This window comes from Lysobacterales bacterium, from assembly GCA_016703225.1.
Taxonomy (GTDB): Bacteria; Pseudomonadota; Gammaproteobacteria; order Xanthomonadales; family Ahniellaceae; genus JADKHK01.
In genome coordinates this window covers 56,949-284,497 of record JADJCM010000002.1, presented here as the reverse complement: position 1 = coordinate 284,497, position 227,549 = coordinate 56,949, and the positions used below count along the sequence as shown (strand labels likewise).

Annotated in this window: 214 protein-coding genes, 1 tRNA gene, 2 pseudogenes and 2 riboswitches (1 of these 219 only partly in view); of the genes and pseudogenes, 95 read left to right on the top strand and 122 right to left on the bottom strand. The window is 65.9% G+C overall.

All coding sequences use genetic code 11. The features are described 5' to 3' along the window. Nucleotides 1-39: 39 nt before the first annotated feature. Nucleotides 40-2,091 (bottom strand): elongation factor G, encoded by a 2,052-nt coding sequence (locus IPG63_09830; protein MBK6727543.1) that lies wholly within the window; start codon nt 2,089-2,091, stop codon nt 40-42. 340 nt (nt 2,092-2,431) lie between these two features. Here IPG63_09830 and IPG63_09825 point away from each other — a divergent pair, with 340 nt between their 5' ends. Beyond that, on the top strand, nt 2,432-2,902 hold the full coding sequence (locus IPG63_09825) for a glycine zipper 2TM domain-containing protein (GenBank protein ID MBK6727542.1): 471 nt from the start codon (nt 2,432-2,434) through the stop codon (nt 2,900-2,902). 23 nt (nt 2,903-2,925) lie between these two features. On the opposite strand, the gene IPG63_09820 is transcribed toward IPG63_09825, so the two are convergent. The 3 genes from IPG63_09820 to IPG63_09810 all read right to left on the bottom strand — a co-directional run bounded on the left by IPG63_09820 (nt 2,926) and on the right by IPG63_09810 (nt 7,368). Beyond that, nucleotides 2,926-3,642, bottom strand: coding sequence for a sulfotransferase (locus IPG63_09820; protein ID MBK6727541.1), 717 nt, complete (start codon nt 3,640-3,642; stop codon nt 2,926-2,928). Next, nucleotides 3,566-4,252, bottom strand: coding sequence for a hypothetical protein (locus IPG63_09815; GenBank protein ID MBK6727540.1), 687 nt, complete (start codon nt 4,250-4,252; stop codon nt 3,566-3,568). Before IPG63_09815 ends, IPG63_09820 begins: the two co-directional genes overlap by 77 nt. 155 nt (nt 4,253-4,407) lie before the next feature. Beyond that, a complete protein-coding gene (locus tag IPG63_09810) occupies nt 4,408-7,368 on the bottom strand; it encodes a hypothetical protein (GenBank protein ID MBK6727539.1) in 2,961 nt (986 codons plus the stop codon). A gap of 245 nt (nt 7,369-7,613) precedes the next feature. Here IPG63_09810 and IPG63_09805 point away from each other — a divergent pair, with 245 nt between their 5' ends. The 3 genes from IPG63_09805 to IPG63_09795 are packed head-to-tail and all read left to right on the top strand — an operon-like array spanning nt 7,614 to nt 12,911. Beyond that, nucleotides 7,614-10,208 (top strand): bifunctional aspartate kinase/diaminopimelate decarboxylase, encoded by a 2,595-nt coding sequence (locus IPG63_09805; protein ID MBK6727538.1) that lies wholly within the window; start codon nt 7,614-7,616, stop codon nt 10,206-10,208. Then, nucleotides 10,205-11,554, top strand: coding sequence for an endonuclease domain-containing protein (locus IPG63_09800; protein MBK6727537.1), 1,350 nt, complete (start codon nt 10,205-10,207; stop codon nt 11,552-11,554). The genes IPG63_09805 and IPG63_09800 overlap by 4 nt, the downstream gene beginning before the upstream one ends. Next, nucleotides 11,541-12,911, top strand: coding sequence for a UDP-N-acetylmuramoyl-L-alanine--D-glutamate ligase (locus IPG63_09795; GenBank protein ID MBK6727536.1), 1,371 nt, complete (start codon nt 11,541-11,543; stop codon nt 12,909-12,911). The genes IPG63_09800 and IPG63_09795 overlap by 14 nt, the downstream gene beginning before the upstream one ends. Before the next feature lies 1 nt (nt 12,912). On the opposite strand, the gene IPG63_09790 is transcribed toward IPG63_09795, so the two are convergent. Continuing rightward, nucleotides 12,913-13,368 carry a cytochrome c gene (locus tag IPG63_09790; GenBank protein ID MBK6727535.1) on the bottom strand — a complete coding sequence of 152 codons (456 nt, stop codon included), beginning with the start codon at nt 13,366-13,368 and terminating at the stop codon, nt 12,913-12,915. A gap of 135 nt (nt 13,369-13,503) precedes the next feature. On the opposite strand from IPG63_09790, the gene IPG63_09785 reads away from it, so the two are divergent. From IPG63_09785 to IPG63_09770, 4 genes are all read left to right on the top strand, one after another. Beyond that, on the top strand, nt 13,504-14,289 hold the full coding sequence (locus tag IPG63_09785; GenBank protein MBK6727534.1) for a dienelactone hydrolase family protein: 786 nt from the start codon (nt 13,504-13,506) through the stop codon (nt 14,287-14,289). Nucleotides 14,290-14,523: 234 nt separating this feature from the next. Beyond that, nucleotides 14,524-16,794: a hypothetical protein gene (locus IPG63_09780; GenBank protein ID MBK6727533.1), complete on the top strand. Its 2,271-nt coding sequence runs from the start codon at nt 14,524-14,526 to the stop codon at nt 16,792-16,794. Between the two features lie 144 nt (nt 16,795-16,938). After that, the gene (locus tag IPG63_09775; GenBank protein ID MBK6727532.1) at nt 16,939-19,827 is read left to right on the top strand and encodes an EAL domain-containing protein; all 2,889 of its coding nucleotides are present in this window, start codon (nt 16,939-16,941) and stop codon (nt 19,825-19,827) included. A 132-nt stretch (nt 19,828-19,959) separates the two neighbouring features. Next, on the top strand, nt 19,960-20,433 hold the full coding sequence (locus IPG63_09770) for a response regulator (protein MBK6727531.1): 474 nt from the start codon (nt 19,960-19,962) through the stop codon (nt 20,431-20,433). Between the two features lie 39 nt (nt 20,434-20,472). On the opposite strand, the gene IPG63_09765 is transcribed toward IPG63_09770, so the two are convergent. From IPG63_09765 to IPG63_09750, 4 genes are all read right to left on the bottom strand, one after another. Next, entirely contained in the window at nt 20,473-21,036 is a 564-nt protein-coding gene (locus IPG63_09765; GenBank protein ID MBK6727530.1) for a response regulator, read from the bottom strand. A 58-nt stretch (nt 21,037-21,094) separates the two neighbouring features. Then, nucleotides 21,095-22,414, bottom strand: a complete 1,320-nt coding sequence (locus IPG63_09760) for a sensor histidine kinase (GenBank protein MBK6727529.1) — start codon at nt 22,412-22,414, stop codon at nt 21,095-21,097. Between the two features lie 152 nt (nt 22,415-22,566). Then, complete coding sequence (locus IPG63_09755) at nt 22,567-23,226, bottom strand: response regulator transcription factor (protein ID MBK6727528.1); 660 nt, start codon at nt 23,224-23,226, stop codon at nt 22,567-22,569. A gap of 55 nt (nt 23,227-23,281) precedes the next feature. Then, nucleotides 23,282-24,211, bottom strand: coding sequence for a polyprenyl synthetase family protein (locus IPG63_09750; protein ID MBK6727527.1), 930 nt, complete (start codon nt 24,209-24,211; stop codon nt 23,282-23,284). Between the two features lie 250 nt (nt 24,212-24,461). On the opposite strand from IPG63_09750, the gene ssb reads away from it, so the two are divergent. From ssb to IPG63_09705, 9 genes are all read left to right on the top strand, one after another. Then, nucleotides 24,462-24,980 carry a single-stranded DNA-binding protein gene (gene ssb, locus IPG63_09745; protein ID MBK6727526.1) on the top strand — a complete coding sequence of 173 codons (519 nt, stop codon included), beginning with the start codon at nt 24,462-24,464 and terminating at the stop codon, nt 24,978-24,980. A gap of 109 nt (nt 24,981-25,089) precedes the next feature. Continuing rightward, nucleotides 25,090-26,145, top strand: coding sequence for a dTDP-glucose 4,6-dehydratase (gene rfbB / locus IPG63_09740; GenBank protein ID MBK6727525.1), 1,056 nt, complete (start codon nt 25,090-25,092; stop codon nt 26,143-26,145). Nucleotides 26,146-26,172: 27 nt separating this feature from the next. Then, complete coding sequence (locus IPG63_09735; GenBank protein MBK6727524.1) at nt 26,173-26,409, top strand: DUF433 domain-containing protein; 237 nt, start codon at nt 26,173-26,175, stop codon at nt 26,407-26,409. A gap of 351 nt (nt 26,410-26,760) precedes the next feature. Continuing rightward, nucleotides 26,761-27,648, top strand: coding sequence for a glucose-1-phosphate thymidylyltransferase RfbA (rfbA, locus tag IPG63_09730; protein ID MBK6727523.1), 888 nt, complete (start codon nt 26,761-26,763; stop codon nt 27,646-27,648). Next, on the top strand, nt 27,645-28,202 hold the full coding sequence (gene rfbC, locus IPG63_09725) for a dTDP-4-dehydrorhamnose 3,5-epimerase (protein ID MBK6727522.1): 558 nt from the start codon (nt 27,645-27,647) through the stop codon (nt 28,200-28,202). The genes rfbA and rfbC overlap by 4 nt, the downstream gene beginning before the upstream one ends. Further along, nucleotides 28,199-29,113, top strand: a complete 915-nt coding sequence (gene rfbD / locus IPG63_09720) for a dTDP-4-dehydrorhamnose reductase (GenBank protein ID MBK6727521.1) — start codon at nt 28,199-28,201, stop codon at nt 29,111-29,113. The genes rfbC and rfbD overlap by 4 nt, the downstream gene beginning before the upstream one ends. Then, entirely contained in the window at nt 29,110-29,724 is a 615-nt protein-coding gene (locus tag IPG63_09715; protein MBK6727520.1) for an HAD-IB family phosphatase, read from the top strand. Before rfbD ends, IPG63_09715 begins: the two co-directional genes overlap by 4 nt. 47 nt (nt 29,725-29,771) lie before the next feature. Continuing rightward, nucleotides 29,772-30,815: an SPFH domain-containing protein gene (locus IPG63_09710; protein ID MBK6727519.1), complete on the top strand. Its 1,044-nt coding sequence runs from the start codon at nt 29,772-29,774 to the stop codon at nt 30,813-30,815. Continuing rightward, nucleotides 30,812-31,762 carry a hypothetical protein gene (locus IPG63_09705; protein ID MBK6727518.1) on the top strand — a complete coding sequence of 317 codons (951 nt, stop codon included), beginning with the start codon at nt 30,812-30,814 and terminating at the stop codon, nt 31,760-31,762. The genes IPG63_09710 and IPG63_09705 overlap by 4 nt, the downstream gene beginning before the upstream one ends. Here the strand turns inward: IPG63_09705 and IPG63_09700 are convergent. After that, nucleotides 31,733-32,368 carry a hypothetical protein gene (locus IPG63_09700; protein MBK6727517.1) on the bottom strand — a complete coding sequence of 212 codons (636 nt, stop codon included), beginning with the start codon at nt 32,366-32,368 and terminating at the stop codon, nt 31,733-31,735. The genes IPG63_09705 and IPG63_09700 overlap by 30 nt on opposite strands. A 171-nt stretch (nt 32,369-32,539) precedes the next feature. On the opposite strand from IPG63_09700, the gene IPG63_09695 reads away from it, so the two are divergent. The 5 genes and pseudogenes from IPG63_09695 to IPG63_09675 all read left to right on the top strand — a co-directional run bounded on the left by IPG63_09695 (nt 32,540) and on the right by IPG63_09675 (nt 39,850). Continuing rightward, nucleotides 32,540-33,961, top strand: coding sequence for a mannose-1-phosphate guanylyltransferase/mannose-6-phosphate isomerase (locus IPG63_09695; protein ID MBK6727516.1), 1,422 nt, complete (start codon nt 32,540-32,542; stop codon nt 33,959-33,961). Between the two features lie 93 nt (nt 33,962-34,054). After that, complete coding sequence (locus IPG63_09690) at nt 34,055-35,068, top strand: TIGR00266 family protein (GenBank protein ID MBK6727515.1); 1,014 nt, start codon at nt 34,055-34,057, stop codon at nt 35,066-35,068. A gap of 49 nt (nt 35,069-35,117) precedes the next feature. Continuing rightward, nucleotides 35,118-36,725, top strand: a complete 1,608-nt coding sequence (locus tag IPG63_09685) for an FAD-binding oxidoreductase (GenBank protein MBK6727514.1) — start codon at nt 35,118-35,120, stop codon at nt 36,723-36,725. Continuing rightward, a pseudogene (locus IPG63_09680) lies at nt 36,722-38,303 on the top strand (glycerol-3-phosphate dehydrogenase/oxidase). Before IPG63_09685 ends, IPG63_09680 begins: the two are co-directional and overlap by 4 nt. Then, nucleotides 38,300-39,850, top strand: a complete 1,551-nt coding sequence (locus IPG63_09675; protein MBK6727513.1) for an FGGY-family carbohydrate kinase — start codon at nt 38,300-38,302, stop codon at nt 39,848-39,850. The pseudogene IPG63_09680 and the gene IPG63_09675 overlap by 4 nt, the downstream one beginning before the upstream one ends. Before the next feature lie 73 nt (nt 39,851-39,923). Here the strand turns inward: IPG63_09675 and IPG63_09670 are convergent, their stop codons facing one another. The 12 genes from IPG63_09670 to IPG63_09615 all read right to left on the bottom strand — a co-directional run bounded on the left by IPG63_09670 (nt 39,924) and on the right by IPG63_09615 (nt 51,855). After that, nucleotides 39,924-40,298: a signal peptidase I gene (locus IPG63_09670; protein MBK6727512.1), complete on the bottom strand. Its 375-nt coding sequence runs from the start codon at nt 40,296-40,298 to the stop codon at nt 39,924-39,926. 206 nt (nt 40,299-40,504) lie between these two features. After that, the gene (locus tag IPG63_09665; GenBank protein ID MBK6727511.1) at nt 40,505-40,720 is read right to left on the bottom strand and encodes a type II toxin-antitoxin system HicB family antitoxin; all 216 of its coding nucleotides are present in this window, start codon (nt 40,718-40,720) and stop codon (nt 40,505-40,507) included. 5 nt (nt 40,721-40,725) lie between these two features. After that, nucleotides 40,726-40,914 carry a type II toxin-antitoxin system HicA family toxin gene (locus IPG63_09660; GenBank protein ID MBK6727510.1) on the bottom strand — a complete coding sequence of 63 codons (189 nt, stop codon included), beginning with the start codon at nt 40,912-40,914 and terminating at the stop codon, nt 40,726-40,728. Between the two features lie 90 nt (nt 40,915-41,004). After that, nucleotides 41,005-41,748: a hypothetical protein gene (locus IPG63_09655; GenBank protein MBK6727509.1), complete on the bottom strand. Its 744-nt coding sequence runs from the start codon at nt 41,746-41,748 to the stop codon at nt 41,005-41,007. A 1,335-nt stretch (nt 41,749-43,083) separates the two neighbouring features. Continuing rightward, entirely contained in the window at nt 43,084-43,611 is a 528-nt protein-coding gene (locus IPG63_09650) for an HNH endonuclease (GenBank protein MBK6727508.1), read from the bottom strand. A 137-nt stretch (nt 43,612-43,748) separates the two neighbouring features. Continuing rightward, complete coding sequence (locus IPG63_09645; GenBank protein MBK6727507.1) at nt 43,749-44,621, bottom strand: hypothetical protein; 873 nt, start codon at nt 44,619-44,621, stop codon at nt 43,749-43,751. 108 nt (nt 44,622-44,729) lie between these two features. Then, on the bottom strand, nt 44,730-45,500 hold the full coding sequence (locus tag IPG63_09640) for a hypothetical protein (GenBank protein MBK6727506.1): 771 nt from the start codon (nt 45,498-45,500) through the stop codon (nt 44,730-44,732). A 107-nt stretch (nt 45,501-45,607) separates the two neighbouring features. After that, nucleotides 45,608-47,137 (bottom strand): group II intron reverse transcriptase/maturase, encoded by a 1,530-nt coding sequence (gene ltrA, locus IPG63_09635; protein MBK6727505.1) that lies wholly within the window; start codon nt 47,135-47,137, stop codon nt 45,608-45,610. Nucleotides 47,138-47,781: 644 nt separating this feature from the next. Further along, complete coding sequence (locus tag IPG63_09630) at nt 47,782-49,284, bottom strand: PH domain-containing protein (GenBank protein MBK6727504.1); 1,503 nt, start codon at nt 49,282-49,284, stop codon at nt 47,782-47,784. After that, nucleotides 49,268-49,747, bottom strand: a complete 480-nt coding sequence (locus tag IPG63_09625) for a PH domain-containing protein (GenBank protein ID MBK6727503.1) — start codon at nt 49,745-49,747, stop codon at nt 49,268-49,270. The genes IPG63_09630 and IPG63_09625 overlap by 17 nt, the downstream gene beginning before the upstream one ends. A 64-nt stretch (nt 49,748-49,811) precedes the next feature. Beyond that, nucleotides 49,812-51,158 carry a HAMP domain-containing histidine kinase gene (locus IPG63_09620; GenBank protein MBK6727502.1) on the bottom strand — a complete coding sequence of 449 codons (1,347 nt, stop codon included), beginning with the start codon at nt 51,156-51,158 and terminating at the stop codon, nt 49,812-49,814. Beyond that, entirely contained in the window at nt 51,127-51,855 is a 729-nt protein-coding gene (locus IPG63_09615) for a response regulator transcription factor (GenBank protein ID MBK6727501.1), read from the bottom strand. Before IPG63_09615 ends, IPG63_09620 begins: the two co-directional genes overlap by 32 nt. 114 nt (nt 51,856-51,969) lie before the next feature. On the opposite strand from IPG63_09615, the gene IPG63_09610 reads away from it, so the two are divergent. Further along, a complete protein-coding gene (locus tag IPG63_09610) occupies nt 51,970-52,296 on the top strand; it encodes a PilZ domain-containing protein (protein ID MBK6727500.1) in 327 nt (108 codons plus the stop codon). An 11-nt stretch (nt 52,297-52,307) separates the two neighbouring features. Continuing rightward, on the top strand, nt 52,308-52,646 hold the full coding sequence (locus IPG63_09605; GenBank protein ID MBK6727499.1) for a DMT family protein: 339 nt from the start codon (nt 52,308-52,310) through the stop codon (nt 52,644-52,646). A 3-nt stretch (nt 52,647-52,649) separates the two neighbouring features. Here the strand turns inward: IPG63_09605 and IPG63_09600 are convergent, their stop codons facing one another. After that, complete coding sequence (locus tag IPG63_09600; protein ID MBK6727498.1) at nt 52,650-53,039, bottom strand: MAPEG family protein; 390 nt, start codon at nt 53,037-53,039, stop codon at nt 52,650-52,652. A gap of 173 nt (nt 53,040-53,212) precedes the next feature. Between IPG63_09600 and IPG63_09595 the strand changes: the two genes are divergently transcribed. Beyond that, nucleotides 53,213-53,614 (top strand): hypothetical protein, encoded by a 402-nt coding sequence (locus IPG63_09595; protein MBK6727497.1) that lies wholly within the window; start codon nt 53,213-53,215, stop codon nt 53,612-53,614. Between the two features lie 60 nt (nt 53,615-53,674). On the opposite strand, the gene IPG63_09590 is transcribed toward IPG63_09595, so the two are convergent. The 9 genes from IPG63_09590 to IPG63_09550 all read right to left on the bottom strand — a co-directional run bounded on the left by IPG63_09590 (nt 53,675) and on the right by IPG63_09550 (nt 63,862). Next, entirely contained in the window at nt 53,675-56,158 is a 2,484-nt protein-coding gene (locus IPG63_09590; protein MBK6727496.1) for an Ig-like domain repeat protein, read from the bottom strand. Nucleotides 56,159-56,442: 284 nt separating this feature from the next. Next, nucleotides 56,443-57,237, bottom strand: coding sequence for a nucleoside triphosphate pyrophosphohydrolase (gene mazG / locus IPG63_09585; protein MBK6727495.1), 795 nt, complete (start codon nt 57,235-57,237; stop codon nt 56,443-56,445). After that, a complete protein-coding gene (gene cysQ, locus IPG63_09580; GenBank protein MBK6727494.1) occupies nt 57,234-58,046 on the bottom strand; it encodes a 3'(2'),5'-bisphosphate nucleotidase CysQ in 813 nt (270 codons plus the stop codon). Before cysQ ends, mazG begins: the two co-directional genes overlap by 4 nt. Further along, on the bottom strand, nt 58,043-58,600 hold the full coding sequence (gene nudE, locus IPG63_09575; protein ID MBK6727493.1) for an ADP compounds hydrolase NudE: 558 nt from the start codon (nt 58,598-58,600) through the stop codon (nt 58,043-58,045). The genes cysQ and nudE overlap by 4 nt, the downstream gene beginning before the upstream one ends. Before the next feature lie 37 nt (nt 58,601-58,637). Next, on the bottom strand, nt 58,638-59,420 hold the full coding sequence (locus IPG63_09570) for an inositol-phosphate phosphatase (protein MBK6727492.1): 783 nt from the start codon (nt 59,418-59,420) through the stop codon (nt 58,638-58,640). Next, nucleotides 59,420-60,184 carry a type II secretion system protein N gene (locus IPG63_09565; protein ID MBK6727491.1) on the bottom strand — a complete coding sequence of 255 codons (765 nt, stop codon included), beginning with the start codon at nt 60,182-60,184 and terminating at the stop codon, nt 59,420-59,422. Before IPG63_09565 ends, IPG63_09570 begins: the two co-directional genes overlap by 1 nt. 178 nt (nt 60,185-60,362) lie before the next feature. After that, a complete protein-coding gene (locus IPG63_09560) occupies nt 60,363-62,168 on the bottom strand; it encodes an AAA family ATPase (protein MBK6727490.1) in 1,806 nt (601 codons plus the stop codon). Nucleotides 62,169-62,261: 93 nt separating this feature from the next. After that, nucleotides 62,262-62,753 (bottom strand): type II secretion system protein M, encoded by a 492-nt coding sequence (locus IPG63_09555; protein ID MBK6727489.1) that lies wholly within the window; start codon nt 62,751-62,753, stop codon nt 62,262-62,264. Continuing rightward, nucleotides 62,750-63,862: a hypothetical protein gene (locus IPG63_09550; protein ID MBK6727488.1), complete on the bottom strand. Its 1,113-nt coding sequence runs from the start codon at nt 63,860-63,862 to the stop codon at nt 62,750-62,752. The genes IPG63_09555 and IPG63_09550 overlap by 4 nt, the downstream gene beginning before the upstream one ends. Before the next feature lie 184 nt (nt 63,863-64,046). On the opposite strand from IPG63_09550, the gene IPG63_09545 reads away from it, so the two are divergent. Genes IPG63_09545 through IPG63_09530 form a run of 4 tightly spaced genes read left to right on the top strand, consistent with a single transcriptional unit; the run spans nt 64,047 to nt 67,193 of the window. After that, on the top strand, nt 64,047-64,475 hold the full coding sequence (locus IPG63_09545; GenBank protein ID MBK6727487.1) for a GntR family transcriptional regulator: 429 nt from the start codon (nt 64,047-64,049) through the stop codon (nt 64,473-64,475). Next, complete coding sequence (locus IPG63_09540; protein ID MBK6727486.1) at nt 64,472-65,356, top strand: ABC transporter ATP-binding protein; 885 nt, start codon at nt 64,472-64,474, stop codon at nt 65,354-65,356. The genes IPG63_09545 and IPG63_09540 overlap by 4 nt, the downstream gene beginning before the upstream one ends. Then, a complete protein-coding gene (locus IPG63_09535; protein MBK6727485.1) occupies nt 65,353-66,036 on the top strand; it encodes an ABC-2 transporter permease in 684 nt (227 codons plus the stop codon). The genes IPG63_09540 and IPG63_09535 overlap by 4 nt, the downstream gene beginning before the upstream one ends. 8 nt (nt 66,037-66,044) lie before the next feature. After that, on the top strand, nt 66,045-67,193 hold the full coding sequence (locus tag IPG63_09530) for an acyltransferase family protein (protein MBK6727484.1): 1,149 nt from the start codon (nt 66,045-66,047) through the stop codon (nt 67,191-67,193). A gap of 32 nt (nt 67,194-67,225) precedes the next feature. Here the strand turns inward: IPG63_09530 and gspK are convergent, their stop codons facing one another. Genes gspK through gspG form a run of 5 tightly spaced genes read right to left on the bottom strand, consistent with a single transcriptional unit; the run spans nt 67,226 to nt 70,122 of the window. Beyond that, nucleotides 67,226-68,152, bottom strand: coding sequence for a type II secretion system minor pseudopilin GspK (gene gspK / locus IPG63_09525; protein MBK6727483.1), 927 nt, complete (start codon nt 68,150-68,152; stop codon nt 67,226-67,228). After that, nucleotides 68,149-68,799, bottom strand: coding sequence for a type II secretion system minor pseudopilin GspJ (gene gspJ / locus IPG63_09520; protein ID MBK6727482.1), 651 nt, complete (start codon nt 68,797-68,799; stop codon nt 68,149-68,151). The genes gspK and gspJ overlap by 4 nt, the downstream gene beginning before the upstream one ends. After that, nucleotides 68,796-69,167, bottom strand: coding sequence for a type II secretion system minor pseudopilin GspI (gene gspI, locus IPG63_09515; protein ID MBK6727481.1), 372 nt, complete (start codon nt 69,165-69,167; stop codon nt 68,796-68,798). The genes gspJ and gspI overlap by 4 nt, the downstream gene beginning before the upstream one ends. Further along, the gene (gene gspH / locus IPG63_09510; protein ID MBK6727480.1) at nt 69,164-69,688 is read right to left on the bottom strand and encodes a type II secretion system minor pseudopilin GspH; all 525 of its coding nucleotides are present in this window, start codon (nt 69,686-69,688) and stop codon (nt 69,164-69,166) included. Before gspH ends, gspI begins: the two co-directional genes overlap by 4 nt. A 5-nt stretch (nt 69,689-69,693) precedes the next feature. Continuing rightward, a complete protein-coding gene (gene gspG / locus IPG63_09505; protein MBK6727479.1) occupies nt 69,694-70,122 on the bottom strand; it encodes a type II secretion system major pseudopilin GspG in 429 nt (142 codons plus the stop codon). Between the two features lie 72 nt (nt 70,123-70,194). Between gspG and bioA the strand changes: the two genes are divergently transcribed. The 9 genes from bioA to IPG63_09460 all read left to right on the top strand — a co-directional run bounded on the left by bioA (nt 70,195) and on the right by IPG63_09460 (nt 77,941). After that, a complete protein-coding gene (bioA, locus tag IPG63_09500) occupies nt 70,195-71,541 on the top strand; it encodes an adenosylmethionine--8-amino-7-oxononanoate transaminase (protein ID MBK6727478.1) in 1,347 nt (448 codons plus the stop codon). Nucleotides 71,542-71,548: 7 nt separating this feature from the next. Beyond that, complete coding sequence (locus IPG63_09495) at nt 71,549-72,280, top strand: 16S rRNA (uracil(1498)-N(3))-methyltransferase (GenBank protein MBK6727477.1); 732 nt, start codon at nt 71,549-71,551, stop codon at nt 72,278-72,280. Between the two features lie 159 nt (nt 72,281-72,439). Continuing rightward, nucleotides 72,440-72,952, top strand: a complete 513-nt coding sequence (locus tag IPG63_09490; protein MBK6727476.1) for a hypothetical protein — start codon at nt 72,440-72,442, stop codon at nt 72,950-72,952. Then, the gene (locus tag IPG63_09485) at nt 72,924-73,928 is read left to right on the top strand and encodes a hypothetical protein (protein ID MBK6727475.1); all 1,005 of its coding nucleotides are present in this window, start codon (nt 72,924-72,926) and stop codon (nt 73,926-73,928) included. The genes IPG63_09490 and IPG63_09485 overlap by 29 nt, the downstream gene beginning before the upstream one ends. 85 nt (nt 73,929-74,013) lie before the next feature. Next, nucleotides 74,014-74,280, top strand: coding sequence for an RNA methyltransferase (locus IPG63_09480; protein MBK6727474.1), 267 nt, complete (start codon nt 74,014-74,016; stop codon nt 74,278-74,280). Between the two features lie 164 nt (nt 74,281-74,444). Further along, nucleotides 74,445-74,957: a hypothetical protein gene (locus tag IPG63_09475; protein ID MBK6727473.1), complete on the top strand. Its 513-nt coding sequence runs from the start codon at nt 74,445-74,447 to the stop codon at nt 74,955-74,957. A gap of 795 nt (nt 74,958-75,752) precedes the next feature. Continuing rightward, nucleotides 75,753-76,196: an RsmE family RNA methyltransferase gene (locus tag IPG63_09470; GenBank protein MBK6727472.1), complete on the top strand. Its 444-nt coding sequence runs from the start codon at nt 75,753-75,755 to the stop codon at nt 76,194-76,196. Nucleotides 76,197-76,364: 168 nt separating this feature from the next. After that, nucleotides 76,365-77,279: a DUF808 domain-containing protein gene (locus tag IPG63_09465; protein MBK6727471.1), complete on the top strand. Its 915-nt coding sequence runs from the start codon at nt 76,365-76,367 to the stop codon at nt 77,277-77,279. Nucleotides 77,280-77,338: 59 nt separating this feature from the next. After that, nucleotides 77,339-77,941 carry a hypothetical protein gene (locus IPG63_09460; protein MBK6727470.1) on the top strand — a complete coding sequence of 201 codons (603 nt, stop codon included), beginning with the start codon at nt 77,339-77,341 and terminating at the stop codon, nt 77,939-77,941. Nucleotides 77,942-78,064: 123 nt separating this feature from the next. On the opposite strand, the gene IPG63_09455 is transcribed toward IPG63_09460, so the two are convergent. From IPG63_09455 to IPG63_09440, 4 genes are all read right to left on the bottom strand, one after another. Beyond that, complete coding sequence (locus IPG63_09455) at nt 78,065-79,432, bottom strand: phosphate ABC transporter substrate-binding/OmpA family protein (GenBank protein MBK6727469.1); 1,368 nt, start codon at nt 79,430-79,432, stop codon at nt 78,065-78,067. A gap of 98 nt (nt 79,433-79,530) precedes the next feature. Next, the gene (locus IPG63_09450; GenBank protein ID MBK6727468.1) at nt 79,531-80,385 is read right to left on the bottom strand and encodes a sulfurtransferase; all 855 of its coding nucleotides are present in this window, start codon (nt 80,383-80,385) and stop codon (nt 79,531-79,533) included. Beyond that, nucleotides 80,376-80,990, bottom strand: a complete 615-nt coding sequence (locus IPG63_09445) for a CoA pyrophosphatase (protein ID MBK6727467.1) — start codon at nt 80,988-80,990, stop codon at nt 80,376-80,378. The genes IPG63_09450 and IPG63_09445 overlap by 10 nt, the downstream gene beginning before the upstream one ends. A 134-nt stretch (nt 80,991-81,124) precedes the next feature. Continuing rightward, nucleotides 81,125-81,802 carry an FKBP-type peptidyl-prolyl cis-trans isomerase gene (locus IPG63_09440; protein ID MBK6727466.1) on the bottom strand — a complete coding sequence of 226 codons (678 nt, stop codon included), beginning with the start codon at nt 81,800-81,802 and terminating at the stop codon, nt 81,125-81,127. 179 nt (nt 81,803-81,981) lie between these two features. On the opposite strand from IPG63_09440, the gene IPG63_09435 reads away from it, so the two are divergent. After that, the gene (locus IPG63_09435; protein ID MBK6727465.1) at nt 81,982-82,764 is read left to right on the top strand and encodes an enoyl-CoA hydratase/isomerase family protein; all 783 of its coding nucleotides are present in this window, start codon (nt 81,982-81,984) and stop codon (nt 82,762-82,764) included. Nucleotides 82,765-82,963: 199 nt separating this feature from the next. Here the strand turns inward: IPG63_09435 and IPG63_09430 are convergent, their stop codons facing one another. The 4 genes from IPG63_09430 to IPG63_09415 form a co-directional block, all read right to left on the bottom strand. After that, complete coding sequence (locus IPG63_09430) at nt 82,964-85,570, bottom strand: S8 family serine peptidase (GenBank protein MBK6727464.1); 2,607 nt, start codon at nt 85,568-85,570, stop codon at nt 82,964-82,966. A gap of 83 nt (nt 85,571-85,653) precedes the next feature. After that, complete coding sequence (locus IPG63_09425) at nt 85,654-86,022, bottom strand: VOC family protein (protein ID MBK6727463.1); 369 nt, start codon at nt 86,020-86,022, stop codon at nt 85,654-85,656. 73 nt (nt 86,023-86,095) lie between these two features. After that, nucleotides 86,096-86,668 (bottom strand): hypothetical protein, encoded by a 573-nt coding sequence (locus tag IPG63_09420; protein MBK6727462.1) that lies wholly within the window; start codon nt 86,666-86,668, stop codon nt 86,096-86,098. 4 nt (nt 86,669-86,672) lie between these two features. Then, nucleotides 86,673-87,764, bottom strand: a complete 1,092-nt coding sequence (locus IPG63_09415) for a hypothetical protein (protein MBK6727461.1) — start codon at nt 87,762-87,764, stop codon at nt 86,673-86,675. Nucleotides 87,765-88,021: 257 nt separating this feature from the next. On the opposite strand from IPG63_09415, the gene IPG63_09410 reads away from it, so the two are divergent. From IPG63_09410 to IPG63_09400, 3 genes are all read left to right on the top strand, one after another. Next, nucleotides 88,022-89,995, top strand: coding sequence for a S9 family peptidase (locus tag IPG63_09410; GenBank protein ID MBK6727460.1), 1,974 nt, complete (start codon nt 88,022-88,024; stop codon nt 89,993-89,995). A 239-nt stretch (nt 89,996-90,234) separates the two neighbouring features. Beyond that, nucleotides 90,235-90,561 (top strand): type II toxin-antitoxin system RelE/ParE family toxin, encoded by a 327-nt coding sequence (locus tag IPG63_09405; protein ID MBK6727459.1) that lies wholly within the window; start codon nt 90,235-90,237, stop codon nt 90,559-90,561. Next, on the top strand, nt 90,558-90,863 hold the full coding sequence (locus tag IPG63_09400; GenBank protein ID MBK6727458.1) for an XRE family transcriptional regulator: 306 nt from the start codon (nt 90,558-90,560) through the stop codon (nt 90,861-90,863). The genes IPG63_09405 and IPG63_09400 overlap by 4 nt, the downstream gene beginning before the upstream one ends. Before the next feature lie 20 nt (nt 90,864-90,883). Here the strand turns inward: IPG63_09400 and IPG63_09395 are convergent, their stop codons facing one another. Further along, nucleotides 90,884-91,168: a hypothetical protein gene (locus IPG63_09395; GenBank protein MBK6727457.1), complete on the bottom strand. Its 285-nt coding sequence runs from the start codon at nt 91,166-91,168 to the stop codon at nt 90,884-90,886. 106 nt (nt 91,169-91,274) lie between these two features. Continuing rightward, complete coding sequence (hutU, locus tag IPG63_09390) at nt 91,275-92,945, bottom strand: urocanate hydratase (GenBank protein MBK6727456.1); 1,671 nt, start codon at nt 92,943-92,945, stop codon at nt 91,275-91,277. On the opposite strand from hutU, the gene IPG63_09385 reads away from it, so the two are divergent. From IPG63_09385 to IPG63_09375, 3 genes are all read left to right on the top strand, one after another. Continuing rightward, nucleotides 92,944-93,315, top strand: a complete 372-nt coding sequence (locus tag IPG63_09385) for a SemiSWEET transporter (GenBank protein ID MBK6727455.1) — start codon at nt 92,944-92,946, stop codon at nt 93,313-93,315. The genes hutU and IPG63_09385 overlap by 2 nt on opposite strands. An 82-nt stretch (nt 93,316-93,397) precedes the next feature. Beyond that, nucleotides 93,398-94,816, top strand: coding sequence for a DNA-3-methyladenine glycosylase 2 family protein (locus IPG63_09380; GenBank protein ID MBK6727454.1), 1,419 nt, complete (start codon nt 93,398-93,400; stop codon nt 94,814-94,816). Further along, nucleotides 94,813-95,322 (top strand): methylated-DNA--[protein]-cysteine S-methyltransferase, encoded by a 510-nt coding sequence (locus IPG63_09375; GenBank protein ID MBK6727453.1) that lies wholly within the window; start codon nt 94,813-94,815, stop codon nt 95,320-95,322. The genes IPG63_09380 and IPG63_09375 overlap by 4 nt, the downstream gene beginning before the upstream one ends. Here the strand turns inward: IPG63_09375 and IPG63_09370 are convergent. Then, nucleotides 95,301-96,530: a formimidoylglutamate deiminase gene (locus IPG63_09370; protein MBK6727452.1), complete on the bottom strand. Its 1,230-nt coding sequence runs from the start codon at nt 96,528-96,530 to the stop codon at nt 95,301-95,303. The genes IPG63_09375 and IPG63_09370 overlap by 22 nt on opposite strands. A gap of 72 nt (nt 96,531-96,602) precedes the next feature. Between IPG63_09370 and IPG63_09365 the strand changes: the two genes are divergently transcribed. Beyond that, nucleotides 96,603-97,838 (top strand): imidazolonepropionase, encoded by a 1,236-nt coding sequence (locus tag IPG63_09365; GenBank protein MBK6727451.1) that lies wholly within the window; start codon nt 96,603-96,605, stop codon nt 97,836-97,838. Between the two features lie 60 nt (nt 97,839-97,898). Here the strand turns inward: IPG63_09365 and IPG63_09360 are convergent, their stop codons facing one another. After that, the gene (locus IPG63_09360) at nt 97,899-98,093 is read right to left on the bottom strand and encodes a 30S ribosomal protein THX (protein MBK6727450.1); all 195 of its coding nucleotides are present in this window, start codon (nt 98,091-98,093) and stop codon (nt 97,899-97,901) included. Nucleotides 98,094-98,218: 125 nt separating this feature from the next. Between IPG63_09360 and IPG63_09355 the strand changes: the two genes are divergently transcribed. Then, complete coding sequence (locus tag IPG63_09355; protein MBK6727449.1) at nt 98,219-98,434, top strand: ribbon-helix-helix protein, CopG family; 216 nt, start codon at nt 98,219-98,221, stop codon at nt 98,432-98,434. Nucleotides 98,435-98,484: 50 nt separating this feature from the next. Here IPG63_09355 and IPG63_09350 read toward each other — a convergent pair whose 3' ends face one another. Beyond that, complete coding sequence (locus IPG63_09350; GenBank protein MBK6727448.1) at nt 98,485-98,763, bottom strand: hypothetical protein; 279 nt, start codon at nt 98,761-98,763, stop codon at nt 98,485-98,487. 235 nt (nt 98,764-98,998) lie between these two features. Between IPG63_09350 and IPG63_09345 the strand changes: the two genes are divergently transcribed. Then, entirely contained in the window at nt 98,999-100,438 is a 1,440-nt protein-coding gene (locus IPG63_09345) for an FG-GAP repeat protein (GenBank protein MBK6727447.1), read from the top strand. Nucleotides 100,439-100,440: 2 nt separating this feature from the next. Here IPG63_09345 and IPG63_09340 read toward each other — a convergent pair whose 3' ends face one another. From IPG63_09340 to IPG63_09315, 6 genes and pseudogenes are all read right to left on the bottom strand, one after another. Then, a complete protein-coding gene (locus IPG63_09340; GenBank protein MBK6727446.1) occupies nt 100,441-101,481 on the bottom strand; it encodes a TIGR03032 family protein in 1,041 nt (346 codons plus the stop codon). Between the two features lie 65 nt (nt 101,482-101,546). After that, nucleotides 101,547-102,002: a MerC domain-containing protein gene (locus IPG63_09335; GenBank protein MBK6727445.1), complete on the bottom strand. Its 456-nt coding sequence runs from the start codon at nt 102,000-102,002 to the stop codon at nt 101,547-101,549. A 237-nt stretch (nt 102,003-102,239) separates the two neighbouring features. Continuing rightward, a pseudogene (locus IPG63_09330) lies at nt 102,240-103,609 on the bottom strand (pyridoxal-phosphate dependent enzyme). Between the two features lie 183 nt (nt 103,610-103,792). Further along, on the bottom strand, nt 103,793-104,005 hold the full coding sequence (locus IPG63_09325; GenBank protein ID MBK6727444.1) for a YdcH family protein: 213 nt from the start codon (nt 104,003-104,005) through the stop codon (nt 103,793-103,795). A 317-nt stretch (nt 104,006-104,322) separates the two neighbouring features. Continuing rightward, nucleotides 104,323-105,303: an OmpA family protein gene (locus IPG63_09320; protein ID MBK6727443.1), complete on the bottom strand. Its 981-nt coding sequence runs from the start codon at nt 105,301-105,303 to the stop codon at nt 104,323-104,325. Continuing rightward, a complete protein-coding gene (locus IPG63_09315; protein ID MBK6727442.1) occupies nt 105,300-105,653 on the bottom strand; it encodes a DUF4398 domain-containing protein in 354 nt (117 codons plus the stop codon). Before IPG63_09315 ends, IPG63_09320 begins: the two co-directional genes overlap by 4 nt. Nucleotides 105,654-105,766: 113 nt before the next feature. Between IPG63_09315 and IPG63_09310 the strand changes: the two genes are divergently transcribed. Next, complete coding sequence (locus IPG63_09310) at nt 105,767-106,870, top strand: PilT/PilU family type 4a pilus ATPase (protein ID MBK6727441.1); 1,104 nt, start codon at nt 105,767-105,769, stop codon at nt 106,868-106,870. A 6-nt stretch (nt 106,871-106,876) separates the two neighbouring features. On the opposite strand, the gene maiA is transcribed toward IPG63_09310, so the two are convergent. From maiA to hppD, 6 genes are all read right to left on the bottom strand, one after another. Continuing rightward, on the bottom strand, nt 106,877-107,539 hold the full coding sequence (maiA, locus tag IPG63_09305; protein ID MBK6727440.1) for a maleylacetoacetate isomerase: 663 nt from the start codon (nt 107,537-107,539) through the stop codon (nt 106,877-106,879). Between the two features lie 70 nt (nt 107,540-107,609). Further along, nucleotides 107,610-108,596: a fumarylacetoacetate hydrolase family protein gene (locus tag IPG63_09300; GenBank protein ID MBK6727439.1), complete on the bottom strand. Its 987-nt coding sequence runs from the start codon at nt 108,594-108,596 to the stop codon at nt 107,610-107,612. Between the two features lie 14 nt (nt 108,597-108,610). Continuing rightward, complete coding sequence (locus IPG63_09295) at nt 108,611-109,012, bottom strand: PIN domain-containing protein (protein MBK6727438.1); 402 nt, start codon at nt 109,010-109,012, stop codon at nt 108,611-108,613. Beyond that, nucleotides 109,009-109,260 carry a hypothetical protein gene (locus IPG63_09290; protein MBK6727437.1) on the bottom strand — a complete coding sequence of 84 codons (252 nt, stop codon included), beginning with the start codon at nt 109,258-109,260 and terminating at the stop codon, nt 109,009-109,011. Before IPG63_09290 ends, IPG63_09295 begins: the two co-directional genes overlap by 4 nt. A 39-nt stretch (nt 109,261-109,299) precedes the next feature. Then, on the bottom strand, nt 109,300-110,598 hold the full coding sequence (locus IPG63_09285) for a homogentisate 1,2-dioxygenase (GenBank protein ID MBK6727436.1): 1,299 nt from the start codon (nt 110,596-110,598) through the stop codon (nt 109,300-109,302). A 123-nt stretch (nt 110,599-110,721) separates the two neighbouring features. Further along, nucleotides 110,722-111,819, bottom strand: a complete 1,098-nt coding sequence (gene hppD, locus IPG63_09280) for a 4-hydroxyphenylpyruvate dioxygenase (GenBank protein ID MBK6727435.1) — start codon at nt 111,817-111,819, stop codon at nt 110,722-110,724. A gap of 116 nt (nt 111,820-111,935) precedes the next feature. Between hppD and IPG63_09275 the strand changes: the two genes are divergently transcribed. Next, nucleotides 111,936-112,412 carry a winged helix-turn-helix transcriptional regulator gene (locus tag IPG63_09275; GenBank protein ID MBK6727434.1) on the top strand — a complete coding sequence of 159 codons (477 nt, stop codon included), beginning with the start codon at nt 111,936-111,938 and terminating at the stop codon, nt 112,410-112,412. A gap of 53 nt (nt 112,413-112,465) precedes the next feature. Here the strand turns inward: IPG63_09275 and IPG63_09270 are convergent, their stop codons facing one another. Together IPG63_09270 and IPG63_09265 are read right to left on the bottom strand one after the other, a co-directional pair. After that, a complete protein-coding gene (locus IPG63_09270; GenBank protein MBK6727433.1) occupies nt 112,466-114,004 on the bottom strand; it encodes an MFS transporter in 1,539 nt (512 codons plus the stop codon). A 161-nt stretch (nt 114,005-114,165) separates the two neighbouring features. After that, the gene (locus IPG63_09265) at nt 114,166-115,800 is read right to left on the bottom strand and encodes a site-2 protease family protein (protein ID MBK6727432.1); all 1,635 of its coding nucleotides are present in this window, start codon (nt 115,798-115,800) and stop codon (nt 114,166-114,168) included. A 121-nt stretch (nt 115,801-115,921) separates the two neighbouring features. Here IPG63_09265 and pdhA point away from each other — a divergent pair, with 121 nt between their 5' ends. From pdhA to IPG63_09245, 4 genes are all read left to right on the top strand, one after another. Further along, the gene (pdhA, locus tag IPG63_09260) at nt 115,922-117,001 is read left to right on the top strand and encodes a pyruvate dehydrogenase (acetyl-transferring) E1 component subunit alpha (GenBank protein MBK6727431.1); all 1,080 of its coding nucleotides are present in this window, start codon (nt 115,922-115,924) and stop codon (nt 116,999-117,001) included. Continuing rightward, nucleotides 116,994-117,974, top strand: a complete 981-nt coding sequence (locus IPG63_09255; GenBank protein ID MBK6727430.1) for an alpha-ketoacid dehydrogenase subunit beta — start codon at nt 116,994-116,996, stop codon at nt 117,972-117,974. Before pdhA ends, IPG63_09255 begins: the two co-directional genes overlap by 8 nt. Before the next feature lie 14 nt (nt 117,975-117,988). Continuing rightward, nucleotides 117,989-119,374 carry a 2-oxo acid dehydrogenase subunit E2 gene (locus tag IPG63_09250; protein ID MBK6727429.1) on the top strand — a complete coding sequence of 462 codons (1,386 nt, stop codon included), beginning with the start codon at nt 117,989-117,991 and terminating at the stop codon, nt 119,372-119,374. Nucleotides 119,375-119,480: 106 nt separating this feature from the next. After that, nucleotides 119,481-120,902, top strand: coding sequence for a diguanylate cyclase (locus IPG63_09245; protein MBK6727428.1), 1,422 nt, complete (start codon nt 119,481-119,483; stop codon nt 120,900-120,902). Between the two features lie 15 nt (nt 120,903-120,917). Here IPG63_09245 and IPG63_09240 read toward each other — a convergent pair whose 3' ends face one another. From IPG63_09240 to IPG63_09205, 8 genes are all read right to left on the bottom strand, one after another. Continuing rightward, nucleotides 120,918-121,739 (bottom strand): hypothetical protein, encoded by an 822-nt coding sequence (locus IPG63_09240; GenBank protein MBK6727427.1) that lies wholly within the window; start codon nt 121,737-121,739, stop codon nt 120,918-120,920. A 40-nt stretch (nt 121,740-121,779) separates the two neighbouring features. Further along, nucleotides 121,780-122,877: a hypothetical protein gene (locus IPG63_09235; protein ID MBK6727426.1), complete on the bottom strand. Its 1,098-nt coding sequence runs from the start codon at nt 122,875-122,877 to the stop codon at nt 121,780-121,782. A 69-nt stretch (nt 122,878-122,946) separates the two neighbouring features. Further along, nucleotides 122,947-125,610 (bottom strand): serine/threonine protein kinase, encoded by a 2,664-nt coding sequence (locus tag IPG63_09230; protein ID MBK6727425.1) that lies wholly within the window; start codon nt 125,608-125,610, stop codon nt 122,947-122,949. A 3-nt stretch (nt 125,611-125,613) separates the two neighbouring features. Continuing rightward, the gene (locus IPG63_09225; GenBank protein MBK6727424.1) at nt 125,614-126,186 is read right to left on the bottom strand and encodes an RNA polymerase subunit sigma; all 573 of its coding nucleotides are present in this window, start codon (nt 126,184-126,186) and stop codon (nt 125,614-125,616) included. Nucleotides 126,187-126,209: 23 nt separating this feature from the next. Continuing rightward, nucleotides 126,210-126,497: a hypothetical protein gene (locus tag IPG63_09220; protein ID MBK6727423.1), complete on the bottom strand. Its 288-nt coding sequence runs from the start codon at nt 126,495-126,497 to the stop codon at nt 126,210-126,212. Beyond that, nucleotides 126,494-127,846: a tryptophan--tRNA ligase gene (locus tag IPG63_09215; GenBank protein ID MBK6727422.1), complete on the bottom strand. Its 1,353-nt coding sequence runs from the start codon at nt 127,844-127,846 to the stop codon at nt 126,494-126,496. Before IPG63_09215 ends, IPG63_09220 begins: the two co-directional genes overlap by 4 nt. A 3-nt stretch (nt 127,847-127,849) precedes the next feature. Next, the gene (locus IPG63_09210; protein MBK6727421.1) at nt 127,850-128,173 is read right to left on the bottom strand and encodes a CcdB family protein; all 324 of its coding nucleotides are present in this window, start codon (nt 128,171-128,173) and stop codon (nt 127,850-127,852) included. After that, on the bottom strand, nt 128,167-128,397 hold the full coding sequence (locus tag IPG63_09205) for a type II toxin-antitoxin system CcdA family antitoxin (GenBank protein MBK6727420.1): 231 nt from the start codon (nt 128,395-128,397) through the stop codon (nt 128,167-128,169). Before IPG63_09205 ends, IPG63_09210 begins: the two co-directional genes overlap by 7 nt. 139 nt (nt 128,398-128,536) lie before the next feature. Here IPG63_09205 and IPG63_09200 point away from each other — a divergent pair, with 139 nt between their 5' ends. The 4 genes from IPG63_09200 to IPG63_09185 all read left to right on the top strand — a co-directional run bounded on the left by IPG63_09200 (nt 128,537) and on the right by IPG63_09185 (nt 133,107). Further along, entirely contained in the window at nt 128,537-130,270 is a 1,734-nt protein-coding gene (locus tag IPG63_09200) for a hypothetical protein (GenBank protein MBK6727419.1), read from the top strand. 62 nt (nt 130,271-130,332) lie between these two features. Next, nucleotides 130,333-131,172 carry a hypothetical protein gene (locus IPG63_09195; GenBank protein ID MBK6727418.1) on the top strand — a complete coding sequence of 280 codons (840 nt, stop codon included), beginning with the start codon at nt 130,333-130,335 and terminating at the stop codon, nt 131,170-131,172. 139 nt (nt 131,173-131,311) lie between these two features. After that, entirely contained in the window at nt 131,312-132,517 is a 1,206-nt protein-coding gene (locus IPG63_09190; protein MBK6727417.1) for an AAA family ATPase, read from the top strand. Next, the gene (locus IPG63_09185) at nt 132,514-133,107 is read left to right on the top strand and encodes a DUF4276 family protein (GenBank protein MBK6727416.1); all 594 of its coding nucleotides are present in this window, start codon (nt 132,514-132,516) and stop codon (nt 133,105-133,107) included. Before IPG63_09190 ends, IPG63_09185 begins: the two co-directional genes overlap by 4 nt. A gap of 3 nt (nt 133,108-133,110) precedes the next feature. On the opposite strand, the gene IPG63_09180 is transcribed toward IPG63_09185, so the two are convergent. Together IPG63_09180 and IPG63_09175 are read right to left on the bottom strand one after the other, a co-directional pair. Further along, the gene (locus tag IPG63_09180; GenBank protein MBK6727415.1) at nt 133,111-134,403 is read right to left on the bottom strand and encodes an ABC transporter permease; all 1,293 of its coding nucleotides are present in this window, start codon (nt 134,401-134,403) and stop codon (nt 133,111-133,113) included. Nucleotide 134,404: 1 nt separating this feature from the next. Next, nucleotides 134,405-135,247 carry an ABC transporter ATP-binding protein gene (locus IPG63_09175; protein MBK6727414.1) on the bottom strand — a complete coding sequence of 281 codons (843 nt, stop codon included), beginning with the start codon at nt 135,245-135,247 and terminating at the stop codon, nt 134,405-134,407. A gap of 452 nt (nt 135,248-135,699) precedes the next feature. Between IPG63_09175 and IPG63_09170 the strand changes: the two genes are divergently transcribed. Further along, nucleotides 135,700-137,430 carry a hypothetical protein gene (locus tag IPG63_09170; GenBank protein MBK6727413.1) on the top strand — a complete coding sequence of 577 codons (1,731 nt, stop codon included), beginning with the start codon at nt 135,700-135,702 and terminating at the stop codon, nt 137,428-137,430. Between the two features lie 18 nt (nt 137,431-137,448). Next, nucleotides 137,449-138,081, top strand: coding sequence for a hypothetical protein (locus IPG63_09165; GenBank protein ID MBK6727412.1), 633 nt, complete (start codon nt 137,449-137,451; stop codon nt 138,079-138,081). 187 nt (nt 138,082-138,268) lie between these two features. On the opposite strand, the gene rocF is transcribed toward IPG63_09165, so the two are convergent. From rocF to IPG63_09120, 9 genes are all read right to left on the bottom strand, one after another. Then, complete coding sequence (rocF, locus tag IPG63_09160) at nt 138,269-139,180, bottom strand: arginase (protein ID MBK6727411.1); 912 nt, start codon at nt 139,178-139,180, stop codon at nt 138,269-138,271. A 43-nt stretch (nt 139,181-139,223) separates the two neighbouring features. Further along, a complete protein-coding gene (locus tag IPG63_09155; GenBank protein ID MBK6727410.1) occupies nt 139,224-139,541 on the bottom strand; it encodes an Hpt domain-containing protein in 318 nt (105 codons plus the stop codon). A gap of 31 nt (nt 139,542-139,572) precedes the next feature. Then, a tRNA-Thr gene (locus IPG63_09150) sits at nt 139,573-139,645 on the bottom strand. A gap of 20 nt (nt 139,646-139,665) precedes the next feature. Beyond that, nucleotides 139,666-140,340 (bottom strand): SPOR domain-containing protein, encoded by a 675-nt coding sequence (locus IPG63_09145; protein MBK6727409.1) that lies wholly within the window; start codon nt 140,338-140,340, stop codon nt 139,666-139,668. Continuing rightward, the gene (locus IPG63_09140; GenBank protein ID MBK6727408.1) at nt 140,340-141,110 is read right to left on the bottom strand and encodes a type III pantothenate kinase; all 771 of its coding nucleotides are present in this window, start codon (nt 141,108-141,110) and stop codon (nt 140,340-140,342) included. Before IPG63_09140 ends, IPG63_09145 begins: the two co-directional genes overlap by 1 nt. Before the next feature lie 91 nt (nt 141,111-141,201). Then, nucleotides 141,202-141,501 (bottom strand): ribbon-helix-helix protein, CopG family, encoded by a 300-nt coding sequence (locus IPG63_09135; GenBank protein MBK6727407.1) that lies wholly within the window; start codon nt 141,499-141,501, stop codon nt 141,202-141,204. 82 nt (nt 141,502-141,583) lie between these two features. Continuing rightward, nucleotides 141,584-142,558, bottom strand: coding sequence for a biotin--[acetyl-CoA-carboxylase] ligase (locus IPG63_09130; protein MBK6727406.1), 975 nt, complete (start codon nt 142,556-142,558; stop codon nt 141,584-141,586). Beyond that, on the bottom strand, nt 142,555-143,190 hold the full coding sequence (plsY, locus tag IPG63_09125) for a glycerol-3-phosphate 1-O-acyltransferase PlsY (protein MBK6727405.1): 636 nt from the start codon (nt 143,188-143,190) through the stop codon (nt 142,555-142,557). The genes IPG63_09130 and plsY overlap by 4 nt, the downstream gene beginning before the upstream one ends. Further along, complete coding sequence (locus tag IPG63_09120) at nt 143,187-145,007, bottom strand: DegV family EDD domain-containing protein (protein ID MBK6727404.1); 1,821 nt, start codon at nt 145,005-145,007, stop codon at nt 143,187-143,189. Before IPG63_09120 ends, plsY begins: the two co-directional genes overlap by 4 nt. Nucleotides 145,008-145,201: 194 nt before the next feature. Between IPG63_09120 and IPG63_09115 the strand changes: the two genes are divergently transcribed. The 3 genes from IPG63_09115 to gcvP all read left to right on the top strand — a co-directional run bounded on the left by IPG63_09115 (nt 145,202) and on the right by gcvP (nt 149,437). Next, complete coding sequence (locus IPG63_09115; GenBank protein ID MBK6727403.1) at nt 145,202-145,471, top strand: hypothetical protein; 270 nt, start codon at nt 145,202-145,204, stop codon at nt 145,469-145,471. Nucleotides 145,472-145,474: 3 nt separating this feature from the next. Next, nucleotides 145,475-146,236: a zinc-dependent peptidase gene (locus tag IPG63_09110; protein MBK6727402.1), complete on the top strand. Its 762-nt coding sequence runs from the start codon at nt 145,475-145,477 to the stop codon at nt 146,234-146,236. 27 nt (nt 146,237-146,263) lie between these two features. Beyond that, a riboswitch (glycine riboswitch) is annotated at nt 146,264-146,364 on the top strand. A 193-nt stretch (nt 146,365-146,557) separates the two neighbouring features. Further along, nucleotides 146,558-149,437 (top strand): aminomethyl-transferring glycine dehydrogenase, encoded by a 2,880-nt coding sequence (gene gcvP / locus IPG63_09105; GenBank protein MBK6727401.1) that lies wholly within the window; start codon nt 146,558-146,560, stop codon nt 149,435-149,437. 68 nt (nt 149,438-149,505) lie between these two features. Here the strand turns inward: gcvP and tkt are convergent, their stop codons facing one another. From tkt to IPG63_09065, 8 genes are all read right to left on the bottom strand, one after another. Then, complete coding sequence (tkt, locus tag IPG63_09100) at nt 149,506-151,509, bottom strand: transketolase (protein MBK6727400.1); 2,004 nt, start codon at nt 151,507-151,509, stop codon at nt 149,506-149,508. A gap of 122 nt (nt 151,510-151,631) precedes the next feature. Then, entirely contained in the window at nt 151,632-152,822 is a 1,191-nt protein-coding gene (locus IPG63_09095) for an EAL domain-containing protein (protein MBK6727399.1), read from the bottom strand. A gap of 109 nt (nt 152,823-152,931) precedes the next feature. Then, nucleotides 152,932-155,826, bottom strand: coding sequence for a hypothetical protein (locus IPG63_09090; GenBank protein MBK6727398.1), 2,895 nt, complete (start codon nt 155,824-155,826; stop codon nt 152,932-152,934). A 48-nt stretch (nt 155,827-155,874) separates the two neighbouring features. Continuing rightward, nucleotides 155,875-158,118, bottom strand: a complete 2,244-nt coding sequence (locus IPG63_09085) for a type IV pilus secretin PilQ (protein MBK6727397.1) — start codon at nt 158,116-158,118, stop codon at nt 155,875-155,877. A 15-nt stretch (nt 158,119-158,133) separates the two neighbouring features. Beyond that, nucleotides 158,134-158,658, bottom strand: a complete 525-nt coding sequence (locus IPG63_09080; GenBank protein ID MBK6727396.1) for a pilus assembly protein PilP — start codon at nt 158,656-158,658, stop codon at nt 158,134-158,136. 25 nt (nt 158,659-158,683) lie between these two features. Further along, nucleotides 158,684-159,388: a type 4a pilus biogenesis protein PilO gene (gene pilO / locus IPG63_09075; GenBank protein ID MBK6727395.1), complete on the bottom strand. Its 705-nt coding sequence runs from the start codon at nt 159,386-159,388 to the stop codon at nt 158,684-158,686. Then, nucleotides 159,385-160,014: a PilN domain-containing protein gene (locus tag IPG63_09070; GenBank protein ID MBK6727394.1), complete on the bottom strand. Its 630-nt coding sequence runs from the start codon at nt 160,012-160,014 to the stop codon at nt 159,385-159,387. Before IPG63_09070 ends, pilO begins: the two co-directional genes overlap by 4 nt. Next, nucleotides 160,014-161,072, bottom strand: coding sequence for a pilus assembly protein PilM (locus IPG63_09065; GenBank protein ID MBK6727393.1), 1,059 nt, complete (start codon nt 161,070-161,072; stop codon nt 160,014-160,016). Before IPG63_09065 ends, IPG63_09070 begins: the two co-directional genes overlap by 1 nt. Nucleotides 161,073-161,265: 193 nt before the next feature. Between IPG63_09065 and IPG63_09060 the strand changes: the two genes are divergently transcribed. Together IPG63_09060 and IPG63_09055 are read left to right on the top strand one after the other, a co-directional pair. Further along, entirely contained in the window at nt 161,266-163,770 is a 2,505-nt protein-coding gene (locus IPG63_09060; protein MBK6727392.1) for a penicillin-binding protein 1A, read from the top strand. An 8-nt stretch (nt 163,771-163,778) separates the two neighbouring features. Beyond that, on the top strand, nt 163,779-164,387 hold the full coding sequence (locus IPG63_09055) for a hypothetical protein (GenBank protein ID MBK6727391.1): 609 nt from the start codon (nt 163,779-163,781) through the stop codon (nt 164,385-164,387). 30 nt (nt 164,388-164,417) lie between these two features. On the opposite strand, the gene IPG63_09050 is transcribed toward IPG63_09055, so the two are convergent. From IPG63_09050 to IPG63_09010, 9 genes are all read right to left on the bottom strand, one after another. Next, a complete protein-coding gene (locus tag IPG63_09050) occupies nt 164,418-165,710 on the bottom strand; it encodes a citrate synthase (protein ID MBK6727390.1) in 1,293 nt (430 codons plus the stop codon). A 162-nt stretch (nt 165,711-165,872) separates the two neighbouring features. Beyond that, nucleotides 165,873-166,118 (bottom strand): type B 50S ribosomal protein L31, encoded by a 246-nt coding sequence (locus tag IPG63_09045; GenBank protein MBK6727389.1) that lies wholly within the window; start codon nt 166,116-166,118, stop codon nt 165,873-165,875. A 105-nt stretch (nt 166,119-166,223) separates the two neighbouring features. Beyond that, nucleotides 166,224-167,156: a nucleoside hydrolase gene (locus IPG63_09040; GenBank protein ID MBK6727388.1), complete on the bottom strand. Its 933-nt coding sequence runs from the start codon at nt 167,154-167,156 to the stop codon at nt 166,224-166,226. Nucleotides 167,157-167,165: 9 nt separating this feature from the next. After that, the gene (recG, locus tag IPG63_09035; protein MBK6727387.1) at nt 167,166-169,238 is read right to left on the bottom strand and encodes an ATP-dependent DNA helicase RecG; all 2,073 of its coding nucleotides are present in this window, start codon (nt 169,236-169,238) and stop codon (nt 167,166-167,168) included. A 6-nt stretch (nt 169,239-169,244) separates the two neighbouring features. Further along, the gene (locus IPG63_09030) at nt 169,245-169,625 is read right to left on the bottom strand and encodes a RidA family protein (GenBank protein ID MBK6727386.1); all 381 of its coding nucleotides are present in this window, start codon (nt 169,623-169,625) and stop codon (nt 169,245-169,247) included. Nucleotides 169,626-169,663: 38 nt separating this feature from the next. Next, nucleotides 169,664-171,829 carry a bifunctional (p)ppGpp synthetase/guanosine-3',5'-bis(diphosphate) 3'-pyrophosphohydrolase gene (locus IPG63_09025; GenBank protein ID MBK6727385.1) on the bottom strand — a complete coding sequence of 722 codons (2,166 nt, stop codon included), beginning with the start codon at nt 171,827-171,829 and terminating at the stop codon, nt 169,664-169,666. Between the two features lie 64 nt (nt 171,830-171,893). Further along, nucleotides 171,894-172,193 carry a DNA-directed RNA polymerase subunit omega gene (gene rpoZ / locus IPG63_09020; GenBank protein MBK6727384.1) on the bottom strand — a complete coding sequence of 100 codons (300 nt, stop codon included), beginning with the start codon at nt 172,191-172,193 and terminating at the stop codon, nt 171,894-171,896. A 124-nt stretch (nt 172,194-172,317) separates the two neighbouring features. Further along, nucleotides 172,318-172,929 carry a guanylate kinase gene (gmk, locus tag IPG63_09015; protein ID MBK6727383.1) on the bottom strand — a complete coding sequence of 204 codons (612 nt, stop codon included), beginning with the start codon at nt 172,927-172,929 and terminating at the stop codon, nt 172,318-172,320. A 10-nt stretch (nt 172,930-172,939) separates the two neighbouring features. Beyond that, on the bottom strand, nt 172,940-173,803 hold the full coding sequence (locus IPG63_09010; GenBank protein MBK6727382.1) for a YicC family protein: 864 nt from the start codon (nt 173,801-173,803) through the stop codon (nt 172,940-172,942). 68 nt (nt 173,804-173,871) lie between these two features. Here IPG63_09010 and rph point away from each other — a divergent pair, with 68 nt between their 5' ends. Genes rph through hemW form a run of 3 tightly spaced genes read left to right on the top strand, consistent with a single transcriptional unit; the run spans nt 173,872 to nt 176,383 of the window. Next, entirely contained in the window at nt 173,872-174,600 is a 729-nt protein-coding gene (gene rph, locus IPG63_09005) for a ribonuclease PH (GenBank protein ID MBK6727381.1), read from the top strand. A 3-nt stretch (nt 174,601-174,603) separates the two neighbouring features. Then, complete coding sequence (gene rdgB / locus IPG63_09000; GenBank protein ID MBK6727380.1) at nt 174,604-175,194, top strand: RdgB/HAM1 family non-canonical purine NTP pyrophosphatase; 591 nt, start codon at nt 174,604-174,606, stop codon at nt 175,192-175,194. A 1-nt stretch (nt 175,195) separates the two neighbouring features. Beyond that, on the top strand, nt 175,196-176,383 hold the full coding sequence (hemW, locus tag IPG63_08995) for a radical SAM family heme chaperone HemW (GenBank protein MBK6727379.1): 1,188 nt from the start codon (nt 175,196-175,198) through the stop codon (nt 176,381-176,383). Here hemW and glnE read toward each other — a convergent pair. Next, nucleotides 176,369-179,152 (bottom strand): bifunctional [glutamate--ammonia ligase]-adenylyl-L-tyrosine phosphorylase/[glutamate--ammonia-ligase] adenylyltransferase, encoded by a 2,784-nt coding sequence (gene glnE, locus IPG63_08990; protein ID MBK6727378.1) that lies wholly within the window; start codon nt 179,150-179,152, stop codon nt 176,369-176,371. The genes hemW and glnE overlap by 15 nt on opposite strands. A 153-nt stretch (nt 179,153-179,305) precedes the next feature. Here glnE and IPG63_08985 point away from each other — a divergent pair, with 153 nt between their 5' ends. The 7 genes from IPG63_08985 (at nt 179,306) to IPG63_08955 (ending at nt 185,448) form a co-directional block, all read left to right on the top strand. Beyond that, nucleotides 179,306-180,949 carry a hypothetical protein gene (locus IPG63_08985; protein MBK6727377.1) on the top strand — a complete coding sequence of 548 codons (1,644 nt, stop codon included), beginning with the start codon at nt 179,306-179,308 and terminating at the stop codon, nt 180,947-180,949. A 17-nt stretch (nt 180,950-180,966) separates the two neighbouring features. Beyond that, nucleotides 180,967-181,842, top strand: a complete 876-nt coding sequence (locus IPG63_08980; protein ID MBK6727376.1) for a tyrosine recombinase XerC — start codon at nt 180,967-180,969, stop codon at nt 181,840-181,842. Then, the gene (locus IPG63_08975) at nt 181,839-182,582 is read left to right on the top strand and encodes a sulfite exporter TauE/SafE family protein (GenBank protein ID MBK6727375.1); all 744 of its coding nucleotides are present in this window, start codon (nt 181,839-181,841) and stop codon (nt 182,580-182,582) included. Before IPG63_08980 ends, IPG63_08975 begins: the two co-directional genes overlap by 4 nt. 194 nt (nt 182,583-182,776) lie before the next feature. Further along, nucleotides 182,777-183,319 carry an ATP-dependent protease subunit HslV gene (gene hslV / locus IPG63_08970; protein MBK6727374.1) on the top strand — a complete coding sequence of 181 codons (543 nt, stop codon included), beginning with the start codon at nt 182,777-182,779 and terminating at the stop codon, nt 183,317-183,319. A gap of 2 nt (nt 183,320-183,321) precedes the next feature. Then, a complete protein-coding gene (hslU, locus tag IPG63_08965) occupies nt 183,322-184,659 on the top strand; it encodes an ATP-dependent protease ATPase subunit HslU (GenBank protein MBK6727373.1) in 1,338 nt (445 codons plus the stop codon). Nucleotides 184,660-184,771: 112 nt separating this feature from the next. Then, nucleotides 184,772-185,026, top strand: coding sequence for a type II toxin-antitoxin system Phd/YefM family antitoxin (locus tag IPG63_08960; GenBank protein ID MBK6727372.1), 255 nt, complete (start codon nt 184,772-184,774; stop codon nt 185,024-185,026). After that, nucleotides 185,026-185,448, top strand: coding sequence for a type II toxin-antitoxin system VapC family toxin (locus IPG63_08955; protein MBK6727371.1), 423 nt, complete (start codon nt 185,026-185,028; stop codon nt 185,446-185,448). Before IPG63_08960 ends, IPG63_08955 begins: the two co-directional genes overlap by 1 nt. Before the next feature lie 16 nt (nt 185,449-185,464). On the opposite strand, the gene IPG63_08950 is transcribed toward IPG63_08955, so the two are convergent. The 3 genes from IPG63_08950 to IPG63_08940 all read right to left on the bottom strand — a co-directional run bounded on the left by IPG63_08950 (nt 185,465) and on the right by IPG63_08940 (nt 186,665). Further along, nucleotides 185,465-185,824, bottom strand: a complete 360-nt coding sequence (locus IPG63_08950) for a transcriptional regulator (GenBank protein MBK6727370.1) — start codon at nt 185,822-185,824, stop codon at nt 185,465-185,467. Between the two features lie 158 nt (nt 185,825-185,982). Next, nucleotides 185,983-186,300 (bottom strand): helix-turn-helix domain-containing protein, encoded by a 318-nt coding sequence (locus IPG63_08945; GenBank protein ID MBK6727369.1) that lies wholly within the window; start codon nt 186,298-186,300, stop codon nt 185,983-185,985. A gap of 2 nt (nt 186,301-186,302) precedes the next feature. Further along, on the bottom strand, nt 186,303-186,665 hold the full coding sequence (locus IPG63_08940; GenBank protein ID MBK6727368.1) for a type II toxin-antitoxin system RelE/ParE family toxin: 363 nt from the start codon (nt 186,663-186,665) through the stop codon (nt 186,303-186,305). 304 nt (nt 186,666-186,969) lie between these two features. Here IPG63_08940 and IPG63_08935 point away from each other — a divergent pair, with 304 nt between their 5' ends. The 6 genes from IPG63_08935 to IPG63_08910 all read left to right on the top strand — a co-directional run bounded on the left by IPG63_08935 (nt 186,970) and on the right by IPG63_08910 (nt 192,437). Then, nucleotides 186,970-188,178: an AAA family ATPase gene (locus IPG63_08935; protein MBK6727367.1), complete on the top strand. Its 1,209-nt coding sequence runs from the start codon at nt 186,970-186,972 to the stop codon at nt 188,176-188,178. After that, nucleotides 188,175-188,702 carry a hypothetical protein gene (locus IPG63_08930; GenBank protein MBK6727366.1) on the top strand — a complete coding sequence of 176 codons (528 nt, stop codon included), beginning with the start codon at nt 188,175-188,177 and terminating at the stop codon, nt 188,700-188,702. The genes IPG63_08935 and IPG63_08930 overlap by 4 nt, the downstream gene beginning before the upstream one ends. Before the next feature lie 301 nt (nt 188,703-189,003). Then, nucleotides 189,004-190,155, top strand: coding sequence for an SPFH domain-containing protein (locus IPG63_08925; GenBank protein ID MBK6727365.1), 1,152 nt, complete (start codon nt 189,004-189,006; stop codon nt 190,153-190,155). Nucleotides 190,156-190,176: 21 nt separating this feature from the next. Continuing rightward, nucleotides 190,177-191,487 (top strand): TFIIB-type zinc ribbon-containing protein, encoded by a 1,311-nt coding sequence (locus tag IPG63_08920; GenBank protein MBK6727364.1) that lies wholly within the window; start codon nt 190,177-190,179, stop codon nt 191,485-191,487. Between the two features lie 2 nt (nt 191,488-191,489). After that, nucleotides 191,490-191,747 carry a hypothetical protein gene (locus IPG63_08915; GenBank protein ID MBK6727363.1) on the top strand — a complete coding sequence of 86 codons (258 nt, stop codon included), beginning with the start codon at nt 191,490-191,492 and terminating at the stop codon, nt 191,745-191,747. Nucleotides 191,748-191,822: 75 nt separating this feature from the next. Continuing rightward, entirely contained in the window at nt 191,823-192,437 is a 615-nt protein-coding gene (locus tag IPG63_08910; protein MBK6727362.1) for a hypothetical protein, read from the top strand. Between the two features lie 52 nt (nt 192,438-192,489). Here IPG63_08910 and IPG63_08905 read toward each other — a convergent pair whose 3' ends face one another. The 3 genes from IPG63_08905 to IPG63_08895 all read right to left on the bottom strand — a co-directional run bounded on the left by IPG63_08905 (nt 192,490) and on the right by IPG63_08895 (nt 194,862). Then, complete coding sequence (locus IPG63_08905) at nt 192,490-193,176, bottom strand: YihA family ribosome biogenesis GTP-binding protein (GenBank protein MBK6727361.1); 687 nt, start codon at nt 193,174-193,176, stop codon at nt 192,490-192,492. 62 nt (nt 193,177-193,238) lie between these two features. Next, on the bottom strand, nt 193,239-194,087 hold the full coding sequence (locus IPG63_08900; protein MBK6727360.1) for an SGNH/GDSL hydrolase family protein: 849 nt from the start codon (nt 194,085-194,087) through the stop codon (nt 193,239-193,241). Nucleotides 194,088-194,193: 106 nt separating this feature from the next. Next, on the bottom strand, nt 194,194-194,862 hold the full coding sequence (locus IPG63_08895; GenBank protein ID MBK6727359.1) for a zf-TFIIB domain-containing protein: 669 nt from the start codon (nt 194,860-194,862) through the stop codon (nt 194,194-194,196). A 102-nt stretch (nt 194,863-194,964) separates the two neighbouring features. Further along, nucleotides 194,965-195,167, top strand: a riboswitch (cobalamin riboswitch). 109 nt (nt 195,168-195,276) lie between these two features. On the opposite strand from IPG63_08895, the gene IPG63_08890 reads away from it, so the two are divergent. The 5 genes from IPG63_08890 to IPG63_08870 all read left to right on the top strand — a co-directional run bounded on the left by IPG63_08890 (nt 195,277) and on the right by IPG63_08870 (nt 202,066). Continuing rightward, nucleotides 195,277-197,163: a TonB-dependent receptor gene (locus IPG63_08890; protein ID MBK6727358.1), complete on the top strand. Its 1,887-nt coding sequence runs from the start codon at nt 195,277-195,279 to the stop codon at nt 197,161-197,163. Nucleotides 197,164-197,277: 114 nt separating this feature from the next. Then, complete coding sequence (locus tag IPG63_08885; GenBank protein MBK6727357.1) at nt 197,278-199,899, top strand: DUF1631 domain-containing protein; 2,622 nt, start codon at nt 197,278-197,280, stop codon at nt 199,897-199,899. 1 nt (nt 199,900) lies between these two features. Continuing rightward, nucleotides 199,901-200,242 carry a PilZ domain-containing protein gene (locus IPG63_08880; GenBank protein MBK6727356.1) on the top strand — a complete coding sequence of 114 codons (342 nt, stop codon included), beginning with the start codon at nt 199,901-199,903 and terminating at the stop codon, nt 200,240-200,242. Between the two features lie 31 nt (nt 200,243-200,273). Continuing rightward, on the top strand, nt 200,274-201,620 hold the full coding sequence (gene pepQ / locus IPG63_08875; GenBank protein ID MBK6727355.1) for a Xaa-Pro dipeptidase: 1,347 nt from the start codon (nt 200,274-200,276) through the stop codon (nt 201,618-201,620). A 206-nt stretch (nt 201,621-201,826) separates the two neighbouring features. Next, nucleotides 201,827-202,066, top strand: coding sequence for an addiction module protein (locus IPG63_08870; protein MBK6727354.1), 240 nt, complete (start codon nt 201,827-201,829; stop codon nt 202,064-202,066). Nucleotides 202,067-202,681: 615 nt separating this feature from the next. Here IPG63_08870 and IPG63_08865 read toward each other — a convergent pair. From IPG63_08865 to IPG63_08855, 3 genes are all read right to left on the bottom strand, one after another. Beyond that, nucleotides 202,682-203,707 carry a hypothetical protein gene (locus tag IPG63_08865; protein MBK6727353.1) on the bottom strand — a complete coding sequence of 342 codons (1,026 nt, stop codon included), beginning with the start codon at nt 203,705-203,707 and terminating at the stop codon, nt 202,682-202,684. A gap of 371 nt (nt 203,708-204,078) precedes the next feature. Next, nucleotides 204,079-205,389: an aminopeptidase P N-terminal domain-containing protein gene (locus IPG63_08860; GenBank protein ID MBK6727352.1), complete on the bottom strand. Its 1,311-nt coding sequence runs from the start codon at nt 205,387-205,389 to the stop codon at nt 204,079-204,081. Between the two features lie 2 nt (nt 205,390-205,391). After that, entirely contained in the window at nt 205,392-205,937 is a 546-nt protein-coding gene (locus IPG63_08855; protein MBK6727351.1) for a UPF0149 family protein, read from the bottom strand. Nucleotides 205,938-206,003: 66 nt separating this feature from the next. On the opposite strand from IPG63_08855, the gene IPG63_08850 reads away from it, so the two are divergent. From IPG63_08850 to rpiA, 6 genes are all read left to right on the top strand, one after another. Next, nucleotides 206,004-210,611: an EAL domain-containing protein gene (locus IPG63_08850; GenBank protein MBK6727350.1), complete on the top strand. Its 4,608-nt coding sequence runs from the start codon at nt 206,004-206,006 to the stop codon at nt 210,609-210,611. A gap of 32 nt (nt 210,612-210,643) precedes the next feature. Then, nucleotides 210,644-210,865: a TIGR02449 family protein gene (locus tag IPG63_08845; protein MBK6727349.1), complete on the top strand. Its 222-nt coding sequence runs from the start codon at nt 210,644-210,646 to the stop codon at nt 210,863-210,865. Continuing rightward, the gene (locus tag IPG63_08840) at nt 210,862-211,173 is read left to right on the top strand and encodes a cell division protein ZapA (GenBank protein MBK6727348.1); all 312 of its coding nucleotides are present in this window, start codon (nt 210,862-210,864) and stop codon (nt 211,171-211,173) included. The genes IPG63_08845 and IPG63_08840 overlap by 4 nt, the downstream gene beginning before the upstream one ends. A gap of 206 nt (nt 211,174-211,379) precedes the next feature. Continuing rightward, the gene (locus IPG63_08835; protein ID MBK6727347.1) at nt 211,380-211,988 is read left to right on the top strand and encodes a 5-formyltetrahydrofolate cyclo-ligase; all 609 of its coding nucleotides are present in this window, start codon (nt 211,380-211,382) and stop codon (nt 211,986-211,988) included. After that, nucleotides 211,985-212,437 carry an EVE domain-containing protein gene (locus IPG63_08830; protein ID MBK6727346.1) on the top strand — a complete coding sequence of 151 codons (453 nt, stop codon included), beginning with the start codon at nt 211,985-211,987 and terminating at the stop codon, nt 212,435-212,437. The genes IPG63_08835 and IPG63_08830 overlap by 4 nt, the downstream gene beginning before the upstream one ends. Nucleotides 212,438-212,441: 4 nt before the next feature. Then, nucleotides 212,442-213,089, top strand: coding sequence for a ribose-5-phosphate isomerase RpiA (gene rpiA / locus IPG63_08825; GenBank protein ID MBK6727345.1), 648 nt, complete (start codon nt 212,442-212,444; stop codon nt 213,087-213,089). A 202-nt stretch (nt 213,090-213,291) separates the two neighbouring features. On the opposite strand, the gene IPG63_08820 is transcribed toward rpiA, so the two are convergent. Next, nucleotides 213,292-214,341 carry a cyclic nucleotide-binding domain-containing protein gene (locus IPG63_08820; protein ID MBK6727344.1) on the bottom strand — a complete coding sequence of 350 codons (1,050 nt, stop codon included), beginning with the start codon at nt 214,339-214,341 and terminating at the stop codon, nt 213,292-213,294. Nucleotides 214,342-214,554: 213 nt separating this feature from the next. Here IPG63_08820 and IPG63_08815 point away from each other — a divergent pair, with 213 nt between their 5' ends. Both IPG63_08815 and IPG63_08810 read left to right on the top strand, forming a co-directional pair. Next, nucleotides 214,555-214,785 carry an AbrB/MazE/SpoVT family DNA-binding domain-containing protein gene (locus tag IPG63_08815; GenBank protein ID MBK6727343.1) on the top strand — a complete coding sequence of 77 codons (231 nt, stop codon included), beginning with the start codon at nt 214,555-214,557 and terminating at the stop codon, nt 214,783-214,785. Next, nucleotides 214,782-215,183 (top strand): type II toxin-antitoxin system VapC family toxin, encoded by a 402-nt coding sequence (locus IPG63_08810; protein ID MBK6727342.1) that lies wholly within the window; start codon nt 214,782-214,784, stop codon nt 215,181-215,183. Before IPG63_08815 ends, IPG63_08810 begins: the two co-directional genes overlap by 4 nt. A gap of 39 nt (nt 215,184-215,222) precedes the next feature. Here the strand turns inward: IPG63_08810 and IPG63_08805 are convergent, their stop codons facing one another. The 8 genes from IPG63_08805 to IPG63_08770 all read right to left on the bottom strand — a co-directional run bounded on the left by IPG63_08805 (nt 215,223) and on the right by IPG63_08770 (nt 221,723). After that, the gene (locus tag IPG63_08805) at nt 215,223-215,765 is read right to left on the bottom strand and encodes a DUF924 domain-containing protein (protein MBK6727341.1); all 543 of its coding nucleotides are present in this window, start codon (nt 215,763-215,765) and stop codon (nt 215,223-215,225) included. A 4-nt stretch (nt 215,766-215,769) separates the two neighbouring features. After that, nucleotides 215,770-216,006 carry a hypothetical protein gene (locus IPG63_08800; GenBank protein ID MBK6727340.1) on the bottom strand — a complete coding sequence of 79 codons (237 nt, stop codon included), beginning with the start codon at nt 216,004-216,006 and terminating at the stop codon, nt 215,770-215,772. A 4-nt stretch (nt 216,007-216,010) separates the two neighbouring features. After that, the gene (locus IPG63_08795; GenBank protein ID MBK6727339.1) at nt 216,011-216,670 is read right to left on the bottom strand and encodes a hypothetical protein; all 660 of its coding nucleotides are present in this window, start codon (nt 216,668-216,670) and stop codon (nt 216,011-216,013) included. A 78-nt stretch (nt 216,671-216,748) separates the two neighbouring features. Beyond that, nucleotides 216,749-219,436, bottom strand: coding sequence for a pyruvate dehydrogenase (acetyl-transferring), homodimeric type (gene aceE / locus IPG63_08790; protein ID MBK6727338.1), 2,688 nt, complete (start codon nt 219,434-219,436; stop codon nt 216,749-216,751). 127 nt (nt 219,437-219,563) lie between these two features. Further along, the gene (locus tag IPG63_08785) at nt 219,564-220,298 is read right to left on the bottom strand and encodes a DUF4124 domain-containing protein (protein MBK6727337.1); all 735 of its coding nucleotides are present in this window, start codon (nt 220,296-220,298) and stop codon (nt 219,564-219,566) included. Between the two features lie 45 nt (nt 220,299-220,343). Next, a complete protein-coding gene (locus IPG63_08780) occupies nt 220,344-220,595 on the bottom strand; it encodes a YcgL domain-containing protein (protein ID MBK6727336.1) in 252 nt (83 codons plus the stop codon). A gap of 70 nt (nt 220,596-220,665) precedes the next feature. Then, nucleotides 220,666-221,214: an outer membrane beta-barrel protein gene (locus tag IPG63_08775; protein MBK6727335.1), complete on the bottom strand. Its 549-nt coding sequence runs from the start codon at nt 221,212-221,214 to the stop codon at nt 220,666-220,668. 119 nt (nt 221,215-221,333) lie between these two features. Beyond that, complete coding sequence (locus IPG63_08770) at nt 221,334-221,723, bottom strand: biopolymer transporter ExbD (GenBank protein ID MBK6727334.1); 390 nt, start codon at nt 221,721-221,723, stop codon at nt 221,334-221,336. 132 nt (nt 221,724-221,855) lie between these two features. Between IPG63_08770 and IPG63_08765 the strand changes: the two genes are divergently transcribed. Then, complete coding sequence (locus IPG63_08765) at nt 221,856-222,914, top strand: TraB/GumN family protein (GenBank protein MBK6727333.1); 1,059 nt, start codon at nt 221,856-221,858, stop codon at nt 222,912-222,914. 143 nt (nt 222,915-223,057) lie between these two features. On the opposite strand, the gene IPG63_08760 is transcribed toward IPG63_08765, so the two are convergent. The 3 genes from IPG63_08760 to bioD all read right to left on the bottom strand — a co-directional run. Beyond that, entirely contained in the window at nt 223,058-226,129 is a 3,072-nt protein-coding gene (locus tag IPG63_08760) for an efflux RND transporter permease subunit (protein ID MBK6727332.1), read from the bottom strand. 4 nt (nt 226,130-226,133) lie between these two features. Beyond that, entirely contained in the window at nt 226,134-227,189 is a 1,056-nt protein-coding gene (locus IPG63_08755) for an efflux RND transporter periplasmic adaptor subunit (protein ID MBK6727331.1), read from the bottom strand. Between the two features lie 69 nt (nt 227,190-227,258). Further along, nucleotides 227,259-227,549, bottom strand: partial view of a dethiobiotin synthase gene (gene bioD, locus IPG63_08750; protein MBK6727330.1) — the 3' portion only. The gene runs 411 nt beyond the window's last position; the window shows 291 of its 702 coding nt (coding positions 412-702); the start codon falls outside the window, past its right edge; it ends in the stop codon at nt 227,259-227,261.

Genomic DNA, 227,549 nt, shown 5'->3' with positions numbered 1-227,549 from the left:
TCCAGCAGCGGGGCGTTCTCCTCTGTCGGCGAGATCAAGTCAGTCTTCCTCGACGCGCGGCTTGTAAGCTTCCATCAGCTGCTTCTGGATGTTGCCCGGAACCGCTTCGTAGTGACTGAACTCGATCGCATAGCGGCCGCGACCGCCGCTGACCGCCTTCAGTTCGTTCGAGTACTCGGTGACCTCGGCCAGCGGCACCTGCGCCTTGATGATGATCTCGCCACCGCGACCGGCGTCGGTGCCGTTGATGCGCGCACGTTTGGTCGCGAGCCCGCCGGTGACGTCACCCATGCAATGGTCGGGCACTTCGACGTCGAGATTGACGATCGGCTCCAGCACCATCGGCCGCGCCTTGCTGATCGCATCCAGAAACGCCTTCTTGCCGGCCGACACGAACGCGACTTCCTTGGAATCGACCGGATGATGCTTGCCGTCGTAGACGATCACGCGCACGTCCTGCAGCAGGTAGCCGGCAACCGCGCCGTGTTCCAGCACCTGGCGCACGCCCTTCTCGATCGCCGGCAGGTACTGGCCGGGAATGGAGCCGCCGACGGTGTCGTCGACGAAATCGAAACCCTCGCCGCGCGACAGCGGCTCGATGCGCAGGAACACTTCGCCGAACTGCCCGGCGCCGCCGGTCTGCTTCTTGTGGCGATGATGGCCATCGGCCTTGGCGCTGATGGTCTCGCGATAGGCGATGCGCGGCGGGCGCGATTTCACCTCGACCTGATAGCGGTCCTTCATGCGCTCGAGCATCACCCGCAAGTGCAACTCGCCGAGGCCGCGGATCACCGTTTCGTTCAGTTCCTTGTTGTGCTCGATGCGGAAGCACGGGTCCTCCTCGGACAACTTGTGCAGCGCCGTCGCCAGCTTCTGCTCCTGGCCCTTGGTCGCAGGTTCGATCGCCAGCCCGAACATCGGCTGCGGGAAATCCAGCGGCTTCAGGTGGATCTGGTCTTCGTCGTGCGAATCGTGCAGCACCGCATCGAAGTGCATCTCGTCGACCTTGGCCACGGCGGCGATGTCGCCCGGAATGGCATCGTCGATCTCGACATGCTCCTTGCCGCGCAGCTTGAACAGGTGCCCGACCTTGAACGGCTTCTTGCCGTCGTCGACGAACAACTGGGTGTCGCGGCGCACCGTGCCCTGGTAGACGCGGAACACGCCGAGCTTGCCGACGAAGGGGTCGTTGACGATCTTGAAGACGTCGGCGATGACGTGTTTGCCGGCATCGGGCTCGGAGCGGAACGGTTCGGCATCGGCGCCGCTGCCGCGCACGAACAACGGCGGATTGGCCTCGCCCGGATGCGGCATCAGCTTCTCGAACAGGTCGAGCAATTCGCGTACGCCAGCGCCACTGCGTGCGGAAACAAAGCAGATCGGCACCAGATGCCCCTCGCGCAGGCACTGCTCGAAAGCATCGTGCAGTTCCTGACCGGACAATCCCGACTCGCCCTCCTCCAGGTAATGCCCCATCACCGTCTCGTTGATCTCGACGACCTGGTCGATGATGCGCTGGTGCGCGGCCGCAACCGAAGAGAAGTCGGATGCGCCATCGGGCTTGAAGAAGCAGTCGACCACTTCGGCACGACCCTTCGCGGGCAGGTTGATCGGCAGGCACTCGTTGCCAAAAGCTTCGCGCAACTGCTCAACCAGCAACTCCAGGTCGGCATCGGCATGGTCGATCTTGTTGATCACGATCAGCCGGCACAGGCGCCGCGCCTTGGCGTGCTCCATCATGCGCATGGTGCTGTACTCGATGCCGGCCACGGCATTGACGACCACGGCGCAGGTCTCGACCGCACCGAGCACTGCCAGCGTCTGGCCGCGGAAGTCCGGATAGCCTGGGGTATCGACGAGATTGACGTGGATGCCGCCGTGGTCGATCGAGGCCAGCGAGGTCTGGATCGAATGCTGGCGCTCGCGCTCCATCGGATCGTGGTCCGACACCGTGGTGCCGCGCTCGACCGAGCCTGCCGTCTGGATTGCGCCGCCGGCATGCAGCAGGGCTTCGAACAAGGTGGTTTTGCCGGCGTCGGAATGACCGACGAGTGCGATGTTGCGGATCTGTTCGCTGGTATAGCCAGGCATGGCGCAGTCCTCCCGGGGGTTGAGGTCCGGCAACCACGACAGCGCTGACTATCGGGGCCACCAGTCGGTGATCGAACGCAGGGTCAGGCTTGGATCGTCTTCCTCGGACTGCGGCCGGTCAAGCCCGGAATGCGAAGCTGAATGTCCGGCAGGCACCGTCGCCCCCAACCCGCGTGGATTCAGAGCGAATTCAGCCCGCCGACCACAGCATCCCGGCCACGCACGCTGTCACCCAAGGAGAACCCTCATGCGTATCTTCGCCCAGTCGCTCCCTATGCTCGCCGCAGTCCTGTGCTCGGGCGGCGCGTTCGCCTGGAATGACGACCTGCCGGAATACGAGATGGCCCGCGTCGTCGCGGTCGACGCGATCATCGACTACGTCGACGAACCGGTCTCGCGCGAAGTCTGCTGGAACGAACCGGTCGAACGCTACGAGCCGCGCTATCGCTACGAGTCGCGCCGCCACCGCGACCGCAGCGGCGCCACCTTGCTCGGCGCGCTGATCGGCGGCGCACTCGGAAACACCGTCGGCCATGGCGACGGCCGCCGCGCCGCGACCATCGCCGGTGCCGTCATCGGCGGAGCCATCGCCCACGACGAAGCGCACCGCCCGCGCTACCGCGACGTCGGCGGCCGCTACGTCCGCGATCAAGAGCAACGCTGCGAAACCCGCACCGAATACCAACGCCAGGAACGCGTGGTCGGATACGACGTACGCTACGACTACCGCGGCCGCATCTACCACACCCGCACCGACCATCACCCCGGCGACAGCATCCGCGTCGAGGTGCGGGTGGTGGCAGTGCCGTGAGCCACCTCGACCCCAAAAGGATCTCAGCGGAGCATGCCCAGCGCTCGCAAGCGCTGCGCCAGCGGCTGGATCTCGGCCTCGTAGGCCCGCCACTTGGCGATGCTGGGTCGACTGACCTGCTTCCGCACCTGGACCGCGCTGGCAGTCGCAACCGCCGACTGTCCTAAGGAACGGGGCATGCCCGCTTCGAATGCGATTCCCAAATAGGCCATTGCCTCGCGTAGGGTGCGCTCGGGATCTTGGGTCAGCTCCGCGTACGACACATCGTGGATGCGCCCGGGGTACCGTTGGCGCCAATGCACCATCAGGCGATGGTAGTCCGCATAGTAGTCAGCCAATTCGATCTGGTCATAGGAGTAGGCACAGGCATCTGAAAACAGTTCGCGCAGATTGGAGAAGCAGGTTTCCATGGGATCGCGCACCAGGTGCAAGATCTTTGCATCTGGCAAGGCCTGACAGATGAACCCAATGTGGAGGAAGTTTGAAGGCAACTTGTCCGTGAAATGGCGCGCCGCGCCTCTGCGCCATGCGCCGCTCTCCAGGTAACGCCGCCCCACGACGCCAAGGTCGATGGTCTGCGCACAATCGACGATGGTCTCGTCGACGACGCCCTGGCACCGATGATCCGCAGCGAAGCACAGTGCGTGACTGAAGTCGTAGAGTTCACCGAGCGCCTTGACCTGAGGATGTGCCGACAGCAGGGATTCGAGCAGGCTGGTCCCGGAACGATGCATGCCCACGATGAAGATCGGTACCGCCCCCGCGTGGACTTCTGACTACCTCCGCCGGACGTGAGCAGCTCTGGATGAGCCGGTTCACGAGCCGGCGACTCTGTTCAGCCACGTAGTTCAACGTGTTCCGTTTCGCAACGCATGCGCGCGCGAGGGCCTCCCACGAATCCCCGAATTGACCCAGGTGATCCAGCGCCAAGTGGAGGGCAAAGCCCAACATGGCCTGGTCCACCGGCCCATGGGAACGCGTTTGCAGCTGCCGCCGTACCCCGCGAACGACCTCTCCGGCGTCCGCTACCTGCAGGTTCTTCGATAGCAGCCACCAGCCCTGCCCGAGTTCCGGCGCCCGACGCATGCAAAGTCGGATCTCACGCGTGCACTCCTCGAACCGTCCCAGAAACATCAATACCTGCCCCCTCGACAGGAGCGTCGGCGGGAAGTCGGGGTCTGCCCGTTTCGCCTCGTCCAGATACTTCAGCGCACGTGCCTGATCTCCCAGTGCGCTGACGTTTCTCGCCGCGGTCAACAACACGGGAATGGGCAAGCGTTCGATCGGGCCCAGTCGATCGACGTAGGCGAACATCTGTTCGGCAAGATTGAACGCACGCAGACGGTTCATCACCGCCCGAGCCTCATCGACGCTCCGAGGGAGTGTCGCGGCCGCACGCAGGGCATCGGAATGGGCGTTTCGGTACGAGTCAATCACAGGGGACAGAAAAAAGGCGGCCCCACGAGTGGGGCCGCCAAGAGTACTGCATCAGGCAACAACGTCGATCAGTAGTCGAATTCGACCGTGAACCGCACGGAGCGCGCCGGAACCAGCGACAGCGGCCGGTAGCAACCCGGATCGGTGGCGCCGAACTCGAACTCGCACTGCTCATTCACCGCGGTCACTTCACGATCATTGGTGAGGTTGAACACGTCAGCCGACAGACGCAGGCCTTCCAGCCATTCTGGCTGATAAGTCACGTTCAGGCCGAAGTTGTGCTGCCACTGCAGACGACCAGCGGTACCGCGCGGAACGAGCTCACCGTTGCAGTACATCGCGTAGCCCGCATAGCCCTCTTCCAGCCAATGTCCGTCACCCCAGGTGCCATCCTCGTTTTGCGGAACCGCGCCGAGGCAGTTCAGCGGACGACCACTCTGGATCAAGACATTGGCGCCCAGGCGCCATTCGTCATTGACTTGGTATGAGCCAAATACCTTGACGGCGTGACGCCGATCATTAGGCAGATAACCCAAGCCGCCGTCGGCCAAAGACGGATAGTCGTACCCCGCGGAAATACCCGCATCATCCTGCCCGATATCGGACTTGACGTAGCCTTCGGTGTTACCCCAACTCTTCGACCAAGTGTAGGAGCCCTGAACGGTCCACTTGCCGTCGAACACGCGTTCGAAGAAGAATTCCGCGGCCTTGTAGGTACGCTTCGCCTTCGGAAGACCCAGTGCGTCGGCAGGGATAGTAACCAACGTGAGGTCGGCGCCCCCGAGGTCCACGTTGGCGTGCAGATCCTCGCCGACGTTCATCAGGAAGCAGTGGGTGACCGTGGTGCCGATGACATCGGCCTCTGCCTCGGAGTACCCATTTGCCAAGGCCCACTCGTATGGCTGCGAGTACGAGCAGTAGTCATCCATGACCGTGCTGAGATCGCGGTATACCGTACGAACGCCGCCCACCCAGTTGTCGCTGAGCTGCATCTGGAAGCCAAGGATGTATTCGTCCTGAAACATGGGCTTGATGTCTGGATCCACAACGGTGCGCGGATCCTTCGGCAGGCCATCCGAAGCCACAAAGGTGTTACCCAATTGCGCGCCCAGGCCCGGGTTCTCGTAGATGTCGTTGCTGAAGGTTCCATCGAATGCAAACCACTGAGTCACGTCGTACTCGGTGCCGGAAAGGCGCAGGTTGGTGTTGCCCATGACCGGAATGTAGTAGCGCCCTGCGTTACCGAAGAGTTTCAGCGACGCATCGCCACGCACGTCCCACGAGAAACCGAGCCGCGGCGCCCAAGTATTGTCGATCTTGATGAAATCCATTCCCTGATCGTTCTTGTTCGTGAACGACTCGTTGCGGATACCGCCGTAGGCCAGGAAGTTGTCCGTGATCTGCCAAGTGTCCTCGACATACCATGCTGAATTTTCCAGCGTAAACACGCCCCCGTTGCGGAACGTGCGAATCGAAACGTAGTCCAACGGAGCGCCGGTCGTATTGGTGTAACCAGAGTTGGCGATCGTGGCTCCAGGTGCCAGTCTGCGAATGAGACGTACGCCGCCGTCACCCGTGTAGCGCCTGCCACCCAGGAAGTCGTACTGTTCGTTGTCAAGACCAAAACGGAGAGTGTGGTCGCTCACCCGCCACTCACCGTCGATTCGGTATGCGTCACGCTCCTCGTTCGCATCCGGATTGTCGATGGCTGACGTCGTCCAGCAACCGTGCCGGACAGTGACCGCGGCGCGGCGATCCGACACGTAGTTGCAAGACGCCGAACCAACCTGCGACGTGTGGTCGTACTTGCCGATGCCATAGAGTGCGCTGAATGTGAGGTTGTCGCCGAAATAGCCCGTCCATTTGGCGATGTAGTTGTCACCGCCATACTGGTACGCATCCGGCAGCAGGGCACTTGCCCGTTCGCGGCCATAGGGAGTTACCGAATTCCACGTTCCCACCTCCTGTTCTTCGCGATCGCGGAAGGCCGTGACCTCCAGGATATGGTTGTCGGTGATGTACCAGTTCACGTTGCCGTAGAACATCGGCGCGTCGGAGGTCGTCTCCGACTGTGTCACGTTGCTGAACGACCTTTGGTTGGTATCTGTCGCTTGGCCCAACACATAGAAGAACAGCCTGTCGTCGACGATCGGGCCGCTCGCGTACGCGTTGTAGATCATCGAGTCGCTGTAGCTATCGGTATTGACGGCAGCCCACTGTCCGTCTGCTTCATCGGGATTCGCCGGAACGAAGCGGATGGAACTGCTGCGCATGCTGTCCGGCGAGTAGATCGCGTTTCCGCCAAAATGCCACTCGTTCGAACCACGCTTGCCGATGACGTTGACTACGCCACCCAGCGATCGGCCGAACTCCGCCCCGTAGCCACCGTTCTTGACCTGAGTCTCGGAGATGGCTTCGAACGGCAGTTCGCTGAACGCCACGCCATTGATCAAGTTGGTGACATTGAAACCGTTGATGTAGTAGACGTTCTCGGCGACCGACGATCCGCCGAAAGAAGCCAACTTGCCGTTCTGCTTCTGATCGTCGCCCAAGCGGCTGTCGCCCAGTGTAGTTCCTGGAGCCAGCAGTGCCATGGATGTCGTATCACGAGCGACAGGCAAGGTGTCGATCTGAGCTTCCGTCAACACGACCGTAGACTCGACCGACGAGATGTCGATCGGGTTGATGGCACCACCCGTCACTGTGACAGTTTCCAGCGAAGTCGCCTCGGAGAAGTCGATGTTCGTCGTGGTACCGACGCTGATCCGAATGTCCCGCGCTTCGCTGCCGTTGCGCGTGAGCTTGTAGCTGCCAGTCGGCAGCTGCGCCATGCGATAGACTCCATCACTGCCCACCGTAACTGTGCGCGTAAGGCCGGTTGTGGAACTCGTGACGGTGATGGTATCTCCGGCCTTGGCCTGGCCACTGACCGCACCAGCCGTGTTGGTCTGCGCCTGAATGGCGCCGGCCATCGTCAAACCGATCGCGAGCGCGAGCGCCGAACGCTTGAATTGATTGCGTTGAATCACTTGGAAACCTCCAGAAATAGGGTTAGCCCTTGGTGTCGAAAGCGGGCTGCGCTCACGCCACCACGCCGCTGCTGTTGCAACGTGGGCCGGACCGTACCATGGGCGTTAAAAATCTGTAAATATGACCGCGTCAACTGCTGCGCCGCAGCAAATTGCCCTTTCCGGTCAGGGATCTGGCCGCGATTGTGGTGCGGACGCCACTAGCATGTCGTGAAATTTCCACAGCTTCGGAGCCTGCCACATCCATGGATTTCGTCTCGCCTTCCAGCCCCTGCGCCCGCTGGGCAGTTCTCAAGTTCGGTGGTACCAGCGTCGCCACGGCGGCGCGCTGGCGCACGATTGCGGAACTGGCGGCGAAACGGGTGCGCGCGGGGCTGCGGCCGGTGATCGTGGTCTCGGCGGTTTCGGGGTTGACCAACCAACTGCAGGCACTCATCGACCGCGAGCTCGATGCCGAGGCGCTGGCTTCGGAAACGGCGGCGATCCGTGAGCGGCATCTGCAGTTGATCGAGGAACTCGGCATCGACGCGCCGGCGACGACGCTGCAGTGGCTCGATCGGCTGGCGACGCTCGCGCAACAGGCGCCCACTCGGCGCGGCGAGTTCCGCTGGCAAGCCGAACTGCTGTCGATGGGGGAGTTGATCTCGAGCTCGCTCGGCGCCGCGTTTCTCGCCTCGACCGGTCTGCGCTGCGGCTGGCTGGATTCACGACAGTGGCTAAAAGTCGAACCACGCCCGAACCAGAGCGAGTGGTCGCGCTGGCTGTCGGTGTCCTGCGCGACACGCAGCGAACCGGCTCGCGTCGCCGAACTGGCGCAGACGGCCGACTGTTTCGTCGCACCCGGCTTCATGGCCAGCGATGCCGAGGGTGCGACCTGCATCCTCGGTCGCGGCGGTTCGGATACGTCGGCGGCGTATCTGGGTGCCCTGCTCGGCGCCGAGCGCGTCGAGATCTGGACGGACGTGGCCGGCATGTTCTCAGCCGACCCGCGCCAGGTGCCGAATGCGCGCCTGCTCTCGCGGATCGACTACGCCGAGGCGCAGGAAATCGCGACCACCGGCGGCAAGGTGCTGCATCCACGCTGCATTGGCCCGGTGCGTGAGTCCTCGGTGCCGATGTGGATCAAGGACACGCAGCGGCCGGAGCTGGACGGCACCGTGATCAGCGACGACGTCGCCCGCGACGTACTCTCGGTGAAGGCGATCAGTTCACGTCGCGGCATCATGCTGGTATCGATGGAAACGGTCGGCATGTGGCAGCAGGTCGGCTTCCTCGCCGACGTGTTCGCGCAGTTCAAGCGGCACGGCCTGTCGGTCGACATGATCGGCTCGTCGGAAACCAACGTGACGATTTCGCTCGACCCGACCGAGAACCTGGTCAATTCGAACGTGCTCGAGGCCCTGTGCGCCGACCTCGCGGCGATCTGCCGCGTCAAGGTGATCGGACCGTGCACGGCGATCTCGCTGGTCGGGCGCGGCATCCGCTCCCTGCTCGGCAAACTGGGACCGGTGTGGAACGTGTTCGGCGCGATGCCGATCCACCTGATCTCGCAAAGTTCGAATGACCTCAATCTCACCTTCGTCGTCGACGAGGCACGTGCCGATGGCCTGGTGCCGCGCATCCACGAGGCGCTGGTCAAGGGTGGCGCGTTGCGGGCCGACGACAGCCGCGTGTTCGGACCGAGCTGGGCGTCGCTGTATCGCACTGCGGCCACGTCGCCCGCGGAATGGTGGCGCCGCGAGCGCGAAGCGCTGCTGCGCCTGGCCGCGGAACGCACGCCGCGTTACGTCTACCATCGCGACACCATCCGCGAGCGCGCCGCACAGTTGCGCGCGATCACCGCCGTCGACCGCTGGTTCTATGCGACCAAGGCGAATGCGCATCCGGCCGTGCTGCGCACGATCGCGGACGCCGGCTTTGACCTGGAATGTGTGTCGCCGGGCGAGATCGAGCATGCGCGCGCCACCTGTCCGGACGCGCGCCTGTTGTTCACACCGAACCTGGCGCGGCACGAGGACTATCGCCGCGTCGCCGCCACGCCGGCGCTGCTGACGATCGAACATCTCGGCAGCTTCGCCGAACTCGGCGACTTGCTGCGCGGTCGCGAAGTGTCGCTGCGCATCGATCTCGGCAGCGGCCACGGCCACCACGACAAGGTGCGCACCGGCGGCGCCAAGTCCAAGTTCGGCATCGGCGTCGACCAGCTCGGTGAAGCCGTGCGCCAGGCGCAGGAACATGGCCTGCGCATTGGCGTACTGCACGCCCATCTGGGCTCGGGCATTCTCGATGCGGCGCATTTCGGTCGTGTCTACCAGGACATGATCAGCCTCGCCGAGCAGGTGGCGAGCGTGCGTGCGCTGAACATCGGCGGCGGCTTCGGCATCGCTGCGCACCCCGATGACAGCGCGCTCGACCTGGCCCGCGTCGCCGAACTGCTGGTCACGATCAAGCACTCGCATCCGCAATACGAGTTATGGATGGAGCCTGGTCGCTACCTCGTTGCCGAAGCCGGCGTATTGCTGGCGCGCGTGAACGCGGTCAAGCAGAAATATGGACGCAACTTCGTCGGCCTGGATGCCGGCATGCACAACCTGCTGCGCCCGGCGCTGTACGACGCCCACCATCCGATCGTGAACCTGTCGCACCTCGATGCGCCGGACACACTGCGCGCCGACATCGTCGGTCCGATCTGCGAGAGCGGCGACGTGCTCGGCGGCGAACGCGCGCTGCCGGCCACCGCGGTCGACAATGTGTTCCTGATTGCCCAGGCCGGCGCCTATGGTGCGGTGATGGCCTCGAACTACAACCGTCGTGCCGCCGCCGACGAGGTGATGCTGTGAGTATTGAACACCCGCGTGATGCCCAGACCTTTCATTTCGTGCGCGCCGACTACGATGCGGCCAGCGCCTCCGCCGCGCTGGTGTACCGCTTCGACGACGGCCCCGAACTGACCGAGACCATCCGCTTCGCGGACGCTGCATTGGCCATTCCTGCCGGCCGCGAAGCGGCACTCGCAGCATCGTTGCGCCTGCTGCATCTGATCGCCGGCATCAGCTACTACAAGGCCGCGGTGCCGCCGCAGATCGCCGTCGATGGCGCGCCGCTCGACGCCGCACTTGCGGCCTTGCTCGACGAGATCTACCTGCACGGCCTCGGCGAATTCGCGCATCGCAACCGCCTCGACCTGCGCGGTCGCATCGATTTTCCGCACGACGCCCACGTCCCGGACGTTGCCGCGCGCGTCGGCCTGCCGCGGCGCACCCTGGTGCCGATCGGCGGCGGCAAGGATTCGCTGGTCACGGTCGAACTGCTGCGCGCCGCGCACGAGCCGATGACGGCGGCCTGGGTCGGCCGCTCGCCGCTGATCGCCGCCTGCGTCGAGCGCAGCGGCTTGCCGCGACTGAACATCGAGCGGCAGATTTCGCCGCTGCTGTTCGAGATGAATCGCAACGGCGCCTGGAACGGGCATATCCCGGTCACCGCGATCAACTCGGCGATCCTGGTCTGCGCCGCGATCCTGCATGGCTTCGACGCGATCGCGTTCTCGAACGAACGCTCGGCCTCGAGCGCGAACCTGGTCCACGACGGCTTTGCGGTGAACCACCAGTGGAGCAAGTCGATCGACTTCGAGCGCGCGTTCCGCAACTACGTGAGCACGCGCGTCGCTGCCGACCTCGACTACTTCTCGGTGCTGCGGCCTCTGTCCGAACTCGCGGTGACGCGCTTGTTCGCACCGCTGACCCAGTACCACGACGCGTTCTCGAGTTGTAACCGCAACTTCCGCATCCTCGGCGACAAGCCGGCCGAGCGCTGGTGCGGACAGTGCCCGAAATGCCATTTCGTGTTCCTGGCGTTGTCGCCGTTCCTGCCGAAAACACGATTGGTCGCGATCTTCGGGCGCAACCTGCTCGACGACGCCACGCTCGCCGCCGACTTCGACGCCCTGCTCGAAGTCGGTGCGCACAAGCCGTTCGAGTGTGTCGGGGAAGGGCGCGAGTCGCGCGCGGCGATGGCCGCACTCGGCGAACGCGCCGAGTGGCGCGAGGACGCGCTGGTCGCGCGCTTCCGTGCCGAGATCCTGCCGATGCTCGATCGCACGGCACTCGAGCTGGCGCCGCTGATGAATGCCGACGGCCCGCACCATCTGCCGGCGCGCCTCGCCCGCGTGTTCGATGCGCTGGGCTGAGCTTGCCGACCGTCGCGTGGCGGTGCTCGGCTTCGGTGCCGAGGGCCGCGCCGCGCGTCGCGCATTTCGTGCGCGCTTTCCGGAGCAGGCGCTGCATCTGTTCTGCAGCGCGGATGAAGCGGCCAGTGCGGCGAGCCTGGGCGATGCGCGCCTCACGATCGACAGCACGCCGGCGACCGTCGAGTCGCTGCGCGCATTCGAGATCGTGATCAAGTCGCCCGGTGTCTCGCCGTACCGGTCACCACTGCCGGAAGCGGCTGCGGCGGGGGTGCAGTTCACTTCCGGCAGCGCCATCTGGTTCGCCGAACATCCGCAGGCCAACACGATCGCGGTGACCGGCACCAAGGGCAAGAGCACGACCACGGCCCTGATCGCGCATCTGCTGCGCGCGGGCGGTCATCGCACCGCGCTCGCCGGCAATATCGGCCTGCCGCTGCTCGACCTGCCGGAGGACGAAACACTGACGGCACACGTCATCGAACTATCGAGCTTCCAGTGCCACGACTTCGCCGGCAGCGCGCGCGTCGCGCTGATCACCAACCTGATCGAGGAGCATCTGGACTGGCATGGCTCGGGCGAACGTTACGTCGCCGACAAGCTGCGCATTCTGGGCGATCGCAGCCGCACCATCGCGGTGCTGAATGCCGAAGACGCGACCCTGTCCGGCCGCGATGTCGCCGGCGACGTGCGCTGGTTCGGCGGTGCGTCCGGCTGGCATCTCGATGCGAGCCACGTGCTGCGCGACGAGCAACGCGTGGTCGCCATCGCCGAGCTGCCACTGCCAGGCCGGCACAACGCGCTGAACCTGTGCGGCGCTCTCGCCGCGATCGAGGCTGCGGGCTTCGATGCAGCGATGCTGGCGACCCACGCGCGCAGCTTCGTGCCGCTGCCGCACCGCCTGCAGACGCTCGGCGTGCGCGATCGCATCACCTTCATCAACGACAGCATCGCCACCACGCCGCAGGCGGCGCTGGCCGCGTTGTCGCACTTCGCCGGGCAGGACATCGCGCTGATTCTCGGCGGCCACGAGCGCGGTCTCGACTGGACTGCCTTTGCCCGCGCGGTCGCCGCCCGACCACCACGCGCCATCGTCGCCACTGGAGCGAGCGGAGCGCGCATCGCCACGACGCTGGCGGCACACGGTCTCTCAGCCGGGGTCCGATCAGAACCGGAGTTCGATGCCGCGTTCGCGCTTGCTCGTGGCGCCCTCGAAGGCTCGGGCGTCGTGCTGCTGTCGCCGGGTGCGCCGAGCTTCGGCCAGTTCCGCGACTACAGCGAACGCGGCCGCCGCTTTGCCGAACTGGCCGGATTCGATCCGACCTCGATCGCCACCATCGGCGGCCTCGGCATCGCCTGAATCAGTCGGCGCGGAAGCGCTCGTGACAGCCCTTGCAGGCCTTGCGCGTGCGCTCGAAGGCGGTGCGTATCGGCTCCTCGGCTGCGCCCGCGGACGCGATGCGCAACTGGTTCGACGCCGTCTGAAACTCGCGCAGCGCGTCTGCAAAGGCTTGCGGTTCGGTCCAAATCTCGGGCAGGGCGTCGGTCTTCTCGACCGCGTCGCTGCCCGGCGCAAAGGCCTCGTCGAGCTGCACCGCCGCGAAAGCGACGGCGATCGAGCGCCGCTTCAATTCGGCAGCGCTCCAGGCGCGCTCGCCCTTCAGCATCGCCGCGATCGGCCCGAAGTTCCAGCCGATGGTGGCGTACAGCGACTGACGGTAGCGGATCACCTCGTCGGCCTCGCGCACCGGCGCCTGCGCCTGCAACGGGGCGACGGTCATTGCGGCGAGCAGGGTCAGGGCGATGGCTGGACGCATGGTCAACTCCGGGTTCGGGACGGTGCAGGATAACGCCCAGTGTGGCGCACCCGCGCGCATGCGCGGCGTGATGACGCGCGCGCCATCGATCGCGGCTTCGCTGCTAGATTGCCGGCCAGATTCCGGAGGTCCGCCATGAAACTGCACGCATTCGTCCTGTCCGCGCTCGCCCTGCTGCCGATCGCCGCATCCGCGGAGATGCAGGTGCGCAAGCTTCGCTACAGCGTCGATGCCACGAGCGTCGAGAGCGTGCTGGTCTACGACGATGCCGGCGCCAAGCGCCCAGGTCTGGTGATGGTGCCGAACTGGATGGGCGTGAATGATGCCCAGATCGCCAAGGCCGAGGCCATTGCCGGCAGCGAGTACGTGGTGCTGGTCGCCGATGTCTACGGTGTCGATACGCGCCCGACGAATGCGGATGAAGCCGGCAAGGCCGCGAGCGCGATGTACGCCGATCGTGCCGCCCTGCGCGCGCGCGTGAATGCCGCGCTCGATCAACTCGCATCCGCCAGCGATGTTCCGCTCGATGCCGCGAAACTCGGCGCGATCGGCTTCTGCTTCGGCGGCGCGACCGCGCTCGAACTCGCGCGCAGCGGCGCCGACCTCGCCGGGGTGGTCAGCTTCCACGGCAATCTCGGTACCGACCTGCCGGCCCGCAGCGGCGAAGTGAAAGCGCGTGTGCTGGCGATCAACGGCGCCGATGACCGCTACGTCCCCGCGGAACAGATCAACGCATTCACCGCCGAAATGGCCGGCGCCGGAATCGACTGGCAATTCGTCAACCTCGGCGGCGCCGTGCACTGCTTCGCCGAAGCCGACGCCAACTCCCCCCCGGGCTGCATCTACAACGAACGCGCCGCCAAACGCGCCTTCGCCATGATGCGCGCGTTCTTCGCCGAGGCGTTTGCGGTGCACCCCTGAGGGCGCTTCCCGGGTAGCTAGGTAGTCCTACCTAGTCGCGCCGCCGCGACGTGCAAAGCCGCGTGCTGTCTGCGTCTCCGGCCTTCGTCCCGATGCACGCGAGGGATCATAGGTAGTCGCACGGATAGTGCCGCGAGGACGCAATTTCTAGTCTGGCCGCAAGCGTCAAGCAGCGGCCCGGCCAACACGACCAGACCACCGTGAGGACGCAACCCCGAATCAGGAGTGCGTGACATGCGTCTGGCAAACATCCTTACCCCACTGGCTCTGGCGAGCCTGCTGTCCTCCCCGACGCTGCTGCACGCGGCAACCTCCACGCCGATCGACCCGGACCTCGTCCATGCCGACCTGCCGGTTCCGGGCAAGGCCATCGACTGGCAGTCGGTGCGCCGCGAACAGGCCCAGTTCCGCGCCGCGCAGCGCTTGGCGACGATGGCCAAGGGCCCAGTGGCGGCCACGTCCGCCATCGCCGATATTGCGATCGCGCAGGACGGTTGGTATCGGATCAGCTTCGACGATCTGGTGGCCGCAGGCATCGGCATCGACGCCGTGGCGGCCGACCAGGTCGCCCTGACCCGAGCCGGCGTCAAGGTGCCGTTGTTCGTGACCGACCCGACGACGTTCGGCAAGGGTTCGAGCATCGAGTTCTACGGCGAAGCGGTGCGCAACAGCTTGTACACCGAGACCGCACACTACCGTCTACTGATCGACCGCCGCTCGGCACTGCGCTTCAAGGACGTCGGCTCCGATGCCACGACCACGCCGACGGAAAGCGTCTTGGTATCCACCGAGTTCGCGCCCGAGCGCGAGTACACCTTCTCCGCCCCGGGCAAGGACCCGTGGGCCGCCAAGCGCATCGTGCGTTCCGACTCGAACGGCGTCGCGGCGACCGAGTCCTTCGACCTCGCGCCGGCGTTCGGCAAGAGCGAATCGAACCTGGTGGTGTCGCTGTGGGGCGGGCTCGACTACGCCGCGCTGCCACCTGATCACAGCGTGCGCATCCTGCTGAACGGTTCGGAAGTGGCACGCGAACGCTTCGATGGCCTGTTCGCGCACGTGATCAATGTGTCGCTGCAAGACTCGCAGTTGCGAGCCGGCGGCAACGAGCTGAGCGTGGAAGTTCTGGCCGACACCGGCTACAGCACTGATGTCGTCTATCTCGACTCCTTCGCGATGCAGTACGAGCGCAGTCTGGATCTGTCCGCGGGCGCGTTCACGTTCGACGTCGCAACCACCGACAATCACGCCGCATTCCGTGTCGCCAATGCCGACGGCGATGTGTTGATCCTGCGCAACCGCGGCGGCGCGCTGGCGCGCGTCGGCGGCATCGGCGATGCCGACAACAGTTACCGTTTCGCATTCTCGGCGCGACGCGGCGACCGCGTCATCGTGCTGCGGCCAGGCCAGCCGCAGGCGGTGGTCGCGATCGCGCCGGCAGGCGCGGTGATCGACCCGACCCCGGGCGCCGCCGCACAATTGCTGGTGATCGCGCACCCGAGCTTCGTCGACGCGATCCAGCCGCTGGTGGAAGCGCGCCGCGCCGCCGGCATCAGCACCCGCGTGATCGACGTCGAAGCGCTGTATGCCTTCCACAGCAACGGCCAGCCCGACCCGGTGGCGATCCAGGCCAGCATCGAGTACGCCCACAACCGCCTCGGCACGCGCTACGTGCTGTTCGTCGGTGACGACAACTTCGACTACAAGGACCGCCTCGGTCTTGGCGCCGTCAGCTTCGTGCCGACCCAGTACGCACAGACCACGCCGATCGTGCGTTTCGCTCCGGTCGACAGCCTGTACGGTGACGTCGGACTCGACGGCGACCAGGACGTGGTGATCAGCCGCATGCCGGCGCGCACCGTGTCCGAACTGCAAGTGATGGTCGCCAAGGCGATCGACTACGCCACCCAGGCCAACCGCGGCCACGCCGTGTTCGCGACCGACCGCGCCCAGCCGGGCCTGTCGTTCCTGGCCGCCTCGCAGCAGATGCAGTCCGACCTCGGCGCCAGCTGGAGCGTGCAGCGCGTCGACCTCGATACCTACGCCACGACCATGGTCGCCAGCGCACGCAGCGACCTCGCCGCCGCACTCGCCTCCGGCCAGTCCCTGACCAGCTACTACGGCCACGGTTTCCCGGGCGCATGGGGCAGCGACCGCCTGCTCGCCGCGAGCGACATCAGCGCCATCGCCGACGTGCCGCCGACCGCACTGGTGCAGTTCGCCTGCTGGAGCACCTACTTCGTCGATCCGCGCAGCGAGTCGCTGGCGCATGCCCTGCTCGCGAACCCCGGTGGCGTCGCGGTCATGATCGGCCAGAGCGCGCTCGGCTACACCCAGAGCAACACCGAACTCGCCCGCACCCTGCTGCCGCGCCTGGCCACGCTGTCGATCGGCGAAGCCCTGCTCGCCGCCAAGGCCGAACTCGCGACCAGCGCGACCACGCTGCCGGACGTCACCGTCGGCGCGCTGATGCTCGGCGACCCCACCCTCCAGGTCCGCGCTCCGTAATCGGGACCGCGCACCGCAACGCACGATCGCGGGGCGCCAGGGAGGGCGCCCCGGGTCGACCACCCGACCACCCCGACCACGACGTGGCCACGGCTTCCGCACAGGATGTATCTTCCCCGCTGCGCACACCGAGTCGAGGACGCCATGAGCGACCCCCAGATCACAGTGAAGCTGCTGCTGATCGACGACGAGCCGGACGATGTGCTGCTGGTGCGCGAAATGCTGGCGCAGGCGGACCCGGGCACACGCTTCCAGATCGACGATGTCGCCACCAAGGCCGCCGCGCTGCCGCTGCTGGCGCGCCATGAACACGACATCGTGCTGCTCGACTACCAGCTCGGCGGCGCCAGCGGACTCGACCTGCTGCGCGAAAGCGCCGGCGACGCGCAACGCCCGCCCTGCATCGTGCTCACCGGACATGGCAGCGGCGTGGTCGACCAGCACTGCCTCGATGCCGGCGCCGTCGACTACCTGACCAAGAACGCGCTGACGCCGCAGTCGCTGGCGCGCAGCATCCGCTACGCGCTCGAGCGCCACCGCCTGTACCGGCTGGCCGCGCGCCGCGAGCAGGAATACCGGCTGCTGTTCGACCTGAGCCCGGTGCCGATGTGGGTGATCGAGCCGCAGAGCACGCGCGTGCTCGACGTCAACAGCGCCGCGCTGCGCCAGTACGGCTACAGCCGCGAGGAGTTCCTGGCGCTGTCGCTGCTCGACCTGCGCCCGCCCTCGGAACACGCGCGCTTCCTCGAACACTACGCCAAGCACGGCGCCAGTGCCGACCAGGTCAACGCCGGGGTGTGGACCCATCGCCGCAAGGACGGCAGCGAGCTCGACGCCGAAGTGATCCGCCGCGACCTGGTGATCGACGGCGAGGTGCGCCGCCTGGTGCTCGCCCTCGACATCAGCGAACGCCTGCGCAGCCAGAAGCAGATGATGCTCCTGCAGCGCGCGATCGAAGCCTCCACCGACGGCATCGTGCTGGTCGACGCGCTCGCCACCGAGCAGCCGCTGGTCTACGTCAACCCGGCATTCGAGCGCATCACTGGCTACGGCTCCGCGGAAGTGCTCGGTCGCAACTGCCGCTTCCTGCAGGGCACCGACCGTGAGCAGCCGCAGCTGCGCGAACTCGCCGCCGCGCTCGCCGCAGGGCAGCGCTGCGAGGTGGTGGTGCGCAACTACCGCCGCGACGGCTCGCCATTCCTGAACCGGCTCAACGTCGCGCCGGTGTTCGACGACCGGCAGCAGCTCAGCCACTTCGTCGGCGTGCTCTCGGACGTCACCGAACAGGTGCGGCTGCAGGAAGAGCGCAACCGCCTGCTGTCCAACGACGCCCTCACCGGCCTGCCGCACTACGCCGCGGCGATCGCGCGCCTGCAGCAACGGCTCGACGAAGCTTGCGTGCGCGGCGACCACTTCGCGATCCTGTTCGTCGATATCGACGCCTTCCACGCCATCAACGACTCGATCGACTTCGGTGCCGGCGACGCCGCGTTGTGCGCGGTCGCGCGGCGACTGCAGACGTCCACCGGCATGGACGCGCTGGTCACGCGCTATGCCGGCGACAAGTTCGTGATCGGGCTATCGCGCAGCGACGCCACCCATGACCTCGCCGGGCTGGCGCAGCACATCTGCGACCGCATGTGCGTACCGCTGCCGGTCACCGGGGTCGGCCTGCTGCACCTCACCGCATCGGTCGGCGCCGCCGAACACCGCGTTCCCGCCGACACCGTCCCCGAGCTCACCCGCCAGGCCGAGTTCGCGATGCACAACGCCAAGCAACGCGGGCGCAACACTGCGTCGGTGTTCGAGCAGTCGCTCAAGGCCATCCTCGACGACCGCATCCTGCTCGGACGCCGCATGCGCGCCGGCGTCGAGCGCGGCGAGTTCGTGCTGCACTACCAGCCGCAGGTGAATGCGCAGGACGGGCAGGTGGTCGCGGTCGAGGCGCTGGCGCGCTGGCAACACCCCGACCTCGGGCTGCTGCCGCCGCAACGCTTCATCCAGATCGCCGAAGCCAACGGCCTGATCCTGCCGCTCGGCCTGCACCTGTTGCGCGTCGCCTGCAGGCAACTGCGGCAGTGGAACCAGCAGGGATTCCCGCAGCTGACCATGAGCGTGAACATCTCGCCGGTGCAGCTGCTGCGCCCGGGATTCGTCGCCGAGGTGGCGCGCGTCGTGCGCGAGGAGGAGATCGATCCCGGCGCGCTGGAACTGGAGTTGACCGAATCGCTGCTGATGGCCGACATCGACCAGTCGCTGCCGGCACTGCACGCGCTGCGCAAGATCGGCGTGAAGCTGGCGCTGGACGACTTCGGCGTCGGCTACTCCAGCCTCAAGTACCTGCAGCGCATGCCGCTCGACCGGCTCAAGATCGACCAGGGCTTCATCGCGCGCATCGCCCGCGAAAGCACCGACTCGACGCTGGTGCGCGCGATGATCGCGATGGCCCACCACCTCGGCCTGCGCGTCACCGCCGAGGGCGTGGAGAGCGAGGCGCAGAGCAACTACCTCAAGCGCTGCCACTGCGACCAGTTGCAGGGGCACCTGTTCGCGCCGGCGCTGGAGCCGGCGGCGGTGGTGGCGCTGCTGCAGCGCTCGCACCTGGCCATCCCCGAACCCGAGGCGGCCGGCAGCGAACGCACGCTGCTGCTGCTCGACGACGAGGACAACATCCGCCGCGCCCTGGTGCGCCTGCTGCGCCGCGATGGCTACCGCATCCTGGAAGCGGCCCGCGCCGAGGACGCATTCGAGCTGCTTGCCAACCACGAGGTGCAGGTGGTCATTTCCGACCAGCGCATGCCGGCGATGAGCGGCACCGAGTTCCTGAGCCGCGTCAAGGCGATGTATCCGAAGACCGTGCGCATGGTGCTGAGCGGCTTCACCGACCTGTCTTCGGTCACCGCCGCGATCAACCGTGGCGAGGTGTACAAGTACCTGACCAAACCCTGGGAGGACGAGGACCTGCGCGCCAACGTGCTCGATGCCTTCCGCCGCGCCGAACAGCAGGAGGAACGTCATGGTGCCGGCGGGTGAGCGCGAGCGGGGCGCAACTCGAGGTTTCCCGACGCCGCGCCGGCGCTATCATGCGCGCACGGTTCGGCGCCGGGCCGGGGGGTCGTTGGGCGCCGACCGCATGCCCCCTGTCTGCCGGCGAAGATCCCCCCGATGAACACCCAATCCAAGCGCGAACTACCGGTCCTGGTCGCCGACGACGACGCCGATGACCGCATGCTGTTCGCCGAGGCCTTTTCCGAATCCGGGCTGCAAAACCCGGTGGCCTTCGTCGAGAACAGCGAAGAACTGCTGGATTACCTGCGCAACCAGCGCGAATACGCCGATGCGGATGCGTTCCCGACCCCTGGATTGATCCTGCTCGACCTCAACATGCCGCGCAAGAGCGGGCGCGAGGCGTTGCGCGAGATCCGCGCCGACGCGGCCCTGCGCCACTTGCCGATCGTCGTGGTCAGCACCTCGCGCTCCGAGGACGAAATCCGCCGCTGCTACGCCGAGGGCGCCAATGCCTTCGCCAGCAAGCCGGCCAGCCACGCCGGATTCATGCGCCTGGTGCGCAGCCTCGGCGAGCATTGGCTGTCGTTGGTCGAGCTGCCGAACCCGGAGCGCGCCGCGGCAGCGGAGTAGGCAATTCCCGACCCATGCGCTGCCCGCGCTGCGCGCGGCTCAGAGTTCGGATTCGTCGAGGTCGAGCCCCAAGTCGATCGAACCGTCGGGCGCACGCTTGATCTGGGTCAGTCCCGGATACATCGACTCCAGCCGGCGCAGTTCCATCTCGTGCCGCGACAGCTTGCCCTCCTGCACCCGCAGCTGGTCGGCCAGACGCTGGTTCTCCTGCAGCAGCCGGCGATGGTCGAGCGCCTGGGTGATCGCCGAGTTCAGCTCGAAGTCGTTCCACGGCTTGCTGACGAAACGGAAGATCTGCACCTTGTTGATCGCCGCGACCACCGCCTGCAGATCGGCGTAGCCGCTCAGGATGATGCGCGCGATGTCGGGCTGGATCTGCACCAGCTGCTCCAGGAAGCTGACGCCATCCATCTCCGGCATGCGGTAGTCGGAGATGACCAGGTCGAAGGCATGCTCGCGTGCTCGCGCCAGCGCTGCCGGCGGCGAGTTGAAGGTTTCGACCGCGACGCTGTCGCCGACCGCGCTCCAGGGCATGGCGTGGATGACCCGCCGCAGGCTGTTCAGGATGTTCGGCTCGTCGTCCACCAGCATGATCTTGGTCATCGCAAGACTCCTCGTGTTGGGAAAACCCGCGCCCTCCGCGGACGCGGTCCGTTGCCGTTCATGGCGCGCGCTTCACCGGCAGGAAGATCTGGAAGGTGGTGCCGACACCGACCGTGCTCTCGACGTTGATGCGACCCTGGTGCTTCTGGATGATGCCGTAGGAAAGCGACAGCCCGAGCCCGGTGCCGGTGCCGACCGGCTTGGTGGTGAAGAACGGATCGAAGATGCGCTTGAGGTTCTCCGGCGGGATGCCGTGGCCGTCGTCGCGGATCGCGATCTCCACCTCGTCGCCGAGCGCGCGCGTGCGGATGGTGATGTGGCCCTGGTCGGTGATCGAATGCCCGGCGTTGACCAGCAGGTTCATGAACACCTGGTTGAGCTGCGCCGGCATGCACTCGATCAGCGGCAGGTCGCCGAAGTCGCGGGTGAGTTCGACTTTGTACTTGAGGTCGTTCCAGACGATGTTGAGCGTGCTTTCGATGCCGCGATGCACGTCGGCCAGCACCCAGTCCTCGTTCTCGATCTGCCCGGCATGCGAGAAGTCGCGCAGGTCGCCGACGATCTTGCGCACGCGACCGATCCCCTCGCGGGTCTCCTCGACCAGCTGTGGCAGATCGGTGCGCAGGTAGTTGAAGTCGACCTTGCGGCGCAGCTCGGCGATGCGCTCGCCGAGCGCGTCGTTCGCGGTCGCGGCGCCGCCCTGTTCGTAGGCGTCGAGCAGCGTGAGCAGGCTCTCGACGTAGCCCTGCAGCGTGCCGAGATTGGAGTGGACGTAGCCGATCGGATTGTTGATCTCGTGCGCCACGCCGGCGGCGAGCTGGCCGATCGAAGCCATCTTCTCCGACTGCAGCAGCTGCATCTGCGCCTGTTTCAGCTGGGTGTAGGCGCTTTCCAGCTCGATGTGGCGATCATGCAGCACCTGTTCGCGCGACCATTCCCGGCTGGTGTCGCGCGCATGCACGGAAATGCCCAGGCGACGGCCGTCCGCCGCCTCCAGGATCTGCAGGCGCAGCTCGACCCGGTGCACGGCGGCGATCTCGACCGCGGCCTTGGACAACTCGAATTCGACGGAGTAGGTGCCCCACTCGTGCAGGCGCGCGAGCAAGGTCGCATCGAAGACCACCTCGCGCATCGCGCCCTCGCGTCCGTCACGCGACCACTGCCGCGTCTCCAGGTCCACGGCGACGTCATTGCGGTACACGACCGCACCCTCGCAATCGGTGATCCAGACGCCGTCCGGGAAGCACTGCAGCGCCGCGACCAGCAATTCTGGACTCGGCGCGCGCGCCGGGTCCGGGGCGGCGGCGAAGCTCTCCGCGCTGGCGCCGGTATCGCGCACGGCATCCGGTTCGGGGGTTCGTTCGTCGATCCGATGCATCAGCTGCATGTCGCTCTCCCGTCTGCCGCACCGCGGCGCCCGTCGTTGCGACCCGGGGCGCCGGCACAGCCACGCGCAAGCCCGCAACCACGGAGCCAGACTACATCCGCCCCGGCGGCCCTTCCATACGCGCGACTACCTAGCGCGCGGCCTCACTCCGGCACCGCGCAACGCAGGTGCATGCGCACCAGATCGGCGAGCGTGTGCAGGTCGAGCTTCTCCATGATGTGGGCGCGGTGGATCTCGATGGTGCGGTGGCTTGCGCCCAGCACGCGTGCGATCTGCTTGCTGGTCTGGCCGGTCACCACCTGGTCCAGCACCTGGCGTTCGCGCGGCGTCAGCGCGGCCAGGCGGCTCAGGAACGCCGCGCGCTGCTGGTCGTCGCCCGCTTGCGGTTGCGTCTGGCGCCGGGTGTGCTCGATCGCCGCATGCACGCGCGCCAGCAGGTGCTCGTTGTCGAATGGTTTCTCGATGAAGTCGAAGGCCCCGGCCTGCATCGCACGCACCGCGGTCGGCACGTCGGCGGCACCGGTCAGGAACAGCGTCGGCACGGTGCACTGTCGCGCCACCAGCTCGGCCTGCACGCGCAACCCGTCCATGCCCGGCATCTTCAGGTCGAGCACGATGCACGCGGCCGTGCCGAGCAGGTCGCTCGCCAGCAGCTCCGGGCCAGACGCGAATGCGCTCACTTTGCCGCCTGCGGCAACGAACAGGCGCGTCAGCGCCGAGCGCATGCCGGCGTCGTCGTCCACGACCAGGATGCTCGCCCCCGCGGTGGCCCGCGCTGCCTGTCCCGGATCCTGCTGCTGCATCGGCCCACCTCCCCGTCCGTAGCGACCCTTCGCGCGACCGACTGTCGCGCTCGCGTCAGTGGTTGCGATCCACCGAATAGCGCGCCAGCACCTGCAGCGCCGAGCGCGCCGGACCGCAAGCCAGCGCCTGCAGCGCCGCGTTCGCCTCGGTGGCATAGCGCACGGCCCGCGCCCGACTGTAGTCGATCGCGCCGCTGTCGCGGATCGCGGCGATCACGCCGTCCAGCGAATCCAGTCCGCCGTTCTCGATCACACGCCGGAGCGTGGCCACATCTGCGGGCGCGGCATGGTGCAGCGCGTGGATCAACGGCAGCGTCGGCTTGCCCTCGGCGAGGTCGTCGCCGACGTTCTTGCCGAGGGTGTCGGCATCGGAGACGTAGTCGAGCACGTCGTCGGCGATCTGGAACGCCATGCCGAGCGCCATGCCGTAGTTCGCGAGCGCGTCCTCGACCGCGCGCGGCGCATCCGCGAGCTGGGCGCCGACCCGGCACGCCGCCGCGAACAACACCGCGGTCTTGCGCTCGATCACGCGCAGGTACGCGGCCTCGTCGGTGTCCGGGTTGCCGATGTGCATCAGCTGCAGCACCTCGCCCTCGGCGATCTGGTTGGTGGTGTCGGCCATCACCCGCATGATCGGCATGCGTTCGAGCTCGACCATCAACTGGAATGCGCGCGAATACAGGTAGTCGCCGACCAGAACGCTGGCGGCATTACCGAACACCGCGTTGGCGGTGCGACGACCGCGGCGCAGACCGGACTCGTCGACAACGTCGTCGTGCAGCAGGGTCGCGGTGTGGATGAACTCGATCACCGCCGCGGCCTGGTGGTGCTGGCTGCCGCCATAGCCGGCGGCCTCGGCCGCGAGCAGCACCAGCATCGGGCGCAGGCGCTTGCCGCCCCCGGAAACGATGTGCTCGGCGACCTGGTTGACCAGCAGCACCTCGGAACCGAGCCGGCGCCGGATCAGGCGGTCGACCTCGTCCATCCCCTGCGCCACGTGCGCGCGCACATCCTCGAAGCAGGCAGGTGCGGCGTCGGGCACGAGGGGGGCGGTTGCGGACACGGAACGCTCGCAGGATCTGAGACCGGCGAATTATAGGGTGCGCCCGCGCATTTCCGACATTTCGCAGGTCAGTGCCGGCGATTTGCGCTTTCACCGGTCCCGCGCTTGCGCGAAGATGCCCGTCCCCGGAGGTCCCGCCAGCGCTTCCCAGCCCATCCCAACAGGAGTTTCCATGTCCCGCGGCGTCAACAAAGTCATCCTGGTCGGCAACCTCGGCGCCGACCCCGAAACCCGCTACACCCAGGGCGGCGGCGCGATCACCACGATCCGCATCGCCACCTCCGAGTCGTGGAAGGACAAGACCACCGGCGAAGCCCAGGAGCGTACCGAGTGGCACCGCATCAAGTTCTTCGGCCGTCTCGCCGAAATCGCTGGCGAATACCTGAAGAAGGGCCGCCAGGTCTACGTCGAGGGCTCGCTGCGTACCGACAAGTACACCGACAAGGATGGCGTCGAGCGCTACACCACCGACATCATCGCCAACGAAATGCAGATGCTCGGCGGCAACCCGGGCGCCGGCGAAGGCGGCGGCGCGCCGCGCGAACGCTCGGAACGCAGCAGCGCCCCGCGCGCCGGCGGCAACTACGGCGGCGGTGCGGACCGCGGCGGTGGCGAACGCGGCGGCGGCAATCGCGCCCCGGCTCCGCAGCCGGGCAACGCCCCGTTCGATGAGGACGAGATCCCGTTCTAGACGGAACCCGGGGCCGCGACCGCGGTCCATGGCGATCACGCGAGGGAGCCTGCGGGCTCCCTCGTCGTGTCCGCGGCTACAATTCCCGCCCTTTCGAGGAAGTCCCCAGATGCAAACCTGGCTTGTCACCGGCGGTGCCGGCTTCATCGGCGGCAATTTCGTGCTGGATCTGGCCGCTGGCGGTGGCCACCGCATCATCAATCTCGATGCGCTGACCTACGCCGGCAACCTCGACACGCTGGCGCCGCTCGCGCGCAGCCCGCACCACCAGTTCGTGCAGGGCGACATCGGCGACCGCGAACTGGTCGCGTCGCTGCTCAAGCAGTACCAGCCGAGCGCGGTGGTGAACTTCGCCGCCGAGAGCCATGTCGACCGCTCGATCGACGGGCCGGGCACCTTCATCCAGACCAATGTCGTAGGCACCATGAACCTGCTGCAGGCGACACTCGGCTACTGGCGCGGACTGCCCGCGGCGGAGCAAGCCGCCTTCCGCTTCCTGCATGTCTCGACCGACGAGGTCTACGGTTCGCTCGGCGACACCGGCGCCTTCCGCGAGGACACGCCGTATGCGCCGAACTCGCCGTATTCGGCGAGCAAGGCCGCGAGCGACCATCTGGTGCGCGCCTGGCACCACACCTATGGCCTGCCGACGCTGACTACGAACTGCTCGAACAACTATGGTCCGTACCAGTTCCCGGAAAAACTCATCCCGCTGATGATCCAGAAGGCGCTGACCGACCAGCCGCTGCCGGTGTACGGCGACGGCCGCAACGTGCGCGACTGGCTGTACGTGCTCGATCACTGCCGCGCCATCCGCGCCGTGCTCGAGCGCGGCCGCGTCGGCGAGGTCTACAACGTCGGCGGCAATGCCGAGCGCATGAACATCGATGTCGTGAACACGATCATCAAGCTGATCGACGAACGCCGCCCGCGCGCGAACGGCAGCGCGCGCAGCGACCTGATCACCTACGTGAAGGACCGCCCCGGCCACGACCGCCGCTACGCGATCGACGCCGGCAAGATCCGCAACGAACTCGGCTGGACCCCGACCGAGACCTTCGAGTCCGGCATCGCCCGCACCATCGACTGGTACCTCGCCAACCAGGCCTGGTGCGATCGCGTGCTGGATGGCAGCTACCGCGGCGAACGCCTCGGCGGCGCCTGACATAGAATTGTCGTCGAGGTGAATGCCATGTCCGAAGCAGTGATCGTTTGCGACCCGAAGATCCTCTCTGGAAAACCGACGATTCGTGGCACTCGGATTTCGGTGGAGCACATTCTCGAACGCCTTTCCTCGGGAGACTCCATCGAGGACCTGCTCGACGAGCACCCGAACATCACGCGCGATCAAGTTCGTGCTGCGATCGAATACGCGGTCAAGGCAGTTCGCCGTGAACGGGACTACCCCTACCCCCCCGTTGCTGCATGAACTTTCTGGTCGATGAGAATCTCGGGCGCAGCATCGTTCGCGTTCTGGAGCAACTCGGTCATGACGTGATCTGGGCAACGTCGGCAATGCAGGGCGCACCCGACGTGGACGTCATGGCTCGCGCACACCAGGAGCAACGCGTGATCGTTTCCGACGATACCGACTTCGGGACACTGGTTTTCCGCGATCAATTGACCACCGCAGGCGTCATCCTGCTGAGGATGCCTGGTCTGAGGAAGCACGAGGTTGCCGCGCGTCTCGCCGCCGCCGTGCAGGCACATGCACATGAGATATTGGGAAGTTTCATCGTCCTCAATCCGGACAACATCCGGATTCGGGCATTACCGGACCATCGACATCATGAAAGGCATCATCCTCGCCGGCGGTGCCGGCACGCGTCTGCATCCGCTGACGATTGCGGTCAGCAAGCAGCTGCTGCCGGTCTACGACAAGCCGATGATCTACTACCCGCTGAGCGTGCTGATGCTGGCCGGCATCCGCGACGTGCTGGTGATCAACACGCCGCACGAACAGGCCCTGTTCCAGCGTCTGCTCGGTGACGGTTCCGCGTGGGGCATGAACATCCAGTACGCGGTGCAGCCGAGTCCGGACGGACTGGCGCAGGCGTATCTGATCGGCCGCGAATTCGTCGGCGGCAAACCGTCGTGCCTGGTGCTCGGCGACAACATCTTCTACGGCCATGGCCTGACCGACGTCCTGCGCCGCGCCGCCGCACAAACCGAAGGTGCCACCGTGTTCGGCTACTACGTGCGCGACCCGGAGCGTTACGGCGTCGCCGAGTTCGATGACGCCGGTCGTGTCCTCAGTCTCGAAGAGAAGCCGATGGCGCCGAAGTCGCATTACGCGGTCACCGGCCTGTACTTCTACGACGGCCAGGCCAGCGACTACGCGGCAGCGCTGAAGCCGTCGCCACGCGGCGAACTCGAGATCACCGACCTCAACAAGGTCTACCTCGCCGAAGGCAAGCTGCGCTGCGAGAAACTCGGCCGCGGTTATGCCTGGCTCGACACCGGCACGCACGAATCGCTGATCGAGGCCGGCAACTTCATCGAGACCATCGTCTCGCGCCAGGGCCTGCGCGTCTGCTGCCCCGAAGAGATCGCGTTCCAGAACGGCTGGATCGACGCCGAGCAACTGCTGCGTATCGCCGCGCCGCTGGCGAAATCCGGTTACGGCGACTACCTCGCACGCATCGCCCGTGGCGAGGGCATGCGATGAGGGTGATCGACACCACCCTTTCCAGCGTCAAGCTGATCGAACCCGATGTGTTCGGCGATGCCCGTGGTTTCTTCTTCGAGGGCTGGAACCAGGCGCGTTATGCCGAACACGGCATCGACCTGCGCATCGTTCAGACCAACATGTCGCGCTCCGCCAATGGCGTGTTGCGCGGCCTGCACTACCAGTGGCCGAGTCCGCAGGGCAAGCTGGTGAGCGTGCTCGAGGGCGAGGTGTACGACGTCGCCGTCGACATCCGCCGCGGCTCGCCGAGCTTCGGCCAATGGACGGCGGCGGTGCTCTCGGCCGAGAACAAGCGCCAGCTGTGGGTGCCGGAAGGCTTCGCGCATGGCTTCGTCGTGACCAGCGAGAGCGCCCTGTTCCACTATCTCGTGACCGCCCCCTACGAGCGCGCGGCCGATGCGAACCTGCGCTGGAACGACGCTGCGCTGGCGATCGACTGGCCGATCGCGCAACCGTCGCTGTCGGACAAGGACGCAAGAGCGCCCTTCCTCGCCGACATCCCGATCGAGCGCCTGCCGGTCTACGTGTCGTGAGCATCCTGCTGCTCGGCGCCGATGGCCAGGTCGGTTTCGAACTGCACCGCACCTTGGCACCGCTGGCGCCGATCGTCGCGACCACGCGCAAGGGCGTGCTACCGGGTGTGGTCCACTGCACGCGTTGCGACCTCGACGACGATGACGCGCTGCGCGCGTTGATCGCGTCCACGCAGCCGCGCTGGATCGTCAATGCCGCGGCCTACACCGCGGTCGATCGCGCCGAAGACGAGTCCGCACTGGCGCAGCGCATCAACGGCAGCGCACTCGCCGTGATTGGCGCCGCGGCGACGCAGATCGATGCACGCGTCGTGCACTTCTCGACCGACTACGTGTTCAACGGCCAGTCGACGCGGCCGTGGCGCGAGGATGATGCGACCGCCCCGCTCGGCGCCTATGGGCGCAGCAAACTCGCCGGCGAGATCGCATTGCGCGAATCCGGCGCGGCGCACCTGATCTTGCGCACGGCCTGGGTCTACGGGGCGCGCGGCACGAATTTCCTGCGCACCATGCTGCGCCTGGCGCGCGAACGCGATCGTTTGACCATTGTCGCCGACCAGACCGGCACGCCAACCTCGGCGCGTCTGATCGCCGAGACCACGGCGCTGATCCTGCACACGCTGCGCGACGCAGCGGCAACCGATCCCCGCTTCGGCACCTACCACCTGACCGCCTCCGGCCACACCACCTGGCACGGCTTCGCCAGCCGCATCATCGACCACGCCCACACCGCCGGCCTGATCGAACGCAAACCAGATGTCGCCGCCATCACCACCGCCGAATTCCCGACCAAAGCCCAACGCCCCGCCTACTCAGTCCTCGACACCCACAAACTGCAATCCACCTTCGGCCTCACCCTGCCCGACTGGTCCGAAAGCCTGGCGCGGGTGATGGGCGAAGTCAGCGCATGAATGCCCCGGAGCGCAGACGAGTCCTCGCCCTGTTCGACTTCGACGGCACGATCACGACGCGGGAGATGTTGCCGGACTTTGTGCACTATGCGGTGCCGAGGTGGCGGTTGCGGATCGGCAAGGCGTTGTTGATGCCGATGGTGATTGCCTATCGCCTGGGATGGATCAGTGGCACCGCGATTCGTTCGGCGATCGCGTGGGTGGGATTCCGCGGCATGGCGGAAGCGACGTACGAGGCCAAGGCGATCGCGTTCGCCCGCGACGTGCTGCCAGGTGTGTTGCGACCGGAGATGATGCAGTGCATCGCCGAGCACAAGGCGCGCGGCGATACCGTCGTGGTCGTGTCCGGCGCCTATGACGTGTACCTGAAACACTGGTGCGCGACGCATGGCCTCGACTTGATCGCGTCGCCCCTGGAAGTCCGCGACGGCCGCCTGACCGGGCGTTATGCCGGCGCGCAGAACGTCAACGCCGAGAAAGCTCGCCGCGTGCGCGAACAGTATGAACTCGCCGCTTACGCCGAAGTCCACGCCCACGGCGACACCCGCGAAGACCAAGGCCTGCTCGCCCTCGCCCAGCGCCGCTTCTATCGCGGCCGGCAGGTCGCCTAGTTGCGACGGAGCGTCTAGTATCGGCGCCATTCCCCGGAGACGAGTGCATGGCCACGATCAGCAAGTACGGACCGCTGCGACACCTGCGCGCCGAACCCAACCAGTTCGTGCTGCACTTCAAGAATGGCCAGCTTGCGCGCTCCGGCGCGGGGCTGGCGTACTGGTTCCTGCCGCTGTCGGCCGCACTCGCCGAAGTGCCGGTCGAGGACTGTGCGACCACCTTCGTATTGAACGAGCGCTCGAGCGATTTCCAGGCGCTGAAGGTGCAATGCACCGTCGTCTATCGCGTCGCCAATCCCGCCGTCGCCGTGTCGCGCGTGAACTTCTCGATCGGTGCCGACACCGGCACCTGGGTGCAGCGCCCGCTGGATGCGATCGCGACCCTGTGGTCGCAGCGCGCACTGCCGCCGGCACGCAGTTATCTCGCCTCGGCGACGCTTGAGCAGGCCCTGAACCGCGGCTCGGATGCGATTCGCGAAGCCTTGATGAAGGCGTTCCGCGAAGACACCGAGATTGGCGCGATGGGCTTGGCCCTGGTGAACGTGGTGATCGACCAGCTCGCGCCGATGGCTGATGTCGAGAAGGCGCTGCAGACGCCGGCGCGCGAATCGATCCAGGCCAAGGCCGACGAGGCAATCTTTCAGCGTCGCGCCCAGGCGGTCGAGAAAGAACGCGCGATCAAGGAAAACGAACTCGCGACCGAGCTCGAACTCGAGCGCAAGCAGGAACTGTTGATCAAGCAGCGCGGCGACAATGCGCTGAACCAGGTGCGCCAGAGCGCCGCTGCCGACGCCGAGAAGACGCGCACCGAAATCGAGCGCCTGCAGGCGATCGCCGAAGCCGAGGCCAAGCGCCAGACCGTGGCCGCCGCGGCGGCCGCCGACGCGCAGCGTGTGCTCGCCGCAGCACGCCTCGACGAGACCGAAAAGCAGCACGAGATCTGGCGCAACACGCCGAGCCATGCCGCTTCCGGCATCGTGATGGCGCGTTTCGCCGAACACATCAAGTCGATCGGCCATCTGAACATCACGCCGGACCTGCTCGCTCAGCATTTCCGCGAGTGGCTCGGCAATCCGCCTGACGCGAAATGAGCGAGGTCGCACGCCGACTTGCGCGCGTCGTCGTCATCACCCGGCCGACGCCGCTCGAGCAACTGATCGCGCGCTATGGCACCTATGCCCAGGCCAAGTTCGTGCTCGCTTCGACCGGCGAACGCATCGACTGGTACGAGGCCACGCACGAGCGCCTCGAACATGGCCTCGGTCGCGCGCTGCAGGGCATCCCTCAGGACCGGCCGTATACCCGCATTGACCGCGCCGACCTCGACCGCTTCCTGTTCGCCCCCGACGACCTGGTCATGATCGTCGGCCAGGACGGCCTGGTCGCAAACGTCGCCAAGTACCTCGACGGTCAGCACACGATCGGCGTGAACCCCGATCCGGCGCGTTATGACGGCGTCTTGTGCCGACATGCGCCCGAAGACGTCGAAGACCTGACCACGGCGGCGATCGATGGCGATGCGCGCTGGCAGATCGAGGCACGCGTGCTCGCCGAAGCGGTCTGCGACGACGGCCAGCGCCTGCTCGCGTTGAACGAGATCTTCATCGGCCACATCAGCCATCAGTCGGCGCGATATCGGCTGCGTGCCGGCGAGATTGAGGAACGCCACTCCTCGTCCGGCGTGATCATCGCCACCGGCACCGGTGCCACCGGCTGGGCGCGCTCGATCGTCAAGCAGCGCGCGCTCGAACTGGCGATGCCCGCCGTCACCGAAGCCCGCCTCGCTTGGTTCGTGCGCGAGCCCTGGCCCTCGGTCGCCACCGCCGCCTCGCTCGATGTCGGCGTGGTCGATGCGAATACGCCCCTCAGCATCGCCTCGGAAATGAGCGAAGGCGGCGTGATCTTCGCCGACGGCATCGAGTCCGACCGCATCGACTTCGTCTCCGGCCGCCGCGTGCAACTGCGCATCGCCGAGCGGCGCTTGAACCTGGTGGTGCCGGCGGGAGGGTCAGTCGCCGGTCAGCCAAGTCCGGCGTGAACCCAGCGCCACGAACACCGCCAGCAACCACAAGGCGACGAAGGGACCCCAGTCGATGCTCTCCACCGACACCGGCGGCTCGGGGAAGAACCAGAGATTGAAGCCGAGCAGCAGCAGGCCCAGCGCCAGGCCTGTCAGCCCCATGACCCGACTCCAGCCGCCGCGCCGGCACATGGCCGCCGAGAACAGCGCCACCGCCGTGCTGATCAGCACATCCCAGGCCACATCGATGCCATGGTGAACGGCATGGCCGAGCGCTTCGACGCCCTGCATGCCCACCGCAGGCTCGGAGCCAGCGGAACCACGCAAATCGGCCAGCGTGACGAAGATCGCCTGCTGGACCGAGAGCATGATCAGCACCGTCGCTCCGCCCGCCACGGCGAAGCCGGCGGCGATCTGCGTCAGCGCGCTCCCGCGCCAGCGCGCAATGCCCCGATGCAGACCGACGGCGCCCACCGCGAGCAAGGGCCCGAATGCAAAGGCGGTCGTCAGCGTGAGTACGTCCGGCATCGGCACGAAGGCCGCCGCAAGGTAGCCGAGAATCGCAAGCGTGCCCGACGCCCCTCCGATCCTGGCCCAGGTGGTTTCATTCGTCATCGCACTCATCTCTGCCAATCTCCTCTGCATTCGCGGTTCTCGTTCCAGCATACGCAGCTTTCGCGGCAGACCGGACACGCCTGGCCGACGCCGACCAGGCTTGGGTGAACGCGGCACTGGCACTAAGATTCAGCGCACGCATCTCCCCGACTCGTTCGGAACCGATCCAAGCAGGACCTCATGCTGATTCCCGTGATTCTCTCCGGCGGTGCCGGTACGCGTTTGTGGCCGGTGTCGCGGCGCCTGTATCCGAAGCCGTTCATGACCCTGCCCGATGGCGACACCCTGATCGGCAAGACGCTGGCGCGGGCGCAGGCGGTGGCTTCGCCGGAGGCGCCGGTATACACGGTGACCGGGCGCGACTATGCCTTCATCACCCGCGATGCCTACGCCAAGCACCCGGAGTTCGACCCGGCGCGTGCGCGCTACCTGCTCGAACCGAGCGCGCGCAATACCGCACCGGCGGTGATCGCAGCGGCGCTGAAGATCCAGGCCCGGCATGGCGATGACGCCTTGATGCTGGTGCTCGCCTCGGATCATCTGATCCGCGATGTCGATGCCTTCAAGGAAGCCGTGGGTCGCGCTGCACACCTGGCCGCCGCCGGTCATCTCGCCACCTTCGGCATCGTGCCGACGCGCGCCGAGACCGGCTATGGCTACATCGAACGCGGCGCCGCGATCGGCAGCGATGGCTTCGAGGTCAAGCGCTTCGTCGAGAAGCCCGATCATGCAACAGCCACGCGTTATCTCGACTCCGGCGGCTTCTACTGGAACTCGGGCATGTTCTGCTTCCGCGTCGGCAGCCTGATCGAGACCGCCGCCAGCACCTGTCCGGACGTGCTCGCGGCCACCCGTGCCTGCATCGTTGCAAGTCAGGACGAGGACAGTCTGGTGTTCGATGCCGACGCCTTCGCGCGCATTCCGGAGATCTCGATCGACTACGCGGTGATGGAGCGCGCGAGCCAGCGCGCCGTGGTGCCGGCCAGCTTCGACTGGAGCGACATCGGCTCGTGGAATGCGCTGAGCGATCTGGTCGAATGCGACGAAGTCGGCAACCGTCGGCTCGGTGAAGCGGTGTTCGTCGGGGCCGCACGCAACTACGTGCAGGGCGGAAAGCGCATCATCGCCGCAGTCGGCGTGTCCGACCTGATGATCATCGACACCGAGGACGCGCTGCTGGTCGCGCATCGCGAGCAGTCGCAGTCGGTCAAGCACGTGGTCGACGTGCTCAAGCGCAGCCAGCACAGCACCACCGAACTGCACACCACAGTGCATCGCCCCTGGGGCAGCTACACCGTGCTCGAGGACGCCCCCGACTGCAAGGTCAAGCGCCTGACCGTGAAGCCGGGCCAGGTGCTGTCGCTGCAGAAGCATTACCGTCGCAGCGAGCACTGGACCGTGGTGCGCGGCACCGCCAAGGTGCGCGTCGGCGACGAGGAGAAGCTGCTGCACCGGAACGAGTCCGTGTACATCCCGATGGACACCCTGCACCGCCTCGAAAACCCGACCCCCGACGACATCCACTTGATCGAAGTGCAATGCGGTGATTACTTCGGCGAGGACGACATCGTGCGGCTGGAAGATCGGTACGGGCGGTGTTGATTTCGCGATTCCATCGGGCATCCCGCGTCACCGATCGCGCCGCACGCGGCGCTCCTACAGACAGATTGCAACCAAGCGCAGAGAGGCAAGCATATGCACCAATGGTTCCTGAGCTACAACGGACAACAGATGGGTCCGCTCGACCACGCCGCCGCGGTTGCGCAGGCGAGCACGAACCCGAACGGGCATTGCTGGCGCCAGGGTTTCGCCGAGTGGATGCCGATCGGCAAGTGCAACGAACTTGCGGCGTCCGCCTCGCATGCGATGGTCGCGCCGCCACCGCCAGCGACGAACCTGGGCACACGTGCGGACGAGATCGACTACAAAATCTTCGGCTCCGACATGCAGTTCGTCGAAGTCGAACTCGACCCCGGCGAGAGCGCGGTCGCCGAGGCCGGTTCGCTGATGTACAAGCAGCCAGTGGTGCGCATGGACACGGTGTTCGGTGACGGCTCGCAGCAGTCGGCCGCTGGCGGCTTCATGGACAAGCTGCTCGGCGCGGGCAAGCGCATCATCACCGGCGAGTCGCTGTTCACCACCGTGTTCACGCACAGCGGCAATTCCGGCAAAGCCAAGGTCGCGTTCGCGGCACCGTATCCGGGCACGATCATCCCGTTCACGCTGTCGAACTACGGCGGCAAGATCATTTGCCAGAAGGACTCGTTCCTGGCCGCGGCGCGCGGCGTGTCGATCGGCATCTTCTTCCAGAAGAAGGTGATGACCGCGCTGTTCGGCGGCGAGGGCTTCATCATGCAGAAACTCGAAGGCGATGGCCTGGTGTTCGTGCATGCCGGCGGCACCATCGTCGAACGCGAGCTCGCTGCCGGCGAACGCCTGGAGGTGGACACCGGCTGCGTGGTCGCGATGACCAGCAACGTGCAGTTCGACGTGATCCCGGTCGGCGGCGTGAAGTCGATGCTGTTCGGCGGCGAAGGCGTGTTCCTCGCGCAGATGACCGGCCCCGGCCACGTCTGGATGCAGTCACTGCCGTTCTCGCGCATGGCCGGCCGCATGTTCGCCGCCGCCTACCAGCGCGGCGGCTCGAAGGAGGAAGGCTCGGTCCTCGGCGGACTCGGTGGCATCCTCTCCGGTGATCGCGGGTTCTGACTTGGCGTGACGGTGCGGCGCCGTCTGCCGCACCAGCGGAGAAGCAACGATGCGGCGATGGAACGGATGGGGCGATGACAGCGTCGAACTGAGCCTGGTTACGCCGGTGCTGGAATTCCTGGCTGCGGCGATCGGGCCGGGGACGGCGCCGCGCGATGCGGGTCTCGATGCGGCTTGTGCGGCGGTGGCGGCGCAGGTATCGCGGCTGCCGGCGCATGATGCGATCGACACCGCGGCGGAGGCGCGCCTGCGCGCGAGTTTCGGGCAGAGTTGCGGAGACTGGCTGCGGCTGCGTTTCGGTGTCATCGGCACCGTGTGCGATGGCGTCGCCGAGCCGGATTCGGTCGCGGAGCTGCGCGCGCTGCTGGACTGGGCGAGCGCGCACCGCTTGCGGGTGATTCCGGTCGGCGGCGCGACCAGCGTCGTCGGCCATCTGACGCCACCCGCGGGCGAGCGCCCGGTGCTGGCGCTGTCGCTGCGGCGCCTGCGCCGCCTGCTGTGGATCGACGCCGATGCGCGCCTTGCGCGCTTCGAGGCCGGCGTGCTCGGCCCCGATCTGGAAGCGCAGTTGCGCGCGCAGGGCTGGATGCTTGGCCACTACCCGCAGAGTTTCGAGTTCGCGTCGCTCGGCGGCTGGGTGGTGACGCGCTCCTCGGGCCAGCAGTCATCGCGCTACGGCCGCATCGAGGCGCTGTTCGCCGGTGGCCGCCTGGACACGCCCAGTGCGACGCTGGAGCTGCCGACCTTTCCGGCCTCGGCCGCAGGCCCGGATCTGCGCGAGTGGGTGCTCGGCTCCGAAGGTCGCATCGGCGTGCTCAGCGAAGCCACGGTGCGCATCAGCCGCCTGCCCGAGTGCGAACGCTTCATCGCCGTGTTCCTGCCCGACTGGGACCGCGGTGCCGCCTGCGCGCGCGAACTGGCGCAGGCACGCCTCGGACTGTCGATGCTGCGCCTGGCCAACGCGCTGGAGACGCGCACCACGCTGACCCTGGCCGGACACGGTCGCCAGGTGGCGTGGCTGGAGCGCTACCTGCGTCTGCGCGGCGTCGCTGCGGGCAAGGTGCTGATGCTGGTTGGATGTACCGGCTCTGGCGCACAGGTGCGCGCGATGCAGCGCGAGGCGGCAGCGATCTGGCGCCGCCACGGCGGAGTCGCCACTGGCGGTGCGCTTGGCCGGCGCTGGGAGGCGAACCGCTTTCGCAGCGTCTACCTGCGCAACGCGCTGTGGCAGCACGGCTACGCGGTGGACACCATGGAAACCGCCTGCGACTGGCCCAAGGTGACGCCGATGCTGCACGCCATCGAACAGGCCGGGCGCGACGCGCTGGCGACGTTTGGCGAGCGCGCGCATGCCTACACCCACCTGTCGCACCTGTATGCGCAGGGCAGCAGCGTGTACAGCACCTTCGTGTTCCGCGTCGGGCCTGATTTCGATTCGAGTTGGCGCCGCTGGCAGGCGCTGAAACAAGCCGTGAGCATGGCGATCGTTGCGCACGGCGGCACCATCAGCCACCAGCACGGCGTCGGCAAGGACCATGCGCCCTATCTCGCCGCCGAGAAGGGTGAAGCCGGCATCGCCGCGCTGCGCGCAATGGTCGACCACTTCGATCCGCACGGCGTATTCGCCAGCGGCAACCTGCTCGAAGAACGCGCATGAAGCCGATGTCGCGCGCCGAGCGCATCGAGCGCCTGCGCAGCGGCGACGCGCTCGACGTGCTGGTGATCGGCGGCGGCATCGCCGGTGCCGGCATCGCGCTCGAAGCGGCGCACGCCGGTGCGCGCGTCGCACTGGTCGAGGCCAGCGATTTCGCCAGCGGCACTTCGTCGCGCTCGTCCAAGCTGGTGCACGGCGGCCTGCGCTATCTGAAGCAGGGCCGGCTCGGGCTGACGCGCGAGTCGGTGCGCGAACGCAATGCGTTGCTGCGCGCGGCGCCGGGACTGGTCGAGCCGCTGCCGTTCCTGTTGCCGTTCCATGTCGATACGCCGGGCAGCCGGCACGTGGTCGGCATCGGGTTGGCGATCTACGACGCCTTTGCCGGCCAGCGCACTCGCGCCTGGCTCGACGCCGCCGAGATGCTGCGTCACGCGCCCGTTCTCGCCAGTGCCGGGCTGCGCGGCGGTTGGCGTTACCTGGATGCGACCACCGACGACGCGCGCCTGACCCTGCGCGTGCTGCTCGAAGCCGAATGCGCCGGCGCGCTGTGTCTGAACTACGCCCGCGTCACCGCGCTGCTGCGCGACGGCGATACCCAACCGGTGCGCGGCGTGCGCGTCGAAGCCGAAGGCGAGGCTGCGTTCGAGGTGAGCGCGCGCTGCGTGATCAACGCCACCGGCTGCGGCGCCGATGCCTTGCGCGGTGGGCTCGGGTTGGCGCCGAGATTGCGGCCGTTGCGCGGCAGCCACCTGCTGTTCCCGGCCTGGCGCTTGCCGGTAGCGCAGGCGGTGGCGCTGTTTCATCCCGACGACGCGCGTCCGGTGTATGCGATGCCGTGGGAAGGCGCGACCCTGGTCGGCACCACCGACCTCGACCACCAGGTACCGCTGGAACGTGCGCCGTCGATCAGCCATGCCGAAGTCGCCTACCTGATGCGCGCCCTGCACCGCCAGTTCCCGTCGCTTGGGCTGCGCGCCGACGAGGCGCTGTGCAGCTGGTCCGGCGTGCGCCCGGTGGTGTCGTCGAATCGCGACCTGCCGCCGTCGCAGGAAAACCGCGAACACCTGATCGTCAGCGAACACGGGCTGACCACGGTCAGCGGCGGCAAGCTCACCACCTTCCGCTCCACCGCGCTGCAGGTGCTGGAACAACTGCGCGCGCAGCTGCCGATGCTGCGCCCGCGCGCGGGCGAATGCCGCCGTATTCGCCATGCCGACCGATGCGGCTGCAAACGCCGCGCTGCCCGACTGGCAACGTCGACGCTGGCGTGGCCGCTACGGCGATGGCGTGGTGGACCTGGCGCAGCAGGAACCCGTGGCGCGCGCGCGCCTTGGGAGCGGTCTCGTCTGTCTTGCCGAGCTGCGCCATGTGTGCCGCCACGAGCAGGTGCTGCATCTCGATGACCTGCTGCTGCGACGCACGCGCATCGGCCTGAACGAAGCCGGCGCCGGTGAGGCGCTGCTGCCGGAGCTGCGCGATCTGCTCTGCAGCGAACTTGGCTGGGACGCTTCGCGCTGGGACACCGAACACGCGCGCTATCGCGCCCTGTGGTCGGCGCAGCACGCACTACCGAGCGCATGAGCACGCCGCTGCTGCTCGCGCTCGACTGCGGCACGCAGAGCGTGCGCGCGATGCTGTTCGACGGTGCCGGCAACTTGGTGGCGAAGGCGCAGACCGCGCTCGATGGCTACCGCTCGCCGCAACCGGAATGGCACGAACACGACGGCGAAGCGCTGTGGCTTGCGACCGCGGCGACCTGCCGCAAGCTGTGGGATCTGCCTGCTACGGCGCGCGACCGCGTCGCCGGCGTCGCCGTCACCACCCAACGCGGCACGCTGATGCCGGTCGCTGCCGATGGTCGCGTGTTGTCTCCGGCGATCACCTGGCTGGATCGCCGCCGCGCCGCGCATCCGCCGCGCCCGGCGTGGCCGTGGCGCGCCGCGTTCGCGGCGCTCGGGCTCGGCGCCACGGTGCGCGACTTCGCCGCCCGCGCGCAGGTCAACTGGATCGCCGAGCAGCATCCGGAAGTGGCGCGTTCGACCGCGCACTGGCTGCTGGTCTCGGGGCTGCTGCACCTGCGCCTGTGCGGGCGCGTGGTCGACTCGGTGGCGAACCAGGTTGCCTACCTGCCGTTCGATTTCAAGCGCCAGCGCTGGGCCGGCGCACTCGACTGGAAGTGGGGCGCATTGCAGTGCGCGCGCGCGCAGCTGCCGCAGCTGTTCCCTGTCGGCGCGGAACTCGGCCAGATCACGCCCGAAGCATCGGCTTCGACCGGCATTCCCGCCGGGCTGCCGGTGTTCGCCGCAGCCGCCGACAAGGCCTGCGAGATCGTGGGCAGCGGCGCCGTCGCCCCGCACCAGGGCGCGCTGTCGTATGGCACCACCGCGACCTTCAGCATCACCACGCCACGCTACCTGGAGGCGACGCCGTTCGTGCCGCCCTACCCGGCGCTGCTGCCGGGCCAGTACAACTGCGAGGTGCAGATTTTCCGAGGCTATTGGCTGGTGCGCTGGTTCAAGGAACAGTTCGGACATCCGGAGCAGGTGCTCGCCGAAGGCCTGGGCGTCGCCACCGAGTCGCTGTTCGATGCGCTGATCGCGCAGGTGCCGCCGGGCTGCGACGGGCTGATGCTGCAACCGTACTGGTCGCCCGGCGTGCGCCATCCCGGGCCCGAGGCGCGCGGCGCGATCATCGGCTTCAGTGACGTGCACACGCGCGCGCACCTGTATCGCGCCATCCTCGAAGGCCTCGGCCACGCACTGCGCGACGGACGCGAACGCATCGAACAACGCGGCGGCTGCGCGGTGACCGAACTGCGCGTCTCCGGCGGCGGCGCGCAATCCGATGCCGCGATGCAACTCACCGCCGACCTGTTCGACCTGCCGGCGCAACGCGCGCACACGCACGAAACCTCGGGTCTGGGCGCCGCGATGGCGATCAGCGTCGGCCTCGGCCTGCACCGCGACTTCGCTGCCGCCGTCGCCGCCATGAGCCACTGCGGCCGCCGCTTCACCCCGAACCCGGAAAATGCCCGCGTCTACGCCGCCCTGCACCGCGACGTCTACCGCCGCATGTACGCGCAACTCGCGCCGCTCTATCGCCGGCTGGCGCGGATCGCGTCGCCCTGATCCATGGAGCGCATTGCACGCCCCAAGTGCAGCAAGACCCGGCCGAATGGTCCGGCCGGGCCTCTGGTTCTGATCAACTCGCGGTAGCAGCCGCAGGCCCCTGGTACTTGGCGTCACCGAAGCCCAGCATCGGATAGAAGATCGGACCCAGCAGCGCCAGCCCGACACCGAAGCCGGTGCCCTTGCCGAAGCTCTTGGCCATGTCGATTGACACGATGATCATGACCACGAGACTGACGATCGGGATGAGCAGCAGCACCAGCCACCAGATCGGACGTCCGACGATCTGCAGCATGACCACGATGTTGTAGATCGGAACCAGGCAAGCCCATCCAGGTTGCCCCGCCTTCACGAACACCTTCCAGAAGCCCGCGAGGATCGCGACGATCACCGCGAGCCATACCAGCATCATGATCGAAGCAATGATTCCACCACCTGACTCATCCATAGCGAATTCCCCCACCCTCGTGCGAATCCGACGCGAATTGGTTGCGCCCAACCCGGTCGCGCCGCCGGAAAGGGCAACCCGATCATCGAACAATGCAGCGGTCCCGGCAATGCCAACGTTAGCCGTCACTTTCGGCGCGCGCTCCCCCTTGGCGACCAGACTCGCAAGGCGCAGCGCCCAACAGAGCGTCCTTGAGCTGTTGCACCTCAGGCTCGGACGATGTCCACGTACTCAACGTGGCTGACTGGAGGCGGGACTGGCATCCCATCCTCGCGAAGCCCCGCCAGATGGAAGCCGATCGCCTCACGGATCTGATGCTCGACTTCCTCGATGGTGCTGCCAGTGGCGATGCAGCCGGGAAGGTCAGGGACATAGGCCGAGTAGTTAGCTGCAGCCTGCTCAATAACGATCGCGTAGCGCATGACAATTACCTCTTGAGGCCAGCTTGCTTGAGGACGCTACTGAGCGTCCCAGGTGCCAAATCATCGCTCGGCTTGCCAGGAATAGTGACCCGGCCGGCCTTGGACGGGTGCTTGTACTGGCGATGGCTCCCGCGAGTTGCTGCAAGGAACCAGCCATCCGCTTGCAGGAGCAGCAGCACTTCACTGACTTTCATGCGGCAAGCATATCGTGGGGCTGGGTGTCACCTAACGCCTGAACTAACTCGTGCCGCGAAGCGGCATCCGGTTGAATGAATTGTTAGGGCTCACTCTCGGATCCCCATCACTGCCTCGTATTCGCAGCAGTGCGCGAACAGATGGTCAAATAGCGGCTGATGCCCCAGTGCGCGTGCAGCTATGGCAAATGCTGAAACGCTGCGATAGAAGTAGTTGGCAATGTCTTGGCGGTGCTCCGCTTCTCGTGGCGTGCCGGACATCCCTCTTGTATGAAATCGTGGTGGGTCACCGCCATACATGTCCATAATCTGCGGTGAAGCCGCATGGACATAACCAGAGTACGCCTTGCTTAGAGTTCTTGTTGCCCCAATGTGGCCGCTTGGATTGGGTGTTCCAATTGGGGATTGTGCAATATATGCACGGATCTTCTTGCGCCTGACCATTGGCCTATCCTGGGCGGTAGGCAGTCCTGTTGCAGGGTCGAATTCTTCCGCGAAGAATGCCTGCAAATACTCTGTATGTAACGATGTTTCCCCGCCGTACATGCGAGGGATGGATAGAAAAGTAATGTCCTCTCCGATCTCATCTATGAGTCGTTGCAGGGCTGCCTGTTCTTGAAATAACCCAGCGTCAAGAAGCAAGTGGGCGGCCCGAAGACCAGAAGGCAGGCGCGCGAGCTTCTGAACAATCGCTTGCTCAGGTAGCTGCTCCACATATCGATAAACGAACGAATCCTTGAACGGTACGGCGCGCGGTGGCCGAACTAATGCGGAAAGCGCATCTAACGCGCGGTCCATCTCAATCAGTGATTCTTGATAGAAACGTGTCGGCATGTTTGGTGAGCCCTAACGCCGCATTAAGCCGCCGCGGCGCGGAAGCTGGTTTGAGCGAAGGGCCCGATCCGCGGTCGGCTTGAACGCATAGTTAGGTTTCAATGGATCAATTACAGATCTCCTTCACCTGCGCTTCAGATACTCCACTTTTCCGCATTCCTTCAACAAGTGCGTGCGAACATTCTGAAGATTTAGTCTTGTTAATAATTGGGTCCGGGCTAGTCAACGACATCTTTGGGCACCCTGCCTTGATGCTTTCAAGAGCGGATCCCAAGCCTTCCAAATTCATGTCTCCTGACTCGATCCCACGAACCAACGTGGAGACCTGGTAACGGAGCCGCTTGCTAGAAGTGAATTCAGAGAACTCGTTACCCTTCAAGATTACTGAACGAATTCTCTTCTCCATATCAGTAGCCAACCTCAGTTGCCTCGGTGGGTTTTCATCAAAACGGAGCGTAAGGGACTGCACTCCACCGGGAATTGTCAGATACAGCGCCTCAGCGGATAGTTGCACTGAATAGTTATCTTCGAATATACCGGTACAAATTATTTGATCATTCATGGGATCTTGAGACCTCAGGACCTTCCAGTTCCCAGCCTTCGAGGCTAGCTCAGCATCCTTGAGGCTTTGACTCCATGCTCCACAGGGCTGAAAGAGACACAATGCCAGCAACCAGATAATAGTCCTTGCTTTCATAACGATCCCTCCTTAAGTGGTGAATTGAAACCTAACGCCGTGTTAAGCCGCTGCCGCGCGACAGCGATCGCAAGTGCGAACTGATGGGACGGCGGTCGGCTTGAACATTTAGTTAGGCCTTTGCGCTTGAAACGAATTGGCAACGCAGGTTACTCTTCCCCTGATTCTGCTTCCAGCACAAGGGTTGTTCTCGTCACTTTAACCGTCAGATTTACCTGAGTGGGCGGAACGAAAAGTACGCAGCCTGCGCCATGTCCGGACTGAACCTCAGGGAGAAAGTGACCTCCGGCCCAACCATGCTTCGGCGCCTCAGCAGCGAACCAGCGCTTAACCGTTTTGCCGATTCTTTGAGCCGATTCGCCTGTTGCCTGATTATATAGTGCGAGAATTCGTGACGCGGTGCAAAGTGCTGCACGGTCTTTCAATTTGCATGAAGCCGGTGTTGGAAATTTGAACACAGCCATATTTTTCCCCTGTTTGGTTTGAAGTTCAGTCCCGAACGTCTTTTTGCTTTATTCTATTCGACCCTCTCTCTCTCGGCTCTCGATAATGACTTCAGCCGAATCCTCGGTTCAAAGGCCTAACGCCATGCTAACCGGCCGAGGGCCGAGATGATTTGGTTTGAACATAGTTAGGCACTACCTGCGGCGGCGATTGCCTGTCGATCGCATGCCGCCTGGTGTTTCAATACCAGCCAACGTTTGAATGTCCTTTGCCGAATACTTCGGCCATCCAAGGCGCGCTGATTCAGCGCGAATCGTTTGGACGGAGGTATCTATCGCGGAGTGTAGCTTTGCAACCTCATTTGCGACAAGTGTAGCCAATTCAGGTGGCAATTGATGGTGAGGCTGGAAGGAACTTGCACACCACTCAAGTGCGAGGAAAAGCTTTTGCCCAAACGTTTTCTCATCTACGCATTTCTCATGCAAGAAGTCTTCAAATGGCTTGTCTCTGCGTTCAGTCGAGTTGCATCTTCGGCACGCGGGCACACGATTGGATATGCCGTTAGTACCACCTTGGGACGAGGGCACAACATGGTCCAACGTAAAATCGTCCTTTAGCGATGGAAGTGACTTGTCACAATAGAAGCACACTTCGCCAAAATAACCGCGGAGTTCACTAATCTCGTTCCAAGTAGGCTCCGGATCAACAATGCCCCACAGCATCCTACGGAGCGCGTTCTTGGCGATTGAAGGGGTCCGTGCCATATGTCGGTAGTGCCTAACGCCGTGTTAAGCCGCCGCCGCGCGACGGCGTGTGGATGATACGAGCAACTTCCTCGGCAGCCGGCTTGAACACTTAGTTAAGCAGCACGCCGAAACTTGACGACTTTTAGGGCGACGCCGAGAAGGCTAGCTCTCTGCTTAAGCTCTGTGGTTAATTCTCGCTCGGTTACTAGAATTGCGTGAACATCCACCTCATAAGGCGCGTGCTCAGCACGCTTTACCTCGCGATACTTCACGCACTGATAAACACCGCGACGAAAATCCTCATCATTAGACCGTGAGGACTTGACCTCTACCATCCTAAACGTGGTGCCGGAAGCAAATACAACATCAACTTCGTCCCCCGATTGCAAGCGATCCTCAATCTCGCCCTTTCCGAATTGACTTCCTAGCCCAATGCGATGTGGATTGCTCGCCACCCAATTCTTTAGAGCTTTGTGCTCCTCGCTCTCGGCCAAGCCGCCGTAACAAGGGAAATTGAAATCATGTTCGTTTCCTTCAGGCTCTCTCAGTTTGCTCAGAGCTGCACCACCAAAGAGCTTGCGATTCAAACTCGCCCACTTCGTATACTGAAATATCTTCTCGCGCTCCGCGCCAACGATGCTCAGCTTTCGTGATCGAGGAATGCTATCCCACTTGCGCAGTGCGATCTTCTTGTAGCGCTCGGCAAGGTATCCTCCCGCGCCTTTACCCGGAACCCCGTCAGGCCGGCTAATCAGTACATTGATGAGTGGGGCTCGCGGATCTAGCTCTAAAATCTTATCCATCAAAGAGCCAGCCACATGCCCAATATGAGTAGAAAAGATCTTCTCAAGCCCGAGCTGGCGCTCAAGTTCAGCTGCGATCGCACCATAAGTGATAAACGGCTCACCTGCTTCAATACATCGCAACAACATCGCCATAGCGAACTGCGGGCCGTCGTCTCGTAGCTGCTTCAGTGTGTACGTCATGCGCAGAACTCCTCTCAGGGGACTCGAACAGCTCGCATTGCCGCCTAACGTTTGACTCAGGCGGCGTGCCGTAGGCACGTCCGTTTGAAGGAAGGGTCATGCCTCACTCTAGAACGGCAGATCGTCTTTCTTTTTCTCTGGGCGGCTCAGCACGAATTGCGCATCGTTTGCGTCTATCCATTCCCACCCTGTTTCGGCCACCGCCAATCCGGGATAGCTCTCCCCATCCTGCTCGTTCCATATTTCCTGCTCTAGAATGAGGTTCTTCTGCAAGAGGCGACGGACGGCAAGGTTGAAGCCCATGTTGGTGATACCCGCGCGTTCAGCGCTCCGCTTCACATTGCTAACTCCAGTTGCGTGGTCCGGCAGATAAGCATCGCCTGCTATCACTGCAAGCACGAGAATCTCCGGCTGCGAAAGGCCATGAACTGGTGAGACTGGGTCCGTTTCCGCAATCTTGTCGAGCACAGCGTCCTGCTTGACTATTGCAGCAATCTTCGCAGTGAGGCTATCGCGCAGCTTGTCGAAGTCGCTCGGGGAGTCTGCCAAGTACGGAATGATGCTTCTGTGCTGGATATCAAAGGGATACTTCTTTCCGGGCCGCTCCTCCGAGCAGACCATTACGACCGGCCGCTGTGCGGCGAAAGCATAGCCAAGTTCGTACCAGACATTTGGGTTGTCAGCGGTGATGTCCGCCAAGCAGATAGTGGCGATGCGGATTCCCTTCTCAATCGATTCGATTGGCACAAGCACGCCTGGATCATGATCGACGCGATACGCCTCTAGCCCTGCAGCTTCGATCGCAGGCTTGTAGATGTCTTGAAAACGCTTGTCGAACTTGCCGGAGTCGAATGGCTGGATTACAAAGCAAGTGGCCATTGAGGCTCCTGTGAGGCAAGTCAGCTTCAGATTGACGCCGATACCCGTAGCCTATCCCGGATTTGCGACGTGGGTGATAGGACAAATCATCGCGGTAGAGACGCGCCTCACGGCACGCCCCCCGCACAGATCCCGGCGGGCGTGATTGACGCACCGGGCTCCCACCTTGGGTGATTGGCGGCAAAGCGCACGCTCGGCCACGGATGGCTGATGCGTGCAGCAGGCAGGTAGTCGGCGGCGATCTGAGTCATGCGACTCCAGGTAGTGTTGGCCTTCTGACTGCGTCGATTCAAAGTGCGTCGCCAAAGAACGACGACGTGGTGCCGGAACGCGTCCAGCGCCCGGAAGTTGGTGGGCACCGCGTGGTAGCCGAACCAGCCGCGCACGACCTGCGCCAGCCAGCGCCCTTGCTCAGGGATCGCCCAGTGCATGCGCCGTTTGAGCAGCAACTTGATCCGCGCCAGCGTCGCCCGCAGGCGATCCCGACGCGAATGTCGTTGCAACTGGAAGCGCCCGTGCCGATCCTCTGCACAAATGTGCGTGAAGCCGAGGAACGTGAACGTCTCCGGTTTGCTCTCGCCCCGCCGTGCGCGAGCCGATTTGGCGAAACGACCAAACTCGAGCATGCGGGTCTTCTCCGGATGCAGCGTGAGCTTGAACGTAGCCAACCGGTCGCTCATCGCCCGACGGAACGCTTCGGCATCGTCGCGGTACTCGAAACCGAGCACGATGTCATCGGCATAGCGCACCACGATCATGCGGCCCTGCGCGTGGCGTTGCCGCCACTGTCTGGCCCACACGTCAAACGCATAGTGCAGATAGATGTTCGCCAACAGTGGCGAGATCACCGCACCTTGCGGCGTGCCTTCCAACGTCTCTCTGACCGATCCATCTTCCATGACACCGGCGCGCAGCCATTGCCGGATCAGCTTCATGACCCGAGGGTCACCGATCCGATGCGCCACGAACCGCAACAGCCAGTCGTGGTCCACCGTATCGAAGAACCGCTCGATATCGGCATCCACCACCCAGTTCACCTTCGCACGATCCACTCCGACCGCGAGCGCATCCAGCGCATCGTGTTGGCCACGACCGGGGCGGAATCCATACGAGAAGCCGAGGAAGTCTTCCTCATACACAGCGTTCAACACGCTCACCAGCGCCGACTGCACGATCTTGTCTTCCAGCGCCGCGATGCCCAATGGGCGCAGCCGTCCATCCGCTTTCGGGATGTACTGCCGTCGCGAAGCCTTCGGTCGATACGTGCCGCGATGCAAGCGTTCATGCAGGCTGCGCAGATTCGATGCTCGATTGGCCTCGTAGTCCCGCCACGTCACGCCATCAATTCCCGGCGCCGCATTCTTCTTCAGCGTCGAGAACGCCGCATCCAGCAGCTTGGGCGTGACTTGATGCAGCAAGGATGTGAATCGCTCCTGCCTTTCCTGCCTTGCTCTTTGCCGCACGCGTTGGAGTGACCGCTGCACGCTTTCCCGGCTCTGCGTCCGGCACGTGGATCGCTCCCGCGCGTTCCCCTTGGCCCCCAGCCTTCGCTCCATCGACTCCGCACTCGTCCCGAGCTTGTTCGCCGACTTCATCGCTACTACGCCAAGGTCTGACTTCTCCGGTCCGTGCATCATCGGCTTCGGCTCCTCACCTTCCCGATGCGGGCCGTACGCAGACCTCGCGCACGGCCAGACTGGAGACCTCCCGGTTCCCAAATGAAGCGCGTATCGACATGCCAGGTTCTAGCGACCACGCCGAGCGCGTGGGTGCTCGCGTTAGCGCACCCACGACTGTTGCCTTCCGCCGAATAAAAAGCGTCGGCACTCGGGATCAGGGTTATTTCGCGGCTCAATGGCTGGCCTACCGACACCCCTGTCAACGCTTCGCCGCTCACCTCGCGATGACCAACGCATGACTCGGGGACATTCATGGATCGCTACTCCTTTGATGTCAGGGACTTTCACCCTTTACGCTTCACCGGTTTCGCCGGCGCACTTACTCGAACCTTGGCGCTTGTCCGCTGCCGTCTATACCCATGTGTTGAACAAGGGTGGGCGCGGGCGCGAGTCCGCTGGATCGTGGCGGGCAGTGATTGCGTTCCGGGTTGTGCGGCGATGGCTGCGGCAATTTGCGGCAGGTGGGCGGATTGGTTGAGATGGTGAGCGGGTTTGCGGCGCGGGTCGCGTGACAGCGGGTGGGACGCGTCGGTTTCGATCAGCAGGCGCTCGGGCGGAATGTGCTGGGCCGGTTCGCGCAGGTGCTGGTCGCCGCCCTCGCCTCAGGACCGCGCCGCCCTGCGCGCCAGTACCGCGAACAGGGCGCGGGCTTCGGCGAGGGGGAGGTAGGGGATGTGGATGCCGTGGCCGAGGGGGTTGGCGGCCATGCTGTCGATGCGGACGCCAGCCATGCCGGCGCGGCGGTCGAAGGGGCTCTGCACCAGCTCGACGACCTGCAGCTTGTCGAGCTCGATCAATGCGTAATGGCGCGACCACCAGCCGCTGCGGTAGGCGAGGAAGCGTTCGTCCATCGCGTAACGGGTGAAACCGGCCCAGCCGCGTGCGGCCGTGGCTGCCCACGGCACTCCGAGCAGGGCGAGCAGGCCGGGCGCGCCGAACCAGAAGCCGAGCCCGCATGCGGCGAGCATCGAGAACAGCAGCGGCCAGCGCGCGCGCCGGCGCCAAGCGCGCACGTGCAGCGGACGCCAGGGCAAGTCGGCCAGCGCCGGTGCGGCGACGATGCGCGCCAGCAGCGCATCGACCTGCTGCGGTGTGGCGATCGGTGCCAGCCAGTGCAGCTTGCCGCTCTGGTCGTTGTATTCGCGCACACCGCCGGCGACGTCGGTCTTCAGGTTCATGCGCCCGAACCATCGGTGCAGCAACGACTCCTCGACGTGCAGCATCTGCAGTCGGTCGATGCGCGCGCTGCCGTGTGCGTGCGTGAGCAGACCGCCACCGGCACCGAGGCGATCACCCTCGCGCTCGAGCCGGAAACCGTAATGCACGAGCAATGCCAGCGCGATCGACAGCACCCGCAGCAGCGCAAACAGCAGCGCCAGCAGCAAGGAAGCCGCGAGCGCCATCGCCAGCGGTCCGGCATGCAGCGCCGCCACTTCGCCCGCAGCTACTTCGGCCAGATTGAATGCCGGCCGGAACAGGTGCTTGCCGCCACCCGGGTCGAACTGCCAGAACGCCGCGAACGCGCCGGCGACGACGACCATGCCGCGGTTCGAGATCAGCCCGAGGCGCAGCAACTCGCCGACCGGCAGCGTCAGCAGCTCCTCTCCTGCCGCTGCCACGACAGCGCCGTCGGCAGCGGATGACTGCGACTCGAGCGGCGGACGCTGCGCACGCAGCAACAGCACCAGCGCGTCGGCGTCGGCCAGGCGCAGCACTTTCATCACCGCCTCCGGGCGCAGCCCACCGCCGGATTCCAGGCGCAGCTCGGTGACGCCGAACGCACGATGCAGCACATTGCTGCGGCGCGCGATGTTCTGGATGCGCGCGAACGGGATGTGGCGCTCGGTGCGATCGAAAATGCCTTCGCGTACCACCAGTTCGTCGGCGCCGATGCGGTAGCGAAAACCGAAGCTGTAGACCAGCGAGTACAGCGCCAGCAGCACGGCGCCGACGATGGCCAGGAACTCCCACCACTGCCCGCGGCCGAACAGCAGCAGCAGCACCAGCGGGAAAGCCACTTCGCGCAGCTGCGTGATCAGCACGAACAGCCACGAGAACGGATGCAGGCGACGCTCGCCGCCGCGCGCCTCAGGCGCCATCGGCATGCGCCTCGCGGTCGAGCAGCGCGTCGCGCAAGGCCTCCGCCACTGGCCGCGGCAGACCCGGCAGCTTGAGGCTCTCCAGATGCGTTCCAGCGGTGTGGATGCTGACGCTGGCCATGCCCCAGCGCCGATCCAGCGGCCCTTGCTGGATCTCGGTGTGCTGGATGCGCGCACGCGGCACGAACAACTCGCCGCGCCACCACACGCCGCGGCGGATCAGCACGCCATCGGCGAGGTGCGTCGCCGAGTACCGCGCGGCGTAGCGTCGGGCGTAGCCAGCACCGAGCAGGAAGCCGAGCACCACTGGAAGCAGAAAGGCCAGTGGCAGCGGCAACCAATCGAATGCAACCGCGACTGGCACCAGCGGCAAGGTCAGCAGCAGCGCATACAGACTGCCATAGGCCAGCGTCCACACTGCGCGCATGCGCGGGTGCAAGGGCAGCATTCCGAACCCGGTGGCCGGCATGGGCGTTACATCCTGGTCGATCATCGGCCCTCGCCAGTCAGGCGCGGATTGCGCGCCATCGATCTTAGTCGGCAGCGGACACGAAGGGCTGGGCCAGAGGTAACTCGATCGTCGCCTTGGTGCCGATGCCGAGCGTGGATTCGAGCCGCAGCGGCCAGCCGAAGCGGTCACTGAGACGACGCACGATGGTCAGCCCGACGCCGTGGCCGCCCTTGCCCGCACCCTTGCCGCGGTAGTACGGCTCAAAGGCGTGCGCCACGTCCTCGGGCGCCATGCCGCGGCCGCTGTCGTCGACGCGCACGAAGCCCGGGCCGATGGTGACCACGACTTCGCCGCGCTCGGTGTACTGGCAGGCGTTGCGCATCAGGTTCGAGATCAGCACCGAGAACACGCGGGGCGGCGCGATCAGCTCGAGCTGCGCCTCCTCGACCATGCGCACGACGACGGACTTCCCGGCGACCAGGTCCTGGGCGCGTTCGACTTCTTCGGCAACGATGTCGTTGACGCGGAAGCACTCGTTCTGCAGCCCCTTGTCGCCCTCGCGCGCAAGAATCAGAAAGGCCTGGATCAACGCCTCCATGTCGCGCGCCGCGCGCTTGATGCGCGCCACCGAGCGCGCGGCGAAGTCGGCCATCGGCTCCTCTTCGAGCACGTCGGCGGCGACCTTGATCACCGTCAGCGGCGTACGCAGTTCGTGGCTGGCATCGCGGGTGAAGTTGCGCTCGCGCGCCACGAACTCGGCCTTGTGCTCGGCGAAAGAGCGGATCGCGTCGGCCAGGATCACCACTTCATCGTTGGCATCACCGGTCGCCACCAGTGCGTTGATTTCCTGCCACTCCGGCGCCTTCGGATCGTGTTCGCGCACCACCTCGGCGAGCCGGATCAAGGGCGAGACCGCGCGTCGCGAAGCGCGATAGGTGATCCACGACACCAGATAGACCGTACCCAGCACCAGCGCCAGAGGCGCCAGACCGAACCAGAGGGCGAGCCGATCAACCTGGTGCTGGTCGAACACCAGCCAGAGGCGGTGGCCATTGCGCTCGCTGACCAGCACCAACTCGTCCAATGCATCGGCATGGATGCTGTGGTAGCCCGGTCCGAGTTCGCGCAGGTAGGAGGGAATCGCAGACGCTGGCTCGGCGCCACGTCGCAGGTATCCCTGCAGGTTGTAGGTGTCCGGCAACGCCGCCTGCGCATCGCGATCGAGACGACCCCAGAAGTGCTGGGCTTCCTCGACCAGCGCGCGGTGGATCAGCACGTCGCGCAGCACCAGCATGGCGGCATAGACGCCGACCAGCGTGGCCAGCGCAATCGCCACCGTCTGCAGCACGAACGCGACCCAGAGGCGGCCACGCAGGCCGCCGGCGGGCGCTATCGCCTCAGCCGGCCTGGGCGGCGACGAGTTCGGCATCGAGGTCGGCCAGACGATAACCGGCGCTGTGGATGGTGTGCAGCAACTGCTTCGCGAACGGCTTGTCGATCACCTTGCGCAGGTTGTACAGGTGGCTGCGCAGCGTGTCGGAATCCGGCAGCAGATCGCCCCAGACCTCGCGTTCGATGTCGCGGCGCGAAACCACGCGCGGCGATTCGCGCATCAGGATGGTCAGCAGCTTCAAGCCGATCGGCGACAGCAGCAAGTCCTTGCCGTCGCGCGTCGCGCGCAGGGTGGCGGTATCGAGCACCAGGTCGGAGACGCGCAGCACTTCGGTCGAGACCTGGCGGCGGTCGCGCCGGATCAGTGCGCGGATACGCGCCTCCAGCTCGCGGATCTCGAACGGCTTGACCAGGTAATCGTCGGCTCCGGCATCCAGCCCAACCAGTTTGTCGTCGAGCGTGTCGCGCGCCGTCAGCATCAGCACCGGCGTCGACTTCTTGGCCTCGTTGCGCAGCTTGCGGCACAGATCGAGCCCGTCCATGCCGGGCAGCATCAGGTCGAGCACGATCACGTCGTAGGGCTCGGCGATCGCCAGGCGCAGCCCGGTGATGCCGTCGCTGGCGTAGTCGACGCTGTAGCCGCGACGCTCCAGGAATTCGCCGACCATTTCGGCGATGCCGCGATTGTCCTCGACCAGCAGGACCAGACCCAGGGAATCTTCTTGCACGGACATGACCACACTCCTTCACCATTGTGAAGATTGCACCGCAACGACTGTCGTGTCCACGTGAAGACGACGCTCGAGGCAGGCTTGCCGCGCGCCCCGCCACCCCGATATGGTCGCGCCATGGACCTCTCCGAAAAACGCCGCCACCCCCGCAAGGACGTCTTCACCGCGGCGATGCTGATCAGCGCCGACGAGGGCTACCTCAGCGAAGTCTGGGACCTGTCCGCCGGCGGCGCCCGCCTCGGCAAGCCCAAGCGCTGGCCGGCGCAAGTGCCAGACCAGTTGCGCGTCTATTTCATGCTCGACCAGGACACCGTGATCGGAGTGGGCGCACGCATCGTGCGCAATGCCTCCGACCACCTTGGCGTGATGTTCCTCGACGGCCAGGAGCAACGCATCCAGGCCTTGATGTACGAAGCACGCTTCCTCGAAGGCGAGAACGGCTGAGGCCGCAGCCCATGCCCGCGCACCTGACGCCGATCGTGCTGCTGCTGGCGTCCAACGTGTTCATGACCCTGGCCTGGTACGGCCACCTGAAATACAAGGCGCACCCGCTGTGGATCGTCATTCTCGCGAGCTGGGGCATCGCGTTTTTCGAGTACGTGTTGCAGGTGCCGGCCAATCGCTACGGCCACGCGGTGTATTCCGCCGCCGAACTGAAGACCATCCAGGAAGTGATCTCGCTCACCGTGTTCGCCGGCTTCGCCGTGTGGTTCCTCGGCGAGCCGCTGCGCTGGAACCATGCCGTCGGCTTCACCCTGATCGCCGCCGGCGCCGCCTTCGTGTTTGCGCGCTGAAGCTCAGAACAGCGAAGCCGCCGCGCCCAGCCCGGCATTTCCAAGCAACAGCGCGCTCGGCAGAATGCTGAGCGCGAAGCCGATCTCGCGCGACTTCGGCTCGCGCACGTAGCTCGCGAGATAGAGCTGGCGCCCGATCAGGTATACCGCGCCGACGGCGGCGCTGAGCCAGTCCGGACCGAAGCCGAAACCCGCCGACAGGAACAGCCCGGGCAGGAACAGCAGCAACTGCTCCATGGTGTTGTAGTGGACGCGGTAATAGCGCTCAAACATTTCGTGTCCGGTGGTGGCCGGCGCCTGCACGCCGTAGCGACCGCGTGCACGGCCGACCAGGGCCCCGAACACGGTGAACTGCAACAAGGCCGCAACCGCGACCAACACTACCCAGACCATGCGTGTCTCCTGATCAAATTGGAATGCCGGCGCCGCGCCGGTCGGCACCACTGTAGCGGCAGATGCAGATCGATGGGCCCTCGCGACCCGGCCGAAGGTCATCGTCAACGCGCGCGCCCGAGCGGCGTTGTTTGGAGCACGCACGACCGGTGCGCATCCACTGGAGCATCGCCATGAACCTGCTGACCAAATCCCTGTTGCTGGCCGCCTCGTTAAGCGTCGCTGCCGCCACCTGCACCCCCGTCGTCGCGCACCCGCAGGCATCGCCCGCCGCCGAAGAGGGACGCATGCAGCGCGGCCCGATGGCGCGCGAACGACTCGCCCGCGCTGCCCGCACGCATCCGCAACTGGCGGTCGCGCTCGATCTGCGCCGTCTCGAAATGCTCTATCGCAAGCAGGGCGACGAAGCCGCCGTGGTCGCGATGTACCAAGACCTGCTCAAGCGCACCGAGCACCCGAAACTGCGCGCGTTCGCTGAACGCCGCCTGCAACACGCCGAGCGCGTCGCACATCCCGAGCAGGCGATTGCCGAACTGCGTGCACGCATCGACCAGAAGCTCGCGCAGCTTCGCTGAGCGCGCCAACGCAAGGGGCCCGCATGCGCGGGCCCCGGGTGCAGCAGAAACACGACGACGTCAGTCCTCGAAACTGTCCTTGAACAAACCCGAGCCGTCGCTGTCGGTGGCGCTGTTGTTGGCGAGGTCCGGGTCGCCGACGGTACCAGGCAGGGTCAGCGTCACCGTGTTGGCGACGCCGGTCTCGGCGGTGACCAGCACCGGCACGATCACGGTGATGGTGACGGTGCTGCCCGCGGGCAAGTCGAGCGGCAGGTTGACGATGTCACCGCTGCCACTCTCGGGCGAGCAGATGCCGGCCGGCGCACACGACCAGGTCGCGACACCGACATCGAAGTAGGCGGAATTGAGCACGTCGTTCACCAGCAGCCCATCGACATCGGCACCGCCGCCAGGATTGCTCACGACGATGCTGTAGGTCGTGCTCTGCCCGGACTGCACGAAATTCGTGCCGTTCGTCTTGGTCACCGAGACGTCGGCGGCGGGGAGGACGGTGTGGTTGCTCGGCGCCGCGGTGTTCACCGCTTCATGGTTGTCGTCGCCGGCGTAGGTCGCCTGCAGCGGATGCACGCCGAGCGCCAGACTGCTGGTCGTACGTGTCGCCGCGCCGCCGCTGACCGGGTTCGAGCCAAGCAGACTGATGCCGTCGAAGAAGGTGACCGTGCCCGTCGGCGCCAGCCCGCCGGACAGCGTGCCCGTCATGGTGACGCTCTGCCCGAACAGCGACGGATTCGGGTTCGACACCAGGCTCAGCGTCGGTGTCACCTTGTTGACCACATGGTTGATCGCGTCGTCGGTGCTGCCGAAGTAGTTGGTGCTCTCGATAAACGTCGCGGTGATTGGATGCGCGCTGCCCGTGTTGTGCAGCAAAGCCGTCGTCGCGTAGCTGGCGACGCCACCGGACAGCGCCACCGTCGCGAGCAGCGCGGCACCATCGCGGAACTCGACGCTGCCGGTGACCGGGCTGGCACCCGGCGCGGTGGTGGCGACGGTCGCAGTGAAGGTGACGTTCTGGCCATAGCTGCTCGGCGATCCGCTGCTGGTCAGATCGAGTGTTGTCGGCGCCTTCGCCACCGTGAATGCGGTCGCGGTCGAGTTGCTGGAGAGATGCGTGCCGTCGCCGAGGTAATAGGCGACGACGCTATAGGAGCCAGCGTTCGGCATGATCGAGGTCGCCGCCACGCCCGAGCCGTTCAGCGGCACGGTGGCGAGGACGTTGGCGCCATTGCGAAACTCGACGTTGCCCGTCGGCGTGCCGCCGCTGACCTGGGCATTGAGTCCCAGGTTGCCGCCAAACACCGTGGGGATCGGCGTCAGGATCTGCACCGTGGTGGTCGGTGTGCCCAACTGGTACACGTAGGCGGAGCCCGCTTCGATAAAGCCGCCGCTCAAATCGTTGGGTGCGCCACTGATCGCTGCTCCCGGACTCAACGCCACGCCAAAACCGAGACGATCGCCACTGCTTGCATCGCTGGCGAGATACTTGTCAGGCTGGGTCCAGACCCCGCCGCTGCGGCGAAACGCATAGACAGCACCACTATTGCTCGGACCGGAGTTGCCCTCTCCCGCGTAGGCACCGACCAGTGCCAGATCACCGCGCACTGCTACGGAATGTCCGAAGAAGTCGCCCGCGACACCATCGGCCGCAGTCAGAACTTCCTGCACGTTCCAACTGCCGCCGCTGCCGACAAAGACGTGGGCGGCGCCAAGACCACTCGAGCGATTCGGCTCACCCACCAGCAAGGTACCGCTGTCGATTGCGACCGAGTGTCCGAACAGATTTCCCTGCGCCGGCGACGCTGCCCGAAGGCGGGGGTGCTGCGTCCACACTCCGGCGCTACGGGTGAACACGTAGACTGCGCCTGAATCGATATCCGTATCAGCCACCGTATCCACGCCTTCGGCGCCCGCGACCACCGTATCCGCGAAGAGCGCCAGACTCGAGCCCAACAGATCCCCGTCCTGCGCATCGGAAGCAGACAACCGCGAACCCTGCGCACTCCAGACACCGGCCGTTCGCGTGAACACATAGAGTGCACCGCCGCTGTTCACCGAACCGACATCGTCGTTCTTCGCACCGGCCACCAGCGTGTCGCCTTCCAGCGCGACCGACCAACCGAAATCATCTCCCGTAATGACCTGCGCACCGGCGAGTTTAGCCTCCCGGGTCCATACCGATCCGCTACGGGTATAGACGTAGACCGCACCGGAGGCCAGCTGACCGGGACTGTCGTCCTGCGGTGCACCAACCGCCACAGTGCCGCCTGAAACCGCTACCGAGCGACCGAACGAGGCGCCCGCGACCGGAGTCTCGGCGACCAGCTTCTGCTGTTGCGACCAAGTCCCTCCACTGCGCACATAGACATAGGCCGCACCGACGTCCATCAGGCTGGTGCCGTCCTTTTGATATGCACCGACGACCGCCGTGTCACCATCGATCGCGACGCTGTAGCCGAAATGATCCTGTTCGGCAGGATCGGAGGCCGTGGCATGGAAACTCTCGGTAATGTCGGCAAGCAACGCCTTGCCCAGAGACGCCGGCATCGGCATCGACTTCATCGCCGTCGGCCGATTCGCACCGCGCGGGGGGAAGGGAGCATCTGTCGCGGGCGCAACTGCCACCGCTCCACCCACCATCGCGGCCATCGCCGCCCAAAACATCATCCGTTTGATCATCTCTCACTCCGTATCCTGGATTGCAGCGGGCCTCTGCGGACCCTGTGCACATCGCCCGCCGTGGCGGGGACTCGATTTGCTGCGCAGTGTAGTGCTCGACTTGTTGGATTTTTGTTCCAGCGAGCAACGTTCATCGCGCTTTCACCTCCGATTCAGCGCTCACGTTCCTGCCGCTTGGCATCGCTCCACAGTTGTTCCTGAGTCGCCAGATCGAGCTCTGCGAGGACGGTGCCGCGTGCGGCTGCCGCACTCTCCATGAAGCGGAAGCGACGCTCGAACTTGGCATTGGCGTGGCGCAGCGCGCTCGATGGATCGACGCCGGCGTGGCGCGCGGCGTTGATCGCCACGAACAGCACATCGCCGATCTCGTCGAGCAGCCGCGCCGGATCGGCGCCCTGGATGAACTCGGCGCGCACTTCCTCGACTTCCTCGTGCAGCTTGTCCAGCACCGGTTGCACGTCCGGCCACTCGAAGCCCACTGCAGCCGCGCGCTTCTGCAACTTGAGCGCGCGCATCCACTCGGGCAGACCGGCGGCGACCCCGGCCAGCACGCTCTGATCCTCGCGACCGGCCTGCTCGCTGCGCTTGTGCGCCTCCCAGGCACGCGTCTGCGCCGCGGCGTCGGCGACCACCGCGTCGGCGAACACGTGCGGATGACGGCGCACCATCTTTTCGCAGATGCCGGCGACGACGTCGTTGAATGCAAAGCTGCCTTCCTCTTCAGCCATCCTGGCGTGGAAGACGACCTGCAGCAGCAGATCCCCCAGCTCCTCGCGCAAATCATCGCGGTCGCCACGGTCGATGGCATCGGCGACTTCGTAGGCCTCCTCGATCGTATACGGCGCGATCGAAGCAAAGTTCTGCTGCACATCCCACGGACAACCGCCGTCGGGATCGCGCAATCGCGCCATGATCGCGCGCAGGCGTTCGATCGGATGCGCGTTCATGCCAGCGCCTCGAACAACTGTGCGCGCACCGGCGCGGTGAGTGCACCGAAGGCTACAAAATCGGGGTTGAGCACGCTGTCGCGCTGGTTGTAGCGCAGCGGCGCGCCGTGCAGGTCGAGCACGGCGCCGCCGGCCTGTTCGACGATGCACTGCCCGGCGGCGGTGTCCCATTCACTGGTCGGTCCAAAGCGCAGGTACAAGTCCGCTTCGCCTTCCGCGATCAGTCCGAACTTGAGCGCCGAGCCCATCGGCCGATGTTCGTTGGCGCCGAGCTTGGCGAGAACGCCGGCGGTGCGCGCATCGCCATGGGAACGACTGCCGGCGACGCGCCAGACCGCACTCGGTGCGACAACGCGGATGGCGCGGGTTGCGCCATCGGCCTCGACCACGAAGGCACCGAGCCCCTGCGCGGCGTAGTGACAGCGGCCGCTGACCGGGGCGTGCACCACGCCCAGCACCGGCGCACCGTCCTCGATCAGCGCCACGCAGATGCAGAACTCGCCGTTGCGCTTGACGAACTCGCGCGTGCCATCGAGCGGATCAACGCACCAGTAGCGCGACCAGGTGCGTCGCAGGCTGACCTCGGCACCGGCGCATTCTTCGGATAGCACCGGAATCTCCGGGGTCAACGCGCGCAGGCCATCGACGAGGATGCGGTGCGCGGCGAGATCGGCCGCGGTCAGCGGCGAGCGGTCGTCCTTGTGCGCGACATCGAACGCACCTTCGTAGACGAGCATGATCGCGTCTGCCGCCTGCTTCGCCAGCGCGCGCACCGCCGTCAGCGTCGCCGCCGCGTCGAACGCGCTCATGCGCCGCGACCGCGTCGGGCCAGCACCTCGCGGGCCATGAACAGCGCCGCGATCGAGCGGCCCTCGGTCACGTCCTCGCGCTGCACCAGCTCGTGCAACTGGTCGAGCCGCCACGGCACCACCTCCAGCTCCTCGGGCTCGTCGCCCTCGAGCTTCTCGTCGTACAGGTCCTCGGCCAGCACGACGTGGGTGACATGCGCCATGTAGGTTGGCGCCAGCGACAGCGTGCGCAGGATGCTGAGCCGACGCGCACCGACGCCGACTTCTTCCTTGAGCTCACGGTTGGCGCCTTCGAGCACCTCTTCGCCGCGTTCGAGTCGGCCCTTCGGCAGGCCGAGTTCGTAGGCGTGCAGCCCGCACACGTATTCGCGGATCAGCAGCACGGTCTCGGGGTCGCGCATCGGCACGATGATCACGGCGCCGCGCCCGGAGCCGGGCATGCGCTCGTAGGTGCGCTTCTCGCCGTTGCTGAACTCCAGGTCGAGCTGCTCGACCGGAAAGCGACTGCCCTCGCCGAGCAGGCGGCGGGCGTGGATGATCGGAAGTTTCTTCATCCGCGCATTCTAGCGGCAGTGCGGCCGAGCCCCAGCTTCAGGCCAGCCGCAACCGCAATTCGTCATGCAGCGCCGGCACCGCCGCCAGCACCGTGCGCGTGTCGAGCGTGAGCGGACCGCCGTCGAGTTCGGTGAACACGGCGCCGGCCTCGCGCACGATCACCGCCAGCGCGGCGATGTCGAGGATGTTGACGTCGGACTCGATCACCGCGTCCACTGCGCCGCGCGCGAGGTAGTGGTAGTGCAGGAAGTCGCCGTAGCCGCGGGTGCGATTGGCGCCGCGCACCAGACCCGCAAGCGCCGCCCAGCGCCGCGCGTCGGCGGCGAGCGTCTTGAGATTGCCGAGCGAAAGCTGTCCGTCAGCCAGACACGCGGCTGGCCCCACCTGAACGCGCTCGCCATTGACGAACGCGCCGCCGCCAAGCCGCGCGCAGGCGCGCTCGCCGAACTGCCCGGCGCTGGACACGCCGAGCACCAGATCGCCGCGATGCATCAGCGCGATTTGCGTCGAGAACACCGGGTAACCGCGCACGAAGGCCTTGGTGCCGTCGATCGGATCGACCAGCCAGAGGAACTCGCCCTCGCCGCTGCGGCCGTATTCCTCGCCGTATACGGCATGGTCCGGATAGGCAGCGCGCAGCACCGCGAGGATCGCCTGTTCGGCCTCGCGATCCGCGATCGTGACCGGTGATGCATCGGCCTTGATCTCGACCTCGAAGCGCGCGCGATAGTGGCGCGCGACCACGGATTCGGCAGCAGCGGCGGCCTCGATGGCGACCTCGAGCGCGGCATCCAGAAATGCGGGCGAGAGCACTGTCATCAGAACAGCTTCCGCAAAGTGCCTTCGACCCGCAACAACGACGAGCCATCGGCCGTGCGCTCGCCGACGTAACGCAGCGCCTCTGCCAAGTGCGGATCTTCGCCGCGCACCGCGAGCCGAACTTCGGCGCGGAAGCGTTCGCGTTCGATCGTCACGCTGCCGCTCGCATCGAGAGTGCCACCGTCGTCGCTGACCACGCCCTCGATCAGGCCGTCGCGCGGCGAGGAAAAGGTCACGACCAGATCGGAGAAGCGCGCCTCGGCGGCACCACTAACCCCAGCCTGGCGCCAGGTCAGCACGCCGCTCGCGGCCTGCAGCTGACCGGCACGCAGCTCGAGTGCGGCGAGCTTGAGATCGATCTCGCCGAGCAGCACCAGCGACGGGATATCCAGTGCCGGCGCCAGGATGTTCGCCGGCATGCGCGCCGCGACATCCTGCAGCAGCATGCGGTCGCGGGTGGCGTCGATCCGCGTCGATGCGGTCAGATCGCGACCGGACAAAGCCATCTCGCCGCGCGCGCGCAGCCCGACCGCTGCCCACGGATCGAGCGTCCAGCGCAACTCGCCGAGTGGCAGCGCGTAGGCACTGACCTGGGTCGCGCGCCCACTCCACAGACTGCCCTCGATGCCCTGCAATCGCAGCGGTTGCAGGCTCGGCTCGGCATACCGATACGCAGTCGCCGCCGGCAGCGTCGCCGCCACGATCACCACAAAAAGCACACCCAGCACGATCAAGGCCAGCAACCAGCCCAGCAGTCTTTTCATCTTTTTCCTCGAATTCGCCTTGTCGCCAGATGCGCTGCGACGAAGCTTGCCGTCGCAGGACAGGGAAAGAGTGGATCAACCGCCCGGTTGCAGCAACAGTAGTGGCAACTGCGCTTCACCATGCGCCGAAGCCCGTGCCGGCTTGCCCAGAGCCGCAAGGACCCGCTGGCAGCGCCCATCATGCCTGCGCAGGTACATCGTCGACACCCTCCGGGTCGGTCGTCTTGGGAAAGACCTCCGCCAGCAGGTCCAGTTTCTCGCGCACTTCCGCCGCAATCGTTTGCGGCGCCACCAACGCTACCAGGCGATGCAACTCGCCCTTGCGCAGCAATAGGCCGCCGCCCACGCGCAGGGCCAGTCGACGGAAGAACTCCTCGGCGAACGCGCTGAGCTTACGTCGCTCCGTCTTGGCCTCCCACAGCACGCGGGACAGTTCCGGACTGGCCTTCTTCCATTCCGCGAAGTCGGCCTGCGCGCTGTCAAAGATCAGCTCCAGCACCAATGCATCGAGCACTTCATCAATGGCGGTTTGCATCTGCTGGGCAAACAGATCACTCGGAGGGTATTGGCTGGCTGCGTATGCGCGCAGCAATGCTGGCGTGACGATGTAGTTCTCGGCCTCGTAGCGCTTCCAGTAGGCAATCGTGAGCGGGTCGCCGAGCGCGCTCTGCCGATTGCGCCCGTCGTTGTCCAGGATGGCCAGCCCGCGCAACCGGGGCAGCAGGCCGCGCAAGCCGTTGAAGTGTTGTTGCGGTGTCACTCCGAAGCCCCCTTCCACTCGCTCCAGTTCGGCATCGAGGCTTTGGTCCGGATAGTTGTTCTGCACGTAGAACGAGTTGATGCGCTCGTCCCAACGCCGAGCAATCGGGTGATCCAGCCGCTCGGCCAAGGCACGGAGCATGTCCACGTCGGTACCGCCTTCCACATACAGCACGTAGCCGCGCTCACGAGCCTTGACGTAGTGTTCGGCACCAAAGTGCTTGAGGCTGTTGCGGATGTCCTGCTTCCGCGCCAAGTCGTCCGCGCGCCCATCCAGCAACAGCGTCAGGTTGTTGTCCAATGCCTCATCCAGGATCACCTCGGAGTGCGTCACCATCACCACTTGCGAACCGTTCTCGCTAGCGATGTCGCGCAGCAGCACATAGACCTGCTTCTGGCGCAGGATTTCGAGGTGTGCATCAGGCTCATCCACCAGCAGCACGCTGCGCTTGTGCGAATAGAGGTAGGCGAAAATCAGCAGCATCTGCTGAAAGCCGCGTCCCGACGACGAGACATCCAGCGCTTCCTTGACGCCTGGCTGCCGATACAGCAACTCGATGCTGCCGCGACTCGTCTCGGTTGGCGCCGTGATTTCTACGCCAAAGAGTCGTCGCATGAGATCCGCGATGCGTTGCCAATCCTGTGCAGACTGGTTGAACACCATCAAACAAAGATTGCGCAACACCTGAGCCGTCTGGCCTTGCCCGAGCAACACATCCACGGCGCCTGGCTTGAGGATCTTCTCTTCGGTTTCCAGCCCTGACATCGGGTACAGGAGCGCGACGGATACCGCCGCAGCATGCCGAATCAACTCCAGATTGGGCGCACTGTTCTTGTCCGGAGAGCAATAGACCAGCTCATCGCCCCGATGGGTGAACTTCATGGCCAGAGGCACGACCCTGCCGCCGAACTCAACGCCCACGGTGATCGTCAATGGGACGTTCTGCACGCGCGTGTTGTGCCAGAAGAACCTCGTTCGTTGCACCGGGACAGAGACGATCGCCAACCGATTCAGCGCGGTTGCCGTGCGCTCCCTGGCTGACGATTCCTTGCGCACGTCGTACCAGTTGCGCACCGCCTGCGACCACAGGGCAAGCGCCTGAATGGCACTGGTCTTGCCGCAGTTATTGGGACCGATCAAGACTGCCGGATGGTCAAGCTCGATGCGCTGGAGATCTCCGAACCGCTTGAAGTTCTCGATCTCAAGGTAATGCAACAGGCGCATGGCGCGGCCCTCCCGTGGTGGATTCTGGTGCAAAGTCGTGCAGGTCGATGCTGCCGGCAAGGAAGGAGGCGATCAGGGCTAAGCGGCATTTGGCTACTCCGCCGGATCGACCAGCACCACGCGCGCGTCGACCTGGCCGATGCCGGCGGCGCGGTTGATCGAGAATTCCTCGGCGCGCACGCCGTAGCGTTGCTGCAGTTGTTCCAGCCAGCCGGCCATGGCATCGAAGGAGGCGGCTTCGAGCGACACCGCGACGCGGCCGCTCGACACCGGCTCGATGCGTTTCAGCGCATTCGCGAGCTGGGCTTCGCGCGCGCTGGCATCGGCGAGCGCGAGCAGCGAACGGCCGCCGCGGTCGAACACCGAGGCGCTGCCGCCTGATTGCAGTGTCGCCAGCCGTTGCGCCGCCGCCTGCATGTAGACCAGATCGGCCTCGCCCTGCTGCACGCTGTCGGCGAGGCTGGCGCGTGCCACGCGCAGCGGGTCGAACCACAGCGCCCAGAACAGCAGCAGCGCGACGATCGCGGCGCCAATCGAGAGGAAGCGCCGGTCACGCTCGGCCAGCGCCGACCACCAAGCGCTCATGGCTTCGCTCCGATGCTGAGGCGGCCTTCGACGCGGCCTTCGCGCGCGCTGGCGTTGTCCAGGGTCGCGCTCATCGACATTGAACTGGCCAATCCTTCGCGCAAGGCGTCGAGCGTGCCGATATCGGCTGCGACCAGACGCAGCTCCAGGCGACCGTTGCGGTACTCGGCGCCCTCGAGCACGACCTGGGTCTGCGCCGCCAGCACGGGTGCCGCCTGCGCGAGCACGGCCATGCCCGAGTCGCCGGCGTTGCTGCCCGCGCCGGCCTGCTTCAGCGCGCTGTCGATCATCTGCCGCGGATTGGGCACGCGCTGCGCGTCAGGGAAGCGTTCGCGATAGACGGCGACCATGGCCACATTCAGCGCGTCCAGTCGCGACTGCAGGCGCCAGGCATCGAGCTGCATCCACAGCGTCTGCGCGCCGATCGCCGCCAGCGTCAGTCCGGCCGCGAACTTCCACCAGCGCACTGCGCCGGCGCCACGATGGCTGCCGGCAAACTCGCCCTGCAACAGGTTCACCGGCGCCGCCGCAGCCAGGCCGCGTGCCAGTTCCGGCAACAGTTCGTCGACCGACTCGGACGTCGCCAACTCGCCGCCGCACACGACACGCAGCCACAGCACGTCGTCGCAGGCCAGCGCGCGTTCGCGATCGAGCCGTACCAGCACGCGCCCGTCCGGCCCGCGCAGCGCGCGTCCGATCGCGAGACAGGCGGCATCGGCATGGATCGCATCGGCAACGATGCCGCGGCGTGCCAGATCGGCGGTGAGCGCCGCCAATTTCGGCCGCGCCATCACCGCGCACGGCCAGCGGCCATCGTGGACACTCTCGCCGAGCGCGACCTGCACCGACTCGATCGGCGCCGCCACCTGTTCCTCGGCCGCGAACGCCGCCGCCTTGCGTGCCGCATCGGCTTTGCGTGCCGGCAAGTCGAGGCCGATGCTGAACACGTCCTCGGCCGGGACCAGCACTGCGATGCGCGCGGCCTTGGTCAGCACCGCCGCCGGTGGCGCCTGCTCGCGCTGCACGAAGCCAACGCGCCCGCCCTCGATCCGCAGCCATTCCAGCGCCTCGCCAGCTCCACGCCAGCGAATCAGCAATCCATCACGCATGCGCTCGGGCACCGTCTTCGTTCATCATCGGCCTATTCTAGCCAGCGCCCGCATCGCTTCGGCGAACCGATTGCTTGCTCGGCACCGCCGTCCCTTCGGTGCCAGTCGCCGCCATCCACGCTGCCGGTCGGCCAGTTGGGGCTTGCAGGACGTCGAGGCACTGTGCATACTGTGTCTATTACAGATGCACAGTGAACCCACGATGCTCCTGCTCTCCGCCAGCGACCCGAGGCCGATGTACCAGCAGATCGTCGACCAGATCACCGCACGGGTGATGGCCGGCGACTGGACGCCGGGCCAGTCGTTACCGTCGATCCGCGAGCTCGCCGCAACCAGCGGCGTCAGCGTCATCACCGTCAAGCGCGCTTATGAAGACCTCGAACGCGCCGGCGTGATCAGTACGCGCCATGGCAAGGGCTCGGTGGTGTCCGAGCAGAAGGACCAGGCGCGCGGGCTGCTCGACCATCACCTGGACCTGCAACTGACCGAAGCCGCAGCCACCGCGGCGCGCCTCGGCCTGGGGCGCGACGCGTTGCATCAGCGCCTCGCCCGCGTGCTCGACAGCACCGCCAACACCCCCCTCACCGCTACCCGCAAAGGAACCGACCAATGACCGCCGCCTTCGTGCTCCAGGGCGTCAGCAAGCACTACCCGCAATTCAGCCTCAACGACCTGTCGCTGACCCTGCCCGAGGGCCAGATCATGGGCCTTGTCGGCGTCAACGGCGCCGGCAAGAGCACCCTGCTGCGACTGCTCACCGGCCTGGCCGCGCCGTCTTCCGGCACCATCGAAGTGCTCGGACATCGCTTGCCGGAAGCACAGGTCGCGGTCAAGCGCTGCATCGGTTTCGCGGCCGAGGACATGCGCCTGTATCGCGGCCAGACGCTGGCCTGGCACATCGAACTGGTGCGCGGCATCTATCCCGAATGGGATTCGGCCTACGCAGCCTCGCTGATGCGCCGCTTCGACCTGCGCGCCGACCAGCCAATTGGCGGCTTTTCGCATGGCCAGCGCGTCAAGGCCTTGCTGCTGCTGTGCCTTGCGCGCCGACCCAAACTGCTGCTGCTCGACGAACCCACGACCGGACTCGATCCGGTCGCGCGCGCCGAAGTGCTGGAAGCGCTGGCCGAGGTGCTGCGCGACGAACATCGCAGCGTGCTGTTCTCGTCGCACAACACCAACGACGTCGAGCAGTTGTCCGACAGCATCAGCTTCCTGCACCAGGGCCGCCTGCTGGCCAGCGCCGACAAGGAACGCTTTATCGACGAATGGCGCCGTGTGCTCTGCGTCGGCGAGGTGCCGGACGCGATCAACCCGTGGCCGGAACTGGTGCAGCGACGGGCCGCCGGCAGCCAGGTCGAATTGAAATTCCGCGGCTGGCGGGACGATTTTCCGGAGCGGCTGTCGCAGGTCGGACTGAGCGTTCAGCGCGTCGACTCGATGGGGCTGGAAGACATTTTCGTGACCACCGTGCGTGCAGGAGGACTGCGATGACGCGTCAACTCAACTGGCCGATCATCCGGCTGCTGATGATCAAGGACTGGCAACTGTTCCAGAAGCAACTGGCCGCGTATCTGCTGGCCGGCATCGTCTCGCTCGGCTTCCTCGGCATGGCCAAGCCGTGGGCGTTCTACATCGGCTCGCTGTTGCTGATCATCCTCCTGGTGGCCATCGCCTGCTTCGCGATCTCGACCTCGCTGCTGGTCGAACGCAAGGAACAGACACTGGCCTTCGTCATGAGCCTGCCGGTGTCTCCGCTCGACTTCACCGTCGCCAAGCTCGCCGGCAACCTGCTGACGTTCGCGGTGCCCTTCCTGGTCATGGCCCTGTTCACCGCCATCATCGTCTTCAGCACACCGCTGCCGGATGGGCTGGTCGTGCTCGCCGCGCTGATCTTCGGCCACGTGCTCGTCGCCTACTGCATTGCGCTGACGGTGGCGATGCAGGTGGAATCGGAAGGCTGGAACGTGTTCGTGATGATCGGCAGCATGGTGCTGATCAATCCCTTCCTCATGGTCATCGGGCAGATGGAGAGCGTGCAGACGGTCGTGCGCGGCAACGCCGTGGTCTGGCATGCGCCGGTCCTCGCCATCCTCGCCGCCCAGGTACTGACCGGCCTCGCCTGCCTCGCCTTCGCGACCTGGTCGAACGGTCGCAAACCCGCCTTCTACTGAGCACACCGATGAGCCACCTCGATCCCGGCGCCGCGACGGCCGCGCCGACGGACGCGCGCATCCACGCGTTCGACCACTTGCGCGCGCTGGCGATGCTCAGCGGCGTGCTGTTCCACGCCGCGCTCGCCTACAGTCCGTTGCTGCACGGCTTCTGGCCAACGGCCGATCGCACGCAATCAGCGTGGATCGATGCGTTCGCCTGGTGCCTGCATCTCGTGCGCATGCCACTGTTCTTCGCGGTCGCCGGCTTCTTCACCGCCGGACTGATCGCGCGTCGGGGCATGGGTGGCCTGCTGCGAAATCGCGTTCGGCGCATCCTGGTGCCCCTGCTGGTGGCTTGGCCGCTGGTCCATCTCGCCACGTCGGCGAGCACGCGGTGGGCCGTTGCCGAGGTCGCGCATCCGTCGCCGTTCCTGTCGATGGTGCGGGAATGGCTGGCGATGCCGAATCCGCCGGCGTTGCCCCCGAGCACCGGCCACCTGTGGTTCCTCTACTACCTGCTGCTGTTCACGCTGCTGGCCTGGGTCGGCCGCACGCTCGGCTGGGGCAGCGGGCTGGCCCGCGCGATGCGCATGCCACCGCAGCGTTTCGCGCTGCTGATTCCGCTGCTCGTCGCACCCGGCTTTCTGCTGACCACGACACCGCATCCGGCACCGGAGAGCCTGTTCCCGCAGTTCTGGGCGCTGGCGTTGTATGGCCCGTTCTTCGCCCTCGGCACAGCGCTGCATGGACGCATTGACTGGCTGAAACCCCTGCATCGATGGCTGTGGCCGGCACTGTTCGCGTGCGGGCTCGCGTACGCGATCTTCCTCTGGCAGTTGAGCAACTTCGACGCCGGCGACTGGTCGCGACACGCGCCCGCATCAACGGCGCTGCTGCAGGCGCTCATCGCGACCTGGGGCACCCTGGTGTGCCTGCTGGCCGGACTGCGCTGGCTGGCGCGTCCACGCGCCTGGCTCGGCTATCTCGCGCGCAGCGCGTACTGGACTTACCTGCTGCACCTGCCGCTGCTGTTCGCGCTGCAATACCGCATGCTGGAACTTGAGCTCGCGTGGCCGGCGGGCCTGCTGCTCTCGGTCGGGCTGACGCTGGCCGTGTGCCTGACCAGTTACGAACTGCTGGTGCGGCGCACGCGGCTCCGCCACTGGGTCGGCTGAGGTTCCGCCGCCGCTTGCTGCGGCGGCTTGGCTCAGTCCACGCCGCGGCTGCGGGCGCGGACGTGGTGGCCGAGTTCGTTGCGCTCGATGCGGCTGTAGTAGCGAAACGGGATGCCGTCGAGTTCGATCACGGCTTCGGCGCGGAACTGGGTGCTGGCGACGCCGACGCCGGGCCCGGTGGGACCGCCGTCGCGCACCAGCCCGAGCTGCGTCAGCTTGGCGTCGAAGGCTTCGATGCTGCTCATGCGCGCATGGCCTTCGTCGTTGAGCTTGCGCGCCCGCGCCTCGTCGAGGTTCTCGACCAGACTCATCAGCACCGGCGGCGTGGCGGTGTTGACGTTGATCGGGCTGGTCTCCGGATTGGCGCAGACGTGGGCTTCGAGCGTGCGGAAGGCAGCCTCGTCGACACCGCGCACCAGGCGCAGCTCGGAGACATGCGCAAACGGTTGATTGGCGGCGCGGCGCGGCGGACTCACCAGCAGATAGGCCATGTCCTCGGCGCCGCGCGGGCCGGACTCGTTGTCGGCGTCGGCGTAGTCGACCACCGCATCGGCGATTTCCGGCGGCAGCTTCAGAGCGCGCAGCAAGCGCTCGAAGCGGCGCCGCGCGAGCGCGTCCTCGACACCGTTGACGATCAGATGATTGAGATTGAAGCAGCCGTTCAGATCACGCAGGCGGCCGCCGATGCGCCCGCCCTGGACATCCAGCGGCGGCAAGGGTCGCGCCCAGATATCGCCATTCGAATCGATCCCCGGTTCCTCATTCTGGTCGCGCCGCAGCCAGTCCAGCGCCCAGGTCTCCAGGCCGCGGGCATAGGCGTGCGCCTGCTGCTCGCGCACCGAATTGCGGGTGCGCGCGAGCGCCAGATCGGTGGTGTCGATCAGGCTGGCGACAATCAGCGTGGCGAGCGCGACCAGCAGCACCGCCACGATCAAGGCCACCCCGCGCTGCGATTTCATGGTGGCAACCCCGCTGGCGGGCCTTGGCGACTGCCCGGCGCCGGTTCGTCGACTTCGGGCAGATCGACCAGACGCGTGATGACGCCGACATCGGCCGCATCGAACATAAACTCGACCGCACGTGGCAGCGCGTGCAGCGGCCGCGGCTGCGCGTTCGGCGGCGGCCATTGATCACGCCACTGCTGGCCATCGAAATAGCGAAAGCCGATGCGCTGCACCTTGCCGAGCAGATCGCGGCTCAGTGGCGGCGTGGCTGGCGCGCGATCGAGCACGGCGAAGCCGATGCGGCTCAGCATCCCGTCACGCCAGGCATACCCGACACGTTCGATGCGTGCGCGTTCCAGCTGCAGCGGATTGGCGGCACCGGCGCGAGTGAACGCGATCGCGTCGCGGCTGCCGATCAGGGCCGGTTCGCGTTCGCCATAGCCGGCGCGCACCGGGCGCGAGATCGTCGCACGCAGGTCGCGTTCGATCATGCCGACCGCGAACTGCAGCTCGCGCAGGCGCCCGTTCTGCTGCGCCAGGCCGTCACGCGTGCGCAGCAGCGCATCGACACTGCCATACGCGGCGATCATCAGCAGCGCAAAAATGAACACCGCGACCAGCACCTCGACCAGGGTGAAACCGCGGGCACGCGCGGCTGTCATGGCCGCCCCGCAAAGCCGACCAGACTGTGGATCGGCGCGTCGTCGTTGCCGGCGTCGTGCGCGAACACGTGCACGTCGATGCGTCGCAAGGCCGGCTCCGGCGTGTTCTGCACCACGCGCTGCCAGAGGAATTCGCGCGTGCCCATGCGCATGCGTCCTTCGCTGCGACCGAGGTTCGGAAACGGCTCGCGCAGGCGGGTTTCGACCAGCACGTTGGCGGCGACCCAGTCGGCCAGGGTCAGCTCGCGCAGATGATCGGCGTCGCGCGCCATGCGCCCGGCCGCGGCGAGCAAGGCGACCAGCGCGATCGCGACGACGGCGAGCGCGACCAGCACTTCGACCAGGCTGAAGCCGCGGCCGCGCTTCATGGCTGGCGCCCGGCGTCGCGCCAGTCGCGGTCGTCCGGCGCGCGTCGTTGCAGACGCGTGCGTCCGTCCAGCGCGATGTCGATGCGCCAGCGCGTGGCGCCGGCGCCGGCGGCGAATTCGATCTGCATCGGCGTCGCCTCGCCCGAGGCGAAGCACAGGAACTGCGGCTTCTCGATGAACGACGTCGCCAGTTCCTCGTCACCGGCAGCGAGCGTGATCGCCTTCGGCAGCGAGGCGCGTTGCAGCGCCTTGTCGTCCTCGATGAAGCGCCATTGCTCACCGTAGGGCGTGCTGAAGGCATAGCCGCCGCGACGCAGGTGCAAGCCGAGTTCGCGCCCGGTCAGTTCGGCGCGTTCACAGGCATAGACGATGCGCGCCTGCAGCCGTTCCGACTCGCGCTGCAGGCGCTGTTCCTCGTCACCAGCACCGACCGATAGCACCAGCACCGAGGCGAGCACGGCCAGGATCACGACCGTGACCAGCACCTCGATCAGGGTGAAACCGCGCGTCGCGACGCGCATCGCAATCACTCGGTCCAGTTGCCGATGTCGGCGGCGATGCCTTCGCCGCCGCTCTGGCCGTCCTTGCCGAGCGAATAGACATCGAAGTCGCCGTGGCTGCCCGGGGCGACGTACTGGTAGTCGCGATTCCACGGGTCCTTGGGCAGGCGCTCGATGTAACCACCACTGCGCCAGTTCGCCGCTTCCGGACTGCCGCCCGGTTTCAGCACCAGGGCATCGAGGCCCTGGTCGGTACTTGGGTAGGTGAAGTTGTCGAGCTTGTACAGATTCAGCGCCGTCGACAGGCCCTGCACGTCGGCCTTGGCCTTGGCGATCATGGCGTCGTCGGTGCGGCCGATCACGCGCGGCACCACGATCGCCGCGAGGATCGCGAGGATCACCACCACCACCAGCACCTCGATCAATGTGAAGCCACGCGCACCACGAACCTGCATCGGAAACACCTTGCCGTCATCGGAATCGGCCATGATCATAACCCAGCACTCCTCCATCACCGGTATTCCACGTTGAGCCCGAACAATGCCGAACTCGCCCGCCGCGACCTGGCCGTGGTCTGGCACCCGTGCACGCAGATGCACGACCACGAAACGCTGCCGATGGTTCCGATCCAAAGCGCCCGCGGCGCGTGGCTCACCGACCACGACGGCAAGCGCTACCTGGATGCGATCTCGAGCTGGTGGGTGAACCTGTTCGGGCACGCGCACCCGCGCCTCGACGCAGCGCTGCGCGAGCAGGTCGGCCGGCTCGAACACGTGATCCTGGCTGGCTTCACGCATGCACCCGCGGTCGAGCTGGCCGAGCGACTGATCGCGGTCGCACCCGAGGGGCTGACGCGCGTGCAGTACGCCGACAACGGTTCGAGCGCGGTCGAGATCGCGCTCAAGCTCGCGTTCCACCATTGCCGCAACCGTGGCGATGCGCAGCGCACGCAGTTCGTCGCGCTCGCCCGCGGCTATCACGGCGAAACGCTCGGCGCGCTCTCGGTCACCGACATCCCGCTGTATCGCGAAACCTATGCGCCGCTGCTGCTGACACCGCTGACCGCGCCGTCACCGGACACCACGTTTGCGCAACCGGGCGAGACCGCGCTCGATGTCGCGGTGCGCGCCGCCGACGCGCTCGACGCGCTGCTTGCCGAGCACGGCGATTCGATCTGCGCGCTGATCCTCGAACCATTGGTGCAGTGTGCCGCCGGCATGCGCATGCATGACCCTGAGTACCTGCGGCGTGCGCGCGCCGCCTGCGACCGCCACGGCGTGCTGTTGATTGCGGACGAGATCGCAGTCGGCTTCGGCCGCACCGGCACCCTGTTCGCGTGTGAGCAGGCCGGCATCGCGCCTGACTTGATGTGCCTGTCCAAGGGCCTGAGCGGCGGTTACCTGCCCTTGTCGGCGGTGCTCGCTACCGAGGCGGTCTACCAGAGCTTCTACGACGAGTACGCCAAGCTGCGCGCGTTCCTGCATTCGCACAGCTACACCGGCAACGCGCTCGGCTGCCGCGTCGCGCTCGAGGTGCTGAACATCTTCCGCGACGAGCCGGTGCTGGAGCGCAATCACGCGCTGGCCCTGCATCTCGCCACGACCCTCGCGCCGCTGCGCCATCACGCGCATGTCCGCCATCTGCGCCAGACCGGCATGATCGCCGCCTTCGATCTGGTCGACGGCGATGGCCGCGCCTTCGACTGGAGCGAGCGCCGCGGCCTGCGCGTGTATCGTCATGGCCTCGAACGCGGCGTGTTGCTGCGTCCGCTCGGGTCCGCCGTGTATTTCATGCCGCCTTACTGCATCACGCCCGACGAGATCGAGTTCATGATCGAGGTCGCGCGCGAAGGCATCGAGCGCGCCGTTTCCTGAGGTTCCCATGCGCCGCATCCGTCTGTTCGTCGACCAACCCCTGCAATCCGGCCAGGCCGCGATCCTCTCCGAAGCCGCGGCCAACCACGCGGTGCGCGTGCTGCGTCTGCGCGAAGGCGACGCGGTGACCCTGTTCAATGGCGATGGCCACGACTACGCCGGGCAGATCAGCCTCGGCAAGCGCGAGGCGCGCGTGCTGCTGAACCGGGTCGATGTGGTGAGCACCGAATCGCCGCTGGCGGTGACGCTGGTGCAGGCGATCGCGCGCGGAGAAAAAATGGACCTGATCCTGCAGAAGGCGACCGAGCTCGGCGTGGTCAAGATCGTGCCGGTCAGCAGCGACCGCACCGAGGTGCGTCTCGACGAAGATCGCGCCGACAAGCGCATCCTGCACTGGCAGCGCGTGATCGAGTCCGCCTGCGAACAATGCGGCCGCGCGCAACTGCCGCAGATCGAATCGCCGCTGCCGCTGGAGCGCGCCGCGCGCCTGTTCGCCGACGGCGACGACACCCGCCTGGTGCTGCACCCGGACGGCGGCGAGACGCTGTCGCGCATCGAGTGCCGCGATACCGTCGCCATCGCCATCGGCCCCGAAGGCGGATTCTCCGACCGCGACCTGGCCGTACTCGAACAGGCCCGCTTCCAGCGCATCACCCTCGGCCCGCGCATCCTGCGCACCGAAACCGCCGGCCTCGCCGCAATCGCCGCCTTGCAAACGCGCTTCGGGGATTTGGGGTAGTCGAAACCTCCCCAGCACCACGGTCGGGAGAACCCTCAGAGCATCGGAAACCGATGTTGATCAATGCAACAAACTGTTGACAGCCCCCCCCCCTCTGGCTACGGTGCGCGCCGCGCGATCAGGAGTCGCGCCTGCCCACCCAATCACAGGGATTCGTCCATGCTGCTTCGAACCGTCTCTTCGCTTGTTTTCCTGCTCTGTCTCGCACTTCCTGTGCGGACCAACGCCATGATTGACAGCGGATCGGGCTGGCACTGCCAGTCCGGATCGACCTCTGGCGGCGGCAGCAGTCAAACCTACCTGTACTGCTGGTACTACGATGGCGGCGGCGGAGGCGGAGGCGGAGGGAGCTACAACCCCGATCCCGACCCCTACTACTATGGCGGCGGCGGTGGCGTTACTGGCCTTCCTGCGCGTCCTGGGTACGAAGTGCACAATGGCGTCTACGTGAAGGAGGACGGCTCCGTGGTCGATGCCAGTCACATGTACAGCTGCAGCACTCCGTACGGAATTCTCCAGGATGTCGTGCAGTCTGCACTGGAAGAGAACGGGATGATCCCGCGCTACGGCGAGGTCGAGCTGGTGCTCTCCAACGGCTCCTGGACCTGGTTCCGAAACAACATCGGGGGCGCAGATCAGTTCGATGCAGTGGTCGATTCAAACTGTGAGTAGTCGGGCGCGCCTTCTGCTGGCATTCGCAGTGACGGCCCTCCTTCTCGGAGGGCTCGCCCATTGGTGGGCCAATCCGGCGCAGGTGACCGCGGAGTCGTCCGCGGCCGGCAATGGCTCAAGCTTGGCTCCCGGTGCCGGCAACTCCGCCCCGCCGAAGCCTGAGATCGAAGTTCCGGCGAACGCATCGCCACGATCGCACTCGGGCAATGATGCGCCGGGTCCGGGCGTGCGCACCGAAGCGGGCACACGCCACCCCAGCCATGTCGGCAGCTACGCCGAATTGCTCGCCAAGGTCGGCGATCCCTACTGGCGGCAAACATCGGAGGGAATTTCGCTTCGTCGCAAGGCCTACTCCACCTGCGCTATCGCCTTGATGCTGGACCGGAGGAGACTGGCCAAGAACCCGGATGAGTTCCGCAATGACCCCTCGAAGCAGGCCCAACTCGCCTTCCTCGGACGGTTCTGTGACGGCGTGATCGCGGAGTCGCGGGATGTAATTGAACGCGACGCCGATGCGCTTCCACACACCGACGATGTCTACCGTGCGTCGGGGCTGATCGAATTGGCAGAAACCGACTTGCCCGCAGCGATGACGATCGCGGGTGACCTGTTGAGCAAGACGCGCTCCGGCGAAGCACTGGAAATGACCATGGATTTCCTGCTCAATCGCGGTGCCCGCATCGACCTCGGCGAATCCCTGTTCTCCGGAAACCAGGCGCGGCAATCTCTGCGTACTGCCCAGTCCCTCGCCGCGCAAATGGCATCCTGCCAACTGACCGGACAATGTGGCGCGGATTCCTTGCGCGCATGGGTCGGCTGCGAACATGCTGGGCTCTGTCGGCCCGGGATCTCGTTGCAAACCGTCTGGCAGCGAACCTACAGCCCGCAGATCTACGAAGCCGCCCAGGAGATTTCGAACCAACTCTTGCGCATGCGCCGCACCGACGCCGAGACGACATTGTCGCCCGGCCCCTGAGAACCGATTCGACTTGCGCGAAGCCGCCAGTCGATAGGAGTCGCGGCAGCTCCAGCGTCAGCGTGATGCGCCCGAGAACAATCCGCTGCCGCTAGCGCGCCTGTTCGCCGACGGCGACGACACCCGCCTGGTGCTGCACCCGGACGGCGGCGAGACGCTGTCGCGCATCGAGTGCCGCGACAGCGTCGCCATCGCCATCGGCCCCGAAGGCGGCTTCTCCGACCGCGACCTGGCCGTACTCGAACAGGCCCGCTTCCAGCGCATCACCCTCGGCCCGCGCATCCTACGCACCGAAACCGCCGGCCTCGCCGCCATCGCCGCCTTGCAAACGCGCTTCGGGGATTTGGGCTAGCCGGAATCTCCCCCGCGCTACAACCTAAGGGATACTTCGTGAGGCGTTTGAACCGATGTTGATCAATGCAACAAACTGTTGACAGCCCCCCCCCCCCCTCTGGCTACGGTGCGCGCCGCGCGATCAGGAGTCGCGCCTGCCCACCCAATCACAGGGATTCGTCCATGCTGCTTCGAACCGTCTCTTCGCTTGTTTTCCTGCTCTGTCTCGCACTTCCAGTGCAGACCAACGCCATGATCGACACCGGATCGGGCTGGCACTGCCAGTCCGGCTCGGTCTCCGGCGGTGGCGGCAGCCAAAACTACCTGTATTGCTGGTACTACGAAGGGGGCGGTGGATCCGGGGGCGGTGGCGGAAACCACAATCCCGATCCCGACCCCTACTACTACGGTGGCGGAGGCGGTGGCGGCCTTCCTGAGCGTCCTGGGTACGAAGTGCACAGCGGCGTCTATGTGAAGGAGGACGGCTCCGAGGTAGACGCCAGTCACATATACAGCTGCAGCACTGACCCCGGAATTCTCCAGGATGTTGTGCAGTTTGCACTGGAGGAGAATGGGATGATCCCGCATTTGGGCGAGGTCGAGTTGGTGCTTTCCAACGGATCCTGGACCTGGCTCCGAAACGGAATTTTCGGGGCGGATCAGTTCGAGCCTGATCCCTTTTCAAGCTGTGAGTAGTCGTATGCGCGTTCTGCTGGCATTCGCAGTGGCGGCCCTCCTCCTCGGAGGGCTCGCCCATTGGTGGGCCGGTCCGGCACAGATGACCGAGGAGAAGTCCGAGGCAGGGAACGGTTCAATGGCGACATCCGTTGCCGGCAACGCTACTGCACCGGAGCATGAGCCTGCGGTTCCAGCGAACCCATCGCCGCCATCGTACTCGGGCGTTGATGCTCTGGACACGGGCACGGGCACGCGCCACCCCGGCCAAGTCAGTAGCTACGCCGAATTGCTCACCAAGGTCGGCGATCCCTACTGGCAGCAAACATCGGAGGGGCTTTCGCAGCGCCGAGTGGCGCGATTCACCTGCGGCATCGCCTTGCAGCTGGATAGGAAGCGACTGGCCAAGAACCCGGATGAGTTCCGCAATGACCCCTCGAAGCAGGCCCAACTCGCTTTCCTCGAACGGTTCTGTGATGGTGCCATCGTCGAACCGAGGGAGGTGATCGAACGCGACGCTGATGCGCTTCCCCACACCGATGATGTCTACCGTGCATCGGGGCTGAATGAGCTGGCCCAAACCGATCTGCCCGCAGCGATGACGATCGCGGGAGACCTGTTGAGCAGGACGCGCTCCGGCGAAGCGTTGGAAATGACCATGGATTTCCTGCTCAATCGCGGCGCCCGCATCGACCTCGGGGAATCCCTGTTCTCTGGCAGCCAGGCGCGGCAATCCCTGCGTACCGCACAGTCCCTCGCTGCGCAGATGGCGTCCTGCCAGTTGTCCGGACAGTGCGGCGCGGATTCGCTGCGCGCATGGGTCGGCTGCGCAGAGCCCGGGCTCTGTCGGCCCGGGATCTCGTTGCAAACCGTCTGGCAGCGGACCTACAGCCCGCAGATCTACGAAGCGGCCCAGGAAATCTCGAATCAGTTGTTGCGCATGCGCCGCACCGACGCCGACACGGCAACGTCGCCAGGGCCTTGAGAGCCGATGCGGACGTGCGCGAAGCTGCCAATCAACAGGGATCGCGGCAGATCCAGCGGCAGCGCAACTGCGAAGCGCCCAAGATCGAATCGCCGCTGCCGCTGGAGCGCGCCGCGCGCCTGCTCGCCGAAGGCGGCTTCTCCGACCGCGACCTGGCCGTGCTCGAACAGGCCCGCTTCCAGCGCATCACCCTCGGCCCGCGCATCCTCCGCACCGAAACCGCCGGCCTCGCCGCAATCGCCGCCCTGCAAACCCGCTTCGGGGATTTGGGCTGAGCAGCTTGACCGCGCTCCGCGCTGACGGTTGCGCCCGCAACCCACTGATCCACATGACGCGGCTCGATCGGAAGCGCCCTGCGCGGCGGCTGCGGCGGAAAACCGGAGCTTGGGCTTCAGGCGCGCTGCCGGCAGAATCCGCCATCCGTTCGCTTTCGGTCCTGCATCATGCCCAGCTCCAGTTTCTTTGCCCTGCTCGACGACATCGCGACCCTGCTCGACGACGTTGCGGTGATGACCAAGGTGGCGGCGAAGAAGACCGCGGGCGTGCTGGGTGACGACCTGGCGCTGAATGCGCAGCAGGTTGCGGGCGTGAACGCCGACCGCGAATTACCGGTGGTGTGGGCGGTCGCGAAAGGTTCGGCGGTGAACAAGATGATCCTGGTGCCGGCGGCATTGATCATCAGCGCGCTGGCGGCCTGGGCGATCAAGCCGCTGCTGATGATCGGCGGCGCATTCCTGTGCTTCGAAGGCGTCGAGAAGCTGTTCCACAAGTTCCTGCACAGCAAGAAGGAAGACGACCAGCACCATGCCGAGCTGGTCCAGGCCGTGAGCGACGAGCAGGTCGACATGGTCCAGTGGGAGAAGGACAAGATCAAAGGCGCGGTGCGCACCGACTTCATTCTGTCCGCCGAGATCATCGTGATCTCACTCGGCGCGGTTGCCGCCAAGGCGTTCTCGGTGCAGGTCGGCGTGCTGGTCGGCGTCGCGATCATCATGACCATCGGCGTCTACGGGCTGGTTGGCGGCATCGTCAAGCTCGACGACCTTGGCCTCTATCTCTCGCGTGACGCGCGCGCCGCCGCGTTCGCGAAGCTCAAGCGCGGCATCGGCCGGTTCCTGCTCTGGGGCGCGCCCAAGCTGATGAAGTTCCTGTCCTTCGCCGGCACCGCCGCGATGTTCCTGGTCGGTGGCCACATCCTGGTCGAAGGCGTTCCCGCACTGCATCACTTCGGCGAAAGCCTGCACGCGCAGACGCTGGGCTGGCTGCTGTCGATGCTGTTCGATCTGGTCGTCGGCATCCTCGCCGGGGCGCTCGTGCTCGCCGTGGTCGCGGGTGTGCAGAGGTTGCGCGGGAAATGACGCGGCGAGCCGGCCAACACGCCTCAAGACCCCATCGCGGCGCCTGTGCGTGCCTGCTGATGGCCCTGGCCGGATGCGGCGGAAGTGATCCTCCAGCACCCGCGCCGGCCGAGGCGCGTGAACGTTCGCTGGCGGGCGTTTTCGTCGACGCGATGGTGGACGAACTGCGCGGCGCACCTTCGCAATCCGCACTCGCCGAATTGACCGAGTTCGCGCAAGCCGGCGTCCGCTTCCGGTACCCGGCAGTGCTGCGCGCAACCGTCGACCGCGACGCCTACCCGAGCTGGACCGTAGAACGCGGCGACTTTGAACTCGAACTGCACTCGCCGGAATACGCGATGGAGGTGGCGGACTACCTGGCAACACTGGCCGGCGCGATGGCATCGGAGCGCGCCCCCTCCGAAGGTCCGCTTCCGGGCCGCAGCGTGCGCTGGTGCGGCCGGGAAATCACCGGCGTGGTCTATCGATTCACCTTCCTGGGTGACCCGCAGATCTACGAAGGCTTCGACCTCCCGCCATCGAGCACCGGCTCGCGCTTCCTCGTGCTCGGCGACATGCGCCCGGCAAACGGCGACTGGTCGGAAACCGCACTCGCGACCATCGCCGCCGTCGACCAGAGCATCCAATGCACCGACAACGCGCCGGCCGCGGCCACCGAGTGAAGTACGCAGCAACACCTCGTCGATATCGAGCGCGGTTTCCGTACGCACCGCCGAAAAACCACGCTCGAGCTGATGCGGCGCACCGTCATCCGAAAGACCCCTGCCACCGCCGCGTGGGCGCGCTCAACGGGTCGATCGTGCAGCATCGATCGCCGCGGCCGCGCGCGCCCGCACCCAAACTTCGACGCGTCGGTTCTTGCCGCGCCCGATCTCGCTGCGGTTGCTCGCGACCGGGGAAGCGTCGGCCATGCCGCGGATGCGCCGCACCGGCACGCCGGCGCGATTCAACATCTGCGCGATGTAGTCGGCGCGATCGTTCGACAGCATGATGGCGTCGATCGGGCTGGCTTCCTTGGCGTCCGAGAATCCGATCAGCGCGACCTCGACACCGCGCATCGCCTCGCTGTCGAGGAACTCGGCCAGCCGCTGCAGGTCACGCAAGGCCTTGCCATCGAGATAGGTGAGCCCGGTGTCGAAGCGGAAATTCACGGACACCCGTTGCGCGCCCTCGGTCAGCGCCAGGTACTCCGACGGCATGTCCGCACGCGGCGTTTCGCGCACTGCGGTGAGCTGCTGGCCGACGAAGCCGACGCGTTCGGCGATGCGCTGGCCGACCTCGCCCTGGGCAAACTCGATGAAGGCGCGCACGCGCTCGGACTGCAGTTCCGGAGCGTAGAGATAGAGCCGGCGCGAGAGCGCGTAGTCCTCGGTCGCTACTTCCAGCCGCCGCGGCTCAAGCGCGCGCGTACCGGTGTCGGAGATCGCCAGTGCACGCGTACCCGCGACCGAATCGAGACCGACGAAACCGATCGCATCGGGATCTGCGGCGACCGCGGCGACCAGTTCATCCGAGGATTCGTAGCGCTGCGCCGTCGCCACCAGCGGCGCGCCGTCCAGCACCAGCGAGCGGAAGGTGTCGAACGTGCCGGAGCGGTCGTCGCGCGCATGCACGGCGACCTTGCCGGGCGCGCGGCCGAGCGCTGCCCAGTCGCGCGCCTCGCCGCTGAACAGGCGCCGCACGTCGCTGATCGCGAGCGTGCGCAGCGTGCTGCGCGGATGCACGATCACCGCGACGCCATCGAGCGCGATCACGTGCTCCTGGCGCGGATGGTCGAGCCGCCCCCACGCCGAGGCGCGCTGCAACTCCTCCGCGGTCACCGCGCGCGATGCCATCCACAGATCGGCGCGCCCGTCGAGCAGTGCCTGCAAGCCGGTGCCGGTGCCATGTGCGGCGATTTCGATCACGCCCCGCTCGCGCCCGCGCACGATGCCGATGCGCAGCTCGTCGAGCCGCTCGGCGCGCCGCGACTCGACCCGCCAGCCTTCGGCTTCGGCAAAGGCCACCGCCAACTCCGGTGCCAGCCGCTGCCCCACGGTGTTGGAACCATGCAGACGCAGCCAGGCGTCCACGCCGGACACCGGCGAATCGGCTTGGACCAGAGAGGAACACGTGATCGCGAGTACCGCGAGCAAGAAGCGCAACCGGAGCATGGAAGTTCCCTGTAGGAGAGGCTCCCATCCTGCGACATCGCCATGACGACGCCGTGCGATGCGCGCGACGCTGGCGCGACCGTGGCGTGGCGGAACGGTTACACGTCGCCGGCCGCGACCGCGCGGCTGCGGTCACTGACCCAACCGCTCCACGACGGCGGGAACAGGCGCGAACCGGACAGCCCGGCGTGTTCCATCGCCAGCAGGTTGTGGCAGGCGGTGACGCCGGAGCCGCACATGTGCACGACCCGCCCGGGGTCCACCGCGCCGAGCACGCGCAGCCACTCGGCACGCAAGATTTCGGGCGATTTGAAGCGACCGTCGGCGCCGAGGTTCTCGGCGAACGGCCGGTTGATCGCGCCGGGAACATGGCCGGCGACCGGGTCGAGCGGCTCCACCTCGCCGCGAAAACGCGGTGCGGCGCGCGCATCGACCAGGCGCCAGGCAGCATCGCATCGCAGCGACTCGACCGCAGCGATGTCCACCATCGCGTCGCTGGTAAACGCGGCATCGACCGACGTCGCGGGCCGCGAAGGGTTCTCCGCGGTCAGCGGCGCCCCTGCCGCACGCCAGGCCGCGAATCCGCCATCGAGCACGCGCAACTCGCGATGCCCGATCGCGCGCAGCATCCACCACAGCCGCGCCGCGAAGGCGCCACTGTCGGCGTCGTACACCACCCAGCACTGGTCCGGTGCGTAACCGACCGATGCCAGCCAGCGGGCGAACGTGTCCGCGTCCGGAAGTGGATGACGACCGAGTCCGCGTCGGGCGTGATCCGAGAGGTCGCGGTCGAGGTGCGCGTAGATCGCGCCGGGCACGTGGGCACTGGCGTAGGCCGCGGCACCGGCATCGGGGTCGGCGAGATCAAAGCGCGCATCGGCAACCCGCAGCAAGGAATCGTGCAGGCGCGCACGCAGTTCCTCGACGGACATCAGCACATCGTTCATCGGCATTGCTCCAGTCGCTCGCGCAGGTTGATCAGCATGGAAGCGGTCGCGCCCCAGATGCGGCGGCCGCCGAACTCGAATTCGTGAATCTCGCGGCGCAGCCCGCGATAGTCGATGTACTGCACCCGCTGTGCGCTGCGGTCGAGGAACAGCGACAGCGGTGCCTCGAACGCCTCGTCCACCTCGCCCGGATTCAGGCGCAGGTCGAACCCCGGACGTACCAGCGCGACCACCGGCAGCACGCGAAATGCCGAGATCGTCTCGAATGGGTCGAGGTAGCCCAGTGGTTCGACGTGGCGGGCCGCGAGCCCGATCTCTTCGTCCGCCTCACGCAAGGCCGCGGCAATCGCGTCGCGATCCCCGGGATCGATGCGTCCGCCGGGAAAACTCACCTGGCCGGCGTGCGTCGCCAGGGTCTCGGTGCGCCGCGTCAGCAGGATGGTCGGGACCTCGCGATCGACAATGCCGACCAGCACCGCAGCCGCAGCGAAGCGCGTGCCCATGGGCAAGACGTCGGCCAGCTGCGCGCGGTTCCAGCCGTCACCAAGCGGCGGCTGATCGAGCGCATGCAGCGCAGCGCGCAGCGCAGCGGGCGCGAAGGGCTCAGTCACGCAGCGCTCCGGGTCGTGGCAAAGGGTCGCAGTCGGACACCGGCATTCGGGTACATCGAAGTTTGTGGCTCACAGAAACGCGCGGGGCCGGATGCACCTTGCAACCGGCCCCGCGAATCCACCTTGCTGGCGCCTTACTTGACGTCGACCAGCTTGATCTCGAACACCAGCGCTTCATTCGGGCCGATCGGGCCCTGGCCGCGCATGCCGTAGGCCTGCTCCGGCGGCAGGAAGATCTGCCAGTGGTCGCCGACCTTCATCATCGGCAGGATCTCCTGCCAGCCCTTGAGCACGGCATCGGCCTTGAACTTGGCCGGCACGCCGCGCGCAAACGAGCTATCGAACTCCAGCCCGCTGGTCAGCGAACCGCGGTAGTGCACGGTGACTTCGCTGTTCTTGAGCGGACGCTTGCCGTTGCCTTCCTCGATGACGCGGTACTGGATCAGCGAGGGCAAGGTGATGATGCCCTTCTTGACCTTGTTCTCGGCCATGAACTTGTCGGACTTGGCCTTGTTCTCCGCAGCGAGCTTTTCATACTGCGCCTTGGCTTCGGCCATCAGCTTCTCGCGCATCTTCTCGAGCGCGGCGCGCATCTGCTCCGGTGGTACCGTTGGCTGCCGCTTGGCGACACCGTCCTGGATGCCGCGGATGACGGTGGCGACGTCCACGTCCATCTTTTTGTTGACGAAATCGGAACCGATCTCGAAACCGATCGCATAGCTCAACTTGCCCTTGTCGCTGGTGGTGTCCTGCGCGGCCAGCGGGCCGATCGCAAGAGCCGCCAACAATGCGGCGCCAAAGCGGATGCTCATTCGTGATTCTCCGGGTTGTAATCGATGTGCCGAACCGCAGACCGGTTGGGCCGAAAGCCGCGCATTCTAGCGGCTCGGGCGGCACCGTGCCACGCCGGTGCGGAACCGTGGTTGAACCGGATCGCCGCCAAAAGTTCCCGGCGCCGCCGTACACTGCGCGCCCTTTCCGGAACCAGACCATGCCCTACGCCAATCTGCTGATCGAAACCGCCGGCGGCATCCGCAGCATTACCGTCAACCGGCCGGACAAGCTCAACGCGCTGAATCGCGAAACCGTGAGCGAACTGCGCAGCGCCTTCGACCAGGCCGCGACCGACCCGCGCGTGCGCGTAATTGTGCTCGCCGGCAGCGGCCCCAAGGCCTTCGTCGCCGGTGCCGACATCTCCGAGCTAGCGAAGCTGTCGCCGGTCGAGGCGCTGGAGTTCTCGCGCTATGGCCAGGAATTGATGCTGCGCATCGAGCGCTTCGGCAAACCGGTGATCGCCAAGATCCAGGGCTTCGCCCTCGGCGGCGGCATGGAACTGGCGATGTCTTGCCACCTGCGCATCGCTTCGGACGCGGCGAAGATCGGCCAGCCCGAGATCAACCTCGGCATCATCCCCGGCTTCGGCGGCACGCAACGCCTGCTGCGCCTCGCCGGCCGCTCCGCAACGCTGGAACTGTGCCTGCTCGGCCACCACATCGGCGCCCAACGCGCCTACGAACTCGGCGCGCTGACGCGCGTGGTCGCAGCCGACCAGCTCGACGCCGAAGTGCAGAAGCTTGCGGAACAACTCGCCGCATCGGCGCCGCAAGCGCTGCGTGGCGTGCTCGACGCGGTGCTGATCGGCGGCGAAACCCACATCGAAGCCGGCCTCGACTACGAGTCGCAAGCCTTCGCCATCTGCGCCGCCACCGCCGACATGAAGGAAGGCACCGGCGCCTTCCTCGAACGCCGCAAGCCGGTGTTCCGCGGGCAATAGCACTGGCTGCCAAGGTTGCGACGTAGGAGCGACCCCGGTCGCGACCGATGACGCGGTCACATGCGGTGGTCGAGAACACGTTGCATCGCGACCAACGCCGATCGTGAACATCGGGTGCATCGCGTCGCCGGTCGCGACCGGGGTCGCTCCTACGTCGCACGATGGGATTTCGACGCGGTGGCGAGCCCTGGAAGCGCTGTTACTCGAAGCTGTTCTTGAACAGTGCGTCCGGCTGGAAATTGACAGTCAGGTTGAAGTCGCCGTTGTCGGCGTAGCCGGTCGGCGCGACCATGACCACGTATTGCTGGCCGGCGACGATGCCAGTCGCGTAGGTGTTGCGCGAACCGGTCGCCGGCACCGACACCGAGTTCAGCACCGCACCGCTGGCATCGTGCAATCGCAACAGACCGGCGAACTGCGGATTGCTCAGGGTCGCGTACATCAGCCCGGCGAACGGAGCGGTGTAGCTCACGTACTCGATCGAGCCGATCAGCCCGAGATTGCCGGGGTAGTTCAGATCGTCACCATTGCCGTTCATGAAGCCGGTGCGGTTGTTCAGCGCCTGCTCGGGGCCGTCGATCTGCAGCGTGTAGTCGGCGGCACCGCCGCTGAAATCGGCCTCGGACAGCACCGCTGCGGTGTTCGGGATACCGCCGAGCGCAGCAAAGACCAACTGCGCGTCATCGCCGACACCACCGTCGTAGGCGAGCGCGAGCGGGTCATCCAGGACTTGCAGGAAGACCGCCGCCATGGGGTCCATGGTGCCGTGGCTCTCGACCACGCGCACGGTGGTGTTGCCGGAGGTCTTGAGGCTGAACTCGATGCGGTCGACGTCGGTGATGCCGAACAGGTTTTGCGGGAAATCGACATCGCCGTGCTGATCCGGGTACAGCGTGTATTCCTCGCTGCCCGGCCCCATCGCCAGCACCGTCGCCCCGAGCGCGTGGATACGTCCCCAGCCGAAGGTCGTATCGTGTCCGGCAGCACCGAGTTCGATCGCGGACATGCGCATCGCGCGGTGCATGTCGTAGCGCGTCAGCGAGCCCGCGCCTCCGGCCATCTCCAGCATCAGCGAACCCACCGCGGCGGCATTCGGCGTCGCTGCGGAGGTGCCGGAAAAGTTGGGGAATGCGTCCGCGTCGTCGCCGGTGTCGCTGCCAAAGAACGAATTGTTGACGCGATCGATCGACAGGAAGTCGGGCTTCTCATAGGTGAACGGCCCCACCGGGTTGCCGAGCGTGTCGAAGAAGCGCCGAAACGGGCCGCGCCCGCTGTACATCTCGGCCACGTCGCGGTTGCTGAAGGGCGCCGCGCCAATGGCGATCGAGTTCGGCGTTCCGGCGTGCGGCGTCAAGGTGCCACCACCGCCGTTGTACTCGTCCATCGTCACCTGCCAGGCGCCGTTGGCAAAGAACTGGTACTTGAAGGTGAGGCCGGCGGCCGCGGCCCCGCCGATGCGCTTGACTGCCATGTTCAGGACCAGTGGCGCGCCGGTGTTGTTGGTGATGGTGACGCTCTCGATCGGGTCGCCGCCGATATTGTTCACGGTCGAGTTGGTGACCAGCCCGCTGACCGCCGCGTTCCACACCTCCAGACTCAAATCGGTGGTCGCGCCGCCCACCGGCTGCGACCACTGCAGCACCACGCTGACCGACACCGGGTTGGCCGCGGTTCCGCTCGGCATGGTGATCTGCTGGACTTCATCGCCGCCGGAGAAGTTGTGCCAATTGTTGGGCTCCCCGTCGACGAACACTCCCTCGTAGCTCAGATTGGCGTAGTTGTGGTTCAACGCGAAATACAAGCCGCCATTGCTCACGAAGGTGTTCACCGCCTGTGCGACCACGCCGTCCTGGTAATAGGGCTCGGCGAAGTAGACGTAGTCGTCATTGATGATGTCCATCGTCGCCCCGAGCGTCGCGATGTTGGCGGCGAAGTTGGCCTGGCCACCGGTAGCGGTGGCGAACGCGAGTTGGGTCGTGCCGGGCGCGATGTCGTGGATCAGTTCCATCATCGCGCGGCCTTCGTCGGTGGGACTGCCGCCGACCATGTCCGCCACCACACTCACGCGACCACCCGCAGGCAAGTCGCCCGAACCCTGCGATGTCGCGACGCCGCCGCCGATGCGGTTGGCGGAGTCCGACAGCGTGCCGATGCGCAGTCCACCACCGTCGGCGACAGGGAACACACGGCGCACCGCCTCCACTTCCAGCGCCTGCTCGGCCTGGTTGCCGACGACGCCCTGAGCTTTCGCGACCGGAAGCACGCCCGGAGGTAGCGTCACCTTTCCGGTCATCCCGCCAGCAGCATGCACGGCGGCGATGCCGGGCAGCATCGCCAAGTCGATGAGCCGCTCCGGCGGCACCAATGCCGAAACCACGTGGAAGGCCGGGGCGTCCGCCGCGACGAGAATCTCGACACCGGCCAGCCCGGCGAGCGCGTTCATGGCCCGCCCGACGTCCGAAACCACAGTCAGGTCGACCACGACCTTGTCGCGCTGCACCTGGAACAGTTCGCCGTAGGTGCTGCCATCGACCAGGCGGAATCGGGCCGGATCGGCAGCAAGGGCGTCCCCATCGAGCGCAGCGGCGGCCAACTCCTGCAGCGCGTCGGGCAGGCGCCGCGCCGCACTGCGTTGCGCGGCATCGAGATCGGATCGGGTCTCCCATTGCGGGCGACCAGTCGGCACGCTGACCGGTGGCAGCGTGCCGGAGTCGACGGAATCGACTCCGGTTCCGGGGCGGTCTGCTGCCGCCAAGGAACCCGCTGCAAGGCAGCAAAGGGAAAGCAGGCAGATGCGCGCGTGCATGACGACCTCCGGCTGGGCGCGCCCCGACGCAGACGCGGCCAGCCGAACCCTACGCCGCGTGCATGACGCCTGCTTGACCTGAATCAACCAAAGTGCACGGCTGCGAACTTGTTGCCGTCAAGGTCGCGGAAGTAGGCGGCATAGAAGCCCTCGCTGCGCTGGCCGGGCGCACCTTCGTCGCTGCCGCCGAGTTCAAGTGCATTGGCGTGCAGGCGATTTACCTGTTCCTTGCTGCTGGCGTGCAGCGCGACCATCGTGCCATTGCCGATCGTGGCCGGCTGGCCGTTGAACGGCTTGATCACGCCGATGCCGGGGCTGTGCTCGCCGCTCGACCAGGCGACACCGGTTTCGCCTTCCCAGACGTGCTTGGCGTTGAACTCGGCGAACAGGGCTTCGAAGAACGCGACGGCGCGCGGCAGATCATTGGTTCCGACCAGGGTGTAGGCAATCATGGCGCGCTCCGTTGTTGGGGAGCGCCGTTGTCGTCCGCTGCGCTTCGCACGTCAAGTGCAGAAACGCCCGATTTCACTCCGCCTCGACAAACTCGCGCAGCAAAGTGCTCAACCGTCGTGCCGGGTCGCCGCGATAGCGCACATCGGAGACGAACCAGCGGAAGCCCACCCGCTGCAATTCGACGGTGTCAGTCCACACGATCACGCGATTGCGGTGCGCCTTGGAATAGCGCTCGTCGATGTGGATCACGGTCACCTCGATGCGGGCACGATCACCGTCGATCGTGGGCTCGGCCAGCGCAACCTCGTGCGCACCCTCGACCGCATCGACCCAGAGATCGCCTTCGAGCATGCGCGGCTTTTCATCCGGAGCCGTCTTCGCCGCGTATGTCCCGGCAGCAGATTCGGCGCGATCGAGCTGCGCGATCAGCTCCGGCGCCAGGAACATCTCCAGATCGCGTCGTTCCGCCTTGGTCGCAATCCCGCCGCCGGGATGCGCCAGCGCCCAGCGATACATGCCGGCGACAGCATTGCGCACCTGTTCCGGCACGGAAGGAAGCGGCGTCAGCGACGCCGCATCACCTATCGGCAGCAGGGCGGCCGCAACCGCCAGCAACCCGCCGAGGAACCGGATCGAGCTACGCATCCGGTCACTCTGCCGCTTTCGCAGCAGCCTCGGCGACCTTGGCTGCCTCGGCGGCTTCCACCGCGGCGGCTGCCTCGCGACCGTCGCCGGAGCAGGAGCCGGTGTCCGCTGCGGGCGCCGCTGCCTGCTCGGCTTCCAGCGCCATCTCGGCATCGGTCTTGCGGTCCGCTTCCCAACGCTCCATGGAATCGGCGGCGTCGGCGTTGATCCAAGCGTTGTTCCAGTAGCGCATGCGCGAGTCGTGCACCAGATCGACACCGAACACGCGCCCCTCGATGTGCAGCGTGGCGCGGTCGGCCTGCGCGTCGCGTTCGCTGAAACGCACGCTGCCGAGGATCTGGTCGGCATCGACGTCATACGCGGCCAGCACCTGCTTCACCGTGCGCAGCAGCGCATCGCCATGCACCACCGCGTCCTCGAAGGACAGCAGCTGCACGTCCTCAAAACGCTTCGCCCCGGTTTGCCGTACCAGTCTCGACACCGCATTGAGCGCGCTGCGCAAGCGGCCGCCGTCGGCAAAGTCGACCCGCCCGATCCAGTCCTGCACCGCATACATCAGGCGCGTCATTTGCTGCACTTCATCGACGCCCATGTTCTGGTCGCTGGCGATCCCGGTCAGCATCGCGCCGAAACCGAGGTTGAATTCCATCGCCCGCTTCGACGCCGATTCGGCGATCTGCGGCTGCCACTCCGCGATCAACTGCTCCACGCCTTCGGCAGATTGCAGCTTGCGCCAGACCATCTCCGCCTCGTCTTCCGCAGCATCGATGGCTGCCGGCTCGGCCGTGGCGTCTTCGGTCGTGGCCGCCTTCGCCGCCGCTGCGCCGCGCTCGGCCGCGGACTCGTCCCATTGTTTCGCGATCTGGGCGATGTCCTTGTCGTTCTCCATGGCTTCGAGCAGGGCCGCGAAGTCGTTTTCCTTGAGCGCCAGCAGCAACGCATCCGGTTGGTCGGTCACCCGCGTCGGCGGCAGAGATACCTGCTGCGCCACGCCGGGCCCAAGCTTTGCGGCACCCGCCGTTCCTGCCGTCACCTCCGCCGCCGTCACCATGAACGCCGCCAAGGCCAACACCCAACCGCTGCCGATCCGTTTCATCACTCTCTCCTTTTGAGAAACATCGTGAACGCGAGACCGATGCTATCGGGGTCCAGCCGCAAAACCTGTCCCTGAAGTCACCCCGAGCGGGCGCCGCGAGGGCGGTTCGCGGGCAACGACCTCGCGCAGCGATGGCGTCAGTTCAATTCGATGTTCGACTCGATGCTTGCCGATAGCGGCTCTCACCCGCGATAATTACGGAATGTAAACGACGCTGCAAAGGCGCCGCCGGCCCCACCCTCCGCGAGGAAATTCCCATGTTCTGGAAACGCCCAGCCGCCGCGCTCGCCGCGGCCTGCCTGATGATGTCTGCCGCCTTCGCCGCCGAGCCGCCCGCGCTCGAGACTTTGCTCAAGCGGCCGCTGTTCTACCAGATGGGCATCTCCCCCGACGGCAAGCACCTGGCCGCGACGGTGCCGATGGGCGACGACCGCACCATCCTCGCCGTGCTCGATCGCGAAACCCTCAAGGTGACCGCGACCTTGCAGTTGCGCGAGGACGAACACGCGTCGAACTTCGTCTGGGCCAATGACCAGCGCATCCTGGTCATGCCCTCGAAGAAGCTCGGACTATTGGATCGCCCCGCACCCACCGGCGAGATCTACGCCATCAACGCCGATGGTTCGCAGTCGAAGATGCTGTTTGGCTATCGCGCGCAACGTGACGGGTTGAGCAAGGGCAACCTGGTCAAGCAGGAATGGGCCGGGGCCTCGGTGCTGCACCAACTGCCTGACGAGAAGAACGAGGTGCTGATCGGCGTGTATCCCTGGCGCGATGCCGACACCGCACTGCCGGAAGTGCGCACCATGGACGTTCGCACCGGGCGCACCAATTCAGTAACTCGCGCGCCGATGCCGCGGTCGTCGTTCCTGACCGACAACGACGGTCGCGTCCGCCTCAACGTCGCCGAACGCGCCGACATGACGCAAGTCATCCATGTGCGTGCAGCGAAAGGCGGCGAGTGGGAGGTCCTGCACGACGAGCGCGAGCTCGGCTATTCGCTCCGTCCGCTCGCCTTCGAGGCCGACGGCAAGCACGTACTGGCAAAGCGCGAACACGCCAAGGGCGCGGACTCGCTGGTGCGCTGGAACATCGACGACAACACCCAGGAGGAGATCGCGCCGGCCGGCGCCTCCGACCCCGAAGGCGTCCTGATGGACGCGGCGGACCGCAATCCCTACGCGTGGATCAGCGTTCCCGACCGTCCGCAGGCGACTTTGCTCAATCCCGAACTTCCCGAAGCCAAGCTGTTGAAGGCGGTGAACGCTGCGTTTCCCGACAATTACGTGGTCCCCACCAGCTTTACCCGCGACGGCAAGCTGGCCTTGCTCGCGGTGTCCGGCGACCGCAACCCCGGCGAGTTCTACCTGATCGACACCGAGACCATGAAGGCCCGCTATCTGGCCTCATCGCGCCAATGGCTGGACCCGAAACAGATGAGCGAGTCGCGCCCGGTGGCGATCAAGGCGCGCGACGGCACCACCCTGCACGGCTATCTGTTCCTGCCCGAAGGCAAGACCGCAAAGCAACTGCCGCTGATCGTCAATCCGCACGGCGGCCCGCATGGCATTCGTGACTACTGGGAATTCGACGAGGAAGCCCAGTTGTTCGCCAGCCGCGGCTACGCCGTGCTCAAGGTCAACTTCCGTGGTTCCGGCGGCTATGGCACACATTTCCAGGAATCCGGCTATCGCGAATGGGCCGGACTGATGCAGGACGATCTGGCCGATGCGGTGCGCTGGACCATCTCGGAGGGCTATGCCGACAAGAACCGCATATGCATCTATGGCGCCAGCTACGGTGGCTACGCGGCGCTGATGAACCCGGCGCGCTATCCCGAGCTGTATCGCTGCACCGTCGGCTACGTCGGCGTCTACGACCTGGCGCTGATGTACAAGGACGGCGACATCCCGGAGACGATCTTTGGCCGCAAGTACCTGGAGCGCGTGATCGGCAAGGAAGGTCTGGCTGAGGCATCGCCCCTGCACCACGTGGCGAAGATCACCATGCCGGTGATGCTGGTTCACGGCGGCGAAGACTTCCGCGTGCCGCAGAAGCACGCCGACCGTCTGCGCGAAGCGTTGACCAAGGCCGGCAACCCGCCGGAGTGGCTGGTCAAGCGCAGCGAGGGCCACGGCTTCTACGTCACCGAGAACCGGATCGAGCTCTACACCAAGCTGCTCGCGTTCTTCGACCGCCACATCGGCGAAAGCGCGAAACCGGCGCAATAGGTCGCCACGAACCGGCCGGCCCGCATGCAGCTGCGGGTCGGCCGAAGCGCGTTGCTGCTCGCCGCAATTCGCCTGCGAAACGGCGGTGACAAACGCATCCCGTCGTCGCCAGCTTCGGGCCCTGCGCGTTCGCGCGTTGCGACGCGATGTTTCGAGCGGTTCCAGGGCACGCAACTCATGCACCGAGTGATTCATGCCAAATATTGCATGAGGCGTAAAATGCGCGCCTAATACCACTCATGAAGCGCGTCGTTTGGGCTGGCAGCAGCAGGGAGGAACTTCGAGCCTTCCCACCGGAAGCCAGACGGGAGGCTGGTTTCCAGCTGAGCAAGGTCGAGGCGGGCAACGACCCTGACGATTGGAAACCGATGCCCGACATCGGTGCCGGCGTTCGGGAGATTCGCGTTCGAAGCTCAGACGGAGCGTTTCGCGTGATCTACGTGACGAACATCGGAAGCGTGGTGCACGTCTTGCACGCGTTTCAGAAGAAGACACAAAAAACGAGCCTGCTCGATCTGCGCATCGCGAGGCAACGCCTGAAGCAAGTACGGGGTGACCATCCATGAAGCGCTCAACCCAACCTGCCGGCACCAAAGCAATCACCCCCGGCGATCCACGTGGCGTATTCTTTGATCTGTTCGATGCTGATGAAGCCGCAGAACTGACGATGCGCGCCGATCTGCTGCGCGGCCTACAGGCATGGTTGGCCGCAGCGGCGACGCAGACAGCAGCCGCCCGAACGCTCGGCACCACGCAGGCGCGCATCTCCGACATCAAGCGCGGCAAGATCGACCGGTTCAGCCTCGACCTGCTGGTTCGTTTTGCTGCACGCGCCGGACTGCGACCGGTCTTGAAACTCGCAGCCTGATTGCGAACGGATTCCTTGGCCTACTCCGACGACGTGATCCACCGCAGTCTCGCGTCCAACGCTGCCTCCGCGGTCGTGAGCGGGAATTCGCGCCCGTCGCACATCGCGATACGCCGAGCGCAGTCGATCTGCACCGCGAGATCGACCGGCAGATGATTGCCGGGGTACTTGCGCAGCTGCCACTGAACGATGTCGTCGCCGATCCAGGTGGCGCTGTCGAGCGACCAATGCACATCGCGAAACGCGAAGATCGTCGCGCCACTGGCGGCATCGACCAGAGACGGGGACTCGATCCACAGCGACATCCGCGCTTCCCATACAGAGGTCCGCATGGCCCAGCGGCCATTCGGCGACCGCAGCGACCCGGACTCCGTCATGTCGGCCGTTCGTCGAGACAATCCGAAAGGGAGCTCACAGCATCGGCAGCTTCAGGCCCTGTTCCTTGGCGCATTGTTGGGCGATCTCGTAGCCGGCGTCTGCGTGGCGCATGACGCCGGTGCCGGGGTCGTTCCAGAGGACGCGGGCGAGGCGCTTGTCGGCGGCCTCGCTGCCGTCGCAGACGATGACGACGCCTGAGTGTTGCGAGTAGCCCATGCCGACGCCGCCGCCGTGGTGCAGCGAGACCCAGGTGGCGCCGCCAGCGACGTTCAACATCGCGTTCAGCAATGGCCAGTCGGAGACCGCGTCCGAGCCATCGCGCATCGCTTCGGTCTCGCGGTTCGGTGACGACACCGAGCCGGAATCGAGATGGTCGCGGCCGATCACGATCGGCGCCTTCACTTCACCCTTGCGCACCATCTCGTTGAAGGCGAGCCCGAGCTTGTGGCGCAGCCCAAGCCCGACCCAGCAGATGCGCGCCGGCAGGCCCTGGAAGCTGATGCGCTCGCGCGCCATGTCGAGCCAGCGATGCAGGTGCGGATCATTCGGGATCAGTTCCTTGACCAAGGCATCGGTCTTGTAGATGTCTTCCGGATCGCCGGAGAGCGCGACCCAGCGGAACGGACCAACACCGCGGCAGAACAGCGGGCGCACATAGGCCGGCACGAAGCCCGGGAAGTCGAAGGCGTTGGTGCAGCCTTCGTCCTTGGCCATCTGGCGGATGTTGTTGCCGTAGTCGAAGGTCGGCACGCCCATCTTCTGGAATGCCAGCATGGCTTCGACATGCACGCGCATCGAGCGGTTGGCCGCATCGCGCGTGCCGTTCGGATCGGCGACGCGCTGCTCGAACCAGCGTTCGCAACTCCAGCCGATCGGCAGGTAGCCGTTGACCGGATCGTGCGCACTGGTCTGATCGGTGACCGCGTCCGGACGCACGCCACGGCGCACCATCTCCGGCAGCACTTCCGCGGCATTGCCAAGCAGCGCGATCGACTTCGCCTCGCCCGCGGCCGTGTACTTCGCGATGCGTGCGAGCGCGTCGTCGAGGTCGCGCGCCTGCTCGTCGACGTAACGCGTCTTCAGGCGGAAGTCGATGCGGCTCTGCTGGCATTCGATGTTCAGCGAGCACGCACCAGCCAGAGACGCCGCCAGCGGCTGCGCACCGCCCATGCCACCGAGGCCGGCGGTCAGTATCCACTTGCCGCGCAGCGAACCGCCGTAGTGCTGGCGGCCCATCTCGACGAAGGTCTCGTAAGTACCCTGCACGATGCCCTGCGAGCCGATGTAGATCCACGAGCCGGCCGTCATCTGGCCGTACATCATCAGCCCCTTGCGATCGAGTTCGTGGAAGTGTTCCCAGTTCGACCACGCCGGCACCAGGTTCGAATTCGCGAGCAGGACACGTGGCGCATCGGCATGGGTCGGGAACACGCCGACCGGCTTACCACTCTGGATCAACAGGGTCTCGTCGTCGTTGAGTTCGCGCAGCGTCTTCAGGATCGCGTCGTAACTCTCCCAGTTGCGCGCGGCGCGGCCGATGCCGCCGTAGACGACGAGTTCGGCGGGATTCTCGGCGACCTCGGGATCGAGATTGTTCTGCAGCATGCGATAGGCAGCTTCGGTCAGCCAGCTCTTGCAGCTGAGCGTGTTGCCGCGCGGTGCGCGGATCACGCGCGAATCGTCGCGGCGGGTGAAGGTGGTCATGATCGGTCCTTGCAGGGGCGTCGCCCATTATCGCATCGCGCCCTGCAATCGCGCCCCCTACAATCGCGCCCCCTGCCTGGAGCAGAACTTGAACCCCGAATCGATCGGCTTCTTCGCTGCCCTGCTCACCACCGGCGCCTTCGTGCCGCAAGCCTGGATGACCGTGCGCACGCGCGACACCCGCAGCATCTCGCTGGCGATGTATGTCGTGTTCAACATCGGCATCGCGCTGTGGCTCGCCTATGGCGTGCTGATCCACTCGCGGCCGATGATCTGGGCGAACGTGATCACCCTCGCCCTGGCCATGACCATCCTCACGGTGAAGTGGCAGAACCGGCGACGGGACCGCGCGCCAGCAAACCCGGCCTGATCTGCGCAGCGCGAAGATTGGGCTGCAACAACCATGTCCGAATCCTGCTGATCCACGCCGGGCGCGCTGCTACGGTGGCGCCATGCCTGCATCGAACAAAGCCGAGTTTCAACGCTACGAGCGCGCGCGCCTCGCCCGCGACGCGCGTTTCGATGGGCTGTTCTACACCGCGGTGAAGACCACCGGCATCTACTGTCGGCCGGTGTGCCCGGCACCTGCACCGAAGCCGGGCAATGTCGTGTACTTCGGAACCGCAGCCGCCGCTGCAGCTGCCGGCTTTCGTCCCTGCCTGCGCTGTCGGCCCGAGCTTTCTCCGGAAGATCGCGGCGGCCGCGCCCGCGACCAGTTGCCGGACCGCGTGCTCGCGCGCATCCACGAAGGCGCACTCGACGGGCAACCGGCAACCGCATTGGCCGCGGAGTTCGACACCAGCGAGCGGCAGTTGCGGCGCGGCTTCCTCGCGCGCTACGGCATCACCCCGCAGGCAGCAGCCGCGACCCACCGCATCCACGTCGCCAAGCAGCTGCTGACCGAGACGCGCATGGCGGTGACCGACGTCGCGTACGCCGCGGGATTTGCGAGTCTGCGCCGCTTCCACCAGGCGTTCGCGGTCGCGACCGGGATGAAACCGACGCAACTGCGGCGCAACGACGCGGCGGCGTCTTCGCCGACCGACGTTCATCGGCTGCGTCTGGCCTATCGCCCGCCGTATGACTGGCAACGGATCCTCGCGTTCTTGCGCCAGCGCGCCCTGCCCGGCATCGAACAGGTCGACGAGCACGACTACCAACGCGCCCTGGCAGAATTCGCGGACGGCGCGCGGCTGCGCGTCACGCACGATCCCACGCACGACGCGCTGGTGCTCGAACTGTTCGCGCTGCCGACGCAGTCGATCCCGAAGGTCGCACAACGCATGCGGCGCATGTTCGACCTCGACGCCGACCCGCAGGCCGTCGCGACCACACTGTCCAGCGACCCGCTGCTGGCGCCGCTGCTGCGCGCGCGTCCCGGCCTGCGCGTGCCGACCGCCTTTGATCCATGGGAAACCGCGGTGCGTGCGGTGGTCGGGCAACGCATCAGCGTCGCGGCCACGCGCACCATGCTGACACGCATGATCGCGAGCGACGTCCGATTTCCAGCGCCGGCGGCACTCAGCCAACGCGACCTGACCGGCATCGGGCTGACGCGCTCGCGCGCGGCCACGATCCAGTCGCTGGCGCGCGCGGTGGCCTCGGGCCGCGTGCATTTCCGCGCCGGGCAGTCGCTGGATGCGTTCGTCGAAGGACTGGTGCAGATTCCCGGCATCGGGATGTGGACAGCGCACTACATCGCAATGCGCGCGCTCGGCCACCCGGACGCGTACCCGCTCGGTGACCTGATCGTGAAGCGCGCGCTCGGAAATCCCACGCCGAGCCAGGAGCGCACGCGCGCCGAAGCCTGGCGACCCTGGCGAAGTTACGTCGTCCTCCACCTCTGGACCGCAGCGAGCGAATCCGCATGAACACGACCCGTTTCGACACCTTCGACAGCCCGATCGGCGCGCTCACCGCAGCCGCCGACGACGAGGGCCTGCGCTGGCTGCTGTTCGCGCACAACCGCCACGAACCCGAGCGCAGCGGCTGGCAGCGCGACGCCACGCCCTTCGTCGAATTGCGACGCCAGCTCACCGCCTACTTCGCCGGCGAACTGCGCGACTTCGATCTGCCGCTGGCGGCCACCGGCACCCCGTTCCAGCATTCGGTGTGGTCGGCCTTGCGCACGATCCCCTACGGCGAGACCCGCAGCTACCGCGACATCGCCTGCTCGATCGACAACGCCAAAGCGGTGCGCGCGGTCGGCCTCGCCAACGGCCGCAATCCACTGCCGATCATCGTGCCCTGCCATCGGGTGATCGGCGCCAACGGCTCGATGACCGGCTTCGGCGGCGGCATCGCGATCAAGCGCTTCCTGCTCGATCTGGAAGCGCGTCACGACGCGCCGCCGTTTCATTTGCGCGCGAGTCTCTGAACGGTGTCGATGTAACGTGCGGCAATGTGCGACTCGTCGATGTGGCGGCCATCGCGCACGAGTGTGCGACCCCGCACCTGCACCTCGCGCACCAACGGCACGTTGCCGGAGAAGATCCAGCTGTCGAGCAACTGATCGCCGCTGCGCGCGCCCAGCAGCGGATGGGCGCCGTCCAGCACGATGCTGGCACCATTGGCGGCGAGCTTCGCACCGACCGAGCGCGCGCCACCGGCGAGCACCTGTCCATGCAGGAGCTTGCCCACCGACTTCTGCGTGGGGCTCACCGCGACATTGCGCCGGCGCGCCGACAGGCGTTGCCCGTATTCGAGCCAGCGCAGTTCCTCGACCGGAGACACCGAGATATGGCTGTCCGAGCCGATGCTGAAGCTGCCCTGCGCGGCGAGGTATTCCGGCAACGGAAACAGTCCGTCGCCGAGGTTGGCCTCGGTGCTCGGGCACAGGCACACGGTCGCTCCCGACTGCGCGATGCGCTCCACTTCGGGTGCGCTCAGATGGGTCGCGTGCACCAGCGTCCAGCGCGCGTCGACTTCGGCGTGGTCGTATAGCCACGACACCGGCCGCGTGCCGCGCAGCGCCAGGCATTCCTCGACTTCGGCCAACTGCTCGGCGATGTGGATGTGGATCGGACGCTGCGCCGAAGCCTCTGCGGCCAGCACTTCGCGCATCGCGTCAGGCGGCACCGCGCGCAGCGAGTGCAACGCGATGCCGACCTGCAGTGCGTCCGACTCCTCGCACCGCAAGTCCGCGACCAGGCGCAGGAAGGCATCGACCGGATGCCCGAAGCGCAGCTGGCGCGCGCCGAGGGCACGTCCATCGAAGCCGCCCTGCTGGTACAACACCGGCAGCAGGCACAGGTCGATGCCGGTTTCCGCCGCAGCAGCGATCAAGGCCCGCGACATCGCCGCGGCATCGGCATAGGGCCGGCCGTCGCGCTGATGGTGCAGATAGTGGAACTCGCATACCGCGGTGTAGCCGGACTTCAGCATCTCGACGTAGAGCTGCGCGGCGATCGCTTGCAGGTCTTCGGGTTCGATCAGTCCGGCGTGGCGATACATCTGCTCACGCCAGGTCCAGAAACTGTCGGCGGGATCACTCTGATGTTCTGCCAGACCGGCCATCGCGCGCTGAAAAGCATGCGAGTGCGCATTGACGAGGCCGGGGAGGTGCAGAGAATTCGGTGCGGGCATGGGGACGTTCACGAAGCGGATGCGCCAATGCTAGCGGCTACACTGGCGCCCCGAACCGAATCTGGGATGCGAATGAAAACTGGCCACCAGCGCTGGGACCGGCTGCTGCTCGACGCCCGCGTGGCGACGCTGGCGGGAGAAGACGGTTACGGCCTGATCGAGGACGCCGCGATTGGAATCGCCGGCCACCAGATCGTCTACGCCGGACGACGCGTCGACCTGCCGCTGACGCCGGACATGATGGCCGATCGTGTGGAATTGCTCGGCGGCGCGCTGGTCACACCGGCGCTGATCGATGCCCACACCCACCTGGTATTCGCCGGCCATCGCGCGGCCGAATTCGAGCAGCGCCTGCACGGCGCCAGCTATCCGCAGATCGCCCAGGCCGGCGGCGGCATCCTCGGCAGCGTGCGCGCCACGCGCGCTGCCAGCGAGGACGAACTGTTCGCCGCGTCGCTGCCGCGTGCACGTGCACTGCTGCGCGACGGCGTCGGCACCATCGAGATCAAGTCTGGCTACGGGCTCGACCTCGCCAGCGAGCACAAGCAGCTGCGCGTCGCGCGTCGCATCGGCGAGGCGCTCGGCATCGACGTGCACTGCACCTACCTGGCGTTGCACGCGCTGCCGCCCGAATCCGCCGATCGGCGTGACGCATTCGTCGATACCGTTTGCCGCGAGTGGCTGCCGCAGTTGCACGCAGAAGGACTGGTCGATGCGGTCGATGGCTTCTGCGAAGGCATCGCCTTCACGCCCGCGGAGATCCGTCGGCTGTTCGGCGCGGCGCGCGCGCTCGGAATCCCGGTGAAGCTGCACGCCGACCAACTCAGCGATCTCGACGGTGCCGCGATCGCCGCGGAGTTCGGCGCGCTCTCGGCCGACCACATCGAATACACCAGCGAAGCCGCGGTAGCGCGCATGGCGGTCGCCGGCACGGTGGCGATGCTGCTGCCGGCCGCGTTTTACTGCCTGCGCGAGACGCGACTGCCGCCGATCGACGCGCTGCGCCGGCACCGGGTGGCGATGGCCGTTGCGACCGACCTCAATCCCGGCACCTCGCCGCTGCTGTCGCTGCGCACAGCGATGAACATGGCGTGCACCTTGTTCCGGCTGACCCCGGAGGAAGCCCTGCGCGGCACCACCGTCAACGCCGCGAAAGCGCTCGGGCTCGATGGCCGCAAGGGTCGCGTCGTTCCGGGCCAGGATGCCGACCTGGCGGTGTGGGATGCCGGATCGCCGGCCGAACTCTGCTACTGGATCGGCGGCCCCGGACCGACCGCGCTCTACGCAGCCGGCGCGCGGCTGTTCTGAGCCCAGAATGCAAGAGCCCCCGGCATGGCGGGGGCTCCTGGGACGCGAATCGCAGTGCGATCAGCTGGCTGCGCTGGGCTTCTTCTTCGCCGGTGCCGCCTTCTTCGCAGCCGGCTTGGCGGCAGGCGTGGCTGCCTTCTTCACCACCGCCGCGGCGGGCGCCGCAGACTTGGCCGCTTCCGAGTGCGGACGCACGTTGCCGTAGCTCTTCACGAAGATCTTGCCCTTCTTGGTCTTGCGATCGCCCTTGCCCATCTTGTTTCTGCTCCTGATTCGAGTTTGGCCGCGAAGGCTAGCAGTGAATCCGCCACAAATGAACGGCCGATCGAGGCGTGCTAGCCCGCGTGCTACATTGTCGTACAGGCAAGCGCGGAGCGTTCATGTCCACCCTCACCATTCGCCTCGACGATGCGCTCGACGCACAGTTGGCCGAGTTGGCGCGTGTCACCAGGCGCAGCAAGAGCGATCTGGTGCGTGAGATGCTGCGCCGCCAGACGGCGCTGGCCGAGTTGGAACGCGCACGCAGCCTGCTGCTGCCGCTGGCGGAAAAAGCTGGCTACCTGAGCGACGAGGACGTCTTTCGGGATTTCTCTTGAAGGTCGTGTTTGACAGCAACGTCTGGCTGAGCGGTCTCGTGGCACGAGGACTATGCGCTGATCTGCTGCGCCATGCATTGCAGCACCATGGACATGCAGGCTTCGAACTGATGCTGTGCGCGCCGGTTCGCGACGAAGTGCTGCGCACCCTGCGCGACAAGCTCCAAGCCACTGAACCCGCCCTCGATGCCGCGCGCGACAATGACGAGCGCGCGCGAAATCGCGAACGGAACCTGGCTGCCGCCGCCGGACTTTCCGGATGCGGACGACGCACCGGTTATCGCTGCCGCACTGGCCGCGCACGCCGATCTGTTCGTCACCGGCGACAAGGCGTTGCTGGGACTGGGCGCGGTGCAGGGCCTGCCAGTAATCGCGCCGCGGCAAGCGTACCTGCGCTTGCGTGGTCTGGCGTAAGCACCGCCGCGACATCATTCGGGATTGCTTGTGGCAGCCATGTACGTGCGTTCGCAATATCATGATCTTTGGCAATGGCGTTGAGGGCAACTGGGTGCAAGCGCGCATTGCCGGGAACACCCATTCACTCAGAGCTTGGAGACTTTCGTCATGACCACACTCCGCGGCGTTCCCGCTAGCCAGCGCCTGCCGACCTTGCCACGGCGTTGCCCGCTGGCGCTCAGCATCACCGCGCTGATCCTGTCCGGCGCCCTGGTCAGCCACGCGCAGGCGCAGGCGTTTCCGGCTGTCATCAACCTGGGCAGCCTGAACGGTGCGAACGGCTTTCGTCTCGATGGCGCTTCGGCGGGTGACCTATCCGGCTACTCGGTCAGCGGGGCCGGGGATATCAACGGCGATGGCCTGGGCGATTTGATCGTCGGGGCGCATCTCGCCGACCCGAACGGCACTAATTCCGGCAGCAGCTATGTGGTGTTCGGCAAGAACGCGCCGTTTGCTGCGACGCTGGCGCTGTCTTCACTGAACGGCACCGACGGCTTTCGTCTCGATGGCGCGGCATCGGGTAACAGTTCCGGCCGCTGGGTCAGCGCGGCCGGGGATATCAATGGCGATGGCCGGGACGATCTGACCATCGGGGCGCCTCTCGCCGACCCGAACGGCACTAATTCCGGCAGCAGCTATGTGGTGTTCGGCAAGTCCACTGAGTTTGCGGCGACGCTGACGCTTTCTGCCCTGAACGGCACAAACGGCTTTCGTCTCGATGGCGTGGCCGCGGATGACCGTTCTGGCCGCTCGGTCAGCGCGGCTGGGGACATCAATGGCGATGGCGAGGACGATCTGATCGTCGGTGCGTTTCAAGCCGACCCGAATGGCAGCCTATCCGGCAGCACCTATGTGGTGTTCGGCAAGAACACGCCGTTCGCGGCGACGCTGGCGCTGTCTGCCCTGAACGGCACGGATGGCTTTCGCCTCGATGGCGCGGCGGCGGCTGACATCTCTGGCTACGCGGTCAGGGCAGCCGGAGATATTAATGGCGATGGTCTTGACGATCTGATCATCGGAGCGTTTGGTGCCGACCCGAATGGCAGCCAATCGGGCAGCAGCTATGTGGTCTTCGGCAAGAACACGCCGTTCGCGGCGACGCTGGCGCTGTCTGCCCTAAACGGCACGGATGGATTTCGACTCGATGGCGCAGCGGTGAGCGACGTATCCGGCCTCTCTGTCAGCGCGGCCGGCGATCTCAATGACGATGGCCTAGACGACCTGGTCATCGGCGCGCCGTTCGCCGACCCGAATGGCAGCTACTCCGGCAGCAGCTATGTGCTGTTTGGCAAGACCTCGCCGTTTGCCGCGACGTTCGCGCTCTCCGCCCTGAACGGCGCGAACGGCTTTCGTCTCGATGGCGTAGCGGCAGATGACCATTCCGGCATCTCGGTCAGCTCAGCCGGGGATATCAATGGGGATGGGGTTGATGACCTGATTGTCGGGGCTCACTTTGCCGACCCGAATGGCAGCAATTCCGGCAGCAGCTATGTGCTGTTCGGTCACCGAAGCGAGTCGATTTTTGCCAATGGCTTTGAGGGCAGCTGAGTTCAGGCCGGCCGAATCATCCGCCTGATTTCGTCGGACTTGAAGCCGAGCAGCATCGGCCGCCGCGCCGCAGGGATCACCGCCACGTCGTAGAGCTCTTCGACCATGCCCTCGAAACCCACGCTGTGCACCTGGTCGCCGGTGGAAAGATCGATCACGGCGATGCCGCAGCGTGCCGTGACCCTGCGATCGGCCAGTTGCCGGTCGAGTCCGAGCCCGCTGAACGAGCGATTGCGCGCCCGCGACAGCCCGACCAGAGCGTAGTCGCCGACGAAAGCCAGGCCGCGCGCGTAGCCCGGCACCACACACACCGGCTCGAATCGACCGCTGGCCAGATCGACCGTGCCGAGTTCGCCATTGCCGGAATTGAGCAGCCACAGCTTGCCACGGTACCAGCGCGGCGAGTGCGGCATCGATAGCCCGCTGCAAATGATTTCGTTGCTGCGAATGTCCATGACCAGACCACCGTTGGCACGATGTTCGCGCCAGCCCTCGGCGGCGTCGGCCTGACTGATCAGGGTCACGTACACCGGCGCGCCCTCGACCATCGCCAGACCGTTCAGATGACAGCGATCCTCGGCCGCCAGCTTGCTGATGAACGGCGGCTTCCAGATCACCTCGAAGCTCGCCTGCTGCGACGGCCGCGCCAGGCAACTGAACAGGGTGTTGACGAATACCGGCTGGCCATCGCGATCGATGCCGATGTCGTGCACATCAACATCGCCAGTGGTCCAGCCGACCTGGGGCACGAACAGACGGTCGTAGCCCTGGTAATTCTCGCCCGGCCCAAGCATGTTGTTGAACCGCCACAGTTGGTACAGGCTGGCCAGATAGAAACGGTCGCTGCCGGCGGCCAGCCCCATGCAACGGGCAAAGGTGCGCTCGGCGATCGCCACTCCGTTGGCGCTGGAACCGAACAGGAACACCTTGCCGGCCTGATAGGTGGTGCAACCGATACTCACCCCGGCATCGCGCAGCCAGCCCTCGAAACCACGCGAAAAATTGATCTCGAAGGCGGGAGCGGGGGGTGAATCCGGGTTCATCGGTACGAGTCCTCGCCGAAGCAAACGGCGAGCCTAGCAAATCGCGCGCGAATCCAGCGCTGCGCTCAATCCAGACCGAGTAGCTCGGCCCACAGGTTGCGTGTGCAACCGTGGCGCCGGGCGCTGCGACGGTTGGACAAATGCGTCAGCGCCAGCAGCAGCCCCCCAGCGACGAGCATGGCGGCATGCAGCCATGCCGGCTCGTGGACGAAGAACGCGGCGGCCAACATCAGCAGCGCCGAACCCAGGTACATCGCCAGCACCTGTCGCCAGCGATGGGTGCAGTAAGCCGCGCCGATCACTGCGGCGCCAAACAACAACGCGACCGACACCGCCCACTGATCGAAGCGATGCGAAGCCAACCAGTGCGCACCCGCGAGCGGTGCCAATGCGAGCACCACCGGCAACGCGGCACAGTGCAGCGCGCAGACAAACGAAGCGCCGGCACCCAACCAATCCAGCCGCTGGTGCCAACGCCGCGATCGTTCGGGCAACTGGTTCGCGACGGAGTCGGCACTCATGAGTTCACACGTTCAGCCCTTGACGGCGACAAGTGTAACTTTATAACGCGAAGACTCCAAGCATGAACCCGTGACGTCCAGCCGCAGGCCTCCGGCCACGCCCGCCGCGGGCAGTCCCGCACCCGGCCGCCATTCTGCGGCTCGCGCCTGAACGAGCCGGGTAGCGACACACACGACCTCCGACCGCGCCGATCCGCATTGTGCACGCGGAGTGAAGGCCATCATGCGCAAGGGCGATTACTGCACCCGTCGTCGCAGATAATTCAACAGATCGATGCGGGTGATCAGGCCGAGGAACTTTTCGGAGTCGGTGACGATGGCGACGTGACCCTTGTCGAAGACCGGGAGCAGTGCCTCAATCGGAGACTTGACTTCGATCTTCTCGAGCTTGCTGACCATGGCCGTGGAGACCGGGTCACGGAACTTTGCTTCGTCACCGTAGACATGCATCAGCACGTCGCTCTCGTCGACGATGCCGACCAGCTGTTCGCCGTCCATCACCGGTAGCTGCGAGACGTCGTACAGCTTCATGCGCTGGTAGGCGACGGTGAGCAGGTCATTCGGGCCAATCACAACGGTGTCGCGCTGCGAATAAGGGCGGTTGATCAGGTCGCGCAGATCGTTGTGCACCTGGCGTTCGAGGAAACCGTTGTCGAGCATCCAGTAGTCGTTGTACATCTTCGACAGGTACTTGTTGCCGGTGTCGCAGACGAAGGCGACGACGCGCTTCTTCGTCTTCTGTTCACGGCAATACTTCAATGCTGCAGCGAGGATGGTGCCGCTCGACGAGCCGCCGAGAATTCCCTCCCTGGCGAGCAGCTCGCGCCCGGCGATAAAACTCTCCTTGTCGCTGATCGCGTAGGCCTTCCTGACCCGTGAGAAATCGCTGATCGGCGGCAGGAAGTCCTCGCCGATGCCTTCGACCATCCAACTCGCGGACTTCTCGCTGAGCGTGCCGCGGTTGATGTACTCCTCCAGGATCGAGCCGACCGGATCGGCGATGACCAGTTCGACGTTCGGCGCCTCGCGTGCGAAGTAGCGCGATAGCCCGGTCATCGTGCCCGAGGAGCCGACACCAAAGATGATCGCGTCCAAGTCGCGATCCATGTCGGCGTAAATCTCGGGGCCGGTCACCTCCTCGTGCGCCTTCGGGTTGTTCGGATTGCCGAACTGGTTGATGAAATACGCGCCGGGCGTGTCCCTGGCGATCTGCGCAGCCAGGTCCTGGTAGTAGGCGGGATGGCCCTTGGCAACGTCGGAACGGGTCAGCACCACTTCCGCACCCATCGCCTTGAGATTGAAGATCTTCTCGCGGCTCATCTTGTCCGGCACCACGAGAATCAACTTGTAGCCCTTCTGCTGCGCGACCAAAGCGAGGCCGATACCGGTATTGCCGGCGGTACCTCGACCAGCGTGGCGCCCGGCCGGATGTGTCCGGCGTGCTCGGCTGCCTCGATCATCGACAGCCCGATGCGGTCCTTGATCGAACCGCCGGGGTTCGCGCTCTCGAGTTTCAGGTACAGATCGCAGCGGCCGGTGTCGAGCTTCTGCACCTTGACCATCGGCGTCTTGCCGATCAGTTCGAGCACGCTGTTGACTTGGGGCATGACCGGCTTCCGCTGCGAAGGAGCGCAGGATGATAGCCGCCGAGCCACAAAAGCGAACGGCCGGGGCATTCGCCACCGGCCGCCGCCGAGGAGCACCGTCTGCCTGCGCAATCCGTTCCGGCTGCTCCCACCGCAGGGTCCTGCCCTGCACGATTCCTGCCGCACTCCGTGTGCGGCGACGCCTCAGGCCCTGTGCTCCCAGATGTTGGTGAGCTTGTCCTTGGCCCACAACTTCTCTTTCTTCAACCGAACCAGGGTCACGTCGTCGATGGGCAGCACGCCCAACTCGGCGTCACGGACCTGCTTGTCGAGTTCGCGATGCTTGAGGAACAGACTCCGGAACTCCGGGCTCTGGCTCATCATCGCCTCGACTTCACGCTGTTGTGATTCGAACATCAGCTGACCTCCTCTGCATGCAAAGGCGCCACGGCGCGTCGACGCCTGCACGAAGCCGTCGACGTGGGTGCGCGTGGGGGGCACGGGTCCGGATTGCGGCGCGCGGCATCAACCTGATGCCGACGCACCCGGTGGTGGTCGGCGGCGGCTTCCTCGAGACTGCAACAGGCTTGCATCGTCGGACCTTCCTGCCATGCCGGACATCGATACGGTGCGGCATGTGGCTCGAACCTACTCCGTTCCCGGAAGCCCGGCAAGCCGGATTTCTGCCCGTTTTCGACGCCCGAAAAAACAGCCGGTTGCGAGTTAAGAAAACGTTATCGACCGAGCAAGATGATCTCGACGCGGCGATTTCGGGCCTTGCCCTCGGCGCTCTCGTTGGAAGCCACCGGGACCGTCTCCCCGCGACCGATCGCGGTCATGCGCGCGGCATCGACTCCGCGTGCCGCGAGCGCCGCCAGCACCGCATCCGCACGCTGCTGCGACAGCACCTGATTGGCATTGTCGCTGCCGCTGGCGTCGGTATGTCCTTCGATGCGCACGCTGCGCGTGACGTCGCGATTGACGAAGTCCACGACGGTGTCGAGATTCTCGATGGCCTCGGGCAGCAACTGCGAACGCCCGGCAGCGAACACCGCCTCGCCCAGGGTCATCACGCTGCCGCGTGCCTCCTCGCGCGCGGTCAGCGACTGCATCTGCATACGCAGGCTGTCAGCGGCGGCCACTGCCAGTTCGGCCTCGCGCTTGGCCAGTTCGGCCTCGGCTGACTGTGCCTGCGCCACGCGTCGCGCCTGATCCGCTTCGGCGCGGGCGGCATCGGCGAGCGCCGCGCTCTCGACGCTTTCGGCACGTGCAGCATCGGCGTCGCTGCGCGCGCGCTCGGCTTCCTCGGCACGCGCCAACGATTGCAGACGCAGCTTCTCGGCTTCGAGTCGCGACATCTCGGCATCGCGGCGACTGGCCTCGAGCAGGATCTGATCGCGTTCACGCTGCAGCTGGGTCAGGAGCCTTTCCTCATGCACAGCGTTGGCGGCGGCGATCGCACCATCGAGGCGCCGTTCCGCCAGGTAGGACAGATGCTCGCGCTCTTCACCACGCATGCCCGCCAATTTCATCTGCGCCAGCGTCTCGCGCACGCGCGAGCTTTCGGCCGGAGCCAGACTGCCGATCTCGGGATCGGCCTCGAAGGCACGCAGTTGCTGCTCGATGCGTTCGTATTCAAGGTCACGCCTGGCCGCATCGACCGGAAGGGCGCCGCCGAGCAGGAAGACCAGGGAGAGGGCGCGCAAACGGCTCATGGCGACTCCCCAAGCAGTTCGGCACGCAATTTTGCATTCTCCGCCGATTGCGCCGCGGTCGCTGCGCGCAAGCGTGCGAGGCGCGCACGCGCCATCGCCAATTCGGCCTCGGCCTCACCCTGCGCCGCCCATCGTGCTGCGCGCCGGCGGTCGCCGCCAGCCAGTGCGCTGCGCGCCTGCGCCATGCGCTCCTTTGCAGAACGCAGCTCCACCGGCGCATATACCTCGGCCTGCGCCGCCAGTGCGCCCTGCACCAGCAGCGCCGAACGCTCGATGTCGGCGGTGGGATCAGGGACCGATACGCACCCCGCCAGCGCCAGCAGAAGGAGACCGGGAAGATGGATTTTCAATCGGGGAAATGTCATAAGTCGCATGCATGCTGATTGCCGGGTATTGTGGAAAGCCCCAGCGGCGTTTGCAACGACAAGACGCAACGGCAACAAGACGAACGGGTGAGGCGCGCATGGATATCGGCTACTTCCTGAAACTGATGGCGGAGAAGGGTGCGTCGGACATGTTCCTGACCACCGGCGCCCCGGTGAACATCAAGGTCGAGGGCAAGCTGTATCCGCTCGGCAACACCGGCCTGCCCGGGGGCATGGTCAAGAAGATCGCCTATTCGCTGATGGACGAAGGCCAGGTGCCGGCGTTCGAGCGCGATCTCGAGCTCAACATCGCGATCGCGGTCAAGGAAGCCGGTCGCTTCCGCGTCAACGTATTCAAGCAGCGCGGCGAAGTCGGCATGGTCATCCGCGCGATCAAGAGCGAGATCCCGACCTTCGACATGCTCAAGCTGCCGAAGGTGCTCAGCGACCTGATCATGGAGCCGCGCGGACTGATCCTGGTGGTCGGCGCCACCGGCTCGGGCAAGTCGACCTCGCTCGCAGCGATGATCGACCATCGCAACAGCAACAGCAGCGGGCACATCCTCACGATCGAGGATCCGATCGAATTCCTGCATCGGCACAAGAAGTCGATCGTCAATCAGCGCGAGGTTGGCCTAGATACACGCAGCTACCACGAAGCGCTGAAGAACGCGATGCGCGAGGCGCCGGACGTGATCTTGATCGGCGAAATTCGCGACGAGGAAACGATGGAGGCCGCGATCGCGTTCTCCGAGACCGGCCACCTCTGCCTGGCGACACTGCATTCCAACAACGCCGACCAGACCATCGAGCGCATCCTGAACTTCTTCCCCGAGGCTTCGCACAAGAACGTGCTGATGAACCTGTCGCTGAACCTGAAGGCCGTGGTTTCGCAGCGACTGGTGCTCGGCAAGGACGGCAAGCGCCTGCCCGCGGTGGAGATCCTGATCAACACGCCGGTGATCCGCGACATGATGCGCCGGCAGCAGGTGCACGAGATCAAGGAAGCGATGGACCGCTCGCTCGAGGAAGGCATGCAGACCTTCGACCAGGCCCTGTTCCGGCTGTACAAGGACGGCAAGGTCGAACTGGAAGAGGCGCTGAACAAGGCGGACTCGCGCGATGGCCTCGCGCTCAAGATCCGCCTCGCCGAGGGCGGCGGCGGCGCCGAGCACGACCCTTACGATCCGAACGCCTATTGATCCCGCTCAGGGCGCCGGCGCGTCCGGCTGCCTCTCGGGGCGCGCGGCGTCGAACGCGGGCAGCGTCAGGCAGCGCGCGTCGATGCGGCGAATGGTCGGGAACGGCGCCAGGTCGACCTCGTAGCGGCGCGCGTTGTAGACCTGCGGCACCAGGCAGCAGTCCGCGATCGAGGGTACGTCGCCCTCGCAGAAATCGCCGGTGGATGGATTGTCGGCGAGCAGTTCCTCAAGTGCGGCGAAACCGCGCGTGATCCAGGTGCGGACCCATCGCTCGCGCTCGATCTGCGGCATGCCGTCTTCCGACTCCAGATACTGCAGCACCCCAAGATTGCCCATCGGCGAGATGTCCGTCGCAATCAGGTGGGCCAAGCCACGAGCCCGCGCGCGCTCGCGCGCAGTGCCCGGCAACAGGTGGTTGCCGTCATAGACCTCCTCCAGGTACTCGATGATCGCGAGCGACTGGCGAATGACACGCCCGCCGTCGATCAACACCGGCACACGTTCCTGCGGATTGAGTTGGTGGAATTCGGCGCTGTGGTGCTCGCCGCCCTCGCGCACCAGATTCACCGGCACTACCTCATGCTTGAGTTGCTTGAGGTTCAGCGCGATGCGCACCCGATACGAGGCACTGGATCGCCAGTAGCTATAAAGCCGGATCGTGCTGTCCACGCCTGCCATCCTCCCTCGGCCCGGCCCTGAATCTAGCTCAGGCCCGGTACGGCAACAACTGCGGCCAGAATCAGCGGATCAGCGGTGCCATGCGCTGCTCGATCGCCCCGAAAACGCTGTGCCCGCTGCGGTCGAACATCTCGATACGCACGATGTCACCATACTTCATGAATGGCGTGCTCGGCTTGCCGTCGCGCAGGGCCTCGACGGTACGCTGTTCGGCAAAGCAGGACGCACCAAGACCAACGTCCTCGTTCGCCACCGTGCCCGAACCGACGATGGTTCCGGCCGAAAGCGGCCGCGTCTTGGCGGCATGCGCAATCAGCTGCGCGAAATTGAATTGCATGTCGACTCCAGCCTCGGGGGCACCGAACCAGATCCCGTTGATGTGCGTGGTCAGCGCCAGATGCACCTTGCTGTCGATCCAGGCGTCACCGAGTTCGTCCGGAGTCGCGAAGACCGGGCTCAGGCCCGAGCGCGGCTTCGACTGCAGAAACCCGAAGCCCTTCGCCAACTCATCGGGAATCAGGTTGCGCAGGCTGACATCGTTGATCAAGCCGACCAGCCGGATGTGGTCCGCCGCCGCCTGCGGCGTCACCGCCATCGGCACGTCGTCGGTGACGACCACGACTTCGGCTTCGAGATCGATGCCGTAACTCTCGCTCGGCACTACCACTTCGTCGCGCGGGCCGAGGAAGCCGGCGCCTGTTGCCTGGTACATCAGCGGATCGGTGTAGAAGCTGGTCGGAACCTCCGCACCACGCGCCTTGCGCACGCGGACCACGTGCGGCAGATAGGCGCTGCCGTCGACAAACTCGTAGGCCCGCGGCAGCGGCGCCGCCAGCGCATCCATGTCGAGAGCGAATGTGTGCCCGGCACGCCCCGCATTCAGTTCGTGGGACAAGGCCCGCAGACGCGGCGCCGTGGTACTCCAGTCTTCCAGCGCCTGCTGCAGGGTAGGTGCGATGCCTGCGGCCACGACCGCGCGGGTCAAATCGCGGCTCACCACGATCAATGTGCCGTCACGACCGCCTTGCTTGAGGGATGCGAGTTTCACGGGTTCGATCTCCTTCAGATCAATTCGGCGACGTCGTGGTGCAGGGCCGCGAGTCCCCGATCCGCCGTCAGCAATTTTGCGTGGTGGGCACGCGCCAAGTCGGCGAGGTAGGCATCGGTGACCTGGGCGTGGCCGATGACACCAAACCAGCGCCCATGCGCGGGCTCGCAATCCTGTGCCAGGAAGCGGTGCCGCGCGCTGGCAGTCACCTGCTGCAGCAGCGACAGCGAACGGTCGATGCCGAGGTCGTCACGGAACCGCATCAGGTAGCGCAGCAATGCCAGTTGCGTGATCGCACAAGTCGCCAGCAGCGCTGTCGCTGGCCGGCGGCGAATGTCCGCGTGCGCGGCCGCGTGCGACAGGTGCTGCGCGTCGAGCAGCGGGATCAGTACCGACGCATCGAGCAACAGGATCACTCGCTGTCCTCGAGGAATTTCTTCACTTCCTCATGGGTAACGATGCGCTTGCCGCCCTGCAGGATCGGCAGCCCGGTAGCCGGGTCGATGTCGATGCGGTATTCGGCGCGCGATTCGCCAACGCCTGACGGCTGCAGCGCCTGCCGGGCCAGCGACACCAGAGTCGCCCCCAGGGTTTCGCCGCGCTGCTGCGCCAGCGCCTTGAACAGGGCGTGGTCCTGGAATGGAATGTCGATCGTTGTTCTCATCGCTGAATCGTGATGCGGTTGCATCACCGCGTCAATGAATCAGGCGCCAGGACGAACGAAGTGCTTCTTCAGGCCCTGCCAGCACTGGGCGTAGTCGCGGTCGCGGTTGGCGGCGACAAGCGCCTGCGCGGTGGGCTGGATGACCAAACCGGTCTCGAACATGAAGGCCATGGTGTGCTCGATGTAGTCGGGCCGCGACAGGTCGGCACTGCTGGCCTTGCCGAAGGTCGCGGCGTCGGGACCGTGCGCGGTCATGCAGGTGTGCAACGAGGCGCCGCCTGGCTCGAAGCCGTCGGCCTTGGCGTCGTACACGCCTTCAATCAGGCCCATGAACTCGCTGGCGAGATTGCGGTGGTACCAGGGCGGGCGGAAGGTGTCGGCCATCGCCAGGATGCGCGGCGGGAAGATCACGAAGTCGAGGTTCGCGGTGCCCGGAATGGCGCTGGCACTGGTCAGCACGGTGAAGATCGACGGGTCCGGATGATCGAAGCTGATCGAGCCGATGGTGTTGTAGTGGCGCAGGTCGTACTTGTACGGCGTGAAGTTACCGTGCCAGCCGACCACGTCACAGGGCGAGTGGCCGATCGGCGCATGCCACAGCCGGCCCTGGAACTTGTGCACCAACTCGAACTCACCCTCGCGGTCCTCGAACGCCGCCACCGGCGCCAGGAAATCGCGCGGATTGGCCATGCCGTTCGAGCCGATCGGACCGAGCTCGGGCAGGCGCAACGGCATGCCGAAGTTTTCGGCCAGGTAGCCGCGCGCCTGGGCGTCGAGCAGTTCCACGCGAAAGCGAATCCCGCGCGGGATCACCACGAGTTCCAGCGGCCCGGCCTCAATGATCCCGAGCTCGGTCGTGAGGCGCAGCCGCCCCTGCTGCGGCAGAAGCAGCATCTCGGCATCGGCGTTGCTGAAGTAGCGTCCGTCCATCGAGGCATTGGCGGCATAGACGTGGATGCCGATGCCGGCCATCGCCGCCGGCGAACCGTTGCCGGCCATGGTGAACACGCCCTCGACGAAGTCGGTGCGCGACGTCGGCAGCGCAAGCGCGGACCAGCGCAGCGGGTTCGGGTCAGCGGCGACTTCGTCGAAGCGGTTGTGCCAGGTCGATTCGGACAACGGTTCGAAGCGGCCGTGGATCGCGCCCGGGCGGATGCGGTAGGTCCAGGTGCGCCGATTCAGGTGCCGCGGCATGGTGAACGCTGTGCCCGAGATCTGCTCGGCGTACAGCCCATGCGCGACGCGCTGCGGCGAATTGCGCCCGACCGGCAGCGTGCCGGGAATCGCTTCACTGGCGAATTCGTTGCCGAAGCCGGATTGGTAGGTGAGTGTGGTCATGGATTCTCCGGTTCGCTGGTCTCCCCTCTCCCACCGGGAGAGGGGTCGGGGGTGAGGGAGGCACGAAGCGCGCGCTCCGACTTCCCTCACCCTGCCCTCTCCCGAGGGGAGAGGGTTCGAGCATCACAACACCCCGCGCCGCATCTGGTCGCGTTCGATCGACTCGAACAGGGCCTGGAAATTGCCCTCACCGAAGCCTTCGTTGCCCTTGCGCTGAATGATTTCGAAGAAGATCGGCCCGACCGCGTTCTGGGTAAAGATCTGCAGCAGCTTGCGCTGCTTGGTCTCAGGGTCGGCGTCGATCAGGATCTTGTTGTGGCGCAGGCGCGGCAGGTCCTCGCCGTGGTTGGGCACGCGCAGATCGACCACGTCGAAGTAGGTGTCCGGGGTATCCAGGAACTCGACGCCGGCGGCCTTCATGCGTTCGACCGTGACGTAGATGTCGTCGGTGAAGCAGGCGATGTGCTGGATGCCTTCGCCGTGGTACTGGTTCAGGTACTCGTTGATCTGCGACTTCGGGTCCTGCGACTCGTTCAGCGGAATGCGCACCATGCCGTCCGGTGCGGTCATCGCCTTCGACAGCAAGCCGGTCTTGGCGCCCTTGATGTCGAAGTAGCGGATCTCGCGGAAGTTGAACAGGCGCTGGTAGTACTCGGCCCACTTCTCCATGTTTCCGGCGTAGAGGTTGTGCGTCAGGTGGTCGATGAAGGTGAGACCGAAGCCGGCGGGCATGCGCTCGGCGCCCGGCAGCCACTCGTAGTCGGGGTCGTGGATGGTGCCGACGGCGTCGTAGCGATCGACGATGTAGAGCATGCAGCCGCCGATGCCCTTGATCACCGGTGCCGCCACCGCCTTGGTCAATTCGTCCGCAGGATCGAAGGCTTCGGCGCCGTTCTTCAGCGCCTGCACGCGCACCCATTCGGCGAGCTTGTTGACGCGGATCGCGAATCCGCAGGCGCTCGGGCCATGCTCGGCGGCAAAGCGCGCAGCGAACGAATCCGGATCCTCGTTGACCAGGAAGGTGCAGTCGCCCTGGCGATAGGTCGTGATCGCGCGTGTCCGGTGTTTCGCCACGGCGACGAAACCGAGCTTGCGGATGTAATCGTGCAGGGCGGCGCCCTGACCGGCGGGAGCCGCGAATTCGACGAATTCGAAGCCATCGATGCCCATCGGATTGTCGAAGGTGATGCGGTCGGCGGACGACTGCGGCTGTGCGCTCATGGCGTTGCTCCGGTCAGGTGGCAGGGGGCGGCTGCGGGTGGCGGACACTTTAGTTTCATGTGAAACTATCTGCAAGTGCGCCGCCACCCGCGGGCACGCCGATTGCGACCACGCCGATGCCGAATTCCCCGCTGGAACTGGAACGCTTTCTGCCCTACCAGCTGTCGGTGCTGGCCAACACCATCAGCCAGGCGATCGCGCGCGAGTACGCCGAGCGCTTCGGGTTGGCGGTGACCGAGTGGCGGGTGCTGGCGGTGCTGGGACGTTATGCGGGGCTGTCCGCAGTGGAAGTGGCCGAGCGCACGGCGATGGACAAGGTTGCGGTCAGCCGCGCGGTCAATTCGCTGCTCAAGGCCGGACGCCTGAAACGCGACCTGCACGCCGACGACCGCCGGCGCTCGGTGCTGGCGCTCACGGCCAAGGGTCGCAAGGTGTACGCCGAGGTGGCACCGATGGCGCTGCGCTACGAACGCGAGTTGCTCGCCGTGCTCAGCGCCGAGGAGCGACTGTGGCTGGAACGCATCCTCGGCAAGCTGGTCGGCGAAGGCCACGACGCCCTCGCCCGCGCGGCGGCCTCGCGTCCACGGCCCTGAAACAACAACGGCGGCCGCAGCCGCCGTCGTTGTCGGTCATTGCCTGCAGCGCGTCACTTCACGCCGTGCATCAACTTCTGGATCAACGGCGCAAGCAGGAACAGCACCACGCCAGAGCCCACCAGCGCCCAGAAGCCGAAGGTGTAGCCGCTGAGCGCTGACGCCGTGGTCATGCCGCCTTCGCCGCTGACGTGACCGGCGAAGATGCCGGACAGGTTGTTGCCGATGCCGGTGGAGAGGAACCAGCCGCCCATACCGAAACCAACCAGACGAACCGGCGCCAGCTTGGTCACCATCGACAGACCGATCGGCGACAGGCACAACTCGCCGATCGACTGGATCCAATAGACCGCGAACAGGGTCCAGAACGGGATCTTCAGGGATTGCGGATCGACCATCGAGGACAGCGCCAGCATCAGCAACAGGAAGGCCAGGCCGTTGAACAGCAGTCCGAGGCCGAACTTGCGCGGGATCGACGGATTCCACGAACCCAGCTTGACCCAGATCCACGCGATCACCGGGGCGAGCACGATGATCGCCACCGAGTTCACGCTCTGGAACCACGCCGTCGGGAACACCTGCTCACCGCTCATGCGATAGACGATCTCCTGCAGCCAACCGCTGAAAATGTCGCGATTGACGATCTGGTCAGCGAGGAAGGTGAAGGAACTGCCGGCCTGCTCGAAGAACATCCAGAACAGGATGTTGAAGGCAAAAATAATCAGCATCGCGATCACCTTGTCGCGCGCCACCGCGCCGTTCTTCAGGCCCTCGATGAACAGCATCGCGGCAAGGCCGATGAACATCGCCGTCAACACCATCTGCAGGTTTTCGGCGCCCATCGCCAGCAGGAAGTAGACGACCGGGATCACCACCAACGCACCGACCACGACCGTGACCACGCGCGAGAAGCTCTCGCCACCCGCCGGCGGCTCGCCAATGCCCTTGAGCTGACCGCGTCCGGCCCAGAACCACACCAGCGAGATCAGCATGCCGATGCCGGCGGCGATGAACACGACCTTGTAGGCCGGCAGGGTGTCGCTGCCGAAAATCTTGCGCGCGAGGTATTGCGTCAGCAGCGGCGCGATCATCGCGCCGAGGTTGATGCCCATGTAGAAGATGGTGAAACCGGAATCGCGGCGCTGGTCGTCCTGCGCGTACAGCTTGCCGACCATGGTCGAGATGATCGGCTTGAACATGCCGTTGCCGACGATGATGGTCGCGAGCCCAAGCTTGAAGACGTCCTGGTTGGGCAGCGAGATCATGAACAGGCCAGCGGCCATGAACACCGCTCCGATCAGGATCGAACGCTGATAACCGATGAACTTGTCGGCCACTAGCCCACCGAAGATCGCCCCGGCATAGACCAACGCGAGGTAGGAACCGTAGACCAAACCGGCCGGCTGCTGCCCGGAGGCATCGCCGCCGTAGAACTGAGAGACGATGTACAGCACCAGCGCCCAGCGGATGCCGTAGAACGCGAAGCGCTCCCAGAACTCCGACATGAACAGCATCCACAACGGTTTCGGATGCCCCATGATCTGGTCGAACTGCGGTGGGGCCGGTTGACCCGGAAGTGCTGCTCCGCTCATCAAATCTCTCCTCGAACTGAAACGACACGACGGACGCCGTGCAGGGAAACCCGAAATCCGTCGGGCAAAAAAGTCGCGCAGGTGTAGCGGCGCATCCGGGATGCGTCAAATCTTCTTGGTGTTGCACTGCACCATTCGAACACCCGTTGGCGCAGCCTCGCTCACCGTGCAGCGGCTTCGGCCAGCAGCGGCGCCAGACCGTCGCCGAACCATAGCGCGGCGACCAGCAACAGCCCCGGCACCAGCAGCAGCAATGCGTAGACGCCTGCGGTCAGCAAGCGCGACGGCCACGACATCGGCACCACGTCGAGACTGCGCACGATGTCTTCGGCGTGCGCGATGCGTGCGCTCGCCTGCGCGGTCGGTCCGGCTACCGCTTCCAGCGCATCCAGCGCCAGGCGCAACTTGCGTGCGCGCAGCGCATCCACCGGCATGCCGCCGTGCGCGAGCAAGTGGCGGATGGCGCGCCGATTGAGCAGCAGTCCCTGCGCCTGCCCGAGTTGCAGCAGCACGATCAGGGCCAGGACCATCAGCCCGAACGCCATCGACAAAGCAGCACCGGCGACACACGCGCTCACCAGAAAGGCGACGCGCAGGCCATACCAGCGCGCCGGCAGCATCGCCTGCACGATGTGACCGCCATCCAGCGGCGGCACCGGCACCACGTTGAGATAGTTGATCGCGAGGAACACGCCCGCCGCCTGCAGCAACCAGCCGTCGTCGCGCGCGGCCAGCGCCACCGCCATCAGCACCCAGCCGATCAGAATGCCGGGCAGCGGACCCATCAGCGCCATCCACGCCCGATGCATCGCGCGCGGGTGCGCCTCGTGCCCGACAGTCACGCCGCCGACCAGCGGCAGCGCCAGCATCTGCACGTTGCGATAGCCAAAGGCGCGCATCGCGAAGTAGTGCCCGGCCTCGTGAATCGCAATCACCACCAGCAGGATCAACGCGAACTGCACACCGAACACCACCGTGCCAATCAGCATGAACAGCGCGTTGCTGGCGACGAACAGTAGCCACTGCATGGCCGCGGTCGGCGCGCGTTCGCGGATGCGCGTCGAGGCCTGCGCGATCAACGCCAGACGCGCGCTCGGGATCGGTTCGACATTGGCCGGCCACTTCGGCCGCGACCAGAACGCGCGCAGCGCGCGCAGCGCGAACCCAAGGCGCGGTCGCGCGATGCCGTCGCCGGCCAGCGCCAGATCGCCACGCTGCAGCAGGCGCTCGCGGCGCTGGTTCATCCAGCGGCCGGCGAGATCGACCAGCACGCCATCGCTGCACGCGTCGCTCGCCGCGACGCCGTGCCGGGCGACGAAAGCCGCGTGCGCCTCGACCAGTTGCGGCCATGCTGCGGGAGCGATCAGCTGCGCCGGTTCGGCGTCGGTGGCGGTGATCGCGAAGAACGGATCGCTCGGCTGGCTGACCACGGTGCGGCCGTCGGCCAGACGCGTGGCCAGGTAACAGATGCAGCGGTTCGGCGTTTCGGCCAGGAACATCGGCACCAGGAACACGCACATGCCATCGTCCGCGCGTCGGCAGCACGCCAGCGCGCGCACGTTGGCGGCTTCGATCGGCTGCGGCGTGATCGACAGCCACTGCGGAGCGGAGAAGCCGAGCGTCGCCAGTTCCGCCGCAACCTTGGCGATCACATCCTCGGCGCCGAACAGGGCCGACCAATCACCAGTCACCAGGCGCGCGTCCTGGGCCAGGAATGGCATCGCCAGCATCGCGCGCAGCTGCAGCACGAGTACGATGAACACGATGGCGGCGATGATCGCGATCAGATCGAACATGCAAGGGTTCCGGCGGACTGCTCCGAAGTAGCCGATGCGCGCCGCCGGCGCAAGCGGCGATGCGGCTTGCGCTGCAACCGCGTGGCTTGCTATCAAGCCGGCCTGCCTCGGGAGGGCATGAATGGACACTGTGGCCAGTTTCACCATCGGCTATCGCCAGATCCTCGATCCGGACGGCCGCGTCGTCGACGCGCTGCCGGAATTCGCCAAGGACCCGGCGCTGCTCGTGGACCTGTACCAGCGCATGAGCTTCACCCGCGTCTTCGACACCAAGGCGGTGGCCTTGCAGCGCACCGGCAAGCTCGGCACCTATGCCTCCTGCCTCGGCCACGAGGCAGCGCATATCGCGATCGGCGTGGCGATGAGACCCGAGGACGTGTTCTGCCCGATGTATCGCGAATACGGCGCCCAATTCGTGCGCGGCGTGAAGCCGCGCCACGTGCTGCTGTACTGGGGCGGCGACGAGCGCGGCAACGACTTCACCGGACCGAAGCATGATCTGCCGTGGTGCGTGCCGATCGCGACGCAATGCCTGCATGCGGCCGGGGCCGCGCTCGCGTTCAAGCTGCGCCACGAGCCGCGGGTCGCGGTCAGCGTGGTCGGCGACGGCGGCTCGTCCAAGACCGACTTCTATGCCGCGATCAATTCCGCCGGTGCCTTCACCCTGCCCTACGTTGGCGTGATCGTGAACAACCAGTGGGCGATCTCGGTGCCGCGCAGCGCCCAGACCGGCGCCGAGACGCTGGCGCAGAAAGGCCTCGCCGGCGGACTGCAGTCACTGCAGGTCGATGGCAACGACGTCATCGCCATGCTCGCGGTGATGCAGGAAGCGATCGAGCGCGCGCGCCGCGGTGGCGGCGGCAGCGTGATCGAGGCGGTCACTTATCGCCTGTCCGACCACACCACCGCTGACGACGCGCGTCGCTACCGCGGCGAGGATGAGGTCAAGGAAGCCTGGGCCCGCGAACCGCTGAAGCGTCTGCGCAAGTATCTGGAATCGCTCGGTGCCTGGGACGAGGCGCGCGAACAGGCGTGGAAGGAACAATGCGGGCGCGAGGTCGATGTCGAAGTGAATGCCTATCTGGAAACGAAGTCGCAGCCGATCGAGGCGATCTTCGACTTCCTCTACGCCGAAGCGCCACACGACATCGCCGCGCAGCGCGCGCAAGCGCTCGCCTGGGAGGGCCGCGCGCATGGCTGAGATCACCCTGATCGAAGCGGTGACGCAGGCGCTGGCCTACGAACTGAAGCACGACCCGAGCGTGGTCGTGCTCGGCGAGGACGTCGGTGTCAACGGCGGCGTGTTCCGCGCCACCGCCGGACTGCACGCGCGCTTCGGTTCCGAGCGCATCATCGACACACCGCTCGATGAAACCTCGATCGCCGGGCTTGCGGTCGGCATGGCCTTCCAGGGCATGAAGCCGGTGGCCGAGGCGCAGTTCGACGGTTTCATCTATCCGATGTTCGACCACATCGTCTGCCATGCCGCGCGCATGCGCAATCGCACCCGCGGCCGCCTGCACTGCCCGATGGTGCTGCGCGCACCCTGGGGCGGCGGCATCCGCGCACCGGAACACCATTCCGAAGCGCCGGAAGCGCTGTTCGCGCATATCCCCGGGCTGCGCGTGGTCATCCCCTCGAGCCCGGCGCGCGCCTACGGGCTGCTGCTCGCGGCGATCCGCGACCCGGACCCGGTGATCTTCTTCGAGCCCAAGCGCATCTATCGCCAGTACAAGGAAGACGTGCCGGACGACGGCGAGGCGCTGCCGCTCGATGTCTGCTTCGTGCTGCGCGATGGCAGCGATCTCACCCTGGTGACCTGGGGCGCACACGTCAAGGAAACACTGGAGGCCGCCGATGCGCTGGCGCAGGAGGGCATCGCTGCCGAAGTGATCGACGTCGCCACGGTGAAGCCGCTCGACTTCGACACCATCCACGAATCGGTGAAGAAAACCGGTCGTTGCGTGATCGTGCACGAGGCTGCACGCAGCGGCGGCATCGGCGCCGAGATCGCCGCGCAACTCGCCGAGAAGGCGATGTTCGACCTGGTCGCACCGGTCGAACGCGTCACCGGATACGACACGCCGATGCCGCTGTTCCGCCTCGAAATGAAATACCTTCCGAGCGTCGACCGCATCCTTGCGGCGGCGAGAAAGACGCTGGCCTACCGTTGAGCCGGAGAGCACCCATGAGCACGACCAAGGATTTCCATCTGCCCGACCTCGGCGAAGGCCTGCCCGATGCCGAGATCGTTGAATGGCTGGTGAAAGAGGGCGACAAGGTACTGCTCGACCAGCCGATGGTGTCGATGGAGACAGCGAAGGCGGTGGTCGAAGTACCGTCGCCGTTCTCGGGCGTTGTCACGAAGCTGCATGGCCAGGCCGGCGACGTGATCGACACCGGCGCGCCGCTCGCGACCTTCGAGGTCGACCCCAGCCTGCCGCAGCGTGCCGAGGCCGAGGACACCGGGCATCATCATGCACCGAAGGCGAAGAGCCCCTCACCCCCAACCTCGATTCCCTCACCCCCAACCCCTCTCCCGGGGGGAGAGGGGAGCAGAGCCGATGCCGGCACTGTGGTTGGGGCGATGCAGGCCAGCGACGAGGTCAAGCACGAAACGGTGATCGCGATCGGCGGCATCAAGGCGATGCCGGCGGTGCGCGCGCTGGCGAAGAAGCTCGGCATCGACCTGGCTCGCGTGCGCGCGAGCGGCCCGGACGGCGTGATCTCGATGCAGGACGTCAAGACTGCGGCCGCGAATCCGGCCAGTCTCAGCCCCGCACACCCAGCCACAGCGACTGCGGTCGTTGCACCCGTTCCTGCCTTGCTCCCCTCTCCCCCCGGGAGAGGGGCTGGGGGTGAGGGTGCTTTCGCATCCGACCCGCGCTCCCTCGCCGGCAAACCCGTGCGCACCACGCCACCGAACGTGCAGGCCTCCGGCCAGCCGGAACCGATCCGCGGCGTGCGTCGCAACATGGCGCGGATCATGGCCGAGGCGCATGCCCAGGTGGTACCGACCACGCTCTGCGACGATGCCGACCTGCACGCGTGGACGCCCGGCAACGACATCACCGCGCGATTGATCCGCGCCATCGTCGCCGCCTGCAAGGCCGAACCGGCGCTCAATGCCTGGTTCGACATGGCGAACAGCACGCGCACCCTGCATTCTCGCGTCGATGTCGGCATTGCCGTCGACACGCCCGAGGGCCTGCTGGTGCCGGTGCTGCGCAATGCCGACATGCTCGATGCCCGCATGATCCGCGAAGGCGTGAACCGCCTGCGCGCGCAGGTCGAGGACCGCTCGATCGCCGCCGATGAGCTGAAGGGTTACACCATCTCCCTGTCCAACTTCGGCATGTACGCCGGCCGCTACGCCACCCCGGTGATCGTGCCGCCCTGCGTCGCCATCGTCGCCGCCGGCAAGGGCCGCCACCAACTGGTGCCGGTCATGGGCGGCATCGAAACCCACAAGGTGCTGCCACTCTCCCTCACCTTCGACCACCGCGCCTGCACCGGCGGCGAGGCGGCGCGATTCCTGAAGGTGATGCTCGACGACCTGGCGCGCGCGAACTGACGTCCGCGCGCCGGGACGCGGCGCGTTTGTTCACCTCGGCCTGCTTTGCAGCGCGAAACGGCTCTTGCACACTCGCCGCATGTGCCCGCTTGCGGTTCGATCCTTCGTGCTTGGTTTGTGCCTGCTGGCCGGACCGTTGCTGGCTGCGACCGGCATCGACTGGACCGACGAGGAGCGCACCTACCTGCAGGCCAAGGGCACGATCCGCTTCTGTGTCGACCCCGACTGGCCGCCGCTGGAACAGATCGACGCGCAGGGTCGACATGTCGGCATGGCGGCCGACTTTCTTGCATTGATGGCAAGCCGTGGGCAACTGACGCTGGAACTGGTGGCGACCGCCGACTGGACGCAAAGCCTGGAGCGCGTGCAGCGCGGCGACTGCGATCTGCTGTCGCTCGCCAATGCCACGCCCGAACGCGAGGTCTATCTGGGCTTTACCCGTCCCTACCTGGAACTGCCGATCGTGGTGGTGACGCGCGCCGACGTGCAGCACATCGCCAGCATCGTTCAGGTCGCCGATCGCCCGCTCGGCATCCTCAAGGGTTTCGCGGCGCAAGAGCTGTTCCGCGCCAAGTATCCCGGCATCCGCCTGGTCGAGATCGACAGCTACGCCAACGGCTTCGGACGCGTGCAGTCCGGCGAGTTGTTCGGCGTGCTCGGCAACATGGCCAGCATGGGCCACCTGCTGCAGCAGAATAAGGTGCTGGACCTGAAGATCGCCGGTTGGACCGGCGAGCAGGCACAGTTGGGCATCGCGACGCGCAAGGACGAACCGATGCTCGCGCAGGTGTTCGACAAGCTGGTGCAGTCGATCGGCCCGCGCGATACCCAGGCGATCATGAACCGCTGGCTGGCGGTGCGCTTCGAGCAGGGCTTCGACTACCGGCTGTTCTGGCGCACGCTGATCATCGCTGCTCTGGTCGCCGGTCTGATCCTGCTCTGGGCGATCACGCTGCGGCGACTGAACCGGCGCCTGCGCGATGCCAATGCCAGGCTCGCCGAAGCCAATCGCCGCGACGCCCTGACCGGGCTGCACAACCGCATCCACCTCGATCACGAACTGCCATTGCGCTTGCGCCTGTGCAGCCGCAATCAGCTGGGCCTGACGGTTGCGATGGTCGACGTCGACCACTTCAAGCACATCAACGACAGCTTCGGCCACCCCTTTGGCGATGCCTCGCTGCAACACGTGGCGCGGCTGCTGGCGCAGAGCTTTCGTCGCGAGAGCGATCTGGTCGCGCGCTACGGCGGCGAGGAGTTCATCGTGGTGATCGTTGGTACCACTGCGGACGAGGCAATGGCACAGCTCGAAGCCTTCCGTGGTCTGGTCCAGCGCAGCCCGATCCTGTTCGCTGGCGAGCAAGCCGGTCTGACCGTGAGCATCGGCCTGCACGCCGGCGTGCCGCTCGCCAGTGAAACGCCGGAGCGACTGATCCAGCTCGCCGACGCCGCGCTCTACCAGGCCAAGCGCGAAGGCCGCGACCGCGTCGTGCTCAGCGACGCAGCCGTGTCGGGAATCGTGGCCTGAACCGCGGCCGGGAACTCAGGGCAAGACGCCGCGCCGGGGCTTGGCCGCAGCAGCCTTGGCCGACTTCGGCTTCAGCGCGTCGCGGTGCATCAGCACCGCGACGACCAGGGTCAGCACTTCGACCAGCACGATGAAGCCGTAGACGATCCAGGTCAGCGCACTGCCGCCTCCATCGAACAGCCGGCCCACCGCCGGCAGCAGCAACTCGCCGGCGAAGATCAGCACGAAGGTGGCGAGGAAGGCGACCAGGAAAGCGATGCCGAAGCGGAAGCCGGCAGTCATGATCGCGGCCCACACGAACACGCCGCGTTCCTGCTTCCAGCGCACGACCTCCTGGAAGGTCGAGCCGAGCAGGGCCGCGAACATCGCGGCCAGTGCCCAGTGCAGGTCGGTGCGCACGATCCATTGCCAGGCTTCGGCGAACGCCTGCTGCGGCGTGTCGACGCGATCGGCGCCGCCGGGATTGAACACGACCGCGAGGGCCATGGCGCCGACGATCAGCAGCATCCAGAACAGCAACAGCACCGTGCCGCCGGCACTCTTGCGAAAGCTCTTGCACGAAATCACGAAGCGCGAGAGGAACCAACCGACCACGAAGATCGCGAGGAACTCGCTCGCGAACGGCAGCACCAGCAGCCACGGCGGCGGGTCGAAGCGGTGGATCGCGCGCGCCAGCAGCCCGTAGACGATGACCAGCAACACCACGCGAACCGCCACGCTGACGAGGTCCGAGCGCTGCGAGCGCACGAACTCGCGATCGAACTCGGCCTCGCTGTAGCCGCCGAGCTCGCGGCGCTGCTCGGCTTCCGACTGCGGCAATTTCGGTTCACGGGCCATGGCGCGAGTTCATCGCATGTCACGGCCCCGGGCAAGCGGTTCAGTCAAACCCGTTGCCGAACAGGAATTCGCGGTTCTCGAACGCACCGAGATCCACTGCAGCACCGTTGACCCGCGCTGCGCCGTCGAGATCGCTGCTGCCGAGACCACCGGCAGCCCCGACCGAGCCGGTGCCGGCATCGATCAGCGGCGATCCGGCGGTGAGACGCCAGTCGCCGGCTGCAACGAATTGCGGATCAACCGATACGGTGCCGACATGCCCGGCCGGAAGCCACGCCGCCGGCACGTGGCCGATGTTGTTCTGGTGCATGGTCAGCACCGCGCTTGCGCTGTAGCTGGACGGGTAGAGGTCCACGGTGCTGCCGCCCACTGACGCCCCGCCGCTATTGCCCCAGACGATGTTGTTGCTCAGATCGACGATGGCGTTGCCGTACAGCTCCATTTTCCAGCCACTGGTGTAAGCGAGGCCAATCATGGAATTGGCGACGACCGTGTTGTTCTGCACATACGCATGGCCATTACCCATGCTGATCGCACCGGCTGCGTTGCCGTTCAGCGTGCTGTTGCCGGCAATCAGGTTGTTGCGAAACGTCAGGGTGCCGGAACTTTGGATGCTCGGACCTGCGGCGCTGATCGAACTGCTGTTGTCGCGGAACACACAGTGCTCAATGCGCCCAACGGCCTGCACCGATACCTGTTGGAACTGGAGACTGGCCGGAGTGGCGCCGGCGCCACCATCAGAATTTCCGCCATGGGCAATGGTGAGGTGGTCGATCGCGATCGTGTGGGCAGCGTTCGACGAATTCAGGTTCATCACGTGCAGCACGTCGCGCTGATCGATGCCAGTGAGCAAGGTGGCGCCGGCGCCGAGCGTTCGAGCAACGCACCCTGCCCCGTTCCATCCTCCCGACAACACCAGGCTATTGTCGGCGTCGCTGGGGTCGGCCTCGTAGCGGAAACCGCCGACGGGTGCCGTAAAACTGCCGCTACGCACGCGAACGTCGTCGTTGGCGCCGTTGCTGTCGGCAGCATCGAGTGCCGCGGCCAGTTCGGCGCTATTGGCAACGCAGAACGTCGCGGCTTGCACCGGAAACTGGGCGGTCAGCGCGAGCGCGAGCAGGGTGATTCTGGATGTCATGGCGGAGTCCTCGGGTGGGTGTCTCCGTTCTGTACGAAGTCCGGTCGGGCGACCGGACATTGCATCGTTTCAGTCGCTCACCATCACTGATGCATCCGCGCGCAGCGCGCTCCACGCCTCGACCCGCGCGCTCAACTCGCGGCGCGCACGGGCGCTCGTGGCGATGCGGCCGGCTTCACGCAACGCCTGCGCACGCGCTTCGGCGGCGGCTGCGGTGTCGCCTTCGACGCTGGCGGCAGCGGCTTGCAGTGCCAGTAGGCGGACCAGCACTTCGTCGTCGCCGAGGTCGGCCGCGCGCACCCGCTGCACTGCCGCCGGCAGCGCCTGCAGCGCTTCGCGCGATCGCCCGCCACGGATGCGGGCGCCGGCGAGATCGGCCCACAATTGCGCCTGCACCGGCGAGGTCCCGGTCATCGCCTGTTGCCAGAGCGCATCGGCGCGCTCCAGTTCCCCGATGGCCTCATCCACTCGGCCGAGTTGCAGCGACAGGTTGCCGAGATTCCACAGCGCCCAGCCAAGGCCCAGCGATTCGCCGCCGGAGCTGCGCGCATAGATTTCGGTCACCTCCACCAAGGCCGCGTGCGCGCGCTCGATCTGACCCAGGCGCCGATACAGCAAGCCGCGATTGAACAGGTTGGTCCCGTAGCGCGTGCTGTCCGGACCGAGCGCTTCGCGCAGCCGCGTGCCGGCCGCTTCGAGCAGCGTCTCGGCCTCGCCGAGACGGTCGGTGGAGGTGAGGATCCAGCCAAGCGACTCGTCGGCGCTGACGGTGAGCAGATCCTGCTCGCCCAGATTCGCCGCCAGCCAGCGGCGCGCGCTGCGGCACTGCTCCATCGCCTCCTCGAAGCGACCGACGTCCTTGTATGCGGTGGCCAGCCGCAACTGCGCGCGTGCGGCGCGTTCACTGCCGCCGGGTGGATCAAAGCGTCGCGCCAGCTCCAGTGCGCGCTCGGCGTGGGGCAACGACTGCGCGTAGCGGCCGCGGTCCCGCTCGAAGATCGCGCGATCCGCGGCGATGGCGATGGCGACGTCGGCACCGCTCGCGTCGACCTCTGCCAGCAGGCGTTCGGCTTCATCGAGCAAGGCCAGTGCCGCATCAACCTGGCCGCCGCGGTAGGTGGTCCAGGCCGATCGTTCCAGCACTTGGGCGACCAGTAACGGATCGGCGCCAGGTTCCCGCCGCAATAAGGTGCGTGCATGCTCGAAACGACGCCCGGCCTGCAGCAGATCGCCCAACGTGGCGAAGGCATTGCCGACCAGCAAATCGAGGCGAACCAGCAGCAGCGGCTGTCCCTCGCTGTCGCGGTCGATGCGCGCGGCAGCGAACTCGAGCATGGCCTGGGCGCGCAGTTCACGCGCGCCGCCGCGGCTCGGATCGAGCTGCCCGAACATCTCTTCGACGAATCCGACCGCCGCGTTCGCGCGCGCCGCCTCGTCGCGCGCGTGGCGGGCTTCGCCCAGCGCGAACACCGTAGCGCCGATCAGCGCCACGCCGAACAGTCCGCCGGTGGCCACCGCGACGACGTGGCGCGTGACGAAGCGCCGCAACTGGTCGACGGCGCCGGTGCGTCGCGCCGCAACCGGATCGCCGCGCAGGAAGGCTTCGAGATCGGCGATCAGCGCGTCCATCGAGCGGTAGCGATCTTCCGGTCGCTTCGCCAGCGCCTTGCGCACCACTGCGTCGAGGTCGCCGCTGAGGAAGCGCCGCAGCCGATGCGGGTCACCGGCACGTCGCAGCGCGGGCGCACCGGGATCGCTGCGCCCGCGCCGCTGCGTCACCGACAGCGCACGCACCAGCGCCATCGGCTCCTGCTCGGTGACCGCTCGCGCCCAGCCAAGGCTGTCGTGCGGGTCGGCGTCGTAGGGCAGGCGTCCGCTGAGCAGGCGATAGAGCAGCACGCCGAACTGGTAGATGTCGGTGGCGACGGTGATGGCGCCGCCGCGAAACTGTTCCGGTGCTGCGTACTCCGGCGTCATCGGCCCGAGCGTGCCGCGCGTGAGCGATGCGCCGGCAGTGACCGACACCGGCTTGGCAATGCCGAAGTCGAGCAGCTTCACGTGCCGCTCTGCGGTCACCAGGATGTTCGACGGCTTGATGTCGCGGTGGATGACCAGACGCTGGTGCGCATACGCCAGCGCCGCGGCGACCTTGAGCATCAGTCGCAGCGGCAGGCGCAGGTCTTCGCCGCGACCGCGGCAGAAGTCGCTGATCGGTACGCCTTCGACGTACTCCATCGTGTAGTACGGCGCGCCCTCCGCGGTGCTGCCGCCGTCGAGCAACTGCGCGATGTTCGGATGCTTGAGTTCGGCCAGGATCTGGCGCTCGCGATCAAAGCGCTTGCGTGCCGAACTGCCACCGATGACGTTGCGGATCACCTTCAACGCCACGCGCTGGGTGAAGCCGTCCTGCTCGCGTTCGGCCAGGTACACCGCGCCCATGCCGCCGCTGCCAAGCAGGCGCTTCAGGCGATACGGGCCGATCTGCTGGCCGACACGCTCGCCCTCGATCTCGGCCGTGGCGGGTCCGGCATCGAGCAGCGGCGCTGCGATCGCGACCGCGCCCTGATCCAGGCTGGCGCCGGCATCGTGCTCGCGCAGCAGCGCTTCCAGATCAGCACGCAGTTCCCGATCGGTTCCCGGCAGCGCGTCGAGAATGGCTGCGCGCGAGCCGACCTCCGCGTCCAGCAGCAGCTCCAGCCAGGGCTTCAGGCGTTGCCAGCGCGCGGGCTGCACGGCTCAGGCGCCCGCGTCGGCGCCGTGCATCGCCTTGAGCAGGAACGCACGCGCCATGTCCCAGTGGCGGCGTACGGTGCGCTCGTTCTGGCCGCGCAGCGCGGCGATCTCGGTGAACTGCAGGCCGCCGAAGAAGTGCCACTCCACCAGTTGCGCGAGATCGGCGTCGCAGGCCGCGAGTTTGGTCAGGGCGTCATCCACTTCGAGCAGGGTGTCGAGCGACAGCTCGTCGGGGATCTCGTCGCCAAGTTCGGTGCGCACCAGCGCGCCGCCATGACGCTCGGCGGCATGATGGCGCGCCAGATCCAGCAGCACCTGGCGCATCGCCTGTGCCATCACGTTGTAGAAGTGCGCCGAGTTCTGCAGGTTGCCGGAACCGGCGTTGTGGAACTTCAGGAAGGCTTCGTGCACCAGCGTGCTCGGGTTCACCGTCAGTCCCTGGCGGCCGCGTCGCAGATGCCCGCGCGCGATGCGCTTCAGCTCGTCGTAGACCAGTGCGAACAGCTGGCTCTGCGCGCCACGGTCACCGCCGCGCAGGGCATCGAGCAGATGGGTGAGCTGCGGACGTTCGGTCATCGCGGTCTCCGGATCGCGACAGTCTAGCGCCGCCGCGTTCGCGCCACGGCGGCCACAACCAGCACCGCAACGAAGGCACCGTAGGCATAGAGGCAGGCCAGCACCTGTTTCCAGATCACGTGGTGGCCACTGGCATCGGTGGACAGACCCGCACGCATGCCGAGGATCGAAGCGGCCAATGCCAGCACCAGCGCGAGCGCGTCGAAGCGGCTGCGCCAGGACCTGCGTGGGCGTTCGCGCGGCAACCACCAGAACACGCCGCCGAGGATCGCGAACCAGGGCAGGAACAGGATCAGCGCCAGCAGGTTCACGACGCCGCCGATTTCTTCGACCGCGCTGCAGCCTCCTGCGCGACCAGCGCCGCGAGCGCCGCCACGGCCTCAGCGGGATCGACCTCATCCGGCACATAGGCGACGGCGGCCGCATCCAGCACCAGTTCGCCATTCGCGATCGCTGCCTCGCCACGCTTGATGCGCGCGATCGCCGCACCGGCGTCGCGGCCATTGGCAAATCCGATGCTCTGCGCGAGCACGCCTGCCGACTTCTCGGCGAGCTTGAAGTAGAACTGGTCATCACCGTCGCGATACTGCTTCAACTCTGGCTGCAATCCCTGTGCGGGCTCTTGCGATGGCGTCGAGACCACACCCGACTGCGCCAGCGAGCGCAGACCGACCGCCTCGCGCAGGCGGGCGATGAACGGCTGCGACTGCGCGCGCGCGCGCTCGGCGCCGCGCAGCAGCAGGGATTCCACTTCCTGCGGATGGGCCATGAAGTGGCGATAGCGCTCGCGTGCCGGCGCGATGTCCTGGTCGATGCGCTCGAACAGCTGCTGCTTCGCGTCGCCCCAGCCGATGCCGTCCGCAAATGCCGCGCGCATCGCCGCGGTTTCCGCAGGCGACGCGAATGCCTGGTAGATCGAGAACAGATGCGACTCATCCGGGTTCTTCGCTTCGCCCGGCGCCTGCGAATTGGTGACGATGCTCATCACCAGTCTGCGCATCGTGGCGGGTTCGTCCCAGAGCGGAATGGTGTTGTCGTAGCTCTTCGACATCTTGCGCCCGTCGAGTCCCGCGAGCGTCGCCGTGTCCGCATCGACCTGCGCTTCCGGCAGGGTGAAGTACTCGCCGCCGTAGACGTGGTTGAATCGCTGACCGAGATCGCGCGCGATCTCGATGTGCTGCACCTGGTCGCGACCGACCGGCACCGCGTGCGCGTTGAACATCAGGATGTCGGCGGCCATCAGCACCGGATACATGTACAGCCCGGCGCTGATGCCGGCGTCGGCGTCCACGCCTTCGTCCGCATTGGCATCGACCGCCGCCTTGTAGGCATGTGCACGATTGAGCAGGCCCTTGCCGGTGACGCAGGTCAGCAGCCAGGTCAGCTCCGGGATCTCGGGGATGTCGGACTGGCGATAGAACGTCACCCGCTCGGGATCGAGCCCGAGCGCGAGCCAGGTCGCGGCGATCTCCAGCGTCGAGCGCTGCACGCGCAACGGGTCCTGGGTGGAGATCAGCGCGTGGTAGTCGGCGAGGAAGAAATACGAATCGACCTGCGCATCGCGGCTGGCCGCGATCGCCGGCTTGATCGCACCGACGTAGTTGCCGAGATGCGGGGAACCGGTGGGCTTGATGCCGGTGAGGACACGACGTCTGGACATGGATCAGATTCCGCTGAAGAGATGATCGAGCGCGGCCACGAAGGCGTGCTGCTGGTCGCCCAGGTTGGCGATGCGCTTCTTGAGGTGCTGTGTTGGCAGGGTGCCGAGCAGGTGGGTGAAAACGACGAAGCTCTCGCCGTCGATCTCCACGCGCGGATGCAGACGCGCAACCGGCTTGCCGTGGAGCAACCGCACCGGTGTCAGCGGCAAGACGACGCGGGTGGCCATCTCGTCGAGCAACTCGGACTGCACGACGAGCACGTAGGGAAATGCCCTGGATTCGCGCCGACTCGGGTTCTCGAAGACTTCGAAACGACGAACTACCACTGCCGGAACTCTTCGCCAAAGACGCCGTGCTCGGCGACGAAGCGGTTGCAGGCCGCAATCGCCTCGCGGTTCTCCAGCAGCCATTGCTCCTCGCGCTTGCGCCGCACCACTTCGACCAGGCTCTTCTCGAACTCCGCCGACAGGTTGACGCGCAGCGCCTTGGCCTCCGCGAGCAGGTCGGCACGAATGCTGAGATTGGTCGCCTTCTTGATCACGGCGCTCATGGCGTTTTCTGCTCGGCGGGAGGGATGCGCACAGCGTATGCGCATGAACCATGAGTGGCAAGCAACGCGCTGTCGGTCACAGGGTCGAATGAACGCTAGCCGTTACAGTCCGTGACCAAGAATTCGGGGGAAAGGCGCAATGCACGTCTGGAAATGGCTGGGTGGGTGGTTGTTGGTACTGACCGGCTCTGCGGTCGCGGTCGATCCGTTCATGGCGCCGGCAGTACCGGTCGGCTCAATCGAGGTGGACCTGCACGCGACCGAAGTCGTCGTCGCCAATACGCCGACGGTCGCCAGTTTCGGCGTTCCGTTTCCGCGCGGCTCGATCACTGCGGCCGGGCTAGCGACGCTGCGCGTGCTCGATGGCGGCGTCGAGATTCCGGCCTACGTGGTGCAGCTGACGCCGTGGCGGCACCGCAGCAACGCCGGCATCGATGGCCTATCGGTGCGGGCGGCGCTGGTGCAGGTCGAAGTCGCGTTCGCCAACCCGGCACTGGCCAAGCGCATCGTGGTCGAGTGGGGCGCCACGCCGCGCACATTGCACCGTCCCAGTCGTGCCCTGCGGGCGACGACTTGGCATCAGGTCACCAGCGGCAGCTTCATCAGCGGCGACAACGTCTTCGAACCCAATATCTACGCCACGCTGCCCGCCACCTGGCTGAGCCGGGGCTTGCTCCGCCCCAGTCGCAGCGTGCCAGTTCCAGCCGACATGCCCGCGACCCGCGACGACCCCGCCGCGATGGACGCGATCGAAACCTGGCCCGGCTACACCGAGGCCGACCGCGCGCTGAAGAACAACTTCTACACCGTGATCAACCAGGACGACCCGCTGGTCACCTCGCTGTGTCCGTACAAGACCGATTACGAACCATGGCTGTACGACCGCTCCGCGACCATGTTCACCCTGCACTTCCGCAGCGGCTTCCTGAAGCCGCTGCGCGAAGCCGTGCGCCACGCGGACTTCTATCGCGCCCGCGTCAACGCCAGCGGCCTGTTCACGCTCAAGCCCGACGACAACAAGTACGCCTTCAACGAGTCGCTCGCCTACGCCTTCTGGGCCACCGGCGACGAGACCTTTCTCCCGACGATCACCAGCACCGCAAACGCCCACAATGCCAGCGCCCACGCATGGAGCAGCGCCTTGAACTTCTGGACCGAACGCTCGGCCGCGTTCAAGCTGATGGCGCACGCGATCGACTACGAGATCACCGGCAACACTGCGCGCCGCGACAGCGTGACAGCCATCGTCGCTGCGCTCGCCGACCACCAGAACGGCGTGCCCGCGGGCATTCCCGCGGTGCGCGTGGACGGCGGCTGGTATCACACCGGGGACCAGCATGGTGATTGGGACGGCGCAGCCTACGGCGCCTCGACCTGGATGACCGCACTACTGACCGACGCCCTGCGTCGCGCCTACAGCACCGCCGAAGACGCCAACACCGGCCACATGATCCGCCGCTCCGGAACCTTCCTGCGCACTGCGCTGCGCACCGAAGACGGCAACTTCGGCAACACGCTGGCACCGCGCTACGTGATCGAGCACGACGGCACCGACTTCGCCGTGGAGGACCCGCTGCACGACGAGGAACACGCGCTCGAAGTCAGCGCCGCACTGGCCTGGGCAGACTACTTCGGCGCCCTGCTCGGCCCGCGTGATGCGCTGCTTGCAGGCACGATCGAGTCGCTCTACGACACCTACGACCTGGGCGTGAACTACTGGATCCGCCCGGCCGGACCGGCGTCCGGGCTGGCGGCGTTCCGTGTCAGCCCGTGGCGCAAGTGGGGCTGGGAGCACCGCACCAGCGACGGCTTCTCCTGGGCGGTCGCCGCGACTTCGGCTGAATCGCCGCTGTTCGCGAACAGCTTCGAGTAGAACTCCGAACCCCGTTTTCGACACCCACCCGTTGCATGGCTCACACCACGACGGAGGCTGTCATGAAATCGCTGTTTGCTGCACTGCTCGGTTCCCTGGTCCTGTCCACCACGGCCACGGCGCATGTCCACAGTCTGGTCGACCTGCAAGTGGTCGACCGTGATACCGGCGCAGTACTGGATGTGCACCACCGCCGCGGCCAGGCCTATGTCGCCGGCGAACCCGGGCATCGCTACGCGGTGCTGATGCAAAATCGCATCGGCGAACGCGTGATGGCGGTGCTCTCGGTCGACGGCGTCAACGCGGTCACCGGAGAAACTGCCAATCCGTACCAGGGCGGTTACGTGCTCGGTCCCTACGAGCGTGCCGAGATCAACGGCTGGCGCAAGTCGATGTCCGAGGTGGCGCAGTTCGTGTTCAGTGCGCCGGAAGCGAGTTATGCAGCGCGCACCGGGCGACCGCAGAACGTCGGCGTGATCGGCATCGCCGTGTTCCGCGAGCGCATGCCGATGTACGCACCGCCGCCGGTCTATCGCGACGACGAATGGCGCCGCAAGTCGATGGCGCCGGGCGCCGCCAATGAAGCCGATGCCATGGCGCAACGCGCGGCACCGGCACCCTCCGCCGAAGCTGGCCTGGGCGCATCACGTGACCAGCCGATGGCCGACGCCAAGCGCGGACGCAGCGAAGAGTTCGCCTCCGAACTCGGCACCGCGCATGGCCGCCGCGAGTGGTCCGAGGTCAACAGCACCCAGTTCGAGCGCCGTTCCTCGCGACCCGACGAAGTCGTCCAGGTGCAGTACGACACCTTCGAGCACCTGGTCGAACGCGGCGTCATCCGCCGCCCGCGCTGGCACCACGACGAACCCCGCGCCTTCGCCGGGTTCGTGCCGGACCCGTGATTCCCCTGCCGCATCTGCGGTGACCCCAAGCATGCTGCGCCACAACTTGAATCGGGGCGGCGGTGCATGATGATGCGCCGCCGCGTCGGATATCCTTCAGGTCGCTGCCGCCACTCCGTGCCGGCCCTCAGGCTAGCCCATGACCAGCACTCCCTTCGTCACTCGCGTCGTACTGCGCAACTACAAGAGCATCGGACGCTGTGACGTCACGCTTCGGCCCCTGACCTATCTGGTCGGCGCCAACGGCTCCGGCAAGAGCAACTTCCTCGACGCGTTGCATCTGGTCCGAGACGCACTCGCCGCGCCCCTGGACCAGGCGCTCAACGAACACGGCGGCCTGTCCGAAGTGCGTCGCAAGTCCTCCGGTCATCCCACACACTTCGGCATCCGACTCGATCTTTGCCTGCCTGACGGCGAACCGGCCCACTACGCTTTTCTGATCGGATCCGCCAAGGGCGGCAATTTCGAAATCCAGTCCGAGCAGTGCGCCGTCGGCATGCGCGGCAAGGGACCCTGTTACCGCATCGATCATGGCCGTCTCGTCGAAGGCAGCGAGGCGCAGTTTCCGGCCATTGCCCCAGATCGACTCGCCCTCGTGGCGTTTTCTGGCATGAACGCGTTTCGTCCCGTCTTCGATGCTCTGTCCAGGATGGGCTTTTACAACTTGAATCCGAAGCTGATGCGTGAACTGCAGAAACCGCAGGACGGTCGGTTGCTCAAACCATCGGGCGAAAACATCGCCAGCGTCATCAGCCATCTGGAGCGCGGCGCCCCTGAACGCATCCGGATCGTCGAACAACTGCTCGCAGCCATCGTTCCCTCGGTCCATGGCTTCGAGCGCAGGACCATCGGTCCGATGGAGACCGTCGAGTTTCGCCAGGACATGGCTGGCGCCCGGGATCCATGGCGCTTCCTGGCACACAGCATGTCCGACGGCACACTGCGAACGCTTGGGATCCTGATCGCCCTGTTCCAGGGCAGCCGCGACTTCGCTCCCTCACTGGTCGGCATCGAGGAACCAGAAACTGCCCTGCATCCCGCTGCAAGCGCCGCACTGCGCGAGGCGCTTACTCGGGCATCGAGCCATACCCAGGTGTTGGTCACGAGCCACAGCCCCGACCTGCTGGACGACCCGGGCATCGACCCAGACACGCTGCTGGCAGTCGTGTCCGACCAAGGAGAGACCCGCATCGCGCCGCTGGATGGTGCGTCACGCTCGGCCATGCGCGACCACCTGTTCTCGGCGGGTGAACTGCTTCGCCTGAACCAACTCGCGCCAGACACCGGAGACATGGCCGCGCAGCAGAGCCGGCAGAGCGACCTGTTCGAGATGGCCGGCACATGAGAGTCGCCGCCATCGTCGAGGGAGATGGCGAGGTGCAGGCGCTGCCGGTGCTGTTGCGCCGGTTCTGCGCGTGGCTCACACCCGATGCCCACGTCGAGGTGCTGGCGCCGATTCGCGTCAGGAAGGAGCGGTTTCTGAACCGCGACGACGAGTTCCATCGCTACCTGGAACTTGCCGCATGGAAGTGCCAGGCCGATGGGTGGGTGCTGGTTCTGCTCGACGCGGACGACGATTGCCCAGCCCAATGCGCCGCAGCCATAGACGCACGTATCCGTCGGATGAATCTCGCATGTCGGCACTCGGTGATTCTGGCCAACCGCGAGTACGAGGCGTGGTTCATCGCGGCGGCCAGTTCACTCCACGGGCATCGCGGCTTTCGCATGCACTCGGCAGACGCCTGCGATGCCGAGACCCCGCGCAACTGCAAGGGCTGGCTGGCGCAGCGCATGTCCCCCGGCAAGGGCTACTCCGAGATCACCGACCAGCCAGCGCTCACTGCGATCATGGACCTGGAGTTGGCTGCATCCGGATCCCGCTCTTTCCGCAAGCTGTGCAAGGAATGGTCGAAGCAGGTCCTGCCGGACCCGTGATGTTCAAACCGGCTGGCGAGTGATGCGCCACGCGCCGGCGAGGCCGCAGACTGCGCCGGTCGCGAGCAGGATCGCGACCGGCATGGCCATTTCCGCGAGCGAGAAACCGCGCCAGATCGCGCCTTCGATCGCGAGCACCGCCCACTTCACCGGGCTGATGCTGGACAACTGCGCCATCCAAGGCGGCATCGCGAACAACGGGATCATGGCACCGCCGACCATCGCCAGCGGCATCATCACCGCCCAGGCGGCGCCGCTCGCACCCTGCACGGTCTTGCCCAGGCTGGCGAGCAGCATCATCAGGCCGGTGAAGGCGAAGGTGGCGGCGACGAAGGCGAGCAGCAGCTTCGGCAGCGAATGCGGGACGACGCCGAACAGAAGGGCTCCGGCGCCGCCGATCAACAGCAGCGTCACCAGCATCACGATGAAACAGGCCAGTGCCTTGCCGAGCAGCAACGACGCCGAGGACAGCGGCGCCGCGCGCAGTCGGCTCCAGGTCCCCTGGATGCGTTCCAGCACCAGCGACGTGACGAAGCTCATCAGCGCGCCAAACAGCCCCCAACTCATGCCCTGGGTGAAGCTGATCGCGAAACCGTTGCGCGGTCCGCGACGAACCACGCTGACTTCGCGTTCCGCGATCTGGATCGGCACGAAGGTGTTCGCCGCCGCCGGCGCATCGGCGTCCGCGCCCGCATCCGGCTGGGAGTCGGCCTGGGCCTGCGAGGTCGCCATCATCGTGTCCAGCGCGTCGTAGAAATCACTGAACGCCGCACGCGATTCGGGCTCGATCTGGTCCAGTCTGGCACGTGAATCCTGCAGCCACCGCTGGCGCGCTGTGGGGTCACTGATGTTGGCGAACATCGCTTCCGCACCGAGCTTCATCAGCATGCCCTCGATCATCGCGCGCTCGCTGCGCCGACTCGGGTCGAGCCACAGACCGACCTCGGGCGGATCGCCGCTGAAGGCCTGCGTGCTGCGCGCGCCGAAACCTTCCGGCAACACGATTGCTGCGGTGCGCTTGCCTTGGCGCACCAACTGCTCGGCGGCCGCGGCATCCATACGATCGACCTCGAGGGTCCCGAGCTTGAGCACCGACTGCGCGAATCGCTCGCTGGCCGCGGACTGATCCTGCACCACCAATGCCACCTTGGGCTTGGCGCTGCCGGAACCACCGCCAAAGATCACGCCGAAGAACACCGCGATCAGCAACGGCCAGGCGACGGTGAAGAACAGCGCAGCGCGGTTGCGCAACAGCAAACGGATGTCCTTGGCCGCGAGGGCGATCAGTGCGCTCATCTCAATCCCTCAGGCTGCGGCCGGTGAGGTGCAGGAACACCTGCTCCAGACGCGGTTGTTCGACGTGAAAGCTGCGGATCGCGCCCGCGGCGGCGGCACGGTTGAGCTCACTCAGCGGATCGTCGGTTTCGATGCGCGTCGCGCCGCCGTCGCGTTCGATCACCAGCAGCGGCCGCGGTGCATGCGCGCGCAGCAGCGCCGGCACCGTGTCGACCGCAAGCACGCGGCCGTGGTCGATGATCGCAACGCGGTCGCACAGGCGCTCGACCTCTTCCATGTAGTGCGTGGTGTAGACGATGGTGCGACCGGCGGCTTTCAGCGCCAGCACGTTGTCGAACAGCGCATTGCGCGACTGCGGATCGACACCGGCGGTGGGCTCGTCGAGCAGGATCAATTCCGGCTCATGCACGATCGCCGCGGCCAGGTTCAGGCGCCGCTGCATACCGCCGGAGAACGTGCCGGCGCGGTCGTGCTGACGGTCGGCGAGTTGCACGAAGTCGAGCGCGGCATCGACCCGTCGCTTCAACCGTTCGCCCCCGAGACCGAACATGCGCGCAAAGAACTCGATGTTCTCGCGCCCGGTCAGCTCCGCGTACAAGGCCAGCGACTGCGGCGCCAGCCCGATGCGAGTGCGCAGCGCTGCATCACGCGGATCGCCGCCGAGCACGCTCACGCTGCCGGCATCGGGAGCCGCGAGCCCGGTCAGCAGCGACATCGTGGTGGACTTGCCGGCACCGTTCGGCCCGAGCAGACCAAAAATCTCGCCGGCCTGCACCTGCAGTGACAGATCCTGCAGCGCGATGGTGGAGCCGAATTGTTTGCGAACCGAATCGATACGAATCATGCCCGCGAGCTTTGCTGCTATGCACCAAGCCAGCGCGTGACGGAAGTCATGCCCGGACCCTGCGCTTCAGAACCCGGCTCCCGCTCAGCCCCGCATCGAGGTCGACTTGCCGAACAGACTCTCGACCAGATCGACCGCGAGTTTGGCGGTGGTGAATCCGGGCTACACTCCCGCGCCGATCCGCGGAAGATGAAGCGATGCGCCATGTTGTGCTTGCCGCCAGTGTGTTGTTGGGTCTTTCCGCGTGCGCGACCACGTCGCGCCATGGAGCGTCGATAGATTCAGGCCCATGGTGGGCAAGGCCGGAAGGACTCCGCGCCAGCCCGTCTCCGGGTGATCTGCGTGCCATACAAGTCAGTTATCCGACTGGGCGATTCGAGTCCGCTTGGCTTGCCGACGCGGCGCGTCAAGCTCATCGAGTTCCCCTCGGATTGCCTTCCGGCGTCGCGGCCGTGCGCGAGAAAACAAGCGCCGGCGTCCTCGCGCTGAATCCCTCGGCATTTACGCCGCTGGGTCCAATGCCGTTGAACCCGGGCAACAGCGCCGCAGCAGGGCGTACGAACGACATCGTCGTCGACCCGGTCGATCCGACGATCGCGTATTTCGCCTCCGACGGTGGTGGTGTCTGGAAGACGACCAATTGCTGTTCGGCCAACACCACCTGGTCGGTCAAGACCGATTTCCCGGAAGTGGCCAGCACTGCCATCGGCGACCTGGAAATTGATCCGAACAATCCGAACGTGGTGTATGCGGGAACCGGCGATCTGCGCTATGGCTCGTTCTCCTTCGGTTCGGCAGGTGTGCTGCGCAGCGCCGACAAGGGCGAAACATGGACCGTGCTCGGCCTCGACGTGTTCGGTCCGGCGCTGACCCCGATGGTCGGCAATTTTCCGCAATACCAGTCGATCGGCAAAGTCGTCGTCGACCCGAACAACAGCGCGAACCTGATCGTCGGCACGAAGACCGGTCTGTTTGTATCGAATGACACCGGCGCAAACTGGATCGGCCCGTGTTTCACGAACGCGTTCACGTCACAACGCCAGGACGTCACCGGCTTGCTGGCCATCGATGCCGGCGCGACCACCGAACTGCTTCTGGCGATCGGCACCCGCGGTGCACCAACACCGGTGCAGCCGGATCTTGATCGCAACGGCGCAAATGGCGTGTACAAAGCGACACTGCCGGCGACCGGTTGTCCGGGCACCGGCGATTGGTCATTGCGCAATCAGAACTGGCCAACCGGCACAGGGAATGGCGTGACGGCGGGTACCGCAGTCGGGCGTATCGAGCTGGCAGTGGCGCCGACGAACAACCAGATCGTCTACGCCATGATTTCCGATACGACGCTGGCGAACGGCGTATTGGGGGTCTGGAAGTCCACCGATCGGGCGGCCACCTGGACGCAGATCGGGTCGTCGACTGCGTTCGGTGGCTGCGACGTCGAAGGCAGCCAGATGTGGTACGACGCTGGTCTGACGGTCGACCCGAACGATCCCAATGTGGTGATCGCCAGCGCGGTCGATGCCTTCAAATCGACGAATGGTGGCGCCAGCTTCGACAATGTCACCTGCGGCTATGTCGGCGGCAATGTCCACGTCGACCACCACGCGCGTGCGTACGTGGCGAATGATTCGAATCGGCTGCTGCTGGGGAGTGATGGCGGTGTCTGGTATTCGACGAACGCCACGGCAACGAGCCCGTCGTTCATTCCGTTGAACAACACGATCAACACCATCGAGTTCTACTCGGGCGACATCACCGCCAACTTCGCGCATGCCGCGACGCCCGGGATCAGTGGCGGCGCCCAGGACAACGGATCGAATACCGCAATCCTGTCGCAGCCTCTGGGTCCTGCTGCCTGGGTCACGCGGCGCGGTGGCGACGGCATCTTCACGCGCATCGATCCGATCGTTCGCACCAGCGGTGGGCAACGCTGGTACTACTCGAGCCAGAACGGCAGCATCGGGGTTGCCGTCAATGGGCCGGGGGGCACCGCGAGCGCGGCGTCGCCAGCATGGTCAGGCGACACGAAGAGTTTCGTCACACCCTTCGAGCTCTACCGTTACGGTGTGCTGGATGCACCCGGCAGTGGTTGCACCGCCGTCAACGGCTGTACCCGGCTGATCGCCGGAACAACCCGCGTCTGGGAGACCGTCACCGGAGGCGTAGGCTCGGCAGCCTAGTACGTCAACTCGCCAACCTTGACGAAGAATCCGAGCCCGCTTGGTGCGCGCGGATTCATCAATCAACTCGCCCATGCGGTCACCGATCCGGCGTTCGCGATCGTCGGCACGAACGACGGCAACGTACAGTGGGGACGCAACCTCGGCCAAGGTACGGCCAATACGGCAACCTGGGTCGATCTGACCGGGGAGAATGCGGTACTTCCGAATCGCCCGATCATGGACGTGGCCTTCGATGCGCAGAGCACGTTGGTTGCCTATGCCGCGATCGGTGGTTTCAACCAGAACACGCCGACCACGCCGGGGCATGTCTACCAGGTCTCTTGCAGCGCCAATTGTGCAACCCGCTCATGGCTCGACAAATCGGGCAACCTGCCGAACATTCCGGCGAACAGTGTCGTCGCGAACCCACTCAGACCGGGCCAAGTGTTTGTCGGCACCGATTGGGGCCTTTACTACACCGACGATATCAATGCTGCAGTGCCAACCTGGCAGCGCCATGAAGGCCTGCCGCACGTGATGGTCTGGGATATGGCGATCGATCGCGGGTTCACGACACTTGCCGTGTTCTCTCGGTCGCGTGGCGCCTGGGCTTGGCCGCTACCGATCGACGCTGCCGCAGATGACCTGTTCGCCGATGGCTTCGAGTGAATGTCCTGGTGTTCCAGCCATTCTGATTTCGTGAAATTCGGGAATTGCAGGACTTGGCAGTGATCTTGACGATGGTCGCGATGTTCTCGCGACCACTCGGGTCTTTGCAGTTCGCCGGCGACTGCGGCGCGCGCAAACTGGAGCCCGGGGCAACGCTCAGGCTTGTGTGCCCGGCACTCTGAACGCATCACGCTCGCATCAAGGTCGACTTGCCGAACAGGCTTTCAACCAGATCGACCGCGAGTTTGGCGGTGCGGTTGTGGTCGTCGAAGGCGGGATTGAGCTCGACGATGTCGAGCGAGGCGAGCCGACCGGTGTCGGCGATCATTTCCATCACCAGTTGTGCTTCGCGGTAGTTCGGCCCGCCCGGCACGGTGGTGCCGACGCCGGGCGCGATCTCCGGGTCCAGGAAATCGACATCGAAGCTGACGTGCAGGTGCGTGTTCGCATCGAGGTCGGACAAGGCTTCTTCCATCGCCCGCTTGATGCCGATCTCGTCGATGTAGCGCATGTCGTAGATGTCGAGGCCGTGCTCGCGCACCAGTTTCTTCTCGCCGGCATCGACCGAGCGGATGCCGATCTGGCGGATCTGGTCCGGGCGCAGCGCCGGCGCGTCGCCGCCGAGATGGGTCAGCTCGCGCGGCCCGATGCCGCACAGGCAGGCCACCGGCATGCCGTGCACATTGCCGCTCGGGGTGATCGCCGACGTGTTGAAGTCGGCATGCGCATCGAGCCACAACACCATCAATCTCTTGCCACGCTCACGGCAATGGCGCGCGACCGCAGTGATCGAGCCGACGCCGAGACAGTGATCGCCACCCAACAGGATCGGCAGACGCCCTTCGTTCAGGGCCGCGTACATGGCGTGGTAAACGCTGCGATTCCAGTGCGCGACTTCGGGCAGGTGGCGATAACCGTCCAGCGGCGACTGCCAAGGATTGGTCGGGCCGGACAGATTGCCGCGATCCTCGACTTCCAGCCCGCGTTCGCGCAGCGCTTCGGTGATGTGTGCGACGCGCAGCGCTTCCGGCCCCATCGACGCGCCGCGATGTCCGGCGCCGATGTCGGTGGGCGCGCCGATCAGGGTCACAATGGGCATGGTTGCAGCTCGCGAAGACGGGGCGCGCAGGATAGCCCTGCGTTCAGATCGACGCGAGAGCGTCGCACACCGCACTGACCGCCGCGTCGATCAGAGCGACATGTTTGCCGGCCAGGACCTCGCCACCACGCGCATGCGGCTGCAGCAGTTGATCGGCGGCGCGTGCCAGCTCGGTCAGTGCAACAAAGCCGTAGGTACCGGCGGAACCGGACAGATTGTGCGTGAGCCGATGCATCGTCGCGATGCGGTCGGCCGCTGCAGGCTGGTCGCGCCAGCGGACGAGAGCGGCCAGAAGTTCCGCACGCTTTTCGGGAAAACTGGCGCGATAACGCGCATGCAGGAATGCAATGGGATCGGTCATCTGGGTTGCGCCTGGGGGCGCTTGCGGGGCATGCCGGCGAAGGGAGTCGAACCCCCGACCTACCGCTTACAAGGCGGTTGCTCTACCAACTGAGCTACGCCGGCGACGTGAGCGGGGCGCGAGTCTAGCGCAACTCGCCGCAGGGCAGATCACGCGCCTTGAGTTCCATGCGGTCGGGCACGCGGTCGCGCCAGTCGAAGCGCTGCGCCGGGGTCACCGCGTAATCCAGCCAGTACTCGGGCGTGTCCTCGGCGCGTTCGTCGAGCCGCGCATCGAGGCCGAGCGCCTTGACTTCATCGCGCCGCCGGGTGGCGTTCTCGCTCTCGCGGAACAGCCCCAGCGAGATGGTGTTCTCCTGATCACCGGCAGTGACCACGTAGTAGTCGCGCACGCCCTTGGCCGACAGCTCGCGCGCCGCGACCAGCGCCGCATCGCGCGATGCGAACGCGGGCAGGTACACCCACCAGCCACGCGAGCGGAGCGAACGCGACTCGCGGAACTGGATGCGTTCGGTCAGCGGTGTCAGTGCCGCAAGCGCCCGGCGCAGATCGGACTGGGTCGGGAACGGCCCCAGCGTGGTGCAGCGCAGGTCCCGGGCCGCGCCGAGCGGCTCCGGTGCGCGCGCCAGCTCGGCGGCGTCGTTCGACACGCCGTCGCGCTCGTTGAGCAGCACCAGCACCGGCACCTCCGGGTCGGTCGGCGGCAACTGCGCAACTGCTTCCGGCGGCGCCAGCACCAGCCAGGCGCCGAAGCCGAGGTTGGCGGCAAGCAGCAGCAACAACAGTACGCGCGCGAACATCAGCGACCTTGGTCAGAAGCGGGCGGCGATTGTGCCATGCCGGCATCCAGGTACGCGGCCAGACCCCGCATCACCAGCAACGCGTCGCGCCGTGCCGGAAGCGCCAGTTGCGCGGCGAGCATCGCGGCATCGCCGCCATGCAGCAGCACCAGCGGTGCGGCATCGGACTGCATCGCCAGCCGCTGCGCACTGCGTTCGACCGCGCCGGCGAGTGCGCACCAGATGCCGGACTCCAGCGCGGACGCGGTGTCGCGCGCAAAGTCGGTGCAGAACGCACCGGCATTCCACTCGACACCGGGCGCAGCCGCAGTCATGGCCTCGCGCATCAGGCGCAGGCCGGGCGTGATCAGGCCGCCCTGGTGTCGCCCGTCGGCGCCGAGGGCGTCGATGGTCAAGGCCGTGCCGACGCCGACCAGCAGTTGCAGCTGCGACTGCTGCGACGCCGCCAGCAGCGCCAGGAATCGATCGACGCCGAGCCGCGAGGGGTCGGCGTAGGCAACCTGCAAGCGCCCACAGGCCGCCTGCGTCACCGCGATCGCCGTGGCGATGTCGCCGAGGCGAGATCGCAGCAGCTCCTGCAACGCTTCGAGCCGGTGCAAGCGCGTGACGCAGGCGATCGCGATGCGCTCCGGCGCGCCCAGCGGCAACGCATGCCACTGAGCCAGAAAATCCGGCGCGTCCCAGCCCAGCGCCGCCAACGAACGCACGCCGGCAGCATCGCGGCAAGCGATCTTCATGCGGGTATTGCCGAGGTCGAACAGCAGGTCCATGAACGACGATTCCCGAAATAGCGTGAGGTGGATCAGACCGGCGCAACGAGGCGCAGCCCCTGCCCGACGAAGGGCTCGAAATCCGCCGTGTTCAAGGTCGCGAATTCGGCGCCGGGTCCCTGCGTCGCTCGTCATCGTCGTGGCGCAAGCCACGCAGCGACTCGACCAGGACACGGGTGGCTTCGGCAGTGCGCGGCAGCGGGCCGCGGGTGTATCGCGCCACGACGTCCGCGGGCGACAGGGCAGCGCCTTCCGTCTGCTCGGCGGCACGCTGCACCGAACGCCGGATCACCTCGGCCTGCGACACGCCCCACGCCAGCGCGAGCCGATTGAGGCGATGCACTGTGTCTGCGTCGATGGCGTAGGTGGATCGATCGGACACGCGCGACAAGTGGGCCCCCGGAAAGCGATGACATGGCGTTGATGGTAGGACGCAGAACCCCAACGGGACAATGCGTCAGACGCGCTCTGATTCAGGTGAGCCGCACCGAAACCTCGCCCGCATCCACGTGTTGCACCCGGTCGCCCACCTGCACGCGCAGTCGGCCGCGCTCGTCGATGCCACAGGCCTGCCCATGCCAGCGACGCTGTGCCTCGATCACATCGACCGCGCGGCCAGCGAGTGCATCGACTGCAGGCCAGCGGGCCACGAATGACGCCAGTCCTTCACGCTCGAACTCGAGCAGTGCCCCGAACAGCGCGTCGATACACACGGCAATGGCTGCGTTGCGCGACATCGGCGACGCCAGGTTGGCGTAGAGGTCGGTGACCGGCTGATCGAGGCCTTCGCGCACCGAAGCCGGCAAAACGATGTTCAAGCCAAGCCCGACCACGACGTGACTCGGCCCATGAAATTCACCTCCCGCTTCGATCAGGACGCCGCCGAGCTTGCGTCCATCGATGTACAGGTCGTTCGGCCACTTCACGCGCACGTCGACCTCCTGCGCGCGCCAGGCTTCGGCAAGCGCGATGCCGAGCGCGAGACTGAGCCCGCCGAGATCGGACAAGCCGCGCTCGAAGCGCCAGAACACCGAGCCGAGGAACCCGGCCGCAAACGGCGATGCCCAGCTGCGACCGCGCCGACCGCGGCCGGCGGTCTGCGCTTCCGCCAGCAGCACCGAGCCCGAGCCGAGCCGTTCCGCTTCGAGTTTCAGATCGGCGTTGGTCGAGGTGGTCACCGCAACGATGCGCAACTGCCGCAATCGCGTCCGTGTCGACGCGGCAAGCGCGGCACGGATGGCGGGTTCATCCAGTCGCTCAATGCGTCGCGCGAGCGCGTAGCCGGAGCCGGCACGACCCTCGATCTCGACGCCCAGCGCGCGCAGCGCTTCGATCTTCTTCCACACCGCAGCGCGCGACATGCCAAGTTCGCGCGCCAGGTCCTCGCCGCGGTGCGCAGTGCCATTCGCCAGCAGATCGAGCAGTGCGCTGAGCGACTGCGAATTCATCGAGCGAACAGTCGCGCCAGCACGCGCGCCTTCTCGAAGCGATGCTCGTTGCCGGCGCGCAAGCGCTGCAGATTGACCCGATGCGTGAACAACAGGAACAGCGCCACGATCACGCCAGCGACCCACCACTCGAGGCTGGCCTGGCCGCCGCCGAGCACGAGCATGGCCGGCAACATCGTCAGCCCGGCGAGAATCGAACCGAGCCCGACGTAGCCGGTCGTGGTCAGTACCAGCGCGAACACGCCGATCATCGGCAACAGCAACGCCGGCCACAACACCAGCAGCGCACCGATCACGGTAGCCACGCCCTTGCCGCCGCGAAAACCGTGAAACAGCGGCCAGACATGGCCGAGCACCGCCGCCATGCCGCAGGCCATGGCCACGCGCAGTTCAAGCGCTGGATCGGCGACCCCCTGCAGGCCGATCCAGCTCGCGAGAGCGCCCTTGCCCACATCAATCAGCGCCACACCGAGCGCGAACTTCCAGCCCTGGGTGCGCAGCGCATTGGTGCCACCGGCATTGCCACTGCCGAGCGTGCGGATGTCGACACCGCGCAGACGCCCGAGTACCAGGCTGCCGGAAACCGAGCCGAGCAGGTAGGCGAGCACGATCTTGCCGACGAGCAGGATCACGGCGCTGGCGGCTCGTAGTCCTGCACGCCGATCACCAGCGATCCCGGCCCGGCATGCACGCCGATCGCCACACCGGCTTCCATGATCCAGGCGCGATCGACCTTCGGCACCGCACGCAGCAGTGCCGCATGCGCCCGCTCGGCGTCCTCCGCGCAATCGCAGTGGCCGACGATGAAGCGCCAGGTGCGCGCCGGATCGAGTCGGCGCGCGATCTTGCGTGCGAACTTCTCCGGCAGGTCCTCGCGCCCCCAGACCGCGCCCGCGAGTCCGATGCGGCCGTCGGGCTTGCTTTTCACCAGCGGCGAGAACCGCAGCAGCCGCGACAACGGCCCCGCCAGCTTCGGCGCACGCCCGCCACGCACGCCGTAACCGACATCGCGAACCACCGCATACAGAACGCTGCGCGGGCGCATGCGCGAAAGACCCTCGACGATGCGTTCCGCCGGCAGCCCGGCCTGCGCCGCTTCCGCCGCCCAGATCGCGAGCAGGCCCTGGCCGGCGGAACCGTTGCGGCTGTCGAACACGGTGATGCGCTGGGCATCGGTGCGTGCCGCCGCGCTCTCGGCCGACTGAAGCGTTCCCGAAAGACCCGCAGCCAGCGACACGTCCACCACGCGCTCATGGTGCGACAACAGAAACTCGAACAGGCGCCGGAAATCGCCCGGCGGCGGCTGCGAGGTCCGCGGCGGCACCGGACTGGTGCGCAGCTCGTGATAGAACTCGCGCGGCGAGATCGACACGCGATCGAGGAAGTCGCGGCCGCCAATCGACAGGCGCACCGGCACCAGATGGATGTTCAAGCGATCCATCGCCTCGGCCGGGATGTCGGCCCCGGAGTCGGCCACGATCGCCACCTGCTCGCGCCGCGAATGCGCCGACTTCGACTGCGCACGCATGTCGTCGGCCTTCTCGCGCGAGACCACACCAAAACGGCCGACGGCCTCGAACAGTGTCGCCGGCTCGTCCAGATGGGCATGGACACGCACCTTCTCGCGGGTGCCGGCGATCACCAGGCTGGACAGCGGCAACGCCAACAGTGCGGCTTTGAGCGCACCGCGGTCGACGCCATCGCCACTGACCATGCACTCGGTACAGAAGCGGTGCCCCTCGGTGTATTCGGCGCCGCTTGCGGTGTCCACACCCGCAGCGGAGAGTTCCTCGGGCAACGAATCGCTTAGCACGCTGCGGCCCTGGACGATGTAGTCGTCGATGCCCTCGAGCAGATCGACGAAACCCATGGCACCGGCATCGACCACTCCGGCCGCACGCAGCACCGCGAGCTGCTCCGGGGTATGGCGCAACGCTTCGCGCGCTACCGTCAGCGCGTTGCGGAAACCGGTGCGGAAATCGCGGCCACGGTCCGCCTGCTCGCGCAGTGCCAGCGCGAAGGCATGGATCACGCTGAGGATGGTGCCTTCGCGTGGCTCGGCCATGGCTTCGCGCGCCAACGCGGCGCCACGTGCCACCGCGCGCGCCAGCGCCTCGGGCGTCAGTCGCTTGCTCGGACCCATGGCTTCGGACACGCCCTGGAAGAACTGCGCGAGGATCGCCCCGGAATTGCCGCGCGCACCATCGATCGCCTCCGACGCCGCACGACGCAGCACTTCGCCGGCACTGGCCAGCTTCGGTGCGCGTACGCCCTGCAGCACCGCGCTGAGGGTGAACGCGAGGTTAGTGCCGGTGTCGCCATCGGGCACGGGAAACACGTTGATGCGGTTGATCTCGTCGCGTCGGGCGATCACGCGCTGGATGCCGGCCGTCAGTGCCCGACGCAGACCGTAGCCCGACAGGCGTTGCACGCTGATCTGTGCAGCCACGCGCTGCTCTCCCTGTTCGACTCGAAGGCCGAGTGTAGGCAGCGGCGCCGGATCGCGCTTGCTGCGACGCAGCATCGAAAAATGCAACCTTTTGCCTTCCTCGCGAATCCCATGCACTTGTAACTTGCTGACCCCATGGTCACGATCGCATCCAAGCGACCGGCCATCTGCCCGCTCGTGACGAGGAGATCCGGATGTCCCGCCCCGTGTTGATGTTCGCGCTGGCTCTGATCCTGGCTTCGGCGGGCACGGACGTGTCTGCCCGCGCGTCGGTTCCGGAGGCTGAACAGGCGGAGACGCCCTGCCCGGACGCCAGCGCGGGAGACGCCGGGTTGGCCACGCCTGCCGCCCCGCAGGCGGCCCCGGCTACTGGCGAGACGCCGGCAGCAAAGCCCAGCAACAACCGGGCCGCGCGCCAACGCTGGAAGGCGCTGTTGCCGGGCTCGCTCAGGTCCGTCAGCTGAACCATGTTCGGGTGGCTGCGGCGCACCGCGCCGGTGGCACTTGGCGACTCTGATTGGGCGCGGATCGAACGCGAAGCCCAACTGGTCGCACAACTCGATACCGGATCACGGGCTCGGTTGCGCAGTCACGTCGACGCCTTTCTCGCACAGAAGCGGTTTCATGGCATGCACGGGCTGGACATCGACCCGCGCCTGCAGCACATCGTCGCAGCCCTGTGCTGCCTGCCGGCGCTGCATCTGGGCGACGACGTCCTGTCCGGCTGGCGCGACCTGATCTTGTACCCGGGCGCGTTCCGTGTGCGCCGCCATGAACATGACGATGACGGCGTCGCGCACGAGTTCGACGAAGACCTGATCGGCGAAGCCGACGAGCAATCGGGCCCGATCATTCTGTCGGTTGCCGACATCGAAGCCGATCTGGCCGAGCCGTTTTCCGGCTGCAACGTGATCCTGCACGAGATCGCGCACAAGATCGACGCGCGCGATGGTGCCTGCGACGGCGTGCCGGTGATTCGCGACCTGGACACACGCCGGCGCTGGATCGCGGTGATGCAGGACGCCTTCAACCGCCTGCGCGCCGAAGTCGAGGAAGCCGACGAGGTCGACGCCAAGCCCGAGACCGCCATCGACCCCTACGCCGCCGAATCACCGGAAGAGTTCTTTGCCGTCGCGACCGAAGCCTACTTCTCCGATCCCGAGTCGCTGCGTGCCCTCGACCCGGCGGTGTTTGAGGAATTTCAGGGCTTCTACAGCGGCCAACGCTAAGCACCACGGGTGTGCGTGGTAATCTCCGCGCCGCTTGCGGGAGAGACCGGTGTGGACCTCGTGTCCGCGTCGGCGCCGAAGGAGCAACCGCCCCGGAAACTCTCAGGCAGAAGGACCGCAGGCAGCAGCAGATCATCTGGAAAGAGGCGCGCATCCGTGAGGTGCAGGCGTCCGCCGAAGGGATAACGCTCTCAGGCACGGATACAGATGGGGTGATCCACTCGATGCATCGGCGGTTTCCGTTCGCCCTGAGCCTGTCGAAGGGCGTGTGCGACGAACCACCGGGCGTCGATTCCGCATCCCCCCATTCGAGAGCCCGCCATGTCCGCACCGGTTTCCCTGCGCCAGCCCCACGTCGCCCGCGACTTCGCCGATCGCCATATCGGTCCCGCGCCGCAAGAGCAGCGCGAAATGCTCGACGCCATCGGCATCGCCAGCCTCGACGAACTGATCGCACAGACGGTGCCGGCCAGCATCCGCATGCAGGGTCTGCTGAGTTCGATGGGCGAAGCGCTCAGCGAAGTCGACGCCCTCGCGCGCCTGCGTGAACTCGCCGGACGCAACCAGGTGTTCACCTCGCTGATCGGTCAGGGTTACCACGGCACGGTGGTGCCTGGAGTCATCCAGCGCAACATCCTCGAGAACCCGGCCTGGTACACGGCCTATACGCCGTACCAGCCGGAGATCTCGCAGGGTCGCCTCGAAGCCCTGCTGAACTTTCAGACCATGGTTGCCGAGCTGACCGGGCTCGATGTCGCCAACGCCTCCCTGCTCGACGAAGGCACCGCCGCCGCCGAGGCCATGGCTGTGGCCGAGCGCTCGCGCAAGTCGAAGTCGAAGACCTTCTTCGTCGATGCCGACTGCCACCCGCAGACGATCGCGGTGGTCAAGGTACGTGCCGAGCCGCTTGGCTGGAACGTGATCGTCGGCGACCCCGACCGACACCTCGATGCCTCGGCAGTGTTTGGTGCACTGTTCCAGTATCCGGGCACGCGCGGTGATGTCCGTGACTTCCGCGCGGCGATCGCGAAGCTGAGGGCGGCCGGCGCGATCAGCGTGATCGCCGCCGATCCGCTGGCGCTGACCCTGCTCACGCCACCCGGTGAACTCGGCGCCGACATGGCAATCGGCTCGACCCAGCGCTTCGGCGTGCCGATGGGTTACGGCGGTCCGCATGCCGCGTACATGGCGGTGCGCGACGCAATCAAGCGTTCGATGCCGGGCCGCATCATCGGCCTGTCGATCGATTCGCGCGGCCAGCCCGCGGCGCGTCTCAGCCTGCAGACGCGCGAACAGCACATCCGTCGCGAGAAGGCGACCTCGAACATCTGTACGGCGCAGGTGCTGCTCGCGGTGATCGCATCGATGTACGCGCTGTATCACGGCCCCGAGGGCCTGAAGGCAATCGCCACAAGCGTGCACCGCCGCACCGCAGTGCTCGCCGCGGGGCTGCGCAAGCTCGGTTTCAAGGTCGACCAGGCCGCATTCTTCGATTCGATCACGGTCGACGCCGGTGCCAATGGCGCCGCGATTCTCGAACACGCGCTCGCCGCGAAGATCAATTTCCGCCAGTTCAGCGACGGCCGCTTGGGCATCGCGCTGGATGAGACGACCACCGATGCCGTGGTCGAACAGGTGTGGGCTGCGTTCGGTGGCAAGCTGCGCCTGGCCGAGATTGCAGTCGATGCGGTCGATGCCATTCCGGGCGACCTCGCGCGCAAGGGCAGCTGCCTGAAGCACCCGATCTTCAACCGTTACCGCACCGAAACCGAGCTGCTGCGCTACTTGCGCAAGCTCGCCGACCGCGACCTCGCGCTCGATCGCGCGATGATCCCGCTCGGCTCGTGCACGATGAAGTTGAATGCCACCGCCGAGATGATCCCGATCACCTGGTCCGAATTCGCGAACCTGCACCCGTTCGCACCAGCCGAGCAGGCGCATGGCTATCGCGAGCTGTGCGAAGACCTGAAGCGCTGGCTGGTCGAGATCACCGGATACGACGCGGTTTCGCTGCAACCGAACTCGGGCGCACAGGGCGAATACGCCGGGCTGCTCGCGATCCGCGGCTATCACCTGTCGCGCGGCGAAGGCCATCGCAAGGTGTGCCTGATTCCATCGAGCGCGCACGGCACCAATCCGGCGTCGGCGCAGATGGTCGGCATGGAGGTCGTGGTCGTGGACTGCGACGCGGAAGGCAACGTCGATGTCGCCGATCTCGCCGCCAAGGCCGAGCGGCATGCCGCCAACCTTGCGGCGCTGATGGTCACCTATCCCTCGACCCACGGCGTGTTCGAAGAACGCATCGGCGAGATCTGCGACCTGATCCATCGCCACGGCGGGCAGGTGTACATGGACGGCGCCAACATGAATGCGCAGGTGGGGCTGAGCCGGCCGGGCGAGTTCGGCGCCGATGTGTCGCACCTGAACCTGCACAAGACCTTCGCCATCCCGCACGGTGGCGGCGGTCCGGGCATGGGCCCGATCGGTGTGAAGGCGCACCTTGCGCCGTTCCTGCCGGGCCACCCGGAACTGGATGGCGGCAGTGCGCCGGTCGGCGCGGTCTCCGCCGCGCCGTACGGCTCGGCCTCGATCCTGCCGATCAGCTACGCCTACATCCTGATGCTCGGTGGCTCCGGTTTGAAGCTCGCGACTGAAGTCGCAATCTTGAACGCCAACTACATCGCCGCGCGTCTCGATGCGCACTTCCCGGTGCTGTACAAGAACCACAACGGCCGCGTCGCACACGAATGCATCGTCGATCCGCGCGCGCTCAAGAACAGCAGCGGCGTCAGCGTCGACGACATCGCCAAGCGCCTGATCGACTACGGATTCCACGCACCGACCATGAGCTTCCCGGTACCCGGCACCTTGATGATCGAACCGACCGAATCGGAATCGAAGTACGAGATCGACCGCTTCTGCGACGCGATGATCGCGATCCGCAACGAAATCGCCGATGTCGAGCGCGGCCGCTTCACGATCGAACAGAGCCCGCTGCGCCACGCCCCGCACACCGTGCATGACCTCACCGACGCCGAATGGACCCGTGCCTACTCACGCGAAGAAGCCGTGTTCCCCGGCGGCATGTCGCGCCAGGACAAATACTGGAGCCCGGTCAACCGCGTCGACAACGCCTACGGCGACCGCAACCTCGTCTGCATCTGCCCCACCCCCAACGAGTACCGCGACGCGGCGGCGTGAGTTGCCGGATCGGCTGAGAATGGCGACGGCGCAGCGATGCGCCGTTGCTTCTCACCGCTCGCAGGGACTCAGCGCCCGAGTTGCTTGCGTGCGGCTTCGACGATGCGTTCGACCGTGAAGCCGAAGTACGGGTAGAGCTTCTCGGCCGGGGCCGAGGCGCCGAAGCGGTCGATGCCGAAGACGGCGCCGTCGAGGCCGACGTACTTGCGCCAGAAGTCGCTGACGCCGGCTTCGATGGCGATGCGGGCGCGGCACCAGGAAGGCAGCACGCCTTCGCGCCATTCGATCGGCTGGGCGTCGAAGATCTGCGTGCATGGCATCGACACCACGCGCACGCCGACGCCTTCGCCATCCAGTACGCGCGCCGCGTCCATGGCCAGACCGACTTCGGAGCCGGTAGCGATCAGGATCAACTCGACCTTGGCGTTCAGCGGGTCGAGCAGCACGTAGCCCCCGCGCTCAATGTCGAGCAGTTGCTGGTCGCTGCGCAACTGATGCGGCAAGTTCTGGCGGCTGAACACCAGGCAGCTCGGGCCGGCCTTGCGTTCGATCGCATGCTTCCACGCGATGGCCGTCTCGACCGTGTCGCAGGGGCGCCAGACCGGATTGTTCGGGATATAGCGCAACGAGGCGAGGTGTTCGATCGGCTGGTGCGTCGGACCGTCTTCGCCGAGGCCGATCGAATCGTGCGTGTACACATGAATTGCGTGCGCCGGGATCAGCGCACTCATGCGCACGGCGTTGCGCGCGTAGTCGCTGAACACCAGGAAGGTGGCGTCGTAGGGAACGAAACCACCATGCAGCGCCAGCCCGTTGGCGATTGCGCTCATGCCGAACTCGCGCACGCCGAAGTGGATGTAGTTGCCGTTCGCCGGGTCGCTGTTGACGTTCTTCGATCCCTTCCACAGGGTCAGGTTGGAATGCGCCAAGTCGGCGCTGCCGCCAATCAATTCCGGCAACAGCGGTCCGAATGCGTCGAGCGTCATCTGCGAGGCCTTGCGCGAGGCCACCACCGGCCCCTCCGCCTGCAGCTTGCGCGCGTAGGCAAGCGCGTTGGCGGTGAAATCCGCGGGCAGGGAACTGCTCACGCGCCGCGAAAACTCGGCGGCCAGATCCGGATGCGCCTGCTCGTAGCGCGCGAACATCTGCTGCCACTCGGCTTCCCAGCGACTGCCGCGGGCACTCGCGTTCCAGGCCTCGTAGATCTCGTCCGGCACCACAAACGGTGCATGCGCCCAGCCCAGCGCCGCGCGAGCGCCAGCGATTTCTTCCTTGCCGAGCGGCGCACCGTGCGAGTTCTCCTTGCCGGCCTTGGTCGGCGCTCCAAAGCCAATGGTGGTGCGACAACAAATCAAGGTCGGCTTGGCCGGATCGAGCGCGGCCGAGACCAGCGCCGCCTTGATTGCCTCGGCGTTGTGCCCATCGACACCGGCGATCACTTCCCAGCCGTACGACTCGAAGCGCGCACGCGTGTCATCGGTGAACCAGCCGCGCACATCGCCATCGATCGAGATGCTGTTGTCGTCGTACAGCGCGATCAGTTTGCCCAGCTTGAACGTGCCGGCGAGTGAACAAACCTCGTGCGAGATGCCTTCCATCAAGCAACCGTCACCGAGGAAGACGTAGGTGTTGTGATCGACGATGTCGAAGCTTTCCCGGTTGAAACGCGCCGCCAGCAGCTTCTCGGCCAGCGCCATGCCCACCGCATTGGCCAAGCCCTGTCCCAGTGGCCCGGTGGTGGTCTCGATCGCCGGATGCTCGTGTGCTTCTGGATGTCCGGCCGTCCTCGAATGCAGTTGCCGGAATGCCTTCAGTTGTTCGATCGGCAGGTCGTACCCGGCAAGATGCAAAAGCGAATACAGCAGCATCGAACCGTGCCCGTTGGAGAGCACGAAACGGTCGCGGTTCGCCCAGCGCGGATTGGTCGGGTTATGCCGCAGGAAGTCGTTCCACAGCACCTCGGCGATGTCAGCCATGCCCATCGGCATGCCCGGGTGACCGGACTTCGCTGCCTCGACGGCGTCCATCGACAAGGCACGGATGGCGTTCGCCAGATCACGACGGTTCGGCATGGGATCTCTCTCAGGGTCTACGATGGGCGCAGTCTCTTTCTGCGCGCGGATCGCCATTGTCCCGGCAGCCGTTGCATGCGGCAACCGGCGCTGGCTGCCGCCCCCAATTCGCCAGCACGCCCTTAGTCGATCCCGTGGTTGCGGCGCATTTCTTCGAAGGTCTGTGGCCGACCGATCAGGTAACCCTGCGCGTAGCGACAGTTGAGCGCACCGAGGGCCTGCAATTGGGCTTCGGTTTCCACTCCTTCGGCCACGATGTCGGAGTCGAGCGCGTGCACCATCTGCACGATGGCGCGAACAATCGCATGACAACGGGGCGCCTCCAGCATCTGGCGCACGAAGCCCTGATCAATTTTCACGGTCGAGAACTGCAGCTTGTGCAGATGTCCGAGATTCGAGTATCCGGTGCCGAAGTCGTCGAGCGCAACCTTGATCCCCAGCGCGTCGCAGCGGGCGATCAGTTCACCGACACGTTCGAAGTCGAGCATCAGGCTTTCGGTCACCTCAATCTTGATGTCGCACGGATCGATGCCATGGCGCGCCGAAGCACCCTGAACCGCCGACAGCATGTCGGCCTCGGCAAGCTGACGCCCGGACATGTTGACCGCCATGAATGGCAGGGGATCGACGCCGAGTTCGGAAAGTCTGGCCAGAGTTTCCGCAACCCGATCCAGCACGTATTCGCCGACCGGCAAAATCAGCGACGTTTCCTCGGCGAGCGCGATGAACTCAGCCGGAGAAATCGCGCCGCGCACCGGATGCGTCCAGCGCACCAGCGCCTCATAGCCGCTGATGCGTTGCTCGCGGATCTCATAGATCGGCTGGAAGCGCACCTCGAGCGTGCGGTTGTTCAGCGCGTCGCGCAATTGCGTCTCTAGGTGGATCTTGGCCACGGCCGTGTCGTCATAGCCATCCGCGTCGAGGCTGTGCTCGCCGCTCGAACTCACCACCACCGGTGCCTCGCCGCTGCGCAGGGCATTCAGTGCTGAACGATACCGGTTCAACTGACCCTTCAGCAGTGCGCGCACGATCGGGTCGGAGGCCTCGATGCGCTCGTTGATCTGCGCCCGATCGACTTCGATCAGACGCACCTCGGTCAGCGCACGGGCGGTGGCGGTACGCGGCGCATCATCGATCACCGCCATTTCTCCGAGCAAATCGCCCGGCCCGAGGATGCTCAGCACCAGCGGAATTCCATCCTGCTGCGTCAGGATCTCGACCTTTCCGGACTCGACCAGGTAAGCCGATGTGGGCGGATCGCCCTCGCGGAACACGACCTCACCGGGACTGAACTGCAGGCGCTTGGTTCCCATCGGCGACTCTCCACGCTGAGCGGAATGCTAACAGCGCAGCGCAGCGCCGTCCCAAAGACGAAGGCCGCCCTGAGGCGGCCTTCGTTCCAAACACACCGTGCGCGTGAGACTACGGAATGCTCACGTTGCAGCTCGTCGTGCTGCCCGCCGCACCCAGTGCGACTGTGCAAATCGGAACACCGGCACCGCACACTGCGCAAGCCCCACCCCAAGTCGCATTCGCGGACGCCGCGAGGACGATATTGGCGAACGGGTTGAACGTGGCCACGCAAGTGCCGGGGCCGTTGCAGTTCAACGCTGTCGACGGATTGGTCGACATAACGTTGCCGCCCGTGCTCATCACCACCTCGATATTGGCCGAATCGCAACCAGCTGGCGGCGACGGACTGAAGTAGTCGCAAATATCACGGGTTCCCCAAACGATTTCTACGTCAGCCTCGTTGTTGATAGTGCGGAACGTGCAACCTGCATCGCTGCCGCCGCTGCCACCAACCAGATCGAAACCTTCTGCATCGATAACTGTGATGGTTTCGCCCTGGGCGTTGGTCAGTCCCGGATGCGTGCTGATGTTCAGGAACTGCGGCGAGTTGGCCTCACAGGTTCCAACGATAAGCACGTTGGGCACACGGACGCCCGAAGAGTCGACCAAGCGCAGGGTGAAGATCCGTGCTCCGTCGCCAGAGGTACGGCTCGGGAATGCATACAGGTACCAATTGTTGTTGACCCGAATGCTGATGTCGTCGCTGACGGATCCGAGGCTGAAGCGGAGCTTGCCTTGCTCGGCGTCGGACTGCGGCAGACCCGATGTCAACACTGTGGCGATTACACATCCATCAGATCCGGTCAGATTTGCAAGCTGCCCCTGGTTCGCGACTCCATCGACACTGCCTTGTCCGAACAGATTCTCGAAGGTGAACATCAAGCGCGCGCCTGGCACTCCCTGGCCCCTCGCGTCCAGCACGCAAACCTGCACGCCGACCGTGGAATTGCCGGCAATCGGATCCGGCGAGGCCAAGATCGTCCCCGGAGACATGCCCGGGAGCCGCAGGTACTCGGCATCGGTCACCAGCTCTGGCGCGCCGTTGACGATGTCGCCATTGCCCTGTGCATAAAGAATCGCCAGCTTGCCAATCTTCGAAGCGGGGTAGGCCATCTGTGCGAACACCACGCCGTTCTGGTCAGTGAGGGCCGAGGCTGTCACATTCGCGTCCTGCGCACGACCAATCACGTACGGAAGCACCGGGCCATTGTTCACTGCGGCGCCCGTGTCATCGTTGTGATTGAACCTCTGCGCGACCGTGAGACTCGTGTTGGTCGGCACCGAAGCAACTCGGCGCGCGCTTTCCAGATCGCGATTCCCGTTCGACTCCTCGCCGAATACGATCAACGTGTCATTGGGACCCGCGCCGCCCCCGGCCGTCTTGAACGCACCCGTGGGAGCGGTGAACGCGGTACCTCCTTCTTGCGGATCGCCGTCACCACCATGGATCGCGAAATCACCTCCGCTCTGCGGCCCGTCGATAGCCCCAAACCGGATCTCAGTACCGGAGGTCACGGGGTTGCCGTAGCGATCTGTCGCCAGAGCCGCCACGTTGAACAGGTACGACCCGGTGTTCGACTGCGACACGCCGTCGTCAAACACGATCTCGGTGATCGCCTCCTGTGTCGCCGTGGTGATATCGAGGTCAAACAGCCGCCCGTCCCCGACCGTCACACTGATCAGCGAAGACACTGCGTCCGAGATGCCGTTATCGACGTTATTGTCCGCACGATCACTGGTAGCCCGAATTTGGAACGTACCGACCCGGGTTCCCGCCTCGTAGGAGAAACCAGCGATGCCTTGCAATGTCCGCGCACGGACGGTCCCCGCAGTCATGGTCTGGCCCTGCGCGTTGACGGACCGCAGACGTTCGCCGCCCTGCGCTCCCGCCACGATTTCCACTTCGACGTTGTTTACAGGCGCGGAACTCGTGCCCGGATCGGGCACCTTGGCTCCGGAACCGTCGTAGACGTACGCTTGGATATGCTCCACGTGATTGCCTGGCGCATCATTGGCGTAAAGGTATCGACCGTTGCGGCTGAGATCGATCGAGGCTGGGAGCGGCGGCAGGCCGGAAACAGTGACGAAGGTCAATTGCGTCTGGACCGTCTCGTCGGTGTCCGGATCCTGCGTGGTGACCGTCATTACCGCCGTCCCAGCTTCGTTGTAGCTGTGGAAAAAAAGGTTGGCCTTGCCCGCAACCACGTCGACAGGCGCCTGACCCATGATGGTCAGGAACTCGTTGTTTTCGATTTCCGGAGTAGACGGGTCATCTATGGTCTCCGGATCGTCCAGCATGGAGAAGCCGCCGGCGGGATTGACCGGATTGACCGAGACGGCAGCGGTCAGCGTACGGCCGGAGGGAACGACCGTCACGAGCTCGCCGTTCAGACGCCGCCATGTCAAGGTAATCTCGCTCATGAAGGGCGACCCAATAAAGGGAGAAACCCCGAATCGGTTGAGCGGCAGCGACGTTGTTTGCGCAACCAGACTCAACCGTGGATCGGCTGGCGCTCCAGCCGAGATGGTGATACCGGCCGTCGCCGACACCTGAGCCGAGCCAGCTGCCGAATTGACAGCAGTCGCCGTCAGCGTCATGGCGCCTACAGCGCGACTGTGAAAGCGGAACAGCGCGGTGCCACCGCTGGTCGTGGCCGTGATGCGCTCGCCAATGAACGGTCCGGTGCCGACGCGTTGCAGCGAGGACACCAAGCCGATGCTGCCGGACGAGACCTGCACCGTCACCTGCGTGCCATCGGAGACGGCAGTCCCGTTTGACGAGGTCACGCGTACCGGCACATCGACCAGCGCGAACGGGGTGGTTTGGCTCTGTGCCGGCGATACCACCACGCGCAACCCCGGTGCCGTAAAGCCACCATCGTTGCCGCTACTGCCACCGCCACCGCAGCTGGCCAGCGCGAGCGCGGCCAGCCATGCGCCCACTGCCTTCGCGAACTTAGTCATGTCGATCTCCACGTTCTGTACCCGAGTTCAAATTGGTCATGATTCCGATCATTTCTTGCCCCGTTGGCGCAGGATCTTGGGCGTTACGAAAATGAGCAGCTCCGCCTTGGATGTTAAGCGCGACTTTTTCTTGAACAGATTGCCGATGGCGGGGATATCCCCGAGGAACGGCACCTTGGCCAGGTCCTCGCGGGTCTTGAACTCGTACACACCGCCAAGCACAACGGTTTGGCCGTTGTCGACCAACACCGCCGTATTCAACTCGCGCTTGTTGATTTGCGGCACGTCGCCGATCGAGGTGGAGACGTAGCCAGCAAGCTCGTCCTTCTTCACATTCATGGCCAGGAAGATGCGGTCGTCCTGAGTAATGGTTGGCGTGACTTTGAGCTCCAGCAGCACTTCCTTGAACTGGACCTGCGGAATCGGAATGCCACCACCTCCACCCGATGCCGAAATGGTCACGTAGCCCACCTCGTCGCCTTGCTTGATGACGGCCTCGCGCTGGTTCGCAGTGATAACCCGCGGACTCGCCACGACTTCGCCCCTGCCCTCGGTCTGGAGCGCAGACAGTTCCAAGTCAAGAATATAGTCCGCTGCCAGCACCGACCAGCCGAAGCTCCCGGCACCAGCTGACGCGGGCAGATTGACATTCAGTCGGTTCGAAAGCGCCGGGCCGAAAATCCCGGAGCCATTCGCCCCCGGCGTTGCTACGGGAAGCCCGCTGGAACGACCTGCCAGCCGATTGGCCAAGGCCGCATTGATCATCTGGTCGGTCCCCTGGACCGTTCCCGACGATGTGATGACGTTGCCATGGTGGTCCTCGTAGGCACCAGATACACCGAAGCGCGCACCAAGCTCTCTGGAGAACGTGTCCGTGGCAACAACGATACGCGCCTCGATCAGCACCTGATCGACTGGACGATCCAGCAATTCGATCAGATCCTTCAGCTCCTTGATCTTCTCGGCCGTGTCGTTCACCAATAGCGTATTGGTGCGCTTGTCAAAAGTGACGCTGCCGCGCTTCGACAAAAACCCGCGTTCCAGGTTTTGGGCCTGCTGACCCCCACCCTGCTGTGTTGCTTGAATTGCATCTTCAGTGAGCAGCTTTACGATGTCCTGGGCACTGCCGTAGTTCACGGCAATGTATTCGGTCAGCAACGGAGCGCGGTCTTCCAGTGCGATGCGCGCGTCTTCTATCGCCTGCTCGCGTTGCGCGATCTCGGCGGTCGGGGCAATCCAGACGACATTGCCCTGGCTGCGCTTGTCGAGGCCCTTGGCCTGAAGAATGATGTCGAGCGCCTGATCCCACGGAACATTGACCAGTCGCAAGGTGACGTTTCCGCTCACGCTGTCGGCTACCACGATGTTCAACTCGGAGACATCGGCGATCAGCTGCAATGCCGAGCGCACCGGGATGTCCTGGATGTTGAAAGTAACCGGCGTACCATCGTACTCGACCGGCTCGCCGAGCTTCTTGCGCTCATCGTCCTTTGCCGTGACTTTTGCGATCTCGACCACCAGTTCATTTCCGGTCTGGTAGGCCATGTGCTCGAACGCACCGGTGGTCTGGATTTCCATGCGCGCGCCGCCGCGCGCTCGCGTCTCGATGAACTGAACCGGCGTCGCGAAGTCGGTCACGTCCAGGCGAATCGGCAAGTCGTTCGACAGGCTCACATCAAACAGGTCCACGATCAACTTGTTGCCCTCGCGACGCAGGTCAGTGCCGGCGCCATCCTTGTCGAAGTTGACGATCACGCGTCCCTCGCCCGCAGTTCCGCGGCGAAAGTCGACTTGCGTCACGCTGGGCTGGCGAATTCCGGCGGTTGCGCTGCCGACCGCGGGCGTCTCGACTTTGCCAGCACCCCTCGCGATCGCCAGGATGAGGCTATTGCCGTCGATCCGCGACTCGAACGCAGCGGGGTGGAAGAGCTCTACGACAACTCGCGTCCGCCCTCCCGCTTCCACCGCCGAGACCGACGCCGCAGCGCCACTGCCGACATTGATGCGGCGCTCGGTCAATCCGTTCTGGGTGTCATCCAGGTCCACGGCGATTCGCGGCGGCGACTCCGTGGCAAAGGCCCGTGGCGCCTGCGGCGGACTGGCCAGCCGGATCGTGATCTCCGTCGTCCCATCCGGCGTCGACGCATAACTGATGTCCTCGACCCGATTGGACGCGAGCGCGCCAACCGAGATGAACGCCAGTGCTGTGATGATGACCGTACGACCGAGCGTCGTGAGCAAGCCGGCATCAATGTGTTGCGCGAGCCGTTGCGTGATCGTTTGTGTGCTCATGCGTGCCACTCCTGATTATTCATCGTCCAGCGCGATCGACGCAGGACGCTCGATCCAACCGCCATTGCCATTGGAAACCAATTCCACCAAGTCAACTCTGTCTTCGTAGATGGCGGTGATCTGCCCATCGTTCTGGCCGATGTAGTTGCCAGGCCGCAACCGGTGCACCACTCCGTCCGGGTCATTCAGCAGCGCGGTCAATTCGTTGACGGTGCCGAGAGTTCCGACCATGTCGAGACTATCGAGTGGATAGGACTCGAGGTACTCCTTCGGTCGGTCCGGATCGGGCTTCGGACCAACACCGCCGCCTGAAGGCGCGTTCTCGTCCTCGCTGAAGGGCGCGAACGGATCCCGCAACTCGAACGCGGCGTAGGGAAACGGGGGAAATTCACGCATTGCCGGTAGCGGCTCAACCGGTGCCCCTTGACGAGAACGGATCTCGTAGAGCTGTTCCTCGAGATCACGGGTACCCTTGGCGCAACCGCCGAGCAACAGCGATAATCCGAGAGCGATTGCAGGAACGGAGGTTTCCAGTCGCATGTTGTGCATCCTCATGGTGCCCTCCTCACTGCGCCGGACGGGCTGAGGTTGCCGCCCCAGCACCCGCGGAGGTCGTCTCTGCCGACACAGCAGAAAGCTCGTCTTCGTCCAGGTAACGATAAGTTTTGACCGTACCCTCCAGCACCAGAGAACCGGAGCTGGAGGACGCCGCCCCCGCCTTGCCGCCCGGCGCCGTTGCCGCCTTGTCCACCGGTGTGAGCGAAACATCGTGCATGGTCAGAATGACGACCCGCGGCAGCGACGCCACACCACTGACAAACGCTCCAAACTGGTGGTAGGTACCCTTCATGCGCAAGGTAATCGGCTTCTCGGCGTAGAACTCCTTGGCGACCTCCGGACCCGGCTCGAACAATTCGTTGTCGATTCCGGAGGAAAGTGCGGTCTGGGATACGTCGATCAGGAGGTCCGGCATCTCGGTCTTACTGGGCAATTGACGGATCATCTGGCGCAACAGCTCCCTCATCTCCTCAAGTTGCTTCTTGTACTCCTCGAGATTGACGACTTTGCCCTGCTTCTCGGTAAAGACCGAGACCAACTCCAGTTCCTTGGCCCGCAGCACTTCCAACTCGTCGTTGGCAGGCTTGATCTTCATGAAGATGCCGGCGGCGACGACGACTGCAAACAACAGGAATGCGGCCAGGAACTTGATCGGCAGCGGCCAAGACCCATAGTTCTTGGCGTCGAGATTGTTGATGTCAGACAGCTTCATGGCACGCCTCCGTCCGATGCAGTGGCGGCGGCTCCAGGATCTCCGGTCTCTGCGTCGGCGCCTTGTCCTTCGACCTTCTCGTCTTCAGACTTGCGCAGATTGGCCGTGAGCGAGAACCGGTAGCGCGCTGACTTGTCGGGCGTGGTGGCCTCGACAATCTTGAGGTCTGGATTGCGGATCCAACCGGCCTTCTCCATGTTCCGCATATACGCCGATACTCTCGCATTCGACTGCGCCATTCCGCCGATCTCCAGCGAGTCAGCGCTCTGCTTCAACGATGTCAGGCGCACTCCGTCCGGAAGCGTCCGAACCAGTTCATCGAACATGTGCACCATCTGCGTCCGGCTGGACTGCAGCTGTTCGATGATGCGCTTGCGCTGCAGCAGCTGTTCCCGCGTCTGCTGCAAGGCATCGATTTCCTTGATCTTGGCGTCAAGCGCGGTGATCTCTCGCTCGAGCAACTGATTGCGCACAGCCTGGTCCTCGTGCAGGCCACCCCAATGGAAAATCGCAGCCCCCACCGCGAGCGCGCCCATCAGCAGGGCGCCCCCGAGCATGGTCTGGAACTCGCGTTCGCGCGCCTTGCGTCGCTCCGCGCGCCACGGCAATAGGTTGATCTTGGCCATCAGTCGAAGCTCCTCAGGGCGAGACCGCATGCGATCATCAGGGCTGGCGCATCCTGGGCAAGCGTCTGCGCCTGGACCCGGTTCGACAGCGTCATGCCCGCAAGCGGATTGGCCACGATGGTCGGTACACCAATCTGTTCCTCGACCATCTCGGCGACGCCGGCAATCGAGGCGCAGCCACCGGCCAACACCACCTGGTCGACCTTGCTGAATTCGGTGCCGGCGAAAAAGAACTGCAGCAGGCGACTGATCTGTTGGACCATCGCCTCCTTGAATGGCTCCAGCACCTCGATTTCGTAGCTCTCCGGGAGGCCACCCTGGCGCTTGGCCATGCCGGCTTCCTCGTAAGACAAGCCATAGCGCCGCATCACTTCGTCGGTGAGCTGCTTGCCTCCGAACACCTGCTCGCGGGTGTAGATGGTGCGCTGGTTCTTGAGCACCGACAGCGTGGTCATGGTCGCGCCGATATCAACCACGGCAACGGTCGCATCCTTCGGTACACTCAGCTGGTCGGCGAGAAGCTTGTAGGCGTTCTCCATGGCGAAGGCCTCGACGTCCACGACCTTGGCCGCCAAGCCGCCCACATCCAGCGCCGCCACGCGCACGTCCACATTTTCGGTGCGCGACGCGGCAAGCAGGACATTCATCAACTCGGGATTGTCCTTGACCGGCCCGACGACCTCGAAATCCAGGCTGACTTCCTCCAGCGGATACGGGATGTACTGCTGCGCCTCGGCCATGATCTGCCCTTCCAGATCGTCTTCGGACAGATCCGCCTGCATCGGGATGATCTTGGTGATCACCGCCGAGCCCGCCACCGACGCCGCCGCGAACTTGGTGCGGGCGCCGCTGCGCGCGAACGCGCGCTTGATTGCCTCGCCCACGGCCTCGACCTCGACGATGTTCTTCTCGACGACGGCATTGGGCGGCAACGGTTCCACGGCGTAGTGCTCAACCTTGTAACGGCCACCAGCCTGTGACAATTGCAACAGCTTCACCGCTGTGGAGCTGATGTCCACGCCGATCAGAGGAGGTGTACTTGCGCTGAAAAGTCCCACACTTTTTCCCCTTGCCACGGGCTCTTACGAGCGGTTCATGCGTACCTACATTAAATCCCAATCTTAACCATCTGGCAACAGTCCCCGAATTCCGGCCCCAAAACGTCGACTTGACGCTACTCCGCGGCCGTTTTCTTGGCAATGCCCCCTATACTGGCGTTCTTTTTCCCACGCGCGCGGGCCCGGAACTGTGATGCGCCTCATTCGAAGGCTGTTGAAGTGGTCGTTGATCCTCGGCCTGACCGGGTTTGTGCTGGCGGTGGCGACGCTCGCCGTGGCCTACTGGCTGATTGAACCGCGCCTGCCCACAGCCCAAGAGATCCGCGACGTACGCATGCAGGTGCCGCTGCGGGTCTATTCGCGGGATGGCAAGTTGATCGCCATGTTCGGCGAGACCAAGCGTACGCCGGTCGACATCAGCGAAGTGCCGCCAATGGTGCGCAATGCCTTCCTGGCGATCGAGGACGCGCGCTTCTACGAGCATCCGGGCATCGACTGGCGCGGCATCGCCCGTGCGGTCTGGCTGCTGGCGACCACCGACGACCGCCGCGTGCCCGGTGGCAGCACCATCACCCAGCAGGTCGCACGCAACTTCTTCCTGAGCAACGAATACTCGTTGACCCGAAAGTTCGCGGAGATCTTCCTGGCACTGCGACTGGAACGCGAGCTCAGCAAGGACGAGATCCTCGAGCTCTACCTCAACAAAATCTTCTTCGGCTATCGCTCTTACGGCGTGGCTGCAGCAGCCGAGTTCTACTACGGGAAGAAGCTGTCCGAACTGGACCTGGCGGAAGCCGCCATGCTGGCCTCGATCCCAAAGTTCCCTTCCAGCGGCAATCCGCTGACCAACCCCGATCGAGCACTCGTCCGCCGCAATTACGTGCTCGAACGCATGGCCGAGATCGGCTCGATCAATCGTGAACAGATGCTCGTGGCGCAGGAGCGGCCAAGCGTCGCGTTTCCGCATGAGCCAGCGATTGAGCTCGACGCCCCCTATCTCGCGGAGATGGTGCGCGTGGAGGTGATCGAGCGCATCGGCGCTGACGCCCTCGAGAACGGTTACCGCGCCATCACCAGCATCGATTCACGATTGCAGGAAGCGGCCAACGCCGCAGTCCGCGATCGCCTGTTGGCGTTCGACCAGCGCAAGGGTTTCCGCGGCCCGGAGGCGCAGCTTGACCTGGCGGTCTTGCCGTCAGTCGAGGCCCGTCGCGCCGCAGTTGCCGCTTACCGGACGGTGTCTGGACTGGTGCCCGCCCTGGTCGTCGACAGCGACGCAGCAAGCGCCTCGCTCTTGCTCGCCGACGGCCAGACTGCCGTGCTCGACCTCGCTGCGGTTGATTGGGCGCGCAAGCGCAATGCCGATGGCGTCCTGGGACCCAGGCCCAAGTCCGTGACCCAAGCGCTTGTACCTGGCGACCTCGTTCGGATCGCCCGCGATGCCGAGGGCAACTGGCGCCTGTCGCAGTTGCCGCGCGCCCAGGCCGCCCTGGCCGCGATCGACCCCGAGGACGGCGCCATTCGCGCGATCACCGGCGGCTTCAGCTTCACCCTGTCGAAGTTCAACCGCGCGACCCAGAGCAACCGCCAACCGGGATCCAGCTTCAAGCCATTCGTCTACGCGGCGGCCTTCGAACGGGGCTTCAACCCGGCCTCCATCGTCAACGACGCACCGCTGGCCTTTGCCGATCCTTCCGCCGAGGGCGGGGTCTGGAAGCCGCAGAACGACAACGAGAAGTTCTATGGCCCGATGCGCCTGCGCGAAGCCATGGTGCTGTCGCGAAATCTGGTGTCGGTACGCCTGCTCGACGCCATCGGTGTCGGCTTCGCGCGCGAGTACATGCAACGCTTCGGGTTCCCGCCCGAGTCGCTGCCGCAGAATCTGTCGTTGGCGCTGGGCACCTCATCGCTGCCACCGCTGGCCTTGGCGCGTGGCTACTCGGTGTTCGCGAACGGCGGCTACGGCATCGACACCTACGCCGTGGAGCGCATCGAGGACGATCTGGGCAACGCGATCTTCAGCGCGAAGCCGAAGCGCGCCTGTCGCCAGTGCATCGCCCGCGAGTCCGCAGCAGACGACACGACCGGGGCCGCCACCGCCGACGATCTTTCGGCCGTGCTCGCGGGCGCGGCGCCAATCCAAACCACTACGGCGCTGGCCCCACCGGCAACCGCCGCCGAACCGCATCCGCCGGCGGACGCAGCTCTGGCTCCGCGCGTCATCGACGAGCGCAATGCATTCCTCATTACGAGCGTACTGCGCGATGTCGTCAAGCGCGGCACCGGACATGGCGCGATGGTTCTCGGACGCAACGACCTTGCCGGCAAGACCGGCACCACCAACAACTACCGCGATGCCTGGTTCTCGGGCTTCAATCCCGCGCTGGTGGCGACGGTGTGGATGGGCCATGACGACTTCACTTCGCTCGGCGACCGCGAGTTTGCGGCGCAGACTGCACTGCCGATCTGGATCGACTTCATGCGCGTGGCACTGGACGGCATGCCGCAACTCGAACTCATTGTGCCCAATGGCATCACCACGGCACCCATCGATGGCGCCGGCAACCTGCTGTCGACACGAGGCGAAGGTGGCATCGTCGAGTTTTTCAAGACCGAGGACCTGATGCGCCTCTCGGTGGTCGACGAAAACAGCGGCGAGAATCAGGACGCGGAACAACAGGGAATCGATCTGTTCTGAGGCGGGACATGGGCAAACGCAACATCGACCTGCGGACACAACTGGCCCATGACGCGGCACGCATCATGGCCGAGCAGGGCATCCGCGACTATGGTCTGGCCAAGCGCAAGGCGGCCGAGCGCAGCGCCAGCAGCGACGAGCGCGACCTGCCGTCGAACCGGGAAATCGAAGCAGCGCTGCGCGACTATCAGCGCCTGTTCCAATCGAACTCGCAACCGCAGCGCCTGCGAGAATTGCGCCGCGTCGCGGTCGAAGCGATGCGCTTCTTCGCGCGCTTCGAGCCACGCCTCGTCGGCGCAGTATTGGAAGGGACCGCAGACCAGCACTCCGCGGTTTGCCTGCATCTGTTCGACGATGACCCGTCGGCGGTGCCGCGCTTCCTCGATGAACAAGGTATACCCTACGATGAGGACGACCGCGTGCTGCGCTGGTCGCGCCACGAGAGCGATGAGTATCCGGTGCTGCTTTTCGACGCCGACAACAACGCCATCGACCTGACCCTGCTGCCGCGCCTGGGCTTGCACCAGGCCCCGATGTCGCGCACCAGCGACGCGCCGATGCAGCGCGCGTCGCTCAATGCCGTGCTCGCCCTGCTGGCCCGCGAAGCGAGCCCTTGAACTGCACCGACTGAATCAATGCAAGACTGGTCAGCGTTGCGCGATGCCGACGTAATCGCGCGCCGGCGCGCCGGTGTAGACCTGTCGCGGCCGGCCGATCTTGGCGTCGGGCGTGACGTTCTGCTCCAGCCAGTGCGCCACCCAGCCGGCGGTGCGGGCGATCGCGAACATCACCGTGAACATCTCGGTCGGTATGTTGAGCGCCTTGTAGATCAGCCCGGAATAGAAGTCGACGTTCGGGTACAGCTTGCGTTCGATGAAGTACGAATCCTTCAACGCGGCTTCTTCGAGCTTCATCGCCACTTCCAGCAGCGGATCGTGCACGCCGAGATCGTTCAGCACTTTGTGGCACATCTCGCGGATGATCTTCGCGCGGGGGTCGAAGTTCTTGTAGACGCGATGCCCGAAGCCCATCAGACGGAAGGTGGAGTTCTTGTCCTTCGCCTTCTCGATCGCCTTGCCGACCTGGTCGGCGCTGCCGATCTCGTTGAGCATGGTCAGCACCGCTTCGTTGGCGCCGCCGTGCGCAGGCCCCCACAGCGCGGCAATGCCGGCGGCAACGCAAGCATAGGGGTTGGCGCCAGTCGAGCCGACCATGCGCACCGTCGATGTCGAGGCGTTCTGCTCGTGGTCGGCGTGCAGAATGAACAACAGGTCGAGCGCCTTGGCCGCAACCGGCGGCAGCTCCAGCGGTTCGGACGGCACCTCGAACATCATGTGCAGGAAGCGCGTGCAGTAGTCGAGGTTGTTGCGCGGATAGCGGTTCGGCCAGCCGATCGAATAGCGGTAGCAGGCGGCGGCGATGGTCGGCACCTTGGCGATCAGGCGCACCGCGGCCAGGCGGCGCTGCTCGGCGTCGTCGATGTCGAGCGAGTCGTGGTAGAACGCCGCGAGCGAACCGATCATGCCGCACAGCATCGCCATCGGATGCGCGTCGTGGCGGAAGCCGCCGAGGAAGCTCTTGACCGCCTCGTGCATCATCGTGTGGTGCGTGACTTCGTGCTCGAAGGTGCTGAACTGCGCTGCGCTCGGGAGCTCGCCGTTCATCAGCAGGTAGGCGACTTCGAGGAAGTTGGAGTGTTTCGCCAGCTGCTCGATCGGGTAGCCGCGATACATCAGGATGCCGGCATCACCGTCGATGTAAGTGATCGCACTGCGGCAACTCGCCGTCGACATGAAGCCCGGGTCATAGGTGAACAGACCGGTTTCCTTGTGCAGCTTGCCGATATCGATGGCCTCCGGACCGACGCTGCCGCTGACTACCGGCAAGCTCGCGCTTCGCCCGCTGGTGCTATCGCTGACCTGCACAAAATGGTTCGACACTGGACACCCCTTCGTTCGTTTGTTCGCTTGGCATTATCGCACGGGCGTTTGTCGATTCCGACGCACGCCACCTGCTTTTGCAAACCCCCAAAAGACAAACGCCGCGACCCTGCGGCCACGGCGTTTGCTTGCCCCGTGCGGCGCGTTCCTGCGCCGGACGAATTACTTGCTGGCGTAGCGCTTGCGGAACTTCTCGAGACGACCGCCGGTGTCGACGATCTTGTGCTTGCCCGTGTAGAACGGATGCGAAGCCGAGGAAAGCTCGAGCTTGACCAGCGGATATTCCTTGCCGTCTTCCCAAGTGGTCTTGTCCTTGCTCGACATGGTCGAACGGGTCAGGAACTTGAAATCGGCGGTGACGTCGTGGAACACGACTTCGTGATACTTGGGATGGATATCAGCTTTCATGACGAGGAACCGGCCGCAAAAAAGAGGCGCATCGTAGTCAGATCGGGCGCGCTTGGCAATACAAGACTTGCATTGCGCCGGGCCTCTGCATTTTTCCCTTTTCAATCATGGCGATGTCAGAGCTGATCGGATCAGTTCCGCGAACCGGCCGGGCTGATAGCGCATCAGAATGCGGCTTTGCTCGCGCCAGCCGCCGCGTCGCGCCCAGTCCACCACGCTCATGCCGCGGGTCAGGGCGCCATCCAGTTCGATCCGGACTGCGCGGGTTTCCCACTGCTCAACCGCATCGGCATCCAGTGCCACGGCCATCGCCAGTGCATCCGCCGCATGCCAGTTGGCGAGCTTGCGCTGCTCCTGCATCCAGTCCCGCGTTTTGCGCGAGATGGCGTCGTAGAAGCGTGCATGCGCATACCCGGATGCCAGCCAGGCGCTGATGTCGGCGAACGGGATGGCGTGGCGCAGGGTCGCCTCCCAATCGACCAGCTCCAGTTGCGGCCAGGCGTCGAATACGATGGCAGCCGCCTCCGGATCGAAGTGGAAATTGAACTCGCTGGTCACGCGCGACACGTTGCCGTGGCCAGTGACCGCCCCGCCCATCACCACCAGGCGCCGCACGCGATGCGGCAGCCCGGGGTCGAGCTTGAGCGCCAGCGCCAAGTTGCTCAGCGGTCCGAGCATGACAAACACGAGTTCGCCGGGGAACGCCTGCGCCAGGCGCACCATCGCCAGCGCCGCATGTTCGCCGGCAGCAGCACGCGCCGGCGCCGGGAGTCCGACATCGCCGAAGCCATCGCGGCCATGCACGAAGGCGGCGTCCTCAGCGGGGCGCACCAGCGGCGCCTCGCAACCGGCGAACACTGGAGTGTCGGCACCGACCAGCTCGATGAGGTTCAAGGCATTGCGCAGGGTGTGTTCGATGCCGACATTGCCGGCGGTGATGGTCAGCGCTTCGACCTTCGCGCGCGGATGGGTGTAGGCCATCAGCAACGCGAGCGCGTCGTCCACGCCTGGGTCGGTATCGATCAGCAGTCTTTGCATGGGCGCTCCTCAGGCCTGAGCATATTCAACGGCGAAACCGATCCAGCGCGCCACCAGCGCGTCGGCCGCGCGCGGATCGTGTTCAAGCAGCCAGTCGGCCGCCTGCGCGACCATCGGCAGCACTTCGGCATCGCGCATCAGGTCGGCGACGCGCAGACTGAGCTGACCGGTCTGGCGGGTGCCGACCACGTCGCCCGGCCCGCGCAGTTCAAGGTCTTTTTCGGCGATGCGAAAACCGTCGTTGCTCTCGCGCATCACCGCGATGCGTTCGCGCGCCAGCGGCGACAGCGGCGGCTGCCAGATCAGCACGCAACTGGATACGGCCGCGCCGCGACCAACGCGGCCGCGCAGTTGGTGCAGTTGCGCCAGCCCCAGGCGCTCGGCGTTGTCGATCACCATCAGGCTGGCATTGGCGACGTCGACGCCCACCTCGATCACCGTGGTCGCCACCAGCAGGCGCAGCTCGCCGGACTTGAACGCTTCCATCACCGCTTGTTTTTCGCGCGGCTTCATGCGCCCGTGCAACAGGCCGATGCGCAAGCTCGGCAGCGCCAGCACCAGCGACTCGTAGGTCGCCTGCGCCGCCTTGGCCTCCAGCTGTTCGGACTCCTCGATCAAGGGACACACCCAGTACGCCTGACGCCCTTCGGCGCAGGCGATGCGGATGCGCTCGATGACATCGTCACGGCGCGCATCGGAGACCGCCACCGTCTGCACCGGGGTTCGCCCCGGCGGCAACTCGTCGATCACCGAGACATCGAGATCGGCATAGGCCGCCATCGCCAGGGTGCGTGGAATCGGGGTGGCGGTCATGACCAACTGGTGCGGTGTGCGCTCGCCATCGCGACCCTTGTTGCGCAGGGCCAAGCGCTGATGCACGCCGAAGCGGTGCTGCTCGTCAATGATGGCAAGGCCGAGGTTGGCGAATTGAACGCCTTCCTGCATCAGCGCGTGGGTGCCGATGACCACTTCGGCCCCGGCCGCGATTTCGGCGAGCGCCTGCTTGCGCGCCTTGCCGGCGACCTTGCCGGCAAGCCAGACCACGCGCAGTCCGAACGGCTGCAGCCAGCGCGTGAACTGCTGCAGATGCTGCTCTGCCAGCAGCTCGGTCGGTGCCATCACCGCACTCTGCTGGCCGGCGTCGGCGGCAGCGAGCGCGGCCAACGCGGCGACCACGGTCTTGCCCGAACCGACGTCACCCTGCACCAGGCGCAACATCGCCTTGTCCGCCGCCAGGTCGCGGTCGATCTCGGCGAGCACGCGTCGTTGTGCTGCCGTCAGGGCGAACGGCAAGGCTGCGAGGAAACTCCGCCGCCGCGCCCGGTCATGGCGGATGCGAGGCGCTGCAATCATGCGCAGATGACGGCGCAGCCGACGCATGCCGATCTGGTGCGCGAGCAGTTCATCGAAAGCCAATCGCTGCTGCGCCGGATGAGTGCGTGCGATCAGCGACGCAATATCGGCATCTGCGGGCGGCGCATGCACCAGCCGCAGCGCGGCACCCAGTGCCGGCCAGCCGGCACTGCGGCGCAGCGTAGCGGGCACCACGTCGAGCACGTCGTCTTCGGGCAGCGCTGCCAGCGCGAGCCGCGCGAGCCGGATCAACGTGGCCTGCCCGACACCTTCTCCCGCCGGGTAGACCGGCGTCAGCGCGGCCTCGAGTGGCGTATCCGGCCGCACTCGCTGGTAACGCGGGTGCACGATTTCGAGCCCTCCCGGGCCCTCGCGCACTTCACCGTGGATGCGCAGCCGCAATCCGGGCATGAACGCATCGGCCTGCGCCTTTGAGAAATGGAAGAAACGCAGCGTCAGCATGCCGTGGCTGGAATCGGACACGAGCACGCGCAGCAGTGGCCGGAAACGAAAGCCGCGCTCGACGCTTTCGACCACAGCCTCGACTTGCGCGCTTTCGCCAACACCGAGTTCCCGGATCGGCGTGATTCGAGTGCGATCCTCGTAGCGCAGCGGTAAATGGAACCAAAGGTCCGAAAGACGATGCAGCGACAGCCGTGCCAGCGCCGTGGCGGTTGCCGCTCCGACACCGCGCAATTCCGCCAATGGCCGCGACGCAGCGTCGCCCACCGCGGCTCAGTCCAGCACGACGATGGCGTCCATCTCGACCTGCGCCGCACGCGGCAACGCGGCGACGCCGATCGCCGCACGCGCCGGATAGGGCTCACGGAAATACTCGGCCATCAAGCGATTGACCTCGCCGAAGTTGGCCAGGTCGGTCAGGAACACATTCAGCTTGACCACGTGCCGCAAGTCGCCACCGGCGGCGAGGCACAGCGCACGCAAGTTATCGAACACGCGCCGGATGTGCGCCTCAATCGCACCCTCGACCAGTTGCCCGGTCGCCGGGTCGAGGGGGATTTGCCCCGAAAGGTACACGGTCTGGCCGCATCTCACGGCCTGCGAATAGGTGCCGATTGCCGCCGGCGCAGCGTCGGTGGAGATGATCTCGCGCATGCAGGACTCCCGGATCGAAAGGCGCATGCTAGCCGGTCTCAGCCGACGTAACGACTGACCGTGTGCACAACCGGGGCGCGCCGCAGGCGCCGCAGCACCTCGGCCAGGTGCTTGCGGTGCTTCACTTCGATCACGAACAGCATCGCCGCGCTGCGCAGGTCGCGCTCCTGGTACTCAACCGTATCGATGTTCGACTGGCATTCGGCGATGGCGGCGGCGACCGTGGCCAGCACCCCCGGCTTGTTCTCGACGACCACCTTCAGCGCCACCTTGAAGTCGCCGCTGATCTCGCGGTCCCAAGCGATTTCGACGAAGCGGTCCGGGCTCTTGCGGAACTCGGGGATGTTGGGGCATTCGGCCTGGTGCACCACGATCCCGCGTCCGGCCGAGAGGTAACCGACGATGTCGTCGCCCGGCAGCGGATGGCAGCAGTTGCCGAACGACACCACGCCGCGCTCGGCACCGGAGACCAGGATTTTCTCCTGGCTGCGCGCGGCGCCGCCGGCACCAGGCGCCGCTCCATCGCGCACCAGCGCGTGCGCTACCTGCTGCGGCATGCGGTTGCCCAGCGCGATCTCGGCCACCAGGTCTTCCAGCCGCCGCAGCCGATGTTCCTGCAGATAGGCATCGAGCAGCGCCGGCGCAATCTGCTCGATCGAACTGCCCATCGCTTCGAGTGCGCGATCGAGCAGGCGATGACCGATCTCGATCGCGTCCTCATGCTGCATCTGCTTCAGCGCATGGCGGATCGCGGTTCGTGCCTTGGAAGTGACCACGAACTCGAGCCAGCCGATCTGCGGCTGCGCGCTCGCGGCGGTGATGATTTCGACCGACTGCCCGCTCGCCAGACGCGTGCGCAGCGGCACCAGCTTGCGGTCGACGCGTGCCGCTACCGCATGGTCGCCGACGTGGGTGTGCACCATGTAGGCGAAGTCGAGCGCAGTGGCATTGCGCGGCAACGCGAGGATGTCGCCCTTGGGCGTGAACAGATAGACCTCGTCCGGAAACAGGTCGACCTTGACGTGCTCGACGAATTCGATCGAAGAATCGGAGCGGGTCTGTGCATCCACCAGGCCGGCGACCCATTCGCGCGCGCGCGACTGGGCGTTGTTGCCGGCCGCACCCTCGCTCTTGTAGGCCCAGTGCGCCGCGATGCCGCGCTCGGCCAGCAGGTCCATGTCCTCGGTGCGGATCTGCACTTCGATCGGGGTGCCGCCCGGACCGAACAGCACCGTGTGCAGGCTCTGATAGCCGTTGGCCTTGGGCATCGCGATGAAGTCGCGGAAGCGGCCATCGACCGGCTTGAACAGACTATGCACGGCACCGAGCGCCATGTAGCACTGCATGGTCTCGCGCACCACCACGCGCACGCCATAAACATCGAGCACCTGCGCCAGGCTCTTGTGCTCGGCCTTCATCTTCGTATAGATCGAATACGGCGACTTCACCCGCGACACCAGGCGCGCCGGAATGCCGGCATGTTCGAGTTTTTCGGTGATCGTGCGCTGGATCCGGGCCATGCCCTCGCGGCGATCGCCGTAGAGATGGCGCAGACGATCTTCGAGTACACGGTGGCGCAACGGGTGATAGGCACTGAAGCCGTGATTCTGCAACTCGGCCTTGATCGCGTTCATGCCGAGGCGCTGCGCGATCGGCGCGTAGATTTCCAGCGTCTCCAGCGCGATGCGGCGACGCGACTCGTCGCTCATGGCGTCGAGGGTGCGCATGTTGTGCAGGCGGTCGGCGAGCTTGATCAGGATCACGCGCAGGTCGCGCGCCATCGCCAACATCATCTTGCGGAAGCTCTCCGCATTCGCCTCCTGGCGATCGCGGAACTTGACCTTGTCGAGCTTGGTGACGCCATCCACAAGGTCGGCCACGTCGCTGCCGAACTGCGCCGCGATCTCGTCGCGCGAGAGCCGCGTGTCCTCGAGCGTGTCATGCAGGATCGCCGCACACAGGCCATCGGCGTCGAGGCGCATGTCGGCGAGGATGGCGGCCACCGCGAGCGGATGCGTGATGTAAGGCTCGCCCGATTTGCGGGTCTGGCCGCGGTGCGCTTCGGCACCGATGCGGAACGCCTGCTGGACGCGGCCGCGCGCCTCGGGCGCCAGATACTCGACCAGTTTGTCGGCCAGCGCCTGCCAGTGGACCGCTAGGCCGACGGTCGCGTCTGCGCGCTCGCGGGCGATCGCCTCGGTCACTGGCTCGGCTCCTCAGTTCATGGACGGGGGAGCCGAGTGTTGCAGAACTTCGTGGAGCCGACGATCAGAGGTCGTCGTTGCCGCCCTTGCCCAGATCATCGTCGGCCACTTCCTGCGCCGCCCACTCCAGCGCCTCGCGCTCGGCGCGTTCACGTTCCTGGCGCTCGATCTCGTTCAGCATGTCCATGTTGATGTGGCCGCCGGCGATCTCGCGCAAGGCCAGCACGGTCGGCTTGTCATTGTCGTTCGCGATCAACGCCTCGGCGCCCTTGGAAATCTGGCGTGCGCGCTTGGTCGCCATCAGCACGAGTTCGAAACGGTTGTCGACCACTTCGAGGCAGTCTTCGACGGTGATGCGGGCCATGGGCCACTCCTGAGAATTGCTGAATACGGGGGAAAACGGCCGCGCAGGCTAGCAGCGCGCCGTGAGGCGGGCAACGCGCCGGGGCGCGACAGTCAGACAAACCATTGAATCGTATGGGTTCCGTTCAGCCGAGCAGTGTGTCGACCAGCGCTTTCAGGCGCTGCTGCTGCACCCGCCGGTGCAATCGCGTGGCGTGCACGATGGTGCCGAGTTGCGCCAGCGCCGTCTCGAACACTTCGTTCACGACGATGTAATCGAACTCCCAGGCGTGCGCGATTTCCTTGCGCGAGTCGGCCAGGCGGCGAAGGATGGTCGCCTCGCTGTCCTTGGCACGGGTGCGCAAACGCCGCTCCAATTCCACCCGCGACGGCGGCAGGATGAAGATGCTGACCGCGGCGGGCACCTGCGCGCGCACGCGCTGGGCGCCCTGGTAGTCGATCTCCAGCAACACGTCCTTGCCGGCCGCGAGCAGCGGTTCCACCGACTGCCGCGCGGTGCCTTTGAGATCGCCATGCACGATCGCGTACTCGAAGAAGTCGCCGTCGCTGGCCATCTGCTCGAAGCGCTCGCGAGTGACGAAGTGGTAGTGCACCCCGTCCTCCTCGCCCGGCCGCGGGCCGCGCGAGGTGTAGGAGATCGACAACGAAATCCCCGGCTCCTTCGCCAGCAGCGCATTCACCAAGGTGGATTTTCCGGAACCCGAAGGCGCCGCGACGATGAACAGGGAACCGGGCATGCTGCGCTCCTTATTCGATGTTCTGCGCCTGCTCGCGCAACTGTTCGATCAGTACCTTCAGCTCCACCGATGCCTGTGTGGTGCGGGTGTCGATCGACTTCGAGCCGAGCGTATTCGACTCGCGGTTGAACTCCTGCATCAGGAAATCGAGACGGCGCCCGATCGGCTCGGGGGCGTCGAGGCGGCTGCGCACTTCGGCGATGTGCGCGCCGAGGCGGTCGATCTCCTCATCGACGTCGAGCTTGTGGAAGGCCAGCACCAGTTCCTGCTCCAGACGCCCGGGGTCGAGCGGCTGCTTGAGTTCGGCGATGCGCGTCTCGAACTTCTGGCGCAGGCCGGCGCGGATCGCGGGCAACCACTGACGCACCTGGACGACGATCGCGGCGATGCCGTCGAGGCGCTCGACCAGGGCCGTCTTGAGGCGCTCGCCTTCGCGGCTGCGGCTGGCAATGAAATCGTCGAGCGCGCGATCGAACAGGGCCATCGCTTCCTCGGTCAGCACGGCGTTGTCGATCTCCGGCTCGTTGATCACCCCGGGGTAAGCCAGCAACTCCATGCGCGAAGGCGGACGCGACTCCGGAAACGCGATCAGCAATTTCTGCTCGATGCGCCGCAGGTTGTCGACCAGCCCCTGGTTCAGGCTGAGCGCATCGGCCGCAACCGCCGCGCGGTAGCGCATGCTGACATCGACCTTGCCGCGCGAAACACGCCGTTCGATGCGCTCGCGCAGTTTCGGTTCGAGCACGCGAAACTCTTCGGGCAAGCGGAAGCTGGTCTCTAGGAAGCGATGGTTGACCGAGCGCAACTCGAACACGAGGCGCCCGCGCGCACTCGGGCCTTCGGCGCTGGCGTAGGCGGTCATGCTGCGGATCATCGGCTGTCCTTCGCGGGCGGGCGGCCATGTTACGCTCCGCGCCCTTTTTTCCCAAGCGATCCGCGCCCATGAGCACTGTCTCCCGCCCCAGTGGCCGCGCCGCCGACGCCCTGCGTGCGGTCCGCATCGAACGCCACTACACGCGCCATGCCGAGGGCTCGGTGCTGGTCAGCTTTGGCGACACCAAGGTGCTGTGCACGGCCAGTGTCGAAGAGAAGGTGCCGGGCTTCCTGCGCGGCAAGGGCGAGGGCTGGATCACCGCCGAATACGGCATGCTGCCGCGCGCAACCAACAGCCGCAACATGCGCGAAGCCGCGAGCGGCAAGCAGGGCGGACGCACACTGGAGATTCAGCGTCTGATCGGGCGCAGCCTGCGCGCGGTGGTCGATCGGGCGGCGCTGGGCGAGCGTTCGATCACGCTCGACTGCGACGTGCTGCAGGCCGATGGCGGCACGCGCACCGCGGCAATCACCGGCGCCTATGTCGCGCTGGTCGATGCGGTGCGCGCGACGATGACGAAGGGCCTGCTCAAGCAAGACCCGATCCATGGCCAGATCGCCGCGATCTCGGTCGGCATCTACCGGGGCCAGCCGGTGCTCGACCTCGACTACGCCGAGGATTCGAACTGCGAGACCGACATGAACGTGGTGATGAACGACGCACTCGGATTCATCGAGGTCCAGGGTACCGCCGAAGGCCACGCCTTCCGCCGCGACGAACTCGACGCGCTGCTCGCGCTCGCCAGCAAGGGCATCGCCGAGCTGCATGCGCATCAACGCGAGGCGCTCGCGCGCTGAGCCATGCGCCTCGTCGTCGCCAGCGGCAATCCGGGCAAGCTCGCCGAGATCCGCCATGTGCTCGCGGATGCCGGCGTCGAACTCGTGGCGCAACGCGAGCTCGGCATCGCCGACGCCGAGGAGAGCGGCCAGACCTTCGTCGAAAACGCCCTGATCAAGGCGCGCCAAGCCTGCGCGCGGAGCGGGCTGCCGGCACTCGCCGACGATTCCGGCCTGATCGTCGACGCCCTGCACGGAGCACCGGGCCTGGTCTCTGCGCATTACGCTGGCGTACATGGCGATGCCGCGCGCAACATCGCGAAGCTGCTCGAACAACTGCGCGGCGTACCAGTCGCGCAGCGCAGCGCGCGCTTCTACTGCGTCATCGTGCTGCTGAAACACGCCCACGACCCGCAACCGCTGATCGCCGAGGGCAGCATCGAAGGCCGCATTCTCGATACGCCGCGCGGTGGCAACGGCTTCGGCTACCAACCGATTTTCCTGCTGCCCGAACTCGGGCTCAGCTCGGCCGAGCTGCCCTCCGAACACTGGCACCGCATCAGCCACCGCGCCCAGGCGCTCGCCGCATTGCGCGCACGCTGGCCGTTTGGCTGAGATGGCGCGGGCCGCTCCACCACTGGCGCTCTACGTTCACATCCCGTGGTGCGTGAAGAAGTGTCCCTACTGCGATTTCAATTCGCATGCACAGCGCGATGCCGCCGAACATCGCGCTTATGCCGAGGCCCTGCTCGCCGATCTCGACGCTGACCTGGCGCAGTTCGGGTTCGTGCGTGAGCGGCCGATCGTCTCGGTGTTTTTCGGCGGCGGCACGCCGAGCCTGTTCGCGCCGGAGCTGATCGCGCGCATTCTTGATGGCTGCCGCGAACGGCTGCGCTTTGCCGCCGACATCGAGGTGACGATGGAGGCCAATCCCGGCACCGTCGAACATGGCAGCTTCGCCGGCTACCGCGCTGCCGGGGTGAATCGCGTCAGCTTCGGCGTGCAGAGTTTCGACGACGCGAAGCTCAAGCGCCTCGGCCGCATCCACTCGGCGGAAGATGCCGAACGTGCGATCAAGGAAGCCCAGGATGCCGGCGTCGCCGAGATCAACCTGGACCTGATGTATGCGCTGCCGGAGCAGGCCCTGGAAGGTGCATTGCATGATGTCGAACGTGCGATCGCATTGCGGCCAACGCACCTGTCGCACTACCAGCTCACGCTCGAACCGAATACCGAGTTCGCGGCCCGACCGCCGGTGCTTCCGGATGAAGACCTCGGCTGGGACATGCAGGAGGCTTGCCAGGCCCGGCTCGCTGCCGCGGGCTATGCGCAATACGAGACCTCGGCCTACGCGCCGCCTGCGCATCGCTGTCGCCACAACCTGAACTACTGGGAATTTGGCGACTATCTCGGCATCGGCGCCGGCGCCCACGGCAAGCTCAGCGACCACGCCAGCATCGTGCGCACCGCCAAGCTGAAGACACCGAAGAGCTATCTGGCCAAGGCCGCCGGCCCAGAGCGCATGGCCAGCTGCGCGCCGATCACGGAACGCGAACTCGCCTTCGAGTTCATGATGAACGCGCTGCGGCTGGTCGATGGCGTCGATGCCGAACTGTACGCGCAGCGCACCGGACTGGATCGCGCCGCGCTCGCGCCAATCCTCGCGCACGCCGTGGCCGACGGACTGCTGGTGGACGATGACTCACGTTTCCAGCCGACCGCCGATGGCCGCAGGCTGCTCAACGAACTGCTGATCCGCTTCCTGCCCGAACGCGAGCGCGCCAGGCACTCAGGGCGCAGCTAGACCGAAGCGCCTGAGGATCGCCGCGCAGGCATCGGTCCACGGTTGCAGCGAAGCATTGCGCGCGATCACACGCGGACGCAGATCCAGGCTGCAGTCCAGCGCACGACTGAGGCACTCGCGGTACGTGCGTGCCAGCACCGCATGCGTCTCCGCGTCGAGAATCGCGGCAGCGGCCAGGCCGTCGAGCAGCGCCGAGGTCGACACCGCGCGCACCAGTTGCGGATGCGCCGCAGCATGCGCCAGCACCAGCGCCTGCAGCAGGAACTCGATATCGACCAGTGCTCCGCGGCCCTGCTTCAGGTCGAAGCGCTGGGCGTCGCTGCGGTCGAGTTCATTGCGCCAGCGCTCGCGCATGCGCGCGACCTCGGCCAGCGTCTCCGGCAGCGCGCGCGACCGCGCCAGCAGCGCGCAGCGCTCGGCCTCGAAGCGCGCGACCAGCAGGGCCGGCCCGGCAACGGCGCGTGCGCGCACCAGCGCCTGGTGCTCCCACAGCCAGGCGCGCTCGCGCTGGTATTCGACAAATGACGCCAGCGACGACACCGGCAGGCCTTTGGCGCCGTCCGGGCGCAGGCGCATGTCGACATCGTAGAGATGGCCGGCCTGCGTCGTCGTCGCCAGCCAGTGCAGTACCCGCTGCGCCAGGCGCGGGAACCAGCGCGAAGCATCGAGTGGGCGCCCGCCGTCGCTGCTGCGCTCCGCCAGCGCCTCGTCGAACACGAACACCAGATCCAGATCCGACCCGAAGCCGAGTTCGCCGGCGCCGAGGCTGCCGTAGCCGACGATCAGAAAGCCGTCGCCGGGAGTGCCGTGCTGCTTGGACAGGTCGCGCGTCGCCAACGCCAGCGCATGCCGCAGCGCCACCGCGGCAACCTCCGCCAATCCCGCGGCGCAGTCCACCGGATCGACGCGACGCGCCAGCCAGGCCAGCCCGAAACGAAACACCAGGCTTTGGCGTGCGTCGTGCAGCGCTTCGAGTTCGGCCTCGACGTCGGCCGTCGGCACGCGCGCAAGTTGGCGGGCAAAGGTATCTGCGATCGCACCGGCGTCCGGCACCGCCTCATCGAAGCGTTCGTCGAGCAGGTCGTCGAGCAGCAGCGGATGCGCGATCACGCGCTCGGCCAGGAAGGCGCTGTGCGCAAACACCTCGACCAGGCGCGCGCGCGCGCCGCGCTTTTCGGCAAGCAGGGAAAGGTAGGCGGTGCGCCCGCAGATCGCGTGCAGCAGACGCACGACGCGCAATGCCGCCGCTTCCGGATCGGCAAGCTGCCGTACCTCCGCAAGCAACCGCGGCACCGCGCGCTCGAAGCGTTCGCGCGCGCGGCTGTCGAGGCGGCGCACGCCGAGGCTGCCCATCAGGCTGTTCAACGCCGTGGCCACCGGCGCCGACCAGCCATCAAGCGCATCCTGCGCGCGCGTCTCGAACTCGTCGGCCACGTGCAGGCCCTTGGCGCGCTGTGGAGCCTCGAGCGTGCGCGCAAAGATCGCGGATACCTGCGCGCGTTGTTCCGCGATCGCCTGTTCCACGCTCGCGACATCGGCGTAGCCCAGCGTCGCGGCGATGCGCAGACGCGCCAGCGCGTCCTCCGGCAGGCAGTGCGTCTGTTCGTCGCGCAGCATCTGCACCCGGTTTTCGGCGCGGCGCAGGAACAGGTAGGCGGCGCGCAGGGTGGCCGCGGTATCGGCGTCGTAGTGTCCCAGTTGCTCAGCCGCGGCGAGCGCGTCGAGCAGTCGCGGCGTGCGCAGCTCAGGCTCGCGACCGGCGCGAATCAGTTGCAGCAACTGCACCGTGAACTCGATCTCGCGGATGCCGCCCGGCCCGAGCTTGAGGTCGTGCTCGCGCTCGCGGCGACCGACCTCGGCGTCGATGCGCGCCTTCAGCTCGCGCAGGCCCTCGATCGCGGTGAAGTCGAGATACTTGCGGTACACGAACGGACGCAGGCTGGCGATCAGCTCGGCGCCGGCAGCGAGATCGCCGGCGACGGTGCGTGCCTTGGTCCAGGCGTAGCGTTCCCAGTCGCGGCCCTCGCGCTGGTAATACTGCTCCATCGCCGCGAACGACAGCGCCACGCGCCCGGCGCTGCCGAACGGGCGCAGGCGGTAGTCGACGCGCAGCACGAAGCCCGAGGCCGCGACTTCCGACAGCAACTGCGCCAGGCGCTGGCCGACGCGGGCGTGGAACTCCTCCGCGCTGATCGGCCGAGCGCCGTCGGTGTCGCCGTTCTCGGCAAAGGTCAGGATCAGATCGACATCGGACGAGAAGTTCAGCTCGCCACCGCCGAGCTTGCCCATGCCGATCACGCTCATGCGCGCGACGCGACCGTCAGCATTGCGCGGCCAGCCATAGCGAGCCGCTTGTTGCAGCTCGACATGGCGCAGCGCGCACTCGATGCAGTCCTCGGCCAGGCGGCTGGCGCGATTGAGTGTGCCGAGCGTGCGCTCCGCGTCGTCGAGGTCATCGACCAGGATGCGCAGACTCATGGCGCGGCGATAACGCCGCAGTGTCTCGGCGAAGTCCTCGCTGCGCTCGAAACCGGACGGGTCGGGCAAAGGCGGCGGTTCCGGCGCCAGCACTTCGTCGGAAAACTGCCGCGGCGCACGCAAGGCCGCCTCGATCAGCCAGTCGCTGGCGAGCAATACCTGATCCGAACGTTGGCGGGACCACGCAGCCGGCGGCCAGACCAGGCCGGCCTCGCGGAAGGAACGGCCCAGCTCTTCGTGGCGGTGGGCGAGAAAGGCGCGCAACTCGGGCGCGAGAGAGGCTGCGGTCATCGCCGCAGTTTCGCATGCCGCAAAGATAAAGCCCGCCGCGATCCAGGATCGCGGCGGGCTGCCCTCCCCTTCGGCCAGCTGACCGGGGCCGGGCGAACATAGCGGCATCGACACACCAGTCACGCGGCAGCGCAACAATGGCAGAATGTCGGGATGAACCCACGACTCCCCCTCCTGCTCGCCCTTCTGGCCGCGCTCGCGCCGGCCGCCCGCGCCGACGAGCGCGCCATCGTCCGCATCGCCGACGGCGACGCCCATTACCGGCAGGCGCTCGGTCGCCACTTCGGCCATCTGCCGCGTGATCGCAAGTTCGCCGAGATCGTGCTCGAAGTCGATACCGCAGACTGGGCCTGGCTGGAGCAGCGTGGTTACGCACCGCGCTTCGATGCCGTGCTGAGCGCGCAACTGCGCAACGAAACCCTGGCCAAGACCATCCCGGGCTATGCCTGCTACAGCACGGTCGAGGAGACCGATACCTTCATCAACGATCAGGTCGCCGCGCACCCGGCGCTGGCGAGCGTGATCGATATCGGCGACTCCTGGGAAAAGGTCACGGCCGGCGGCCTGCCCGGCTACGACCTGCGCGTGCTCAAGATCGGCAACAGCGCCATCGCCGGCGACAAGCCGAAGATGATGGTGATGAGCGGCCTGCATGCGCGCGAGTACACGCCGGTGCAGTTGAATCTCGAGTTCGCCAAGTGGCTGCTCACGAACTACGGCAGCAGCGCCGAGGCGACCTGGCTCATCGACCACAACGAGTTTCATCTATTGCTGCAGGCCAACCCGGATGGCCGCAAGATTGCCGAGGGCGGTCAGTCGCAGCGCAAGAACCGGCACGCAAACGGCTGCTCAGGCACCGGCATCGGCACCGATCTCAATCGCAACTTCCCGTTCTACTGGAGCCTGGTGTCGGGCGGTTCCAGCAGCTACACCTGCGAAAGCACCTACCGCGGCCCGAGCGCGATGTCGGAGCCGGAGACGCAGGCGGTCAACACCTATCTCAACGGCCTGTTCCCCGACACCCGCGGCGGCGTCGAGAACAGCCTGACCGAACCCGCATCAGCCGATACCCGCGGCGCCTACTTCGATCTGCACAGCTACTCGCGAATCGTCATGTACCCGTGGGGCGTGGGCTATTCCGCGTCCGGCAATGACGCAGCCTTCAAGGCGATCGCACGACGCATGGCCTGGTTCAACAACTACTCGCCGGAACAGGCCTCCGAACTCTATGCCACCGACGGTGCCTCCGATGACAATGCCTACGGTCGGCTCGGCGTCCCTGCATTCACCATCGAACTGGGATCGAGCTTCTTCGAAAGCTGCAGCAACTTCACCCCCACCATCCTGCCCGACAACCTGGCGACGCTGAAGTACGCGGCCCGCGTGCTGCACCGCCCCTACCAATTGCCCGCCGGACCCGATGCCTATGGCGCCAGCGCGAGCCCGGCCAGTGTCACCGCGGGTGCTGTCGTCACCGTCACCGCCAGCGCCAGCGACGCGCGCTTCAATCACAGCAACGGCAGCGAGCCGATGCAGAACGTGACCGCCGCGATCGCCACCGTCGATCGGCTGCCCTGGGACCCGCTGGCGGTGGCATTGCCGGTGGCCGCCGCCGACGCCGCGTTCAACGCAAGTACCGAAAACCTGGTAGTGCAGATCGCGACGACCGGCTGGACGCCCGGACGCCACATCGTGTTCGTGCAGGCCAGCGATGCCAGCGGTGCCGCCGGCGCGCCGGCCGCGGTGTTCATCGACATCGAGGCACCGCCGGTGCTGTTCGGCGACGGCTTCGAGTGAACGCCAACCGCGAGCACCTGGCGCAGTACCTGGCCTGGCTCGGGGACGTGAAACGGCTCGCTCCGCGCACGCTCGCGACCTACCGCGACGACCTCGATCGCTTCGCCGACTGGTTCGAGGCGCAGATGCCGGGCGCCACATGGTCTGATCTGAAGCCGGAGGGCGTGCGCGCCCACGTCGGCGCCGAGTTCCGCAACGGCCTCGGCGGCAAGTCGCTGGCGAAGCGGCTCTCGGCCATTCGCGGCTTCTATCGCTGGCTGCTGCGCGAGAGCCACGCGCGCAACAACCCGGCGGAGGGCATCCGCGCGCCGAAGTCACCGCGCAAGCTGCCGAACGTGCTCGATGTCGACGAGATGAAGGCCCTGCTCGACCACGGCGACGACTCGCCGCAGTCGCTGTGCGACAAGGCGATGTTCGAGTTGTTCTATTCCTCGGCGCTGCGCCTGTCCGAACTGTGCGGCCTGCGCTGGCGTGATCTCGACTTCGGCCAGTCCCTGGTCAGCGTGCTCGGCAAGGGCGCGAAGACGCGCGTGGTGCCGTTGGGCTCGCCGGCGGCAGCGGCACTTGCGGTCTGGCGTGATGAACTCGGCGCCACGGCTGATGCGCCGGTATTCCCCGGCCGCGGCGGCGAGCCCATTGCGCCGCGCACGGTGCAGTCACGCCTGAAGCGCTGGGCGCAGAAGGCTGGGGTCTGGAAGCGCGTGCACCCGCACCTGCTGCGGCATTCCTGCGCCAGCCACTTGCTCGAATCAAGCGGCAACCTGCGCGCGGTGCAGGAGATGCTCGGCCATGCCGACATCGGCACCACGCAGATTTACACGCACCTGGACTTCCAGCACCTGGCCAAGGTCTACGACGCCGCGCATCCGCGCGCGCGCAAGAAGCCGGGATGAGCGACATCGATTTCGCGCTCGCCGCGATCTTCCTGCTGATCGCGATCGCGTACTCCTCGGTCGGGCACGCCGGCGCCTCCGGCTACATCGCCGCGATGAGCCTGCTCGGACTCGCGCCGGCAAGCATCCGTCCGACCGCGCTCGCCTTGAACGTGCTGGTCGCGAGCATCGGCGTCTGGCGCTTCCATCGCGCCGGGCTGATCGACTGGAAGCGCCTCGCGCCCTTCGTGCTGGCCTCCGCACCCGCGGCGTACCTGGCAGCGAAACATCTGCATTCGCCCGCGCTGATCAAACACGTGCTGGCTGCGGTGCTGCTGTTCGCGGCCGTGCAGCTGTGGCGCACCGCCGCTGGCGCCGCACGCGATGATCTCGCTGCACGCGCGCCAAACCCGATGCTGGCCTTGCTCGCCGGCGCAGCCATCGGCGTGGTGTCGGGGCTGACCGGTACCGGCGGCGCGATCTTCCTGACGCCGCTGCTGCTGTTCGCGCACTGGGCGCGCACGCGCGAGGCGAGCGGGCTTTCGGTCGGTTTCGTGCTGGTCAACTCGCTGGCCGGTCTCGCCGGCCTCGGTGCGTTCACGCTGGACTGGCCAAGCGCGATGCCGCTGTGGCTGGCCGCGGTCGCCTTCGGCGCCTTGTTCGGCGCGCGGCTCGGCACCGCGAAGCTGCCGGTGCCGATGCTGAAGCGGGTGCTGGCGCTGGTGCTGGTGATTGCGGCGGGGAAGCTGGCGTTGGTCTGACGCAATGATCACGGTGGCCGCGAACCTGTAGGGGCAACCCCCCGTGCCTGCCCTGCTCCTCGCGACCACCGGCCAGGGCGGCCACGGGGGGCCGCCCCTACGGCGGCGTCGTGTCCATCGAGGGAGAGGGGAAAGGCGGGGACTTGCGCGCCGCAGGGCCGTCCCCATCTCCGCCATTCTCACGGGAGATCCCGATGTCCAAACCCGAAACCTTTCATGCGACCACCATCGTCGCGGTGCGTCGCAACGGCCGCGTCGTCATCGGCGGCGACGGCCAGGTCACGCTCGGCAACACGGTGATGAAGTCGAATGCGCGCAAAGTGCGCCGTCTCGGTCGCGGTGACGTGCTCGCCGGCTTTGCCGGTGCCACGGCGGATGCGTTCACGCTGTTCGAACTGTTCGAAGCCAAGCTCGAAAAGCACGGCGGGCAACTGGTGCGCGCTGCGGTCGAACTGGCCAAGGACTGGCGCACCGAGCGCCGCTTCGGCCGCCTCGAAGCCCTGCTCGCAGTCGCCGACAAGGAGACCTCGCTGATCATCAGCGGCAATGGCGACGTGATCGAGCCCGAACACGGGCTGATCGCGATCGGCTCCGGCGGCCCCTACGCGCAGGCGGCCGCACGTGCGCTGCTCGAACACACCGATCTTGATGCGCGCAAGATCGTCGAAGCGGCACTGAAGACCGCTGGCGACATCTGCATCTACACCAACAGCCACGTGACGATCGAGGAACTGTGAGCATGGACCACTTCACGCCGCAACAGATCGTCGCCGAGCTCGACAAGCACATCGTCGGCCAGCACGCGGCCAAGCGCGCGGTCGCGATTGCGCTGCGCAATCGCTGGCGACGCATGCAGTTGCCGGAAGCGCTGCGCAACGAAGTCACGCCGAAGAACATCCTGATGATCGGCCCGACCGGCGTCGGCAAGACCGAGATCGCGCGGCGTCTGGCGACGCTCGCCGAAGCGCCCTTCGTGAAGGTCGAGGCGACCAAGTTCACCGAGGTCGGCTACGTCGGCAAGGACGTCGAGACCATCGTCCGCGATCTGATCGACGTGTCGGTGAAGATGGTGCGCGAGAAGGCCAAGCACACCGTGCGTGCGCAGGCCGAGGCCAATGCCGAGGAGCGCGTGCTCGATGCGCTGCTGCCGCGGCCGCAGGCGGTGCGCGTCTGGGGCGAGGAGCAGAAGCCTACGGACGAGGCGACGGTGACGCGCGAAAAGTTCCGACAGATGCTGCGCGAAGGCAAGCTCGACGAGCGCGAGATCGAACTGGAGACCAGCTTCAACGTCGGTGTCGACATCATGGCGCCGCCGGGCATGGAGGAGATGGGCGCGCAGCTGAAGCAGATGTTCTCGCAACTCGGCGGCCAGAAGTCGCAGAAGCGTCGCCTGCCGATCGCGAAGGCATTGCCGCAAATGGTCGAAGAGGAAGCGGGCAAGCTGCTGAACGAAGACGAGATCCGCGCGCAGGCGCTGGAGGCCGCCGAGCAGCGCGGCATCGTGTTCATCGACGAGATCGACAAGGTCTGCCAGCGCTCGGACTGGGGCGGCGCCGGCGTCTCGCGCGAAGGCGTGCAGCGCGACCTGCTGCCGCTGGTCGAAGGCTCCACCGTCAGCACCAAGCACGGCCCGGTCAAGACCGACCACGTGCTGTTCATCGCCAGCGGCGCCTTCCACGTCGCCAAGCCGTCCGACCTGATCCCCGAACTGCAAGGCCGTTTCCCGATCCGCGTCGAGCTAAACGCACTCTCGATCGACGATTTCGAACGCATCCTCGCCGAACCGCAGGCGGCACTGACCAAACAATACGCCGCCCTGCTCGGCACCGAAGGCCTCAGCCTCGAATTCAAGCCGGAAGCGGTGCGCCGCCTCGCCGAAATGGCCTTCGCCCTGAACGAACGCCAGGAAAACATCGGCGCCCGCCGCCTCTCGACCGTACTCGAACGCCTGCTCGACAAGCTCAGCTTCGAAGCCGCGCGGACCGAGACCCGATCCGTGGTGATCGACGCCGCCTACGTCGATGCCGAACTCGGCGAACTCGCCGCGAATCCGGACTTGAGTCGGTACATCCTCTGAGCATGGCGATCAGTCGCGGCGGCGGCGCTCAGCGCCGCCACGACCCTCCGGATTGCCCGCTGCCGCACAACGTAGTAACGTTTCTACAAATAACGCAACGACGAGGTTGTGCATGGCCATCACCACTCTGACCAGCCGCGAGTTCAACCAGGCGGCCAGCGAAGCGAAGCGGGCTGCCAACGATGGGCCGGTGTTCATCACCGACCGCGGCCGTCCGGCCCATGTCCTCATGAGCATCGAGCATTATCAGCGCCTGACCGCAAGCGGCAGGAAGATCGCCGATCTGCTCGCTATGCCGGGCATCGCAGACATTGATTTCGAGACTCCGCGTTCGCGAGAACTCGCACGTGCCGCAGACATCTCCTGATGTTCGTTCTCGACACCAACGTCATTTCCGAATTGCGAAAGATCCGTCTCGGCCGATCCGACCAAAACGTCGCGAAGTGGGCCGATAGCGTGGACTCGGCCGATCTGTACTTGTCGACCATCATCGTGCACGAACTGGAGTTCGGCGTGCTGCTGGCTGAGCGCCGTGACCCGGCGCAGGGCGCAATCTTGCGGACATGGCTGGAAAGCCACGTCCTGACCGCTTTCGCCGGTCGCATCCTGCCGGTAGATACCGCCATCGCGCAGCGCAGCGCTGCGCTTCATGTGCCCGACCCACGACCCTTCAGAGACAGTCTGATCGCGGCCACTGCACTGGTTCATGGGATGACGATCGTCACGCGGAACGTGCGCGACTTCCAATCATCCGGCGCGCCAATTCTCAACCCTTGGGATCCCCAGTGACACGGCCACGCTCCGCTCAGGGACCGATCAGGCTCTCCGCGGGGATGCCCAGGTTGCGATGCAGGTTGCGGATCATGTCGAGGGTGAGGCCGCGCTTGCGGTTCAGCACTTCATACACCCGGTTAGGCTGGCCGATGGACGGAACGAGATCCTTCACGGTCAGGCCGCCCTGCTCCATGCGGAATCGGATCGCTTCGACCGGATCCGGCGCTGCGATCGCGAAGTGCTTGGCTTCGTAGGCCTCGACGAGCAGAGTGAGGATCTCGAAGCGATCACCTTCCTCGGTGCCGGGCGCGGGCTCGTCGTTGAAGAACGCGGACAACTGCTTCAACGCGGCCTTGTAGTCGCGTTGGGTGCGAATGGGATGGATGTTCATGCGTCCTCCACGGTTGCTGCGTCGATTCGCTCGTATGCGGCATGGGTGCCGACAAACTTGATGTACCCCGCCGGGAACCGGCATGCCACCGCCACGCAGCTATCCGCATCAGGCGTCGAGTTGAGATAAGGCATCCGAGCCAGGTCGGTCACGCACGTCTAGCCGACAGCGCCCAACGACTTCAACTTGACCGGCTTGCGCTTCGGGAAAGTCACGACCAGGTCCAGCTCCCCACCCATGGCGTGGATGTAGCTCTGCAGCGTGGACAACAGCATGTCGCTGCGTTGCTCGTAGCGCGAGACCGTGTCCTGGCCCACCTTCAACGTTTTGGCGAGATCGACCTGCGTGCGACTCAACGCCTTGCGCAGGTCGCGCAGTGACATCTCCTCGGCGATGAGTTCGGCCGCGCGCGCTCTCACCTTCTTGCGGCGCGACGCCGGCAGCTGCTGCAGTTTGTCGGCCAGGGTACGGGTCATGGTCATTTCCTTCTCGAGCCAATGCGCTTCAGGTGGGAGTCGAATCGTTCATCGGCCTTTTCGATCAACCGGGCGTAGAAGCGCTTCTCGCTGCCGCCGGACTTGTCACCAGCGACCAGCAACATGGCGCGCCGGCGAGGGTCGAACGCGAAGGCCACACGCCATACGCCGCCATCGGCGTCGAACCGCATCTCTTTCATGTTGGCGTGCCGCGACCCGTTCAGAGTATCCACGCGCGGGCGGCCTGCCCCCGGGCCAAAGTGTTCGATGACCGCCGCCTGGGCCAGCAATTCGTCCTGCACGGACGCCGGCAGCACATCGAACTCCAGCTCGAACGCTTCGACGAACTCGACGACCCATGCCATGGCGCGAATATGTCACTGCCACCATATGCCGTCAAGAACATGTCGCGCCATGGTGGCCGCTCACCGCCGCGACACTCGAGTACACCCTCCGCAATGACTGTTGTCGGCCAGAAGCGGACCAAGAAGCTTAGCCCTGACCATCAGCGAGTTAGCCAGCACTGCTCGCACCCAGCGACGCCCACAAGCCGAAGCACAATAGCTCGCGCTGATTATCCGCTACAGTCTAGGCAAACTAGGACTTGGCGGAAGTGCAGGACTTCCTGCCGAACCGACCAGTCATTCGTGCACAAGTTCGAGGCCCACGATGACAAAGCGTACGAGCCGGACCAAAACCAAGGCCAAGGCCAAGGCTGGGTCCAAGCCAACGAAGCCAGTTTCGTTGAAGATCCGAAACTTCGCTCATCTGGACGAAGTGAACCTTAGGCTGGGCGACCTCACGGTCCTGGTCGGCCCCCAGGGCGCGGGCAAGAGTCTTGCGCTTCAGTGGCTCAAGGTCGCGATGGACGGCCGACAGATCGTCGATGCGCTCAAGACTGCTGGCCATCCGACGGATCGACCTGAGGTGCTGATCGACCTGATTTTTGGAGCCGGCATGGCGCCCGCCTGGCGCGATGGCGAGACCGAGATCGTGCTGGCAGGGAAGCGCCTCACTGCCAAGGGACTGGGAAGAATCGGCGACGGCAAGGAACACCTGTTCTTCGTTCCGGCGCATCGATCCATGCTGATCAGCGATGGCTGGGCAGCACCCTTTCAGAAGCTGAGCTCGGACACCCCCGCGGTCGCGCGCATGTTCAGTCAGAATCTGTTCGACCGCTTCAGCAGCAAGGATGCCGGCACTCTGTTTCCGCTGGACAAGAGACTCAAGAACGAAATTCGAGATCAGATCGACCGGGCCGTGTTTCATGGCGGCAAAGTTGGTATCGAAGAAGACAGCCAGCATGCAAGACGTCTGCGTCTCGTACACGGGAAGATGCATCTGCCCTTCATGACCTGGACAGCGGGACAGCGCGAGTTCACGCCGTTGCTACTTGGCCTCTACCACCTGCTTCCGTCGACCCAACTGCGCAAGCGAGCGGAAACCAACTGGGTGGTGATCGAGGAGCCCGAGATGGGATTACACCCGCAGGCGGTGACCGCCGTGATGCTCCTGATCCTCGACCTGCTTTGGCGCGGATATCGAGTCGTCCTTTCAACGCATTCACCGCACGTGCTCACCATGCTCTGGATGATGCGAAAGCTCAAGGAACACGCTGCGCGGTGGCAGTTGATTTGCGAAGCATTTGACGTCGGCAAGTCCGCGCAGATGCGTAAGCTGGCTGAGGCGGCCCTGTGCAAGGACTACCGAGCCTACTTGCTCGATTTTGAATCTAACGGACGAGTGGCTTCGACCGATATCTCTGCGCTCGATCCAGAGTCAGACGACGCACGCATTTCCGGATGGGGCGGCCTTACCGGTTACTCGTCGCGCTTCGGCGATGCTGTGCGAGCTGCGGTGAACGAGAGCGACCGATGACCAGGACCAACGCGGTGACGCCGATCAGAGGTGCCCTAAAGAACGATTCGACATTGCAAGGCTCTGTCCAGGATGGTCTGGCCGCGGTTGAGAATCCGCACAAGAAGTACTTCAGTACCGAGATTCGTGCCGATTTCGCGGACAGTCTGGAAATTGACCGGAACTTGAGGCCGGGACGGGAACAGGAGAACCGCTGGGATTACTTGCTCGGCCACGCGCCTAGCGGAGAAGTCATTGCGGTTGAGCCACACTCTGCCTCGCAGGGCGAGATCAGCACCGTTATCAGGAAGCGCACAGCTGCCCGCGAGCAACTTCGCGAGCACCTTCGTGACGGCGCTAGGATCGCCAAGTGGCTGTGGGTGGCCTCGGGGAAGGTGCATTTTGTCGCAACCGAAAAGGTGAAATTGCAGCTCGACCAGAACGGAATCGAGTTCGTTGGCGCTGCGGTCATGGCGAAACATCTGCCAACCGCGCCGTCATCGGCGGCCGCAGCACCTCGAGAACCCGGCAAGAGGAAACGCTAGTCCCGCGCTTTCAGATGAGTTCGCCCTGAGCGCACGCCGGCTTGGGAACTTAAAGCGGAGCGCAGTTCAGATCGAGCATCGGGTCAGCCGATAAGCGAAGGTCTGCTTCGGGTCGCCAGCAGTCACTCGGTGTTTCCACGCGCGGCTTGTTCCGCAGCCTCTCCCGTCCGCCTGAGCTGCCGCGTTGCTTCGCGCCGCCCACGACTTCGCGACGCCCTGCGTCTGCACTTCGTCGCCGGGAATGTATAGTTCCCCGCGCACGCCCGGCATGGTGCCGGGCCGGGAATCACGGAGTGAAGTCATGGGTCTGATTCAGGCGGTGGCGGGTTCGATTGGTGGGGTGCTTGCGGACCAGTGGAAGGACTTCTACACGGTGCCGGATGGTTTGCCGGCGACGGCGGCGTTGTTCGCGGCGGTGCCGCGCGGCACGAACGCGGGACGCGGGTCGAATACCAAGGGGTCGTCGAACATCATCACCAATGGCTCGAAGATCGTCGTGCCGGAAGGCTACGGGCTGTTGTTGTTCCAGGACGGCAAGGTCACCGGGTTCGCGGCCGAGGCGGGTGGTTACGAATGGCGTTCGGATGATCTGAACTCGAAGTCGATCTTCTCTGGCGATGGTCTCGTCGATGCGCTGGTCAAGCAGAGCTGGGAGCGCTTCAAATTCGGCGGCCAGCCGGGTTCGCAGCAGGCGGCATTCTTCGTCTCGCTGAAGGAACTGCCGGACAACCGCTTCGGCACGCAGTCGGAGATCTACTGGGACGATGGCTTCCTGCGTACCCAGGTGGGCGCGGTGACGCGCGGTTCGTACACGCTGAAGATCGTCGATCCGATCCTGTTCGTGAAAAACTTCGTGCCGGCGAGTTTTCTCCAGCCTGGCCAGGTGTTCGATTTCACCGACCTCGACAACGCCGCTGCCGGGCAACTGTTCAACGAGGTGGTCGGATCGCTGGCACCGGCGTTCAGCCTGTACACGAACGATCCGAGCAAGGGCAATCGCATCAGCAAGATCCAGCAGGACTCGATCGGCTTCGCCAAGAGCCTGTCCGATGCGGTCGAGAGCGCCTATCAGTGGAAGTCCGATCGCGGCCTCGTGATCGCCAAGACCGCGATCATCTCGATCGAGTACGACGCCAACACCAAGGAACTGCTGAAGACCGTGCAGCGCGCCGATGCGCTCGCTGGCAGTCGTGGCAATTCCAATCTGCAGGCGAGCGTGGCCCAGGGCATCCAGTCGGCCGGCGAGACCGGCGGTGCCGGTGGCGTCATGGGGCTTGGCATGGCGACCGGCATGCTCGGTGGCATCGCCAGCTTGCAGCAGCCGGTGGCACCGCCTGCCGCGCCCGCCGATGACCCGATCGCGAAGTTGAAGAAGGCCAAGGAGATGCTCGATCTTGGCCTGATCACCCAGGCCGATTACGACGCGGCCAAATCCAAAGCGCTCGGTTTGTAGGCGGCGCAGCGCGCACTGACCATGTCGAACGCCAAGCCTCCATCACCGCCGCCGCTGCCGCCGGTCAGCGGCCCCGGCTCACCCCGCGACGTGCCGCCGCTGCCGGGCCAGTTTCCGATCGACCCGGCGACGCTGCCCAAGCCGATCCGCGACGAACTGACCGCGCCCGATCCGGTCGCCATCGACACCTCGGCCAAAGAGCTCAAAGACGGCGCCAACCACTGTCCGAAGTGCGGAGCCACCGACATCCGCCACAAGCACGGCAGCGATCTGCTGGTTTGTCTCTTCTGCCGCAACGAGTGGCAGGGCGCGCGCGTCGAAGAGGAATTCGGCCTCGGCAGCGGACTGGATGAGCTGAGCGGCACCATCATCGCCTCCGGCGCCAAGGACATCGCCGCCGACAGCGCGCACCTGATGAGCTTCAAGTGCTCCGGCTGCGGCGCCGAGGTAACGGTCAACACCGAAAACCAGATGACCGCGCGCTGCCACTGGTGCCGGCACGTGTTCGGCGTCAACGAGCAGGTCGCGAACGGCGCCGTGCCCGACGCGGTGCTGCCGTTCCACATCAAGAAGGACGACGCCATCGCGCGCATCCGCCAGTTCGTCGACAAGCGGCAGATGTTCGCGCTGAAAGCGTTCAAGGAGCAGTTCACGCCGGAGAACGTCAGCGCCGTGTACCTGCCGTACATGATCGTCGACGGCCGCGCGAGCGCGGATGTTGCCGGCCAGGGCGAGATCGAGACCGCGCGCTACACGCGCGGCAGCGGCAACGACAAGAAGACCTACTACGACGCCGACGTCTACGCCGTGCAGCGCCACGTTGATTTCACCGTCGACGACCTGCCGCTGGAGTCCTCGAGCGAACGCGGCAATCACGACACCAGCGTGAACACCAACAACATCATCAACACCATCCTGCCGTTCGACACCAAGAACGCGGTCAAGTGGAACGCCTCGTACCTGCACGGCGTCAGCTCGGAGAAGCGCGACCGCGACGTTGCACATCTCAAGCCGCGTCTCGAGGACCAGCTGCTGTCGATCGCGCGCCACCAGGTGGTCGAGTCGGTGAGCCGCTACGACCGCGGCGTGCGCTGGGAGCAGGAAAGCCTCGACGTGCACGGCACGCGCTGGGTTTCGATGTACCTGCCGGTGTGGCTGTACTCGTACCACCAGCCCGGCAAGAACGGCGGCATGCTGCACTACATCGCGGTGAACGGCCGCACCGGCGAGACCATGGGCAGCGTGCCGGTGCAGCAGTGGAAGTTGATCCTGGCCGCGCTCACCGTCGGCACCATCCTCGAAAGCATTGCACTCTGGATCCTGGCGAACTGACCATGAGCGACGATGGATCTCTGGCCCTGCTCCTCCTCGGTCCCGCCGGTGCCACCGGCCTGTACTGGATGCTGTATCGCCACTACCGAAACACCGACAAGTCGCACGCGTTCGAACACGAGACTGCGGTCGAGGCCAAGCCGGTCACTGGCTCGGAGCACAAGGTCGACGAGGTGAAGGGCACGCGCGAGTCGAGCATTCGCGGCAACAACGTGGGCGCCTACCGCCAGCGCGTGCAGCGCAGACAGGACGATTCCTAGCTCGGCAATGACGGATCGCGGCGGCGCGGACGACCGCGGTTCGATCGCCCGGGTCGAACCCGCTAAACTGCGCCCATGACCAAGATCGTCGAACTGAAACCGAAGTCCATTCCGGCGCGGCTGCGCGAAGCCCTGCGCGAGCGCACCTTGGTGCGGGTATGGCGCGAACACCTGGAACCGGGCAGCTTCACCGGCTACATCGCCGCGGTCGGCAAGGACCGCTTCCTGTTGTGGGCGCTTGGCGACTACATCGGCTTCGACGGCCTGTTCGTGCTGCGCTATCGCGATGTCACGCGCCTGGAAGCGCCCGACCACCATGCCGACTTCCTGGAGAAGGCGATCAAGCTGCGCAAGCTCACGCCGGAACTGCCGATCGCGTTCCCGCTCGACGATCTGCAGCAGATCGTCGCCGCCGCCGCCGAGCGCGCCCCGGTCACCAGTTTCTATGTCGATACCGAAGCCGAGACCGAGGTCTGCTACATCGGCAAGCTGCTCGCCTTCGAAGCCGAGGGCTTTACAGTGCAGGAAGTTTCGCCGCATGCCGAATGGCTGCGTGAGCCGTCCTTCTTCGGCTGGGACGAGGTCAGCTGCGTCAGCATCAACGAGCCCTACGCACTGGCCCTGGTCGAGGTGGCCGGCACGCCGCCGCCGCTCGAACAAACCAGCGTCGACCACCGCACCTGGCATTGAACGGGCGCGCAGCCCGTTGCAGGAGGGCCACTCGTGGCCCGATCCATGTCGCCTACATCGCTTCGGGCGCGCTCTTTGGCTTGCTGATGCCGAGCCGATCCTCCACCCAGCGCGTCGCGACATCGAGGCCGGTGCGTTCGGTCGAGGAGAACAGCTGCACGCTGGCGGCGGCGCGATGGTCGGCGAGACCCTTGCGTACCGCGTGCAACACGTTGGTCGCGGCGCTGCGGCCGAGCTTGTCGCACTTGGTCAGCAGGATATGCACCGGCAAGGCGCGGGCGCGCGCAAACGCGAGCATGATCTGGTCGTATTCGGTCAGCGGGTGGCGCACGTCCATTGCCAGCAGCAGGCCCAGCAAAGACTGGCGCTCGCGGAAATACTGGTCCAGCGCGTTGTGCCAGACCTCCTGGATCTCGCCCGGCACCTTGGCAAAGCCGTAACCGGGCAGATCGATCAGGCGTCGTGAGTCATCGATGCGGAACACCACCAGTTGCTGCGTGCGCCCCGGCGTCTTCGACACGCGCGCCAGCGCGCCCTGCCCGGTAAGCGCGTTCAGCGCACTCGACTTGCCCGCATTCGAGCGTCCGGCAAAGGCGATCTCGGCGCCGCGGTCGGGCGGCAGGTGCTGCGGCGTCGGCGCCGACAGAAGAAAAGTGGTCGCGGCCAGGTCTTTCGACGGCTTGAACTCGGCTTTCGCCACTGGTTTCGACTTGGTCGACTTCTTCGGTGCGTAGGTCATGACCGCAGTGTGGGTGCGCGCGGCGATGCTGGCAAGCCGAACCCTTGTGGCTCGCGCTGTCGTCAGTCGGAAAGCGATGCCGCCCGATTGGCAAGCATCGACGCGACCGCCACCACGTTCGGCTCCGGTGCGTTGCACTGCGTCGCCTTCGGCAACTGCCGATAGGCGGGCAGCGCCGCGCTCAGGCGCGCGCCAGCCCACAGCGCGCGACAAAACTCGCCGATGCGCAATTCGGCCGGCAAGGCCTGGCCGAGCACGCTGCGCGACAGCGTCGCTGCGATGACCCAGCCCCCGGCTTCATCGGGATGGCCGTCTGGCATGGGTAGATCCATTGCGCCCAACAGCGGCGCTTGCCACCACGGCGCATCCGACAACTTCGTCGCATCGAGATAGCTGTGCAGCGGCATGGCCTGCGCAAGTTGGCGCGCGCGACCGACGTCGGCGACGGGCACGCCATGCTCCTGCGCCAGCGCGGCAAAGCGGCGGCTCAGTTCGGCTTGGCCCTGCGCAAACCCGATCCAGGTCGCAAACAGCAGCGGCCGCGCGCCTGCTGCGCGCACGCGGCCGATCGCCTCGGCGAACGCCGCCATCGACTTCGCGCAATCGGCGTTCTCCGCCGCGCACAGCGGGTACGGGCCGCGATCCTGCAACACCACGAGGTCCGGATCGAACTCGGCGAGCGTGCGATCCAATGCGTCGCGGCTCAGATGCTCGGCCAGGGTCGCCCCACCCTGCGCCAGCATTTCGACCTCGACCTCGGGATGCGTGCCCTCCGCCTCCAGCATCGCCGCGACCGCACGCGGCACGTCGTTGTAGTAGATCAGGCTGTTGCCGACGAACAGGATGCGCAGCGGCTCGGCCGCCACCACGCATGCGCACAGTCCGAGCAACAGAGCCAGCAGCCAGCGCATGGGAATTCCGTTCCGCAAGGGTGGACGGGAGGTGTGCGCGGGCGCCGCAGATTCAAGGGCTGCTCGGCGGACCCACAGCAGCGGGCGCGACACCTCGGCGTGCGGATCAGAGACCGGAGAAGATCTCGCCGACCAGCGACAACGCGCCCTCGAGCAACTGCCCGGCGATCTCGCCAGTCGCATCAAGCAGGCCACCGCCGAGCTCGGCACCATCGCCGACAGCGCTGACGGCATCGAGTTCGACCGCGAACGGCTGGCCCTCAGCGTCGACAGATGCTGGCATCAAGGACGGCAAAGGCGGCGGTTTGGCAGCGGCAACCTCTACGGCGTCGGCCGCAGCGAGGCTCGGGCGCGGCACGGGCTTGCCGGCCCGACCGATCCAGCGACCGGCAACCTCGATGCCCGCATCGACGCCTTCTTCCGCCAGGTCCGCGAGTGGGCGGGCGTCATCAGCAGGCTTCGCGTGCGCGGCCTGCTGGGTCGCGATCGCCGCCAGTTCGCCCTGGTCCAGCCAGACGCCGTGGCAGTGGGCGCACCAGTCCAGTTCGACGGCGCCAGCTCTCACGACCTGGAGCGCACGGCCATCCTCGGGGCAACGCAAGGTGCTCGCCGCAGCAGCGGCACGCGCCGGCCAGTTCGGCTTGCTACCCGCTACCGCGGCCACCAACGGACCCGGCAACCACACGCCTGCGCAGCGCAGGCAGCGCCACAAGACGTGGCCGCGAAACTGGAAGCGGCTGAGGACGCCGCCATGATGGGGACAGGTGTGCTGCATCGTCGTGCTCGCGCTGGCGTCTATGGTGGCTGAGGGCATTCCGGCGGATGTTCGATCCATAGCACGCCGTCGCCCCTTGCGAGAATCCGGGGTGCGGGCGTTAGGCTGCGCGGGCTATCTGGTGTCCCGCCCGTCTCGGAAGAGGCTTGCGGGGTGAAACGGGAAGTCGGTGCAAGGCCGACGCTGCCCCCGCAACGGTAAGCGAGTTGGAACGTCCAGACCACTGTGCGCTGCATGGGAAGGGGACGTTTCGGAGGCGACTCCACTCGTGAGCCCGGAGACCGGCCGGACGGCATCAGCAACGCTGCGTGGGGCGGCGTGGGCGGATGCATGCTGTTCGTTTGCACCGGGCCAACGTCCCGCGTGGCGTCTCTCTTACACCGGCACGGGTGCGTGCCGAACGAGGAAGACCCCATGCACAGCAAGACCTTCAGGATTTCATTGATCGCGGCCGGCATCGCGGCGGCTACGGGCGCGTTTGCGAATGGGGATGCGCTGTCGCCGCGCCCTTCGACAAGCTCAGCGCAAACGGTGGCTGGCGGCGGTTCAGTGGCGAACGCCGAAGGCTCGGCAGTGCGCCAGCCAACGGTCGAGGTGACCGCGCGGCGCGAGTCGACGCCGGTCGATGCCACGCTCGCCGCGGTGCGCGTGATCGATCGTGCCGAGATCGAGCGCCGCCAGCCGGGCGATCTGCTGGAGCTGCTGCGCGGCGAAGTCGGCATCGACATCACCCGCAGCGGCGGCGTCGGCCAGGCGACCACGCTGTTCCTGCGCGGCAGCAACTCGAATCACAGCTTGATCCTGGTCGATGGCGTGCGCGTCAGCTCGGCCAATTCCGGCCTCTACGACCTCGCCCATTTGCCGCTCGCGAACGTCGAGCGCATCGAGATCGTGCGCGGCCCGCGCGCCGCGTTCTGGGGTTCGGATGCGATCGGCGGGGTGATCCAGATCTTCACGCGCAGGATCGAAGGCTACGCCGGACGCATCACCGCGGGCCGCTATGGCCGCCTCGGTGTCGACGCCAGCATCGGCGGCGCCGGCGACCATGGCGCGATGTCGCTGACCGTCGGCCAGGAGCAGACCGAGGGCTTCTCGGCGACCAATGCCGCCGCCTTCGGCCACGACCCGGACGCCGATGGCTACGAGAACAACCACGCGCGACTGAACGTGGAATCCAGCATCGGCGAGCAGATGCTGCATTTCAGCGCGCAGGGCACGCAGGCCGAGGTCGAGTTCGACCAGGGCGTCACCGAGGCGGAGAACGCGTCGGCGCAGCTCTCGCTCGCGGGCCAGATCACGTCGCGCTGGTCGCATCACGTCGAGTTCGGCCACGCCCGCGAAAACCTGGACACGCCGGCCTACTTCGCCGCCTATGCCTCGCGTCGCACCAGTTTCGACTGGCACCACCAGTGCGCGCTGGGCGAAGCCACCGGGATCTCCGCCGGCATCAACTACGCACGCGAGCACGGCGGCGAGCGGGAGACCTTCGGCCACAGCGAAGTATTCGGTGCCAGCCGCCACAATCAGGCGTTGTACGCCGGAATCCGCCAGCAGATCTCGGCGCACGAGCTGGAATTCACCGCGCGTCGCGACGACAACTCGGTGTTCGGAGGTGAGACCACCTTCCAGGCGGCGTGGGGCTGGCAGATCGCCGCCGCAACCCGCCTGCGCGCGAGCTACGGCGAGGCCTTCCGCGCACCGAGCCTGAACGAGTTGTACTCGCCCGGATTCGGCGGCCTGTTCGCTGGCAACCCGGCACTGCAGCCGGAGCAGTCGGACACCGTGGAACTCGGCCTGCGCCATGACTTCGGCAGCGATCAAGGCATCGAACTCAGCGCCTACCGCTCGCGCGTCGATGACCTGATCAGCTTCAGCGGCGGATCCAGCTACCAGGCGATCAACATCGCCCGCGCCGACCTCGAAGGCATCGAGCTCGAATACGACGGCCACCTCGGCAGCTTCGGCATCGTTGCGAACGCCACCGTGCAGGACGCCGAGAACCGCGACAGCGGCGCCGATCTGCTGCGACGTCCGGGTCAGAAAGCGACACTTCGTGTCGACTACACCCTGGACGGCGGCGCCAGCTTCGGCATCGAAGCCTTCGGCTCGGGCTCACGCCAGGACTTCAACGGCACCCTGCCAGGCTATGGACTGGCGCATCTGGTCGCCTCGCTGCCGTTTGGCGAACGCTGGCGACTTGGCTTGCGCCTCGAAAACGTGCTCGACCGTGACTATGCCGTGCTCAGCGGTTACAACACGCCTGGCCGCGGCGCCTACCTGACCTTGGCCTACGGGGAGTAATCTTCGCGTACACGCTGCCGTCATCGCTGATGACGGGATACTTGCTTGTGAACTGGCTCACACTTGCGCCGGAGACTCTCCGGCGCCGGTCTTCCAAATCAGAGGTGGGTGACCATGGAAGTACCAGGGACTGGACGTGCCCGGTCGGACGCTGGCAAGCGCGACGCGCTACTGACCCTGAAGTCGCGTTCGTTTCCCGGGCGCGTGCGCGCCATCCTCGAGACTCTGCTCGGGCAACTCGCTCCGCTTCTTGAACAGGGCATGGTCGATACTCTCGACGCCTTCGAGCAGTCGTTGTTTCGACGTGCCGAGCAGGCACGCAGCAATGATGTGCAACAAAGCTGCTTCGAGTCGCTGCGCGAAGTGCGACGCGTGCGCTCGGACATCGCACCGGCGCTGATGGCACGCTTCGAGTCCGCGCTCGCGGCCCTCAACGACCCACGTCGACAGTCAAGCCTGGCCCGACCGCAGCGCGCCGGTCGCAGCGATCTGGCCCTGGTCGAGGCCTCCGAACTCGAGGAATCCCTGGCCCTGGTCGAGGCCGCGAATCGCGCCGAGGTACGCGCCAGCCAGGCGCTGTTCGCGCTCGGCATGCGCTTCGCGGTATTGGCCGAGGCACCGATGTTCGAAGCCGAAGACCTGCCGATCGGACCGCACCGGCTGAGCGAATGCGTGCGTCTGGCGAGCGAGCACCTGGAACTGCCGACCGAGCATCGAATACTGTTCTACCGCGCCGTCGACCAGATGCTGTTCGCGCGCGTAGACCGTCTGATCGAGGAGGCCAACCGCGTGCTGATCGAGAGCCGCGTGCTTGCCGATCTGTTCGTGCTGAACACTCGCTCGCGCCGCAACGAAGACGGCCATCACAAGCCGGCGCGCGATCACCTCGCGCAGGCCACGCCGCAGTCGGTGGGCAAGGCACCCAACGCGCACGACGCGGACATCGGCCTTGGCACAACGGAGCCGGTGCATCCGACCGAACCTGCACCGCGCCCGGTCGCTGCGGCCCCCGAAGCAATGCGCGAGTCTGCGCCGCAGGCCACTTCTCCAAGCGCACCCCCGGCTGGCAGCAGCGAATCCAACGCGCGTTTCCCGCAACGCGCACAGCAAACACGCTTCGGCCTGGCCACGCCGGCCGCCACACGCCTCGTCGATGCTGAAACTGGAGATAGCGGCCGCTACGGCGGCTTCGCTCGACCGATGACGGGCTGGCCCGGCGTTCCTGCCGCGCTGCCGCGCGAGCCGGCGGTGAACGACGGCCAGGACCGCCAAGTATTCCAGACCATGCGCGACCTGCTCTCCGGGCGGCGCGAATCGCTCGGCCTCAGCGCTGCGCCCGCACCCGATCCAAACGCCTTCCCGGCACGCAGCGACGATCTGCAATCGGTACTCGGCGTGCTGCAGAAGAAGCCGGCGTTTCCGCAATCGGTCGGCGGCAAGCTGGTGCCGCGCTCGATTGGCCACGTCAAGCAAGACATCCTCAACCAGTTGCGCCAGGTGACGCCGGAAGGGCGCATCCCACGGCTGCACGAGGAGGACGCGGACACCATCGACCTGGTCGGCCTGCTGTTCGAGAATCTGGCCAAACAGGCAACGCCGAACGCAACCGTGTCGCAGCTGATGACCAAGCTGCAGGTACCGCTGCTGCGCGTGGCATTGCGCGACAAGAGCTTCTTCAGCCGCCGCTCGCACCCGGCGCGGCAACTGCTGAATGCGGTCGCGGAAAGCGGCCTGTACTGGCTCGATGAAGGCGAGGAGGACCGTCAGCTGGTCGACAAGATGCAGGGCGTGGTCGATCACGTGCTGCAGGAGTTCCAGGACGATGCCGGGGTGTTCGAACAGGTGCTCGGCGACCTGTCGCGGCACCTGCAGACCCAGGCCAGGAAGTCGGAGGTTGCCGAGCGTCGTCATGTCGATGCCGCGCGCGGCCGCGAAAAGCTGGAGTCGGCCCGCCACACTGCCGCCGCCGCGATCTCGAGTCGCATCGGCACGTACAAACCTCGGGCGCTGATCCGCACCCTGCTGGAACAGGCCTGGACCGATGTACTGGCACTGACCGTCCTGCGTCAGGGCGAGGACTCGCCCATCTACCGCGAGCGCCTGGCGTTTGTCGATGACCTGGTCGCCTTCGGTCGCGGCGCCGCCGCGCACACGACGCCGCAGCGACGCGACGCCATGCGCGCCGCGCTCGAATCCGGGCTCAGCCAGATCGGCTTTCACGTCGAGGACATCCAGGCAGTTGGCAGCCGGCTGTTCGGTGCGCAGCACGGTGCCGGCGCTGCCAACGACGATCCGGCGACGCTAACCGAAGTGGCCGCGCAGCTGAAAGCGCGCAGCCGCTTCGGCGAGGAAGGCGACCACCATGCGCACCTGCGTGCGCAGGTGCCGCATGTCGATCCGCCGCTCGGCGGCGAGGAACTGAAACTGCTGACGCAGCTGAAGTCGCTGCCGTTTGGCACCTGGTTCGAGATCACGATGCCCGGCCAGAAGCAGCCATCGCGGCGCAAGCTGTCCTGGTTCAGCACGCTCACCGGGCGTTGCCTGTTCGTCAACCAGCGCGGCGCACGCAGCCACGAAACCTCGCTCGAACAGCTGGCCCGAGACCTCCACGAACAGCACGCCAAGGTCTACGAGGAGCCGCAGGAAAACCTGATCGATCGCGCCTGGCACGCCATCGTGCGGAAGCTGAAGTCCCTGGCCGGCCAGTCGGCCGCCGATGCCGCGGAGGCAACCTGAGATGCGCGAACATCGACGCTCGAAACGCCGCGATCCGGAAATTCCGGTGCAGGTGATCGATTCCATGACCGGCGAACCGATCGGCCAGATCGGCAACCTGTCGCCGGACGGCATGATGCTGATCGCCTCGCGGGAAGTGCGCGCCGACGCCCTGTATCAATTCAACTTTCCGCTACCGATCAATCGCCATGCGCCGATCGAGATCGAAGTCGGCATGCACGAGCAATGGTCGGAGCCAGCCAGCGTTCCCGGCCAGTACTGGGCCGGATTCCGCATCGTCTCGATTTCGCCCGAGGACCAGGAACTGCTGAACGAGTGGGTCGATGGTGGCGTGAATCTCTGAGCGCTGACGCCGGCATGCGCGCTGCGGCAGAATGCGCTTCCCCCCACGGAGTCCAGTCGTGAGCGAGCGTCTTGCCGAGTTGTACCCGAACCACGTCGCCACCATGATCGCGCGCGCCGAGCGCGCACTTGCGTTCGGCGGCTTCGACCATCTCTTGCTCGCCTCCGGGCGCGAGCAGTACCGTTTTCTCGACGACCGCCCGGTGGCGTTCCATTCGCACCCGCCGTTCAAGGCCTTGGTACCGCTGACGACGCAGACTGATTCCTGGATCGTGCTCACGCCCGGGCGCAAGCCGGTGCTCGTCTACTGTCAACCCGACGACTACTGGCACCTGCCGCCGGCGGCGCCGCACGGCTACTGGATCGAGCAGTTCGACATCCGTGTCATCCGCAGGCCGGAGGAGGCCACTCAGCACTTTCCGCCGATGGGCGAGCGCGTAGCGATCATCGGCGAGGTGCACGATGCGCTCGGCGCCTACCTGCCGAACAACCCGGCCAAGGTGATTTCCTCACTGCATTTCACGCGCAGTGCCAAGACCGAATACGAACTCGCCTGCATGCGCATGGCGCAGCGCCGTGCGGTACGCGGCCACCGTGCCGCCGAAGTCGCGTTCCGCGGCCGCGGCTCGGAAATCGATATCCACCGGGCCTATCTCGAGGCCACCAGCCACAACGACCTCGACCTGCCCTACGGCAACATCGTTGCGTTGAACGAGCATTGCGCGGTGCTGCACTACCAGTACCAGCGCCACGACAAACCCGCCGAGCATCGTTCGTTCCTGATCGACGCCGGCGCCCAGGTGCATGGTTATGCCTCCGACATCACCCGCACCTACGGCAATGGCGATGCCGACTTCTCGTGGCTGCTCGCGGGCGTCGAAGGGGCGCAGCAGCAACTGTGCGCCAAGGTGCGTGCCGGCCAGAACTATCCGCTGCTGCACATCGAGGCGCACCACCTGCTCGCCGGTGTGCTCGCCGAACAGGACATCGTGCGCATGAGCGCGGAAGCGATGGTCGCCGCCGGCGTGTCCTCGGTGTTCTTCCCGCATGGCCTCGGCCACCCGATCGGCCTGCAGGTGCACGACGTCGCCGGCTTCCACGCCAACGAAGCCGGCGACACCATTCCGCGCCCGCCCGGCCACCCCTACTTGCGCATGACGCGCACGCTGGAGGAGAACTTCGTCGTCACCATCGAACCGGGCCTGTATTTCATCCCGATGCTGCTCGAACAACTACGCGCCGGCCCACATGCGACCCACGTCAACTGGTCGAAAGTCGAACACCTGACGAAGTTTGGCGGCATCCGCATCGAAGACGAAGTCCGCGCCACCCACGGCGAACCCGAGAACCTGACGCGGGATGCGTTTGCGGCGGGGTGAGTGCGTGGCGGTGGTGCGCCTCGATAGCGTGACGCCGCGGTGGAGTGCAGCGATTGCGTTACGTCGCGATGGTGCGCCTCGCTGCGCTCGGCACACCCTACGTTTGTGGGGCAATCGCGGCTTCGTAGGAGGTGCCGAGCGCAGCGAGGCGCATCGACAAAGTGAAGCGTATCGATTGGGTGACATCTCGGGAGTAGACTGCGTCCATGAAATCCGCCGCCCAAGTCGAGGACGATTTGATGAACCTGCCGCCCGCAGAGCGCGCGCAATTGGCGATGGTGGCGTGGGCGAGTCTTGAAGGCGACGCGGTATTCGCGGCGAGTGCCGGCTTCGATCCCGAAGGCGTCGCGCTCGCCACCGAACGCGATGCCCAGATGAGCGCGGGCACCGTCGAAACGCTGTCGCACAACGAGTTCATCGAGCGCACCGGCGGCGGCCGCAGATGAAGGTCGCGTCGGGTTCCTTGGGCTGGGACTCGCTGAGGACTTTCGGGCGAACGAAACAAGATCACGTTGCCGGTCTTGCGCACCTGCGCCAGCGCCGAATGCAACTCGTGGAGGCCCATGATTGGTTGGAACGCCATCTCAAGGTCGCGGGGAGTGTCTCAACGCTAGCCCCATGATCATCATCACCAGCAAGAAGACACCCGAGCTTCGGAGCGAAGGCACAGGGTGTTGCGCCCCCGCCACGCCCATCAAGAGCGACCCGGTCAGACTGCAACGCGGTAGCGGCGGCGGAACGTTCCCGCAATAGTAGACCTCAACTAGGTATTGACCGCGGCCGAATACGCCGAGTGGATAGCGGCGCTCTGGAACGACGTCTGGAGGGGAACAAAAATCGGGAACCTCAAGCTCCACGCGAACAACGGTCCCGCTCCTCACGATCGTCGCCATCGGGGGAAGCACCGTGCAGGAAGTTGTGGTCACCACAATTTCAGTTGCTTGGCCTTCGTGGGGAAAGGCAGGGCTGATCGCCAGTCCAGGATCAGGCGTTCCAGCAGTCAATGCTCCAGACAGGAGCGAGAGGGCCAAGAGCGTTTCAATGCGCATCGACTTCCTCACTTATCTGATCCCGCTTGGCGGGCTTTGGCAGGACGCAGTCAGCGGCGGTACTTCACCACCTCCTGGCGGAGGAAGCACACGGAGCGACAGCGCTCCCCAATCATTGAAGTCATGCAGCACGGCGATATTCCCAGTGCCGCCACAGTTTGATTCCTGGAAAACCGCTGCGGGATTAATGTCCGCGACGACAGAAGGTTCGATAACCGAATCCCCATCCCAATCGATCGCGGTGAAGGGCGGCCCCAAGTGCGCGCAGACTCCCCGACGCTCATCCAGGTTCGCCTCATCCAGTGACTCGCGCACTCCCTCCGAATAGTCGGCGAATGTCGCTGTTGGCCCGTTGGTCTCTCCTAGGCCATTACAGTCATCATCGGTGCCGCTGAACTGGTACCGATAGTTCATGACGGAGTTGTAGTTCGGCCGATAGTTGCAACCGGTTCCGCCTCCGTGAAGTAACCCGAAGTTGTGGCCAATCTCGTGAGCAATCGTGTTTCCGATCCACCGGTCATAATCCGGCGGACCAAGCAGACAGCCGAGGGATACAATCATGTCATCGCCCCGAATCTCCGCGAAACCGCTGGACGAGTTCGTGTCATTGCCGTAGCGATGGGAGAGGATCGAATAGTGGAAATAACCGCGACGAGCGGATGCAAAGTTCGCCAGCTTCAGGGATTGGAACGAACTGTCGCCAGTCGTACCGACAATCGTTCCGTTTGGAACCCCTCCGATGGAATTGCCGCCCGTGAACACTCCACCCTGACCGTAGTCTTGGATCAGCGTGATTCCGGTAGAACCATCAGGGTTCGTCACCGGAGCTTGGCCAAACATGCTTGCAAGTGAAGCCAGAGATTCCACGGGCGGCGCGTGGCTGTGCGCGGCGCACTCAGCCGCATCGACAAGCCAGTCATACTCAACAAGGATGTCTTTACGTCGAGGATTAACCCCGAGCGCTGGAAGCGCCAGCCCCCCTAGAGTGCCGAGCACTTCGTCGCCGTCCTCAAGCCCGTCCTGATCGGTATCACGCATGGTGTCGCTTGTGCGGTAGACAAAGGTCTCATCGCAATCGATGAGCCGATCACCATCCGTGTCGAGAAGGCACGACGACTCAAAACTATCGGAAAAGACCGCTTGAGCCTCGCAATGGCCCGCAAGCAAAGCGCCTGCTCCAACTAGAGCAGGCCAGAAGAACACGAAGATAGGGGGGGGGCGTGCGCAAGTCGCGGACTCTCGGAAGATGGGCCGTCAATGGACTCGAAGCCTTGCACAGTACACGGCGTGATCGCAAGCGTCGTCAGGGTTCTGCCCCGCGCTCTGCACATGCATTCCACCTACGTGATTCCGCCGTCCGCTGCGAGCGAATCCTCGACAGCTCACCGCGAGGATCGCCAGCTGCCCCCTTACCGATTCGCGAGGATCTCCTCGATCGCGTCGGGTTCCTTGGGTACGCCGTGGCTGAGGACTTCCGGGCCCTTGGCGGTGATGACGATGTCGTCTTCGATGCGGATGCCGATGCCTTTCCACTTCGCGTCGATGCCGCTTTCGTCGGGCGCGATGTAGAGGCCGGGTTCGACGGTGACGACCATGCCGGGTTCGAGCACGCGCGGTTCGTCGTCGACGCGGTAGTCGCCGACGTCGTGCACGTCGAGGCCGAGCCAGTGCCCGGTCTTGTGCATGTAGAAGCGCTTGTAGGCGCCCGACTTCAGGTTTGCTTCCAGTGAACCTTCGAGCAGACCGAGCTTGATCAGGCCACGCGTGAGCGTGCGCACTGCGGCATCGTGCATCGCCGTGAACGGCTGCCCAGGACGCGCCTCGTCGATCGCGCGGTACTGCGCCTCCAGCACGAGTTCGTAGAGTGCACGCTGGGGCGGCGAATAGCGGCCGTTGATCGGCCAGGTGCGGGTGATGTCGGAGGCGTAACACTGGAACTCGGCGCCGGCATCGACCAGCACCAGGTCGCCGTCGCGCAGCAACGCGTTGTTGGCGCGGTAATGCAGGACGCAGGCATTGGCGCCGCCACCGACGATCGGCTCGTAGCTCGGCACGGCGTGATTGCTGTGGAAGGCGTGGATCAGTTCGGCCACGATCATCGCCTCGCTGGCACCGGCGCGGGTCGCGCGCATCGCGCGCAGGTGCGCCTGCGCGGCGATCTGCGCCGATTTCGCCATCACCCGCAGTTCATTGCGCGACTTGAACAGGCGCAGGTCGTGCAGGATGTGCGAGAGCGCGACGAGTTCATGCGGCGGATGCGCGCCCTGGCGCACCTGCGCACGCACGCGGTTGACCCAGCCGATCAGCTTCTGGTCGAACTCGAGCTCGCGCCCGAAGTGGTAGTAGACGCGGTCACGCCCTTCGATCATGCCGGGCAGGATGTCGTCGATGTCGTCGATCGGAAAAGCGTCGTCGAGACCCAGCTGCGTCACCGCGCGTTCGGGGCCGAGCCGGGTGCCGTCCCAGCGTTCGCGCTCGGCATCACGCTCGCGGCAAAACAGGATCACCTCGCCGGCCTTGCGTCCGGGCACCAACGCCAGCACCGCATGCGGCTCGTCGAGACCGGTGAGGTAGTGAAAATCGCTGTCCTGTCGATACGGATAGTGCGCATCGTTGTTGCGGATGCGCTCCAGCGCTGCCGGCAGGATCGCGATCGCGTCGCGGCCGATGATGCGCATCAGCTGGCGCCGGCGACGCTGGAACTCGCCCGCGGCGATCACGCTCAGTGCCGCCTGGCCGCCGCTGCGCACTCGTCGCGCAACAGCAGCGCCACGACGCGCACGAACTCCAGCACTTCGACGTACGCCGCCTCGTCGGCGTCGCCCTCCTCGACACTGAGCTCGCTGGCCGCGATGCGACCGAGGTCACCGATTGCCTCCTCGGCTTCGGCCGAGAGTTCGCCGCGCGCGCGCGGATTGGCCAGACCCACGCCACCGAGGAAGCCACGGCACCAATCGACCAGCGCATCGGCGCGCTGCGCCAACGCCACTTCGTCGTCCGGCAACAGCGGGGTGAAGCTGTCCTCGGGGTCGGCCAGGGAGGCGTTGGTCTCGCGGTGCAGGCGACGCAGATCGTCCGCTTCCGCGCTGCTGCCGGCCAGAGCCTCCTGCACCGCATCGACGGCGAGCGCGTCGCCCCAGCGTTCTGCGGGGCTTCGCCCGCCGCCGCACAGGTACCCGGAGAGAGCACCATGCAGTTCGGCGGCGCCAACGCCGGCCTGGAGGCGCAGCAGCAGGTCTTCCAATTCGTCGTGGGCAAGGGCGTTCATCTGCTGATTGTAGCCGCGCCACCGGCGCGACTGACGCCGTCGAGCCGAAACGATATGCTCGCCCCGATGGATGCCCGTCGCCCTGCCAGCCGGCCGTCAACCGCGCGCGCACGCCTGCGCGCGTTGACGTGGCTGGTTGCCTGCGCCGCCGCGGGTACGCCGCTGCAGGCGCACGAACGCAGTCACTACTTCGCGTCGCTCGCCGCGAACGACCAGCTCGCGCAGGGCACGGTCAACAGCGTGCTGCAGGACCGCAGCGGCCTGCTCTGGATCGCCACCCAAGGCGGCCTGCACCGCTATGACGGTCACGAAGTCGTGCTCTATCAGCATCAGGCCGACGTGGCCGGCACCCTGCCGGAGAGCTTCGTCACCGCCCTCGCCGAGACCGCGGACGGGCGCTTCTTCGTGGGTACCAGCCGACGCGGCGTGGTCGAGTTCGAACGTGGCCACGGCCGCTTCGTTCCGGTGGCGACCCCGCGGGATGGTGCAGCGGCGCGCGACACAGTGACCGCACTCGCTGCCGACCTCGACGACAACCTGTGGATCGGCTCGCAGTTCGGCCTGGAGCGCGTTGATCGCGGCGGCCGCCGCCACGACGTGCTGAAGCTCGAAGGCAACCGCTTCCGCATGTTGCGGCAAATCGCGCTGTGTCGCGATGGCGGCTTGTTGGTGGCGTCCGGGGTCGGTGCCTACCAGGTCGCCCGCGGTTCGCTCGAGGTGGCGGCACTGGACACCACAGTCACCGGCACCGACCTGTCTGCAGCGTACTGTGCCGGCGATGGCACGCGCTGGCTGGCCGGCGCCGGGGTGCTGTATCGCGTCGCCACGGGCCGCGCCGAGGTCGGCTGGCGACCGCCCGCAGATTGGCCGCGCGGCAGCATCGCGGACATCGCCGAGGACAGCTCTGGCCACCTGTGGCTGGCCCTGCAAGGCGCCGGACTGGCGCGCGTCGACCCGCGCACCGGATCAGCCTTGCTGTTGCGCAGCGACGCCCACATCGCCGGCAGCCTGCCCGAGAACTCGTTGCGCGATCTGTTCGTCGACCGTTCCGGCCTGCTCTGGGTCGGCAGCGATCTGCAGGGACTCGCCTACACCGACCCCGTCGGCGCGAAGTTCACCTACCTCTACGACACCGAGGCCGGCGAGCGCGAGGTGGATGCCAACAATGTGCGCTCCCTGCTCGCCGACGGCGACCATGCATTGTGGATCGGCAGCGAAGGCGACGGTCTGCGCCACTACGACCTGGCACAGCGGCGCTTCGACTCGCACCACGCCGAGCTTGCCGCGCTGCTGGCACCCGGCGAGGCCCAGGTGCGTGTCCGCGTCAACGCCCTGGCCAACGCCGGTAGCGGCGCACTGTGGGTGGCTACGCATCGCGGCATGCTGCACTACGACCCGGAGACACGCAGCGGGCGCGTCCTCGCAGTCGCACCGGAGCGCGCCACCGCACTGCCGGACGCGGACGTGCGCGCGCTCGCCACCAGTCCCGACGGCTCGCTCTGGATCGGCACGCTGAATGGCGGATTGGTGCGCTATGAGCCGGCACGCGAACGCTGGGAGCGCTTTCCGGCGGCCAGCGCCGACAGCGCGGCAGGACTCTGGCATCCGAGCGTGATGGCGCTGCACGAGGACCGCAGCGGGCGCGTCTGGATCGGAACGCTGGGCGGCCTCAATGTCTACGAGCGCGCCACCGGACGACTGCACAAGATCGCCGCGCGCAACGGCGACAACCAGGGACTGGCTGGCGATCGCGTACGCAGCATCCTAGAAGCCGGCAACGGCGAGATCTGGATCGGCACCCACAACGGCCTCAACCGTCTGTTGTCCTATGAGAACGGACAGGCGCACTTCCGCGCCTACCTGATCTCGGACGGGCTCGCCAACGACACCATCTACAGTCTGCTCGATGATACCAACGGCCGCATCTGGGCGAGCACCAACCGCGGCATCAGCGTGCTCGACCCCGCGCGCGATGAGGTCCGCAACTTCCTGACGCGCGACGGTCTGCAGGGTCTCGAATTCAACGGCGGCGCGCAGGTGCGGCTCGCCGACGGCCGTCTGGTGTTCGGCGGCACGCACGGCTTGAACTGGCTGCTTCCACAAGCCATGGAGGCAAGCCGCTTCGAACCGTCGCTGGCCTTCACTTCGATCCAGATCGGCAGCGAACGTCGGCGCATCGACGACCCCCGACATTTCCCCGAGATCCGCCTGACCGCTCAGGACCGCGTGCTCATGCTCGGCGTGGCTGCGCTCGATTTCGCGGCCCCCGAGCACAACCGCTATCGCTACCGTCTGCTCGGCTACGACGAGCAGTGGATCGACCTCGGTACACGGCGCGAAGTGGCACTGACCAACCTCGCCCCCGGCAGCTACGAACTGCAAGTACTCGGCAGCAATCGCGACGGTCACTACAGCACGACCCCGCTCAGCGCGCACATCACCGTCACGCCGGCATGGTGGCAGACCACACTCGCGCGCGTGGGCGCCACCCTACTGATGCTGCTGGCGGTGCTCGGTTATGTCGTGCACCGGCGCCGCTCGCTGCAACGACTGCAAGCGCAACACGACCAGCTCAAGCTCTACAGCGACCGTCTTTCGCTGGCGCTGTGGGCCAGCCGCGACGGTTTCTGGGACTGGGATATCCGCAGCGACCGCATGTTCCTGTCCGGTCCCGAGGAGTTCCTCGGCGGCGAACGCGAGACCGAAATCGCGGGCGACTTCTGGCGCAACCGCGTGGTGCACGCCGAAGACCGCGAGCGGGTGATGGCCGCGCTGCAGGCGCACATCGACGGCAAACGCGATCACTACGAGTGCGAATACCGCGTGTACACGCACGACCACCGTCACACCTGGATCGTGGCGCGCGGTCGCGCCACCGAGCGCGACAGCGACGGCACCATCATTCGCGTCGCCGGCACCTTCCGCGACGTGAGCGTCGAGCGCGAGCGCGACCGCGACCGCCGCATCGCCCACGAAGTGATCCGCAGCATGAGCGAAGCGGTCTGTGTCACCGGCCTCGACTTCCGCTTCACCTCGGTAAACGGCGCTTTCTCGCGCATCACCGGCTACGCCGACCACGAGGTCATCGGCGTCGAGGCCGGCATCCTCGACAGCGACCAGCACCCACGCGAGTTCTATCAGGAACTGCGCCACACCATGATCGCGCGCGGTCACTGGAGCGGCGAACTGTGGCAACGACGCAAGGACGGCGAACAATTCCTGTCGTGGCTCGAGATCAGCGAGATCCGCGACGCCGGTGGCGAGCGCACGCATTGGGTGGCGGTGGTCAGCGACATCACCGACCGCAAGCGCGCCGAACAGGAACTGCGCTACCTCGCCAACTACGACACCCTCACCGGCCTGCCCAACCGCACCCTGCTCAGCGAACGCCTGGCGCACGCGTTGATCCGCGCACGCCGTCTCGGCACCAAGGTCGCGGTGCTGTTCCTCGATCTCGACCGCTTCAAGCACGTCAACGACTCGATGGGCCACGCCGCCGGCGACCGACTGCTCAAGGCGGCGGCCGCGCGCATCGTCACCAGCGTGCGCGAAACCGACACCGTCGCCCGGCTCGGCGGCGACGAGTTCACCATCCTGCTCGAAGACCTGCCGGACGCGGCGGAAGCCGAACGGGTCGCGCAGGCAATGCTGGTCACCTTCGGGTCACCGCTTGAGATCGACGGCCGCCAGGAAGTGGTGATCACGCCCTCGATCGGCATCAGCCTGTATCCCGAGCATGGCCAGTTGCCGACCGACCTGCTCAAGCACGCCGACACCGCGATGTACCACGCCAAGGAACGCGGTCGGAACACCTACCAGGTCTACGACGACGCGATGGACACGCGCGTGCGCCTGCGCGCCAACCTCGCCAGCCAGTTGCAGCGGGCGATGGAGCGCAAGGAACTGTCGCTGGTGTTCCAACCGAAGATGGCGCTGCGTGAGAGTCGCATCATCGGCGCCGAGGCATTGCTGCGCTGGACCAATGGCACGCTCGGCTCGATTCCGCCGAGCACCTTCATTCCGATCGCCGAAGAGACCGGCCTCATCGTGCCGATCGGCGATTGGGTGCTGCGCGAGGCCTGCCGCCAGATCGGGCGTTGGAGCGAAGCCGGGCTGAGCATGCACACGATCGCGGTGAATGTTTCGGCGCTGCAGTTGTTCCGCGGTGATCTGGTGCGGCGCCTGCGCGAGATCCTCGCCGAGATGCGAGTGCCGGCGCACCGGCTGGAACTGGAGCTGACCGAGTCGATGCTGATGGCCAATCCGGAGCAGTCGATCGCCACCCTTACCCAGATCAAGGCGCTCGGCGTACACCTTTCGGTCGACGATTTCGGCACCGGCTACTCCTCGCTCGCGTACCTCAAGCGCCTGCCGATCGACACCCTCAAGATCGACAAGACCTTCGTCGGTGACCTGACCACCGACCCGGACGACGAAGCCATCGTCTCGACCGTGATCATGATGGCGCACTCGCTCGGGCTCGACGTGATCGCCGAGGGCGTCGAAACCAATGACCAGCTGCGCTACCTGACCGAGCAGAAGTGCGACGAAGTTCAGGGAAATCTGATCAGTGCGCCGCTGGATGCCGAGCGCATCCTGCAATTCCTGCTCGACCGCCACGACCTCGGCGCCCGGCGCGGCCGCGAGCGCAGCCTGCCCGCACCCAGCGATTGACCCCGCTTTCGCCTTTGCCCTAACGTCCAGCCATGGAAACCTCGCCGACCCGCGAAGAACTCAAGGCCATCGCCGCCCGTGTCGATCAGTTGATCGCGCTGTGCCAGCGACTGACCGATGAAAACCGCAGTCTGCGCCAGACCCAGGAAGCGATGGTCGGCGAACGCGCCAACCTGCTGGCCAAGAACGAACAGGCACGCTCGCGCGTCGAAGCGATGATCGCGCGCCTGAAGTCGCTGGAGCAGAACCCATGAGCGCCGAACCGGTCTCGGTGTCGATCCTCGACCGCGAGTATCTGGTCGCGTGCCCTCCCGACGAACGCGACGGCCTGCGCGCTGCCGCAAGCCTGCTCGACGGCCGCCTGCGCGAGCTGCGCAACGCTGCCCGCAACGCCACGCCTGAGCGTATCGCCGTGCTCGCCGCGCTCAACCTCGCGCACGAATTGCTGCAGGTGCGTTCGCGCTCGGGCGCGAGCAACCATGTCGTCGATGCCGAGCTCGCCGCGCTGCGCATCCGGCTTGATGCCGCACTCGGCAGCCTGCACAATACCCGCGCACCGTAACTGTCGTGTCGATGCACGGGCCTATTGCCTTGTCCCGTACACAAACCCCGGGAACGCAGAGTTCGGTCGGTGTGCAGGTCCGCTACGTGCGGAAAGCCTGAAGACCGACGCGCCTTCCCACCTGATCCTCGGGATCAAGGGTTTGTCCGTGTGCAGGCACGACGTTGCGGTGCAACCATTCTCCACCGTGATCACGGAATCGACGCATGAGCCACGGTGAGCGCGCCGAATTGCGCAAGAACATGCGCGAACGGCGTGTCGCGCTGTCGCCCGGCGAGCGCATTGCCGCCGCTCGCGGTGTCGGCGAACAGCTCGAAGCCCTGCCCGAGTTCCTGACCGATCTTCGCATCGGCGCCTACTGGGCAGTGCGCGGCGAACTGCCGCTGAGCCATGCGTTGCCGCCACTGTTCCGACGCGGCCAGATCGTGCTGCTGCCGGTGCTGGGCAACGCCGGCACCCTGCGCTTCTCGCCCTGGCTGCCGGGGCAGGAACTGGTCGCCAACCGCTTCGGCATTCCCGAGCCCGAGCTCGATCCCGCGAACGAACTCGATCCGCACGCGCTCGATCTGGTGCTGGTGCCACTGCTCGCCTTCGATCGTCGTGGCCATCGCCTCGGCAGCGGCGGCGGCTGGTACGACCGCAGCTTCGCCTACCTCCAGACGCAGCCGCGCCCGGCATCGACCCTGCTGGTCGGCGTCGGCTATGCCGATCAGGAAGTCCCGTCGCTGACGGCGGAAGCGCACGATGTCGCGCTCGACTTCGTGGTCACCGAGCGCGAGTTGATCGACTGCAACGCAACCGTACCGCCCGCGTGAAGCACTGGCTGCTCAAGTCGGAGCCCGACGAATGCTCGATCGAGCAGCTCGCGCGCGTACGCCGCGAGGCCTGGACCGGAGTGCGCAACTACCAGGCACGCAACTACCTGCGCGACGGCATGCAGCTCGGCGACCTGATCTTCTTCTACCACTCCAATTGCGCGACGCCCGGCATCGTCGGGCTGTGCACGGTGGTGCGCCTTGCCTATCCTGATCCGACCCAGTTCGATCCCGGCAGCGATTACTTCGATGCCGCCAGCCGCCACGACGATCCGCGCTGGCTATGCGTCGATGTCGCGTTCCAGCGCAAGCTCAAGCGCACCATCACCCTGCAGGAACTCAAGGCCCTGGACGGGCTCGGCGATTTCGCGCTGACTCGCCGCGGCAACCGCCTGTCGGTGCTGCCGGTGACGGCGGCACAGTGGCAAAAGATTCTTTCCGTGGAGTAACGTGATGAACACCGACAAGGAAACCGAGAAGCGCCTGTCCGCGGAAGCGGCGATCGAACACGTCGAGGACGCCATGATCGTCGGCGTCGGCACCGGCTCGACCGTGGCCTATTTCATCGACGCGCTCGGCCGCATCCAGTCGCGCATCGACGGCGCGGTGTCGAGCAGCGAGCAGAGCACCGCGAGGCTCAGGGCACTCGGTATCCAGGTGCTCGACCTGAACCACACCGGCGACCTCGCGCTCTATGTCGACGGCGCCGACGAATGCGATCCGCACAATCGCCTGATCAAGGGCGGCGGCGCGGCGCTGACGCGCGAGAAGATCATCGCTAGCGCGTCGAAGAAGTTCGTCTGCCTGATCGACGCCGCCAAGCAGGTGAACGTGCTCGGCAAGTTCCCGCTGCCGGTGGAAGTGATCCCGATGGCCCGCAGCTACGTCGCACGCCAGATCGTCAAGCTCGGCGGCCAGCCGGTGTGGCGCGACAATGTGGTCACCGACAACGGCAACTGCATCCTCGACGTGCACAACCTCAGCATCACCGACCCGGTCAAGCTCGAAGCGGAGCTCAACCAGATCGTCGGCGTGGTCTGCAACGGCCTGTTCGCCCGCCGCGGCGCCGATGTCGTGATCGTCGGCGGCAAGACCCGGTGATTCCCGCTCTGTGGGTCCGAACTTGTTCGTTTCAGTCATCGAGGCCAAGAGCGTCCGGATGAATCCGGACCCACATGAATCCGGACCCACATGAATCCGGACCCACATGAATCCGGACCCACACAGATCCGGACCCGCTCTTTGTGGGTCCGAACTTGTTCGGACGCTTTCTGGTCATCGAGGCCAAGAGCGTTCGGCGCCCTCAGGTGGCCTTCTGCGCCTGCTTCATCATCGCCGCCAGGCCGCCCTGCAAGGCATAGGCCTCGAAGCCGACTTTGCCGAGGATGAAGGCCGCCGCCGCGCTGCGCTCGCCGGTATTGCAGTACACGATCACGGCGCGGGTACGATCGAGTTCGTCGATGCGGTCGCGTAGCGCCAGCAGCGGGATCGACAGCGCGCCCTTGATCGCGGCCTCGTCGAACTCCTCCTGGGTGCGCACGTCGACCACCTGCGCGCCGTTGCGCGACAGTTCCGAGGCCTTGGCCGGATTCACCCAGTCAACCACTGGCGGCGTCAGGATTTCGGCGAAATCCTTGGTCGCCAAGCGCATCAGCTTGCCATCGGTCTTCATCGACACGGTCGCATTGCGCACCGACTTGGTCAGCAGCGCGTCTTCGCCGAAGGTATCGCCGCGCACCAGATAGGCGACCACGGCTTCGTTGCCGTCCACCTGCTTCGAAACCTGCGCCGAACCTTCCTTGAGCACGTAGAAATAGTCGGCCTCGTCGCCCTCGCGCACGATGATCTGGCCCTTGATCGCGATCACCTCTTCCAGGCGCTGGAACAATCGCTCGACGGCGCCAGTCGGCATCTTGTGCAGGGCTCGGTTGTGCAACAGGCGGAACACCCAGCGGTTGCCGCCCGGGTCTTCGGCGTAATGGCGGAAGTTCGGCAGCTTGGTCAGCTGGTCGAACACCATCACCTTTTCGGCGTAGCGCCGGTCGAGGCGAAGCAGGGTCGCGGTCAGCGACTCGACGGTCGCGGTGAAGCGCCGCGGCTGCAGGTCGCCGAGCGCGTAACGCCCCTGCAGGGAGTTGCCATCGGTGCTCTTGGTCTTGCCATCGGGATAGTCGCCACGCACCACGCCGGCGGTGACGTACAGGGTGTGGTCGTCGGTATCCCCGGCCCGAAACAGCACCGCGCCCTTGCCGACCTCGGTCAGTTCGGCTTCCTTGGCCAGCTGCTCGATGCACTCGGTACCGAGCTTGTCGAGCGGATAGAACTTCGCCAGCAGCGAGGCATCGACCGCCATCGGGCGCTCCTTGTCTTCAGTCAAGTGATGCCCCGAGTGTAGACGCAGGCCCCGGCGCGCGAAAGCCGCCGTCAGCTCCCCAACCGCGACAATTCGCCCTAGCGGCGGTGGTCCCCGGTCACGCGCAGGACACCTGGACCCGCCCGCGCAGCGACTTGGGTTGGCGGCTGCTACAGTGTACCTACACGTCATAGCTACATCGTGGTGCAGCCAATGAAGACAGCCAAGTTGTTCACGTCCGGCGGCTCCCAAGCCGTGCGGCTGCCGCGCGAGTTCCGCATGCCCGGCGATCAGGTACGCATTTCCCGGGAGGGTTCCCGCGTCGTGCTCGAGGCGATCGCGCCCGCCGCGACCGCCCTCGTTGAAGCGCTCGCCAAGTTCTCGGACGACATGTTCGCCGAGGGTCGCCAGCAACCCGGAATGCAGAAGCGGCGGAGTCTCTGATGCGCTTTCTGCTCGACACGAACATCTGCATCTACGCGATGAAGGCGCGTCCGCCGGCGGTGGCCAAGCGGTTCGCGGAAGTGCGCAGCAGCGATCTCGCGATTTCCAGCGTCACCGTCTACGAACTCTGGTACGGCGTGCAGCGCAGCCAGGCGCTGGCGCGCAACAGCGAGGCCCTGCGTGAATTTCTCGCTCCGCTGCGGCAACTGGAGTTCGACGCCGACGACGCCGCGGTCTGCGCCAGGATCCGCGCCGTGCTCGACGCCAAGGGCACGCCGGTCGGCCCGTACGACCTGCAAATCGCCGCGCAAGCCTTACGCCGCAAACTGACCCTGGTCACCCACGACACCGCCGAATTCAAGCGCATCCCCGGACTGAAGATCGCGGACTGGACTTGATCCACTCCGGCGGGAACGGCTGTACAGGTGAGGCGAAGCTCAGAATCCCGAGCCCGGCTGCTTCAGGAATTCGATCTCTTCGGCGCTCGATTCGCGGCCGAGGATGGCATTGCGGTGCGGATAGCGACCGAAGCGGTCGATGATCGCCTTGTGCTTCAGTTCGAACTCGTGATTCGCCGGCGCGTGCTCGCGAAACAGACGCTCGGCCTCGACGTGGATCACGTTCGATTCGCTATGCATGTACGACATCAACAGGAACGCACGCTGCGGCGGCTCGAGCTGCAGATGCGCCCCCGCTGCGACTGCCTCCTGCGCCAGCACGAGCGCGACCGGATCGCACGCAAACGCTTCGCGCGTGCCGCGGAACATGTTCCGCGAGAACTGATCGAGCAGGATGATCTCGGCCAGGCGCCCGTGCGCCGTTCGGCGCCACCCGAACAACTCGCCGCTCGCTGCCCTGGCGTGCAGCGCCAGAAACCGCTCGCGGATCAGCGCATCGAACGCCGGATCAACCCGCCACCACTGCGCCGGATCGATCTCGCGGAACCAGAAGTCGAGGACCGCTTCGCGCGACTGGTCCACAGGGTCAGCCAGCCAACTTCACCAGTTCTTCGAGCGTCTCGAAGTAGCGCCGGTGCGTCTTGCGGATGTGCGCTTCGGTCGGCGCTTGCAGCATGACCACCTCGCGAACCCGGCCGGCACCGTGGTATTCCAGCTCCAGCGCCAACCGCTTCGCCCGCGCTGCAACGCCCTGATCGGCCTCGAATGCCGTCATCGACACAAGCTTGCCCGCCCCGCGGTCATAGTCAATCAGGAAGTACATCGCATCACCTCGCTTGCCGCGACGATACAACCAAGTCGGGAAGCATGCCGAGCAAGTACCGCAACTGCGGGAAGCTCTCGCCAACCACGGCATAACCGCACCGCAACCTCGCCGGCAGTTCCGCCTCCCGCACGCGGTCCGCAACGGCGTTCGGAGACGCGAGCATCTGCAATCGCTCGATCTCGGCCACGAACTCGGAAAGCCTCGTCAGCAGCGCGCTGATCTCGGGCGGTCCGCCGCCATACTTGACCTCGATGCCGTGCAAGTCCGCCAGGAGTTCGCTGCATTGCGCCCACAGGTCCTGTAGCTCGGTCCGAAGTTGGATCTCCACGTGCTGCTCATCGACGTGCTGCACCACGAGATGGATCGCGCGGTAGCCATCGCTGGGCTTGGCCCGACGGTCGTGAACCTCTGCTCCCGGAAACCTGGACAGCAGCGATTCCAGCAATTGCCGCTGCTGCATCGGCCCCTCTACGACCAGCCGGCAACCCGCGATGTCCTGCATCTGGCTCAAACGCGTCGACTGCCGCCGGAGCTTCTCGATGATGCTCTGATTCGATTTCGGCCGCCCGACAGGTGTGAGTCGAGTGCATTCTTCGACTTCACGTAGCGTGGTTTCCAAGGCCACTTCATGGGAGTTGCGATACTCCGAGAGCGTGCGCAAGTCATCGTCGCTCGCGCCAGACCAGGAGTCGCTCGCCGAGCTTGTTGATCTGCGACTTGGAGAGCGGCCCACCCATGCTCACACCCCCATTGGATTCGCCTTGTCGGTGTCGATGCCATAGAGCTTGATCGCCTTGGCGATGTCGGAGCGCTTGAGTTTGCCTTCGTCGGCGAGGGCACTGATTGCGGCGTGGGCGATCCAGTGGCGGTCGACTTCGAAGAAGCGGCGCAGGTTGGCGCGGGTGTCGGAGCGGCCGAAGCCGTCGGTGCCGAGCACGGTGTAGCTCATGCCCCTGGGCAGGTAGGCGCGCACCTGGTCGGCGTATTGGCGCACGTAGTCGGTGGCGGCAATGGCCGGGCCGTCGCGGCCTTCGAGCTGGCGCGTGATCCAGGCCTTGCGCGGCTCGGCTTCCGGATGCAGGCGATTCCAGCGTTCGACGTCGGCGCCGTCGCGGCGCAGTTCGTTGTAGCTCGGGCAGCTATGGATGTCAGACTTGACGCCGAAGTCGCGCTCCAGCAACTCGGCGGCGGCGATCGCCTCGCGCAGGATGGTGCCCGAACCCATCAGCTGCACGCGCAGCTCGTTCTTCTTCGCCTTGCCCGCATCCCGCAGCAGGTACATGCCGCGGATGATGCCTTCGGCCGCGCCTTCCGGCATCTCCGGATGGGTGTAGTTCTCGTTGACCAGGGTGATGTAGTAGTAGCCGTCTTCCTGCTCGGTGAGCATGCGCCGCATGCCGTCTTGCAGGATCACCGCCACTTCGAACGCGAAGGTCGGGTCGTAGCTCTTGCAGTTCGGAATGGCCGACGCGAGCAGGTGCGAATGGCCGTCCTCGTGCTGCAGGCCTTCGCCGTTGAGCGTGGTGCGGCCGCTGGTGGCGCCGAGCAGGAAACCGCGCGCGCGCATGTCGCCGGCGAGCCAGGCGAGATCGCCGACGCGCTGCATGCCGAACATCGAGTAGAAGATGAAGAACGGCAGCATCGGCAGATTGTTGGTGCTGTAACTGGTCGCGGCCGCGAGCCACGAGCACATCGCTCCGGCTTCGGTGATGCCTTCCTGCAGCACCTGGCCCGCGGCGTCTTCGCGGTAGTACATCAGCTGGTCGGCATCGACCGGCTTGTACAACTGGCCGAACGGCGCATAGATGCCGATCTGGCGGAACAGGCCTTCCATGCCGAAGGTGCGCGCCTCGTCGGCGACGATCGGCACCACGCGCGGACCGACCGCCTTGTCGCGCAACACCAGATTCAGCGCCTGCACGAAGGCCATTGTGGTCGAGATTTCGCGCTCGCCCGAGGACTTCAACAGGCGCTCGAAACTGGCGAGCTCCGGCACCGGCAGTGACTCGTCGGCCCTGCGTCGGCGCTGTGGCAGCGAGCCACCGAGCGCGGCACGACGCGACTTCATGTACTGCACTTCCGGCGAGTCTTCGCCCGGGTGATAGAACGGCACCGATTCCAGATCCTCGTCCTTGATCGGCAACTTGAAGCGATCGCGGAAGTGACGGATGGAATCGGTATCCATCTTCTTCTGCTGGTGGGTGATGTTCTGCGCCTCGCCGGCCTCGCCCATGCCGTAGCCCTTGACGGTCTTGGCCAGAATCACGGTCGGCATGCCCTTCTGGGTCGAGGCGACATGGTAGGCGGCGTAGATCTTGTGCGGATCATGGCCGCCGCGATTGAGGTGCCAGATATCGTCGTCCGAGAGATTGGCCACCATCGCCTTGGTCTCCGGGTATTTCCCGAAGAAATGCTCGCGTGTGTAGGCGCCGCCGAAGGCCTTGTAGTTCTGGTACTCGCCATCGACGGTCTCGTTCATCAGCTTGCGCAGCACGCCGTTCGGATCACGCTGCAACAGCGCATCCCAGTGACTGCCCCAGATCACCTTGAGCGCGTTCCAGCCGGCGCCGCGGAACACGCCTTCGAGTTCCTGGATGATCTTGCCGTTGCCGCGCACCGGACCATCGAGCCGCTGCAGATTGCAGTTGACGACGAACACCAGATTGTCGAGCTTCTCGCGCCCGGCGAGCGCGATCGCACCCAGCGACTCGGGCTCGTCGGATTCGCCATCGCCCATGAAGCACCAGACCTTGCGGTCGGACTCGGGCATCAGCCCGCGATGTTCGAGGTACTTGAAGAACCGCGCCTGGTAGATCGCGCTGATCGGACCGAGACCCATCGACACCGTCGGCGCCTGCCAGAAGTCCGGCATCAACCACGGGTGCGGATAACTGGACAGGCCCTGGCCGTCCACTTCCATGCGGTAGCGATCGAGTTGTTCGGCGCTGATGCGTCCTTCGAGGAAAGCGCGCGCATAGATGCCAGGCGAGGAATGGCCCTGGATGCAGATCAAGTCTCCGGGATGCGTCGCGCTCGGGGCACGCCAGAAGTGGTTGAAGCCGACGTCGTACAGGGTCGCGCTCGATGCGAACGAGGAGATGTGGCCGCCGAGTTCGCCGGGCTTGCGGTTGGCGCGCACCACCGTCGCCATCGCATTCCAGCGCAGGATCGAGCGGATGCGCCATTCGAGTGCGGCGTCACCATCCGACTTCGCCTCGCGCGAGGGCGGGATGGTGTTGACGTAGTCGGTCGTCATCGGGAACGGCAGATGGCCGCCGGCACGGCGCGTCTCATCGACCATGCGCTCCATCAGGAAGTGCGCGCGCTCGGCACCGTCACGGCCGATGACGGCGCTGATCGCCTCCATCCACTCGCGCGTCTCGCTGGGGTCGAGGTCGTCGTTCAACAGGTCGTGGATCTGGCTCATGGCTGCTCGCTCCGCGGCCGCGGTGGCCGCTGTCTGGGTTGCAAGCGGCGATGCTAGCGACTTTGCCGCGCCCGCCCCATCCTCGTGCGTTTGAATGCACCAAGAGCGTGCAATGAGTTCGAATGCGTCAGCGCCCGATCAGACTGCGCCGGCAATCGGCGTCGGACTTCATCGCGGCCAAGCCCAAGGCATGATCGAATGGCGGCTTCCAGTAGGCACTGAAACAGGCCTGCGGACAGCAGCCGTCGGCGCTGCCGGCCGCGCAGATCGGGATCGCATGCACGCACCGTTCGAACGAGAAATCGAGCGCCGAACTGCCCTTGCGGCAGGCCTCCACCTGAGCACTGCACTGGGTCACGGCATCGGCCGTCGGCCGCGAGGCGGCCAGCACCGGATCATCGGCGTCGACCACCCCATCTCGGCGCACCAGTCCACTCGCCTCGATCAACGTCTCGGTCGAATCGCCGCCCGGAAAGAACGCGCACACCCGCAGCACGCCATTGCGCCCGATCTCGGCCAACAGGCGCGATGCACCGGCGGAGTTCAGGCGGCCGAAATCCTCGGCCTCCACCGCGCGCGCCTGCGCGGCGGTGATTTGGCTGCGAATCTGGACCAGCCCGGCCCCAGTCGCCTCGACGCGCTCACAAGGAGAGCGGAAGACCACGGCATTGGTGCTGGCGCTGGCACCGCCGCTCAGCTTGGCGTCCGGCTCGGCGCCGCGGGCGCAGGGCGTGTTCGAGACGACCACGCCGCCGTCCTTGCTCTTGCACTTGAAGATGTTGGCGCCAGCACAGTCGGTAGCGGCCAGCAGCAAGGACACGGCGGCCACGAACCAGACCATGGGCGTGCGGGAAAGAATCATTGCGGCAACTCCGGAACCACTGATGGGGTGATTATGCATCGAAGCTCAGTTCGAGACTTCGCCATCCACGCGTGGCGGGAACTGGAGATGGAAGCCGCGTGCCGCCAGGTTGGCCCGCACCACGCCGGCATCCTCGCGCGCCAGGCGGCGGCCAGGGGTCAATTCCACTTCGAGCACGAAGTCGAGCGCACCGAGCGTGGCCGCGATGTTCTCCGGCAATAGCGCGAACGCATCGCGCTCACGCAGATACAGATAGGTGTCGTCACGTTTGCGGCTGCGATAGACGAAACAATGCATGGGTGTTCCTCGCGGGTCGTCCGCCGCGGCCCGGCCAAGGCCGAGACGCGGCGGTGCTTCAGTTCAGTGCTCAGAACGAGATTTGTGCCCCGATGCCGAGGCCGCCATCGCCGCCGCCGGCGAAGTCGAACCACTCGTAGCCGCCGCGCAGCGAGAAGCTGTCGTTCGGGGTCCAGCGCACGCCGGCCTCGAGCATCAAACCGTTATCGGAATCACTGAATGGCTGCGGCCCGGCCACGGTGTTGATCTCGCCGTCGATGTCGGCGGTAAACCAGCCGATCTTGGTGTACGGCGCCCACGCCGCGTCACCGTATTCGTAGAGCAGGCCGAGCGACCAGCCTTCGGATTCGAGATCGAAGCCGAAGTCGGCGAGCGGCCCGAGGCGCGAGCTGCCGAAGTCGTGGTACGCGCCTTCGATCGCGAAGTTCTCGTTCAACCAGACGCCGCCGAACGCGCGCGCGTAAACATCGTTGTCCTCTTCGATCTGCACGCCGACCAGATAAGGGTATTCATCGGCGGAAGGCGCCTGGCGCATGCCGACGCCCGCGTAGTAATCCATGGCCTCGGCGGGCAGGCTGGCGGACAGGGCGAGCAGAACCGCGACTGAGATCGGACGCATGCATGACTCCTTTGCTGGGATGCGCGGCGGGCTCGCTGCGCTGGGGCGATTGTCGGGGCGCACGATGAACCGCCCCGGAACCGCCGCCCACAACGGATGCAGCGGCGACGGGAGTCGCCTCAGCGCGCCTCGGCAAAGCCGACCCGACGGATACCGGCGGCCTTGATCGTACCGAACACGTCGACCACATGTTCGTAGGCGACGCTGTCCGCAGCCGCGATTTCGATGCCCGGCGGCTGCACACGCGTGCCGAGGAAGGCGACCTCGGCGGCGAAGCGCTCGGACGAGATCGCTTGGCCGTCGAACCACAACGCACCATCCGCGGCGATGCCGAGGCGCAGCGGCGCCGTCGGTGGCGGCGGCGGATTCGGCATCGGCTGGGGCAAGGACAGCAGCAGCCGCTGGGTCAGGGTCGGCGCGGTGATCATGAAGATGATCAGCAACACCAGCATGACATCGACCAAGGGGGTGACATTGATCTGGGCGATGGGTGAGGCGTGGTTGGACATGGCGGACTCCTCGCGACCGAAGCGGTCAAGGCGGCCAACGCAGGGCGGCGCCCTGCGGGGTTTGGCGCCACGGCGTAACTTTCTGTTCATCGCCGCCTGCCTACAGTGCGCGCCGACTTCAGGGAGCCTGCCATGCAACGACGCATCCTTCTCGGCGCCACGCTTCTGTTCGCGATCGCTGGCGCCGCATGCGCTGACGAAGCGGCGAGCGAAGATCCGGCCACGCCGCAAATGCAATCGGTCGAAGTCGCCGGGGTGCAGCCGGGACCGAGCCTGTGGCGCATCAGCCGCGGCGAGCACGAGATGTGGATCCTGGGGACGGTGACGCCGGTGCCCAAACGCATGAAGTGGGATTCCAGTGATGTCGCCAGCGTGATCGCGGAATCGCAACTGGTGCTGCGCCCGCCGACCATGGGCTTCAAGGCCGACATCGGCTTCTTCGCTCAGCTCGCGCTGATCCCGAAGCTGTTGTCGGCGCGCAAGAACCCGGGCAAGCAGAAACTCGACGAACTACTGCCGTCGTCCGTCTACGCACGCTGGCAACAGGTGGCCAAGCGCCATCTCGGCTCGACCCGCGCGCTCGACAAGCGCCGCCCGATCTTCGCCGCCCAGGCGCTGTACGAGGAGGCACTGGATGACAGCGGACTCAAGGACAACAGCGGCGTGCTGCCGTTGGTCGAGAAGGCCGCAAAGCGCGCCAAGGTGCCGCTGGAGTCGCCCAGCGTCGTGGTCGAAGTGAAGGACATCAAGGGCCTGATCGCCGACTTCAGCCAGGATTCGCTCGACGACATCGCCTGCTTCGAGAAGACGCTCACCCATGTCGAGCAGGACCTGCCGGTGATGCGCAAGCTCGCCGACGCCTGGGCCGTCGGCGACATCGAAACGCTGCGTGCGACCGTGGTCACCGACAGCTACGACGCCTGCGTGCGCAGCCTGTTCGAGTCACCGAAGCTCGCCAAGTACGGCCTCGCCAACCTGCGCGAGCGCATGCGTAACGCCTGGCTCGTCGCCGCTGAGGCGGCTCTGGCGAAACACCGCTCCACCTTCGCCGTGCTGCCGATGGGCCAACTGCTCCGCCCCGACGGCCTCGCCGCCGAACTCGGCAAGCGCGGCTACCTCGTGGAAGCGCCGGGGCAGGAAAGCGCGGCGACCGAGCCCGCCGCGGCATCAGCGGAGATCTCCGCACCCTGAATCCGGCGCGGCGCAGCGGCCCGTTCGGTCTGAGCCCGCCGAAGACCGATTCCGCGAGCACGCGGATTGTCGAGATGTCGCGGCCGCCCTTCGACTAGCTCAGGGCGAACGGACGACTGTGGTGCGGCGCCTGCGCTATCTGCTCAAGCATGAGCGGCACGCTGCACGGGCACGCCCCGTCGCAACCCCGCGAGCACCACATAGAACGCCGGCACCACGAACAGGGTGAAGACGGTGCCGATGGCGAGGCCACCGACAATGGTCCAGCCGATTTCCTGACGGGCTTCGGCACCGGCGCCGCTGGCGAGCGCCAGCGGCAGTGCCCCGAGCACCATCGCCGCCGTAGTCATCAGGATCGGGCGCAGGCGCAGCACGGCGGCCTCGCGCACCGCATCCAGCAAGGGCTCGCCGCGCTCGCGCAGCTGGTTGGCAAACTCGACGATCAAAATCCCGTGCTTGCTGATCAGCCCGACCAGCGTGATCAGGCCGATCTTCGAATACACGTTCATCGAACCGCCGGTCAGCTTCAGCGTCAGCAGCGCACCGGCGAGCGCGAGCGGCACCGACAGCAGGATCACCACCGGATCGATGAAGCTCTCGAACTGCGCCGCCAGCACCAGATAGATGAAGGCCAGCGCCAGGAAGAACAGGAACAGGGTCGAGTCCTGCACGCGCGCGAACTCGCGCGACTGCCCGGACAGTTCATAGGTGGCGATGTCCTTGGCCACTTCCTTCAGCGACTTCGCGGCGAAGCCAATGGCATCGCCGAGCGCGTAGCCCGGCGCCAGGCCCGCGCCGATTGAGGCCGATCGCAACTTGTTGAAATGATCGAGCTGGCGCGGCGCCACCGACTCGGTGACTTCGAGCAGGTTGGACAGCTGCACCATCTGCCCATCACGACCGCGCACGTAGACCTGGGTCAGCGCTTCCGGGGTCTGGCGCAGGTCCTTCTCCAGTTGCACGGTCACGTCATATTGCTCGGAACCGCGCTTGAAGCGCGTCACCTGGCGCCCGCCCATCAGCGTCTCCAGCGTACGCCCGACATCGCTCACGTCGGCACCGACCGCCGCCGCCTTGTCGCGATCGACGTTGACGCGCAACTCGGGCTTGTTCATCTCGAACTCGGAACGCGGCTGCAGGAAACTCGGGTTGGCGCGCAGCTTCTCGGTCAGCGCCGCCATGATCTCGCCGAGGCGCTCATAACTCTCGGTGGTCTGCACCACCATCTCGAAGTCGCGCGAGTCGAAGCCGCCACCGAGCGCCGCCGGCACCTGCGGGAACGCCATGACCCCCGGGATCTGCATGAAGCGGCCGAACATCTCGTCGGCCAACTCCATCGCCGAACGCTTGCGCTCGCTCCAGTCCTTCAGCGCCGGGAACGAGATCACGTTGTTGGCCGCGGGCCAGCCGACGAACAGGAAGAAGCGATCGACCTCGGGGATCTCGCGGTAGCTCGCCTCGATCATGCGCGCGTAGCGGTCCATGTATTCAAGCGTCGATCCTTCCGGGCCCATGCCGAAGGTGACAACGAAGCCCGGGTCTTCCTTGGGCGCCAGCTCGGACGGCAACCGTGTCTGCGGCAAACCGAGGAACAGGCCGAACGCGGCGATACCGAGCGCCAACGCACCACCGATGACCAGGCCGCGTGCACCGAGCGCCCAGACCAGCGCGCGGCGGTAGAACGCGGTGAGCGCGCCGAGCCAACGCTCGCCGGTCTCGTAGAAGCGGCCGTGACCAGTGCCATGCGCGGCGAGCAGCTTGGAGCACATCATCGGCGACAGCGTCAGCGCGACGAAACCGGAGACGACCACCGCGCCGGCCAGCGTCAGCGCGAACTCGACGAACAGCTTGCCGGTGGCCCCGGCCGAAAACGCCACCGGCACATACACCGCCGCCAGCGTGATGGTCATCGCCACGATCGCGAAACCGATCTCGCGCGCGCCGTCGATCGCGGCCTCGAACGGACGCTTGCCCATTTCGATGTGCCGATGGACGTTCTCCAGCATCACGATGGCATCATCAACGACGAGGCCGATCGCCAGCACCATCGCCAGCAGCGTCAGCGTATTGATCGAGAAGCCGAGCGCGGCCATCAGGATGCAGGCCCCGACCAGCGACACCGGGATCGTCACCAGCGGGATCAGCGTGGCGCGGGCGCTGCGCAGGAACAGGAAGATCACCAGCACCACCAGCAGCACCGCCTCGATCACCGAGGTGTACACCGCCTCGATCGAGGCCTTGATGAAGATGGTCGAGTCATACGCGATTTCGACCTGCATGCCCTCCGGCAGCTGCGCCGAGATGCGTGGCAACTCGGCCTGCAGCGCCGCCGAGATCTCGACCGGGTTCGCGGTGGACATGCGCACGATGCCAAGCGGCACCGCCGGCTTGCCGTTGAAGCGCCCGAGCGAACGCTCATCGCTCGGCCCGAGTTCGATGCGCGCAACGTCGCCAAGCCGCACCAGATAGCCGGGGTCGTCGCGCAACACCACTGCCGCGAATTCCTGCGGCGTGGTCAGATCGGTCTCGGCGAGCACGGTGAACTCGCGCGTGGTGCTCTCGATGCGCCCGGCCGGGATCTCGACGTTCTGCGCACGCAGGGCATCCTCGACATCGGTCGGCGTCAACCCGACCGCAGCCAGACGGTCGCCGTCGATCCAGATGCGCATCGCATACAGCGACGCGAACAGTCGCGCCTCGGCCACCCCGGGAATCGACTGCAGTCGATCCTTGACCTGGCGCCGCGCGACGTCGGCGACTTCGAGTTGCGAGTGGCGGTCGGAGTTGAACGCCAGCCAGATGATCGGCTGCGAGTCGGCCTCCTGCTTGGCCACGATCGGCTCGCGCGCATCGAACGGCAGGAACTGCTTGGCCTGGTTGACGCGGTCGCGCACGTCGGAGGCGGCGCTGTCCGGATCGCGGTCGAGCTTGAACACCACGGTGATGTTGCTGGCCTCGGCAAGCGAGTTCGAAGTGATGAAGTCGACGCCCTCGATGCCGGCGAGCGCATCCTCGATCGGTTTGGTGATCTGCGACTCGATCACCGACGCATTGGCGCCCGGATAGGCGGTGGATACGCTCACCACCGGCGTGTCGATCTTCGGCGTCTGCCGTACCGGCAGGCTCTGGTACGCGACCAGGCCAAGCAGCAGGATCACCAGGTTGATGACGGTGGCGAAGACCGGGCGACGAATGCAGATCTCGGGAAGTTGCACGCGCTCACTCCTTGCGCGGCGCCGGCGTTGCCGGCGGCTTGGCCGCGAGCGGCGCCACCGGCGCGCCCGGGAAGATCTTCATCTGACCGGCGACCACGAATTCGTCCTGCGCGGTCAGGCCGGTCAACACCTCGACGCGGCCGGCACTGCGTTTGCCGATGCGGATCTCGGCCAGTTCGGCCTTGCCCGCTCGCACCAAGTAGACGAACTGCTTGCCGCCCTGCGGCCACAGCGCCTGCTCGGGAATGGTGAGCGCGTTGGCGCGCTCGGCGAGCGCGAGCCGCACGTTGGCGAACTGGCCCGGGCGCAGCTTGCCGCCGGGATTGGCCAGCGTCGCGCGCAGCATCACGCTGCGGGTGGCGACATCGACCTGCGGATCGACCGCGTAGACCTTGCCGATGAACTCCTCGCCGGGAAACGCATCGACTGCGATGCGCACCACTTGTCCGGCCGCGGCGCGCGTCGCCTGTGTCTCCGGGATGCGGAAGTCGAGCTTGAGCGTGTCGGTCTGCGCCAGCGACACCAGCGCGTCGCCGACGTTCACGTACTCGCCGACGCTGACCTGGCGCAGCCCGACTTGTCCCGAGAATGGCGCGCGGATCTCGGTCTTGGCGAGTCGCGTCTGCGACGAGGCCAGCCGCGCCTCGTCGATCGCCAGCGTCGAGCGCTTGGCATCGGCGTCGCTCTGCGCCGCCAACTTGCGCGTGATCAGGTCGGTGACGCGCTCGGCCTCGCGCCGACTCTGCGCCACCGTCGCTTCCCACTCCTGCACTTCGGCGCGTGCGATCGCACCGTCGAGCGTGAACAGCGGGTCGCCACGGCCGATGCGCGCGCCTTCCTCGAAGTGGATCGCCTCGATGCGCCCCGCGACTTCGGGACGCAAGACCACCGCCTCGTTCGCGCGCAGGGTACCGACCGCAGTCGCCTGATCGACCACCGACTCGACCTCGGGCCGCGCGGTTTCGACCGGCGTCGGCGGCATCGACCCGCCCGGGCCTTGCGCCTGGGCCACTGCTGCGGCGCACAGCCAGAGCGCGAGGAACTTGCGTGGATTCGACATACCAGTACCCCGAACGGTGGATCAGCCGCACCCTAGCAGCAGGCCCGTGCAGCGCCCGTGTAACGAAAGTCACAAGGCCCGTTTCAGGCCGAGTCGATCCAGCAACGGGGCAAACGGTGCAGTCGCGAGGTCGATGTTGGCGCCGAAGCCGCAGTCGGCCAGCAACGGCGCATCGAGTTCCTCGCCCAGGGTTGCGACCACTTCATCGGCGAACAGGCAATCGCGATCGACCCGGTTCGCGACCCAGCCGAGGAGTTCGCAGCGGTCGGCGCGGATCGCGATCTCGCTCAGGATGGCGTGGTTGATGCAACCGAGGCGGATGCCGACGACCAGGATCACCGGCAGTCGCAATGCGCGCAC

What these genes read in the sequence shown, in the direction of transcription:
- IPG63_09140 (MBK6727408.1), bottom strand. Translation starts at nt 141,110, where the DNA reads ATGGACCTGCTGTTCGACCTCGGCAATACCCGCATGAAGATCGCTTGC.
- IPG63_09070 (MBK6727394.1), bottom strand. Translation starts at nt 160,014, where the DNA reads ATGGCCAAGATCAACCTATTGCCGTGGCGCGCGGAGCGACGCAAGGCG.
- IPG63_08885 (MBK6727357.1), top strand. Translation starts at nt 197,278, where the DNA reads ATGGAAGTACCAGGGACTGGACGTGCCCGGTCGGACGCTGGCAAGCGC.
- IPG63_09545 (MBK6727487.1), top strand. Translation starts at nt 64,047, where the DNA reads ATGCACAGTGAACCCACGATGCTCCTGCTCTCCGCCAGCGACCCGAGG.
- IPG63_09045 (MBK6727389.1), bottom strand. Translation starts at nt 166,118, where the DNA reads ATGAAAGCTGATATCCATCCCAAGTATCACGAAGTCGTGTTCCACGAC.
- IPG63_08775 (MBK6727335.1), bottom strand. Translation starts at nt 221,214, where the DNA reads ATGCGTCCGATCTCAGTCGCGGTTCTGCTCGCCCTGTCCGCCAGCCTG.
- IPG63_08890 (MBK6727358.1), top strand. Translation starts at nt 195,277, where the DNA reads ATGCACAGCAAGACCTTCAGGATTTCATTGATCGCGGCCGGCATCGCG.
- IPG63_09090 (MBK6727398.1), bottom strand. Translation starts at nt 155,826, where the DNA reads ATGACTAAGTTCGCGAAGGCAGTGGGCGCATGGCTGGCCGCGCTCGCG.
- IPG63_09190 (MBK6727417.1), top strand. Translation starts at nt 131,312, where the DNA reads ATGACCAGCACTCCCTTCGTCACTCGCGTCGTACTGCGCAACTACAAG.
- nudE (MBK6727493.1), bottom strand. Translation starts at nt 58,600, where the DNA reads ATGAAGAAACTTCCGATCATCCACGCCCGCCGCCTGCTCGGCGAGGGC.
- rocF (MBK6727411.1), bottom strand. Translation starts at nt 139,180, where the DNA reads ATGCCCATTGTGACCCTGATCGGCGCGCCCACCGACATCGGCGCCGGA.
- IPG63_08895 (MBK6727359.1), bottom strand. Translation starts at nt 194,862, where the DNA reads ATGCAGCACACCTGTCCCCATCATGGCGGCGTCCTCAGCCGCTTCCAG.
- rfbC (MBK6727522.1), top strand. Translation starts at nt 27,645, where the DNA reads ATGAGGGTGATCGACACCACCCTTTCCAGCGTCAAGCTGATCGAACCC.
- IPG63_09410 (MBK6727460.1), top strand. Translation starts at nt 88,022, where the DNA reads ATGTTCTGGAAACGCCCAGCCGCCGCGCTCGCCGCGGCCTGCCTGATG.
- pepQ (MBK6727355.1), top strand. Translation starts at nt 200,274, where the DNA reads ATGCGCTTCCCCCCACGGAGTCCAGTCGTGAGCGAGCGTCTTGCCGAG.
- IPG63_09040 (MBK6727388.1), bottom strand. Translation starts at nt 167,156, where the DNA reads ATGCAAAGACTGCTGATCGATACCGACCCAGGCGTGGACGACGCGCTC.
- IPG63_09555 (MBK6727489.1), bottom strand. Translation starts at nt 62,753, where the DNA reads ATGAGCGCTTGGTGGTCGGCGCTGGCCGAGCGTGACCGGCGCTTCCTC.
- cysQ (MBK6727494.1), bottom strand. Translation starts at nt 58,046, where the DNA reads ATGAGCGCGTTCGACGCGGCGGCGACGCTGACGGCGGTGCGCGCGCTG.
- IPG63_09285 (MBK6727436.1), bottom strand. Translation starts at nt 110,598, where the DNA reads ATGACCACACTCACCTACCAATCCGGCTTCGGCAACGAATTCGCCAGT.
- IPG63_09460 (MBK6727470.1), top strand. Translation starts at nt 77,339, where the DNA reads ATGGCCCTGGCCGGATGCGGCGGAAGTGATCCTCCAGCACCCGCGCCG.
- IPG63_08940 (MBK6727368.1), bottom strand. Translation starts at nt 186,665, where the DNA reads ATGGCATGGGTCGTCGAGTTCGTCGAAGCGTTCGAGCTGGAGTTCGAT.
- IPG63_08785 (MBK6727337.1), bottom strand. Translation starts at nt 220,298, where the DNA reads ATGATTCTTTCCCGCACGCCCATGGTCTGGTTCGTGGCCGCCGTGTCC.
- IPG63_09365 (MBK6727451.1), top strand. Translation starts at nt 96,603, where the DNA reads ATGAAAACTGGCCACCAGCGCTGGGACCGGCTGCTGCTCGACGCCCGC.
- IPG63_09530 (MBK6727484.1), top strand. Translation starts at nt 66,045, where the DNA reads ATGAGCCACCTCGATCCCGGCGCCGCGACGGCCGCGCCGACGGACGCG.
- IPG63_08935 (MBK6727367.1), top strand. Translation starts at nt 186,970, where the DNA reads ATGACAAAGCGTACGAGCCGGACCAAAACCAAGGCCAAGGCCAAGGCT.
- rpiA (MBK6727345.1), top strand. Translation starts at nt 212,442, where the DNA reads ATGAACACCGACAAGGAAACCGAGAAGCGCCTGTCCGCGGAAGCGGCG.
- IPG63_09145 (MBK6727409.1), bottom strand. Translation starts at nt 140,340, where the DNA reads ATGTTCGCGCGCGTACTGTTGTTGCTGCTGCTTGCCGCCAACCTCGGC.
- IPG63_09780 (MBK6727533.1), top strand. Translation starts at nt 14,524, where the DNA reads ATGCGTCTGGCAAACATCCTTACCCCACTGGCTCTGGCGAGCCTGCTG.
- IPG63_09225 (MBK6727424.1), bottom strand. Translation starts at nt 126,186, where the DNA reads ATGACCGAACGTCCGCAGCTCACCCATCTGCTCGATGCCCTGCGCGGC.
- IPG63_08960 (MBK6727372.1), top strand. Translation starts at nt 184,772, where the DNA reads ATGGCCATCACCACTCTGACCAGCCGCGAGTTCAACCAGGCGGCCAGC.
- IPG63_09540 (MBK6727486.1), top strand. Translation starts at nt 64,472, where the DNA reads ATGACCGCCGCCTTCGTGCTCCAGGGCGTCAGCAAGCACTACCCGCAA.
- IPG63_09030 (MBK6727386.1), bottom strand. Translation starts at nt 169,625, where the DNA reads ATGCGCGAGATCATCTCCACCGACGCTGCGCCGGCGGCAATCGGCACC.
- IPG63_08880 (MBK6727356.1), top strand. Translation starts at nt 199,901, where the DNA reads ATGCGCGAACATCGACGCTCGAAACGCCGCGATCCGGAAATTCCGGTG.
- IPG63_09195 (MBK6727418.1), top strand. Translation starts at nt 130,333, where the DNA reads ATGAAATCGCTGTTTGCTGCACTGCTCGGTTCCCTGGTCCTGTCCACC.
- IPG63_09655 (MBK6727509.1), bottom strand. Translation starts at nt 41,748, where the DNA reads ATGCCGACACGTTTCTATCAAGAATCACTGATTGAGATGGACCGCGCG.
- IPG63_08930 (MBK6727366.1), top strand. Translation starts at nt 188,175, where the DNA reads ATGACCAGGACCAACGCGGTGACGCCGATCAGAGGTGCCCTAAAGAAC.
- IPG63_09660 (MBK6727510.1), bottom strand. Translation starts at nt 40,914, where the DNA reads ATGAAAGTCAGTGAAGTGCTGCTGCTCCTGCAAGCGGATGGCTGGTTC.
- hslV (MBK6727374.1), top strand. Translation starts at nt 182,777, where the DNA reads ATGTCCAAACCCGAAACCTTTCATGCGACCACCATCGTCGCGGTGCGT.
- IPG63_09335 (MBK6727445.1), bottom strand. Translation starts at nt 102,002, where the DNA reads ATGAGTGCCGACTCCGTCGCGAACCAGTTGCCCGAACGATCGCGGCGT.
- gcvP (MBK6727401.1), top strand. Translation starts at nt 146,558, where the DNA reads ATGTCCGCACCGGTTTCCCTGCGCCAGCCCCACGTCGCCCGCGACTTC.
- glnE (MBK6727378.1), bottom strand. Translation starts at nt 179,152, where the DNA reads ATGACCGCAGCCTCTCTCGCGCCCGAGTTGCGCGCCTTTCTCGCCCAC.
- IPG63_09360 (MBK6727450.1), bottom strand. Translation starts at nt 98,093, where the DNA reads ATGGGCAAGGGCGATCGCAAGACCAAGAAGGGCAAGATCTTCGTGAAG.
- pilO (MBK6727395.1), bottom strand. Translation starts at nt 159,388, where the DNA reads ATGAAGCTGTCTGACATCAACAATCTCGACGCCAAGAACTATGGGTCT.
- IPG63_09325 (MBK6727444.1), bottom strand. Translation starts at nt 104,005, where the DNA reads ATGTTCGAATCACAACAGCGTGAAGTCGAGGCGATGATGAGCCAGAGC.
- IPG63_09465 (MBK6727471.1), top strand. Translation starts at nt 76,365, where the DNA reads ATGCCCAGCTCCAGTTTCTTTGCCCTGCTCGACGACATCGCGACCCTG.
- IPG63_09700 (MBK6727517.1), bottom strand. Translation starts at nt 32,368, where the DNA reads ATGAGTGCGATGACGAATGAAACCACCTGGGCCAGGATCGGAGGGGCG.
- IPG63_09600 (MBK6727498.1), bottom strand. Translation starts at nt 53,039, where the DNA reads ATGGTCTGGGTAGTGTTGGTCGCGGTTGCGGCCTTGTTGCAGTTCACC.
- IPG63_08815 (MBK6727343.1), top strand. Translation starts at nt 214,555, where the DNA reads ATGAAGACAGCCAAGTTGTTCACGTCCGGCGGCTCCCAAGCCGTGCGG.
- IPG63_08865 (MBK6727353.1), bottom strand. Translation starts at nt 203,707, where the DNA reads ATGCGTGATACCGATCAGGACGGGCTTGAGGACGGCGACGAAGTGCTC.
- IPG63_09130 (MBK6727406.1), bottom strand. Translation starts at nt 142,558, where the DNA reads ATGAATTCGCAGTCGCTCAGCGCACTGCTCGATCTGCTGGCGAATGGC.
- IPG63_09340 (MBK6727446.1), bottom strand. Translation starts at nt 101,481, where the DNA reads ATGAACCCGGATTCACCCCCCGCTCCCGCCTTCGAGATCAATTTTTCG.
- hppD (MBK6727435.1), bottom strand. Translation starts at nt 111,819, where the DNA reads ATGAGCGCACAGCCGCAGTCGTCCGCCGACCGCATCACCTTCGACAAT.
- IPG63_09370 (MBK6727452.1), bottom strand. Translation starts at nt 96,530, where the DNA reads ATGCCCGCACCGAATTCTCTGCACCTCCCCGGCCTCGTCAATGCGCAC.
- IPG63_09185 (MBK6727416.1), top strand. Translation starts at nt 132,514, where the DNA reads ATGAGAGTCGCCGCCATCGTCGAGGGAGATGGCGAGGTGCAGGCGCTG.
- IPG63_08870 (MBK6727354.1), top strand. Translation starts at nt 201,827, where the DNA reads ATGAAATCCGCCGCCCAAGTCGAGGACGATTTGATGAACCTGCCGCCC.
- rdgB (MBK6727380.1), top strand. Translation starts at nt 174,604, where the DNA reads ATGCGCCTCGTCGTCGCCAGCGGCAATCCGGGCAAGCTCGCCGAGATC.
- IPG63_09180 (MBK6727415.1), bottom strand. Translation starts at nt 134,403, where the DNA reads ATGAGCGCACTGATCGCCCTCGCGGCCAAGGACATCCGTTTGCTGTTG.
- IPG63_09670 (MBK6727512.1), bottom strand. Translation starts at nt 40,298, where the DNA reads ATGGATGAGTCAGGTGGTGGAATCATTGCTTCGATCATGATGCTGGTA.
- IPG63_09645 (MBK6727507.1), bottom strand. Translation starts at nt 44,621, where the DNA reads ATGACGTACACACTGAAGCAGCTACGAGACGACGGCCCGCAGTTCGCT.
- IPG63_09775 (MBK6727532.1), top strand. Translation starts at nt 16,939, where the DNA reads ATGAGCGACCCCCAGATCACAGTGAAGCTGCTGCTGATCGACGACGAG.
- IPG63_09650 (MBK6727508.1), bottom strand. Translation starts at nt 43,611, where the DNA reads ATGCTGTGGGGCATTGTTGATCCGGAGCCTACTTGGAACGAGATTAGT.
- IPG63_09565 (MBK6727491.1), bottom strand. Translation starts at nt 60,184, where the DNA reads ATGAAAAGACTGCTGGGCTGGTTGCTGGCCTTGATCGTGCTGGGTGTG.
- IPG63_09560 (MBK6727490.1), bottom strand. Translation starts at nt 62,168, where the DNA reads ATGCGCCTGTTGCATTACCTTGAGATCGAGAACTTCAAGCGGTTCGGA.
- IPG63_09485 (MBK6727475.1), top strand. Translation starts at nt 72,924, where the DNA reads ATGCAGTGGTCGATTCAAACTGTGAGTAGTCGGGCGCGCCTTCTGCTG.
- IPG63_09805 (MBK6727538.1), top strand. Translation starts at nt 7,614, where the DNA reads ATGGATTTCGTCTCGCCTTCCAGCCCCTGCGCCCGCTGGGCAGTTCTC.
- IPG63_09695 (MBK6727516.1), top strand. Translation starts at nt 32,540, where the DNA reads ATGCTGATTCCCGTGATTCTCTCCGGCGGTGCCGGTACGCGTTTGTGG.
- rpoZ (MBK6727384.1), bottom strand. Translation starts at nt 172,193, where the DNA reads ATGGCCCGCATCACCGTCGAAGACTGCCTCGAAGTGGTCGACAACCGT.
- IPG63_09205 (MBK6727420.1), bottom strand. Translation starts at nt 128,397, where the DNA reads ATGAGCGCCGTGATCAAGAAGGCGACCAATCTCAGCATTCGTGCCGAC.
- IPG63_09085 (MBK6727397.1), bottom strand. Translation starts at nt 158,118, where the DNA reads ATGAGCACACAAACGATCACGCAACGGCTCGCGCAACACATTGATGCC.
- IPG63_09690 (MBK6727515.1), top strand. Translation starts at nt 34,055, where the DNA reads ATGCACCAATGGTTCCTGAGCTACAACGGACAACAGATGGGTCCGCTC.
- IPG63_09345 (MBK6727447.1), top strand. Translation starts at nt 98,999, where the DNA reads ATGACCACACTCCGCGGCGTTCCCGCTAGCCAGCGCCTGCCGACCTTG.
- IPG63_08945 (MBK6727369.1), bottom strand. Translation starts at nt 186,300, where the DNA reads ATGACCCGTACCCTGGCCGACAAACTGCAGCAGCTGCCGGCGTCGCGC.
- IPG63_09155 (MBK6727410.1), bottom strand. Translation starts at nt 139,541, where the DNA reads ATGACCGATCCCATTGCATTCCTGCATGCGCGTTATCGCGCCAGTTTT.
- IPG63_08755 (MBK6727331.1), bottom strand. Translation starts at nt 227,189, where the DNA reads ATGTCGAATCCACGCAAGTTCCTCGCGCTCTGGCTGTGCGCCGCAGCA.
- IPG63_09785 (MBK6727534.1), top strand. Translation starts at nt 13,504, where the DNA reads ATGAAACTGCACGCATTCGTCCTGTCCGCGCTCGCCCTGCTGCCGATC.
- gmk (MBK6727383.1), bottom strand. Translation starts at nt 172,929, where the DNA reads ATGCCCGGTTCCCTGTTCATCGTCGCGGCGCCTTCGGGTTCCGGAAAA.
- IPG63_09175 (MBK6727414.1), bottom strand. Translation starts at nt 135,247, where the DNA reads ATGATTCGTATCGATTCGGTTCGCAAACAATTCGGCTCCACCATCGCG.
- hslU (MBK6727373.1), top strand. Translation starts at nt 183,322, where the DNA reads ATGGACCACTTCACGCCGCAACAGATCGTCGCCGAGCTCGACAAGCAC.
- mazG (MBK6727495.1), bottom strand. Translation starts at nt 57,237, where the DNA reads ATGAACGCGCATCCGATCGAACGCCTGCGCGCGATCATGGCGCGATTG.
- IPG63_08780 (MBK6727336.1), bottom strand. Translation starts at nt 220,595, where the DNA reads ATGCATTGTTTCGTCTATCGCAGCCGCAAACGTGACGACACCTATCTG.
- IPG63_09770 (MBK6727531.1), top strand. Translation starts at nt 19,960, where the DNA reads ATGAACACCCAATCCAAGCGCGAACTACCGGTCCTGGTCGCCGACGAC.
- IPG63_09630 (MBK6727504.1), bottom strand. Translation starts at nt 49,284, where the DNA reads ATGCCGATGGCGCCTGAGGCGCGCGGCGGCGAGCGTCGCCTGCATCCG.
- rph (MBK6727381.1), top strand. Translation starts at nt 173,872, where the DNA reads ATGAGCACTGTCTCCCGCCCCAGTGGCCGCGCCGCCGACGCCCTGCGT.
- gspJ (MBK6727482.1), bottom strand. Translation starts at nt 68,799, where the DNA reads ATGACAGCCGCGCGTGCCCGCGGTTTCACCCTGGTCGAGGTGCTGGTC.
- IPG63_09755 (MBK6727528.1), bottom strand. Translation starts at nt 23,226, where the DNA reads ATGCAGCAGCAGGATCCGGGACAGGCAGCGCGGGCCACCGCGGGGGCG.
- IPG63_08905 (MBK6727361.1), bottom strand. Translation starts at nt 193,176, where the DNA reads ATGACCTACGCACCGAAGAAGTCGACCAAGTCGAAACCAGTGGCGAAA.
- IPG63_09395 (MBK6727457.1), bottom strand. Translation starts at nt 91,168, where the DNA reads ATGTCGCTGTGGATCGAGTCCCCGTCTCTGGTCGATGCCGCCAGTGGC.
- IPG63_08835 (MBK6727347.1), top strand. Translation starts at nt 211,380, where the DNA reads ATGAGCCACGGTGAGCGCGCCGAATTGCGCAAGAACATGCGCGAACGG.
- IPG63_09080 (MBK6727396.1), bottom strand. Translation starts at nt 158,658, where the DNA reads ATGCGACTGGAAACCTCCGTTCCTGCAATCGCTCTCGGATTATCGCTG.
- IPG63_09550 (MBK6727488.1), bottom strand. Translation starts at nt 63,862, where the DNA reads ATGCGTGATGGATTGCTGATTCGCTGGCGTGGAGCTGGCGAGGCGCTG.
- IPG63_09275 (MBK6727434.1), top strand. Translation starts at nt 111,936, where the DNA reads ATGCCGAATTCCCCGCTGGAACTGGAACGCTTTCTGCCCTACCAGCTG.
- IPG63_09475 (MBK6727473.1), top strand. Translation starts at nt 74,445, where the DNA reads ATGCTGCTTCGAACCGTCTCTTCGCTTGTTTTCCTGCTCTGTCTCGCA.
- IPG63_09290 (MBK6727437.1), bottom strand. Translation starts at nt 109,260, where the DNA reads ATGAGAACAACGATCGACATTCCATTCCAGGACCACGCCCTGTTCAAG.
- IPG63_09640 (MBK6727506.1), bottom strand. Translation starts at nt 45,500, where the DNA reads ATGGCCACTTGCTTTGTAATCCAGCCATTCGACTCCGGCAAGTTCGAC.
- IPG63_08820 (MBK6727344.1), bottom strand. Translation starts at nt 214,341, where the DNA reads ATGGCGGTCGATGCCTCGCTGCTGGCGAAGTTCTATCCGCTCGACAAG.
- IPG63_09760 (MBK6727529.1), bottom strand. Translation starts at nt 22,414, where the DNA reads ATGCATCGGATCGACGAACGAACCCCCGAACCGGATGCCGTGCGCGAT.
- ltrA (MBK6727505.1), bottom strand. Translation starts at nt 47,137, where the DNA reads ATGATGCACGGACCGGAGAAGTCAGACCTTGGCGTAGTAGCGATGAAG.
- IPG63_09255 (MBK6727430.1), top strand. Translation starts at nt 116,994, where the DNA reads ATGGCTGAGATCACCCTGATCGAAGCGGTGACGCAGGCGCTGGCCTAC.
- IPG63_08855 (MBK6727351.1), bottom strand. Translation starts at nt 205,937, where the DNA reads ATGAACGCCCTTGCCCACGACGAATTGGAAGACCTGCTGCTGCGCCTC.
- IPG63_09355 (MBK6727449.1), top strand. Translation starts at nt 98,219, where the DNA reads ATGTCCACCCTCACCATTCGCCTCGACGATGCGCTCGACGCACAGTTG.
- IPG63_09825 (MBK6727542.1), top strand. Translation starts at nt 2,432, where the DNA reads ATGGCCCGCGTCGTCGCGGTCGACGCGATCATCGACTACGTCGACGAA.
- IPG63_09765 (MBK6727530.1), bottom strand. Translation starts at nt 21,036, where the DNA reads ATGACCAAGATCATGCTGGTGGACGACGAGCCGAACATCCTGAACAGC.
- IPG63_08900 (MBK6727360.1), bottom strand. Translation starts at nt 194,087, where the DNA reads ATGCGCTGGCTGCTGGCTCTGTTGCTCGGACTGTGCGCATGCGTGGTG.
- gspH (MBK6727480.1), bottom strand. Translation starts at nt 69,688, where the DNA reads ATGCGCGTCGCGACGCGCGGTTTCACCCTGATCGAGGTGCTGGTCACG.
- IPG63_09115 (MBK6727403.1), top strand. Translation starts at nt 145,202, where the DNA reads ATGTCCCGCCCCGTGTTGATGTTCGCGCTGGCTCTGATCCTGGCTTCG.
- ssb (MBK6727526.1), top strand. Translation starts at nt 24,462, where the DNA reads ATGTCCCGCGGCGTCAACAAAGTCATCCTGGTCGGCAACCTCGGCGCC.
- IPG63_09590 (MBK6727496.1), bottom strand. Translation starts at nt 56,158, where the DNA reads ATGCCGGCGTCTCTGGGCAAGGCGTTGCTTGCCGACATTACCGAGAGT.
- IPG63_08920 (MBK6727364.1), top strand. Translation starts at nt 190,177, where the DNA reads ATGTCGAACGCCAAGCCTCCATCACCGCCGCCGCTGCCGCCGGTCAGC.
- IPG63_08765 (MBK6727333.1), top strand. Translation starts at nt 221,856, where the DNA reads ATGCAACGACGCATCCTTCTCGGCGCCACGCTTCTGTTCGCGATCGCT.
- IPG63_09610 (MBK6727500.1), top strand. Translation starts at nt 51,970, where the DNA reads ATGGACCTCTCCGAAAAACGCCGCCACCCCCGCAAGGACGTCTTCACC.
- rfbB (MBK6727525.1), top strand. Translation starts at nt 25,090, where the DNA reads ATGCAAACCTGGCTTGTCACCGGCGGTGCCGGCTTCATCGGCGGCAAT.
- IPG63_08910 (MBK6727362.1), top strand. Translation starts at nt 191,823, where the DNA reads ATGACCAAGATCGTCGAACTGAAACCGAAGTCCATTCCGGCGCGGCTG.
- IPG63_09380 (MBK6727454.1), top strand. Translation starts at nt 93,398, where the DNA reads ATGCCTGCATCGAACAAAGCCGAGTTTCAACGCTACGAGCGCGCGCGC.
- IPG63_09215 (MBK6727422.1), bottom strand. Translation starts at nt 127,846, where the DNA reads ATGTCCAGACGTCGTGTCCTCACCGGCATCAAGCCCACCGGTTCCCCG.
- IPG63_09710 (MBK6727519.1), top strand. Translation starts at nt 29,772, where the DNA reads ATGGCCACGATCAGCAAGTACGGACCGCTGCGACACCTGCGCGCCGAA.
- IPG63_09495 (MBK6727477.1), top strand. Translation starts at nt 71,549, where the DNA reads ATGCGCCGCATCCGTCTGTTCGTCGACCAACCCCTGCAATCCGGCCAG.
- IPG63_09310 (MBK6727441.1), top strand. Translation starts at nt 105,767, where the DNA reads ATGGATATCGGCTACTTCCTGAAACTGATGGCGGAGAAGGGTGCGTCG.
- gspK (MBK6727483.1), bottom strand. Translation starts at nt 68,152, where the DNA reads ATGAAATCGCAGCGCGGGGTGGCCTTGATCGTGGCGGTGCTGCTGGTC.
- gspI (MBK6727481.1), bottom strand. Translation starts at nt 69,167, where the DNA reads ATGAAGCGCGGCCGCGGCTTCAGCCTGGTCGAAGTGCTGGTCGCGCTC.
- tkt (MBK6727400.1), bottom strand. Translation starts at nt 151,509, where the DNA reads ATGCCGAACCGTCGTGATCTGGCGAACGCCATCCGTGCCTTGTCGATG.
- aceE (MBK6727338.1), bottom strand. Translation starts at nt 219,436, where the DNA reads ATGAGCCAGATCCACGACCTGTTGAACGACGACCTCGACCCCAGCGAG.
- IPG63_09060 (MBK6727392.1), top strand. Translation starts at nt 161,266, where the DNA reads ATGCGCCTCATTCGAAGGCTGTTGAAGTGGTCGTTGATCCTCGGCCTG.
- IPG63_09240 (MBK6727427.1), bottom strand. Translation starts at nt 121,739, where the DNA reads ATGGCCCGTGAACCGAAATTGCCGCAGTCGGAAGCCGAGCAGCGCCGC.
- IPG63_09535 (MBK6727485.1), top strand. Translation starts at nt 65,353, where the DNA reads ATGACGCGTCAACTCAACTGGCCGATCATCCGGCTGCTGATGATCAAG.
- IPG63_09385 (MBK6727455.1), top strand. Translation starts at nt 92,944, where the DNA reads ATGATCGGTCCTTGCAGGGGCGTCGCCCATTATCGCATCGCGCCCTGC.
- IPG63_09415 (MBK6727461.1), bottom strand. Translation starts at nt 87,764, where the DNA reads ATGAAACGGATCGGCAGCGGTTGGGTGTTGGCCTTGGCGGCGTTCATG.
- IPG63_08985 (MBK6727377.1), top strand. Translation starts at nt 179,306, where the DNA reads ATGAACCCACGACTCCCCCTCCTGCTCGCCCTTCTGGCCGCGCTCGCG.
- IPG63_09450 (MBK6727468.1), bottom strand. Translation starts at nt 80,385, where the DNA reads ATGCCGATGAACGATGTGCTGATGTCCGTCGAGGAACTGCGTGCGCGC.
- IPG63_09490 (MBK6727476.1), top strand. Translation starts at nt 72,440, where the DNA reads ATGCTGCTTCGAACCGTCTCTTCGCTTGTTTTCCTGCTCTGTCTCGCA.
- IPG63_09715 (MBK6727520.1), top strand. Translation starts at nt 29,110, where the DNA reads ATGAATGCCCCGGAGCGCAGACGAGTCCTCGCCCTGTTCGACTTCGAC.
- IPG63_09750 (MBK6727527.1), bottom strand. Translation starts at nt 24,211, where the DNA reads ATGGACGAGGTCGACCGCCTGATCCGGCGCCGGCTCGGTTCCGAGGTG.
- IPG63_09615 (MBK6727501.1), bottom strand. Translation starts at nt 51,855, where the DNA reads ATGTCCGTGCAAGAAGATTCCCTGGGTCTGGTCCTGCTGGTCGAGGAC.
- IPG63_09705 (MBK6727518.1), top strand. Translation starts at nt 30,812, where the DNA reads ATGAGCGAGGTCGCACGCCGACTTGCGCGCGTCGTCGTCATCACCCGG.
- IPG63_09405 (MBK6727459.1), top strand. Translation starts at nt 90,235, where the DNA reads ATGAAGCGCGTCGTTTGGGCTGGCAGCAGCAGGGAGGAACTTCGAGCC.
- IPG63_08840 (MBK6727348.1), top strand. Translation starts at nt 210,862, where the DNA reads ATGAGCGCCGAACCGGTCTCGGTGTCGATCCTCGACCGCGAGTATCTG.
- IPG63_08955 (MBK6727371.1), top strand. Translation starts at nt 185,026, where the DNA reads ATGTTCGTTCTCGACACCAACGTCATTTCCGAATTGCGAAAGATCCGT.
- IPG63_09570 (MBK6727492.1), bottom strand. Translation starts at nt 59,420, where the DNA reads ATGACAGTGCTCTCGCCCGCATTTCTGGATGCCGCGCTCGAGGTCGCC.
- IPG63_09470 (MBK6727472.1), top strand. Translation starts at nt 75,753, where the DNA reads ATGGGTCGGCTGCGCAGAGCCCGGGCTCTGTCGGCCCGGGATCTCGTT.
- IPG63_09665 (MBK6727511.1), bottom strand. Translation starts at nt 40,720, where the DNA reads ATGCGCTACGCGATCGTTATTGAGCAGGCTGCAGCTAACTACTCGGCC.
- IPG63_08975 (MBK6727375.1), top strand. Translation starts at nt 181,839, where the DNA reads ATGAGCGACATCGATTTCGCGCTCGCCGCGATCTTCCTGCTGATCGCG.
- IPG63_09110 (MBK6727402.1), top strand. Translation starts at nt 145,475, where the DNA reads ATGTTCGGGTGGCTGCGGCGCACCGCGCCGGTGGCACTTGGCGACTCT.
- IPG63_09265 (MBK6727432.1), bottom strand. Translation starts at nt 115,800, where the DNA reads ATGTTCGATCTGATCGCGATCATCGCCGCCATCGTGTTCATCGTACTC.
- hutU (MBK6727456.1), bottom strand. Translation starts at nt 92,945, where the DNA reads ATGACCACCTTCACCCGCCGCGACGATTCGCGCGTGATCCGCGCACCG.
- IPG63_09795 (MBK6727536.1), top strand. Translation starts at nt 11,541, where the DNA reads ATGCGCTGGGCTGAGCTTGCCGACCGTCGCGTGGCGGTGCTCGGCTTC.
- IPG63_08915 (MBK6727363.1), top strand. Translation starts at nt 191,490, where the DNA reads ATGAGCGACGATGGATCTCTGGCCCTGCTCCTCCTCGGTCCCGCCGGT.
- IPG63_09270 (MBK6727433.1), bottom strand. Translation starts at nt 114,004, where the DNA reads ATGAGCGGAGCAGCACTTCCGGGTCAACCGGCCCCACCGCAGTTCGAC.
- IPG63_09455 (MBK6727469.1), bottom strand. Translation starts at nt 79,432, where the DNA reads ATGCTCCGGTTGCGCTTCTTGCTCGCGGTACTCGCGATCACGTGTTCC.
- IPG63_08850 (MBK6727350.1), top strand. Translation starts at nt 206,004, where the DNA reads ATGGATGCCCGTCGCCCTGCCAGCCGGCCGTCAACCGCGCGCGCACGC.
- IPG63_09620 (MBK6727502.1), bottom strand. Translation starts at nt 51,158, where the DNA reads ATGCCGAACTCGTCGCCGCCCAGGCCGGCTGAGGCGATAGCGCCCGCC.
- IPG63_09420 (MBK6727462.1), bottom strand. Translation starts at nt 86,668, where the DNA reads ATGCGTAGCTCGATCCGGTTCCTCGGCGGGTTGCTGGCGGTTGCGGCC.
- IPG63_09815 (MBK6727540.1), bottom strand. Translation starts at nt 4,252, where the DNA reads ATGAACCGTCTGCGTGCGTTCAATCTTGCCGAACAGATGTTCGCCTAC.
- IPG63_09375 (MBK6727453.1), top strand. Translation starts at nt 94,813, where the DNA reads ATGAACACGACCCGTTTCGACACCTTCGACAGCCCGATCGGCGCGCTC.
- IPG63_09605 (MBK6727499.1), top strand. Translation starts at nt 52,308, where the DNA reads ATGCCCGCGCACCTGACGCCGATCGTGCTGCTGCTGGCGTCCAACGTG.
- IPG63_09200 (MBK6727419.1), top strand. Translation starts at nt 128,537, where the DNA reads ATGCACGTCTGGAAATGGCTGGGTGGGTGGTTGTTGGTACTGACCGGC.
- IPG63_09425 (MBK6727463.1), bottom strand. Translation starts at nt 86,022, where the DNA reads ATGATTGCCTACACCCTGGTCGGAACCAATGATCTGCCGCGCGCCGTC.
- IPG63_08770 (MBK6727334.1), bottom strand. Translation starts at nt 221,723, where the DNA reads ATGTCCAACCACGCCTCACCCATCGCCCAGATCAATGTCACCCCCTTG.
- IPG63_09790 (MBK6727535.1), bottom strand. Translation starts at nt 13,368, where the DNA reads ATGCGTCCAGCCATCGCCCTGACCCTGCTCGCCGCAATGACCGTCGCC.
- IPG63_09675 (MBK6727513.1), top strand. Translation starts at nt 38,300, where the DNA reads ATGAGCACGCCGCTGCTGCTCGCGCTCGACTGCGGCACGCAGAGCGTG.
- IPG63_08845 (MBK6727349.1), top strand. Translation starts at nt 210,644, where the DNA reads ATGGAAACCTCGCCGACCCGCGAAGAACTCAAGGCCATCGCCGCCCGT.
- IPG63_08800 (MBK6727340.1), bottom strand. Translation starts at nt 216,006, where the DNA reads ATGTACTTCCTGATTGACTATGACCGCGGGGCGGGCAAGCTTGTGTCG.
- IPG63_09440 (MBK6727466.1), bottom strand. Translation starts at nt 81,802, where the DNA reads ATGAGCATCCGCTTTGGCGCCGCATTGTTGGCGGCTCTTGCGATCGGC.
- IPG63_09400 (MBK6727458.1), top strand. Translation starts at nt 90,558, where the DNA reads ATGAAGCGCTCAACCCAACCTGCCGGCACCAAAGCAATCACCCCCGGC.
- IPG63_09595 (MBK6727497.1), top strand. Translation starts at nt 53,213, where the DNA reads ATGAACCTGCTGACCAAATCCCTGTTGCTGGCCGCCTCGTTAAGCGTC.
- IPG63_09250 (MBK6727429.1), top strand. Translation starts at nt 117,989, where the DNA reads ATGAGCACGACCAAGGATTTCCATCTGCCCGACCTCGGCGAAGGCCTG.
- IPG63_09830 (MBK6727543.1), bottom strand. Translation starts at nt 2,091, where the DNA reads ATGCCTGGCTATACCAGCGAACAGATCCGCAACATCGCACTCGTCGGT.
- gspG (MBK6727479.1), bottom strand. Translation starts at nt 70,122, where the DNA reads ATGCAGGTTCGTGGTGCGCGTGGCTTCACATTGATCGAGGTGCTGGTG.
- IPG63_09320 (MBK6727443.1), bottom strand. Translation starts at nt 105,303, where the DNA reads ATGAGCCGTTTGCGCGCCCTCTCCCTGGTCTTCCTGCTCGGCGGCGCC.
- IPG63_09685 (MBK6727514.1), top strand. Translation starts at nt 35,118, where the DNA reads ATGCGGCGATGGAACGGATGGGGCGATGACAGCGTCGAACTGAGCCTG.
- IPG63_09095 (MBK6727399.1), bottom strand. Translation starts at nt 152,822, where the DNA reads ATGGGAACCAAGCGCCTGCAGTTCAGTCCCGGTGAGGTCGTGTTCCGC.
- IPG63_08950 (MBK6727370.1), bottom strand. Translation starts at nt 185,824, where the DNA reads ATGAACATCCATCCCATTCGCACCCAACGCGACTACAAGGCCGCGTTG.
- IPG63_09010 (MBK6727382.1), bottom strand. Translation starts at nt 173,803, where the DNA reads ATGATCCGCAGCATGACCGCCTACGCCAGCGCCGAAGGCCCGAGTGCG.
- IPG63_09235 (MBK6727426.1), bottom strand. Translation starts at nt 122,877, where the DNA reads ATGACATCCAGAATCACCCTGCTCGCGCTCGCGCTGACCGCCCAGTTT.
- IPG63_09625 (MBK6727503.1), bottom strand. Translation starts at nt 49,747, where the DNA reads ATGCCGGCCACCGGGTTCGGAATGCTGCCCTTGCACCCGCGCATGCGC.
- IPG63_09430 (MBK6727464.1), bottom strand. Translation starts at nt 85,570, where the DNA reads ATGCACGCGCGCATCTGCCTGCTTTCCCTTTGCTGCCTTGCAGCGGGT.
- hemW (MBK6727379.1), top strand. Translation starts at nt 175,196, where the DNA reads ATGGCGCGGGCCGCTCCACCACTGGCGCTCTACGTTCACATCCCGTGG.
- IPG63_09055 (MBK6727391.1), top strand. Translation starts at nt 163,779, where the DNA reads ATGGGCAAACGCAACATCGACCTGCGGACACAACTGGCCCATGACGCG.
- IPG63_09735 (MBK6727524.1), top strand. Translation starts at nt 26,173, where the DNA reads ATGTCCGAAGCAGTGATCGTTTGCGACCCGAAGATCCTCTCTGGAAAA.
- IPG63_09435 (MBK6727465.1), top strand. Translation starts at nt 81,982, where the DNA reads ATGCCCTACGCCAATCTGCTGATCGAAACCGCCGGCGGCATCCGCAGC.
- pdhA (MBK6727431.1), top strand. Translation starts at nt 115,922, where the DNA reads ATGGACACTGTGGCCAGTTTCACCATCGGCTATCGCCAGATCCTCGAT.
- IPG63_08925 (MBK6727365.1), top strand. Translation starts at nt 189,004, where the DNA reads ATGGGTCTGATTCAGGCGGTGGCGGGTTCGATTGGTGGGGTGCTTGCG.